General features: G+C 43.6%; 206 protein-coding genes and 4 tRNA genes (2 of these 210 only partly in view). 73 read left to right on the top strand and 137 right to left on the bottom strand.

Annotated features, from left to right (window positions below; genetic code table 11):
• Positions 1-200, bottom strand: the 5' end (the start) of a protein-coding gene (locus AAA938_RS02005) for a MarR family winged helix-turn-helix transcriptional regulator (protein WP_338226942.1). It extends 253 nt beyond the left edge of the window; 200 of the gene's 453 nt are visible here — the first part of the coding sequence; the start codon lies at positions 198-200; its stop codon lies beyond the left edge, outside the window.
• Positions 201-347: 147 nt separating this feature from the next.
• Here AAA938_RS02005 and AAA938_RS02000 point away from each other — a divergent pair, with 147 nt between their 5' ends.
• The 5 genes from AAA938_RS02000 to AAA938_RS01980 all read left to right on the top strand — a co-directional run bounded on the left by AAA938_RS02000 (position 348) and on the right by AAA938_RS01980 (position 6,186).
• The gene (locus tag AAA938_RS02000) at positions 348-1,202 is read left to right on the top strand and encodes an AraC family transcriptional regulator (RefSeq protein WP_338226941.1); all 855 of its coding nucleotides are present in this window, start codon (positions 348-350) and stop codon (positions 1,200-1,202) included.
• Between the two features lie 87 nt (positions 1,203-1,289).
• Positions 1,290-2,630 (top strand): OmpA family protein, encoded by a 1,341-nt coding sequence (locus AAA938_RS01995; protein WP_338226940.1) that lies wholly within the window; start codon positions 1,290-1,292, stop codon positions 2,628-2,630.
• 16 nt (positions 2,631-2,646) lie between these two features.
• A complete protein-coding gene (locus AAA938_RS01990; RefSeq protein WP_338226939.1) occupies positions 2,647-3,330 on the top strand; it encodes a hypothetical protein in 684 nt (227 codons plus the stop codon).
• Positions 3,331-3,844: 514 nt separating this feature from the next.
• Positions 3,845-5,251, top strand: a complete 1,407-nt coding sequence (locus AAA938_RS01985) for a hypothetical protein (RefSeq protein ID WP_338226938.1) — start codon at positions 3,845-3,847, stop codon at positions 5,249-5,251.
• A 71-nt stretch (positions 5,252-5,322) separates the two neighbouring features.
• Entirely contained in the window at positions 5,323-6,186 is an 864-nt protein-coding gene (locus AAA938_RS01980) for a glycoside hydrolase family 16 protein (RefSeq protein ID WP_338226937.1), read from the top strand.
• A gap of 24 nt (positions 6,187-6,210) precedes the next feature.
• On the opposite strand, the gene AAA938_RS01975 is transcribed toward AAA938_RS01980, so the two are convergent.
• From AAA938_RS01975 to AAA938_RS01930, 10 genes are all read right to left on the bottom strand, one after another.
• Positions 6,211-7,011 (bottom strand): alpha/beta fold hydrolase, encoded by an 801-nt coding sequence (locus AAA938_RS01975; protein ID WP_338226936.1) that lies wholly within the window; start codon positions 7,009-7,011, stop codon positions 6,211-6,213.
• Positions 7,012-7,078: 67 nt separating this feature from the next.
• Entirely contained in the window at positions 7,079-8,668 is a 1,590-nt protein-coding gene (locus AAA938_RS01970) for an amidohydrolase family protein (protein WP_338226935.1), read from the bottom strand.
• A 132-nt stretch (positions 8,669-8,800) separates the two neighbouring features.
• Positions 8,801-9,616 carry an enoyl-ACP reductase FabI gene (locus AAA938_RS01965; protein WP_338226934.1) on the bottom strand — a complete coding sequence of 272 codons (816 nt, stop codon included), beginning with the start codon at positions 9,614-9,616 and terminating at the stop codon, positions 8,801-8,803.
• Between the two features lie 64 nt (positions 9,617-9,680).
• Positions 9,681-11,333 (bottom strand): DNA repair protein RecN, encoded by a 1,653-nt coding sequence (recN, locus tag AAA938_RS01960; protein WP_338226933.1) that lies wholly within the window; start codon positions 11,331-11,333, stop codon positions 9,681-9,683.
• A 36-nt stretch (positions 11,334-11,369) separates the two neighbouring features.
• The gene (porD, locus tag AAA938_RS01955; RefSeq protein WP_338226932.1) at positions 11,370-12,272 is read right to left on the bottom strand and encodes a type IX secretion system protein PorD; all 903 of its coding nucleotides are present in this window, start codon (positions 12,270-12,272) and stop codon (positions 11,370-11,372) included.
• A gap of 28 nt (positions 12,273-12,300) precedes the next feature.
• On the bottom strand, positions 12,301-13,509 hold the full coding sequence (coaBC, locus tag AAA938_RS01950; RefSeq protein ID WP_338226931.1) for a bifunctional phosphopantothenoylcysteine decarboxylase/phosphopantothenate--cysteine ligase CoaBC: 1,209 nt from the start codon (positions 13,507-13,509) through the stop codon (positions 12,301-12,303).
• Between the two features lie 5 nt (positions 13,510-13,514).
• Positions 13,515-13,826, bottom strand: a complete 312-nt coding sequence (locus AAA938_RS01945) for a DNA-directed RNA polymerase subunit omega (protein WP_338226930.1) — start codon at positions 13,824-13,826, stop codon at positions 13,515-13,517.
• Positions 13,827-13,852: 26 nt separating this feature from the next.
• Positions 13,853-14,737 carry an outer membrane protein assembly factor BamD gene (locus tag AAA938_RS01940; protein ID WP_338226929.1) on the bottom strand — a complete coding sequence of 295 codons (885 nt, stop codon included), beginning with the start codon at positions 14,735-14,737 and terminating at the stop codon, positions 13,853-13,855.
• 71 nt (positions 14,738-14,808) lie between these two features.
• A complete protein-coding gene (locus AAA938_RS01935; protein ID WP_338226928.1) occupies positions 14,809-15,519 on the bottom strand; it encodes a T9SS type A sorting domain-containing protein in 711 nt (236 codons plus the stop codon).
• 179 nt (positions 15,520-15,698) lie between these two features.
• Positions 15,699-17,393: an OstA-like protein gene (locus AAA938_RS01930; protein ID WP_338226927.1), complete on the bottom strand. Its 1,695-nt coding sequence runs from the start codon at positions 17,391-17,393 to the stop codon at positions 15,699-15,701.
• 75 nt (positions 17,394-17,468) lie between these two features.
• Here AAA938_RS01930 and tilS point away from each other — a divergent pair, with 75 nt between their 5' ends.
• The 5 genes from tilS (at position 17,469) to AAA938_RS01905 (ending at position 24,908) form a co-directional block, all read left to right on the top strand.
• Complete coding sequence (gene tilS, locus AAA938_RS01925) at positions 17,469-18,788, top strand: tRNA lysidine(34) synthetase TilS (protein WP_338226926.1); 1,320 nt, start codon at positions 17,469-17,471, stop codon at positions 18,786-18,788.
• A 3-nt stretch (positions 18,789-18,791) separates the two neighbouring features.
• On the top strand, positions 18,792-19,307 hold the full coding sequence (locus tag AAA938_RS01920) for a Crp/Fnr family transcriptional regulator (protein ID WP_338226925.1): 516 nt from the start codon (positions 18,792-18,794) through the stop codon (positions 19,305-19,307).
• Between the two features lie 142 nt (positions 19,308-19,449).
• Complete coding sequence (gene mdh, locus AAA938_RS01915; RefSeq protein WP_338223043.1) at positions 19,450-20,385, top strand: malate dehydrogenase; 936 nt, start codon at positions 19,450-19,452, stop codon at positions 20,383-20,385.
• Positions 20,386-20,485: 100 nt separating this feature from the next.
• Positions 20,486-23,185: a hypothetical protein gene (locus AAA938_RS01910; RefSeq protein ID WP_338226924.1), complete on the top strand. Its 2,700-nt coding sequence runs from the start codon at positions 20,486-20,488 to the stop codon at positions 23,183-23,185.
• Between the two features lie 64 nt (positions 23,186-23,249).
• Positions 23,250-24,908 carry a mechanosensitive ion channel family protein gene (locus AAA938_RS01905; protein WP_338226923.1) on the top strand — a complete coding sequence of 553 codons (1,659 nt, stop codon included), beginning with the start codon at positions 23,250-23,252 and terminating at the stop codon, positions 24,906-24,908.
• A 7-nt stretch (positions 24,909-24,915) separates the two neighbouring features.
• Here AAA938_RS01905 and AAA938_RS01900 read toward each other — a convergent pair whose 3' ends face one another.
• From AAA938_RS01900 to AAA938_RS01885, 4 genes are read right to left on the bottom strand one after another with little or no spacing between them, the layout of a single operon-like run.
• Positions 24,916-26,574: a hypothetical protein gene (locus AAA938_RS01900; RefSeq protein WP_338226922.1), complete on the bottom strand. Its 1,659-nt coding sequence runs from the start codon at positions 26,572-26,574 to the stop codon at positions 24,916-24,918.
• Entirely contained in the window at positions 26,534-27,682 is a 1,149-nt protein-coding gene (locus AAA938_RS01895; RefSeq protein WP_338226921.1) for a DUF4249 domain-containing protein, read from the bottom strand. The genes AAA938_RS01900 and AAA938_RS01895 overlap by 41 nt, the downstream gene beginning before the upstream one ends.
• The gene (locus AAA938_RS01890) at positions 27,682-30,396 is read right to left on the bottom strand and encodes a carboxypeptidase-like regulatory domain-containing protein (RefSeq protein WP_338226920.1); all 2,715 of its coding nucleotides are present in this window, start codon (positions 30,394-30,396) and stop codon (positions 27,682-27,684) included. Before AAA938_RS01890 ends, AAA938_RS01895 begins: the two co-directional genes overlap by 1 nt.
• On the bottom strand, positions 30,393-31,100 hold the full coding sequence (locus AAA938_RS01885) for a hypothetical protein (RefSeq protein ID WP_338226919.1): 708 nt from the start codon (positions 31,098-31,100) through the stop codon (positions 30,393-30,395). The genes AAA938_RS01890 and AAA938_RS01885 overlap by 4 nt, the downstream gene beginning before the upstream one ends.
• A 101-nt stretch (positions 31,101-31,201) precedes the next feature.
• Between AAA938_RS01885 and AAA938_RS01880 the strand changes: the two genes are divergently transcribed.
• A complete protein-coding gene (locus AAA938_RS01880; RefSeq protein WP_338226918.1) occupies positions 31,202-32,116 on the top strand; it encodes a sugar phosphate isomerase/epimerase family protein in 915 nt (304 codons plus the stop codon).
• A 908-nt stretch (positions 32,117-33,024) separates the two neighbouring features.
• Here the strand turns inward: AAA938_RS01880 and cysM are convergent.
• From cysM to AAA938_RS01610, 54 genes are all read right to left on the bottom strand, one after another.
• The gene (cysM, locus tag AAA938_RS01875; RefSeq protein WP_338226917.1) at positions 33,025-33,903 is read right to left on the bottom strand and encodes a cysteine synthase CysM; all 879 of its coding nucleotides are present in this window, start codon (positions 33,901-33,903) and stop codon (positions 33,025-33,027) included.
• Positions 33,890-34,735, bottom strand: coding sequence for a serine O-acetyltransferase EpsC (gene epsC, locus AAA938_RS01870; protein WP_338226916.1), 846 nt, complete (start codon positions 34,733-34,735; stop codon positions 33,890-33,892). The genes cysM and epsC overlap by 14 nt, the downstream gene beginning before the upstream one ends.
• An 18-nt stretch (positions 34,736-34,753) precedes the next feature.
• Positions 34,754-35,302, bottom strand: coding sequence for a hypothetical protein (locus AAA938_RS01865; RefSeq protein WP_338226915.1), 549 nt, complete (start codon positions 35,300-35,302; stop codon positions 34,754-34,756).
• Positions 35,283-35,570 (bottom strand): FtsB family cell division protein, encoded by a 288-nt coding sequence (locus tag AAA938_RS01860; RefSeq protein WP_338226914.1) that lies wholly within the window; start codon positions 35,568-35,570, stop codon positions 35,283-35,285. Before AAA938_RS01860 ends, AAA938_RS01865 begins: the two co-directional genes overlap by 20 nt.
• 94 nt (positions 35,571-35,664) lie before the next feature.
• Complete coding sequence (eno, locus tag AAA938_RS01855) at positions 35,665-36,948, bottom strand: phosphopyruvate hydratase (protein ID WP_338226913.1); 1,284 nt, start codon at positions 36,946-36,948, stop codon at positions 35,665-35,667.
• Between the two features lie 21 nt (positions 36,949-36,969).
• Positions 36,970-38,067 (bottom strand): glutamine-hydrolyzing carbamoyl-phosphate synthase small subunit, encoded by a 1,098-nt coding sequence (gene carA / locus AAA938_RS01850; RefSeq protein ID WP_338226912.1) that lies wholly within the window; start codon positions 38,065-38,067, stop codon positions 36,970-36,972.
• Between the two features lie 117 nt (positions 38,068-38,184).
• On the bottom strand, positions 38,185-38,712 hold the full coding sequence (gene rplQ / locus AAA938_RS01845; RefSeq protein ID WP_338226911.1) for a 50S ribosomal protein L17: 528 nt from the start codon (positions 38,710-38,712) through the stop codon (positions 38,185-38,187).
• Positions 38,713-38,717: 5 nt separating this feature from the next.
• Positions 38,718-39,707 (bottom strand): DNA-directed RNA polymerase subunit alpha, encoded by a 990-nt coding sequence (locus AAA938_RS01840; protein ID WP_338220976.1) that lies wholly within the window; start codon positions 39,705-39,707, stop codon positions 38,718-38,720.
• A gap of 37 nt (positions 39,708-39,744) precedes the next feature.
• Complete coding sequence (rpsD, locus tag AAA938_RS01835; protein ID WP_338220977.1) at positions 39,745-40,350, bottom strand: 30S ribosomal protein S4; 606 nt, start codon at positions 40,348-40,350, stop codon at positions 39,745-39,747.
• A gap of 18 nt (positions 40,351-40,368) precedes the next feature.
• The gene (gene rpsK / locus AAA938_RS01830; protein ID WP_338220978.1) at positions 40,369-40,767 is read right to left on the bottom strand and encodes a 30S ribosomal protein S11; all 399 of its coding nucleotides are present in this window, start codon (positions 40,765-40,767) and stop codon (positions 40,369-40,371) included.
• Positions 40,768-40,782: 15 nt separating this feature from the next.
• A complete protein-coding gene (gene rpsM / locus AAA938_RS01825) occupies positions 40,783-41,160 on the bottom strand; it encodes a 30S ribosomal protein S13 (protein WP_338220979.1) in 378 nt (125 codons plus the stop codon).
• A gap of 2 nt (positions 41,161-41,162) precedes the next feature.
• The gene (gene rpmJ, locus AAA938_RS01820; RefSeq protein WP_013927415.1) at positions 41,163-41,279 is read right to left on the bottom strand and encodes a 50S ribosomal protein L36; all 117 of its coding nucleotides are present in this window, start codon (positions 41,277-41,279) and stop codon (positions 41,163-41,165) included.
• Between the two features lie 87 nt (positions 41,280-41,366).
• On the bottom strand, positions 41,367-41,585 hold the full coding sequence (gene infA / locus AAA938_RS01815; protein WP_077346329.1) for a translation initiation factor IF-1: 219 nt from the start codon (positions 41,583-41,585) through the stop codon (positions 41,367-41,369).
• Between the two features lies 1 nt (position 41,586).
• Positions 41,587-42,360 (bottom strand): type I methionyl aminopeptidase, encoded by a 774-nt coding sequence (gene map, locus AAA938_RS01810; RefSeq protein WP_338226910.1) that lies wholly within the window; start codon positions 42,358-42,360, stop codon positions 41,587-41,589.
• A 1-nt stretch (position 42,361) separates the two neighbouring features.
• The gene (secY, locus tag AAA938_RS01805) at positions 42,362-43,681 is read right to left on the bottom strand and encodes a preprotein translocase subunit SecY (protein WP_338220981.1); all 1,320 of its coding nucleotides are present in this window, start codon (positions 43,679-43,681) and stop codon (positions 42,362-42,364) included.
• A gap of 4 nt (positions 43,682-43,685) precedes the next feature.
• Positions 43,686-44,132 carry a 50S ribosomal protein L15 gene (rplO, locus tag AAA938_RS01800; protein WP_338226909.1) on the bottom strand — a complete coding sequence of 149 codons (447 nt, stop codon included), beginning with the start codon at positions 44,130-44,132 and terminating at the stop codon, positions 43,686-43,688.
• A gap of 2 nt (positions 44,133-44,134) precedes the next feature.
• On the bottom strand, positions 44,135-44,314 hold the full coding sequence (rpmD, locus tag AAA938_RS01795) for a 50S ribosomal protein L30 (RefSeq protein ID WP_338226908.1): 180 nt from the start codon (positions 44,312-44,314) through the stop codon (positions 44,135-44,137).
• 5 nt (positions 44,315-44,319) lie between these two features.
• Complete coding sequence (gene rpsE, locus AAA938_RS01790) at positions 44,320-44,838, bottom strand: 30S ribosomal protein S5 (RefSeq protein ID WP_206570971.1); 519 nt, start codon at positions 44,836-44,838, stop codon at positions 44,320-44,322.
• Positions 44,839-44,843: 5 nt separating this feature from the next.
• A complete protein-coding gene (gene rplR, locus AAA938_RS01785; RefSeq protein ID WP_338220984.1) occupies positions 44,844-45,194 on the bottom strand; it encodes a 50S ribosomal protein L18 in 351 nt (116 codons plus the stop codon).
• Positions 45,195-45,200: 6 nt separating this feature from the next.
• A complete protein-coding gene (gene rplF, locus AAA938_RS01780; protein ID WP_338226907.1) occupies positions 45,201-45,758 on the bottom strand; it encodes a 50S ribosomal protein L6 in 558 nt (185 codons plus the stop codon).
• Between the two features lie 9 nt (positions 45,759-45,767).
• Entirely contained in the window at positions 45,768-46,163 is a 396-nt protein-coding gene (gene rpsH / locus AAA938_RS01775) for a 30S ribosomal protein S8 (protein ID WP_338220986.1), read from the bottom strand.
• Between the two features lie 82 nt (positions 46,164-46,245).
• A complete protein-coding gene (gene rpsN, locus AAA938_RS01770; RefSeq protein WP_026953276.1) occupies positions 46,246-46,515 on the bottom strand; it encodes a 30S ribosomal protein S14 in 270 nt (89 codons plus the stop codon).
• Between the two features lie 2 nt (positions 46,516-46,517).
• On the bottom strand, positions 46,518-47,075 hold the full coding sequence (gene rplE / locus AAA938_RS01765; protein ID WP_338220987.1) for a 50S ribosomal protein L5: 558 nt from the start codon (positions 47,073-47,075) through the stop codon (positions 46,518-46,520).
• Positions 47,068-47,412 (bottom strand): 50S ribosomal protein L24, encoded by a 345-nt coding sequence (gene rplX, locus AAA938_RS01760; protein ID WP_338226906.1) that lies wholly within the window; start codon positions 47,410-47,412, stop codon positions 47,068-47,070. The genes rplE and rplX overlap by 8 nt, the downstream gene beginning before the upstream one ends.
• Before the next feature lie 2 nt (positions 47,413-47,414).
• Complete coding sequence (gene rplN / locus AAA938_RS01755) at positions 47,415-47,783, bottom strand: 50S ribosomal protein L14 (RefSeq protein ID WP_026953273.1); 369 nt, start codon at positions 47,781-47,783, stop codon at positions 47,415-47,417.
• A gap of 2 nt (positions 47,784-47,785) precedes the next feature.
• Complete coding sequence (gene rpsQ, locus AAA938_RS01750) at positions 47,786-48,049, bottom strand: 30S ribosomal protein S17 (RefSeq protein WP_338220989.1); 264 nt, start codon at positions 48,047-48,049, stop codon at positions 47,786-47,788.
• 19 nt (positions 48,050-48,068) lie between these two features.
• Positions 48,069-48,251 (bottom strand): 50S ribosomal protein L29, encoded by a 183-nt coding sequence (rpmC, locus tag AAA938_RS01745; protein ID WP_338220990.1) that lies wholly within the window; start codon positions 48,249-48,251, stop codon positions 48,069-48,071.
• A 9-nt stretch (positions 48,252-48,260) separates the two neighbouring features.
• Entirely contained in the window at positions 48,261-48,680 is a 420-nt protein-coding gene (gene rplP / locus AAA938_RS01740; protein WP_338220991.1) for a 50S ribosomal protein L16, read from the bottom strand.
• A gap of 25 nt (positions 48,681-48,705) precedes the next feature.
• Positions 48,706-49,440: a 30S ribosomal protein S3 gene (rpsC, locus tag AAA938_RS01735; protein ID WP_338226905.1), complete on the bottom strand. Its 735-nt coding sequence runs from the start codon at positions 49,438-49,440 to the stop codon at positions 48,706-48,708.
• Positions 49,441-49,449: 9 nt separating this feature from the next.
• A complete protein-coding gene (gene rplV, locus AAA938_RS01730; protein ID WP_338226904.1) occupies positions 49,450-49,842 on the bottom strand; it encodes a 50S ribosomal protein L22 in 393 nt (130 codons plus the stop codon).
• Between the two features lie 2 nt (positions 49,843-49,844).
• The gene (gene rpsS / locus AAA938_RS01725) at positions 49,845-50,123 is read right to left on the bottom strand and encodes a 30S ribosomal protein S19 (protein WP_026953267.1); all 279 of its coding nucleotides are present in this window, start codon (positions 50,121-50,123) and stop codon (positions 49,845-49,847) included.
• Between the two features lie 2 nt (positions 50,124-50,125).
• The gene (rplB, locus tag AAA938_RS01720; protein WP_338226903.1) at positions 50,126-50,950 is read right to left on the bottom strand and encodes a 50S ribosomal protein L2; all 825 of its coding nucleotides are present in this window, start codon (positions 50,948-50,950) and stop codon (positions 50,126-50,128) included.
• Between the two features lie 13 nt (positions 50,951-50,963).
• Positions 50,964-51,251, bottom strand: a complete 288-nt coding sequence (gene rplW / locus AAA938_RS01715; RefSeq protein ID WP_338220995.1) for a 50S ribosomal protein L23 — start codon at positions 51,249-51,251, stop codon at positions 50,964-50,966.
• Between the two features lie 4 nt (positions 51,252-51,255).
• Positions 51,256-51,885, bottom strand: a complete 630-nt coding sequence (rplD, locus tag AAA938_RS01710; protein WP_338220996.1) for a 50S ribosomal protein L4 — start codon at positions 51,883-51,885, stop codon at positions 51,256-51,258.
• Positions 51,886-51,888: 3 nt separating this feature from the next.
• Positions 51,889-52,521, bottom strand: a complete 633-nt coding sequence (rplC, locus tag AAA938_RS01705) for a 50S ribosomal protein L3 (protein WP_338220997.1) — start codon at positions 52,519-52,521, stop codon at positions 51,889-51,891.
• Between the two features lie 244 nt (positions 52,522-52,765).
• Positions 52,766-53,071 (bottom strand): 30S ribosomal protein S10, encoded by a 306-nt coding sequence (rpsJ, locus tag AAA938_RS01700; protein ID WP_024284766.1) that lies wholly within the window; start codon positions 53,069-53,071, stop codon positions 52,766-52,768.
• An 11-nt stretch (positions 53,072-53,082) separates the two neighbouring features.
• Positions 53,083-55,203: an elongation factor G gene (gene fusA / locus AAA938_RS01695; protein ID WP_338226902.1), complete on the bottom strand. Its 2,121-nt coding sequence runs from the start codon at positions 55,201-55,203 to the stop codon at positions 53,083-53,085.
• A 5-nt stretch (positions 55,204-55,208) separates the two neighbouring features.
• Positions 55,209-55,676, bottom strand: coding sequence for a 30S ribosomal protein S7 (rpsG, locus tag AAA938_RS01690; RefSeq protein ID WP_067544568.1), 468 nt, complete (start codon positions 55,674-55,676; stop codon positions 55,209-55,211).
• Positions 55,677-55,695: 19 nt separating this feature from the next.
• Positions 55,696-56,109 (bottom strand): 30S ribosomal protein S12, encoded by a 414-nt coding sequence (gene rpsL / locus AAA938_RS01685; RefSeq protein ID WP_338220999.1) that lies wholly within the window; start codon positions 56,107-56,109, stop codon positions 55,696-55,698.
• A 98-nt stretch (positions 56,110-56,207) separates the two neighbouring features.
• Positions 56,208-56,522 (bottom strand): DUF3467 domain-containing protein, encoded by a 315-nt coding sequence (locus tag AAA938_RS01680; protein ID WP_338221000.1) that lies wholly within the window; start codon positions 56,520-56,522, stop codon positions 56,208-56,210.
• A 64-nt stretch (positions 56,523-56,586) separates the two neighbouring features.
• A complete protein-coding gene (rpoC, locus tag AAA938_RS01675) occupies positions 56,587-60,900 on the bottom strand; it encodes a DNA-directed RNA polymerase subunit beta' (RefSeq protein WP_338226901.1) in 4,314 nt (1,437 codons plus the stop codon).
• Positions 60,901-60,947: 47 nt separating this feature from the next.
• Complete coding sequence (gene rpoB / locus AAA938_RS01670) at positions 60,948-64,823, bottom strand: DNA-directed RNA polymerase subunit beta (RefSeq protein WP_338226900.1); 3,876 nt, start codon at positions 64,821-64,823, stop codon at positions 60,948-60,950.
• 156 nt (positions 64,824-64,979) lie between these two features.
• The gene (gene rplL / locus AAA938_RS01665; RefSeq protein WP_338221003.1) at positions 64,980-65,366 is read right to left on the bottom strand and encodes a 50S ribosomal protein L7/L12; all 387 of its coding nucleotides are present in this window, start codon (positions 65,364-65,366) and stop codon (positions 64,980-64,982) included.
• Between the two features lie 44 nt (positions 65,367-65,410).
• The gene (gene rplJ / locus AAA938_RS01660) at positions 65,411-65,950 is read right to left on the bottom strand and encodes a 50S ribosomal protein L10 (RefSeq protein ID WP_338226899.1); all 540 of its coding nucleotides are present in this window, start codon (positions 65,948-65,950) and stop codon (positions 65,411-65,413) included.
• 2 nt (positions 65,951-65,952) lie between these two features.
• The gene (rplA, locus tag AAA938_RS01655; RefSeq protein WP_338221005.1) at positions 65,953-66,651 is read right to left on the bottom strand and encodes a 50S ribosomal protein L1; all 699 of its coding nucleotides are present in this window, start codon (positions 66,649-66,651) and stop codon (positions 65,953-65,955) included.
• Positions 66,652-66,661: 10 nt separating this feature from the next.
• Entirely contained in the window at positions 66,662-67,105 is a 444-nt protein-coding gene (gene rplK / locus AAA938_RS01650; protein ID WP_338226898.1) for a 50S ribosomal protein L11, read from the bottom strand.
• A 3-nt stretch (positions 67,106-67,108) separates the two neighbouring features.
• Positions 67,109-67,666 (bottom strand): transcription termination/antitermination protein NusG, encoded by a 558-nt coding sequence (nusG, locus tag AAA938_RS01645; protein ID WP_338221007.1) that lies wholly within the window; start codon positions 67,664-67,666, stop codon positions 67,109-67,111.
• A gap of 13 nt (positions 67,667-67,679) precedes the next feature.
• Positions 67,680-67,868 carry a preprotein translocase subunit SecE gene (gene secE, locus AAA938_RS01640; protein ID WP_338221302.1) on the bottom strand — a complete coding sequence of 63 codons (189 nt, stop codon included), beginning with the start codon at positions 67,866-67,868 and terminating at the stop codon, positions 67,680-67,682.
• 15 nt (positions 67,869-67,883) lie between these two features.
• Positions 67,884-67,954 (bottom strand) — tRNA-Trp (locus AAA938_RS01635).
• 112 nt (positions 67,955-68,066) lie between these two features.
• Positions 68,067-69,254 (bottom strand): elongation factor Tu, encoded by a 1,188-nt coding sequence (gene tuf / locus AAA938_RS01630; protein WP_338221008.1) that lies wholly within the window; start codon positions 69,252-69,254, stop codon positions 68,067-68,069.
• Positions 69,255-69,311: 57 nt separating this feature from the next.
• Positions 69,312-69,383: transfer RNA gene (locus tag AAA938_RS01625), tRNA-Thr, on the bottom strand.
• 30 nt (positions 69,384-69,413) lie between these two features.
• A tRNA-Gly gene (locus tag AAA938_RS01620) sits at positions 69,414-69,486 on the bottom strand.
• Between the two features lie 70 nt (positions 69,487-69,556).
• Positions 69,557-69,639: transfer RNA gene (locus AAA938_RS01615), tRNA-Tyr, on the bottom strand.
• Positions 69,640-69,786: 147 nt separating this feature from the next.
• Positions 69,787-72,417, bottom strand: coding sequence for a M1 family metallopeptidase (locus tag AAA938_RS01610; RefSeq protein ID WP_338226897.1), 2,631 nt, complete (start codon positions 72,415-72,417; stop codon positions 69,787-69,789).
• Between the two features lie 62 nt (positions 72,418-72,479).
• Here AAA938_RS01610 and AAA938_RS01605 point away from each other — a divergent pair, with 62 nt between their 5' ends.
• The 3 genes from AAA938_RS01605 (at position 72,480) to frr (ending at position 74,679) form a co-directional block, all read left to right on the top strand.
• On the top strand, positions 72,480-72,974 hold the full coding sequence (locus AAA938_RS01605) for an acyl-CoA carboxylase biotin carboxyl carrier protein subunit (protein ID WP_338226896.1): 495 nt from the start codon (positions 72,480-72,482) through the stop codon (positions 72,972-72,974).
• 422 nt (positions 72,975-73,396) lie between these two features.
• Positions 73,397-74,104: a UMP kinase gene (gene pyrH, locus AAA938_RS01600; RefSeq protein ID WP_338222999.1), complete on the top strand. Its 708-nt coding sequence runs from the start codon at positions 73,397-73,399 to the stop codon at positions 74,102-74,104.
• Positions 74,105-74,118: 14 nt separating this feature from the next.
• A complete protein-coding gene (frr, locus tag AAA938_RS01595; RefSeq protein ID WP_338226895.1) occupies positions 74,119-74,679 on the top strand; it encodes a ribosome recycling factor in 561 nt (186 codons plus the stop codon).
• Positions 74,680-74,721: 42 nt separating this feature from the next.
• On the opposite strand, the gene AAA938_RS01590 is transcribed toward frr, so the two are convergent.
• A complete protein-coding gene (locus tag AAA938_RS01590; RefSeq protein ID WP_338226894.1) occupies positions 74,722-77,385 on the bottom strand; it encodes a DUF5686 and carboxypeptidase regulatory-like domain-containing protein in 2,664 nt (887 codons plus the stop codon).
• 542 nt (positions 77,386-77,927) lie between these two features.
• Between AAA938_RS01590 and AAA938_RS01585 the strand changes: the two genes are divergently transcribed.
• The 7 genes from AAA938_RS01585 (at position 77,928) to AAA938_RS01555 (ending at position 94,366) form a co-directional block, all read left to right on the top strand.
• Positions 77,928-80,921 carry a SusC/RagA family TonB-linked outer membrane protein gene (locus AAA938_RS01585; RefSeq protein WP_338226893.1) on the top strand — a complete coding sequence of 998 codons (2,994 nt, stop codon included), beginning with the start codon at positions 77,928-77,930 and terminating at the stop codon, positions 80,919-80,921.
• A 19-nt stretch (positions 80,922-80,940) separates the two neighbouring features.
• Positions 80,941-82,431 carry a RagB/SusD family nutrient uptake outer membrane protein gene (locus AAA938_RS01580; RefSeq protein WP_338226892.1) on the top strand — a complete coding sequence of 497 codons (1,491 nt, stop codon included), beginning with the start codon at positions 80,941-80,943 and terminating at the stop codon, positions 82,429-82,431.
• Between the two features lie 66 nt (positions 82,432-82,497).
• Complete coding sequence (locus AAA938_RS01575; RefSeq protein ID WP_338226891.1) at positions 82,498-85,770, top strand: VCBS repeat-containing protein; 3,273 nt, start codon at positions 82,498-82,500, stop codon at positions 85,768-85,770.
• Complete coding sequence (locus AAA938_RS01570) at positions 85,736-86,320, top strand: hypothetical protein (protein WP_338226890.1); 585 nt, start codon at positions 85,736-85,738, stop codon at positions 86,318-86,320. The genes AAA938_RS01575 and AAA938_RS01570 overlap by 35 nt, the downstream gene beginning before the upstream one ends.
• Positions 86,317-89,625 (top strand): VCBS repeat-containing protein, encoded by a 3,309-nt coding sequence (locus AAA938_RS01565; RefSeq protein WP_338226889.1) that lies wholly within the window; start codon positions 86,317-86,319, stop codon positions 89,623-89,625. Before AAA938_RS01570 ends, AAA938_RS01565 begins: the two co-directional genes overlap by 4 nt.
• The gene (locus AAA938_RS01560; RefSeq protein WP_338226888.1) at positions 89,622-92,891 is read left to right on the top strand and encodes a VCBS repeat-containing protein; all 3,270 of its coding nucleotides are present in this window, start codon (positions 89,622-89,624) and stop codon (positions 92,889-92,891) included. The genes AAA938_RS01565 and AAA938_RS01560 overlap by 4 nt, the downstream gene beginning before the upstream one ends.
• 125 nt (positions 92,892-93,016) lie before the next feature.
• A complete protein-coding gene (locus tag AAA938_RS01555; protein WP_338226887.1) occupies positions 93,017-94,366 on the top strand; it encodes a vanadium-dependent haloperoxidase in 1,350 nt (449 codons plus the stop codon).
• A 190-nt stretch (positions 94,367-94,556) separates the two neighbouring features.
• Here AAA938_RS01555 and AAA938_RS01550 read toward each other — a convergent pair whose 3' ends face one another.
• The 7 genes from AAA938_RS01550 to AAA938_RS01520 all read right to left on the bottom strand — a co-directional run bounded on the left by AAA938_RS01550 (position 94,557) and on the right by AAA938_RS01520 (position 100,418).
• The gene (locus AAA938_RS01550) at positions 94,557-95,678 is read right to left on the bottom strand and encodes a 6-bladed beta-propeller (RefSeq protein ID WP_338226886.1); all 1,122 of its coding nucleotides are present in this window, start codon (positions 95,676-95,678) and stop codon (positions 94,557-94,559) included.
• 624 nt (positions 95,679-96,302) lie between these two features.
• Positions 96,303-96,821, bottom strand: a complete 519-nt coding sequence (locus tag AAA938_RS01545) for a hypothetical protein (protein WP_338226885.1) — start codon at positions 96,819-96,821, stop codon at positions 96,303-96,305.
• A 5-nt stretch (positions 96,822-96,826) separates the two neighbouring features.
• Positions 96,827-97,954, bottom strand: coding sequence for a 6-bladed beta-propeller (locus AAA938_RS01540; RefSeq protein WP_338226884.1), 1,128 nt, complete (start codon positions 97,952-97,954; stop codon positions 96,827-96,829).
• Between the two features lie 435 nt (positions 97,955-98,389).
• Positions 98,390-98,956, bottom strand: a complete 567-nt coding sequence (nadD, locus tag AAA938_RS01535) for a nicotinate (nicotinamide) nucleotide adenylyltransferase (RefSeq protein ID WP_338226883.1) — start codon at positions 98,954-98,956, stop codon at positions 98,390-98,392.
• 6 nt (positions 98,957-98,962) lie between these two features.
• Positions 98,963-99,541, bottom strand: coding sequence for a guanylate kinase (gene gmk / locus AAA938_RS01530; protein WP_338226882.1), 579 nt, complete (start codon positions 99,539-99,541; stop codon positions 98,963-98,965).
• A complete protein-coding gene (locus tag AAA938_RS01525) occupies positions 99,538-99,810 on the bottom strand; it encodes an anti-sigma factor (protein WP_338226881.1) in 273 nt (90 codons plus the stop codon). The genes gmk and AAA938_RS01525 overlap by 4 nt, the downstream gene beginning before the upstream one ends.
• A gap of 11 nt (positions 99,811-99,821) precedes the next feature.
• Positions 99,822-100,418 carry a sigma-70 family RNA polymerase sigma factor gene (locus AAA938_RS01520; RefSeq protein WP_338221031.1) on the bottom strand — a complete coding sequence of 199 codons (597 nt, stop codon included), beginning with the start codon at positions 100,416-100,418 and terminating at the stop codon, positions 99,822-99,824.
• Between the two features lie 92 nt (positions 100,419-100,510).
• On the opposite strand from AAA938_RS01520, the gene AAA938_RS01515 reads away from it, so the two are divergent.
• The 13 genes from AAA938_RS01515 (at position 100,511) to AAA938_RS01455 (ending at position 113,420) form a co-directional block, all read left to right on the top strand.
• Positions 100,511-101,383: a lysophospholipid acyltransferase family protein gene (locus AAA938_RS01515; RefSeq protein ID WP_338226972.1), complete on the top strand. Its 873-nt coding sequence runs from the start codon at positions 100,511-100,513 to the stop codon at positions 101,381-101,383.
• A 234-nt stretch (positions 101,384-101,617) separates the two neighbouring features.
• Positions 101,618-103,879, top strand: coding sequence for an ATP-dependent helicase (locus tag AAA938_RS01510; RefSeq protein WP_338226880.1), 2,262 nt, complete (start codon positions 101,618-101,620; stop codon positions 103,877-103,879).
• Between the two features lie 66 nt (positions 103,880-103,945).
• A complete protein-coding gene (locus AAA938_RS01505; protein WP_338226879.1) occupies positions 103,946-104,602 on the top strand; it encodes a DUF4290 domain-containing protein in 657 nt (218 codons plus the stop codon).
• 3 nt (positions 104,603-104,605) lie between these two features.
• The gene (gene murA / locus AAA938_RS01500; RefSeq protein WP_338226878.1) at positions 104,606-105,913 is read left to right on the top strand and encodes a UDP-N-acetylglucosamine 1-carboxyvinyltransferase; all 1,308 of its coding nucleotides are present in this window, start codon (positions 104,606-104,608) and stop codon (positions 105,911-105,913) included.
• Between the two features lie 34 nt (positions 105,914-105,947).
• Positions 105,948-106,928, top strand: coding sequence for a glycosyltransferase family 61 protein (locus AAA938_RS01495; RefSeq protein ID WP_338226877.1), 981 nt, complete (start codon positions 105,948-105,950; stop codon positions 106,926-106,928).
• Positions 106,929-107,032: 104 nt separating this feature from the next.
• Complete coding sequence (locus AAA938_RS01490) at positions 107,033-108,751, top strand: IlvD/Edd family dehydratase (RefSeq protein ID WP_338226876.1); 1,719 nt, start codon at positions 107,033-107,035, stop codon at positions 108,749-108,751.
• Between the two features lie 58 nt (positions 108,752-108,809).
• On the top strand, positions 108,810-109,571 hold the full coding sequence (locus AAA938_RS01485; RefSeq protein ID WP_338226875.1) for an SDR family NAD(P)-dependent oxidoreductase: 762 nt from the start codon (positions 108,810-108,812) through the stop codon (positions 109,569-109,571).
• Positions 109,564-110,244, top strand: a complete 681-nt coding sequence (locus AAA938_RS01480; protein ID WP_338226874.1) for an acetoacetate decarboxylase family protein — start codon at positions 109,564-109,566, stop codon at positions 110,242-110,244. Before AAA938_RS01485 ends, AAA938_RS01480 begins: the two co-directional genes overlap by 8 nt.
• Entirely contained in the window at positions 110,231-111,013 is a 783-nt protein-coding gene (locus tag AAA938_RS01475) for an SDR family NAD(P)-dependent oxidoreductase (protein ID WP_338226873.1), read from the top strand. Before AAA938_RS01480 ends, AAA938_RS01475 begins: the two co-directional genes overlap by 14 nt.
• Positions 111,014-111,048: 35 nt before the next feature.
• Complete coding sequence (locus AAA938_RS01470) at positions 111,049-111,708, top strand: hypothetical protein (RefSeq protein WP_338226872.1); 660 nt, start codon at positions 111,049-111,051, stop codon at positions 111,706-111,708.
• An 87-nt stretch (positions 111,709-111,795) separates the two neighbouring features.
• A complete protein-coding gene (locus tag AAA938_RS01465) occupies positions 111,796-112,677 on the top strand; it encodes a Nif3-like dinuclear metal center hexameric protein (protein ID WP_338226871.1) in 882 nt (293 codons plus the stop codon).
• 88 nt (positions 112,678-112,765) lie between these two features.
• Entirely contained in the window at positions 112,766-112,999 is a 234-nt protein-coding gene (locus AAA938_RS01460) for a UPF0175 family protein (protein ID WP_338226870.1), read from the top strand.
• Complete coding sequence (locus AAA938_RS01455; protein ID WP_338226869.1) at positions 112,977-113,420, top strand: PIN domain-containing protein; 444 nt, start codon at positions 112,977-112,979, stop codon at positions 113,418-113,420. The genes AAA938_RS01460 and AAA938_RS01455 overlap by 23 nt, the downstream gene beginning before the upstream one ends.
• Positions 113,421-113,473: 53 nt before the next feature.
• Here the strand turns inward: AAA938_RS01455 and AAA938_RS01450 are convergent, their stop codons facing one another.
• The 4 genes from AAA938_RS01450 to AAA938_RS01435 form a co-directional block, all read right to left on the bottom strand.
• Entirely contained in the window at positions 113,474-113,893 is a 420-nt protein-coding gene (locus AAA938_RS01450) for a sll1863 family stress response protein (protein ID WP_338226868.1), read from the bottom strand.
• A 96-nt stretch (positions 113,894-113,989) separates the two neighbouring features.
• Positions 113,990-114,583, bottom strand: coding sequence for a gluconate 2-dehydrogenase subunit 3 family protein (locus AAA938_RS01445; protein ID WP_338226867.1), 594 nt, complete (start codon positions 114,581-114,583; stop codon positions 113,990-113,992).
• 3 nt (positions 114,584-114,586) lie between these two features.
• Positions 114,587-116,293: a GMC oxidoreductase gene (locus AAA938_RS01440; RefSeq protein ID WP_338226866.1), complete on the bottom strand. Its 1,707-nt coding sequence runs from the start codon at positions 116,291-116,293 to the stop codon at positions 114,587-114,589.
• Positions 116,294-116,380: 87 nt separating this feature from the next.
• Positions 116,381-116,842, bottom strand: coding sequence for a hypothetical protein (locus AAA938_RS01435; protein WP_338226865.1), 462 nt, complete (start codon positions 116,840-116,842; stop codon positions 116,381-116,383).
• 445 nt (positions 116,843-117,287) lie between these two features.
• On the opposite strand from AAA938_RS01435, the gene AAA938_RS01430 reads away from it, so the two are divergent.
• Both AAA938_RS01430 and AAA938_RS01425 read left to right on the top strand, forming a co-directional pair.
• Positions 117,288-118,577 carry a M20/M25/M40 family metallo-hydrolase gene (locus tag AAA938_RS01430; protein ID WP_338226864.1) on the top strand — a complete coding sequence of 430 codons (1,290 nt, stop codon included), beginning with the start codon at positions 117,288-117,290 and terminating at the stop codon, positions 118,575-118,577.
• Positions 118,578-118,662: 85 nt separating this feature from the next.
• A complete protein-coding gene (locus tag AAA938_RS01425) occupies positions 118,663-120,441 on the top strand; it encodes an alpha-amylase family protein (RefSeq protein WP_338226863.1) in 1,779 nt (592 codons plus the stop codon).
• 136 nt (positions 120,442-120,577) lie between these two features.
• Here AAA938_RS01425 and AAA938_RS01420 read toward each other — a convergent pair whose 3' ends face one another.
• Positions 120,578-121,570, bottom strand: coding sequence for a 6-bladed beta-propeller (locus AAA938_RS01420; RefSeq protein WP_338226862.1), 993 nt, complete (start codon positions 121,568-121,570; stop codon positions 120,578-120,580).
• Between the two features lie 459 nt (positions 121,571-122,029).
• On the opposite strand from AAA938_RS01420, the gene AAA938_RS01415 reads away from it, so the two are divergent.
• Positions 122,030-123,532, top strand: a complete 1,503-nt coding sequence (locus tag AAA938_RS01415) for a sulfatase family protein (RefSeq protein WP_338226861.1) — start codon at positions 122,030-122,032, stop codon at positions 123,530-123,532.
• Between the two features lie 19 nt (positions 123,533-123,551).
• Here AAA938_RS01415 and AAA938_RS01410 read toward each other — a convergent pair whose 3' ends face one another.
• The 3 genes from AAA938_RS01410 to AAA938_RS01400 form a co-directional block, all read right to left on the bottom strand.
• Entirely contained in the window at positions 123,552-124,088 is a 537-nt protein-coding gene (locus tag AAA938_RS01410; protein ID WP_338226860.1) for a hypothetical protein, read from the bottom strand.
• 356 nt (positions 124,089-124,444) lie between these two features.
• Positions 124,445-125,620, bottom strand: a complete 1,176-nt coding sequence (locus AAA938_RS01405) for an alpha/beta hydrolase family protein (RefSeq protein ID WP_338226859.1) — start codon at positions 125,618-125,620, stop codon at positions 124,445-124,447.
• A gap of 13 nt (positions 125,621-125,633) precedes the next feature.
• On the bottom strand, positions 125,634-127,268 hold the full coding sequence (locus AAA938_RS01400; protein WP_338226858.1) for a sulfatase family protein: 1,635 nt from the start codon (positions 127,266-127,268) through the stop codon (positions 125,634-125,636).
• 192 nt (positions 127,269-127,460) lie between these two features.
• Here AAA938_RS01400 and AAA938_RS01395 point away from each other — a divergent pair, with 192 nt between their 5' ends.
• The 6 genes from AAA938_RS01395 (at position 127,461) to AAA938_RS01370 (ending at position 134,614) form a co-directional block, all read left to right on the top strand.
• Positions 127,461-128,390, top strand: coding sequence for a nucleoside hydrolase (locus AAA938_RS01395; protein ID WP_338226857.1), 930 nt, complete (start codon positions 127,461-127,463; stop codon positions 128,388-128,390).
• Between the two features lie 61 nt (positions 128,391-128,451).
• Complete coding sequence (locus AAA938_RS01390) at positions 128,452-129,966, top strand: Gfo/Idh/MocA family protein (RefSeq protein ID WP_338226856.1); 1,515 nt, start codon at positions 128,452-128,454, stop codon at positions 129,964-129,966.
• Between the two features lie 143 nt (positions 129,967-130,109).
• Complete coding sequence (locus AAA938_RS01385; RefSeq protein ID WP_338226855.1) at positions 130,110-131,057, top strand: TIM barrel protein; 948 nt, start codon at positions 130,110-130,112, stop codon at positions 131,055-131,057.
• Between the two features lie 96 nt (positions 131,058-131,153).
• Positions 131,154-132,962, top strand: a complete 1,809-nt coding sequence (locus AAA938_RS01380; protein WP_338226854.1) for a serine hydrolase — start codon at positions 131,154-131,156, stop codon at positions 132,960-132,962.
• Between the two features lie 171 nt (positions 132,963-133,133).
• Positions 133,134-133,997: a helix-turn-helix domain-containing protein gene (locus tag AAA938_RS01375; RefSeq protein WP_338226853.1), complete on the top strand. Its 864-nt coding sequence runs from the start codon at positions 133,134-133,136 to the stop codon at positions 133,995-133,997.
• A 68-nt stretch (positions 133,998-134,065) separates the two neighbouring features.
• On the top strand, positions 134,066-134,614 hold the full coding sequence (locus tag AAA938_RS01370) for a carboxymuconolactone decarboxylase family protein (RefSeq protein ID WP_338226852.1): 549 nt from the start codon (positions 134,066-134,068) through the stop codon (positions 134,612-134,614).
• 197 nt (positions 134,615-134,811) lie between these two features.
• On the opposite strand, the gene AAA938_RS01365 is transcribed toward AAA938_RS01370, so the two are convergent.
• Together AAA938_RS01365 and AAA938_RS01360 are read right to left on the bottom strand one after the other, a co-directional pair.
• Positions 134,812-135,342: an REP-associated tyrosine transposase gene (locus AAA938_RS01365; protein ID WP_338226851.1), complete on the bottom strand. Its 531-nt coding sequence runs from the start codon at positions 135,340-135,342 to the stop codon at positions 134,812-134,814.
• A 117-nt stretch (positions 135,343-135,459) separates the two neighbouring features.
• Positions 135,460-136,602 carry a DUF4221 family protein gene (locus tag AAA938_RS01360; protein ID WP_338226850.1) on the bottom strand — a complete coding sequence of 381 codons (1,143 nt, stop codon included), beginning with the start codon at positions 136,600-136,602 and terminating at the stop codon, positions 135,460-135,462.
• Between the two features lie 229 nt (positions 136,603-136,831).
• Between AAA938_RS01360 and AAA938_RS01355 the strand changes: the two genes are divergently transcribed.
• The gene (locus AAA938_RS01355) at positions 136,832-137,221 is read left to right on the top strand and encodes a VOC family protein (RefSeq protein WP_338226849.1); all 390 of its coding nucleotides are present in this window, start codon (positions 136,832-136,834) and stop codon (positions 137,219-137,221) included.
• 43 nt (positions 137,222-137,264) lie between these two features.
• On the top strand, positions 137,265-137,498 hold the full coding sequence (locus AAA938_RS01350) for a VF530 family protein (protein WP_338226848.1): 234 nt from the start codon (positions 137,265-137,267) through the stop codon (positions 137,496-137,498).
• A 145-nt stretch (positions 137,499-137,643) separates the two neighbouring features.
• Here the strand turns inward: AAA938_RS01350 and dnaN are convergent, their stop codons facing one another.
• The 5 genes from dnaN to AAA938_RS01325 form a co-directional block, all read right to left on the bottom strand.
• Positions 137,644-138,768: a DNA polymerase III subunit beta gene (gene dnaN, locus AAA938_RS01345; RefSeq protein WP_338221078.1), complete on the bottom strand. Its 1,125-nt coding sequence runs from the start codon at positions 138,766-138,768 to the stop codon at positions 137,644-137,646.
• Positions 138,769-138,990: 222 nt separating this feature from the next.
• Entirely contained in the window at positions 138,991-140,676 is a 1,686-nt protein-coding gene (gene gldG, locus AAA938_RS01340; RefSeq protein ID WP_338226847.1) for a gliding motility-associated ABC transporter substrate-binding protein GldG, read from the bottom strand.
• Positions 140,673-141,392, bottom strand: a complete 720-nt coding sequence (gldF, locus tag AAA938_RS01335; RefSeq protein WP_338226846.1) for a gliding motility-associated ABC transporter permease subunit GldF — start codon at positions 141,390-141,392, stop codon at positions 140,673-140,675. Before gldF ends, gldG begins: the two co-directional genes overlap by 4 nt.
• Entirely contained in the window at positions 141,389-142,300 is a 912-nt protein-coding gene (gene gldA, locus AAA938_RS01330) for a gliding motility-associated ABC transporter ATP-binding subunit GldA (protein ID WP_338226845.1), read from the bottom strand. Before gldA ends, gldF begins: the two co-directional genes overlap by 4 nt.
• 162 nt (positions 142,301-142,462) lie before the next feature.
• The gene (locus tag AAA938_RS01325) at positions 142,463-143,164 is read right to left on the bottom strand and encodes an SDR family oxidoreductase (protein ID WP_338226844.1); all 702 of its coding nucleotides are present in this window, start codon (positions 143,162-143,164) and stop codon (positions 142,463-142,465) included.
• A gap of 295 nt (positions 143,165-143,459) precedes the next feature.
• Here AAA938_RS01325 and AAA938_RS01320 point away from each other — a divergent pair, with 295 nt between their 5' ends.
• Positions 143,460-144,752: an amidohydrolase gene (locus AAA938_RS01320; RefSeq protein WP_338226843.1), complete on the top strand. Its 1,293-nt coding sequence runs from the start codon at positions 143,460-143,462 to the stop codon at positions 144,750-144,752.
• Between the two features lie 168 nt (positions 144,753-144,920).
• On the opposite strand, the gene AAA938_RS01315 is transcribed toward AAA938_RS01320, so the two are convergent.
• Both AAA938_RS01315 and AAA938_RS01310 read right to left on the bottom strand, forming a co-directional pair.
• A complete protein-coding gene (locus AAA938_RS01315; RefSeq protein ID WP_338226842.1) occupies positions 144,921-145,211 on the bottom strand; it encodes a hypothetical protein in 291 nt (96 codons plus the stop codon).
• Between the two features lie 10 nt (positions 145,212-145,221).
• Complete coding sequence (locus tag AAA938_RS01310; RefSeq protein ID WP_338226841.1) at positions 145,222-145,587, bottom strand: hypothetical protein; 366 nt, start codon at positions 145,585-145,587, stop codon at positions 145,222-145,224.
• 182 nt (positions 145,588-145,769) lie between these two features.
• Here AAA938_RS01310 and AAA938_RS01305 point away from each other — a divergent pair, with 182 nt between their 5' ends.
• The 3 genes from AAA938_RS01305 to AAA938_RS01295 all read left to right on the top strand — a co-directional run bounded on the left by AAA938_RS01305 (position 145,770) and on the right by AAA938_RS01295 (position 149,227).
• Positions 145,770-147,062, top strand: coding sequence for an amidohydrolase (locus AAA938_RS01305; protein WP_338226840.1), 1,293 nt, complete (start codon positions 145,770-145,772; stop codon positions 147,060-147,062).
• A 433-nt stretch (positions 147,063-147,495) separates the two neighbouring features.
• Complete coding sequence (locus AAA938_RS01300) at positions 147,496-148,569, top strand: hypothetical protein (RefSeq protein ID WP_338226839.1); 1,074 nt, start codon at positions 147,496-147,498, stop codon at positions 148,567-148,569.
• Positions 148,517-149,227 (top strand): hypothetical protein, encoded by a 711-nt coding sequence (locus AAA938_RS01295; protein ID WP_338226838.1) that lies wholly within the window; start codon positions 148,517-148,519, stop codon positions 149,225-149,227. The genes AAA938_RS01300 and AAA938_RS01295 overlap by 53 nt, the downstream gene beginning before the upstream one ends.
• 102 nt (positions 149,228-149,329) lie before the next feature.
• Here AAA938_RS01295 and AAA938_RS01290 read toward each other — a convergent pair whose 3' ends face one another.
• A complete protein-coding gene (locus tag AAA938_RS01290) occupies positions 149,330-150,427 on the bottom strand; it encodes a DUF4249 family protein (RefSeq protein ID WP_338226837.1) in 1,098 nt (365 codons plus the stop codon).
• Positions 150,420-152,837, bottom strand: a complete 2,418-nt coding sequence (locus tag AAA938_RS01285; RefSeq protein WP_338226836.1) for a TonB-dependent receptor — start codon at positions 152,835-152,837, stop codon at positions 150,420-150,422. Before AAA938_RS01285 ends, AAA938_RS01290 begins: the two co-directional genes overlap by 8 nt.
• Positions 152,838-153,004: 167 nt before the next feature.
• On the opposite strand from AAA938_RS01285, the gene AAA938_RS01280 reads away from it, so the two are divergent.
• Positions 153,005-153,475, top strand: a complete 471-nt coding sequence (locus AAA938_RS01280) for a hypothetical protein (RefSeq protein WP_338226835.1) — start codon at positions 153,005-153,007, stop codon at positions 153,473-153,475.
• 13 nt (positions 153,476-153,488) lie between these two features.
• Here AAA938_RS01280 and AAA938_RS01275 read toward each other — a convergent pair whose 3' ends face one another.
• Entirely contained in the window at positions 153,489-154,307 is an 819-nt protein-coding gene (locus AAA938_RS01275; RefSeq protein ID WP_338226834.1) for a purine-nucleoside phosphorylase, read from the bottom strand.
• Between the two features lie 94 nt (positions 154,308-154,401).
• Here AAA938_RS01275 and AAA938_RS01270 point away from each other — a divergent pair, with 94 nt between their 5' ends.
• On the top strand, positions 154,402-154,926 hold the full coding sequence (locus tag AAA938_RS01270; protein ID WP_338226833.1) for an NADPH-dependent FMN reductase: 525 nt from the start codon (positions 154,402-154,404) through the stop codon (positions 154,924-154,926).
• A gap of 3 nt (positions 154,927-154,929) precedes the next feature.
• Here the strand turns inward: AAA938_RS01270 and ftsZ are convergent, their stop codons facing one another.
• The 16 genes from ftsZ to AAA938_RS01190 all read right to left on the bottom strand — a co-directional run bounded on the left by ftsZ (position 154,930) and on the right by AAA938_RS01190 (position 173,978).
• Entirely contained in the window at positions 154,930-156,552 is a 1,623-nt protein-coding gene (gene ftsZ / locus AAA938_RS01265) for a cell division protein FtsZ (protein ID WP_338226832.1), read from the bottom strand.
• A gap of 104 nt (positions 156,553-156,656) precedes the next feature.
• A complete protein-coding gene (ftsA, locus tag AAA938_RS01260) occupies positions 156,657-157,982 on the bottom strand; it encodes a cell division protein FtsA (RefSeq protein WP_338226831.1) in 1,326 nt (441 codons plus the stop codon).
• Between the two features lie 9 nt (positions 157,983-157,991).
• Positions 157,992-158,747, bottom strand: a complete 756-nt coding sequence (locus AAA938_RS01255) for a cell division protein FtsQ/DivIB (RefSeq protein ID WP_338226830.1) — start codon at positions 158,745-158,747, stop codon at positions 157,992-157,994.
• On the bottom strand, positions 158,744-160,150 hold the full coding sequence (murC, locus tag AAA938_RS01250) for a UDP-N-acetylmuramate--L-alanine ligase (RefSeq protein WP_338226829.1): 1,407 nt from the start codon (positions 160,148-160,150) through the stop codon (positions 158,744-158,746). The genes AAA938_RS01255 and murC overlap by 4 nt, the downstream gene beginning before the upstream one ends.
• Positions 160,147-161,229, bottom strand: a complete 1,083-nt coding sequence (gene murG, locus AAA938_RS01245) for an undecaprenyldiphospho-muramoylpentapeptide beta-N-acetylglucosaminyltransferase (RefSeq protein ID WP_338226971.1) — start codon at positions 161,227-161,229, stop codon at positions 160,147-160,149. Before murG ends, murC begins: the two co-directional genes overlap by 4 nt.
• 36 nt (positions 161,230-161,265) lie before the next feature.
• Complete coding sequence (locus AAA938_RS01240; RefSeq protein ID WP_338226828.1) at positions 161,266-162,450, bottom strand: FtsW/RodA/SpoVE family cell cycle protein; 1,185 nt, start codon at positions 162,448-162,450, stop codon at positions 161,266-161,268.
• The gene (gene murD / locus AAA938_RS01235; RefSeq protein ID WP_338226827.1) at positions 162,447-163,802 is read right to left on the bottom strand and encodes a UDP-N-acetylmuramoyl-L-alanine--D-glutamate ligase; all 1,356 of its coding nucleotides are present in this window, start codon (positions 163,800-163,802) and stop codon (positions 162,447-162,449) included. The genes AAA938_RS01240 and murD overlap by 4 nt, the downstream gene beginning before the upstream one ends.
• Positions 163,802-165,013 carry a phospho-N-acetylmuramoyl-pentapeptide-transferase gene (gene mraY, locus AAA938_RS01230; protein ID WP_338226826.1) on the bottom strand — a complete coding sequence of 404 codons (1,212 nt, stop codon included), beginning with the start codon at positions 165,011-165,013 and terminating at the stop codon, positions 163,802-163,804. The genes murD and mraY overlap by 1 nt, the downstream gene beginning before the upstream one ends.
• A gap of 1 nt (position 165,014) precedes the next feature.
• Positions 165,015-166,481, bottom strand: coding sequence for a UDP-N-acetylmuramoyl-L-alanyl-D-glutamate--2,6-diaminopimelate ligase (locus tag AAA938_RS01225; protein ID WP_338226825.1), 1,467 nt, complete (start codon positions 166,479-166,481; stop codon positions 165,015-165,017).
• Positions 166,482-168,590 (bottom strand): penicillin-binding protein, encoded by a 2,109-nt coding sequence (locus AAA938_RS01220; protein ID WP_338226824.1) that lies wholly within the window; start codon positions 168,588-168,590, stop codon positions 166,482-166,484. It lies immediately after the preceding gene.
• Positions 168,587-168,970: an FtsL-like putative cell division protein gene (locus AAA938_RS01215; protein ID WP_338226823.1), complete on the bottom strand. Its 384-nt coding sequence runs from the start codon at positions 168,968-168,970 to the stop codon at positions 168,587-168,589. Before AAA938_RS01215 ends, AAA938_RS01220 begins: the two co-directional genes overlap by 4 nt.
• Positions 168,967-169,878 (bottom strand): 16S rRNA (cytosine(1402)-N(4))-methyltransferase RsmH, encoded by a 912-nt coding sequence (gene rsmH / locus AAA938_RS01210; RefSeq protein WP_338226822.1) that lies wholly within the window; start codon positions 169,876-169,878, stop codon positions 168,967-168,969. Before rsmH ends, AAA938_RS01215 begins: the two co-directional genes overlap by 4 nt.
• Before the next feature lie 5 nt (positions 169,879-169,883).
• Positions 169,884-170,318: a division/cell wall cluster transcriptional repressor MraZ gene (gene mraZ, locus AAA938_RS01205; protein WP_338226821.1), complete on the bottom strand. Its 435-nt coding sequence runs from the start codon at positions 170,316-170,318 to the stop codon at positions 169,884-169,886.
• 391 nt (positions 170,319-170,709) lie between these two features.
• Complete coding sequence (locus AAA938_RS01200) at positions 170,710-172,698, bottom strand: M56 family metallopeptidase (RefSeq protein WP_338226820.1); 1,989 nt, start codon at positions 172,696-172,698, stop codon at positions 170,710-170,712.
• A complete protein-coding gene (locus AAA938_RS01195; protein ID WP_338226819.1) occupies positions 172,695-173,069 on the bottom strand; it encodes a BlaI/MecI/CopY family transcriptional regulator in 375 nt (124 codons plus the stop codon). The genes AAA938_RS01200 and AAA938_RS01195 overlap by 4 nt, the downstream gene beginning before the upstream one ends.
• Positions 173,070-173,174: 105 nt before the next feature.
• Complete coding sequence (locus AAA938_RS01190; protein WP_338226818.1) at positions 173,175-173,978, bottom strand: SDR family NAD(P)-dependent oxidoreductase; 804 nt, start codon at positions 173,976-173,978, stop codon at positions 173,175-173,177.
• Positions 173,979-174,135: 157 nt separating this feature from the next.
• Here AAA938_RS01190 and AAA938_RS01185 point away from each other — a divergent pair, with 157 nt between their 5' ends.
• From AAA938_RS01185 to AAA938_RS01165, 5 genes are all read left to right on the top strand, one after another.
• The gene (locus tag AAA938_RS01185) at positions 174,136-175,245 is read left to right on the top strand and encodes an alkene reductase (protein ID WP_338226817.1); all 1,110 of its coding nucleotides are present in this window, start codon (positions 174,136-174,138) and stop codon (positions 175,243-175,245) included.
• A 52-nt stretch (positions 175,246-175,297) separates the two neighbouring features.
• Entirely contained in the window at positions 175,298-176,044 is a 747-nt protein-coding gene (locus tag AAA938_RS01180; RefSeq protein WP_338226816.1) for an NRDE family protein, read from the top strand.
• An 11-nt stretch (positions 176,045-176,055) separates the two neighbouring features.
• Positions 176,056-177,027: a YpdA family putative bacillithiol disulfide reductase gene (locus AAA938_RS01175; RefSeq protein WP_338226815.1), complete on the top strand. Its 972-nt coding sequence runs from the start codon at positions 176,056-176,058 to the stop codon at positions 177,025-177,027.
• A gap of 77 nt (positions 177,028-177,104) precedes the next feature.
• Positions 177,105-177,572 carry an antitoxin Xre/MbcA/ParS toxin-binding domain-containing protein gene (locus AAA938_RS01170; RefSeq protein ID WP_338226814.1) on the top strand — a complete coding sequence of 156 codons (468 nt, stop codon included), beginning with the start codon at positions 177,105-177,107 and terminating at the stop codon, positions 177,570-177,572.
• Positions 177,572-178,030 carry an RES family NAD+ phosphorylase gene (locus AAA938_RS01165; RefSeq protein WP_338226813.1) on the top strand — a complete coding sequence of 153 codons (459 nt, stop codon included), beginning with the start codon at positions 177,572-177,574 and terminating at the stop codon, positions 178,028-178,030. The genes AAA938_RS01170 and AAA938_RS01165 overlap by 1 nt, the downstream gene beginning before the upstream one ends.
• A 78-nt stretch (positions 178,031-178,108) precedes the next feature.
• On the opposite strand, the gene guaB is transcribed toward AAA938_RS01165, so the two are convergent.
• The 4 genes from guaB to AAA938_RS01145 all read right to left on the bottom strand — a co-directional run bounded on the left by guaB (position 178,109) and on the right by AAA938_RS01145 (position 182,362).
• Positions 178,109-179,587: an IMP dehydrogenase gene (gene guaB, locus AAA938_RS01160; RefSeq protein WP_338226812.1), complete on the bottom strand. Its 1,479-nt coding sequence runs from the start codon at positions 179,585-179,587 to the stop codon at positions 178,109-178,111.
• Between the two features lie 143 nt (positions 179,588-179,730).
• On the bottom strand, positions 179,731-180,498 hold the full coding sequence (locus tag AAA938_RS01155) for a hypothetical protein (protein WP_338226811.1): 768 nt from the start codon (positions 180,496-180,498) through the stop codon (positions 179,731-179,733).
• Entirely contained in the window at positions 180,476-180,928 is a 453-nt protein-coding gene (locus AAA938_RS01150) for an ABA4-like family protein (RefSeq protein ID WP_338226810.1), read from the bottom strand. Before AAA938_RS01150 ends, AAA938_RS01155 begins: the two co-directional genes overlap by 23 nt.
• Before the next feature lie 246 nt (positions 180,929-181,174).
• Entirely contained in the window at positions 181,175-182,362 is a 1,188-nt protein-coding gene (locus AAA938_RS01145) for an RsmB/NOP family class I SAM-dependent RNA methyltransferase (protein WP_338226809.1), read from the bottom strand.
• Between the two features lie 89 nt (positions 182,363-182,451).
• Here AAA938_RS01145 and prmC point away from each other — a divergent pair, with 89 nt between their 5' ends.
• The 8 genes from prmC (at position 182,452) to AAA938_RS01105 (ending at position 189,205) form a co-directional block, all read left to right on the top strand.
• Complete coding sequence (gene prmC / locus AAA938_RS01140) at positions 182,452-183,291, top strand: peptide chain release factor N(5)-glutamine methyltransferase (protein ID WP_338226808.1); 840 nt, start codon at positions 182,452-182,454, stop codon at positions 183,289-183,291.
• A 24-nt stretch (positions 183,292-183,315) separates the two neighbouring features.
• A complete protein-coding gene (locus AAA938_RS01135; protein WP_338226807.1) occupies positions 183,316-183,702 on the top strand; it encodes a DoxX family protein in 387 nt (128 codons plus the stop codon).
• 324 nt (positions 183,703-184,026) lie between these two features.
• A complete protein-coding gene (locus AAA938_RS01130) occupies positions 184,027-185,355 on the top strand; it encodes a site-specific integrase (protein ID WP_338226806.1) in 1,329 nt (442 codons plus the stop codon).
• A 9-nt stretch (positions 185,356-185,364) separates the two neighbouring features.
• Entirely contained in the window at positions 185,365-186,195 is an 831-nt protein-coding gene (locus tag AAA938_RS01125; RefSeq protein ID WP_338226805.1) for a hypothetical protein, read from the top strand.
• A 76-nt stretch (positions 186,196-186,271) separates the two neighbouring features.
• Positions 186,272-186,562 carry a helix-turn-helix domain-containing protein gene (locus tag AAA938_RS01120; RefSeq protein ID WP_338226804.1) on the top strand — a complete coding sequence of 97 codons (291 nt, stop codon included), beginning with the start codon at positions 186,272-186,274 and terminating at the stop codon, positions 186,560-186,562.
• A gap of 166 nt (positions 186,563-186,728) precedes the next feature.
• The gene (locus AAA938_RS01115; protein ID WP_338226803.1) at positions 186,729-187,847 is read left to right on the top strand and encodes an AAA family ATPase; all 1,119 of its coding nucleotides are present in this window, start codon (positions 186,729-186,731) and stop codon (positions 187,845-187,847) included.
• Positions 187,848-187,931: 84 nt separating this feature from the next.
• Positions 187,932-188,810: a BT4734/BF3469 family protein gene (locus AAA938_RS01110; protein WP_338226802.1), complete on the top strand. Its 879-nt coding sequence runs from the start codon at positions 187,932-187,934 to the stop codon at positions 188,808-188,810.
• A 68-nt stretch (positions 188,811-188,878) separates the two neighbouring features.
• A complete protein-coding gene (locus AAA938_RS01105) occupies positions 188,879-189,205 on the top strand; it encodes a hypothetical protein (protein ID WP_338226801.1) in 327 nt (108 codons plus the stop codon).
• A 16-nt stretch (positions 189,206-189,221) separates the two neighbouring features.
• On the opposite strand, the gene AAA938_RS01100 is transcribed toward AAA938_RS01105, so the two are convergent.
• Positions 189,222-190,040 carry a DUF4145 domain-containing protein gene (locus tag AAA938_RS01100; RefSeq protein ID WP_338226800.1) on the bottom strand — a complete coding sequence of 273 codons (819 nt, stop codon included), beginning with the start codon at positions 190,038-190,040 and terminating at the stop codon, positions 189,222-189,224.
• A 27-nt stretch (positions 190,041-190,067) separates the two neighbouring features.
• The gene (locus AAA938_RS01095; protein ID WP_338226799.1) at positions 190,068-191,000 is read right to left on the bottom strand and encodes a helix-turn-helix transcriptional regulator; all 933 of its coding nucleotides are present in this window, start codon (positions 190,998-191,000) and stop codon (positions 190,068-190,070) included.
• Between the two features lie 451 nt (positions 191,001-191,451).
• Between AAA938_RS01095 and AAA938_RS01090 the strand changes: the two genes are divergently transcribed.
• The 6 genes from AAA938_RS01090 to AAA938_RS01065 all read left to right on the top strand — a co-directional run bounded on the left by AAA938_RS01090 (position 191,452) and on the right by AAA938_RS01065 (position 200,774).
• Complete coding sequence (locus AAA938_RS01090; protein ID WP_338226798.1) at positions 191,452-192,987, top strand: reverse transcriptase domain-containing protein; 1,536 nt, start codon at positions 191,452-191,454, stop codon at positions 192,985-192,987.
• On the top strand, positions 192,987-193,772 hold the full coding sequence (locus tag AAA938_RS01085) for a hypothetical protein (RefSeq protein WP_338226797.1): 786 nt from the start codon (positions 192,987-192,989) through the stop codon (positions 193,770-193,772). The genes AAA938_RS01090 and AAA938_RS01085 overlap by 1 nt, the downstream gene beginning before the upstream one ends.
• Before the next feature lie 58 nt (positions 193,773-193,830).
• On the top strand, positions 193,831-195,957 hold the full coding sequence (locus tag AAA938_RS01080) for an ATP-dependent DNA helicase (RefSeq protein WP_338226796.1): 2,127 nt from the start codon (positions 193,831-193,833) through the stop codon (positions 195,955-195,957).
• Complete coding sequence (locus tag AAA938_RS01075; RefSeq protein ID WP_338226795.1) at positions 195,947-197,446, top strand: tetratricopeptide repeat protein; 1,500 nt, start codon at positions 195,947-195,949, stop codon at positions 197,444-197,446. Before AAA938_RS01080 ends, AAA938_RS01075 begins: the two co-directional genes overlap by 11 nt.
• 557 nt (positions 197,447-198,003) lie before the next feature.
• On the top strand, positions 198,004-199,764 hold the full coding sequence (locus tag AAA938_RS01070; RefSeq protein WP_338226794.1) for an AAA family ATPase: 1,761 nt from the start codon (positions 198,004-198,006) through the stop codon (positions 199,762-199,764).
• The gene (locus AAA938_RS01065) at positions 199,764-200,774 is read left to right on the top strand and encodes a hypothetical protein (protein ID WP_338226793.1); all 1,011 of its coding nucleotides are present in this window, start codon (positions 199,764-199,766) and stop codon (positions 200,772-200,774) included. The genes AAA938_RS01070 and AAA938_RS01065 overlap by 1 nt, the downstream gene beginning before the upstream one ends.
• Positions 200,775-200,975: 201 nt before the next feature.
• On the opposite strand, the gene AAA938_RS01060 is transcribed toward AAA938_RS01065, so the two are convergent.
• The 6 genes from AAA938_RS01060 to AAA938_RS01035 all read right to left on the bottom strand — a co-directional run bounded on the left by AAA938_RS01060 (position 200,976) and on the right by AAA938_RS01035 (position 205,188).
• Positions 200,976-201,848: a M28 family peptidase gene (locus AAA938_RS01060; protein ID WP_338226792.1), complete on the bottom strand. Its 873-nt coding sequence runs from the start codon at positions 201,846-201,848 to the stop codon at positions 200,976-200,978.
• A 101-nt stretch (positions 201,849-201,949) separates the two neighbouring features.
• Complete coding sequence (locus tag AAA938_RS01055) at positions 201,950-202,636, bottom strand: vWA domain-containing protein (RefSeq protein WP_338226791.1); 687 nt, start codon at positions 202,634-202,636, stop codon at positions 201,950-201,952.
• 39 nt (positions 202,637-202,675) lie between these two features.
• The gene (locus AAA938_RS01050; protein ID WP_338226790.1) at positions 202,676-203,677 is read right to left on the bottom strand and encodes a DUF4407 domain-containing protein; all 1,002 of its coding nucleotides are present in this window, start codon (positions 203,675-203,677) and stop codon (positions 202,676-202,678) included.
• Positions 203,678-203,679: 2 nt separating this feature from the next.
• Positions 203,680-204,279 (bottom strand): hypothetical protein, encoded by a 600-nt coding sequence (locus AAA938_RS01045; RefSeq protein ID WP_338226789.1) that lies wholly within the window; start codon positions 204,277-204,279, stop codon positions 203,680-203,682.
• Between the two features lie 334 nt (positions 204,280-204,613).
• Positions 204,614-204,802, bottom strand: a complete 189-nt coding sequence (locus tag AAA938_RS01040) for a hypothetical protein (RefSeq protein ID WP_338226788.1) — start codon at positions 204,800-204,802, stop codon at positions 204,614-204,616.
• Between the two features lie 50 nt (positions 204,803-204,852).
• Complete coding sequence (locus AAA938_RS01035; protein WP_338226787.1) at positions 204,853-205,188, bottom strand: DUF4258 domain-containing protein; 336 nt, start codon at positions 205,186-205,188, stop codon at positions 204,853-204,855.
• A gap of 172 nt (positions 205,189-205,360) precedes the next feature.
• Here AAA938_RS01035 and AAA938_RS01030 point away from each other — a divergent pair, with 172 nt between their 5' ends.
• Genes AAA938_RS01030 through AAA938_RS01020 form a run of 3 tightly spaced genes read left to right on the top strand, consistent with a single transcriptional unit; the run spans position 205,361 to position 209,390 of the window.
• Positions 205,361-206,830, top strand: a complete 1,470-nt coding sequence (locus tag AAA938_RS01030) for a sigma 54-interacting transcriptional regulator (protein ID WP_338226786.1) — start codon at positions 205,361-205,363, stop codon at positions 206,828-206,830.
• Positions 206,831-206,877: 47 nt separating this feature from the next.
• Positions 206,878-208,371: a hypothetical protein gene (locus AAA938_RS01025; protein ID WP_338226785.1), complete on the top strand. Its 1,494-nt coding sequence runs from the start codon at positions 206,878-206,880 to the stop codon at positions 208,369-208,371.
• A complete protein-coding gene (locus AAA938_RS01020) occupies positions 208,368-209,390 on the top strand; it encodes a macro domain-containing protein (RefSeq protein ID WP_338226784.1) in 1,023 nt (340 codons plus the stop codon). The genes AAA938_RS01025 and AAA938_RS01020 overlap by 4 nt, the downstream gene beginning before the upstream one ends.
• A gap of 54 nt (positions 209,391-209,444) precedes the next feature.
• Here the strand turns inward: AAA938_RS01020 and AAA938_RS01015 are convergent, their stop codons facing one another.
• The 12 genes from AAA938_RS01015 to pglX form a co-directional block, all read right to left on the bottom strand.
• Positions 209,445-209,888: a hypothetical protein gene (locus AAA938_RS01015; RefSeq protein WP_338226783.1), complete on the bottom strand. Its 444-nt coding sequence runs from the start codon at positions 209,886-209,888 to the stop codon at positions 209,445-209,447.
• A gap of 379 nt (positions 209,889-210,267) precedes the next feature.
• Positions 210,268-210,828, bottom strand: coding sequence for a hypothetical protein (locus AAA938_RS01010; protein ID WP_338226782.1), 561 nt, complete (start codon positions 210,826-210,828; stop codon positions 210,268-210,270).
• Between the two features lie 89 nt (positions 210,829-210,917).
• Positions 210,918-211,673 (bottom strand): hypothetical protein, encoded by a 756-nt coding sequence (locus tag AAA938_RS01005; protein ID WP_338226781.1) that lies wholly within the window; start codon positions 211,671-211,673, stop codon positions 210,918-210,920.
• Positions 211,674-211,936: 263 nt separating this feature from the next.
• Complete coding sequence (locus tag AAA938_RS01000; protein WP_338226780.1) at positions 211,937-213,157, bottom strand: hypothetical protein; 1,221 nt, start codon at positions 213,155-213,157, stop codon at positions 211,937-211,939.
• A gap of 483 nt (positions 213,158-213,640) precedes the next feature.
• The gene (locus AAA938_RS00995) at positions 213,641-216,997 is read right to left on the bottom strand and encodes a helicase-related protein (RefSeq protein WP_338226779.1); all 3,357 of its coding nucleotides are present in this window, start codon (positions 216,995-216,997) and stop codon (positions 213,641-213,643) included.
• 3 nt (positions 216,998-217,000) lie between these two features.
• Entirely contained in the window at positions 217,001-218,833 is a 1,833-nt protein-coding gene (locus tag AAA938_RS00990) for a phospholipase D family protein (protein WP_338226778.1), read from the bottom strand.
• A gap of 6 nt (positions 218,834-218,839) precedes the next feature.
• Complete coding sequence (locus tag AAA938_RS00985; RefSeq protein WP_338226777.1) at positions 218,840-220,072, bottom strand: DUF6361 family protein; 1,233 nt, start codon at positions 220,070-220,072, stop codon at positions 218,840-218,842.
• A gap of 174 nt (positions 220,073-220,246) precedes the next feature.
• Positions 220,247-222,277 carry a BREX system Lon protease-like protein BrxL gene (brxL, locus tag AAA938_RS00980; protein ID WP_338226776.1) on the bottom strand — a complete coding sequence of 677 codons (2,031 nt, stop codon included), beginning with the start codon at positions 222,275-222,277 and terminating at the stop codon, positions 220,247-220,249.
• 4 nt (positions 222,278-222,281) lie between these two features.
• On the bottom strand, positions 222,282-224,822 hold the full coding sequence (pglZ, locus tag AAA938_RS00975; RefSeq protein WP_338226775.1) for a BREX-1 system phosphatase PglZ type A: 2,541 nt from the start codon (positions 224,820-224,822) through the stop codon (positions 222,282-222,284).
• 855 nt (positions 224,823-225,677) lie between these two features.
• Entirely contained in the window at positions 225,678-226,529 is an 852-nt protein-coding gene (locus AAA938_RS00970; protein WP_338226774.1) for a hypothetical protein, read from the bottom strand.
• A 244-nt stretch (positions 226,530-226,773) separates the two neighbouring features.
• Complete coding sequence (locus tag AAA938_RS00965; RefSeq protein WP_338226773.1) at positions 226,774-227,448, bottom strand: hypothetical protein; 675 nt, start codon at positions 227,446-227,448, stop codon at positions 226,774-226,776.
• A gap of 154 nt (positions 227,449-227,602) precedes the next feature.
• Positions 227,603-230,686: the 3' portion of a BREX-1 system adenine-specific DNA-methyltransferase PglX gene (pglX, locus tag AAA938_RS00960; RefSeq protein ID WP_338226772.1), read on the bottom strand. 402 nt of this gene lie beyond the right edge of the window; the window shows 3,084 of its 3,486 coding nt (coding positions 403-3,486); the start codon falls outside the window, past its right edge; the stop codon is at positions 227,603-227,605.

Below are 230,686 nucleotides of genomic sequence, written 5' to 3'. Positions count from 1 at the left end.
GAAGAGACAGTGGTCGGGGCGCCATTTTGCCCTCTGAGTATTCTCAGGACATTGTATTGTTCTGGAGAAATATCACAAGGCTTGAACAAGGCACTTTGAGCAGTCACCAAGTAGCTGTGCGTGTAAAGCAAGTTTACCACAGCCTTATTGTAAGGATCTTTGAATTCCCGCTGCCGGATTGCTTCTTCTATCTTTCCCATATTGAATACAAATGAATTTAATGTATATACATCTAATTTAAGCAAAAGGTTTCAGAGCAGAAATAACTTTTTTGATTTTTTCAAAAAAATGCCAAAACAGAAAAGAATAAGCTATTTTACTTGGGATGAACTTCAAATGCGCCTAAGATGTATCATTCTTCACTCCCATCAGAAGCCGCTTCTGGGCTTGTCACCTTCTTCTATCAAATGAAAATGGCACCCATGATCACCGGTGAGCTCGGTGAGCTTTTGATGCCATCTGGCACTGGGATTTTGGGAATTCACCTTCAAGGCCGATATCAAGTGAACGGGTTTTATTCTTACGACGGGCCTTTGCCTGAATATTACTTGGTCGGACAGCAAACTCGGAGTTATAGACTGAAAGTAGAAAATGAAGAGGCAGATATCTTTGGGATAGCTATCCGGCCGACAGCAATCTGGAGGTTAACGAAAAGGCCTGCCATTCAATTCACTGATCGACCCACTCCCCTAGAGGAAGTATTTGCCGAAGCCTGGTTGGACACAATAAAGCAGATAGCAGAAAAGCCAAGTTTTGAGAAAAGGGTGGAAAAGGCAGAGGAGTTTATTTCGGAAATTCTCTCCGACCTTGACCTGTCCAAAACTCTGGTAGACTATGCCCTGGAGTTGATTTTTGAGAAAAAAGGATGCATCAGTACACGAGAGCTTTGCAAAGAGCTTCATGTCAGCGAACGGCACCTTCAGCATCTCTTTCGACAGCAAGTAGGCCTTTCCCCACTTCAATACGCTCGAATCACCCGATTCAATTCCATATTCGTGGAGTTTACCCGGGCAGGCGAAAGTCCGGATTTGCCATTTCTCACTTCATTTTTCAACTATTACGACATTTCTCACTTTTTTAAAGACTTCAAAGCCTACAGCGGAGAGTCACCAAGCCAGTTTCATCTGGAGAGATTTTCACTGTTAAAAGAATTGGTTGCTAACCAGCCCTATCTCACCCAAGTCCAAAACATCAGGAAATAATACTGCAAGCATTTAGCGGGTTTTTACAAGTGATTATCCAATCTGAGGGGTAATATGGATTTCGTTTTCCCAAACCCTTTACTCCCGATGAAAACCCTTAAATCAAGCATTATCCTCTTTCTTTTTTTCCTGATTACACTACCCTCTTTGCCCTTAGCCGCACAATCAAAATTCATCAAAGATTTGAAGAAGACGGCTGAGGAATCCGCCAAAAGAACTGTGGAAAGGAAAGTAGAAGAAAAAACCACCCAAGTAACCGACGAGGCCTTCGAAACGGTAATGGAGGCACCCAATATCTTCAAATCAAAGAAAGGCCAGAAAAAGAAAGCTGACGAAAGTGAAGAAAGAGGAAGTAATTCCTCTTCCTCTAAAAAGTCCAAAGAGGCTTCATCATCCAATTCCACCAGTACGATTGAAACCGATGACCCGGCACTTTCGATCGCAGGTCAATTTATCCCTAACGGGCAGGTGATGTACACCGATTATTTTGAACGGGATGCACTCGGGGACTTTCCTGCAAAATGGGAAACCAATACCGGGGGAGAAATCATCACCATCGATGATTTCAAGGCCTTGAGAACTTCAGGCACAGGGTATTATTTACCTGTCCTCCCAAAAGAATTGCCGGAAAATTATGCGGTGGAATTCGATCTTTTCACTTACAATCTGGAATACAAAACCACCACTTCTGTACGATTTGCAATTCATATGATTGATCAGCCTTTGTACACCAAAGCTAAAAAAGGGGCGAGTATGGAGTTTAATCTTTGGTATGATGGAGGATCCAAGAGAATCACGGTAGAATCATACGGAACAGCCAATAAGCTCAACAATACCATTCCCTATGAATACACCAATCAGCTGAATGATTTAATCCATTTCACTCTGGTCAAAAATGGCAAACGAGTAAGACTATTTATGGAAGACGAAAAAGTGGTGGACATCCCTTCTTTGGCAGCCGAAGATTTAGGAAAATATATTCAGTTCTATGTACGGGAAGTGGATTTGCAAAAGGACCTAGTAGTCGCCATAGCCAATCTCAAAATCACTGAAGAAGGAGAAGATCTTCGGTCAAAACTCCTAAAAGCAGAAGGGTTCAGCACCACAGCTATCCTTTTCCAAACCGCTTCTGACCAATTGCAGCCTTCTTCATTTGAATTTTTAGATCAGTTAGGAGAAGTATTGAAAGATGATGAATTCCTGAGAATCCAGATTATCGGACACACAGACAGCGATGGAGATGAAAGCAGCAATCAAATTCTATCTGAAAAAAGAGCCATTGCTGTGGCGGATTATTTAAAAGAAAAGTTTGGAATAGCTGAAAACCGACTGCAAACTCAAGGAAAAGGGGAAGCAGAACCGCTGAATTCCAATTCTACTTCAGCAGAAAAAGCAGCCAATAGAAGAGTAGAGTTCAAGAAGTTTTAACCAAAAAACACAAATCATGAAAGCACTTTTGAAAATCATCTTTGTGGTGTTGCTCATAGCCCCGGTGTATTCGTATGCCCAATTCAGCACCAAGACCAAATCAAGCATTCCAAATCAATCTTTGAGTAAAACACAACTGAATACACAGCAAATCAAAGCAGGGAGATTATCCAAGGTTGAACCACCAAAATCTATAAGTGAAGTTGACATTAACAATTTTCCGATCATTGGATTCAGTCCGGAAGATTTAGAGAGAAGTAGGCAAAAATATTGGGAAATCACGCCAAAAAAGCCATATGATCCAGGTATGGAACTTACTTTATGGGGAACATACACACCGTCAGCATTCATCATGACCCCCAACGTCAAATATATCATCAATGTTGACTATGATTACTACACGTATAGCTCAAGACTTGCAGTCAACTTATTGGAAGGTAAAGACTATAAATTGATATTCGGGATTGAGCCCAAGGCTTTTCCAGAAGGAACGACCGTCCTATTTAGAATCGGAACCAGCGAATTTAGAATAGGATGGCCTTCCAACAGCAGTGAACTCATTGTCCTCTTTAATAATTCGTTCACCGGCAAACAGATTATTGATTTCAGTCCAGCGATTATTCCGAATAGAGGTAAAAATAGAGACGCCATGCAGGAATTCTCAATAAAATCGATAAGGCTGGAAGAATTGACGAATTAAGCTGAGATATGCTAACCCACGGAAACTTTAAAGAAATTTAATTGGATTGGCAAAACCCAAAAATCTATGGAATAACTGAATTAAAACTGAAAGAACTGGCTCCTAATCGATAACTTCTTTCAACCCACGTTTGGTAACCAAATCATCAAAAACCTCAGCGAAAATTCACTGAGGTTTTTTTTGCCAATCTAACCTCTTTTCCCACGGGGAAAGCCAGAAAACCGGCTATTTCAACATCAACAATGCCAAGTAACAAGAAATGAATCCTACTAAGGATTCATCAAACGCTTTTTTCTTTCAAAGAAAAGGCTCTAAAATCTACTTCTGTTTTTGATCTAACTGACGAAGTGCATGACCTTAAAAAAACTGCCTCAAAATCGCAGAAAATGTATTTTACTCCATCTTGATGAGTTTTTGATGTAGTCCTTTTTAAAGCCTGATGAAATGAAGATGCAGTCCGATTTTTGGGGCTCCAGATTAATAACTAGAGATTGGGTTCAAATTCAAAAAAATTATGAAAACCCAATACACCAAACTATTGATGCTTTTCACTCTGATCACAGGAGTCTGGGCATGTGACAATTATGAGTTTCCACCAGTGGTGGATACTCCTCCTTCTATTACATTAAGACCTATCACCAGTGGACTAGTAGAAGGGCAGGATTTCCGTATGGAAATAGTATTATCTGATGGAGTAGAAGGATCTTCTATCAGTACTTTGGAGTCGCTTTCCTATGATTTTATCCGTGGAGGCGCAGTTGTGTTGTCCGGTTCTGAGACTTTGACCACAGACAATGCGACGGTGACGATCTCTGTTCCCGGTGGATTCGAACCAGGAGACTACACACTCGATTTGACTGTTCGAGACACCAACGGCAATGCAACCTCAACGGTGCGGAGCTTTACTGTGGCTTCCCTTCGACCAGCCTTCGATATCACAGGTACTTGGCAAATGGAACCTGTAGCCGGATCATTAGCGGTAGGCCCAGGCCCAGGAAACGGAGAATGGTTTTCCATATCCCAAGGTGATGTTACTACAAGAGCTTGTTTTTATGATGACACCTACACTTTCGGTGCTGATGGTTCATTTAAAATCGAAATGGGTGACCAGACTTGGTTAGAAACTTGGCAAGGTGTCGGCTCTGACCAGTGCGGTACTCCAGTGGCTCCATTTGATGGCAAAGGTTCTTATCAGTATTCCTACGCTGGCAATACACTTACTGTAAGTGGAGAAGGCGCATTTATCGGATTGGCGAAAGTTCATAATGCAGGTGAGATTTCAAATGGTGTACCAGCTCAGGATGAAATCACCTATACTATCGTAGACCCTGTACAAGATGGCAATACCAGAAGAATGACTTTGAGAATTGAAGCCGGTGCTGGTGTTTGGTGGGATTTCAAACTCATCTCAGGAGAAATCGGTGGCGGAGAGGAAGTGTCCTTAGTAGGAGACTGGAAAATGGAACCGATTGCCGGTTCATTTGGAGTAGGACCGACAGAAGGTAGCACAGAGTGGTTTGCCAATTCTGCAGCAGACGTGACCACCAGAGCCTGTTTCTTCGATGATGTTTACACATTTGGTGCTGACGGAAGCTTCTCCTATGAAATGGGTGACCAAACGTGGCTTGAGGCTTGGCAAGGAGTCGCGGCAGATGCATGTGGAGCTCCTGTAGCCCCTCATGATGGCAGTGGCACTTACACCTATACTTTTGACGGAACTTCTCTCACACTTATTGGCGCAGGAGCCCATGTCGCACTGCCAAAGGCGGTGAATGCTGGCGAGCTTCCTAATGTCGATGTCCCTGACAGTGTTACCTACAAAGTAATCAGCCTCACTGAGTCTGGTGGTGTGAAAAAGATGACCCTCCACATTGAAACAGGAAGTGGAGTTTGGTGGACATTCAAACTAATTTCTGAATAAGCAGTTGATAAGTCGAAAGGGCGTCATTCAATTGACGCCCTTTCATTTCGCTTCATTTAACCTAAAATTCCATGAAACAATTTACCCCTTATCTTTTTGCTAGCTTACTTTTAGGCTTTATAGGTTGCTCCTCCGAGGATGAAAACCCAGGTACTGGCTCTACAGGCTCAACCGAAGTTTTTATTCCCACTGCAGGCTTTACCTCCCCTTCATCCTACCCTGGGATGAATTTGGTATGGGAAGATGAGTTCAATGGCAATAGTTTGGACCTTTCTGCTTGGACTCATGAAACAGGAAAAGGCCAAAATGGATGGGGAAACAATGAACTCCAGCACTATCGCTCCCAAAACACTTCTGTTGAAAGAGGTCATCTGATTATCACAGCGAAAAAAGAATCCTTTTCTGGGAGTGAATACACTTCATCCCGAATTATCACAGAAAACAAAAAGCAATTCAGATACGGCAGGGTAGACATCCGTGCAGTGTTGCCCAAAGGCCAAGGCTTGTGGCCTGCCCTATGGATGCTGGGAGCCAACTTTAGAACTGTCGGTTGGCCAGCCTGTGGAGAAATCGACATCATGGAAATGATCGGTGGTCAAGGGAGAGAAAAAACTGTTCATGGCACTGTTCACTGGCAGCAAGATGGAAACCGGGCACAGTTTGGAGGGCAATATTCCCTGCCTTCAGGGACTCTCGCAGACCAATTCCACGTGTATTCTATCGAGTGGGATGCCAGTTCGATCCGGTGGTTTATTGATAACAAACAATACCATGTGATCGATACTACACCTGAACAGTTGGATGAATTTAGAAGAAGCTTCTTTTTTATTTTCAACGTGGCAGTAGGCGGTGATTGGCCAGGATCTCCGAATAGCTCGACCAGTTTCCCTCAGCATATGATAGTGGACTACGTTAGAGTATTTCAGAAAAACTAAAAAAAAGCCCCGAGGGGCTTTTTTTTATGCATTAGCTTTTAGCCAGTCGATGAGCAATTGATTAACCACCTCGGGTTTCTCTATGCAGCTACTATGTCCAGCTCCGGGAATTCGGTGAAGCACTGCTCCGGTTATTCCCATTTGGATGAACTTGGCTTTTTCCGGTTTGGTAGCCACATCTTCATCTCCTACCATGATTAATGTAGGACAGGTAATTTTCGCTAATTCATCCTCTACTCCTTTTCTGTAAATCACCCCTTCGACGGGACCGGTGATGGACTTTTTGTTTGCCATTACCTCTTTCTTCCAATGCTTGATGGCTGCTGAATTAGACGGATTGGTGAGCCAAGATTCTGCAAACATGATCGGCATGACTTTATTTGCCACCGGGGCTATCACTCCCAACCACTTTACAATCCCATTTAGCGTTTTGTATTTGGGAAGATTCTCTACGGGCTCGGCGTTGGCACTGGTTTCCATCAAAATCAGACTCTTGATCAATTCAGGCCTTCTGGCCGCCAAGCGCATTCCCACAAAACCACCCATAGACAGCCCTGCAAAATGTACTTTTCCCAATCCAAGGTTTTCTATCAGAGCCGCTGCATCTTCTGCTACGGTGTCCATATCAAATGGCCCCTTGGATTCACTTTGCCCTTGTCCCCGATGGTCATAGGCAATCACCCGGTAGGATTTAGAAAGAACTTCCACTTGAGCAGCAAACATTTTATGACTCCAAAGCAGCCCATGAGAAAAGAGGACGACTTCCTTTCCATTTCCTTTCTCTTCATAATAAAGGTTTACTCCATTGGCTTCTTGAAAGGGCATAGTTGATTGGGTTTATATTTATTTTCTCTAAAATGATTTGAGGGGCCGAAACCCTAGAATGGCAAATTTACCAATCCAGTCCAGGCTGCTTCAGCCGAGCATTTTCTCTTGCCTTATGCTCATCTACAATTTGCTTTACATCCTCCAAAAGCTGCTTAGCATCGTAAACAATCCCGTCTTTCACGGTATATTTCACACCACCCACTCGGACAGGCTGATTGTTTTCATCTATCCGAATTGAACCTGTCCCGTAGAGCACTTTAAGGTTCTGAAGCGGGTTTTCTTCCAAAATCACAAAATCAGCCAATTTCCCCACTTCTACAGATCCGATTTCCTTTTCCATTCCTAAGGCCTCCGCTCCATACAAAGTAGCACTGCGAAGTACCTCCAAAGGATGAAAACCTGCTTCTCTGAGCAGTTCCAATTCCCGGATATAAGCAAAGCCATACAATTGGTAAATAAAACCTGAATCCGAGCCTGCCGTGACCCTGCCACCCCGATTTTTGTATTCATTGACAAAGGTCATCCACAGCTTATAATTTTCTTTCCACTGAACTTCTTCCTCCGTCGTCCAATCAAACCAGTAGGAACCATGGGACTGCCTGCTCGGAGCATAAAATCTCCAAAGAGAAGGTAGCGTGTACACTTCATGCCATTCCTGAGTTCTTGCTCGCATCAAGTCGCGGTTGGCTTCGTAGATATTGAATGTAGGATCAAGGGTAAAATCCAATTCCAAGAGCTCATTCATTACCTTATTCCAATGCTCAGAATAGGGTGGTGCGGCTTGCTTCCAAAGCTTTCCGGCTTCACCGAAGCGGTGCTGCTCATTCTGATAATTGTAATCCAAGCGGAAATCCTGAATGGTACGATCCTGGAAAAGAGCCTCAGGTAGCCCATACCAATGCTCCATGGAGGTCAATCCAGCTCTTGCAGAATTCAATACGTTCCAGCGGGCCACATCCAATTGCTGATGGTGCATGGCTGATCGAAGACCTATCCGCTTGTTTTCAGAGATGGCAGCTTGCATCACTTCCGGACTCGCTCCGAAAAATTTGATTCCATCAGCACCTTTGGCTTTATTTTCATTAACCCAGGATTTGGCTTGTTCAGCTGTGGTGATGGGCTTTTCTGCACCTTGTCCAAAGGAAGTGTAGGCTAAAATTCTCGGTGCAGTAATCTGATTGGCAGCAGATTTTTTCTTCTGATCCAAAACCCAAGCCAATCCATTGCCAGCAGATGGGTCACGAATGGTAGTGATTCCGTGCGCCATCCAAAGTTTGAATACGTATTCTGCAGGCGTTCCTTGACCACTCCCCCCAATATGCCCATGCATATCCACTAATCCGGGAAGAAGATAGTGACCCTCCATATCCAAAACCTTGGTGTTTTCATCTGCTTTTGGACGACGGTTGTCATTGATAGGCAGGCCGGGATAGCCCACTACTTGAATTTGAGCGATTCGATTTTTTTCAACCACAATATCCACAGGACCAATCGGCGGTGCACCGGTACCATCTATCAGAGTGACACCGCGAATAATCAGGCGATCATAGGGTCCATCTCCTTCGGCACGGTCCGGAGCAGGCATGATTTGCGCCGTAGCCAAAATCTGACAGGCAAAAACTGAGATTACAAGTAGGGTGATTTTCTTCAACATGAGGCTGGTGGATTTGTACAGGGATAAGTTAAGCCAAAATCAGTAATCAAAAAAAGGAATTGGGATGAGAGAAAACGAAAAAGCCCCGCACGGATATGCATCGTGCGGGGCTCTTATTTAAACTAGGCTTGCTTATAGGTCCTTGAACTTGTCCATGATCTCTTCAGAAATCCCGGTGAAGGAATAGCCTCCATCGTGGAAGAGATTCTGCATGGTGACCATGCGAGTGAGGTCGGAAAAGAGTGTAACTATGTAATCAGCGCAAGCTTCTGCTGAGGCGTTCCCAAGTGGGGAAAGTGCTTCCGCGAAGTTGAAGAAGGAATCAAAACCTCCGATACCTGTTCCTGCAGTAGTTTTGGTTGGGGACTGAGAAATGGTATTTACCCTTACTTTCTTGAGTTTCCCTAATCGGTACCCGTATCCTCTCGCAATGCTTTCCAAAAGAGCCTTGGCATCTGCCATATCGGTGTAGAATGGATAAACCCGCTGTGCAGCGATGTAAGAAAGACCGATAATCGATCCCCACTCCTTCATCACATCCATTTTCTCAGCTACATGCATCATCTTATGGAAAGAAATCGCAGATACATCATAGGATTTCATTGCCCAATCGTAGTTAAGGTCTCCATAAGATCTCCCTTTGCGGATATTGGGTGACATCCCGATGGAGTGAAGCAGAAAATCAAAATCGCTTCCCAAAAACTCCCTGGCCTCTGCGTACAGCTTTTCGATATCTTCTACCAAAGTCGCATCTGCAGGAATGACAATGGTATTGCACTCCTCGGCCAATTCCTTGATGGCACCCATTCTCATGGCAATCGGAGCGTTGGTCAGGACAAACTTCCCTCCTTGTTCTTTGACTTTGAGGGCTGTTTTCCAAGCAATGGAATTCTCATCCAGTGCACCTGTGATGATCCCTACTTTCCCTTTGAGCAAATTTTCTGGCATATTTCTTTTTTGGGTTGGTTCAAAAATTCAGGTAAAAATAGCTAAAATTTTACCATTTGCGGCCTTAACTGGCCAATAGCTCTTTGGCACTCTCCACCGCTGCTTGGGATGGACTGGACCCTGCTATCATTTTGGCCAATTCCTTCACCCGCTCCTCTTGATCCAAAAGCTTGATTTTGGAGAGCGTTTTATCTGATGAATTGTCTTTGAATACGAAGTAATGCAGTTCCCCTTTGGCAGCGACTTGAGGCAAATGTGTGATACAAATGACCTGATGATTTTGAGCGATTTCCTTCATCATCTTCACCATTTGCAAGGCCACCTCACCTGAAATCCCAGTATCAATTTCATCAAAAATCAAAGTTGGCAAGGACATCTTATCTGCCATGAGGTATTTGATGGCAAAAAGCAATCTGGAAAATTCTCCTCCTGAAGCTACTTTTTTCAAGGCTTGAGGCTGGCTTCCTTTATTGGCAGAGAAAAGAATTTCCACTTCATCCAATCCTGATGGACCGGGAGATACCTCTTTCGCCTCGATGCGGATTTGGGCATTTTCCATACCCAATCCGGTAAGAAGGCTCTCCAAGGATTTCTGAAAATCAACAAAACAGGATTTTCGCTTTTTGCTGAGGCTTAGCCCCGAATCAAGCAGGGTCTTCTCCGCTGCAATAAATTCCTTCTCCGCCTTTTCTAAAGTTTCATCCAGATTCTGAAATTGGAACACCTGATCTGCAAGTTGGGCTTCGATTTTGATCAAATCCTCCACCGAGCCTACTCCATGTTTTTTCTGGAGTTGATAGATTTTGCTGAGTCGATCGCGGATTTCATCCAGTTTTTCAAAATCGACTTCCACTTGACTCTCTTCTTCACCTAAGCCTTCCACGAGGTCCTTTAGCTCGATGTGCACGGATTGAAAGCGATCTTTGAGCCCTCCAAACTTCTGGGCCAAGCGCTCCAAAGCCTGCATTCCCTGTTGGATTTGAGCCAAGCCTTGCAAAACACCAAACTGCTCATCCTGAAAAAGAGAAAGCATCTCATTGATCTTCAGCTTGATTTCCTCTGCATTTTCCAGGACTTCCTGAGTGGACTCCAACTCGCTCTGCTCTCCCTCCTGCAATCCCAAAACACTCAGCTCATCCAGCTGGAATTGATTGAAATCGGCTTCTTTTTGAAGATCAAGGGCTTTTTTCTTTAGCTCCTCAAAGCTTTTCTTGGCGTTTCTGAAGCTCCTGTAAGCCTTTTGGTAAGTCTTCAACTCTTCAGCTGATCCAGAATAGGCATCTACTAGCCCCAATTGATAAGTACCCTCTGCCAAGAGCAATGTATCATGCTGAGAATGCACATCCATCAGCTTTGATCCCAACTCTCTCAAAACGTCAAGGAGGACAGGGGTATCATTGACGAAGGAACGGGACTTACCGCTTGGACTGATCTCCCTTCGGATGATGCAAGAATCAGAATAGTCCAGCTCTTGAGCATCAAAAAATTCCCGAAGCCCATATTCGCTTAAATCAAAGACCCCTTCAACGACACATTTTTTATCCTCAAAAAGCAGCACCTTGGTATCGGCACGATTTCCGAGAAGCAGACCTACTGCCCCCAACATGATAGACTTACCTGCTCCTGTCTCCCCGGTAATCATACTGAGACCGGGACTGGGCTGCATCATCAGCTCGTCAATAAGGGCATAATTGGATATCTGAAGAGATTGTAGCATGGCGGGATTACTCAGAGCAAAGCTAAAAAATCAAGGCTAGCTTCTCAGCAGTTCGTTGTACTTTTTGGCATTGTTTGGGTCTACTTCCAAAAGGAGCTTTACGGCTTCATCCCGTATTTCAAATGGGGCATTTTTTAGTACCTGAGAGATTTCATCCCCTTTGGCATCCATAAAACTGATGGTAAAAATCCCATTAGGCTGAAGTTTGTTTGCCTGCGCGACGAGACGAATCGCTTCAAGAATATTCGTGTAGGCCTTCTCTTCATCAATCTGGATCAAATCCATACCCTGTCGATGATAGAGATAGTAGGCATCCCGAATCGGAGAATAGACAGGAGAAACAAAAATGTCATTGATCAGCCAATACCTGCTTCGCCGGTCATTGGGATTTTGTACCCAACCGGGTCTGCCCGATTGCTGCGCATTGTTTACTATTTCATTGGCAATTTCAAAGTACGGATTCCCTCCACGGTTGGAGAAGGAATCATAATCAATCCCCAATGAGATGTAGGCATAAAAAGCCAAGAGGGAACTGATGTTGTTCAAAAAGGAAAAGCGGTTGAATTCCAGAGGTTGGGATTCGATATATTCAAAGTTCCAGCTTCTGTCTGCAAAATTGAAAAGCAGAGATTCATAATTAGTCCCATAGACCGGTCTGACCACCTGTACCTGTACTGTGGCACTGTATATCCCGACTTGGGGCACATCATTGATGGTAATCAGCAAGTTCCCTTTGATTCTTTCCTCAGGGCGAAACTCATCATCTGTCCAGGATCGACCATTGAGAAACTGCTCAAAATTGGTCTTCATCTGGGAAAAAATATCCGTGTTTTGGAATCGTGAACGGTCACTGTTAATGATTACAGTGAAGTTCAACTCTTGAGCAGAGAGCTTTACTACTGAAAGAAAAAAGAGAAGTAAAAGTGAGGTTCGCTTCATGGATTTAAACTTAGCAAAATTCCCTCGCTCAAACCCAAACCGGAATATTTTTGATTTGATCCAGAATCAGTTCGGCAATCTGTTCTTTGGGAAGAAGGTCTGAATTAAACTCTTTTCCGTCTTTGTGGAAAATCCTCACCTTGTTCGTATCATGCCTGAACCCGGCTCCCTCTTCCTTTGCAGAATTAAGAACGATCAAATCAAAGTTTTTCTTGTCCAGTTTCGCCTTTGCGTTTTGCTCTTCATTTTCAGTTTCCAGTGCAAAACCAATATGAAGCTGCCTTGAGCCCTTCACTTTGCCCAATTCCTTGGCTATATCTACGTTTTTCACCAAATCCAAGGAAAGAGAAGAATCATCCTTTTTGATCTTTTCCCAGGCTACCTGAGCAGGAGCATAATCTGCCACAGCTGCCGCAAATACACAAATATCCATTTGAGGATGAAGTGCTTGACATGCATCAAACATTTCATTTGCCGAATGAACTCGAGTGACGGATAATTGATCTTTGGAAAAGTCCAAAGAGACCGGACCTGAGACTATGTGCACTTCAGCGCCTCGATGGGCAAAAGATCTGGCGATCGAAAGCCCCATTTTCCCACTGGAATGATTACTGATGAACCTGACGGGATCAATAGCCTCTTGGGTTGGGCCCATGGTGATAAGGACTTTTTTTCCTGAAAAGTCACTTTGGCTCTGAAAAAATAAGGCTACGTGCTCAAGGATATGCTCAGGCTCCATCATTCGCCCTTGACCGCTTAGCCCACTGGCCAATTCTCCACTTTCTGCTTCCAAAACCAGATTGCCAAAAGATTGCAACCTGTGCAAATTGGATTGGACTGAAGGATGCTGGTACATATCCAAATCCATTGCAGGGGCGACCATCACCGGGCAGCGTGCAGATAGATACGTAGCGCTTAGCAAATTGTCACAAAGCCCGTTGGCAAACTTGGCCAAGGTATTGGCGCTCAGCGGGGCTACTATAAAAAGATCGGCCCAAAGTCCCAGCTCCACATGGTTGCTCCATTCTCCTGTTTTTTTGTTGGAAAACTCACTCAACACAGGCTTTTTGGACAGGGTAGCCAAAGTCAATGGGGTAATAAAATCAAGGGCAGAAGCGCTCATGATGATTTGCACTTCTGCCCCGGATTTGATCAGAAGGCGGGTCAAAAGGGCCGACTTGTAAGCAGCTATACTGCCTGTCACCCCCAATAGAATCCGCTTTCCTTTTAAATTCATTGGAATTACCCTTGCTCTTGGTCAGGGAATCTGTGATATACCTTTCCTTCCATAAATTCTTCCATTGCTAACGTGGAAGGCTTAGGCATTCTTTCATAGAATTTGGAGATTTCGATTTGTTCTTTGTTTTCGAAAACCTCCTCAAGGTTATCAACAGTGGATGCAAACTCAGAAAGTTTGTTATTCAACTCTTCCTTGAGATTGCTGGAAATCTGCTTGGCCCGCTGTCCCACGATGTGGATGGATTCGTAGATGTTGCCGGTTGGTTCTGCTACTTTATCCAAGTCTCGGGTAATGATGGATGGATTGATTGCCATATCGATAAATTTAAATTTTCCTTGTTTTAATTATCAGTAGAAGTCACTTGACCGGAGTTTTGAAGTCCCTGACTTTCGTTGTACTCCGCTTTTAGCTTCATGTGATCTTCGTATTCTTTTCTTGCTTCGGATTCAAATTTTTTGACTTCCGAGGTAAATCCGCTGTTTGGATATCTCCGGTAGAAATCCCCCGCAAATCTAATTGCATCGTTCAATCTTTCCTCTTTTTTGGTAAAGGTGCTATTTTCAGCATAGCCATAGGCTACCTCTACCAGTTTTACAGCAAGCTCCTCATTGTGCTTGCTTTCGGGATAGTCTTTGATAAAATTCTGAAAGTTGATGATACAGGCACGGTAAAAGTCCCCCGGGTAGAGGCCATCTTTGAGTCTGTAGTACATCATAGCCTCGCTGAATGACTTTTGCTCAAACCTATCCTCTAGATCTCCCAACATTTCCATCGCCCGCTCATAGCTAGCAGAGCCTGGGAATCTGGTCACAAACTGCTGAATGGCAGCAACGGCTTCCCTGCTGCTTTGCTGATCCAAATTATAATCCGGAGAATCGAGGTATAGCGAATAAGCGTGCATAAACAAAGCCTCTTCTGCCAAGGGGCTACGATTGTAGGTTCTGAAAAAGTTGTTGAAATAGCCTGCTGCCTCGATATACCTTTTGGTTTTGAAATGACAGTTGGCATAATTGTATTCCGCCATTTCTGCCTTTTCCGAACCCTTGATTACAGGGAGGACTTTTTCATAGAGAATGATGGCTTTGTTGTACTCTCCTTCTTGATAGTAGCGGTTGGCGCCGTTGTATAATTCTTCCCAATTGGTACTTTTCTCCAGCTTGTTGAAAGGTCCACAAGAGGCAAGTACCGCGAAGAAAAACAGGAAAAGGATGGATTTGTACTGCATGCTAATTTACAAGACCGCAAATATACGGGATAATTATTGAGATTCAAGGGGATAATCCAAGGGAGAATGGCTTACTTCTTCACTTGGAGCTTTTTGGTTACCACATTTTTGTTGTCCACAAAAAGGGTGTAGAAGTAAACTCCAGGCTGGAATTCAGCGACATTGATCACCAGGGAGTTTCGGGTAGGGTCCAAGTCATACTCGGCAATAGGATTGCCAATGAAGCTGTTGATCGAAATTTTCGCCTTGGATTTTGGATTGATGATTTCATAGTCCAATTGAGCGACCCTGTTGCTTGGATTGGGGTATATTTCACTGATTTGAATATCCTTATGAAAGAAATCATTGACCGCCTCAGCCTCTACTTCATACTTTGCTTCAACGATGAAGTTGTCTCTTAAATTTTCTACGTTGACAAATAAAAGATCAAAACTTCCACGTGTTTCCACAATCCCTGATTCAAATTCCAGATACAAATCTGTGAAAATTTCTCCCGGCTGAAGCTTGATATTGATCTTTGCCAAATCTCGCTTTGGATCGAAGCATTGCTCTCCGATACATACTCTTACTTTTTGAGAAGAACCCACACTACCCCGAAGATTCTTTAGAATGTAGGTTTTAGATTGGGCGGAGGTGTTTTGAAGAAGAATGGTTTTTCGCTGACTACTTCCAATCGCCCCTCTGAAATCCAAACCCTCACTCAGCACCTGCACATCCTGCGCCAGAGACACCACGGGCAGTGCCAAAAAAATGGACAGAAAAATTTTAAGCAGGAGTTTCATGTAAAATACTAATCAATAAGCCGATACTGAGGTGGAATAAAGTCTATTAATATACGTACAAAAATAACTTTTAGGTTGCCAATACAATAAATTTCACGGTTAATTGTTGTTAACCTTTTGCACTTGAGGGAAGAAAAGTATTCGTTCAGGAAGAAATACTTCCATTAGGGAAAAATGAACTACGGTTTATCAGGGCCAAACCCCGATTTTTTGAGTTGATTTTGTATTTCTTCCTCTGTCGGCATCATCAGCTTGACATCCGGCTCATTGAAAAGATTTTTTTGCTTAGAATCGATTTCCTCAACTTTTCTCCAGGCATCGATAGTCTCTTTGGTAGGTTTTTCCTCGATCCTCCATTGAAAGCCTTCCAGTCGAGAATTTTCTTCAGTAATCAGCTGAACCGGTGTAAACTTCCCATCGGGTCTAACCGAAAAATTCGCCCTCCTTACAGCACCCTCTTCAAAGTCCATCTTGATGGAGGCACTCAGGATTTTATTGATCCCTTGATTTACAGTATCTGCTTCCAGCGCATAGTATAGGGATTCCGCATTCCCTACGACCTCCAGCGTCTGAATCTGCCCCTCGACAAACTTCCCATCCATCTGTCGCCCTTTCATTTGATTGAAGTTTAATAACGTATCGGTCATGATGGCAAAAGCCTTATCCTTCATTCTCACCCGGTCCAGATTTTCATTGGCGATATAAAAAACCATGCTGTCTGCTGAGATCTGACTTTTTTGATTCCAAAGGACAGGTTTCTGAAATAGCTGGATGGATGAGTCCGAATAGTTGTATAACAAAGAATCAGCAAGGCCTGACAAGTCTGTTTTATAGAGCTTTATGGATTTGAAAGCCAAAAGATACTTGGCTGTATCCGCTTCACTGTCTTGAGAGATCAGCGTGTCTGCGGTCATGTATAAGGTATCCTTTTCAAAGTACCTTCTCACTAGACTTTTTCCATAGACCAGGCTATATTTTCTCTCCTCCCAGTATTTCCCTTCATCTCCAAACACTTCAGTCTGCTGCTCTTTGTTGAGAACTCGGACATCCTCCTTGCCCTCGTAGTAGGCCAGGTTTTCATCATAAAACAACTCCATCGCTTTGACTCGACTTTCCTCAGTCTCCACGATTCCGTCAAAAAACCGGAATTGTTTCTTTTGGGTATCGTAAAAGCTCCCATTCTGGGCATCCAGGGTATTCCCTTCTTTGGAAATAAGATTGGTAAGACCGATCGTTTCGGCAGTCTTTGGGATTGTCAGATAAACCAGATTATCGGTCTTCATCGTGTAATCCGGATTCACCAAAACCACGTCATCCAGGAAGGTAATCTTCTCGTAGTTGATCTCATAGACTCCTCGCTTACTGGTGAGGACATTGACAGAGTCCACTACTTTGCCGTCATTGAAATAAGTGGCTACGTTGGTCTCCCGATTGTAATCCAAAAACTCAGTAGTCAACGTGGTCTCCTGATTGGTGAAAACAACTTTGTTTCTGAGCTTGGCTATTTTGGTATTCCCATCGTACTCCGCATACCGACTGTTGGTGACAATCGGATCTTCCACATCCTTGATTTGTACATTTCCAAAAAGCCTAGCCTTGTTTTCAGCTCGAAAAAAATGAGCAGAGTCACAGGAAATCAGGGAATTTTGATGCTTCATTTTCACATTCCCCACAAGTCTCTCAAAACCACTGGCTCCGATCAACACATCTGCCTGATTGATCTCCAAGGTGGATCCTTGCTGAGCGAAGAGCTTTTCCCCGGAAAAACTTATCAGCAATACCAAGCAAAACAAAAAGGAGATTCGGGTCATATAGTCAAACACTGCGGGGGCAAAATTAGCACAAACCAGCAGACCGACCGCTCTGAGGCTCATAAATCAGGTTAAAACTATTCAAATTCCCGTTTGCCTCCCTTTCCCCTAATCCAAATAAAAACCTAATTTTGATCGATGCTGGATCATTTCAATTCCGAAATTCTTCCCCGCCTTGATCTGAAAAAAGATCAGAGCTACCTGCTTGGTTTCAGCGGAGGGGTGGACAGCGTTTGTTTGGCTCACCTACTTTGGAAATCTGGAGTTCGCTTTGAAATCGCACATGTAAATTTCCACCTGAGAGGAGCTGAAAGTGAGCAAGATGCGGAGTTTGCAGAAAAACTATCCATGGAATGGGGAATCCCCTTCCACCTTCATCATGGAGAGACCCATCAAATCGCTGATCAGAAAGGTATTTCCATTCAAATGGCAGCAAGGGAGATTCGGTATGATTTTTTTGAAAAAATAAGGGCTCAAAATCATCTTCAGGGCATCTTTTTGGCCCACCATGAAGATGATCAACTAGAAACCATTTTTCTGAATTTACTACGTGGTACCGGCATAGAAGGACTCTACGGCATGGCGGAAAAGAAAGGTTGGCTCATCCGGCCTTTATTGTCCTTTTCAAAAGAAGAGCTTATATCCTATGCAAAATCCCACCAACTAGCATGGAGGGAAGACAGCTCCAATGCCAAAGTAGACTACAAGCGAAACAAGCTAAGATTGGAAGCCCTGCCTGCACTTTATGAGGTAGCAGATGATGCAAGGACGAATCTGCTCACGAGCTTTGCCCGGCTTAAGGATACCGGAAAGGCCTTTTCAGGGCTTTTTGAATCCTGGAAATCCGCTAACATCCAAGCCTCTGAAGACGGAGCTTTTCTTCCCTACTCGTCCATCCAGCATCAGGCCGGAGCGGCAAGTCTTCTCCATTTTTGGCTGCGACCATTTGGGTTCCAGCCAGACCAAGCCAATCAGATTTATTCCTCTCTACTGGAACCCAAACCGGGAACGGTCTTTTACAGCCCGAGTCACTTAATCAATCTGGATAGAACCGGAATCTATCTTGCACCAAGGCCTGTAGACTTCGCCGGAATTTCTTTGGAAAAGGAAACGGCAGAATTTCGATTATCCGAAGGCGCTTACCGGATTTCACAGGTTTCCCCGGAAAGCCCCCTAGATGTCTCTCCCGAGAATGCTCAATTGGATGCGGATATGTTGGAGTTTCCTCTAGAAATCAGAAATTGGCAGGAAGGCGATCGATTTATGCCTTTGGGGATGAATTCAGAGAAGAAGATTTCAGATTTTCTGATTGATTCCAAAGTGCCTCTGATCAAAAAACAACAGGTAAAAGTGCTGGTTTCCGGTGGAAAAATAGCCTGGGTAATCGGCTTCCGGATAGCTGACTGGGCAAAACGGGGGCCGTCTACACGAAAAGTCATTTACTTCAAAAAAAGCTGAATCATGCGCAATCCTTTTTCCAAAACCTATGAACCCGAGGAAATCCAAATGTTTGAATTTCTCCAAGGGACCAAATTTTTTGAGCGGCTGAAGCAAAAGGAATTGGCGAGATTCCTTCCTACCCTCCACCACCGAAAATATGTAAAAGACGAGATCGTCTTTTTCAGCAAAGACCCCAGTCAAGCCATGTATTTGATAAAAAGAGGCACCATCGAACTGACTATCGATATCAAGGATAACTTTGAGACGATCATGGAGCTGGGCAAAGGAGAGGCTTTTGGAGAAAATTCCCTGATCGAAAATGCCAAAAGAACCTACACCGCTATCATCACTTCCGATGAAGCTCAGCTGATCGTCATTCCTCACTTTGCCATTCAGGAAATTTTCGACAGCAATCCGAAAATCAAAGCCAAAATGATGACCTCCCTAGCTGAGTATTACAATGCCAATAATCAGCGGTTGTTTCGATCCTACAGGGAATCTTTCGGATTTTTCAGCCTCAGACAGATGTTTGAATAGGCTGTTTATCAGGCCCTGTTTTCATTCATCAAAATTCCTTGCCTTCCGCCAAAGTATTCTGAAACCGGCTTCAATTCCTTGCCGTTGTTTAATATCTTAGCGCCGCTTTTCAAGGCATTCATTCAAAAAAACATACAAAATCATGAGCAAAGTAACTGTAGTAGGTGCAGGTAACGTAGGTGCCACCTGTGCCGATGTTTTAGCCTATCGGGAAATAGCCGAGGAGATTGTTTTGGTAGACATCAAAGAGGGAGTAGCTGAAGGAAAAGCACTCGACATCTGGCAAAAAGCTCCGATCAATCAATACGACAGCAAAACAGTCGGCAGCACCGCAGATTACAGCAAAACAGCCAATTCGGATGTAGTGGTAATCACTTCCGGACTTCCAAGAAAACCAGGAATGACCCGTGATGACCTGATCGAAACTAATGCGGGTATCGTAAAGTCTGTCACCGAGAATGTGATCAAATACTCCCCTGACGCGATCATTATCGTGGTATCCAATCCACTTGATGTCATGACCTATCAGGCACACTTGACTTCCGGACTTCCACGCACCAAAGTAATGGGCATGGCAGGAATCCTTGACACGGCTCGGTACAGAGCATTTTTGGCAGACGAACTCAATGTATCCGGAAAGGAAATCCAGGCTATCCTGATGGGAGGTCACGGAGATACAATGGTGCCACTTCCTCGATACACCACTGTGGCGGGTATCCCTGTCACTGAGCTTGTAGCCAAAGACAAGCTGGACGCGATCATCGAAAGAACCAAATTCGGTGGTGGTGAATTGGTAAAGCTGATGGGTACTTCTGCTTGGTATGCACCGGGTTCAGCAGCTGCACAGATGGTAGAAGCGATCCTGAAAAATCAAAGAAGAGTATTCCCGGTTTGTATCAAGCTGGACGGAGAATACGGAATCGACGATTGCTACTTGGGAGTACCGGTAATCCTAGGCAAAAACGGTATCGAAAAAGTCATCGAGCTTGACTTGAACGAAGAAGAAAAGGCTCTTTTGGAAACCTCCAGAGGCCACGTGAAAGAAGTGATGAATGTCCTCGACAAGCTGGCGAAATAATCTGCTTTCTGATTAAAATCAGACCCAAGAATATGCTCCTTGATGGGGAATTCTTGGGTCTTTTTTGTAAACTCGAATTCTATTCACCCAAAATTTATCAGTGAAAATCTGGAAAAGTCTTCTGGTCCTGATTGCCCTACTCGCTATGGGATGGGGTGGATATACACTTTACCAAACCTACTTTTCCTCCCGATCTATCAACAATCTGGAGCTGATTTCCAGTGAAGCTGCATTCACCTTGGAGACCAATTCAGCGGATCAATCCTGGAATGAGTTGGTTTCTCATCCTGTTTGGAATTTGCTTTCCCAGCTTCCGGCAATGGAAAGCCTGGCAGACCAGTTGGTCACTTTGGACAGCCTGACCGGTAATGCGGGACTGGTGACCAAAGCTCTTAGAAACAAACAAGTCACCATCAGCTATCACTCCACAGGCATTGACAGCTTTGACTTGCTGTATGCCCTCAACTTTGGGAATCAATCTGCCATTGAATTTTTAGAGGATTTTCGATCTCAATTGGCAGAAAAAGGTCAATTTAAATCCCGAAAATACAGCGATCAGCCCATTTTGGAGTTTATTGACTCCTCCAACAATCCCAAGTGGACAATGACCACGCTGGGTAATGTACTGCTTATTTCCTCCACTTCATTCCTGATTGAGGAAGCCATCCGGCTATTTCTAGACCCTACTCAGCCCAACCTTTCCACTACACTTGACCCCAATTCCTCCCCAGCTTCTGGGTTGGGACGGTTGATTTTGACCTCCAAGGGAACCTCGCGACTCCTATCCGGTATCAGTTCCGAACGGGAAAATGGATTTATCCGTGAACTGAGCAGTCAAAGCTATGCCGTAGCATTGAATATGACTTTGGAAGAAAATCAAATTCAGCTCAAAGGACCTGTTTCCCTCGAAAATGAAGTACAGTTTCTTCCATCAGTCAGGGCCAGTTTCCCGGATTTTGAAAAACTGATATCCAACAATACTCTCGCACTGACCCAAATCAATGTTCCGGATATTTTTCAGGCTCAAAAGCTCCAAAATAGATCCTTTGTCCCGAAGTCTACCTTGAGTGGGGAGTTTCAGGCTAAACTTCTGGACAGAGGTTTTCTGGACAATTTTACCGGAGAGCAATACCTACTTAAGCTCGAAAACTTGGGCAACCAACGGAACAATCAAATTCTATTGGCCAAAACCACCAATCCGGAACAAACCTGGGCCTTTCTCCAAGAATTCCGAAATGAAGCTGAGGGTCTTTCCCGCGATTTCTACCGGGACAATGAAATCCTGTTTTTCCCCGAAGAGGAGTTCCCTGCCCACTTGTTCAACGGTAAGTTTTGGGGATTCCCCCAATCTCACCTGACCCTTTTAGGAGAAATTCTGGTTGTGGCTAACTCTGCCGCGGGGATGAAGATGTTTCTGGATGATTTCTATCTAGGCAATACTTGGAACAAAGCCAAGGCCAATGACCCTAGCCCAAAGTCTATTTCACCTGCTGCCGGCTACAGCAAAACCTTTTTCCTTCCAAAAATCTGGAATCAATGGACAAAGGAAGCCAATCCTTCCTGGAGTACTTTTCTACAGAAATATGGCTCAGTATTCCGTTCTTTTCCTTACCTGACTTTCCGAATCAATGAGTATTCTGGCAAAAAAGAAGCTACAATCCTGATCCCATTTGAAAGTGAAGGTCCAAAGGAAAAAATCACCAATCCAACTCTAGTCTTAGCCCCTAACCAGGAAATCACTTTCAGCAATCCGCTGATTTTTGGTCCACGTGCTGTTCTCAACTTCAATGACAAAACCCAAGATTTGGTCCTTCAGGATGAGCAAAACACGCTTTTTCTGGTCAATTCAGCAGGTCAAACTGTGTTTACCAAAGAGCTATCAGGCCCTATCATTTCAGAAGTTTTCCAAATCGACTACTACAAAAACGGAAAGCTCCAATTGCTTTTTGCGACAGCAGATCAAGTGCATGGTATAGACAGGCTAGGCAATTCACTTCCCGGCTTCCCTTTTTCCCTCAAAAATGAGAAGATAACCCATCTCAATCTGGTCGATTACGACAACTCGAAGGACTATCGCTATTTCCTTGCTACAGCGAATGGTAACCTTTGGCTGACAGACCGATCCGGACAAAAGCTGGATGGCTGGAATCCGCTAGCTCTAAAAGACCCCCTGCTCAAAGCACCGGAACACGTCCGAGTACCCGGCATGGGTGACTACATGGTGGCGCAGGGTAAATCCGGAAAACTTCACCTGCTCAACCGACGTGGGGAAAAGCAAGCCGGAGGACCTATCGATTTCGGAGCAGAAATCAGCACGGCATTAGCCCTCACCAAAGACAGAACCCCATTTCAGATTCAGGGCATTTCCCAATCTGGAGAACTGATTCGTGCAGGCTTCTCAGGAGAGATCAATTACCGCAACCAATTGATTAAGGACAATCGGGATGACCGATTTGAATTGCTATCCGATCAGTCCGAAATGACTTACCTGATTCTGGTCCGCCAATTCAACAAAACTCTGATTTTGGATGCCGAGGAAAAGCAACTATTCAGTTTGCCCTTGGCCGGAGAGCGATTGATCTTTAGATTTTTCGATTTCGGGGCTAGCCGAAGGCTTCTGGCAGTCACAGATCCTGAGCAGGGATTTGGCTATTTATATGATCTTCAAGGCACACTTTTGACTCAGCCTCCTTTAGAAAGTGAAGGGGCGATCCAGATTTTGCATAGTGTCTCAGAAGGTCAATATTCCATCTATACCCGCTCGGGAAAGAGCACCTTTCAGTACCTGATGCCGGATTGATCCGCGGGGATTTTGGGCAGACTATCGGGATTGCGTAACTTGCGGCCTCATTCAACCGACTGAAATGAAGCGTCCCCGATACTTTCTATTCTTTTCCCTTCTCTTTTTTACTTTCACCTCGACCTTTGCCCAACTTATTGTAGATGAGCAGCAGGTAGAGGAACTCTCCGAGGAGGTCAACCTGACCACTCCTTATCATACAACCTTGACTTTCTTTTTCAATCTGGAGAAAAACCATTTTCAGCCCGATTTAGCTGCTAAAACTCTGGACATTCGAGGAGTAGAGGGAGATCCGGAGGACTTGGCAATCAAGCTCAAGCAGGTTTTGGAGGGAAAAGGGGTGATTATCCGCACCAGTGAAATCCCCAATGATCCAGTCTATGTGGACTCGACTGCAGGAGGAGAGCCCAGGTTCTATTTCGATGCTGCAAAAGTTCCAAGCATCTATCTTGAGAAAAAAGGGAAACAATGGAAATTCTCCGCTTTTTCGGTTTCCCGAATCGAGCGACTTCATGACGAAACCTACCCATTTGGGACGGATCAGCTGCTCAATATTCTGCCCAAAATCGGAACTGATGAATACCTCGGCCTGCAGACCTGGCAACTGGCAGGTCTATTCTTGCTGATCATTCTCACCTTTTTGGCTCATTTGGTATTCACCTTTTTGGTGGACAGAGGGCTGATTTACCTATTGAAAAGGCTGGGCTATGGCTATATCGGTGAAAACTACCTGCTCCCGATTGCGAAAATCACCAGTTTTTATCTGATCGTGGTTTTGCTTTCCCTCTTTGTGCGGGTTCTCCAGCTGCCTGCGGAGATTTGGAGTTGGGTGATAATTGTCTTCAATACGCTGAAGCCCTTCCTGATCACCGTGATTTTCTACAAAATCGTAGACGTGGTAGCGGCGTATTTCCAGCACTTGGCCACCAAAACAGAATCTACTCTGGATGATCAGCTTGTCCCCTTGATTCGGAAGACGCTGAAAGCGCTGGTGATTCTGGTTGGTACACTTTTCATCCTCAGAGATGGATTGAACTTTGACATCATTCCTTTCTTGACCGGTTTGTCTATCGGGGGTGTGGCCATTGCTTTGGCAGCACAGGATACGATCAAAAATTTCTTTGGCTCGGTGATGATTTTCATCGACAAGCCTTTCCAAGTAGGGGATTGGGTGACCTCAGGGGATATTGATGGTACGGTGGAAGAGGTGGGATTCCGCTCTACCCGTATTCGGACTTTCAGAAATTCGGTCATGTATGTACCCAATGGAAAAATTGCCGATTCGGTAGTGGATAATCATGGCTTGAGAAAATACAGGCGCTTTTTCACTACTCTGACCATCACGTATGACACTCCCCCCGAATTGATCGAGAAGTTTGTAGAAGGCCTCAGGGAAATCGTGCTTTCCCATCCAGATACCCGAAAGGATTATTACAACATCTTTTTCAACAACCTTTCAGCCTACAGTCAGGACATCATGTTCTACATCTTCTTTGAGGTACCAGCATGGCCTGATGAGCTCAAAGCGAGGCACGAAGTGCTTATTCAGATCGTAAAACTGGCCAATTCCCTTGGAGTCCGCTTTGCTTTCCCAACTCAGACCTTGCATATGGAGAGCTTTCCGGAGAAAAAAGGAATGATTCCGGAGTACCCGGAAGCCCTAGCTTACGAAGCCAAGTTGAATCGGTTTTTGAAGGAGGAATTGGGAAGAAAGGCAGACTAAGTAGTCATCAATTGACTCGAAAATAGGTCCGCTCTACCCGCTCAGTCCCATCATTTGCAGGGATTTTTTTCCAAATCAAAAACAGCCCCTCCCAATCCGGAGCAGCGATGGAAGCAGGAAGGGGTGAAGAGCTAGACCAATAAAGAACTGTCCTCCAGTCGGGGTAGCGTCTGTTTTCGGCAGGTTTTGAAAACTGTCCTTTGTCCAAACCAATCAAAGGCTGTAACCCGAAATAATCAAAAAACCGGGCATTGTTGGCCAAGGGGAATAGACCTAGGTCGTTTTGGTAGCTGCTGAAGCTTAACACTCCGGCATAAGTGCGTTCATTCAGAAAAAACTCCCGGTTTAGCACCTCCAATTTGGAAAAATACTTGGGATTAAACTGGGCCAAAAGATCCGAATCAAATACCGGCATAGCATCGACTAGGATGAGAGGATTGGATTCAAAAACCTTATTTCCCGGATTATCCAAGAGTCGGAATACCTTTTTCCTTTGCTCCGTTCGGACAAAAACCGAGGGAACATATTCCCGCAATACCGTCTCTACTTCTTCAAACCGGGTGTAATCATCCAATCGATAGGTGTAATCCGCCACAAAGCCTGTCACCACTTTCAGCGAGTCATCGATGAATTGGGTTTGGTAGTTGGCCTCTACAATAGAGGCTTTGAGCAGCTTTTCCAAATAAGGTAAATCACCCTCCTTCAGCACCAAAGGAGGAATGGAGAATCCTTCCTTAAATCTGGTTTTGATCAGAGGAGGAACCACCTCGATTCCGGGCATTTCCTCTCCGTTTTCGAGCTGAATGATCATTCGGTCCCAATGCTTCAATCCTCCAATATCAAAAAGCAACCTGCCTTCCTGGTCCGGAATATCAGTGAACAGCGCGCTTTGGCTCCCGTGCACAGAAAGGAAGTAGGTGGACTCGGCCAGAGAATTTGGCACTCTCACCTCCACAATATGACCAAAAAGCTCAGGTAAGAGCATTTGGCTTTCTATGGGTTGATAGATTAGGCTGGAGGAAAGCTGCTTTTGCTCCTCAGGCAGAAAAGGATTGGCAATGGAAATCCCAAAGGAAGAGGCGGACCTGTCCCATCCGATCGCTGAATCAGGAATAGGGCTGGACTTTTTTGCCTGAAAGGCCTCTTGAGGAAGACTTGGTCGCTGGTCCCCAATTGCCGATTGAGGGGCAGGTGGCACAGTGGGATTGATGATCGTGATTAGCTGCTGGGCTATTCCTGCTTCCAAATTGAGATAGGGACTGATTCGGGTATAGACTCGAAGGAGATAATTCCCGGATGGAATCTTCGAATGGATGGAAAAATAATTCAAGGCCTTGCCTTTTTGCAGGGGGATTTTCACATAATCCATGGAATTGGAGTTGGCATCAACCAGCTCGGCATACAATACCTGCGATGGGCTGACGCGGTCCTGCATTTCCACTTTTGCTTCCAGCCAGATTTTCTCTCCTGTAAAATAGAGGGTTTTGGGAATGGAAAAAGACACCTGCTCAATCCCCTCAGAAGCCTGCCTTGCCCAGCCTGGATTTACTGAGAATAGCAAAATCAGCAAAGCCATCAAGGAGCTTTTCAGGGGAAAAGAGGCGATCATTTTTTTCAACTTGGCGTTATTCATCTTCCCAAAAATCAGGTCTAACCGGTGATGCATATAGGGTGCAGTCTGCACATCTTCGATCAGTGGGGTAATAGCCCACGATGGACGTCCCTACTAATAATTCCCGAGCCGGAAGAGTAAATCCACTTCCAAAAATTGCAGAATAGTCGGGGATTCTCACCTCGTCCAATCCGATCACACAGTCATTAAACTGAGGATCGATATAAGGCCAGGGAAGCACATCGACAAAGTCCACATAAAGTCGGATTTCCTGAACCACTCCCATGCTGACTTGCCCCACCACAGGACGACTCTCGTCATCCAAGCTTCTGATATTTCCGGTGATTTGAGAAGGAAGTGGGCTAAAAATAGACCCGATATCCTCGGTATTCTTTTTTAGAATATCCCAAAACTGAACCGCATCCTCAGAAATTGCCTTTTGAGCAATCAAAATGCTATAGCGCTCCATGATTCGCTCGTCCCCCTCAGGGATTTGGGTGATGGTCTTTTGAAAAACGACTTGATCCTGAAATCTTGAGCTCGTTTCCAATAAAATATCCGGGCTGGATTCTGTTTTGAAACAAAGAGAAATCTGCTCAGCCTCAGTCCGAAATCTCACATCTCCCAATTCGGGGTCGTAGATATAGGTGGTCCTGATCCTTGGTCGATAAATCCAGGTTTCCTCAAAAGTCCAGAGAAAATCATCGGCATTTTCATCCCCTTTGGTGGATACAAAGACTTCCACTCCTTCTTCATTTCGGTTGTAGCCCACATCGATGATTTCCGGAGTCAAAATAGGCCTGATGGGTTGAGATTGATATCGATCTCCATTTGCTAGTTGAATTTCCAGGGTGTAGGTACCCTCCTCTGGCACATCGGCTTGAAAAAGGTAAACTCCAGGCTCAATTTCTGTCAAGGGGTAGTTTTCTCCTGAAAAGGCCGTCAAAAACACCTGAGCATTGGTCTCAGGGATCGAGGAAGTATCTGCGCTCAAGGGAACTGTTTTGCTAAGTCGGAGTTGGCTGGGTTTGCCTTCCGAATCGAGATACCCCTCAACTATCAGGACATCCGCAAAGGTATCCGGCACCTCAGGGTCAAAAGGAATCCTGCAAGACGTCATCCCCAAGGTAATCACCACAAAAAGTCTAAGCAGCATCTTCATCAAAATCGGAAATTATAGGTAATGAATGGAATGGGCTCCGCAAAAATGGCCAATTGATACCCCTGAAGGGATCCTCCCTCGGGCACGTAATACACTGAGTAGGCATTGTCCCTACCGAGAATATTATACACCCCGAGGGACCAAGATCCATGCGCTACCTTATTTACTTTGTGGTTTCCTTCAAAGTTGATCGAAAGGTCTAACCGGAAGTAATCAGGCACTCGGAAGGAATTCCGGTCTCCAAAATAAACCCGCTCAGAACCTCCATATTCAAACTTGGAAATGGGCAAGGTCACCGGTCTTCCGGTACTGTATTTTCCCGCCAAGGTGGTATTTACCCTTTTGCTGAGCTCATAGTTCAGTACCAAATTGGCATTGTGAGGCTGGTCAAAATTACTAGGGTACCACTCAGCACGATTGATCTGCTCTTTTCGCTCGCTCGGATCCGTCCTCAGGAGCGACCGGCTGTAGGTATAAGCAAGAGAACCATTGAGCTTTCCCGTGCTTTTCTTTAGAAAAAGCTCCAATCCATAAGCTTGTCCCTGAGTCACCAAGACATCCTGCTCGATCCGCTCATTGAGGACGATAGTCGCTCCGGAGCGGTAATCCAGCAGGTTCTGCATGGATCGATAGTACACCTCTGCTGAAAACTCCAGCGTATTGTTGTTCATATTTCGGAAATAGCCCAAGGCATACTGAATCCCACGCTGGGGCGCAAGAAATGCGTCACTGAGCTTCCAGGTATCCGTAGGAGTGATTACGGAGGAATTACTCAGCAAATGAATATTCTGCCGCATGGAGTTTACTCCAGCTTTCAAAGAAGACCAATTATTCAGAGCATATCGGGCAGAAATACGGAATTCGGGCCCAAAATAACTTTGGATCAACTCACCTGAGGAGTAGTTCTCTTCTCCGGTGATATTTTCTGGCAGGTAGGGGGCACCTTCTGCATAAGTAGGCAAAACCTGTGGCCCCATAAACCCAAACCAATTCAGACGCACTCCCCCACTGACTGTCCACTGCTCGTTGATTTCAAACTCGTCTCCCAAAAATGCAGAAAGCTCCAATCCTTGTTCCTCTGGAAGTTCATCCGGAATCACGATGCTTTCAGTTCCCAGCGGGTTTAGAGTCCCCGGATTGAGTCGGTAATGAATCCCATGGAATCCATAAGTAAGGATGTGACGGTCTCCTTTTTCCTGTCTAAACTGCGCCTTCAAAAAGCGCTGAAGAATATCGAATCGGTATAGGTAGGCATTGGGTGGATTGTCTTGCCCTTCCACCTCAAATGAGTATCCATCTTGCCCTATCGAGAAATCCGCCTCCAATTCATCATTGAAATAATGAGTCCAAGTCAGGGAAAAATTCTGATTGGAATACCGATAGACCGTGTCCGGGTCAAACTGAAACTCATCCCGACTCAGGTAACCTGAGAGGGTTAGTCGATCCTTTTCTCCAATCTCATGCTGGATAGACCCATTCAAATCTCCAAAAAAAGCCCGGCTGGCTCCCAAATCCGCCCGCTCTTCCAAATAATCCAAAAGCCAATCCGAATAGGTAAGTCGGGTACCCAAGGTGAACGTTGTTTTTTGCCCAATAGGACCTTCCAAAGACAGTCGGCTGGTAAGCGGACCAATTCCCCCTGAGCCTCCAATCCGATCTTTTCTCCCGACTTTGGGTGTTACCTGAAGGACGGAAGAAAGACGACCTCCATAGCTTACCGGGATTCCAGCTTTGTAAAGCTCCACTCCCTCCACCATATCGGAATTGACTGCTGAGAAAAACCCAAAAAGATGGGAAGGGTTAAACAGGGTATTTTGGCCCAAAAGAATCAGATTTTGATCTGCAGCACCTCCACGAACATTGAACCCCACACTCGCTTCTCCGGCCGTATTGACTCCGGGAAGGGTCAAAATGCCACGGATGATATCCACCTCGCCGAGTACAGCAGGGAGCTTTTTCATCTGCTGTACACTGAGGGCCTGCACTCCCATTTCCGGACGACTTATCTGAGTCAGAGCCCCGGAGCGGACAGTCACCTCGGCCAGTGAGAAAATCCCCTCTCCGATCTGAATATCCAGTTGATCATTTCCCTGAAGGGTAATCAAGCGCTGCTCGGTGTAGCCGCCGATATTTTGAATCATAAGGGTCAAATCGCCTTTGGGAAGGAGCAATTCATATCTCCCCTCCCGATCAGTTATTGTCTGTCTGAGCGAAGCCTTATCATACACAATAGCTCCCTCGATCGGTTTTTGATTTTCCAAACTGGTGATTTGCCCGCTTATCCGAGCTTCCTGTCCCGTGCCCGGCACGCCTAACACATAGCGCCGATTTCGTACAAACTCATCCATAGGACGGGAGGAAGCTGCCCCCTCATTGCCTCTGCTGAGGTAATCTGAAGGGAATTCTACCGCTGTCTTTTCTCCGGAGAAAAGAAACACCTCCTTTTGAGAGGAAATACTGAAGCTCAGCCCGGTTTTGTCAAAAATCACCCGAAGCACATCCTCGAGTTTGTCCTGATTAGCCGAGAGATTCACTGTAAGGTCAGCTACCATCTCAGGGTCAAAGTAAAACCGATAGGAAGTCTCCTTCTCCACCAAATCCACAAACCGCTCAAAGGAAATCCCGGGATAGAAACCGGATATTCGGTCAGTTGTCTGAGCCTGAATAGAAAGAGTGGACAAAAGTAAAATAAGGACAAACACTCCCTTTCTCATGGCTGGGAAGGAGTTAAGTTGACCAAAAGCCGAAGATAGCCTTCTGGATTTTGCTTGAAGTTTAGCTGCTCAGCACGAAGCTTTTGCTTGGCTTCTGCTTTATTGAGGCCAAGTAGGGAAATAGCCTGCTTGCCTTTGGATATGGGAAAAAAAGTCCCGCCTTTCCAGAGAAAAAAGACCTCTTTTTCTACATAAACTTCATCATAGCGGGACATTTCCCGGAGAGATTTGGAAGTTTTGTAAGGCTTGGAAATAGCCCAAAAATCCCCCTCAGCGATGACTTTGTAAAATCCACTCCCAGCTTTACCGAAGCTGTCATTGCCTTCCAGTCTGGCAAAAGCCGACCCATCCCCCATCACAAAGCGATCTACCTTCCCGGGTTTGATCAAGATCTTTTGGTTGAAGAGAGGATGAAAGGTCAAAATCTGATCCCTGAAAATATCATACAGAAGTGGCACTCCCGGATAAGTGATTTCATTGATCGTGAGACTTCCGGATTCAAATTGACGGGTAAGGTAGTAGGGATCTCCCTGTATGAGCGAGGAAGGTTCCTCGTACTTTCCCCCGGTGATCAACTCCTGAAAATAGGGCAACTGCTCTTGGTATTCGGGCAAAAACGCCAAATTCTGACCAACAACCTGAGCCATTGCCCCGCTGGAAAGAAAATAAAAAGCCAAAAGCGGTAAAAATTGTATTTTCAGCATTCCATAAAAATGACAATAGAAAATTGCCTTTCTGCCTATTTTCTCAAAATATCTTTAAGCGGTAGATTTAATTTACTGAACGGACAAAAAATTCATATCCCATGGCCCTTTCCCGACGAAACCTGCTCAAAACCCTTGCTCTAGCCCCTCTTGCAGCTGCCCCTACCCTTTCCCAAGCTTCCCCTTCTCCGAGGGAAAATACCCGATTTAAGTTTTCCCTAAATACCAGCACCATCCGAGGACAAAAGCTCAGCCTACCTCAAATCATCGAGCTGGCGGCAAAAGCTGGATACGATGGCTTCGAACCCTGGATGATGGAAATCGAGGCCTATCTCGGGGAGGGAAAATCTGTAGCTTCTCTGAAAAAGCTGGCATCTGATGCCGGATTGGAATTCTTTGACTGCATCGGCTTCCCTACCTGGATGGCCCAGGATGCGGAGAAAAGCAAAACGGGATTTTCGCAGATGGAAAAGGAAATGGGAATTTTGGCTGATTTAGGCTGTCCTAGGGTAGCCGCTCCAGCCATCGGGACTGAAGCCCCTCTGGACTTGATGCAAGCAGGGGAAAAATACAAGCGACTGCTCGATTTGGGGAGAAAAACAGGGGTGATGCCCCAATTGGAATTCTGGGGCGCTTATCCTTCCTTTTATCATTTAGGTCAAGCGATGATGGTGGCTGCTGTTGCCGATGACAAGGACGCCAAGATTTTGGCGGATGTTTATCATCTTTTCAGAGGGGGTTCCGGATTTGAGGGAATGAAACTACTGGACGGGCAGGCTATTGATATTTTCCATATGAATGACGTACCTGCAGCTATTCCCCGCACTGAGCAGCAGGACAAGGACCGGGTGATGCCGGGAGATGGTGCCGCCCCCATGCAGGAACTTGCCAATACCCTGAAAGCGAAAGGTGGGGAAATTATTCTTTCACTCGAACTCTTCAACCCGACCTACTACGCCATGGATGCCCAAGTGGTAGTCAAAGAAGGCTTGGAGAAGATGAAAAGGTTTTTTTGAAGAAATAACCCTCCAGGTTTTTAAAACCTGGAGGGTTTTGCCTGTTAAAAATTATCTGGAATTAAAATAGCTAATTAGTCCCCCTCTGAGTGTAGAATATTGGCTATGGACTAAGCGTAGATTGCATCTACGCTTTTATATATTTTAGGAATTTGCAATTCCCTTCCTACAAGTTCAACCCGCTTCGGGGTTGACATTCACCATCGTGACATTTTCTTCCCTAGGTTCCACCTAGGGCTATTGAGAAGTTCGATCACTGCGTGGTCATTATTTTGTTTTTCTCGTTGATTTAAACGACAGACCCCTAATAAGGGGTCCAACCTATGAATACTTGTGCGCCGCGGCGTAGCCATGGGTGTAACCCATGGAAATGGTGATCCCAATAACATGGATTACACGACCCCGAAGTGGGTCGAACTTTAAAGATTACTTCGCTATCGCTCGTAAAGACGGTAGCGGATACTTCCCAAGTGGGAGGGGGTACTTCCGAAGTACCCCCTCCACTTCAAAACACCAATCGCCAAGTTCAGAACTCCAACGTTGCGGTTTCGAACTCCAAAGTTCGAGTTCAGAAGTCCAAGCGCCGAGTTCAGAAGTCCAAGCTCCGAGTTCGAAAGTCCAAGTTCCGAGTTCAGAAGTGCAAGCTTCAAGTTCTAAACTCCAAGTTTCGAGTTCAGAAGTCCAAGCGCCGAGTTCGGAAGTGCAAGCGCCGAGTTCGGAAGTCCCCTTTTCCTTAATTCAAAAAAAGCTGCCGAACTTTCGTCTGGCAGCTTGTTCGGCCCAAATTAGGAGGCTTGAACCAGTGTGTGTCGGTAAAGGTCCAAGCCCGCCTGCATCGGGCAGGTCAGGAGACTTGAACCAGTTGTCCAGAGGATAAACTTTACAAATCCGCCAATCTTACAATTTCCTTACCCAAACAAATCTGAGCTCAAATACCGGTCTCCCCGATCGCAGGTGATGCAGACGATCAGCCCTTCGTCGAGTTCTTTGGAAAGCTCAATCGCTGCATGAAGGGCCCCTCCACTGCTCATTCCTGCAAGGATTCCTTCCTCTTTGGCCATTCTTCGGGTCATTTGCGTGGCCTGTTCCTGAGATACGTCAATCACTCTATCCACTCGTTCTTTCTCAAAAATGGCAGGTAAAAATTCCGGTGACCAGCGTCGAATACCCGGTATGCTTGATCCATCCGTAGGCTGAGTTCCCACGATTTGGATATTGGGGTTCATTTCCTTTAGGTAGCGAGATACTCCCATGATTGTACCTGTAGTCCCCATCGCTGAGACGAAATGGGTGACTTTCCCCTCTGTATCTCTCCAGATTTCTGGTCCGGTAGTTTTGTAATGAGCCAGGTAATTGTCCGGATTCCCAAACTGATTGAGCATGAAATAGCCTTCTTCATCCCGCATCTGTTCGGCGAGCGTTCTGGAATACTCGATAGTTTTAGCTGCAGGGGTAAGGATAACTTTCGCGCCGTAGGCTTCCATGGAGAGAACACGCTCCCGGGTGGAATTGTCCGGCATGATCAAGGTCATATCCAGTCCCAAAACTTTGGCCACCATTGCGAGAGCAATTCCGGTGTTTCCGCTGGTAGCTTCGACCAGTTTATCTCCTTTTTTGATTTCCCCTCGATCTAGAGCTGACTGCAACATATTGTATGCAGCCCGGTCCTTTACACTTCCTCCTGGGTTTTGTCCTTCCATCTTGCAAAGGATTTTCACCTTGGGATGGGTTGGAATGTGCTCCAACTGAATGAGAGGGGTATTTCCGATCAGTTCAAAGAGTCGCATCGATATCATTTTTGAATACGTAACGGTCTGTCACCAAACCATCCTCATGATGGATTTGAGTTTGATAATAGACTTTGGAATTGGCCGGAACTGATTTGGTCAACCATACATTACCTCCAATGACAGAGTTTTTGCCAATGACAGTATTTCCACCCAAAATCGTAGCTCCTGCATAAATAACCACTCCATCCTCGATGGTGGGGTGTCTTTTGGTATCTGCATCTGCCTTTTCGACACTTAATGCCCCCAAGGTAACTCCTTGGTAAACCTTGACTCTATTGCCGATATAGGTCGTTTCCCCGATCACCACTCCTGTACCATGATCAATGCAGAAATATTGACCGATAGTGGCCCCCGGATGGATGTCGATTCCGGTTCGGCTATGAGCGATTTCAGTGATCATTCTAGGGATCAATTTGATTCCCTGCTCATGCAAAAGGTGAGCAATCCTATAAGCAGCGATGGCATAAAAACCCGGATAGCTGCGCAAAATCTCTGTTCTGGATTTGGCTGCAGGATCCCCCTCATACATGGCGTCCACATCTTGGTGTACCCAATCGAATACCTGCTCCAACTGCTCAAAAAAGGATTGAGCCAAAACTGACCCGTTTCCTGAATGCAAATGCTGATTTCTAGAAAGAATTGCTCCCAGTTGCTCTCTGAGCAAAATCAGGCGAGCTGAAACCTCTTCTTCAGATTTTACTTTTTGCAAGGCATATTCCGGAAAAAGTAAACCCAACAGTTCCTCAAAGAAGGATTGAATAACCTGTGGAGAGGGGCAATCCGAACAGGATTGATGGGTTTTGAAGATTTTAGATACGAGGGAGTTCATAGGTTTGAGGTGCGGTAGCTATAGCACAAAACCCACTCGGATCACATAAGGTTCGGCGTAGTAAGAATTTTGATTGTCATGAAGGACATTATACAAAAAGGTAAAATTAGCTCCTCCTCTACGACCAAATGGAGCAAAATAGCCACCTCCTATGAACAGCGCATCAGTCCAAACCCTTCTAAATGCTTGTTCTGCCACACTGTAGGTTTCCCAGTTGATGTTTTCATACTCGACGTGGGTAAAAATATTGGGCAAAACGTTGTACCTCCCAAAGACTCGACCACCATATGATGATCCATTGGCTCCCTGAAAGCGGTTATCGTCGTAATATTGATAAGTGATCCCTGCACCTGCAGAAAGTCTAGGAGTAATCATCACTCCCGCCAGAGGAGAAATATCGATAAACGTTACCGTCCCAAATTGAAGACCAAGATTCCCTCCAAAAAACATACGATCCTTCAGGCTGGTAGAATCCCCATAAATCTCCCGCTGTGCAAAAGCATCCAGTTGAATAAAGGCAAAGCCTAGAAGAATAAGGGCAAAAACTTTATTTTTCCACGATGACATAGATATCCTCCGTTTGTTTTTTCATAAAGTACTTTTCTCTGGCAAATTTTTCCAAAAGTTCAGGATTGCTCATCAACTCCTCTCGTTCTGCTTTAACCTGAGCCTTTTTTTCCAGATAAAACTCCTTTTGATCCTCTAAATCCCAAAGTTTCTTACTGAGACGAAACTGATTGATCAGATTATTGGAATCAATGAAGATCATCCAAAAGAGAAAAAAAGAAGTCGCCAGGACATAAAAATTGCTGCTGTATTTGAGGACCTTCTTCATAGAATCAATTTGCCTAGACAAGGTACAAAAATGATGCAAAAAAAGGGGCAATCCGATTGGACTGCCTCTTTAGGGTATTTTTGGTAATGGAAAATTACTTCAATCGACCTTTGAAAATAGCTGAATCTCCCAACTGCTCCTCAATTCTCAATAATTGGTTGTACTTAGCCATACGGTCAGAACGGGAAGCAGAACCGGTTTTGATCTGTCCACAATTAGTTGCAACTGCCAAGTCAGCGATAGTAGAATCTTCAGTTTCACCCGAACGGTGAGACATCACTGCAGTGAAACCAGCCTTATGAGCCAAGTTTACAGCATTCAAGGTCTCGGTCAAAGTACCGATTTGATTTACTTTCACCAGGATAGAGTTGGCAGACTTCTCTTCGATACCTCTTTTCAAAAACTTCACATTAGTCACAAAAAGATCATCTCCTACCAGCTGCACTCGGTCACCGATTTTGGCAGTCAGCATGGCCCATCCAGCCCAGTCTTCCTCAGCGCAGCCATCTTCGATAGAATCGATAGGGTACTTTTCGGTCAACTCAGCCAAGTAAGCTACTTGTTCTTCTCTCGATCTCACCTTGCCGGTTGGACCTTCAAATTTGGAATAATCGTATTTTCCGTCTTTGTAGAACTCTGAAGAAGCACAATCCAAAGCGATAGTCACGTCGTCACCTGCTTTGTATCCTGCCTTTGCGATAGCATCCAAAATGCAAGCCAAGGCTTCTTCAGTACCTCCTGAGAAGTTGGGAGCAAATCCACCCTCATCCCCTACTGCGGTGCTGAGGTTTTTGTCATGAAGGATCTTTTTCAGGCTATGGAAAATCTCAGCACCCATTCGGATTGCTTCAGAGAAGCTTGGTGCACCTACCGGACGTACCATGAATTCCTGAAAAGCAATTGGGGCATCCGAGTGAGAACCGCCATTGATGATATTGAGCATAGGTACCGGAAGGGTATTTGCATTGACACCTCCGATGTAGCGGTAAAGCGGCTGTCCTGCTTCCATTGCAGCAGCTTTGGCTACTGCCAGGGAAACACCAAGGATGGCATTTGCACCTAGTTTGCTCTTGGTGGGAGTACCATCCAAATCAATCATGATTTGGTCGATAAGATTTTGCTCGAAAACATCCATCCCCACCAATTCCGGTGCTATGATATCGTTGACATTGGAAACGGCCTTAAGGACTCCTTTTCCAAGGTATTTGCTTTTGTCTCCGTCTCTGAGTTCTACGGCTTCATTGACCCCAGTGGACGCCCCACTTGGCACTGCTGCGCGTCCAAAAGCTCCGTTTTCGGTAAATACATCTACTTCTACAGTTGGGTTACCTCTGGAATCGAGGATTTGTCTTGCATGAATTGATTGAATCAACGTCATAGTTTTAAAAGGTTTATGAAATTAGTTTTGGTTGATTAGGGCTATAAATTCATCGAATAAATACCGTGAATCATGAGGACCCGGAGATGATTCCGGATGATACTGCACGGAGAAGGCAGGTTTATTCTTCAGTCGGATACCAGCTACCGTGTGATCATTGAGATGAACATGGGTGATTTCCACTTCAGGATTTTGCTCCGCGTCTTCCCTCACGATGTTAAATCCATGATTCTGTGAGGTGATCTCACTTTTACCAGTGAGCAAGTTCTTGATGGGATGGTTAAGCCCACGGTGGCCATGGTGCATTTTGTAGGTTTTGATTCCTACCGCCTCAGCTAGAAGCTGATGTCCTAGACAAATTCCAAATACAGGCTTTCCAGTACCGAGGATATCCTTAACCGTATCCACTGCGTATTCCATGACCGCTGGATCACCTGGGCCATTTGATAAAAAATAAGCGTCTGGATTCCACTTTTGGATTTCTTCCAGTTTTTCTTTGGCTGGAAACACCTTGCAGTACACTCCTCTGGAGGCAAGATTTCTGAGAATGTTCTTTTTGATCCCAAAATCCAAGCAAGCTACTTTTATTGGAGAATTTTCATCCCCGAAGAAATAAGGCTCTTGAGTACAAACGGTAGAGGAAAGCTCCAAACCATTCATATCCGGCACTTTCTCCAACTCCTTCTTCAATCCATCCAAATTCCCTTCATATTCGGAACTGATGATGGCATTCATAGCACCTTTGGATCGAAGATGACGAACAAGCTTTCGCGTATCGATATCGGCGATTCCAGTGATTCCGTACCGAACCAGGTAATCCTGCAGCGAACCAGAAGCATCCAATCTTGAATAGACTTCAGAGAAGCTATTGACTACGATGCCTGCTACGCAAGGATGATCAGATTCGATCTCTTCGGCATGGACTCCATAGTTGCCAATATGAGAGGTAGTAGTAACTACGATTTGCCCGGTGTAGGAGGGATCCGTGTAGATTTCCTGATAGCCGGTCATTCCGGTGTTGAAGCAAATTTCACCCCCATTTGTACCGGGATTACCGATGAGAGTACCATGAAAGGCCGTGCCATCGGCCAGGAGAAGTGTAGCTTTTTGTTTGTTCATTTTGCTTGAGATTGCCCAAAGTTAACCATTTCTTGGGAAGGAGGGTAAGCGATTAGGGTATAAAAAAAGGATTGAACGAGAGTCCAATCCTTTGTTATGTGAAAATCAAATTTCAATTTATTTTTCTTCAGTTTCGCCTTCAACAGGAGCTTCAGGAGCGCTAGGCTCTTCAGTTTTTGCTTCCACTGCTGGAGCAACTGGAGCTGCATCAGTAGCTTTGCTTCCACTGCTTCTTCTTGAACGACGGGTAGTCTTCTTCGCTGGCTTGGCATCCTTGAGCATCAATTCGTTGAAATCGACTAGCTCGATGATACACATTTCAGCATTGTCACCCAATCTGAAGCCGGTCTTGATAATCCGGGTGTATCCACCTGGACGAGTACCTACTTTCTCGATCACTTCTCCAAAAAGCGCTTTGATCGCTTCTTTGCTTTTCAGGTAGGAGAAAGCAATACGTCTGTTGTGGGTAGTATCTTCTTTTGCTCTGGTCACCAGAGGCTCAACATACTTCTTCAATTCTTTAGCCTTGGCAAGCGTGGTAGAAATACGCTTGTGAAGAATGAGGGAAGTTGCCATGTTGGAAAGCATTGCCTTCCTGTGAGCGGACGTCCTACCAAGGTGGTTAATTTTCTTTCCGTGTCTCATTTTATTTATTCTTCATCAAGTTTGTACTTAGAAATATCCATCCCGAAGGTGAGTCCTTTCTCTTGGATCAATTGCTCCAATTCAGCAAGGGATTTTTTACCGAAGTTTCTGAATTTCATCATGTCTGAAATCTCCAACTTGGCGAGATCTCCCAAAGTCTTCACATCAGCGGCTTTGAGGCAGTTGAATGCTCTGACAGAAAGGTCAAGATCGCTGAGAGAAGTCTTCAATAGCTTACGCATGTGAAGGAATTCCTCGTCGATTGGCTCTGGCTCGGCGATACCTGTAGAATCCAAGACCATAGTTTGGTCTGAGAATAGCATGAAGTGCTGAATCAAAATCTTAGCTGATTCCTGAAGCGCTTTCTCTGGGTGGATAGACCCATCGGTAGTTACTTCCAAGATCAACTTTTCGAAGTCAGTCTTTTGCTCTACTCGGGTATTTTCTACGCTATACTTCACATTTTTGATAGGGGTGAAGATCGCATCGATTGCAATTTGGCCGAAAACCTGCTCCTTAGGTTTGGATTCTTCAGCTGGCAGATACCCTCTTCCTTTTTCGATTGTCAATTCAATTTCGAAAACTTTAGATTCGTCGATGTGACAAATCACCAATTCCGGATTGAGCACCTCGAATGAGGAAGTGAATTTAGCAATGTCCCCTGCGGTGAAAACAGACTGATTTTTGATCTCAACGGTGATTTTGCCATCGAAAGCCTCATGAACTTTCTTGAATCTCACCTGCTTGAGGTTCAAAATGATATCAGTAACGTCTTCTACTACACCCTCGATGGTGGAAAATTCGTGAACCACACCCGGAATTTTGACGGTAGTGATCGCGTATCCTTCCAAAGAAGAAAGTAAGATTCTTCTTAGGGCGTTACCGATGGTAACTCCATAGCCTTTTTCAAGTGGTTTGAAGGTGAAAAGACCGTGAAAGTCATCTGCTTTCTCCATCACCACTTTTTCAGGCATTTGAAATGCTAGTATGGACATATATTTAGTTCTGTTTTTAGCTGAAAATAGTAAATTATTACTTAGAGTAAAGTTCGACAATGAGCTGCTCCTTGATATTCTCAGGAATATCATCTCTGCCAGGCACACTTACAAACTTACCTGAAAGGGAAGCATTGTCCCATTCCAGCCAAGGATATCTGTTGGCGCCTTTTCCTGCCAAACTGCTGGTGATTGCCTCCAAAGACTTGGAACGCTCCCTTACGGAAACAACGTCACCAGGCTTAAGAGTGTAAGAAGGGATGTTAACCACTTCTCCATTTACAAGGATGTGCTTGTGACCTACCAATTGTCTTGCTCCTCTTCTAGTTGGGGAAATACCCAATCTGTAGACAGTATTGTCCAAACGAGCTTCCAAAAGCTGAAGCAAGTTTTCACCGGTGATTCCGGATTTTCTAGAAGCGATGTCAAACATCTTGGCAAATTGTCTTTCCAATACACCATAGATGTATTTTGCTTTTTGCTTTTCGGCAAGCTGGATTGCATATTCAGACTGCTTCTTTCTTCTGCCTCTTCCGTGCTGGCCGGGAGGGTAGTTTTTCTTCTGAAGCGCTTTGCTATGCCCTTCGATAGGCTCTCCAAATTTTCTGGAGATTTTTGCTTTAGGACCTGTATATCTAGCCATTCTGTTACCTTTTTAAAATTAAACTCTTCTACGCTTTGGTGGACGACAACCGTTGTGCGGAAGTGGAGTGACGTCTACAATAGTAGTCACATCCAATCCTACGTTTTGCAAGGTTCTGATCGCGGATTCACGACCTGCGCCTGGACCTTTCACGAATACTTCGATCTTTCTCAAACCTAGATCGTAAGCAACCTGACCGCAATTTTGAGCGGCCATCTGTGCAGCGTAAGGAGTATTTTTCTTAGAACCTCTGAAACCCATTTTACCGGCAGAAGCCCATGAGATCACTTGACCTGCATTGTTGGTAATGGAGATGATGATATTGTTGAAGGAGGCTTTGATGTGTGCCTGTCCTACAGCTTCTACCTTTACTACTCTCTTTTTACCTTTTGATTTATCGTTTCTTTTCTGAGCCATAATCTAAATCAGGTTTTATTTGGTTGCCTTCTTCTTGTTAGCAACAGTCTTTCTTTTACCCTTCCTTGTTCTGGCGTTGTTTTTGGTACCCTGACCACGCACCGGAAGTCCTTTTCTGTGTCTCAAACCTCTGTAGCAACCGATATCCATCAATCGCTTGATGTTCAATTGAACCTCTGACTTCAGAGCACCTTCAGTTCTGTATTCCTCGGCGATGATATTTCGGATCGCAGTAGACTCATCGTCATTCCACTCTCCTGCTTTTTTGTCAAAAGAAATACCGGCCTTGCTTAGGATAGCACGGGCAGAGCTTCTGCCGATTCCGAAGATATAGGTAAGCCCAATCTCGCCGCGCTTATTGTCTGGTATGTCTACACCTGCAATTCTAGCCATGATTAACCTTGTCTTTGTTTATACTTAGGATTTTTTTTGTTGATGACGTAAAGTTTTCCTTTTCTGCGGATCACCTTGCAGTCAGCACTTCTCTTTTTAATAGATGCCTTTACTTTCATAGGATTATTATTTTACTTTTTTGCCGCTACTGTCCGGAAAAACTAAACCTGAATACGATTGGTCTGATTTTCCTGATTTTGTTCAGGCTATTTGTATCGATATACTATTCTGCCTTTTGTCAAATCATAGGGAGAAAGCTCCAACTTCACCTTATCCCCAGGGAGGATTTTGATGTAGTTCATTCTCATTTTACCGGAAATATGAGCAATCAACTGATGTCCATTTTCCAGTTCCACTTTAAACATCGCGTTGGACAACGCTTCCGTGATGGTACCGTCTTGTTCTATTGATGTCTGTTTGGCCATATTAGAATTTAAAGATCTCCTCTATGTATTTGTGGGTCGTCAAAACCTCTGTTTTATCCTCAAATATTGCGACCGTGTGTTCGTAATGAGCAGAAGGTTTCCTGTCTGCTGTACGAATCGTCCATCCATCTCTTTCCTGTACAATATTTCGTGTACCTAAATTGATCATGGGCTCGATCGCAATCACCATTCCCTGTTTTAATAAGGGACCGCTGCCTTTTTTGCCGTAATTTGGTACCTCAGGAGCTTCATGGAGCTTTTTGCCCAAACCGTGTCCAACTAATTCCCGGACTACAGTGTAACCTTTGGCTTCCACAAATTTCTGAATTGCAAATCCAATATCTCCGATTCGATTACCGGCTTTGGCTGCTTCAATACCCAAATAGAGCGAATCTCGGGTAGCTTTTAATAATTCCAGAACAGCAGGAGATACTTCACCGATAGGATACGTATAAGCGGAATCGCTATGAAAACCTTGGTGAAAGACTCCACAATCTACTGAGATTATATCGCCATCTTTCAATTCATAATCACTTGGAAATCCATGAACTACAACTTCATTCACAGAAATGCAAAGTGATGCAGGAAACCCATTGTAGCCCTTAAACGAAGGCACTGCTCCGTGGTCCCTGATAAACTCTTCAGCAATTTGGTCTAGAAAAGAGGTCTTTACCCCTTCTTTGATATGCTTGGCGATTTCTCCGTGAGCTCTTCCAAGAATATCCGCACTCTGTTTTATTCTATTAACCTCTTCAGAGGTCTTGTAATGAATCATTTTAAGCTACTTGGTAATTAGAAGCACTATTCTTCATATTACCGCTTTTCATCATTCCTTCGTAGTGTCTCATCAAAAGGTAACTTTCGATCTGACGAAGGGTATCCATAATCACACCCACCATAATCAAAAGAGAGGTACCTCCATAAAACTGAGCAAACTCTCCGCCTACACCTGCCACTATAGCCAAGGCAGGAAGAATAGCCACTACAGAAAGTAAGATCGACCCTGGAAGTGTAATCTTGGAAATAATCCCATCGATGAACTCTGCGGTAGGCGCACCTGGCTTGATTCCCGGTACGAAACCACCATTTCTTTTCATATCCTCTGCAATTTGCTCCGGGTTAACGGTAATAGCTGTGTAGAAGAAAGTGAAAATAATGATCAAGACGGCGAAGAGTAAGTTATACTGCCAAGAAGTGAAATCACTGAAAGTGGTTCCGATGTAATTGGCAATGTCGCTTTCACCAGCCCAAATCTGAGCTACCAAGGCAGGTACAAACATCAAAGATTGAGCGAATATGATTGGCATAACACCTGAGGCATTTACCTTGATAGGAATATATTGCCTCTGTCCACCATATACTTTTCCACCCACTACTTGCTTGGCATATTGAACAGGAATTCTTCTGGTAGCCTCTGTCAAAGCAACCACAGCAAGAACAACGAAGAACAATACACCTGCTTCAATCAACAACAGTAACAATCCTCCCGATCCTTTTTCAACCACCTCAGCGATAATCGCTCCAGGAAATCTAGAAATGATACCAATCATGATCAGCATGGAAATACCATTACCGATACCTTTTTCGGTGATCTTTTCACCCAACCACATACAGAACATAGTTCCTGCTGAGAGCAGAACCAAAGAACTGAACATGAAAAGGGAAGTACTGACCATTACTGCGCCTGTAGGAAGGATAGTTGCGGTAACATATCCAATCCCCTGAGCGACTGTGATTGCTATAGTCAGAACTCGGGTAATCTGATTGATTCGTTTTCTACCAGATTCCCCCTCCTTCTGCATCTTTTGGAAATAAGGTACTCCGACAGTTAGCAGCTGCAGCACGATGGAAGCAGAGATGTATGGCATAATTCCCAAACCGAAGATGGACGCATTACTAAATGCTCCTCCAAGGAAAGTGTCAATCAAGCCGAAAATCCCTTCAGGAGCTCCACCCAATTTGCTTGGATCTACCCCGGGAAGAACGATGAATGACCCCAATCGGAAAATGATGAGAAATCCAATCGTATTCAAAATACGAACTCTCAAATCCTCGATCGAGAAAATATTTTTAACCGTCGAAATAAACTTTTTCATTTACTTAAATCTTGTTTACAGTACCACCAAGCTTTTCGATAGCTTCAACGGCTAAAGCAGAAAATTGGTGTGCAGTCACGTCTAATTTGGCTTTCAATTCACCGCCACCCAATACTTTGATTTTATCGTTTTTAGAAGCAATGCCATGAGCGACTAAAGCTTCCATATCGATACCGGTCAAGTTGTATTGTTCGGCAAGGATCTGCAAGGTATCCAAATTCACGGGCTTGTACTCAACCCGATTGAAAGATTTAAAGCCAAATTTTGGAACACGTCTTTGAAGTGGCATCTGACCACCCTCAAAACCGATCTTTTTCTTGTATCCAGATCTTGACTTAGCGCCTTTGTGACCTCTTGTGGAAGTTCCACCTCGACCAGAACCGGTACCACGACCAATTCTTTTTCTGTTTTTGGTAGACCCTTCGGCCGGAGTTAATGTATTCAGTTTCATAATTAAGCTTCCTCCACTTTTACCAGGTGATTCACTTTATTTACCATTCCTGCGATCTGAGGAGTGTTCTCCAAGATGACAGACTTGCTGATACGACCCAAGCCCAAAGCTGCAACAGTTGCCTTTTGATCTTTTGGTCTTTTGATCGTACTCTTTACCTGTGTGATTTTAATCTTTGCCATGATGATTATCCGTTAAAGACTTTAGCCATTTTTACTCCTCTTTGCTGAGATACAGCAATCGCATCTCTAAGCTGGACCAAAGCATCAATGGTTGCTTTTACCACGTTGTGAGGATTTGAAGATCCTTTGGATTTAGCCAATACGTCTGTGACACCGGCTGATTCCAAAACTGCACGCATCGCACCACCGGCGATTACACCGGTACCAGCTGCTGCAGGCTTGATCAATACGAAACCTCCACCGAATTTACCGATTTGCTCATGAGGGATAGTGCCTTTCAAAACCGGTACTTTTACCAGGTTCTTCTTTGCATCTTCGATACCCTTGGTGATCGCATCTGTTACTTCGTTGGCTTTACCCAAACCATAACCTACTACACCTTGGCCATCACCTACCACCACGATAGCTGAGAAGGAGAATCTTCTACCCCCTTTTACCACTTTGGCTACTCGGTTGATAGCTACTACTTTCTCTTTTAATTCTGTATCTGTAGCCCTAATGGGTTTTCTTCTTACTTGGGACATAACGATTAAAATTTAAGGCCTCCTTCTCTGGCACCTTCAGCCAAAGCTTTTACATTACCATGATACAGGTAGCCGTTTCTGTCGAAGACAACGGAAGAAATCCCGTTAGCTACAGCTCTTTCGGCCAATTTTTTACCCACTTCTTTGGATACTTCTAGTTTGGTGTTAGCCTTTGCGCCTAGCTCCTTGGAAGAAGCCTGTGCCAAAGTGTGACCCTTAAGGTCATCCACCAACTGGGCATAAATACCTGTATTGCTTTTGAATACAGACAAACGAGGTCTGGAATCAGTACCCGAGATTTTTCTACGGATACCCTGCTTGATTCTAAGTCTTCTGGAATTCTTATTAAATGCCATAACCTATTATTTTTTACCGGCAGTTTTACCAGCCTTACGTCTAACATTTTCACCAACGAAGCGCACACCTTTTCCTTTGTAAGGCTCTACCTTTCTCAAGGATCTGATTTTGGCTGCTACCTGACCAATCAATTCTTTGTCAATTCCCTCTAGAGTAATCACTGGGTTTTTACCTTTTGGAGTCTCGGTCTTAAGCGCGATTTCCTTTGGCAAAGCCATGAAAATACTGTGAGAATAACCCAAGCTAAGCTCAAGAATTTGACCTTGATTGGATGCCTTATAACCTACACCGACAAGTTCCAAATCTTTCTTGTATCCTTCAGATACTCCGATCACCATATTGTTGATCAGTGCACGATATAGACCGTGCATGGATTTGTGTCTTTTAGAGTCAGTAGGTCTGGTCAGGACAAGTTCTTGTCCTTCCACTTTCACCTGAATATCAGGATTCACATCCTGAGTCAGTGTACCCTTTGGACCTTTAACAGTGACAGTTCCATGAGCTGACACGTCTACAGTAACACCGCTGGGTAGATTTATTGGTTTTTTACCTATTCTAGACATGATAGTTAATTAATATACGTAGCAAAGTACTTCGCCACCGATTCCTTCGGTACGGGCTTCTTTGTCAGTCATTACTCCCTTGGAGGTAGAAATGATCGCGATGCCCAAGCCGTTGATTACGCGTGGCAATTCATCGTGCTTGGCATATTTTCTAAGACCTGGAGTACTTACGCGCTCCAAGCTTACGATTGCATTCTGCTTTGTAGAAGGATTGTACTTAAGCGCAATTTTGATTGTGCCTTGAGGACCATTCTGCTCAAACTTATAGTTTTGAATGTATCCTTTGTCGTGCAATACTTTAGTAATCTCCTTCTTGATATTAGAAGCAGGGATCTCGACGATTCTGTGAGAAGCTTTGATAGCATTTCTCAATCTGGTCAGATAATCGGCTATTGGATCAGTCATAATAAATTTAGTCTAGCACCACCCAAATTGGGCGTGCAAAGTTACGAATTGATTTTTAGAATAAAAACTACTGTCGTTTTATTTACCAGCTAGACTTTGTCAGACCAGGAATCTTACCTGCAGCTGCCATTTCTCTGAAGGTAACCCTGTTGATACCGAACTTCCTCATGTATCCTTTAGGACGGCCGGTCAGCTTGCATCTGTTGTGAAGTCTTACCGGAGAGGCGTTCTTTGGTAACTTGTCAAGGGCCTCGTAGTCACCAGCTGCTTTCAGCTCAGCTCTTTTCTTGGCATACTTGGCTACCAGTCTTTCTCTTTTTCTCTCACGAGCTTTGATGGACTCTTTTGCCATGATTATTCTTGGTTTTTATTTACGAAAGGCATACCGAAAGCTTTCAACATTGCAAAAGCTTCTTCATCTGTATTTGCAGTAGTCACGAAAGTGATGTCCATTCCGGAGATTCTGTTCACCTTTTCGATGGAAATCTCAGGGAAAATGATCTGCTCTGTAACACCTAGGGTGTAGTTACCTCTTCCGTCAAATCCTTTGTCGGAAACACCTTTGAAATCTCTTACTCGAGGAAGAGCTACGGTCATCAGACGATCAAGAAATTCATACATTCTTTCTCCTCTGAGGGTCACTTTGGCACCGATAGGCATGCCTTCTCTCAACTTAAAGTTGGAGACAGCAATTTTAGCTTTGGTAGCTACCGCCTTCTGTCCAGTAATCAATGACAATTCTTCAACCCCTTGGTCAGCAAGCTTCTTATCCGCCACTGCCGCACCGATACCTTTATTAAGGACGATTTTGGTAAGTTTTGGCACTTGCATTACAGAAGTGTACTGGAATTTTTCTTTCAAAGCCGGAACGATATCGTTCAGGTACTTTTCTTTCATTCTTGGATTAGCCATTGATCACCTCCCCGGTTTTCTTTGAATATCTGACTAGTTTACCGTTTTCATTGAGCTTGCGTCCTGTACGGGTAGCTTCACCTGTCTTAGGGTCTACCAGCATCAAGTTGCTGATATGCAAAGCAGCTTCTTTCTTCTCGATACCTCCCTGTGGCTTTGCCGCAGTGGGCTTCACGTGCTTGGTGATCATATTGATTCCCTCTACGATTGCCTTTCTTTTCTGGGTATCTACGGAAAGTACTTTACCAGTTTTTCCTTTGTCATCTCCGGCGATTACTTTCACAGTATCACCAGTTTTGATGTGCAGCTTTGGCTGCTTATTGAATTTTCTTTCCATGATTACAATACTTCAGGGGCCAAGGAAACAATCTTCATGAACTGCTTTTCTCTAAGCTCACGGGCAACCGGTCCGAAGATACGGGTACCTCTAGGCTCATCGTTGTTGTTCAACAACACAGCTGCATTGTCTTCGAATCTGATATACGAACCATCCTTTCTACGGATTTCTTTTTTGGTTCTCACGATCACCGCTTTGGAAACGGTACCTTTTTTCATGTTGCTGGAAGATAGGGCTGACTTTACAGTCACGACTACTTTATCACCGATAGAAGCATATCGCTTTTTAGTTCCTCCCAATACGCGGATGACCAATACCTCTTTGGCACCGGAGTTGTCCGCCACACTTAGTCTGGATTCTTGCTGTATCATGATTACTTAGCCCTTTCAATAATTTCAACTAATCTCCAACGCTTGTTCTTACTCAGCGGACGAGTCTCGCTAATTCGTACGGTGTCACCTGGGTTACACTCGTTGTTCTCGTCATGAGCCATAAATTTGGTAGTCTTGGCAACAAACTTACCGTAGATAGGATGTTTTACCATTCGCTCTACAGCTACAGTAATGGACTTATCCATGTTGTTGCTTACGACTTTACCAATTCTTTCTTTTCGAAGATTTCTCTCAATCGTAGCCATTTTCTTTTCTGTTAGCTAGTTATTTGGAGGCCAATGCAGTCTGCAATCTTGCGATCAAACGCTTGGTCTCGCGGATTCTGTTAGGATTTTCAATTGGAGAAATCGAATGGGCAAATTTCAATTTGCTTAGATTCTCCTGCTCAGCGACTATTCGCTCGGCGATTTCACTTGCTGCAAGTGATCTGATTTCAGTGTTTTTCATAATTCCTGATTATTCAGCGTAGTCTCTTCTTACCACAAATCTTGTACTTACGGGTAGCTTCTGCTGCGCAAGTCTCAATGCTTCCTGAGCGGTCTCCAGGCTCACGCCTGTAGCTTCGAAAAGGATCGTTCCTGGCTTGATAACGGCCACCCAATATTCTGGTGCACCTTTACCTTTACCCATACGAACCTCAGCGGGCTTTTTGGTGATCGGCTTGTCAGGGAAAATTCTGATCCAAACCTGACCTTCTCTCTTCATCGCTCGGGTCATGGCAATACGCGCTGCCTCGATCTGGCGTGAAGTAATCCATCCTGGCTCCAGGGATTTGATGCCAAAGTTGCCAAAAGAAAGCTCATGCCCTCTTTGTGCAATGCCTTTGACACGGCCCTTTTGCATTTTCCTATATTTAGTTCTTTTTGGCTGTAACATGATTTCTCACTTAGAACGGTGAAAATTAGTTATTTCTTTTTCTTCGTCTCGGACCGTTGTCTCTTCCCTTAGGACCTGCAGGTCTCTGGCCCTTAGGCTCATTGGCTGCACCCTGATTAGGAGAAAGATCTCTCTTGCCGTATACTTCACCTTTGAATATCCATACTTTGATACCGATGATTCCGTAGACAGTCAAGGCTTCGGAGATAGCATAGTCAATGTCAGCTCTCAGAGTATGCAAAGGAATTCTTCCTTCCTTGTACATTTCAGATCTTGCCATTTCTGCACCTCCCAAACGTCCGGAGAGTTTTACTTTGATTCCTTCTGCTCCTACTCGCATGGAAGCGGCGATTGCCTGCTTCATTGCCCGGCGGAAGGAAATTCTTGCCTGAAGCTGCTGAGCGATAGATTCACCTACCAACTTTGCATCCAGTTCAGGACGCTTGATTTCGAAGATGTTGATTTGAATATCCTTATTAGTGATTTTCTTCAACTCTTCCTTCAGCTTATCTACTTCGGCGCCACCTTTACCAATTACTACCCCTGGTCTAGCAGTGTGGATAGTCAAAGTGATTCTTTTAAGCGTACGCTCAATGATCACCTTGGAGATACCGCCTTTAGGGATTCTGGCAAGGACATACTTTCGGATTTGCTGATCTTCGTATAGTTTATCAGCAAAGTCTTTTCCACCATACCAGTTGGAATCCCAGCCTTTAACTACACCAAGTCTAAATCCTATTGGGTTAATCTTTTGTCCCATAGTCTTTTCTTAATTTGCCTTTTCGTTTAATTCTTCAAAATCAGCGGTAACTTCTCCAGAGTTGAATGCATCAACAACGAGGGTTACATGATTGGATCTTTTACGGATTCTGTGACCTCTACCCTGAGGAGCAGGTCTGAGTCTTTTCAAGGATCTACCCTCGTCTACCATGATGGTTTTGATGTATAGATCAGCCTCTTCCAGCTTGGCATCAGGATTCTTGGCTTGCCAGTTGGCAACTGCTGAGAGAAGTAATTTCTCCAGTCTGAGAGCTCCATGATTTGGCGTGTATTTCAACAGGCTCAAAGCCATTCCCACTCGCTTGCCTCTCACGAGATCAGCAACCAGGCGCATTTTGCGCGGGGAGGTAGGAACATTTCGTAATCTTGCTATTGCTTCCATGATTATCTCTTTCCTTTATCTTTTTTAGCAACGTGGCCACGGAAATTTCTCGTAGGAGCAAATTCGCCCAACTTGTGGCCTACCATGTTGTCAGTGACAAAAACAGGAATAAACTTGTTACCGTTATGCACAGCGAAGGTGTGGCCTACGAAATCCGGGGAAATCATTGATCTTCTTGACCAGGTCTTGATGACAGATTTCTTGCCCGACTCGTTCATGGCGTCTACTTTCTTTACCAAGTGGTGCTCGATATAAGGACCTTTTTTTAATGATCGTGCCATGTTTATTTAGATCTTTTGCTAACGATAAACTTGTTTGAATACTTCTTAGGGGATCTGGTTTTCTTACCCTTGGCAAGAAGACCTTTTCTGGATCTTGGGTGACCACCGGAGGATCTACCTTCACCACCACCCATTGGGTGATCGACTGGGTTCATTGCTACACCTCTGGTTCGTGGTCTTACGCCTAGCCATCTCTTACGACCTGCTTTGCCCAAGACTACGTTCATATGATCACCGTTGGAAACTGTTCCAACTGTAGCCATACATACTCCCAAAACCAATCTCATTTCACCAGAAGGAAGCTTAACGGTCACATACTTGCCATCTCTAGCAACGATCTGAGCGTATCCACCAGCACTTCTAGCCAATGCTCCACCTTTACCTGGCTTCAATTCCACATTGTGTACAATGGTACCCATTGGAATATTCACCATTTGCATGGCGTTGCCCACTTCTGGAGCAACTTTCTCTCCGGAAATCACTGTTTGTCCTACTTGCAAACCTTCCGGGGCGATAATGTAGGCTTTAGCTCCGTCTGCATAGTAAAGTAGGGCAAGACGTGCTGTTCTGTTTGGATCGTACTCGATCGCCTTTACAGTCGCTGGTACACCAAACTTGTTTCTTTGGAAGTCTACAATTCTCAGTCTTCTCTTATGACCACCACCGATGTAACGGGCAGTCATTTTGCCTTCATTATTTCTACCGCCTGATTTCTTCAAAGGAGCGATCAAAGATTTCTCTGGCTTGGACGAAGTGATTTCGTCGAAAGCTGGAGCTACTCTGAATCGGGTTCCCGGAGTTACAGGCCTTAATTTTTTAATTGCCATGATATTGATTCAATTAAATTTCTCCGTAAAAATCAATCACCTCACCGTCAGCTACCTGTACAATTGCCTTTTTGAAGGAATTGGTGAAGCCTGATACGATTCTATTCTTAGTATATCTGGTCTTATGCTTCGCAGCATATCGCATGGTGCGAATAGACACTACTTTCACGCCATAGGTCTTTTCTACAGCATTCTTGATCTGAAGCTTATCTGCGGTTTTTTCTACGATGAATCCGTATACTCCCTTTTCGTTAAGTCCTGAGATCTTCTCTGTAATCAAAGGCTGTTTCAGAATCTCCATTGTCTTATTTCGATAAAATGGTTTCCAACTTACTTACAGAACCTTCGCACAACACCAAGTGATCTGCGTGAAGAAGCTGATAAGTATTGACATCATTCACAGTGACTACTTTCGCCTTAGGAAGGTTTCTGCTGGACAAGAAGACATTCTTATTGTCTTCTGGAAGTACCAAAAGGGTCTTTTTGTCAGCTAGAGCAAGTCCATTAAGCAATGCGATGTAGCTTTTAGTCTTTGGAGCCTCGAATGAAAGATCTTCCAAAACCACTAGGCTGTTGTCTTTTACCTTATAAGAAAGGGCAGACTTTCTAGCCAACTGCTTCATTTTCTTATTCAATTTGAAGGAATAGTCTCTTGGCTTAGGGCCAAATACTCTACCTCCACCTCTGAAAAGCGGGGACTTCAAAGATCCTGCACGTGCACCACCGGTACCCTTTTGCTTCTTGATCTTTTTGGTAGAACCTGCTACTTCATTTCTTTCTTTTGACTTGTGAGTTCCCTGTCTCTGATTGGCCAGGTATTGTTTCACGTCCAGATAGATGGCATTGTCATTGGGCTCGATTGCAAAAATCTCGTCCGAAAGAGTCACCTTTCTACCTGTATCTTGTCCTTGATGATTAATTACTGCTAATTCCATGGCTTACTTCTCCAGAATAACAAATGAATTTTTTGGACCAGGCACTGAACCAGAAACCAACAAGAGGTTTTGCTCAGGGTAGATTTTCAACACACGAAGGTTGATCACCTTTACTCTGTCTCCTCCTGTTCTTCCAGCCATTCTCATTCCCTTGAATACTCGGGAAGGCCAAGAACATGCACCAATGGAACCTGGGTGTCTCTGTCTGTTGTGCTGACCGTGAGTTTGTCCACCCACACCGCCAAAACCATGACGCTTTACTACCCCCTGAAATCCTTTACCTTTAGAAGTACCGATGGCGTCAACAAAGTCGCCCTCAACAAATACTTCACCAGCTTTCACTGTAGCCCCTAGATTTACCTGGCCTTCAAATTCGACCCGGAAATCACGGAACTCAACAACTTTCTGCTTTGGAGTGGTGCCGGCCTTTTTGAAATGGCCCATCAATGGCTTAGGAGTGTTTTTCTCCTTTCGCTCACCAAACCCCAACTGCACTGCGTTGTACCCGTCTGTTTCAACGTTTTTTACTTGCGTCACTACGCAAGGACCAGCTTCGATTAGCGTGCATGCGACATTACGTCCATCGGCACTGAAGATGCTAGTCATTCCGACTTTTTTACCTATAATACCAGACATCTTAAATAAGATAATTTGATAATCCACAAGCATTTATGCGCTTGGGCCCTTTTTAAGGACTGCAAAGTTACTGAAATAAAATTTGGCAGCAAATCCCAACTCTAATATTTTCAAACAATTAGAAAAAAATGATTGGCCAAAGCCCAAGTTTCATGCCTCCAGCCAACGAAAATTTTTTAATTGCCCAAAAAAACAAAAGACCTGCATGATTTGCAGGCCTTTTGAAGGAAGGTTTCAGAGCCAATCAAACTTTGATCTCTACATCCACACCGCTTGGAAGCTCAATTTTCATGAGTGCATCCACCGTCTTAGAAGAGTTGGAGTAGATATCTACCAATCTCTTATAAGTACAAAGCTGGTATTGATCTCTAGCTTTCTTGTTTACGTGTGGGGATTTCAACACGGTAAACTTCTCTTTCTTGGTAGGCAAAGGAATAGGACCTACTACTACAGCGCCTGTGGCCTTTACTGCCTTCACGATCTTCTCTGATGACTTGTCCACCAGGCTATGATCGTATGATTTTAGTTTTATTCTGATTTTCTGATTCATTTTCTTAAAGATTAGGCTTTTTCACCTTTTACTTTGGCAATCACTGTTTCCGCAATATTGCTTGGAACTGGCTCGTAGTGAGAGAAGGTCAGGGACGCAGTCGCTCTACCGGAAGAGATCGTTCTCAAGTCAGTTACGTAACCGAACAACTCAGACAAAGGAACAGCTGCTCTGACTACGGTAGAGGTACCCTTGGTATCCATTCCTTTCATCAAACCTCTTCTTCTGTTTAAGTCACCGGTGATAGGACCTGTGTACTCATCTGGAGTCACCACGTCCACGGACATGATTGGTTCCAAAAGCTGAGGCTTACACTTTTTGGCTGCCTCTTTAAATCCAATTCTTGCTGCCAATTCGAAAGAAAGCGCATCGGAGTCCACATCGTGGAATGAACCGTGGAACAATCTTACTTTCATGGATTCGATTGGATAGCCGGCCAAAGGACCGTTTTTCATGGCTTCGTTAAATCCTTTCTGGATAGCTGGGATAAATTCCTTAGGAATCACACCACCCACGATACCATTGACAAAGTCCAAGCCTGGCTTAATTTCGCCGGTTTCTGCATCTGCTTCTCTCGGACCCAATTCGAATACGATATCAGCAAATTTACCCTTACCACCTGTCTGCTTCTTGTAGACTTCTTTGTGCTCCACATTGCCAAACAAAGCTTCTTTGTAAGCAACCTGAGGTGCACCTTGGTTGATTTCTACTTTGAATTCTCTCTTCAATCGATCGATGATGATTTCCAGGTGAAGCTCACCCATACCTCTCAAGATCGTCTGACCAGTTTCGTGGTCGGTGTTTACCTGAAGTGTAGGATCTTCTTCCACCAATTTGGCAATCGCCATACCCAATTTATCCACGTCAGCTTGAGTCTTAGGCTCAATTGCATAACCGATAACTGGCTCAGGGAAGATCATAGATTCCAATACTACTTTGCGCTTTTCGTCACAAAGCGTATCACCGGTCTTGATATCTTTAAAGCCTACTACCGCTCCGATATCCCCTGCCACCAATCTTTCGATTTGGTTTTGCTTATTTGCGTGCATTTGGAATACTCGGGAGATACGCTCCTTATTTCCTGAACGGCTGTTGAATACATAAGAACCGGATTCAAGAACACCTGAGTAAGCTCTTACAAAGCAAAGTCTACCTACGAATGGGTCAGTGGCAATTTTGAACGCAAGACCTGTGAAAGGTTCTTTCTCATCTGGAGCGATTCTTACTTCCTGCTCTTCATTGTCCAAAGCATGACCAATGATATCGTCCTTATCCAATGGAGAAGGAAGCAATTCCATCACCAAATCAAGCATGGTCTGAACTCCTTTGTTTTTGAAAGAAGAACCACAAACCATAGGAACGATCTTCATGTCAATTGTTGCTTTTCTCAAAGCAGTGAGAATTTCTTCTTCAGAAATAGAATCTGGATCGTCAAAGAATTTCTCCATCAAAGACTCGTCGTACTCAGCTACAGCTTCAAGCAAGTGCTCTCTCCACTGCGCTGCTTCTTCCTGCAAGTCTTCAGGAATCGGAACTACCTCATAGGTCATTCCCATGTCGTGCTCGTTCCAGATAATTCCTCTGTTGTTGATCAAATCAACAACACCTCGGAACTTATCTTCTGCACCGATTGGAATCTGCAAAGGAACAGCATAGCTGCCAAGCATATCTTTCACTTGCTTGCAAACTTCCAAAAAGTTAGCACCTGCACGGTCCATCTTATTGACGAAACCGATTCGTGCTACATTGTAATTATCAGCCAATCTCCAGTTGGTCTCAGACTGAGGCTCCACACCATCTACTGCACTGAACAAGAACACCAAGCCATCCAATACCCGAAGGGAACGGTTAACTTCAACAGTAAAGTCTACGTGACCCGGGGTATCGATAATGTTCACATTGTATTTTTGGTCTCGGTAGTTCCAAAATACGGTAGTAGCTGCAGAGGTGATGGTAATCCCTCTTTCCTGCTCCTGAGCCATCCAGTCCATCGTGGCAGCACCATCGTGCACTTCCCCGATTTTGTGGGAAACACCCGCATAAAAAAGAATTCGCTCAGTGGTAGTCGTTTTACCGGCATCAATGTGAGCAGCGATACCGATATTTCTAGTATATTTTAAGTCTCTTGCCATCGGGATTAAAATCTAAAGTGTGAGAATGCTTTGTTGGCTTCGGCCATTCTGTGTGTATCATCTTTCTTCTTCACTGCGGCACCTTCGCCTTTTGCAGCTGCGATGATTTCACCGGCTAGTCTATCCATCATGGTTTTCTCACCTCTTTTACGAGCATAGGTGATCATCCACTTGATTCCAAGGGACATCTTTCTTTCAGGTCTCACTTCCATTGGAACCTGGAAAGTAGCACCACCAACTCTACGACTCTTCACCTCAACGGATGGAGCAATATTGTTAAGCGCCTTTTTCCAAACTTCAAGACCATTCTCACCTACTTTGGATTCTACTTTTGCTACTGCATCATAGAAAATGTTGTAAGCAATACTCTTCTTCCCGTCGATCATTAGACAGTTTACAAACTTGGTGACCAAAGTATCATTGAACTTTGGGTCAGGAAGAATATATCTCTTCTTTGGTTTCGCTTTTCTCATTTCTTTTTAAAACGTTTTGTTATTTCTTCTTGCCTGGAGCTGCAGCAGGTGCGCCTTTTCCAGCTTTAGGTCTTTTAGCACCATACTTGGAGCGACCTTGCTTACGGTCTTTTACTCCTGCGGTGTCCAATGCACCACGGATGATGTGATATCTTACTCCTGGAAGATCCTTCACACGACCACCTCTGATCAATACGATAGAGTGTTCCTGTAGATTGTGACCTTCACCCGGAATGTAGGCATTCACTTCTTTTCCGTTGGTCAATCTTACCCTTGCCACCTTTCTCATTGCAGAGTTAGGCTTCTTTGGGGTTGTAGTATATACTCTGGTACAAACCCCTCTTCGCTGAGGACATGCGTCCAAAGCGCGAGACTTTGACTTGAATTCCAGTGTATTTCTACCTTTTCTTACTAACTGTTGAATAGTAGGCATTAACTGATAATATTTAGTTTTGCTGTAAACTGTTAATTTTTGGACTGCAAAGGTACAAGAAGTAATAAGAGTAACAAAATTAAGCAGTTATATTTTTCTTAAGCTTCTCCCGGTGTTCCAAAGGAAATGGGAAAAGAAGGTGCCCCTCCGCTTGGATTTATCTTTCCAAAAGCAGCCTCATATTTCTCGATATTATCCTTCAAAGCAGCCAATAATCGCTTGGCATGATCCGGGGTAACAATGATTCTGCTTTTCACTTTTGCTTTGGGTACTCCTGGCATTAGGCGGATAAAATCAATCACAAATTCCGAATTGGAATGAGCAATCATGGCTAGATTGGAATAAATACCTTCGGCTACCTCTTCGGATAACTCCACATTGATCTGCTGATCAGGTCTTTTGTTGTCTTCCATAGTTTTGAGATTAAAAAAGGCCTGTACTTGAGATACAGGCCTTTCGGGTTCAATTTTTCTTTATTTAAAGGATGGCCTCACTTGATTTTTTTGAGGTAGCTCTTTCCATGTTTTCGGAAAGTTTCTCGTATTCCTCTTTGGAACCGACAATTAGATTTTGCAATCTTCTCTGTCCAGTACCTGCAGGAATCAGGTGACCAACGATTACATTTTCTTTCAAACCGAGCAGTTCATCACGCTTTCCACGGATAGCTGCTTCGGAGAGTACTTTAGTAGTCTCCTGGAAGGAAGCTGCAGAAATGAAGCTTTCTGTACCTAAAGAGGCTGCTGTGATACCCTGAAGAGTTGGTTTGGAAACTGCAGTTTCTGCATCTCTCACTTGAACCAGCTTCAAATCTTTTCTTTTCAGACTGGAGTTTTCATCTCTCAATCTTCTGGCAGAAATGATCATACCTGGCTTCAAGGTAGAGGAATCACCCGCGTCCATCACCACTTTTTTGTCCAAGATATTGTCGTTTTCCTCACGGAATGCCCACTTGTCCACCACTTGACCCTGCAAGAAGTTGGTATCACCTGCGTCAAGAATTTCAACTTTTTGCATCATCTGAGATACAATCACCTCAATGTGCTTATCGTTGATCTTCACCCCTTGAAGTCTGTAAACTTCCTGGATTTCATTAACTAGGTATTCCTGAACCGCAGTTGGTCCTTTGATAGCAAGAATGTCATTTGGAGTAATTGCCCCATCAGACAACGGCTCGCCTGCGCGGATAAAGTCATTTTCCTGAACCAAGATGTGCTTGGAAAGAGAAACCATGTATTTTTTGATCACGCCATCTTTGGATTCAATGACGATTTCACGGTTACCTCTCTTGATACCTCCGTAAGATACCACTCCGTCGATTTCAGAAACTACGGCCGGATTGGAAGGATTTCTTGCTTCGAAGAGTTCGGTTACCCGTGGAAGACCACCGGTGATATCCCGGGTTTTACCCACAGATCTAGGAATCTTCACAAGGATTTGACCAGATTTCACTTTATCACCAGCTTCCACTGCCAAGTGAGCCCCTACCGGAATATTGTATGCTTTCGCATCTTCTCCGTAGTTGACCACAATCGCAGGGTTTTTGGTTCTATCCTTGGATTCAATGATTACTTTCTCACGGAAACCAGTCTGATCATCGGCTACTTCCTTGTAGGTGATTCCTTCTACGATCGCTTCGAATTCAACGTTTCCGTCAAATTCAGAAAGGATAACCGCATTATATGGATCCCAAGTACACAAGGATTCACCCTTGGCTATTTTCTGTCCGTCTTTCACGTTCAACACAGCACCATAAGGCACGTGGTTGGAAACGAGCGTCTTACCAGACTTGGCATCATTGATTTTGATTTCACCGGAACGGCCCATCACTACTGTGGTTGGTTCACCGTCTCTGTTGGTGGTCTCGATAAATCTCAATTCCTCATCAAACTCGATCACCCCTTCAAACTTGGCGTTGATGCTTGCATCTACTGCCATGTTGGATGCAGTACCCCCTACGTGGAAGGTTCTCAAAGTCAATTGAGTACCTGGCTCACCGATAGACTGGGCTGCAATTACACCCACTGATTCACCTGCTTGCACCATCTTTCCTGTAGCAAGATTTCTACCATAACACTTTGAGCAAACTCCTCTACGTGTCTCGCAAGTCAATACAGAACGGATTTCAACTTCCTCGATGGCAGATTCATCTACCATTTTGGCAATTTCATCTGTGATTTCAACACCTGCTGGAACGATCAATTCGTCAGAAACCGGATCATAAACGTCGTGTACTGATACTCTTCCAAGAATACGCTCAGAAAGTGGTTCAACGATTTCGTCGTTGTCCTTCAAAGGCTGAACTACCAGCCCTCTCAAAGTACCGCAGTCCTCTTCGGTCACGATCATATCCTGAGCAACGTCTACCAATCGACGAGTCAAATAACCCGCATCGGCAGTTTTCAAAGCCGTATCGGCAAGACCTTTACGTGCACCGTGAGTAGAGATGAAGTATTCCAATACATCCAGACCTTCCTTGAAGTTGGAAAGGATTGGGTTTTCGATGATTTCACCTACTGAACCTTGAAGGTTTTTCTGCGGCTTAGCCATCAGACCTCTCATACCGCCCAACTGACGGATTTGCTCTCTGGAACCTCGAGCTCCTGAGTGCATCATCATGTAGATGGCATTGAATCCTTGCTTGTCCTCCTCCATTTTCTTCATCAGATTGTTAGTCAAATGAGAGTTGGTACGAGTCCAAATATCAATTACTTGGTTATATCGTTCGTTGTCGGTGATCAGACCCATGAGGTAGTTGTTCCATACCTGGTCCACTTCCTCTTTGGCCTTAGCGATCATTGGCTCTTTTTCGTCAGGGATGATTACATCGTTCAAGCCCATAGAAAGGCCGCCCTGGTAGGCCATCTGGAATCCTAGATTCTTGATGTCGTCCAAGAACTGAGCAGTTCTCGCAATACCACAAACCTTTACTACCTCTGCAATGATCTGCTGAAGCTTTTTCTTGGTCAAAAGCTCATTCACATATCCTACTTCCTCTGGCACAAACTGATTGAAAATCAATCGGCCAGCGACAGTTTCGATAATTTGCTCTGAAATCTCACCTTCTCCTGTTCTCACCTTCACTTTACACTTGATATGTGCATGCTTGGAGATTTGGCCTTCATTAAGTGCGATAATAACTTCTTCTTGAGAGTAGAAAGTCATTCCCTCACCTGCTACAGGCTCTTCAGGAGTGGATTTTTTCCCTTTGGTCACATAATACAAGCCCAAAACCATGTCCTGAGAAGGTACAGTGATCGGCGCACCGTTGGCAGGGTTGAGAATATTGTGGGCAGAAAGCATCAAGGTAGACGCTTCCAAAATAGCCTCATGCCCTAGTGGCACGTGAACGGCCATTTGGTCACCGTCAAAGTCAGCGTTGAACGCCGTACACACCAATGGGTGCAACTGGATCGCTTTTCCTTCGATCAACTTTGGCTGGAAGGCCTGAATACCCAATCTGTGAAGGGTTGGGGCACGGTTCAAAAGAACAGGGTGTCCTTTCAATACATTTTCCAGGATATCCCAAACCACAGGGTCTTTGCGATCTACAATTTTCTTAGCAGATTTAACGGTCTTAACAATACCTCTTTCGATCAGCTTTCTGATGATAAATGGCTTGAAAAGCTCAGCCGCCATATTTTTAGGAAGACCACACTCATGAAGTTTCAATTCTGGACCTACGACGATTACAGATCGACCGGAGTAATCCACACGCTTACCGAGTAGGTTTTGACGGAATCGGCCTTGCTTTCCTTTCAGCATATCAGAAAGGGACTTCAAAGCACGGTTACCATCTGCTCTTACCGCATTTACTTTTCTTGAATTGTCGAATAGAGAATCTACAGCTTCCTGGAGCATTCGCTTTTCATTTCTCAAAATCACCTCAGGAGCCTTGATATCGATCAATCGCTTCAATCGGTTGTTTCGGATGATTACCCTTCTGTACAAGTCATTCAAGTCAGAAGTAGCGAATCTACCACCATCCAAAGGCACCAATGGACGCAATTCTGGTGGAATAACAGGAACCATTCTCACTACCATCCACTCAGGGCGGTTTTCGATACGGGTTCTTGCATCACGGAATGCTTCTACTACCTTCAAGCGCTTCAAGGCTTCAGCTTTTCTCTGCTGAGAAGTATCTGTAGCTGCCTGATGACGAAGAGAGTAAGAAAGATCATCCAAATCCAGTCTCGCCAACAGCATTTCCAAAGCCTCTGCACCCATCTTGGCGATGAACTTGTTCGGATCATCGTCATCCAACATGTGGTTTTCCTTTGGAAGTTTGTCCATGATGTCCAGGTATTCATCTTCAGTAAGGAAGTCCAAGTATTGAACTCCTTCTTCCGCCTTAATACCCGCCTGAACAACTACATATCGCTCATAGTAAACAATTTGGTCCAGCTTTTTGGTCGGAAGACCTAGCAGGTACCCAATCTTATTGGGAAGAGACTTGAAATACCAGATATGAGCTACTGGTACAACTAGCTCAATATGGCCCATTCGCTCACGACGGACCTTTTTCTCAGTCACCTCTACACCGCATCGATCACAGATGATGCCTTTGTATCGGATTCTTTTGTATTTGCCACAATGACACTCCCAGTCTTTCACAGGACCGAAAATCCGCTCACAGAACAAACCTCCCATTTCTGGTTTGTAGGTTCTGTAGTTGATGGTTTCCGGCTGGGTTACTTCACCATTGGAGCTATCCAAAATTGATTCTGGAGAGGCCAAGCTGATCGTAACTCGGGAAAAATCGTTGTTGAGTTTTTTATTTTTTCTAAACGACATAATGTTTTGAGATATTTTCAGGGCGGTTGCCCGCCCTATGAGCCAAATTAATCCAAGGTAATTTCAAGAGCCAAACCTCTCAATTCATGAACCAATACATTGAATGATTCAGGAATGTTTGGTTTAGGAAGGTTTTCACCTTTCACGATCGCTTCGTATGCTTTAGCCCTACCGATTACGTCATCAGACTTTACGGTTAGGATTTCCTGAAGGACATGAGATGCTCCAAATGCTTCCAAAGCCCATACTTCCATCTCTCCAAATCGCTGGCCACCAAACTGGGCTTTACCACCCAAAGGCTGCTGTGTGATCAAAGAGTATGGTCCGATAGATCTGGCGTGCATCTTATCATCTACCAAGTGACCCAGCTTCAGCATGTAGGCAATACCTACGGTAACAGGCTGGTCAAACTTGTGTCCAGTCAATCCGTCGTAGAGATAGGTACGTCCATAAGCTGGCAATCCTGCAGCCTCCAACTCAGCAGATACTTCTTCCAAAGAAGCTCCGTCAAATATTGGGGTCGCATATTTTTTGCCCATCTTCTGTCCAGCCCAAGCCAAAACAGTTTCGAAGATCTGTCCGATATTCATTCGGGAAGGTACACCAAGTGGGTTCAATACGATATCCATTGGAGTTCCGTCTTCCAAGAATGGCATGTCTTCGTCACGAACGATTCGGGCCACAATACCCTTGTTACCGTGACGGCCGGCCATCTTATCCCCTACTTTCAGTTTTCTCTTCTTAGCAATGTAAACCTTGGCTAGCTGAACGATTCCTGCAGGCAATTCATCTCCAACTTCCAGTGTAAATCTCTCACGCTTAAAGTTACCAGATATCTCGTTTCGGGCGTTGGTGTAGTTTTTCACCAACTGAACGATAAGAGAATTGGTGTGTGCATCTTCGGTCCAATCATCCAAAATGATGTCTGAAATCAAGTTGGCTTCCTCAGGAACATTGTAGTTTGACTCATCTCTGTAAGGGTTCTTAGCAGGGAAAAGGTTGTTCTCAATATTCTTTTGGTTGAACTTCACGCCTTTGCTGATGATTTCATCACCAAACTTGTGCTTTACTCCCTGAGAAGTCTTGCCATCTAGCAAAGTGACCAATTTGTTGATCATTCGGGCACGGATACCCAAAAGATCCTTGGAATACTTAGCCTTGAGCTTTTCTACCTCAGCCTTGGCTTTAGCTCGGACATCTTTGTCTTTCTTAGGTCTGGAGAAAAGTTTGGTTTCGATTACCACCCCATTCAGGGAAGGAGATGCCTTCAAAGAAGCATCCTTCACGTCACCGGCCTTATCACCGAAGATCGCTCTAAGGAGTTTTTCTTCAGGAGTTGGATCGGTTTCACCTTTTGGAGTAATCTTACCAATGATGATATCTCCCTCTTTTACCTCAGCACCGATTCGGATGATACCGTTTTCGTCCAAATGCTTAACCGCTTCCTCTGAAACGTTAGGGATTTCAGAAGTCAATTCTTCCTCACCTCGCTTGGTATCTCTTACTTCAAGTTGGAATTCTTCTACGTGAATGGAAGTAAAGATATCTTCACGAACCACTCTTTCGGAGATTACGATCGCATCCTCGAAGTTGTATCCTTGCCAAGGCATGTAAGCTACCTTCAGGTTTTTACCCAAAGCCAACTCACCATTATTTGTAGAATACCCTTCTACCAAGACCTGACCTTTCTCTACTCTTTCTCCTTTCAATACCAAAGGAGTCAAGTTGATTGTAGTGTCTTGGTTGGTTCTTCTGAATTTGATTAGATCATAAGTCTTGTATTCGTCAGTGAAGTTGACCAAAAGTTCGTCCTGAGATAGGTCGTACTTAATGGTGATTTTCTTGGCGTCTACATAATCAACCACACCGTTTGCCTCAGCGATGATCAATGCTCTGGAGTCGATAGCTGCTTTTCCTTCCAAACCAGTACCCACAATCGGAGCTTCTGGTCTCAGCAAAGGAACCGCCTGACGCTGCATGTTTGATCCCATCAAGGCTCTGTTAGCATCATCGTGCTCCAAGAATGGGATCAAAGAAGCTGCCACGGATACGATTTGGTTTGGTGCCACATCCATGTATGAGATCTCACTTGGATCCAAAACAGGGAAATCACCTTCAAAACGCGCTTTTACTTTTTCGTTGACAAACTTACCGGCAGGATCCAATGGAGCATTGGCCTGAGCGATGTTGTTATTATCTTCTTCTTCAGCAGTCAGGAACACGATATCTTCAGTGCTCATTCCTACTTTTCCATTTTCTACTTTGCGGTAAGGAGTCTCCAAGAAGCCCATTGAGTTCACTTTGGCGTGAACACATAGGGATGAGATCAAACCAATGTTTGGTCCTTCTGGAGTTTCGATAGTACACAGACGGCCATAGTGTGTGTAGTGGACGTCTCGAACTTCGAAACCGGCTCTTTCTCTGGAAAGTCCACCTGGACCCAAAGCTGAAAGTCTTCTCTTGTGAGTCAACTCAGCCAATGGATTAGTTTGGTCCATAAACTGAGAAAGCTGGTTAGTTCCAAAGAAGGAATTGATCACGGATGAAAGTGTACGTGCATTGATCAAGTCGACTGGTTTAAAGTCTTCATTGTCACGAACGTTCATTCTTTCACGGATAGTTCTGGCCATTCTTGCCAAACCTACCCCAAACTGGCTGTACAACTGCTCACCAACTGTACGGACACGTCTGTTAGACAAGTGGTCAATATCATCAACTACTGCCTTGGAGTTGATCAAACCGATCAAATATTTCACGATGGAGATGATATCTTCCTTCGTCAATACGATTTTCTCTGGCTCGATTTCCAGTCCCAGCTTTTTGTTTATTCTATATCGTCCTACCTCTCCCAAGTCATAGCGCTTGTCAGAGAAGAACAAACTGTTGATCACCTCACGAGCAGTAGCCTCATCAGGTGCTTCAGTATTTCTCAATTGTCTGTAGATAACCTCAACTGCCTCTTTTTCAGAGTTTGAGTTATCTTTTTGAAGGGTATTGTAAATGATGGAGAAGTCGGCCACGTTCACATCTTCTCTATGGAGAATGATGGACTTAGAACCAGAATCCAAGATCATTTCAATATCCTCTTCTGTCAGGATGGTATCTCTTTCGAGCAATACCTCATTTCTGTCGATGGACACTACCTCACCGGTATCCTCATCCACGAAATCTTCTACCCAGGTTCTCAAAACCCTTGCGGCAAGCTTTCTTCCGGCTACTTTTTTCAAAGCAGTCTTGGTGGCAGAAACTTCCTCAGAAAGACCAAAAAGATCCAAGATGTCTTTATCAGAACCGTAGCCAATTGCACGAAGAAGAGTAGTCACCGGAAACTTCTTCTTCCGGTCGATATAGGCATACATGACGTTATTAATGTCAGTCGCAAATTCGATCCAAGAACCTTTGAAAGGAATAATTCGGGCAGAATAAAGCTTGGTTCCGTTGGTGTGTTTGCTTTGCGCAAAAAATACTCCAGGAGAACGATGAAGCTGAGACACAATGACTCGCTCGGCACCATTGATCACAAAGGAACCTTTTTCAGTCATGTAGGGCAAATTGCCTAAGAAAACTTCCTGTTCGATAGTTTCGAAATCCTCATTATCCTCATCATGGCAAAGCAATCTCAGCTTTGCTTTCAAAGGAACAGAATACGTCAATCCACGGTCGATGCATTCTTCCACACTATATTTAGGCGGATCTACAGCATAATCGATGAATTCCAAAGTGAAGTTTTCTCTGGAATCACTAATCGGGAAGTTTTCGGCGAAAACTTTGAATAACCCATCTGCTCTTCTCTTCTCAGCAGGAGTATCCAGCTGAAAGAAATCCTTAAAGGATTGCAGCTGAATATCGAGAAAATCAGGATAGTCTTTGACCACCTTAATGGAGGAGAAACTTTTCCTTACGGTTTGATTCTTGATAGCCAAGGTAGTGTATTGTTTATAGTGAAATTTCTTATTGAAAAGCGACAATTTTCGCTTAGAATAATGCAATTTTTAACCTGTGCATAAACAGGAAAAGACCTGACTATTTTAGTCAGGTCTTAAGGTTACTCCCTTACCTAAAGGCGAGGGAGTACCAAATTATTTAATCTCTACTTCAGCGCCAGCTTCTTCAAGAGACTTCTTCAAAGCCTCAGCTTCGTCCTTAGCGATACCTTCTTTCAAAGGCTTAGGAGCTGCATCAACAAGATCTTTAGCATCTTTCAATCCTAGACCGGTCAATTCTTTAACCAGCTTCACAACTGCCAATTTCTGAGCACCAGCAGCTTTAAGGATTACGTCGAAAGAAGTCTTTTCTTCTTCAGCAGCAGCTTCCCCTCCACCAGCAGCAGCACCGCCAGCCATTACTACAGCACCAGCTGCAGCAGGCTCGATACCATACTGATCCTTAAGGATATCTGTCAATTCTTTTACTTCTTTTACAGTCAAGTTTACCAACTGTTCTGCAAGTTGTGTAAGATCTGCCATTGTATTAATTAGTTAATTTTGTTTTTGATGATTTGATAAGAATATTAAGCCTCTTTTTCTGCCAAAGTCTTCAACACACCAGTGATGTTGTTTTGACCGGACTGCAGAGCAGAGATAAGGTTTCTTGCAGGAGACTGAAGCAATCCGATAAGGTCGCCCAGCAACTCTTGCTTGGATTTGAGGTTGGACAGCATCTCGAGGTTGTTCTCGCCTAGGATGACATCCGAGTCGATTCCAGCACCTTTGAATACAGGTCTAGTTTCCTTTTTACCCAATTTTTTTCTGAAGTCAAGAAGTACTTTCGCAGGAAGATTTCCATTTTCCTTTGAGAAGATTATTCCTGAAAACCCTTTAAGGGCACCGTCAACAAGCTTGGTATAATCTGCATCCAGATTCTCCAAAGCTTTCTTGATCAATGTATTCTTGTAAACTCTATACTCTACACCTTTTTCGAAACAGGTTCTTCTGAAGGCGTTGATTTGAGCTACACTAAATCCAGACGCATCGGTGATATAGAAGAAAGGGGTTTCCCTAAACTTATCAGTCAGACCGTCGATTACAACTTTTTTCTCGTCTCTAGTCATGATTATATACCTTGAATGCTTCCCTTGTCCACTGAAATACCAGGAGACATGGTGCTGGAAAGATGAATACTTTTGAAATATGTCCCTTTTGCAGAAGAAGGCTTCAGCTTAGAAATGGTCATAATAAGTTCCTTTACGTTGTCCTCAATTTGCTGAGGGGTGAAAGATACTTTTCCGACACCGGCATGAATGATTCCAAACTTGTCTACTTTGAAATCAATTTTACCTGCTTTCACTTCTTTTACCGCCTTACCTACTTCTAGAGTAACGGTTCCTGATTTAGGATTGGGCATCAAACCTCTAGGGCCCAATACTCTACCTAATCTACCTACCTTTGCCATGACGTTAGGCATAGTGATGATGACGTCTACGTCAGTCCATCCGCCTTCGATTTTGGCAATGTAATCGTCCAAACCTACGTAATCTGCACCTGCTTCGGTGGCTTCTGCAACTTTGTCAGGAGTACAAAGCACCAATACTTTGATGTCTTTGCCAGTACCATGAGGAAGGGCAACAACCCCTCTTACCATTTGATCCGCTTTTCTAGGATCGACACCCAATCGGACATCGACGTCTACAGAAGCGTCAAATTTGGTCATGGTAATTTCCTTAACCAGTGAAGAAGCAGCCTCGAGGGAGTACATTTGGCTTGGGTCGTACTTCGAAAGAGCTTCTTTTTGCTTTTTTGTTAACTTAGCCATTGTTTTTTATTTATACTTCCCAAGGGGCTTTACCAGATACTGTGATACCCATGCTTCGTGCAGTACCAGCCACCATTTTCATGGCAGATTCTACTTTGAAAGCATTCAGGTCAGGCATTTTCGTCTCAGCAATCGCTCTCACTTGATCCCAAGTGACAGATCCTACTTTCTTTCTGTTTGGTTCCGCAGAACCTCCCTTAACTTTTGCAGCTTCCAACAGCATGTTTGCAGCTGGAGGAGTTTTTACCACAAAATCAAAAGATTTGTCAGAATACACCGTAATCAGTACAGGAAGCACGATGCCCATTTTGTCTTGGGTACGTGCATTGAACTGCTTACAGAACTCCATGATGTTCAAACCCTTGGAACCAAGAGCTGGACCTACTGGAGGCGACGGGTTAGCCTGGCCACCTTTCACCTGTAGTTTTACATAACCAGTGATTTCCTTAGCCATTGCTTAGTCTTGTTTTTCTACTTGTATAAAGTTTAACTCTACTGGAGTATTTCGGCCGAAGATCTTAACCATAACATTAAGCTTCTTCTTCTCCTCAAATATCTCCTCAATTGTTCCGGTGAATCCACTGAAAGGACCGTCCATTACCTTTACGGCCTCTCCGACTATAAATGGTGTATCCTGCTTCTCGGCAAACTCATCAATCTCTTCAACCTTACCTAAGATACGGTTGACTTCAGATTGTCGTAATGGTTCAGGGGTTTTGGAAGCTCCCCCCTGGTTTGATCCAAGAAAACCGATTACTCCCGGAATACTCGTTATTACGTGATTGGCTTCACCATTAGAAAGATCCGCATTGACCAAAACGTAACCAGGAAAGAAGTTTCTTTCTCTTACACGCTTTTTGCCGTTGCGCATCTCGTACACTTTCTCAGAGGGAATCAGGACTTCAGGAATAAATTCCTCGATCTTCTGCCGGAAAATTTCATTCTCCAGATAAGTCTTCGTCTTTTTTTCCTGCCCTGCTACTACTCTGAGGACGTACCATTTATGTTCAGCCATTCTGTAATGTCAATTAAAATAAATCATAAAACCATGTCATGACATTTTCGAATCCCAGATCAATTACCCCGATAAACAAGGCAAAGATGAGAGATGCTACCAATACCAATACGGCACTATTCTGAAGAAATGAATACTTAGGCCAAGTGACCTTGTTTTTCATTTCATCAACTGATTCGAGGACAAAGTTTTTAAGATTCATAGTCAATAACTGCTGCACGGGCAGAGAGATTCGAACTCCCATCAACGGTTTTGGAGACCGCTATTCTGCCATTGAACTATGCCCGTGTGAATGAACGCTCCCCAAAAGGGAACGCAAAATTAGGGATAATGTCTTTAGAAACAAATGCGATCCCAAAAAATATTTCGGGATCGCATCGTTAATTTATCTATCGGAGGATTAGTCCAAGATTTCAGTAACCTGTCCGGCACCTACTGTACGGCCACCTTCACGGATTGCGAATCTCAAACCTTTTTCCAAAGCTACTGCAGAAAGCAAGTTTACTTCGATAGTTACGTTGTCACCTGGCATAACCATTTCCACGTTTTCTGGAAGTTTGATTTCGCCGGTTACGTCTGTAGTTCTCAAGTAGAACTGAGGTCTGTACTTGTTGAAGAATGGAGTGTGACGTCCACCTTCTTCCTTAGAAAGTACGTAAACTTCAGCCTTAAAGTGAGCGTGAGGCTTCACAGAACCTGGCTTACAGATGATCATACCACGCTTGATTTGAGATTTTTCAATACCTCTCAACAACAAACCTACGTTGTCACCAGCTTCACCTCTATCAAGGATCTTACGGAACATCTCAACACCAGTTACTGTAGACTTAAGGCCTTCAGCACCCATACCGATGATATCCACAGGATCACCAGAGTTGATGATACCTCTTTCAATTCTACCAGTAGCTACGGTACCTCTACCAGTGATAGAGAATACGTCTTCAACAGGCATCAAGAAGTCTTTGTCGATCAAACGCTCAGGAAGTGGAATGTAAGAATCAACAGCATCCATCAATTGCATAACTGTGTCAACCCACTTGTCTTCACCGTTCAATGCTCCAAGAGCAGAACCAGCGATAACTGGAATATTGTCACCGTCGAATTCGTAGAAAGAAAGCAATTCTCTAACTTCCATTTCAACAAGCTCAAGCAATTCAGGGTCGTCCACCATGTCAACTTTGTTCAAGAAAACAACTAGTGCAGGTACACCTACCTGACGAGCCAAAAGGATGTGCTCTCTAGTTTGAGGCATAGGTCCGTCTGTAGCGGCTACCACTAGGATAGCACCGTCCATCTGAGCAGCACCAGTTACCATGTTCTTAACGTAGTCAGCGTGACCAGGACAGTCTACGTGAGCGTAGTGTCTCTTTTCAGTCTGATATTCTACGTGTGAGGTATTGATAGTGATACCTCTTTCTTTCTCTTCAGGAGCGTTGTCGATAGAAGAGAAATCTCTCATTTCAGAAAGACCTTTTTTTGCCAAAACGGTAGTAATGGCGGCAGTCAAAGTTGTTTTGCCATGGTCTACGTGTCCAATCGTACCGATGTTAACGTGCGGCTTGGAACGGTCGAATGTTGCTTTTGCCATGCGTGAAAATCCTCAGTTTAAGTTTAAAGATATGTTTAGATAATAATTTTCGTGTTGAGCCAACGACGGGATTTGAACCCGTGACCCCTTCCTTACCAAGGAAGTACTCTACCCCTGAGCTACGTCGGCTTTCACTTCTCAGTGCTTATAAAAGCACAGAGCGGGAGACGAGGCTCGAACCCGCGACCTGCAGCTTGGAAGGCTGCCGCTCTACCAACTGAGCTACTCCCGCTTGTTTCCGGAACTCCGGATTTTTTTTGCCCTGCAAAACTAGAAAAAAATTTTGCAATTCAGCAATTGTGTGGGGGAAACAGGATTCGAACCTGTGAAGACATAAGTCAACGGATTTACAGTCCGTCCCAGTTGGCCGCTTTGGTATTCCCCCAACTGCGTTAAAATTTTCAGGCTTTTTGTGCCCTTGTAACCTTAACGGATGGCAAAATTATAGCCTTTTGACAAAGTATCAAAGGGTGTATGATAAAAAAGGTTTTTTTTTGAGTAGATATCTTTCAAGCCTTTCATTTTCAATCCATTAATTTTCATCTGAGAGAACCTGAAGAAAATAATCGTAATAGTTCCTGACCTGAATATCCTGTTCTTTGCTTGCGATCTCTTTCAATTTGGCCACTACTTCAGGTTGATCAGCAAATCCCATTAATGCCTGAAATGCACCAATCCGCAGATAATTTTCTGGAGACTGCTCCATCAATCGGTAAAGAAAAGAAATTGCCTCTGATGCTCCTTCTTCAGGCATTCGGATAAAATACTCCGAGAAATAACCCAGAAAATAATACAGCCCCTCTTTATTCAATTGTTCAGTTTTTTCAAAAAACCACTCCCTTTTTCCAGAAACACTTCGATCAATGAAGAATTCTGCTAAAGGGATGACCATTCGGAAATTATCTTCTTTTTCGAAGCGCTCAAAAAACTCATTCCCCAACGAGCTTTCTTCTGAAAGAACCAAACCTGTAAGTGCTGAACCTGCCACCAAATAAGACAGTGAATTCACCTTTCTTTGGAAAAGTGGCTGATACTTATCCGCATCCCAAATTGCCAATACCTCCAAGGCCCCTGACTGAACCGAGTTTTTGGGATCATTTTCTGCCAGACTAAGTATTGCCTCCTCTATTCCAGGAATTTTTTCAGCCCAAGAAGGGTCAGCCTGCATAATTCCCAAGGCTTTTTCCCTTATTGCCCAAAAAGAATCCTTCACTGCCAAGGGGAGAATGGCTGTCAACTCCTTTTCTGCCTCCCTGGCAATCAAACTGTCCAAAGCTTCATATCGAGCCACTCCCAAAACAGATTCTTCAAATTGTCGCTGATATTGAGATACACTAATTTCCTGTGTCCTTCGCGCCAAAAGATTTTTCCCTTCATCCAAATAAACCTGAGTGACTGCCGATCCATTTTCAAGAGCCACCTGGTAAAATCCCTTATTCACAAAAAAATGCTTGGACTTCCTTTCCTCGCCTTCGTACCAGCTTATCTCCAGAGGAAACTGGAAAACAGGACTTTTTTCCAAGTCTTGTACCTGGTGCACAGTGATCAAAATATTTTCGGGGATAGAGTAATCAATGTCAAAAATCAGTTCAGGATGGCCTCTGTCCAAAAACCACTGATTAAAAAACCAGTTCAAATCTTTTCCGCTGACCCGCTCAAAGGCCAATCTTAAATCATGAACTTCCACGGATTGAAAAGCATGCCTCTTGAGGTATTCATTTAATCCGGCAAAAAATGCATCGTCGCCAAGGTATAGTCTAAGCATATGGAGAATTACTCCCCCTTTATTATATCTGTGTGCATCAAATAAATCCTCTGCATCTTCATATTGAAACTGGATTAGCCTATCCAGCTTTTCTTCAGACTCACTGAAATATCCTTCCATTTCGGAAATCAACTTCAGCGCCGCTTCATCCTTTCCATATTTGTACTCATTCCAGAGATACTCGCTGTAATTGGCAAAGGCCTCATTGAGTGTCAGGTTGGACCAGGACTCGGCAGTCACCAAGTCTCCAAACCACTGATGAAAAAGCTCGTGTGCAATGATGTAATCCCAATCCGAGTCGATGGCCTCCCGTTCATTCAGTAGGAGATTCTCCATGAAAATGGATGCCGTAGTGTTTTCCATGGCTCCTGAAACAAAGTCTCTCACCACAATCTGATCGTATTTTTGCCAGGGAAAAGGGTAGCCGAGCTTTTCCTCGAAGAAAGCAATCATCTCCGGGGTATGGGCAAATACTTTTTCTGCGCCTTTCTCGTAGCCTTTTTCCACATAATAGCCCAAGGGAAGATCCCCGTGCCTGTCCTCGACTTTTGCAAAATTTCCAATGGCCAAGGCGGCCAAATAAGGAGCATGAGGAAGGTCCATCTCCCAATAATCCTTTCTCATCCCGCCTTCCAAAGCTTCCTGACGGACTAATCTTCCATTACTAATAGTGACCAAAGAATCTTCTACTGTCAACTTGAAGAGTTGAGTAAAGCGCTCATTGGGACGGTCAAGGGTAGGAAACCACTTGCTGTTGTGCTCAGTTTCGCCCTGAGTCCAAATCATCCTAGGCTTGCCGGGAATGGTATCCAGAGGATCGATGAAATACAAACCCTTGGTATCGGTAATGGCCTGGGAGCCCGCACCTGAATTTCTCTCGGGGAAGGCTTGATAATTAATTTCCACGAGGAATGTGTCTACTGCACTGAATTCTTTTGTCAAATAAATAGTGAGCTCGCGCTCATTGTATCCATAATTCAGCTTTTGTCGATTTTCCCCATCCAATAAATAGACTGCGCCCATCTCGTAATCCTTGGCATCCAACTGAAGAGTTTTTTGAGAATAGAAAAAGGGTTTGATGGTCAAAATAGCTTTCCCAATGACCGACTGATTGGACCAGTCAAAGGACAAATCCAAATCCGTATGAAGGATATCAAAATCCCGCGTCGCTGAAGCTTGATAATTTTTCAGGACGTTTTCCTTTTGGCGCATCAAAAAGATTCTATCCAGACTATCCTGCTTTTTTTCCCTATCAGGATAGGCTGTGATTTGGGGATCTGAAGAAGAACTAATCGGTTGCTCAGTCTTACAGGCCGCTAAAAAAGTCAGACCCGAAACCAGGCATATTTTTAAACCACGCAGGAAATTTTCTTTGGGTAGGGAAATCAATTCTTTCATATTTGGGGAAAATCTATCGGAAAACGACGATAGGATATAAATTTTGATCCAAAATAGCAGGAATGTTTTCAGTAATACTCCAAAACGACACGCATCAGGTAGAAAAAAACGAAGGTTTTTTTCAAGTCAATGGCCAAAAACTCGCCTGGGATATCCAATGGCTGGGCGAGGGAAAAATCCATTTGATCAAAGGAAATGAGTCCATGGAGGCCGAATTAATCGATTGGGACAGGGAAACTCAATCCATGAGAATCCGACTTGGATATCAGACCGCAACTATCCAACTGAAAGACCGCTTTGACCTTTTGCTGGAAAAAATGGGGATGTCCGCTGCAGGCTCCGGTGCACTCAAAGACATCAAAGCTCCTATGCCTGGACTGATTCTAGACTTAAAAGTAAAACCGGGCGATGAAGTCAAAAAAGGAGATGTCGTTTTGATTTTGGAGGCGATGAAAATGGAAAATATCATCAAAGCTCCCGGTGATGGTGTGGTAAAAGAAGTGAAAGTGAATTTGAAACAAAGCGTGGAGAAAAATCAGGTTTTGATTCAGTTCTGAAGTTTACTCCAGTCCAAAAAAATCGTTTAACCTGCTGAAGCTTTGGCAAAGGGTTGGAGCGAATGATCAAGCGGTTTAGTCCAGGAAAATCCGGTTGAAAAACACAGTAAATCGCTCCATTCCCCCGACCACAAATTCTTCTTTCCCTTTCTGAATTCCTTTTAAGATCAATTCAGCAAAGCGCTGGGGTTCCATTCCCTTTTATTTTTCCAGAAATCCCTGGACTTTTTGAGACATTGCCTTAGGATCAATTTACACCATTCTAAGCCAAATTTTATTTTCCTTCTAGCATTATGGATTGAAGAAATTATATTTGTCGGATTGTTAACTCTCCTTTGGGGATAACCCAATCAAATTTTGTCAAATCAAAACCAACAGTCCTTTCATCATAAGGTCAAACACAAGAACCAATTCACCAACCCATGAAATACAAACGAATCCTTCTGAAGCTAAGTGGAGAGGCCCTGATGGGTGAGAAAAAATACGGAATCGATCCGGAGAGGCTTCAGCAGTATGCAGATGAAATCAAAAAAGTCAAAGAACTGGGCGTAGAAATCGCCATTGTGATCGGAGGAGGGAATATTTTCCGGGGCGTACAAGCCGAAAAATCGGGAATTGACCGGGTGCAGGGAGACTATATGGGCATGTTGGCCACCCTTATCAATGCCATGGCTTTGCAAAGTGCCTTGGAGCAAAACGGGATGTTTACCCGATTGATGTCCGGGATCAAAATCGAAAGTGTCTGTGAGCCATTTATCAGAAGAAGAGCTATCCGGCATTTGGAGAAGGGACGAATTGTGATTTTCGGTGCGGGAATTGGCAATCCTTACTTTACCACCGATTCCACTGCAGCACTTCGGGCGATTGAGATCGAGTCAGATGTGGTTTTGAAAGGGACAAGAGTAGACGGAGTATATACTGCAGATCCTGAAAAGGACCTTTCCGCTACCAAATATCATAACATCACCTTTTCGGAAGTTTACGCCAAAAATCTCAGCGTAATGGACATGACCGCCTTCACTCTGTGCCAGGAAAACAACCTTCCGATCATTGTATTTGACATGAATAAAGCAGGAAATCTAAGCAAGCTGGTCTTGGGTGAAGAAATCGGAACCCTTATCACCGCCTAAAAAACACACATACCATGGAAGAAATCGAATTATTTCTGGATGAAGCACAGGAACTGATGCAAAAAGCAGTGGACCACACTGCTGGAGAATTGGTAAAAATCAGAGCAGGCAAAGCAATGCCGAATCTTCTGGACGGGATTATGGTACAATACTATGGCGCCCCTACCCCGCTCAATCAGGTCTCCTCTGTCAATACTCCGGATGCCCGAACATTGGCGATTAAGCCTTTCGAAAGAAACCTGATTTCCGAAATTGAAAAGGCCATCATCAATTCTGATCTAGGTCTGGCACCTCAAAATAACGGCGAAATCATCATTTTGACCATTCCCGCTTTGACAGAAGAACGAAGAGTGCAATTGGTAAAAATGGCCAAGCAGGAATGCGAAACAGGCAAAATATCCATTCGCTCAGTCAGAAAAGAAATCAATGATTCTTTGAAAAAACTCCAAAAAGAAGGAGCCTCTGAGGACGAAGTGAAAAAGGCCGAAGAAAAGGTCCAGAAATTCACTGATCAGTACTCTGCCAAAATCGATGAGCTTCTCGCCAAAAAAGAAGCTGACATCATGAAAGTCTGAGATAAAAGCTCAACAAGCCCGGTTTTCCCAAACCGGGCTTTTTTAATCCTCAAAATTCACATTGATAAAGGTCGCGATTCCAAACAAGGGACCTGCACGGAGAAACTCTCCATTTTCAAACCCTACTCCAACCTCGACCCGGAAGATCCGGAATAGGTTGTCCAGAGAATAGCCGATCTCAGTGTAATGCGGGGAATTTTCTGTTTTGAGGTAATTCACGAAAATATTTTCCCTTAGCCCGGAAAACCTTAGCATGGGGAGTTGGGTAAAGAGAAATTTCCGAAACTGATAGTGTGCGATGCCTGCCACATAAGAGGACGCAGTGCTGTATCGGTAATAATCCATCAGACGATAATTGCTTGCCGGACCGAAATTGGAAAAGATGGTCCGGTTACCTCCAAAATGCTTGAAATCCGCAAAATAAACCCGGTTGTTGTTCAGGAAGGTACCGGCTGTGACATTGAAATCCAACTTCCCGCTGACCCCGAAAGAAAAATCATGCTTGATTCCCAATTCCACTTGGTCAAAATCAGCTGCCTCTCCGCCTCCTGCAAGTTGGGGGATGGCTTTTTGGTAGGAAAAAGTAAGCAGCGGTGAACGTTCGTAGTTCGGCGACTTTCTACCGTTTCGTATGGTATAGGTCAATCCCGGCCTCCACTCCGCAGAGACGCCAAACCGGGCTACCCGATGAGTTCCAAAATCTCCCTCGATTGCTTCCACATTTTCAGGTCGATTGGAAGTGTATTCCCGTTCGGGCTTGTTGTAAAAGCTGTAATCACTCGTATTGAAAAGTTCTCTACGCTCTGCCCAAAGGAAATTGGCCCGATAGGTAAAACCATAATTGACCCGATGAGCCCAATAGACCCTGGTAAAGTCTTGCTCATATAGCTTCATGTAATTTCTCCTCACCAAAAGTGAATAAAAGGCATTGACCTGCTCATTGATGGGTTCGGAAGTATTAAACTGATAAATAAATCGCCCTCCTTCCAAGCCCCAAGTCTGTCCTGAAGTGGGCTGGGTATGAGACCAGCGGAAATTGACTTTCCCATAAAATCGCTGGCTGGAAAAGCCGTACCTCAATTCCGGCTCGATATTGAAGCTCTTCCGGATTCGATTGACGCTATCTGCCAGTTTGATCTCGCTGTACTTTCGATAATACATACCCAATCCCGCCTTCCAACCTTCGACGGTGTTAAAAGAAAACTTGGTCCAGTTTTGCCTAAAGCCTAGAGAAACTCCTTTTCCAAAGCTATAATTTGAACCATTCAGAAAATCAAGGGGCTTGTATTTCGATCGGGCCTTTTTGGCTATGGAGTCCACTTCACTGACTTTGGCAGCCTCTACAGTGGCCAGGCTGTCATCTCTTTTGTAGCCTTCCACTTCCTTATGCGTGAGTGGAACCGGGCGAATGCTGTCCCAATACGCCAAATCTCTTTTTCTCGCCAAAGAATCTACTGAATAATTCCGCTCCGAGACCACGGGGTCTTGTTTCTCCTCGGCTTCCTCTTTGAGCAGTTCTTTTTCATACTGATTGATCAGTTTGCGGTATTCTTTCCGTGTCTTCGGCTCTTCGGTAGCCAATTGCTCCAAAGCAGACTGAGCTTTGTTGACTTTTAGCGCATCTGCGGGGATTTCCTGGACTTTTTCATCAATGATTTCAGGTACCGCAGCCAAATCAGGATTGAGTTTGATCTGATATTCCCGGGTAGAAGCCAGATAGTTGAATTCCCCGGCAAATCCGAAGATCTTACCGCCAAAGGAATAGGTATGAGTGAGGGGCATCCAGACATTATCCGCGACAGGTGCATATTGCTGCTTGGCCGTGATCTCAAAACCAAGGAGGGAGGTTTTCAAATCCAGGCTGAAAATTGCCCACAAGTCTTCTATTATATAAATATATCCCTCGAAGACCTGCTCTCCCCTTGATCGTGGGGTCACCCGGATTTTGCTGACCATGACTCCCTGATCAAAAAAGCTCCCCTCGTAGCGAAACTGATAATATTGAAAAGCATATCGGGAGAGTGGGGACACTATCCCGTTGATCTGATCCTGATAGAAAGAAGTCTGAATATAGGGAGCAGGTGAGGTTCCTTGGTTATCCCCATTGGTACGGATGGAAATGACTTTCTCCTCGACTTTATCCGGTAGCGCAAAAGAGATCCGGGATACCGACTCGGAGGTGTAGGCTTCATTCAGTTTCATGCCCTCTTCTTCCAGTTTTTTCCTCAGGAAAAAAGGAGCATCGGTCAGCTGACCGGTTCCTTTCAGGTAGACGGTCATGGAATACTCCTGAAGCTGAAGTCTGTGATATTTTGCTTTGGCAATTGCTTTCCTCATGATGGTCAGGGCAGGGTCTTCAGCCCCTGCTTGTACCTCCACTGTTTGGAGAGCAATTACCTGCTCCTCCAATACCACATCCAAATCAACCCACTGATCCTTGACTTCCACTGTGATGAGTTGGGACTTGTAGCCTAAAAACTGGATTAGAACATCGTAAAATCCAGGCTGAAGTCTATACTCATAGCGCCCGTTTTCATTGGTAGGCACCCCATCCTCGAGATTTCGGATAAAAACTGAGGCAAAAGGCAAAGGCTCCTGATTTTTATTGGTCACCAATCCCCGAATTCCCTGAGAGAAAAGAGGGGGGAGAGAAAGCAGAAAAAGCAAGGAAAAGCAGAGCAGAAAAGCCCGAGAAGAAAGAGTCATGAACAAAATGAAATGTTTACTCTATAAAGATGCAAATTGATACGAAGAGGTTGTTTCAGAGTTTGATTTTCTAATAGAAATTAACATATCTAGGCTTTAAGCTCGGAACACTTATTAATTAATATATTTCCCGAGTAAGCCTAACTGAAATACCTCTAATCGACAATTGGATGGAAATCAACTAAACGAATTCATTCTTTTATTTTAACAAGGAAGCCCTCTTACTTCTTTAAAAATTTTAAAAATGTCCCTAGCGTGCTGGAAAAGGGCTTTCTGCAAAATGAAGAAATTTTAAAATAATTAATAAAAATTGATTTTTTTAATAGTGTTTAAAAGGAAAACGTTTTCCATTAAATAAATGTCAACAAAAAATAATTTTCATTAAGCAATTGTTAAAATTAGGATTATTCCATTACAGATGGGGTTTTCTGTTACAGGATTTGGTAAATGTTAACATTTGCAAAATTAAAATTATTGCTTCACCTTAGAATTGAAATTAAGTACTCATACCTATTTCGCTTTTTCAAAAAACAAAAAACCCTATGAGAAATTATTTACCAAAACTCAAGTCGTTGCTGCTTGCGATGGTGCTTACCCTAGGCACGATAGCATTCGCCAACGCCCAAAGCCGCACCCTAACAGGTACCGTATTGGATGCGTCCTTTGGAGACCCTGTTCCGGGTGCGACCGTGCTGATCAAAGGCACTACCCGTGGAACTGCGACCGATTTGGACGGAAAGTTTAGCCTTCCGCTTCAGGCCGGAGATCAGATTCTTGTCGTTTCTTTTGTGGGCTACCTGACCCAGGAAATCGAAATCGGCAATCAGTCTTCCATCACCATCAATTTGGAGGAAGACATCCAAAGCCTTCAAGAAGCCGTGGTTATCGGTTACGGTAGCCAGGACAAGAAGGAAATCACTTCTGCAGTTGTCGGAGTAAAGCCAGAAGACTTCAACAGAGGTAACGTATCAAACCCAGCTCAGCTTTTGCAAGGTAAAGTAGCGGGTCTTTCCATCACACGCCCAGGCGGTAACCCAAACAATGCATTTAATGTGCGTTTGAGAGGTCTTTCCACCTTTGGAGCCAACTCTTCTCCGCTTATCGTATTGGACGGTGTTATCGGAGCTTCCATTGAAAACGTCGATCCAAATGACATTCAGTCCATCGATGTATTGAAGGATGGTTCTGCAGCAGCTATCTATGGTGCTAGAGGTTCTTCCGGGGTAATTTTGATTACAACCACCCGTCAGGGCAAAAAAGAAGGAACAACCAATGTTACCATCAACTCTTTTGCAACCCTTGATCAAGCTACTAACTTGATTCCTACACTTTCTCCTGAAGAATTTGTAGCAAGAGGCGGCACTGACTTTGGTAGCAGAACAGATTGGAGAGATGAGTTGATCGATGACGCTCTTTCTTTCACTACCAATGCGAGTGTTTCCGGAAGCTTCGGAAATTCCAGCTACATGGCTTCTGTCAACTACCGGGACAACAATGGTATCGTAAACGGTGTAGGTAATGAAAGATTGAACACCCGTTTGAATCTTTCTCAGGGCGCATTGAACAATCGCTTGAGATTCAATGTAAACTTGTCTTTCACCAACGTAGATTCTGAATCCATCAATGATGCTGCCTTCAGATACGCTACAATCTATAACCCAACTGCTCCGATCTTCGAAGATACTGAAGATGCCAGAAACAGATTTGGAGGATACTTCCAAAGAGATTTGTTCGACTTCTTTAACCCAGTAGCGCTTGCAAGACAGCAGCGATTTGTGGGCGAAACCAAAACTGCTTTGGTTTCTTACCGAGCTGAATTTGACATCCTAGATAATTTGACAGTTTCTGCACAATATTCTCAGGATAGAAGAAATACACTTTCTGGAGGATTCTGGTCACTTCAGGATTTCCAAGTAGGTCTAGGTGCTCAAGGTTCTGCCGAAAGAGCAACCTTCGACAGAAAGCAAAGAATCTTTGAAACCACGCTGAGATATGAAACTGACCTTAGCGATAAGCTAAACATGACCTTACTGGGTGGTGCTGGTATCCAATACACAACCAACCAAGGATTCAATGCGAGAGTAAGACAATATCTTTTCGATTTGGGATGGAATAACCTTGGAGCAGGTGCTATCCGACTAGGTAACAATACAAGCGTATCTTCCTTTGCAAATGAAGATCAGTTGAATTCCTTATTCGGTAGAGCTAACTTCAACTGGGACAACATGTTCTTCGTATCTGCCTCTGTCAGAGCAGAAACCTATTCCGGATTTGGTGCTAACAACCAAACAGGTTACTTCCCTGCATTCTCTGTAGGTTCTGACTTCACCCAGATTTTTGATATGGGTATCTTCAGCCAATTCAAGCCTAGAGTTTCATATGGTGTGACTGGTAACTTGCCTCCTTCACCAACCTTGGCTTTGGGTGTTTTTGGAAACGGTAACCGTATCGACTTGGATGGTGATCCATTAACTGAGAATGATATTTTCGTTGGTATCAACCAATTCTCAAACCCTAACAGAGACTTGAAGTGGGAAACCAAGAAGGAATTCAACGTAGGGGTTGACTTTGGAATCTGGAATGGAAAAGTGACTGGTAGCATCGATTACTACACCAGAAACATTTCTGACCTCCTTTTCAATGTACCGGTAGCAGCTGGTGCTCCTAACCCATTTGACCCAGGACGATTCAATACCGCAGGTTCCACTTGGGTAAACCTGGCTGATTTGAGAGCCGCAGGTTTTGAATTTGTAACTAGTGTGAATCAGATCGGAAAAGGTACTTTCAAATGGAGCCCTACTTTCAACTTCACCATCTATGACAAAACCACTATTGAAAGCTTGTCAAACGGTGAATTGGGCTTTGAAGAGTTGAGATTTGCTACTCCTGGTTCTCCGGGTCAGAACAACAACCCTATCATCTATAACAGAGTAGGCCAAAACTTGGGTGACATCTATGGACCTACAGTAATCGGATTTACTGAGGCTGGAGAATATATCCTAGACACTACAGATCCTAACGAGTGGACAAAAGTAGGTAATGGCCTTCCAAAAGGTGAATTCGGTTTTGCCAACTCATTTACTTATGGAGCTTGGTCCTTGAATGTATTCTTGAGAGGTGCTTGGGGTCACGATTTGTACAACTCTTACAGAGGTTTCTATGAAAACGCTGACACCCCATCAAACACTTGGAACTCTGTAATCACTGACAAAACCCCAACCAATCCATTGGTAACTTCGTCTCCTACAATGAATAACACTGTGGTGGAAGATGCTTCCTTTGTCAGATTAGACAACATGGAATTGGGATACAATATCCCAACAAAATCAGCGAATTTGAGTTCTTTAAGAGTGTATTTGGCAGCTCAGAACCTGTTCACAATTACAGGATATACAGGTATCGATCCAGAAGTTCGAATCAATGATGCTGAAAATGGCGATGCGTTCACTTCAGCACTATCTCCAGGACTTGAGCGAAGAAATACTTACTTCCAAACTCGTTCATTCACTTTGGGTGTAACCGTAAACTTTAAATAACCAATCAAATTCTACAGATATGTTTAAATCAGTAAAAAAAATCTGTTTAGTGCTCCCGGTGGTATTTGCCATGGGTGCATGTCAGGAATTGGAGCAGGAGGTTTTGGATGGCGTGACGGCGGATGATATTGCAAACAGTACCAATCCGAATTTGATTGACGTCCTCAAAGCTTCCGCGTACTCCAGAATCGTAGGTTCATGGGGAGGCCATAACAGTATTTGGTCTATCAATGAAGTTGCTTCAGATGAAATGTCAATCCCTCAAAAAGGTGCTGACTGGGAAGATGGTGGGCAATGGCTGAGAATGCACAGACACCTTTGGAATCCATCCGAAGAATCATTCAACAACTCTTGGGCTTATTGCTACAGCGCAATTGGTGAAATCAACAACTTGATTATCTCCTATCCGGATGTTACTGCGTTGACCAGCGAATTGAAAGTACTTCGAGCTTTGATTTACATGTGGTTGATCGATTCTTTCGGTAATGTGCCTATTATCGATGAAAACTCCACCGGTGGTAATCCTTCCAATAGCTCCAGAGCAGAGGTATTCGCATTTATCGAATCTTCTATCGAGGATAATATTGATGCATTGCCAGAGGAAGGTTCTAAGTATTACATCAACTACTTCACGGCAAAAGCCATGTTGGCCAGATTGTACATCAATGCTGAAATCTACACGGGTACGGCAAGATGGGCTGATGCAGAAGCTGCAGCTAATGAGGTAATCAATAGCGGAAAATATTCCCTGACCAGTAACTTCTTTGCCAACTTCGGTGAAAGAAACAATGGTTCGACAGAGAATATTCTTACCCTTCCTTATGATCAAAACAACGCAGGTGGCTTCAACCTAGCGCAGATGACTTTGCACTACTTGAGTCAAAATACCTTTAACCTTCAGGAGCAGCCTTGGAATGGATATGCCTCTTTGGAAGAGTTTTACAATAGCTTTGATGACCAAGACGCTCGTAAAAACTCTTTCTTGGTAGGTCCTCAATTCTCTTCAGACGGCAGCAGATTGCTTGATATCTCAGCAGAACCAAATGATCCAGACGGTGAGCCTTTGACTTTCACTCCTGAGATCAACATGCTTGCTCCAAACGCCTTCAGACAAGCAGGAGTTAGAGTGGGTAAATTTGAATTTGCTTCCGGAGCTGCTTCCAGCTTGAATAACGATTATCCTTTGATCAGATTGGGAGAAATCATCCTGATCAAAGCAGAAGCTGCTCTTCGTCAAGGCAAAACCGCAGATGCATTGGCTGCTGTTAATCAAATCAGAACCCGTGCCGGTATGCCAGCTTATGCAAGCATTACCTTGGACGAGCTCTTCAATGAAATCGGACGTGAGATGTTTGCCGAAGCTAACAGAAGAACTGCTCAGATCCGTTTTGGAAAGTGGAGCCAGCCTTGGTGGGAAAAAGATCAATCCGCAGCTTTCCGCGTTTTGTTCCCTATTCCTTTGAACCAAATCAATGCTAACCCTAACCTGACGCAAAACCCAGGTTATTAATAGCACAGATTGCTAAATTTGAAAAGAAGTGTGCTTCGGTACACTTCTTTTTTTTACCCCGTATTCATGAGAAGTCATTTCATTCTCTTTGCTGCTTTACTTCTTCTTATTTCCTGCAAAAAGGAAAATGAGACACTTTTTGTCCGATTGGAAAATTCCAAAACCGGCCTTGTATTCAGAAATGACTTGAAGTATACAGAAACGGTAAATCCCTACACCTTTCGAAACTTTTATAATGGTGCAGGAGTGGCCATAGGCGACCTCAACAACGACGGATTACCGGATATTTTTTTTGCAAGAAATCAAACCTCCAATCGTCTCTTCCTCAATCTCGGAGAGATGAAATTCAAAGACATTACCCTAGAAGCAGGCCTGGATTCAGAAGGCTACTGGACCACCGGAGTCAGCATGGCCGATATCAACGGGGACGGGCTGCTGGATTTATACATCTGCAAATCCGGCCCCATGGGAGGAGAAAAGCGTCACAATGAACTTTTTATAAATCAGGGAAACCTTACTTTTTTGGAACAAGCTAGAGCCTACGGGCTAGCCGAAACTGGACTCAGTCAGCACGCAGTTTTCTTTGATTACGACAGAGACGGGGACTTGGATATGTACCTCCTAAGCAATTCAGGTCGTTCTGTCGGTATCTATGATTTGAGAGCAGGCCAAAGAGAAATCAGAGATCCGGAAGGGGGAAATAAGCTCTTTCGAAACGACGGAGATCGGTTTGCCGATGTATCTGTGGAAGCCGGAATCTATGGGAGTGCAATAGGATATGGCCTCGGAGTCACCGTAGCCGACCTCAACGGAGACCAATGGCCTGACCTTTACGTTTCTAATGACTTTTTCGAAAGAGATTACCTCTACCTCAACAATCAGGACGGTAGCTTCAGTGAGGTTTTACCCGAGCTGCTGCCTGAAATCAGCATGGGTTCCATGGGTGCGGACATCGCTGACCTGGACAACGATACCCGACCGGATATTTTTGTAACTGAAATGCTACCTGCCACTTGGGAGCGGATCAAAACCAAAACTCCGTTTGAGGAATGGGATAAGTATCAGGCCAATGTGCAAGCCGGATATCACCATCAGTTTACCCGAAATACATTACAGAGAAACCTGGGATTCCGACCGGGAACTCAGACTCCGATTTGGGCAGAAGTAGCCCGATATGCGGGAGTCGAAGCGACTGATTGGAGTTGGGGGGCTTTGATTTTTGATGCAGATTTAGATGGGCAAAAAGACATCTTTGTGGCCAATGGCATTGTCAAAGACCTGACCGACTTTGACTACGTGGATTTTTATGTCAACAATCAGAGCAAAATCCAGGAATTCAAAGAAGATTCGGTGCTGGTCACTCAGATGATCGATGCCTTCCCTTCCTCTCCTCAGTCCAATTATTGGTTCAAAAATTTAGGCAATTGGCAATTTGAAAATCAGGCGGAAAAAGAAGGATTAGCTACCCCCACCTTCAGCACAGGGGCCGCCTATGCGGACTTGGACAACGATGGTGATCTGGATTTGGTTGTCAATAATCTAAATGAGGAGGTTTTTCTCTACCAAAACCAGGCAGTAGATCAGAAAAAGGGAAATTTCCTCACCGTGGATTTGAATCAGTCTTTTGGGGCAAAGGTTTTTGTCTACTCGGAGGGAAAAACACTTTTCCAAGAATACCAACCCGTCAAGGGCTATATGTCTTCGGTAGATTCCCGGGTTCATTTTGGATTAGGGAAGGCAGAAGTGATTGATTCCATTGAAGTGCTTTGGCCGGATGGTACGAGAAACCTTTTTCCAAAAGTCCAAGCTAATCAAATCTGGAAACCGGAAAAGCAGATTCAGGACTTCGAGTTGACTTCCAGTTCCAATTCCCCTACCCCATTCCTTTCCTCCGAAATTGAGCTTCCTTTTGCTCATCAAGAAAGTGAGTTTGTGGATTTCGATCGGGACAGGCTTCGGTTTTGGATGATCAGCAACGAAGGCCCAAAGACTGTGTCAGCAGATATCAATGGAGACGGATTGGAGGATATTTTCCTTCCCGGACCAAAAGGACAAGCCTCCCAAATGCTTTTGCAGCAGGCTTCCGGAAGCTTTGTTTCCAGTCAATCGGCCCTTTTTGAACAAGATGCCTTAGCTGAGGATGTCACGGCCACTTTCTTTGATGCCAACGGGGACTCCTTTCCTGATTTGCTCGTAGGAAGTGGCGGAATCGAGAATTCTAATTTTTCCCCGACCTATTCCGACCGCTTGTACCTCAATGACGGTAAGGGAAACTTCACCGAAAGCAGTCAACTCTTTGCCTCCACCCCCACCTCCTTTATGGAAGTGTTGGATTGGGACAAGGATGGAGATCAAGATTTGATCATTGGGGAGCGAGCTGTTCCTTTTGCTTACGGAATTCCTGCAGGAATTCAGTTTTGGGAAAACGACGGCAAAGGAAACTTTTCCGATCAAAGTGCTAATTACCCCGAATTGAGGCAACTGGGGATGCTCACAGACGGCAAAATCTCCGACTTGGATGGAGACGGAAACCCTGAACTCATTCTCGTTGGAGAATGGATGCCTGTTCGGATTTTCTCCTTGGAAGGAGAAAAATGGATCGAAAAAACAGCAGAATATGGTTTTTCAGAAACCTCTGGCCTTTGGAACTGCCTGAAAATAGCCGACGTAAACGGGGATGGAAAGCCGGATATCCTGGCAGGAAATCTGGGACTCAACTCCCGAATCCGTACCTCAGCTACCTCTCCCCTACAGCTGATCATCAATGATTTTGATCAAAATGGAAGTGTGGAGCAGATCCTTTCCAGAAAAGAAGCTTCAGGCACCATCCCTTTGGTTTTGAAAAACCCCTTGCTCAAGCAGATTCCATCTTTGAAGAAGCAACTCACAACCTATTCAGCTTATCAGAACGCCAGTTTGGAGTCGCTTTTTCCTCCTGCAGTTTGGTCAAAATCCCTAACTTTGCAGGCGGATTTGCTGGCTACTTCCCTCTGGCTCAACGGAGCAGCAGGTCAGTTCACTAAAGTCGACCTACCCCACGAAATCCAGCTGTCTCCGGTATATTCCATTGCAGTCATTCCAAGACCAGATTCCTTACCCTTACTGGTTTTTGCAGGAAATCAAAGCCGCATCAAACCAGAGCTAGGAACCCAAATGGGAAGCTATGCCTGGGTTTTGACTCCTTTGGAAAATGGGACCTGGAAAACCCTCCTACCGGAAGAAAGTGGCCTCTTTGTGCCCGGAGAAACGAGAAGTTGGCTTCAAATCCCAATCAAACAGAAATTACATTTAGTCGCATTTAGAAATGATGATACGCCCTTGGCTTTTGAAATACGTTAGTATAGGATTGGTCGCCCTGCTTTTTTCCTGCAAATCTGACTATCAGAAGTTGGAGGAAAGAGAGTTAGCTTCTGGAAAACAGGTCAATGAACTGTTCCTCGGCTTGGAGTTGGGCATGACTCGCAAGGACTTTTTTCAAACCTGCTGGGACCTGAACAAGGAAGGCGTCCTGACAAATGGGCCTACCGAACTCTCCGTGGAATATAGCCTCACCCTTCCCTCTGGAAATCCTGCCAAAATGCGATTTTATCCCCAGTTTGAAGAGGATAAAATCTACCTGATGCCCGCAGAAATCACCTACGAAAACTGGGCTCCCTGGAATGAAGAGCTTAGCGTGGAAAATCTTCGGGCCGATGTGGTTAAGTTGATGGAAAGCTGGTATGGGCCGGGTTTCTTGGAAATCTCCGACACCGATCAGTCCAAAGTGGTATTTGTAAAAATGGACGGAAACCGACGAATCCGCGTTTTCAAAAAGCATATCTCCTCAGTCAGAGTGGAAATCAGCGATCTGCCCACAGAGAAAAAATTAAAAGCAAGCCCCCAATCATGAGAAAATTCCTTCTTCCTGTATTAATTCTGGGTCTTGCGATTTCTTGCGGGGAAAAAAAGCCTTCCGAGCCTACGCTTTTTTCGGAAATCAGTCCTGAGTCCTCCGGAGTTGACTTCCGAAATGACCTGAGCTTTCAGGAGGAATTCAACATTTTTACTTACAGAAATTTCTATAACGGTGGCGGAGTCGCGATCGGAGATGTTAACAATGACGGACTGGTGGACCTCTACTTTACAGCCAACTTAGGTCCAAACCGGCTATACCTAAACAAAGGTGATTTCAAGTTTGAAGAGGTCACGGAAAAGGCAGGAGTGGCAGGGACAAGAGCTTGGAGCACAGGAGTGGCCATGGCTGATGTCAATGGAGACGGATGGCTGGACATCTATGTCTGCAACTCAGGAGATATTTCGGGAGACAACAAGCAGAATGAGCTTTTCATCAACCAAGGAGATGGTACTTTCCAGGAAAAAGCGGAAGAATACGGGCTTGCTGATCAGGGATTTTCTACCCATGCAGTCTTCTTTGATTACGACAAGGATGGTGATTTGGACGTCTACCTGCTCAATAATTCCTATCAGGCCATCGGCTCTTTCAATAAAATGCAGAATGAGCGTCCCAAGCGTGACCCTGTGGGAGGAGATAAGCTCTTCAGAAATGAGGGAGACCGATTTGTGGACGTGAGTGAGGAAGCCGGAATCTATGGTTCGATTATCGGCTTTGGATTGGGGATTACCATCGGGGATGTAAATCAGGACTCTTGGCCGGATATATTCATCTCCAATGACTTTTTTGAAAAAGACTACCTCTACATCAACAACCAGGACGGAACTTTCACCGAATCTCTGGAATCCTACATGCGATCCATCTCGGCTGCATCCATGGGAGCGGACATTGCAGATATGAACGGGGACGGACTGCTTGATATTTTCGTGACCGATATGCTTCCCGAGCCGCAGACTAGGCTGAAGCAGGTGACGACTTTCGAAAATTGGGATAAATTTCAGTTTAATAAGCAGCACGGCTACCATTACCAGTTTTCCAGAAACATGCTCCACCTCAACAACGGGGACGGGACTTTTAGCGAAATCGGTCGCCTTGCAGGAGTGGAAGCCACGGATTGGAGCTGGGGGGCTTTGCTTTTCGACATGGACAGCGACGGGCAGCGGGATATCTTCGTAGCCAACGGAATCTATCAGGATATCACCGACCTGGACTACCTGAATTTTATCGATGATGAGCAGACTAAGATCAAAATCATCTCTCAGGAAGGGGTGGATTATCGGGCCCTGATTGACCCGATTCCCGTGAATCCCGTACCCAACTACGCTTTTCAAAATCAGGGAAACCTCAAGTTTGAAAATAAAGCAGAAGCCTGGGGCTTGGGAAAAGCCATCCATTCCAACGGGGCTGCTTACGGGGATTTGGACAATGACGGCATGCTCGATCTAGTGATCAACAATGTCAATCAACCTGCTCAAATCTTCAGAAACCAAAGCAAAACCCTGCTTCCTGAGCATCATTCCATTCAGTTTGTATTGGAAGGAAAGGAGAAAAATACGCATGCTATCGGCACGCAGATTCGGGTAATTTCCGGTGAAAAACTCTTTTATCTGGAACAGATGCCAAACCGGGGATTTCAGTCCTCGGTAGATCCCAAACTGACTTTGGGATTGGGTTCGGTATCGATTTTGGAAAAAGTTGAGGTCCTTTGGCCCGATGGAAAATACACCCTTTTAGAAAATATCCCTGCTGATCAAGTGCTTTCTCTCAAGTGGACCGATGCAGGTGATCTTCCCGAAGGACAATCCTTTTTCCTATCCCCAAACAGTCCTTTCTACTTCCAAAAAGAAACTGCTTCCAACTTGGAGTTTACCCATCAGGACAACGAGTTTGTTGATTTTGACCGGGACCGGTTGACCTATTTTATGCTTTCCACAGAAGGCCCTGCTTTTGCCAAAGGAGATGTAAATGGAGATGGAATCGAGGACTTGTTTTTTGGAGGGGGAAAAACCTTTGCTGGAAAGCTCTATATCGGAGAGGCCAATGGCACTTACCGTTTGGTTTCTCAGGAAGCCTTTGAAGCCAATGCCTTGTCTGAGGACACGGATGCTGTCTTTTTTGATGCAGATGGGGATGGAGATTTAGACCTTTTTGTTACCTCAGGAGGAAATGAATCCGGCTTTGGATCGTCTGACCTAGCGGATCGCCTGTACATCAATGACGGCAAAGGAAACTTTGAGGCTGGATTCAGCACTGCGCTTGGAGGCGTATTCGGAAGCAGCGGAAGTGTAAGCGTTTTGGATATCAATGGAGATGGGGCCTTGGACCTTTTTGTGGGCGGAAGGCTGGTTCCCTTCACCTATGGAGCCCCTGCCGACTCCCAACTTTGGATTAATGACGGAAAAGGGAATTTCACCGAGCAGTCTTCCTCCCTCGCCCCGGAATTAAAAGGCTTGGAGATGGTCACTGCTTCCCAAGCTTTGGATTGGGATGGGGACGGAAACATGGACTTGGCAGTAGTAGGAGACTGGATGGCCCCCACTCTATTTAGAAATGCCGGTGGCAAACTCGAAAAAATCCTTCTTCCTGAGTCCGATCAACTTATGGGCTGGTACCGGTCTCTGGAAGTTGCTGACCTGAACGGAGACGGATTACCGGATTTGATTTTGGGAAATCAGGGACTAAACTCCCGATTCAAGCCCCGAACCGATCGTCCTATTCATCTTTATCTCAATGATTTTGATCAAAATGGATCAATCGAGCAGATTTATACGCAAAGCGTCGCAGGAAAAGAAATTCCTTATACACTCAAGCATGAGCTGGAAAAGCAAGTCCCCGGAATCAAGAAGAAATACATCCGATACACTGATTATAACGGAGAAGCACTTTCCGACATTTTCCCTGCGGAAATTCTGGATAAATCCATCGTCCAAACTGTCAATTCCTTTGAATCCGGAGTATTGATGAATCAGGGCGAGGGCAAGTTTTCCTGGATAGCATTCCCCACTTCCGCTCAGAAAACTTGGACCTATGCCATTCAAGTCGGTGACTTTAACGAAGATGGAAACCAAGACATCCTTTTGGGTGGAAATCTCTATGGGGTCAAACCTGAAATGGGAAAATATGACGCAGGCTACGGAGAGCTGCTTCTCGGAAAAGGTGACGGAACCTTCGAATTCCTTCCCAACCGTCTTCATGGGTTAAAATTGGAAGGGGACATCCGTGCGCTTAGTTTGCTGGAAGGAAATCAGCTTCTCGTTGTGAAAAATAAAGGGCAGGCAGAAATCTGGAGGATATCGAAATGAAAATCCGCTTCCTTTTTCTTTCTTTCTTTCTCTTGGGAGGTCTTTTTTCCTGCCAAAAACAGGAAGAACAAAAAGACACACTTTTCCAGCTTCGATCTTCGGAAGAGACCGGGATCGACTTTGCCAATACCCTGACTTCCAATGGGGAACTGAATATTCTGGAGTACCTCTACTTTTACAACGGAGGAGGCGTGGCCGCAGGAGATATCAATAATGATGGCTGGGTGGATTTGTACTTTACCGGGAATCAGGTCCCCAACAAGCTTTACCTCAACCGGGGCAACTTTCAGTTTGAGGATATTACTGAATCCGCAGGGGTATCTGGTTCCGGAGGCTGGTCCACAGGGGTGACCATGGCCGATGTCAACGGAGATGGGCTTTTGGACATTTATGTCTGTCAGGTAGGAGATTTTGGAAGTATTCAGGGACAAAACCGGCTCTATCTCAATCTAGGAGAGGGAAAGTTTCGGGAGGCGGCAGAGGAATTCGGTCTCGCTTATCGAGGATTCAGCACGCATGCAGTATTTTTTGACTACGACCGGGATGGAGACCTGGATCTCTATCTCCTCAACCATAACGTCAAGTCGCCGGAGGTTTTTACCCAAGCCAAAAACAGAGACAACTATGACCCAAGCGGGGATCAGTTGTATAAAAACCTACTGAATGAAGGAGGCAAAGGATTTGAAAATGTAACCGAGAGCTCAGGAATCTATTCCAGTATTCTTGGATTTGGATTGGGAGTGGCTGTCGAAGACTTCAACGGAGACGGTTGGCTGGACTTGTACGTATCGAACGACTTCACCGAAAACGACTACCTCTATCTCAACAATCAGGACGGAACTTTCCGCGAGGCATTGGAAGAAATGATCTCTAATACCAGCCGGTATAGCATGGGAAATGACGCCGCAGATCTGAATGGAGACGGTTTTCCGGAGATTTTCACTACAGACATGCTGCCCGAGAATCCCGAAATCTGGATGAAATCCGTAGGCGAAGACAAGGCAGAAGTCTATCAAATCAAGGAGCGCTTCGGCTACTCGGATCAATACGTGAGAAATCACCTTCAGCTCAACCAATCCGGTGACCAATTTGCAGAAATCGCCCTTTTCTCGGGAGTCTATGCTTCGGATTGGAGCTGGTCTCCCTTGCTGTTTGACATGGACAATGACGGGCTGACAGACATCCATGTAACCAATGGGATCACCAAACGCCCCAATGACTTGGATTTTATCCAATACAGTCAGGATGCAGATGCCAAAACCCCGATGGAGGAGCTTCGCAAAAAGCAAATTGACCTACTTCCCCAATTGAAGATCGCCAATTTTGCCTGGAAAAATATCGGGGATCTCCGCTTTGAAAATCAGGCTCAGGCGCTGGGTTTGGATCAGGAGAGCTATTCCAATGGGTCCACTTATGCGGATTTGGACAATGACGGAGACCTGGATTTGATCGTGAACAATATCGATCAGGAAGCTTTTGTCTACGAAAATCACAGCGAAAAATCCGGAAATCATCACCTCACTCTCAAGCTCAAAGGAAGTGCCGGCAATCCCCAAGGAATCGGCTCAAAAGTGACTCTTTTTGCCTCAGGAAAAGCTCTCACTCAGCGCCTGAGTACTTCCCGGGGATTCCAGTCTGGCCCCTCAACCACGCTGGTTTTCGGTTTGGGAAAAGCCGAAAAAGCCGACTCCATCCGTGTAGAGTGGCCTGAAGGCGAATCGGAAGCCTTTTCCGGAAGCCCATCCAATCAAAACCTGCTTTTGGAAAAAGGAAAAGGGGAATCGCGAGATGCTGATTCCCTGCAAATCATTCCCCAATCTTCCGAACCCTCATTTCAAATCCCATGGATTCATCAAGAAAAGACCGAGGTGGATTTTCTCAAGCGGGAATATCTTGCCCCCAAAAGCTTTACCCAAATGGGCCCTGCTTTGGCAGTAGGAGACGTCAATGGGGACGGCTTGGATGACCTCTATCTCGGCGGAGCCATGGATCAGCCCGGGGCGATCTTTTTGCAAAGTCCCGAAGGGAAGTTTGAAAAAGCGGAAAATCCCGTATTCCGCCAATTGGCCAAAGCCGAAGATGTAGTGGCGGAATTTGCGGATTTCAATGGAGACGGGAATCTGGACCTCTTTGTGGGCAGCGGAGGCAATGAGTACGCCTCCGGCAACCTGTTTAATTTTGACCGGATTTTCTTAGGAGATGGTCAGGGAAAATTCACTTTTTCCATGAATTCCCTGCCTCCTGTGGGGGAAAATACCTCTTGTGTCGCCGTGCATGATGTAGATGGAGACGGAGACTTGGACTTGTTTGTAGGTGCAGGAGTGAAAACAGGAGACTACGGCGCTTCTCCCAAATCCGTTTTGCTGATCAATCAGGGACGGGGACAGTTTCGGGAAGAGACTTCCCTTTGGTTCGGTCCTTCCATGGACTTCGGCATGGTGCAGGCCGCGAGATTTGCCGATTGGGATGGGGACGGAAAAGCCGAATTAATCCTGGCAGGAGACTGGAGTCCGGTCCGGATTTTTTCTTTTGAGAATGGAAAAGCAGAAGAGGTTCAAGTCAAAGGTTTGGCGTATTCCGCGGGCTGGATTTCAGCCTTGGAGGTAGCCGATGTGGATGGAAATGGACTGCCGGATATCTTGGCAGGAAATCTGGGGCTCAACTCCAAGCTCAAAGCAAGTCAGGAAAAACCCGTTTGGCTTTACCACTCCGATTTCGATGGCAATGGACAGGCCGATCCGCTTATTTTCCACTACATGGGAGAAAAATTGGTGCCTTTTGCCACCCGGGACGACCTTATCCGACAGATTCCAGAAATCAAGAAAAAGCATACTTCCTACGCAGAATACGCCAAAATCCAGCAACCTGAGGATCTTTTCTCCAAAGAAAAACTGGCTCAGGCCCGAAAACTTCCCGCTTACGAGTTTCGATCTGGCGTGTACCTTCAGGAAGAACCCGGTGTGTTCCGTTTCGTTCCTTTCCCAGATGAGGCCCAATGGAGTCCGGTAATGAGCTTGGCTTTTTCTCCCGCAACCCAAAAAATCGCTTTGGGCTTTAACTCTTCAGACCTGCGGGTGGACTTGGGAAAATCCCTCAGTGGCAGACCTCTGCTTCTCAGCTGGAAAAACAATTCCTGGAGCCTGGAATATCCAAAAATCCCAAAAAGCTCCAATTCGGAAATACGACAGATCAAAGAAATCCGCTGGAAAGGAATCCCATTGGTTCTCGGAGCAGAAAACAACGGAACCCTTATCCCGTACCAATAAAAAGCTGAGCTAAATCATTTGTCCTTGGCGGGCTAATTGGTAGCTTTGAAGTCTCATGTAAGTTGATAAATCGCTCAAACCCAATCTGGAGCAATCTTTATCACACTTAATTTGAAAAACCCACTATGCGTACGTTTAAAATAACCCTAAGCGCCTTCTTTCTGGTTCTGTTGGCTTTTTCCTGTCAGGAGAAAAAGGACTATTCCCAGGCCATCACAGACGGAAGCTACTTCCACCGGGCTCAAAACCGGATCACCGAAGTCATCATTCATGACATCTTCTCCCCTCCCGTGGCAGCGAGGATTTATTCCTATGCTTCCTTGGCCGCATACGAAGTAGCTGCTGCCACCGACCCAACTCAATATGCCTCCCTGATGGGTCAATTGAACGGTTCGGAACCCATACAGGTAAGCGTGCCGGAAGGAATCTATCCTCCCTTGGCGGCTTTGGCGGCCTACTATCAGGTAGGGACGGCTTTGATTTTCTCCGAAAATATGATGCACGAGCATCGGGATGCCATCTATGCGGAATTGAAAGAAAAAGGAATCCCTTCCGACGTATTTGAGGCTTCTCTGGCTTTTGGGGCTGAAATCGCCAATCAGGTGATCGCTTACTCCAAAAAGGACAATTACCACCAAAGCCGTTCTTTCCCCAAGTACACGGTAGTCAGCGACCCGGGCACTTGGCAGCCGACTCCTCCTGCCTACATGGAGGCCATCGAACCGCATTGGAACAAGATCAGAACCTTTGTCCTCGACTCTGCCGCCCAATTCAAACCTCTCCCTCCTCCTCCCTTCTCTACCGAACCGGGTTCTCCATTCTACGAGTTGGCAAAGGAAGTGTATGAGGCGGACATCAACGCTACTCAGGAAAACAAGGACATCGCCATGTTTTGGGATTGCAATCCTTACAAGATGAATGTAAAAGGGCACGTGATGTTTGCGGAGAAAAAAATCACCCCCGGAGGTCACTGGATGAGTATTGCCTCCATTGCCGCTGCGGGTGCAGGCAAGGACTGGAAAGGAACCGTGGAAGCCTTGGCTTTGACGGGCATTTCCCTCAATGAGGCCTTTATCTCCTGCTGGGACGAAAAATACCGCAGCAAGCTCATCCGCCCTGAGACTTACATCAATCAGCATATCGACGAGGATTGGGTTCCCCTGCTACAGACTCCTCCTTTTCCTGAACATACCAGCGGACACAGTGTAGCCTCTGCTGCCTCGGCTTATACCTTGGCTCAGCTTTTCGGAGATGAGTTTCATCTGGTAGACAGCTCTGAAGTGAACTATGGATTACCGATCCGGGAGTTTGATTCCTTTTCCCAAGCGGCACAGGAAGCAGCAATCAGCCGATTTTACGGAGGGATTCATTACCGCCCTGCGATTGAGTACGGGGTCACTCAGGGTACTCAAGTGGGAGAATTGATCTGGAAAAAGATCTCGACCAAGCCGGAGAGGGTGGCAATGGAGAAGTAATTCTGAAATTAGAAGTCAGAAAGCTGAAAGAAGTAAGAATTTAGACGCAAGACATTAGACTCAAGATTGGAAATAGAAGATCTTGATTAGGTAAAATAAAATCCCGGGCGTAGAGCTCGGGATTTTTTGATTTGAGGTCTGTTTTACAGATAATTTCCAAAAGTCTCCTGGCGAAAACCAAAGGATTTAATCAAAACTTGAACTTGCAGAACAATAAAACCGGATTGTCCCCTTCAGTTGTAGTTGCCATTGCTGTTTTAGCTTTTTCAGGGAAATTAGATAGATCGCTTGGCAATTGAGCAGGGTCGATAGCTGCTAGAAACCAATCTGCTGTGCTAAAGGTAAAGGCTAATGGATTTGTATAGGTGATGTCATTTTCCAGATTCATAAAATTGATCAAATAGGTACTTTGATTTTTTTTATTTCTAAGTGAAAAATAAGGATTCATCGAATTGAGGAAGTAAAGCATCTGATAGTCGGAATTTTCCAAAAACAATTGGTTGACTGCATACTCGGCCATCCTTTCTTCCAATTGATCGGAATTCATGTTGGATTCCGGCTTAAAAGCCTTTTCCTCGTGATCAATAAACAAATGAGGAATTGGGGTTCCTTGGTCATTGATGGAAAAAATTGTGTCATTCAGGTAGCGCCGATAAATCACTGTTCCGTCTTGCAGCTTAGACAAAGGCGAGAGAATCAGTTGGTCGACGGTTCTGTTTTGGTATGGGAAAAAGCTTTTTGCATTTCTAAAGCTGGGATCGGTAGTCATCAAGTTTGGCTCGGTACCCCCATTGATAAATACATATCCCTTGTCTTTATTCTTTTCAATTCTAAAACCAGCAACCCCAGTTTTTTGGGAGTCGACAAAATTTCCTTCAAGATCAAATCGCAGCAGATTTTCTGGATTGTCATAGAGGTAAACATATTTTCCGTCAATAAACAGGTCAATCGGATTGTTAAACTCACCTGGGCCTCCACCTTTTCTTCCGATATTTCTAATATGTTTCCCCTGAATATCAAAAACCTTAACAGGCTGAGGACTCAAAGGATCCAACACAAAGATTCGATCATTTTCCAAAATGACCTTTTCAATTTTCACAATAAGTGATGAATCATTTGTCTCCAATGGCACCAAAAAGTAATTGTCTTGGATAAGAGCACTTACCTTCTTCTCCGAACTTTCGAAAGAAGTGATTTTCCAAGAGTCGAGTGAATTTATGTTTTCTTCACTATCATTACTACAGGAAAAAAATAAAATAGAAATAGATAGAAGGTAAATAAGTGGCAAGGTTTTTTTGAAGTTAATTATCATGGTAAATCAAGATATTAAGGAATCAGTGCATTACTCCTAAAACTTTTTGACATCAAATAAAGTTTTATAAATAAATAATTTTTAATTGAACTTGGTGAGATAGACTAAGATTTACATAATCGATCTTGTAAATAGGGAGGACTAATCCTCCCCTTATAAAACATTAACAGTTTCTAGTTACATCTCCGCAAGAGCATGGTAAACCATCCCCGTTTACCAAACATGCTTCATAACTACCTTGGAAAAGACCACAACTTTGTCTTTTCCATAGGCATTGATCACCTGGTAGTGATTCATCTGCCTTCAAATTTTGATTGAACATCAGGACTGATCCCAAAAACGCCAGTCCGAAGAATACTTTTTTCATAGTTTTTAAAGAGTTTGATTTGGTTAAAAAGTTCTTGGCCAAAAACGGCTTCATTTTGAAGCTGAAACTAAGTTAAGTTCAGTCCGATGTTTACGCAATACCTAGGCTGTTAATTTTAATGATAATTACAGGAAAGGTGTTTTTTTTTGCAAACGGAGTAAAATCAGTTTAAACAGTACTATTTGATTCCCTTTTTCAAAAACAGACACTTGTAAGGCCATGTTCCTAGTTAGCAGTAGATCTCTGGATTCGTTATTTTACTCTTTTAAAAACTCCTCCACCTCCCCCTCAAATAGCTCAGGAATACCAACTTGGGGTGAAGAAAAATATACATCATCTTTGGTAAAGAAGAATTTAAGACTGCTTTTGGGATTGATTCCTGGTTGGAGCCCATTCATCTCGAAAAACCTGTTTTCCGGATCATAGAGCACCTGAAAGGGAAACTGAGCCTCTTCCAAACTTCGGATCACATAGCCCCTATCCCGTTTTTTCTCAGCGTTTTGACCGGCAATTACCCAGATCACACCAATTTCGGGATATTTATCCCGCATATCCGTCCAGAATCCCGGATTCATTCCAAACAAATACATGGAGTTGATTTCTATGTTCAGGTAGGCAATCAATTTTTTGGAGCAACTCAAACACAGCTCTTTTGAATTTCCCCCGTATCCAACTGCCTCAAGGCCTTCGGGAATGCTGATCTTCTCATTTTCAGCTTTCTCTTTACATCCTAAAAGGATGCCCATAAAAATCAAAGAAATCAAAAATCGCCTCATGCCATTTAATTAAGTTTTACTTTGATCAAAATAGGAAAATCGAACTCCTGCCCAGGGATTTTAGCCAAAAGTTCAGAAGATAAGCTTGGATGCTGAATTTCTTGTAGAAACGAATGATAGGTCAAAAACCAGATTTGATCCTCTTCCAAGCCAATGGGATCATTCCAGATTTCGGCTTCCTGTTCGGGATAATCCAACACTTGAAATTTCCCTTCCGACCTTTCGTAGAGGTAAACTTTCTTTTGAGTACCGATTTCATTCCCCTGGAAATGGATATTGGCAATAATTTGATTGTGATTGGCAAAAGCAGACTTAAATACTGCAAAACCTTCCTCCTGAATCAACTGATAGCCCTGCATCAGGTCCATTTCCCAAAATTCCTTGGGAATCTGATAACGGCCCAAATCCATATTTACCAAAGGCTTTAACTTCCCATTTTGGAGGGTGTAAAGCGTATCGTTGAAAATCTCTGCCAATACTAAGTCTCCTCCCTCTGTCTCATAAAAATTACGCTCGGTCATTGGAAGCATTTCATTGGTAAAGTCATTGGGCAAATAGGACTCCAAAACTTTTCCTGAAGAGTCAACCCGGGCCAAGCGATGCATCACCAATGGCTTATTGTAACTCCCATAAAGGTAAAATTCACCATTTTCTGCAAGGGTAAATGCACTGGCTAAATATTCTGTATCCGTGAGTTTCTGAAGCTCTCCCTCTTCACTGATCTGATAAATCGTCGTACGATCTCCTAACGTAGCGAGCACAAAAAGCCGTTCCTCTGCATCTATCTGAAAGTCCTGCAAACCTCTCAATTCATTAGGCCCTTCCCCTTTGACCGCAAGGGTTTTTAAGAATTGTCCGCTTGCCGAAAAGACATGGATTCCATCCCGCTGCGCGATATCCATTACATAGATTTTGTTATTGCTACTTCTTACCCTCAGGTCATTTCCCATCAGATTTTGGGAGTTGGTTTCCAAGGGGATAAGGTCAACTATCTCCAAGTCGGCAACCGATAAGGATGCAGCATCTGAAATGGAAAGGGTAAGAAAGTCTGGGTTGGAGGATTTGGGTTCTTTTGATGTGCAGCTGTAAAAGAAAAATAGAACAGGCAATGATCTCAACAAGAAATATTTCATTATAATCGTCTAAAATAATGAGGGAAAGAGGCGGTTTCAAACCGCCTCATTACTAGTTAACAGCTGTAGCATTGTTGGTAATTCCTGGAACACCTAGTACCAGTTTGATAGGTTTCACAATTTAAAGCTTCCACCTTATCACCACACCAATACATTCTTTGGTAGCAAGGACCTGGTTCCAGTCCTTCATCTTGTGCCTTCGCCCCTTGATTGAACATCAGGACTGATCCCAAAAACGCCAGTCCGAAGAATACTCTTTTCATAGTTTTTAAAGAGTTTGATTTGGTTAAAAAGCTTTTGGCCAAAAACGGCTTCATTTTAAAGTTGAAACTAAATTAAGTTTAATCCGATGTCGGCGCAATACCTAGTCTGTTAATTTTAATGATAATTACAGGAGTGGCGTTTTTTTTACAAACGGTAAAAATTGGGCGATTGCTATTGATACAGCTTCTTAGCCAAGATGTACTCCTCCACCTTTTCCGGCAAAAGGTACTTGACCGAGTGCCCTTCTTGTATGGACTTCCGGATAAAAGTCGCCGAAATATCCAGCAGGGGTGCTTCAATGGTCCTCACTTTGGGATGCTCAAAACTGACCGGATCTCCGGGGCGGGGATAGACCAAAATTTCGTAATGCTCCAAAATAGCTTCGTAATTTTTCCACTTTTTGAAGTGCTTTAGATTATCGGAACCCAAAAACAGCACAAACTGATGCTGGGGATGCTGCTCACTCAGGTAGGTCAGCGTGTCGATGGTGTAGCTGGGCTTGGGCATACGAAACTCCACATCACTGGCCCGAAAATGGAAATGATCCTCGATGGCAAGTTCGACCATACGCAGGCGGTCAAACTCGTGTACTAGGGACTGCCGCTTTTTGAAGGGATTTTGGGGACTGACCACAAACCACACCTCATCCAAGTCGGTGCGGTCGTAGAGGGTATTGGCAATAATCAGATGGCCAATGTGGATTGGATTGAAGCTTCCAAAATACAGCCCGATTTTCATGGACCCCTATTTGGCTAAAAAATCTGACACCAACTTCACGGCTTCCCGGGAAGATTTCTCGAAGTCGTCATTCAGGATCGTCACATCAAACTGCGGCTCAAAAGTCATCTCAAATTCCGCTTTGTACAACCTTCTGGACAGGGATTCAGGAGATTCCGTTCCCCGATCATTCAGTCGGGAAGCTAAGACTTCCATGCTTGGGACTTTTACAAAAATGGCCAGGGCCTGATCTCCAAAATATTTTTTCAGGGCGATTCCCCCTTTCACATCGACATCAAAGATGACCGCCTTGCCGCTGTCCCAGATGCGCTGCACTTCTTCCTTGAGCGTACCGTAAAAATTCCCCTCGTAGACTTCTTCCCATTCCACGAAGGCATTCTGATCGATTTTCTGCTTGAACTCGGCGATGCTCAAAAAGTAGTAATCTCTGCCATGTACTTCATGTCTACCACGCTTGTCCCGGGTACAGGCCGAGATGGAGAAACCAAGATCGGGGACGTGCTGAATCAGGTGCTTGACTAGGGAAGTTTTCCCTGAACCTGAGGGGGCGGAGAAGATAATGGCTTTGCCGGAGGCTTTACTCATTTTATTTCTTGGATCTTTTGGCGGATAGAATCAGCCAATTGTTCTGGACAGGGCTGCTTGGTACACTTGGTCTTGAGTACTTCCCGGATGGCTTGCTCCAGATGAAAGTGCTCAAAGCAAGGCTGACATTTGGCCAGCTTGTCTCTGAGGATTTCCTTGCCTTCCTCTCCCATTTCTCCGTCCAGAATACTTTCCAGCAGCTGAAAACACTTGCTCACGTCGCTGCATTGCAGCTTCCGCTCTCCTGCCGATTGTTCGTTTTTTTCCATTGGTAATCGTTTTATTCCTCCTCTTCGTCTGTATTGTAGCCCATGGATTGGGCGTATCCTCTCAGTTTGTCTTTGAGCAGATTCCTTGCTCTATGAAGCCTGGACCGGACAGTCCCGATGGGGATATCCAGGATCTTGGCCATTTCCTCGTAAGTAAATCCTTCCAGGTCTGCCAAAATAATGACGGTGCGGAAGTCTACTGCCAGCGCATTGAGGGCATTGGAAATCTCGTCGCCCAGCATATCCTTGACGGATTCAGCCCTCAGATCGGTAGTGCTTTGGTAGTCAACATCATCGGAGTTGTAGAAAGTTTCAACTTCCTGATAATCTACCTTGGCAGGTTGCTTGCTTTTCTTCCGATACTCGTTGATAAAGCTGTTTTTGAGGATTCTGAAAAGCCAAGCTTTGGCGTTGGTTCCCTGCTCAAACGAGTTGATAAACCGAAAAGCCTTCATGTAGGTATCCTGCACGAGGTCTTTGGCATCGTCCTCGTCAAAGGTGAGACGGAAGGCAAAATTGTACATAGAGTCTATGTGTGGCATAAACTCCCCATCAAAGATGGCGGTCTTCTCCTCCGGAGTATATTTCCTGCGCTGTACTTCAGACATAAGGTTCAAAAGTAATCAAAGCCTGAATTTATCCCTAAAGTCTGAACCGAAAGTCAGTCTATTTGATTTATTTTGTTGCAAAGGCTTAAGGACTGAAGCCAAAATTTCCCTGCATATCTTTAGCTATGTTTTTCTTCAGACTCATTTCCCGTCTGCCCTTATCCGTTTTATACCTGTTTTCAGATGTTTTATACCTGATTGCAAGGTATGTGATCCGCTATCGCAAAAAAGTTATCGACGAAAACCTCAGGCATGCCTTTCCAGATAAATCCCCGGAGGAAAGAAAGGCCATCCGAAATAGCTTTTACCGCAATTTCACCGATGCCTTTTTTGCCGAGACCATCAAAATGCTCACGATTTCGGAAAAGGAACTGAGGCAGCGATTCCAGGTAGTCGGTCAGGAAATTATCGATGCAGAAGTGCTCAAGGGAAAAAGTGCCTTGATGATGGCAGGCCATGTATTCAACTGGGAAATGGCCATTCTCGGAGTGGCGCTGAACACGAAAGTCACCGCCGAGACCGTTTACCTCAAACTGAATAATCCTTTCTTTGATCAATTGATGCTTTCTATCCGAACCCATTTTGGAGGGGTGATGACAGAAAAGCGGGAGTTTAGAAAAAGCATGATTACCATGAGATCTGAGCCGAGAATTGTACATTTGGCTGCAGACCAAAGACCTCCCGGCAAGGAGAAGCGCTACCAAAGAGACTTTCTGAACCGGCCGGCCTATTTCTTCGAAGGCGGTGAATTTATGGCCAAAAAGATGGAGCTTCCGGTTTTCTTTGGTACCATGACCAAACTGAAGCGGGGACATTATCGGTTTGAATTTGCGCCACTTGCCAGCCCTCCCTATGATCATGCCTCTCCGCACAGCATCACGGATGAATTTTGCCGAAGGCTGGAGGAAAATATAAAAAGGCAGCCAGACCTGTACCTTTGGAGCCATAAGCGGTGGAAGGTTTAAATTGGAAAATTGAAAGATTTGAAGATTGGAAAATTGGTCCAGATACTTAATCAGTACTAAATTCTAAATAGTCGGGTTTGGAAGAGTGAATTGGGAAGTGGAAGGATTGGAAGGCATTTTCTTTGATGATGTATTTAGCTTCTTGTTTCTTGCGTCCTGCATCTCACTTCTTCCGTCTCCGGTCTTCCCCGTCTCAAATCTTGATACCTGATACTTGATACTCGATACTTACTAATGGATTACCTCAAGGAACTCAATCCCCCGCAGCGGGAAGCTGTAGAACGAACTGACGGCCCTGTCATGATCATTGCCGGTGCCGGCTCGGGCAAAACCCGTGTGCTCACCTACCGCATCGCCCATCTCATCTATGCCAAAGGGGTCGATCCTTTTCAGATTTTGTCTCTGACCTTTACCAACAAGGCAGCCAATGAGATGAAGCACCGGATCGAAAAACTCGTCGGGCTGGAAGCCAGAAATACCTGGATGGGGACTTTTCACTCTGTTTTTGCAAAAATCCTGAGGGTAGAGGCTGACAAAATCGGCTATCCATCCAATTTCACCATTTACGACACCGACGACTCCAAATCCCTGATTCGATCCATCGTCAAGGAAATGAGACTCGATGACAAAGTGTACAAGCCGGGAGTGGTACTTTCACGCATTTCAGGCGCTAAAAACCGCCTCATTTCTTGGCAGGCTTATCAGGCAGACCCTTTTGTGAAAGCGGATGACGAAGCTGCGATGAAGCCAAAAATGTGTGCCATTTACCAGAAATACCAAGAACGCCTTTTCAAGGCTGGCGCTATGGATTTCGATGATCTGCTTTTCAATACCAATGTACTCTTCCGCGACCACTTGGACGTGCTCAACAAGTATCAGCAGCGATTTCGCTACGTGATGGTGGACGAGTTTCAGGACACTAACGTCTCCCAATATTTGATCACCAAAAAGCTCGCCGCTGTCCACCAAAACATCTGTGTAGTCGGAGACGATGCCCAAAGTATCTATGCCTTTCGCGGAGCGGATATCCAAAACATCCTCAACTTCGAAAAAGACTACCCGGACCTCTTTGTCGTCAAGCTCGAGCAAAACTACCGCTCCACCAAGACCATTGTGGAAGCAGCCAATTCCATCATTGACAAGAACAAGGCTCAGCTCAAAAAGGTCGTATGGACCTCCAATCCCGACGGCGACCTGATCGAGCTGATCAAAGCCACCTCAGACAATGAGGAAGGAAGGATCGTGGCCACGACCATTTTCGAAGAAAAAAACAACAAAAAGCTCAGCAACAGCGACTTTGCCGTCCTCTACCGAACCAACTCCCAATCCCGTGCGATAGAAGAAGCGCTTCGCAAAATGAACCTGACCTACAAGATCGTCGGAGGGCTTTCTTTCTACCAAAGAAAAGAAATCAAAGACCTCATGGCCTACCTGAGATTTACGGTCAATCCAGCAGATGAAGAAGCTTTCAAGCGGATTATCAATTTCCCGAAAAGGGGAATTGGGGACACTTCGGTGGAAAAAATGCTCGTCGCGGCTTACGAACATGATATCCCGCTTTGGGAGGTCGTGCGAAATGCGCACAGTTTTCTCCCGGGAAGAGCAGGAAATGCCGTGGATGATTTTGCCACGACGATCAAGGCCTTCCAGATCGAAATGGAGCGAAAAGACGCCTACGAAGTGGCGAGCTCCGTGGCCAAGCAGAGCGGATTGCTGCGTGAACTCTACGAAGACAAAACCATCGAAGGCCTCAACCGCTACGAAAACGTACAGGAACTCCTCAATGCGATCAAAGAGTACGTGGACAATCCCGAAAATCCGGATAAAAGTCTTGGGGCTTTTCTCCAGGAAATCGCCTTGCTCACGGACAATGATCAGGACAAAAATCAAAGTGATGCCATCACGCTGATGACCATTCACTCCTCAAAAGGCCTGGAATTTAAGCAGGTGTTTGTCGTGGGAATGGAGGAGGATCTTTTCCCCTCCCAAATGATGATGCAGAGTCGGGAAGACTTGGAGGAGGAGCGGAGGCTTTTCTACGTGGCCACCACCCGGGCCATGGACAAACTTTACCTGACCTATGCCTTGACCCGATACCGCTTTGGCCGCTTGCTCAATTGTGAGCCCAGCCGGTTTTTGGAAGAGGTCGACCCCTCCACCATCAAAGTCAACAAGCGCATGTCTGCCACCAGAGAAATGCCTGGAGCCTTGCGGAGTGAGGGACTTCCGGGAGCTCAGGGATTTATCGGAATCAAAAAGCAACCCGAAACCCGCACGCCGGTGCAGATGAAAATCCACACCCCGAGTCCGGACTTCAAGCCTTCCAATACCAATAACCTACAGGCCGGGCAGCTCGTGGAGCATCCGAAATTCGGCTATGGCAAAGTACAGAAAATTGAAACAGAAGGACTTAACAGGAAAGCGACCATCCAATTTGAGCATTTTGGGGAGAAAACATTATTGCTTAGCTTTGCCAAGCTCAGAATCATAGACTGATTCCCCGCGACGGGTTCCTTTTGGTGAATTTTTTTTACCTTTTGAATGGAAAAACCCGGGAGCGCCATGGAGCATACACCACCTGATAAACAACAACTTATTTTGAAAGAATACGGAAAAAACATCCAACAGCTCGTCGATCATGTAGCTGGAATCGAGGATAGGGAAAAGCGCACACAAAGTGCCTACACCATCATCGAAATCATCAAGCAGCTAAACCCTTCCATGAAGCTGGAAAACGATCAGAAACTTTGGGATGACCTGTACATCATGTCTGATTTCAGACTGGATGTGGATGGGCCTTTTCCAAAGCCTGAAAAAGAACTTCTGGGTAAAAAGCCACTTCCAATCGGCTATCCACGAGGGGAAGTCAAATTCAAGCATTACGGCAGAAACATTGAAAAGCTGATCGAAAAAGCCATTGAAATCGAAAATGATGAGGAGCAGGAAAATGCCATCATCTACATTGGTCAGCTGATGCGGAGTTTCCACTCTACCTGGAACCGGGACAACTTCGACGATGGCATCATCATTGATGATATCAAGACGCTCTCTCGAGGCAAGCTTCACATCGACTTGGAAAAGGTGAGAGAAAATGCACTCTTCGAATCCAATACCCGCAGGGACTTCAAAATCCCACATCAGGAGGAGGAATCAAGAAACCAAAAGAAAAAGCATCATCAAAAAAAGCACCGAAACAACGGTCACAAAAAACGCAGATAATCAATGGCATCTTTTCGAGTCACCGGAGGTACACGCCTTCAAGGTGAAATAATACCCCAAGGAGCAAAAAACGAAGCGCTTCAGATTCTTTGCGCTGTACTCCTCACCCCTCAGGCAGTCACCATTCACAAGATTCCCAATATCCGGGATGTCAACAAGCTCATCGAGCTTTTGTCGGACATGGGGGTGAAAGTGGAAAAATTAGGTCCTGAATCCTATCGATTCCAGGCCGATCAGGTCAATCTCGATTATCTGGAAACAGAGGATTTTCTCAAAAAAGCTTCTGCACTAAGAGGTTCCGTGATGATTTTGGGACCACTTTTGGCCCGATTCGGCAAAGGAAAACTTTCCAAGCCGGGTGGAGACAAAATCGGCCGCAGAAGGATGGATACCCACTTTTTTGGTTTCCAAAAACTCGGAGCAAAATTCCACTACGATGCCAAAAACGAGATTTTCCATATCGACGGGAAAAACCTGAAGGGCACTTATATGCTCCTCGATGAGGCTTCCGTCACCGGTACGGCAAACATCGTCATGGCCGCTGTCTTGGCCGAAGGGAAAACCACCATTTACAATGCCGCCTGTGAACCCTATCTGCAGCAGCTTTGCGACATGCTGAATCGCATGGGAGCCAAAATCACAGGAGTTGGCTCCAATCTTCTACACATCGATGGGGTAAAGGAACTCGGAGGAACTGAGCATACCATGCTTCCCGATATGATTGAAATTGGCTCTTTCATCGGGATGGCTGCCATGACCCAATCCGAGATTACCATCAAAGACTGTCAGATTCACCGCTTGGGCATCATTCCTGAGACTTTTCGCAGGATGGGTATTCAGATGGAGTTCAGAGGCGATGATATTTTCATCCCTGCACAAAAGCACTACGAGATCGAGACTTTCATTGACGGGTCTATCCTAACCGTGGCTGATCAGATTTGGCCGGGTTTCACTCCGGATTTGCTTTCCATTGTGCTGGTGACTGCCACTCAGGCCAAGGGAACCGTACTCGTTCATCAGAAGATGTTTGAGTCACGTCTATTTTTCGTGGACAAATTGATCGATATGGGAGCCCAGATTATTCTCTGTGATCCTCATCGCGCCACAGTAATCGGACTGGACAGAAAATATCCGCTGAGAGGCATACGCATGACTTCTCCTGACATTCGTGCCGGGGTAGCTTTGCTCATTGCTGCGATGTCTGCCAATGGAGTCTCTGTGATTGATAATATCGAGCAGATCGACCGAGGATATCAAAATATCGACGATCGATTGAATGCCCTAGGAGCTAAAATCGAGAGAATTCCCTAATATTCAGGTTGAATCAGATCAAAACCATTTCCCCTTGCTTCAGGAAATCTCAGTCAAACGGCCTCTCCCAAACAATCTGAAGAAAGAGCACCTTCCCCTCTTCCAAGATTCACTTGAAGAGACCTTTACCCGCTTGCATCCGGTTTATCTGAAAAATGCTTGGGTTATCCAGGATACTATTTTCTCTCCGGGAGAATTGAAATTCTATTCTTCAAGAACCCATATCGAGGCTTTGGGCCCTTTGCAATTTGCAAAACGGGCAGTTTATTGTGCCCCCAAATCCTGGAGGAGAGTTGACAAAGGAATGTGGGTTCTGGATGAGTGGAGCCATAATTACTTTCACTGGATTACCGATTGCCTGCCACGTATTTGGGAAGGCTTGGAAAAAGACACTGATTTTCCGGTAATTCTTCCCTCCTCAATGATGAGTCTTCCCTATGTGGTCGATTCACTCAATTTGCTTGGAGTAAAATATATTTCATTTTCTCCCAGAGAAAATCTGAGAGTAGATACTCTAATCCTCACTGCACGAACTGCACCCTATCCTCAGTTCAATATTCCTTTGGTAAAAAAGACAAGGGAAAAACTCAGCCTAACCTCAGGAAACCCAACCACTAGGAAGGTCTACATCAGCCGAAGTAAAGCTCCTAAAAGAAAAGTATCCAATGAACCGGATGTGGAGAGGCTGCTGATTTTACGTGGTTTTGAAATCATTCACGCAGAAGACTTGAGCTTCAAGCAGCAAATTCAGCTGATGGCTGAAACCCGACTTCTGGTAAGTCTCCACGGAGCAGCTTTGACCAACATGATTTTTTTACCCGAAGGAGCCAGAGTATTGGAATTGAGAAATGAAGGTGACTCCATTTCCCAGTGTTACTTCAATCTCGCTTCTGCTTTGGACATCCCCTACTTTTATACGCTCAACAAAGGCTCTGAAAAAGCCACTATTTTGGCTGATTTCGAGATTGATCTTCAGGCATTGGAGCAGGCTTTGGAGGCCATGGAGGCCAATTGATTTCAGCTTTCTGCCTGATCTTATCCGTTTCAAAGAATAGGTTTTTCTCTGGATTTGGGATTTTTTGGTAACTTCTGACCAAATTCTCTCAACCCGAAAAACCTATGTCAAAGAAAAAACTCCGCAGTCAAGAATGGTACGGCCGTACCGGCAAAGATGGTATCATCTACCGCTCTTGGATGAAAAATCAGGGCTTGCCCCACCATCTTTTTACAGGAGAAAAACCCGTCATCGGCATCTGTAATACCTGGTCAGAACTCACTCCCTGCAACGCCCATTTCCGTGATTTGGCGGAAGCATTGAAGAGAGGAATCTGGGAAGCCGGAGGTTTCCCCCTGGAATTCCCAGTAATGTCCCTTGGCGAGTGCTCCATCAAGCCCACTGCTATGCTTTTTCGTAATCTTGCCTCCATGGATGTGGAAGAAAGCATTCGCGCCAATCCCATGGACGGGGTCGTGCTGATGTGCGGCTGCGACAAAACTACCCCTTCCCTGGTCATGGGCGCCGCCTCTGTTAATCTGCCCACCTTAGTCCTTTCCGGAGGTCCTATGCTGATCGGAAGATTCAGGGGGAAAAAGATCGGCACTTCCGATATCTGGAGGTTTGCGGAGGACTACAAAGTAGGCAAACTCACCCAAGAGGACATGATCGAGGTAGAATCCTCCATGTCCCGCTCCATCGGGCACTGCGCTCCCATGGGCACCGCCTCGACCATGGCGGCCATGGTAGAAGCTTTGGGGCTTGCTCTTCCTGACAATGCTACTATACCTGCTGCCGACTCTAGAAGAAAAGTATTGGCGCACCTAGCAGGAATGCGTATCGTGGAGATGGTCAAAGAAGACCTCACCATGGATAAAATCCTCACACGAAAGGCCTTCGAAAACTCCATCATGGTCAATGCCGCCATTGGGGGCTCAACCAATTTTATCCTTCACCTGACTGCCATTGCCAAGCGAATCGGGGTGGAACTGGACTTGACAGATTTCGATCACTTCTCTGCCAAAATCCCGCTTATCGCCAATGTACAGCCGTCTGGGGAACACTGGGTGGAAGACCTCTTCTATGCCGGAGGAATGCCTGCAGTCATGAAAGAAATCCAAAAACACCTGCACACCGATGCATTGACTGTGAATGGAAAAACCCTGGGCGAAAATATCACGAATGCTCAATGCTGGGACAGAAACCTGATTGGCACGCTTGAAAACCCGATCAAACCCGAGTCAGGAATCGCAGTACTGAAGGGAAATCTTTGTCCTAACGGGGCGGTACTCAAGCCCTCTGCCGCCACTCCGAGCCTGCTCAAACATACCGGAAAGGCTGTGGTCTTTGAAAATATCGATGAATACAAAGCCAAGGTAGATGATCCTGAATTGGACATCGATGAGACCTGCGTGATGGTCATGAAAAACGTGGGACCCAAAGGCTATCCCGGAATGCCGGAAGTAGGCAATATGGGCCTTCCCAAAAAACTTCTGGAAAAAGGAGTCAAAGACATGGTCAGAATTTCCGATGGACGGATGAGCGGAACAGGATTTGGCACAGTCGTGCTGCACGTTTCGCCGGAGTCAGCTATTGGAGGGCCCTTGGCATTGGTTCAAAACGGAGACCTCATTGAATTGGACGTACCTAATCGCTCCTTGAACCTGTTGATTTCCGAAGAGGAATTTGAAAAGAGAAGAAAAAACTTTGTGCCTACTCAACTTCCTTACGAAAGAGGCTATGTCAACCTCTTTTTGGATAAAGTGAATCAGGCTCATGAAGGAGTCGACTTCGATTTCCTTCAGGGAAGCTCCGGTTCGGAAGTAAAAAGAGACTCGCATTGAGATTTGTCCAACAAACCCTCCAAGGGTTTGAAACCCTTGGAGGGTTCAATAAAAAGATATGAAAAACCCAAAAGTAGCCATCATCACCGGGGCCGGACAGGGAATCGGCCTTGAAATAGCCAGAAAACTGGTGGAAAACGGAGGTCAAGTCATCCTGAATGACCTGGAAAAAAGTCTGACCGAAGAGGCCGTGGCCAACCTTTCCCGAATGGGAAAAGGATCGGTATTGGGTTGCTCCGGAGATTCGGCAGATGAAGCTGTGATCGACCAGTTGATTTCCCTTGCTTTGGAAAACTTCGGAAGAATTGACCAAGTGGTCTGTAATGCGGGAATTACGCTATTTGGAAGCTTTTTGGACTATTCCCGGGCTGACTTTCTCGAAGTGATGCGGGTCAATCAAGCCGGAACCTTCTTCCTCACCCAAGCAGCAGCCCGAGTCATGCGCGAGCAGGAAAACGGTGGGGCTATCCTTTTCACCTCCTCTGTCACTGCCCATCAAAGCCATGAAAATCTGGCGGCTTATGCGATGAGCAAAGCAGCCGTGGAGATGTTGGCTAAAAACCTGGTCTTGGAATTGGCCCCGCTTGGCATCCGGGTCAACGCCATTGCTCCCGGGGCGACGCTGACAGAAAGAACCACCTCTGACCCTGACTACGCCGCCACTTGGTCCAAACTGACTCCAACCGGAAGACCTGCCTCCACTACAGATATTGCTGAGGCAGCTTTCTTTTTGCTTTCCGATTCAGCAAGGCATATCACCGGCCAAACTCTGGTAGTAGACGGAGGCTGGACTTCCATAAGCCCTTCTCCCTATGCCTGAAAACCAAGAAGTTGAAATCAATTCGGAACTGATTAAGCGAGTTCTTCCTCCATGGGACCTCAAGGGTGAGGGCATTATTTTGATCTATTCATTCAAAAAGGATTGGGTAGAACAAGAAGGTAATCTCCCAAAAGGACTAAGGGGGAAATTTCGGGGAGGCTTGGGCTTTGTCATGCTAGTGGACTATACCGAATCCCCCGTGGGGACTTACAAGGAATTGCTGATTATCCCGGGGAAGTTTGGTCAACCCAAAAAGCAAGCGATCACCCATATCTATGTGGACTCCGAGGCGAGCACGCAAAACGGACGGGCCAATTGGGGAATACCCAAAAAGACAGCCCCCTTTACCTGGGAAAAAAGCGAAGGCACTGACCAAATTTCCATTTTCTCAGATGGAAAAAAAGTGTTCTCCGCGACCGTCGCCCATGGAGGAATTCCTTTCCCTGTCACTACCTCCCTCATTCCTATTGACCTCAGGCAACTTTGGGAAAAGAAAACTTACCTCACCCAGCCAAAAGGAACTGGCTGGGGCAAACTTGCCAAAATAAAGAGCTTGGAACTTGACCCGGATTTCTTCCCTGATATCCGGGAAATTCGCCCTCTTTTGGCAGTGAAGGTCAATCCATTTCATATCCATTTCCCTCAACCCACCATACTGGATGAAGGCATTTGATCAGGCTAGAATTATCCTCACCGGGGCAGGTTCGGGAATTGGTTTGGCCCTTTTGCGGCAGCTCTACCCCCATACCCGACAAATTCTCGCCGTAGATTTCAATCCAATATTTCTGGATCAACTCCGACTGGAATTCCCTGATCTCGGTGGAATTTTGCAGGCAGATCTCAGCCTAAAAGAAGGCAATCAAGGAATCCTCGATTGGGTAAAAAACCATTGGGATGGGGTTGATTTTTGCTTTGCAAATGCCGGGAAAGCCGAGTATGGCTTGGCTGAAAAACAGGATTGGGAGAACATGGATCGTATTTTTCAGCTCAATATATTCTCGCCGATACAGTTGGGGTTTCAGTTGAGGAATCAATTTCCTGACACCCAGCTCAGGCATGTGATCACCTGTTCGGCAATAGCTTTTTGGGCGGTGCCGGGATACAGCATTTATGGAGCTACGAAGTCCGCCCTTTTGCAATGGGCCAGAGGGCTTTGGGCCGAAAAAGACGGGGATTGGCTGACCTTGGTTTTCCCGATTTCTACCTCCACCCGCTTTTTTGAAACTGCCGGGAAGGACATTCCAAAGGCATTTCCCATGCAATCACCAGAAACAGTCGCCGGTAAAATCCTGAAAGGAAGTGGAATGGGGAAAAAGAAAATCTTTCCCTCTCCCCTTTTCCGGATAATGCTCCATTTGAACAATTTTCTGTACCTCATCCGTCCTGGCTATCAATTGGCCGAATATCAAAAACTGAAATCCTGGATATCCAAACCAAGTTAATTATCTGTAGTTTAGTCTTTAATCACTTCTATCCTATGAAAAACCTCCTCCCTTTACTCCTTTCTGTCCTTCTTTTGTACTCCTGTGCGACCAAAGAAGAGACTCCCGATTCACTTCCTGTCAAGGTGGCCAAAGCCTACGGAATCGAGAATTTTGATCAAGTCAACTCCATCGCCTACACCTGGAATGTGCAGCGGGATTCGGTAAATGTGCTTTCCAGAGACTGGAAATGGAACATTAAAGAGCGAACCGTATACTACTCCGGACCGGATACGACCTACACCTATTCTTTGGATGCAGATTCACTTCCACCTGCGGATGCAGGCTTTGTCAATGACAAGTATTGGCTGATGATGCCTTTCCAACTGGCTTGGGATACCGGCTACACCTTTGACAGCAAGGAAAATGTCTCTACTCCCATCAAGGGAACCAATTCCACCCAATTAACAATCGCCTATGCCCCAGGAGAATCCAAATCCCCCGGTATGGGCTATACTCCGGGAGATGCCTACGATTTGTATCTGGATGAAAACAACAAAATTCTGGAGTGGACTTTCCGAAGAGGTAACGGGGACACAGGAAGAACCTGGACTTGGGAGAATGAGCAGCAGTTTGGTCCGATTACCCTTGCTTTGGATCATATGGGGCAGGACGGCAATCGATTCATCTGGTTTACCAATGTAAAAGTCGACTAAGCTCCTCAATTCCCTTAAATTACAGCTGTGGGCGGTCTCGCTCACAGCTTTTTTTTACTTTTAAGAGAACCTATCCCCTATTTCACCATGAACAGAAGAAACTTTATCCATACGTCCGGCGCTCTGATTGGAGCGGGTATGATTGCCAATCCCTGGGATGCTTTTTCTTTTTCCCATCAAAAAAACTGGACCGTGGGTGAGATTATGGACACCTTTATCGCTCAGGTTCCCAATGCTCCTTTTGCCCAAACTGTAGACACGATTAAGGTAGGGTCTAGGGATACGGTAGTGACCGGAGTGGTGACGACCATGTTTACTACCATGGAAATCATCCATAAGGCCATAGAACTGAAAGCCAACCTGATTATTCCTCACGAACCCACTTTTTTCTCTGGCCAGGATGAGACGGATTACCTACAGGAGGACCCCGTCTTTCGTGCCAAATATGATCTGATGGAGAAGAATGGCATTACCCTTTGGCGAAATCACGACTACGTGCACCGAATGCAAGACGATGGGGTACGGGTAGGAGTTGTGGGTGATTTAGGATGGAATGACTATTACACTCCCGGGAGTAGGATTCTGAATATCCCAAAAACTGATTTGAAAGGGCTGATCAATCATATCAAAACCAAATTGGGTGTGCCTGCCATGCGCTATGTGGGGGATTTGGATCAGTCCTGCGAAAAAGTTCTGCTACTTCCCGGGGCTGTTGGCGGTCGACTCCAGATCACTCAAATCATGGAGCATCGCCCCGACGTGCTGGTCTGTGGAGAATCCAACGAATGGGAAACTCCCGAGTACGTACGTGCCGCCAATGAGATCGGCATAAAGCTTTCCATGATCGAGATAGGTCATTCTGCCAGTGAGGAAGGAGGTTCGGAATTTGTCAAAAACTGGCTGAATCAGCATATGCCCGGATTGCCTGTGTTTCATATTCCGTCCGGAAATTCCTTACAAGTATTGTAAAAAAGCCAAATCACCAAGCTATCCAAAAATCAAAAAAACAGAACAAATCAATTGAAATAAAGTAAATTAGAAAGATACTGATCAGAAAATGAAAACAATTACTGTCAAGGTTCCGGAGTCTGCCGACGAAAAAGAGGTAAAAATGCAAATCGCAGGAGTGCTATTTGAAAGAGGCATACTTTCTTCAGGCCAAGCGGCAGAACTAGTCGGGATTAGCAAAAGAGAGTTTATCGAATCAGCGGGAGAATATGGCGTTTCGGTTTTTGGAGAAACTGCTGAGGACTTGAAAAAACTCCTTCATGAAAAGAGCGGTAATTTCTGATACCAGCTGTCTTATCGCCCTGCAAAAGGTAGAAAAGCTGGAAATATTGAGCTCACTATTTACTAATGTCACCATTACAGAAGAGGTTTACCAAGAGTTTGGAAATACACTACCCTCTTGGATTACTATCGTAAAAAATAAAAATGAATCCAAATTCATTGAACTTCAAAAGGTCTTGGATTTAGGTGAATCAAGTTCGATTGCCTTGGCATTAAGCACAGATAATTCACTATTAATAATTGACGAGATTAAAGGGAGGAAAATTGCCATAAAAAATGGAGTAGAAATCATCGGTACTTTAGGGATTCTGATATTGGCAAAAAACAAAGGGCTTATTGACAACTTGGAGAAAGTAATTTATGACCTCCGTCAAAATGGATTTCATATTTCGAAAAAATTGATGGATATCCTGTTGGGTTGATTTAATCCAATAAAAAAGCCGATCCTCCTGATCGGCTTTTATTTGAGTATTATTTAGTTTTTCTTAAACACATCCTCCATGGTAGACTTCAGGTCTTCCCATTCTTTTTCAATGTCTTTGGAGGTGTTTTCAGCAGCTTTTTTGATATCCTTCCAAGTGTTTTCGGTGGCCTTCTCTACATCATTTAAGGCTTTTTCAACCTCAGACTTTTCATTAGTCAGCTCTTTTTCCATTTCTTCCAACTCGGATTTCATCTCCTCAGAAGCTTCTTCCTTTTTAGCCTTAAGCTCGGCTATTTTTTGGTCAATTTCTGCCTGAAGATCTTCCAACTCCTTTTTCAATTCTTTTTTCTCCTCTTCAAATTCAACCTCGATGGATTCTGTCTGCGTGGAGTCCTTTTGAGTTCCTTCGCAAGAAATGAGTGACATACTCAAAAAGGCTAATCCTAAAATTATTTGGCTTTTGGTTTTCATAAATAAAATGATTGGTGAAAGAATTAATTTTTACCTCAAGTCGCAATAGCCATGCCAAGCATCGCTGAAGGCATAAGCTTTAACAGCAACAAATCCTTACAAACTCCAAGTATTCCCAACATCAGAAAGGGGTATACAACCTAAGTATTCTCCCGGGATGGGATCATAACTGAGGACATTTTTTCCGATTTCTTCCGAGCTGAAATAAGCCCAAAGCACGGTGGATTTCAAACCTCTGTAAAACCCAACCGGTTCACGTGGTCCTACAGCACCGCCCCAAACGGTTTTGGGAAACTTTGGAGAATTGGCTTCATGCTCTTGGAAAACCGCTTTCTTATCCTCTTCAGACAATTCAGAGAAGACTTTCCCATATTTCTCCCTACAGTCTGAATTGAACTTTTCGATACCGGCTACGACCTGCTTCTGCCCTGCTTCATCGTAGGTTTTTGCATACATCAAGTCGATAAAAATATCGGCCTTGACGTCGAGTCCACCGGGCGTTTCGGTTTTGGGCAAAAGGAAATCCACGAATGAGGACAAAAACCTTGCATGCTCTTCCGATAAAAACTGAGGAGTCCAAGTCAAGCGATCCTGCTGAGCACAGGACTGTAACAAGCTCAGTAAAGTAGGAGCACCGGCAGCTGCGCCGAGTGCCAAAGCTGATTTTTTGAGTGCGTCGCGTCTGTTCATGGCTTAGAGATTCATTTTTTTAAGTTCGGATACAGCATGATTGGCAGCTCGTGCTGTGAGTGCCATGTAGGTCAAAGAAGGATTGACACAGGAGGAAGAGGTCATGCATGCGCCGTCAGTGACAAAGACATTTTCACATCCATGCACTTGATTGTTGCCATTCAGTACAGATGTTTTGGGATCTCGACCCATTCTGGCAGTACCCATTTCATGGATTCCAAAGCCCATTTCATGTTTATTGTCAAATTCCATGACATCTTTCAGTCCTGCACGCTCCAGCATTTCCTTGGCATCCTGACGAGCCTGATCATTTAGCGCAAGCTCGTTGGCTTTCCATTCCGCATCGATGGATAAGGTAGGCTGTCCCCATTTATCCAAGACATCTTTATTTAAGTAAACCTGATTTTCATGATAAGGAAGGCATTCTGAGAATCCGGTAATGAAAAACTCCCAAGGTCCGGGTTTCATCAATCCATCCTTGAAGTTTCCTCCAAAGTCTTCTTGATTGCTGCCTGCTCCCCAGCCTGATCTTCCTCCACCGCCTTGGAAACCAAAGCCCCGAACAAATTTGTCGGATTGAGGTCCATCTTTCAGGTTGACATAGCGGGGAATATAAATCCCGTTAGGTCTGCGTCCCTTGTAATATTGATCTTCAAATCCTTCTACTGTTCCCATCGCTCCTACTCGATAGGTGTGATCCATGAGGTTATGTCCCAATTCGCCAGAGTCATTTCCTAAACCATTTGGGAATCGGCTGGAAGTTGAATTCAATAAAATCTGGGTAGTGCTCAATGTAGATGCGTTTACAAAAATGATTTTGGCTTTGTAAACAATCTCCTCGCTGGTCTCGGCATCGATAATCCGAACTCCGGAGGCTTTCCCCTTTTGCTCATCATAGACAACAGACTGAACGATAGAAAAAGGCCGGATGGTTAGGTTTCCAGTCGCATGGGCAGCAGGTAGTGTCACCGCATTGGAACTGAAATAGGCTCCATATGGACAGCCTCGATCGCATCGGTTTCTGAATTGACACTTGCCCCTCCCATTCAAAGGTTCGGTCAGGTGAGCAACTCGTCCGATAATCATATTTCGGCCTTTGAAATCCTTCTCGATTCGCTCCTTGACGTGTTTTTCAACACAAGTCAGTTCCATCGGAGGCAAAAAATGAGAATCCGGAAGCTGAGGAAGTCCTAAAGCTTCACCACTGATTCCGGCAAATTTCTCCACATGGGTGTACCAAGGCTCAATATCCTTATATCGAATCGGCCAGTCTACCCCATGCCCATCTTTGGCATTCGCTTCAAAATCCAGATCCGACCAGCGGTAGGTTTGCTTTCCCCAAAGCAAGGATCGGCCACCCATTTGATGTGCCCGAACCCACATGAACGGCTTGACTTCCGTGTAGGGATTTTCCAGATCATTGGCATGGAAATGCTCATTGAAAGCTCCGATAAATCCGGAACGCCCTCCTTTAGGATGCTTGGCTTTTTGCTCAGGTGTGAGTCCTCCCCGGAGTTCGTGATCCCAAGGATCCAAAGTCATGGTGGGGTAATCCACCACGTGTTCTACGATTCGTCCCCGTTCGAGGACCAGGGTTTTAAGACCTGCTTCGCAAAGTTCTTTTGCCGCCCAGCCTCCGCTGATTCCCGAACCGATGACGATGGCATCATAGGTTAGGTTTTTGTCGGCGTCGATGTTAAAATTGGCCATTACAATAGGTTTATTAGACCCCTAATAATAGCCAAAATTCAGACAAAACCCTCCATGAATCAGATTCAGGCAGGGTTTAATTGAAAATCACTCGAGGGAAAACTGCCCAAAAAACCCAGTTCCGGAAACAGGTTCCATATTGACTTCATTGAAGGCACTTCCTGCAAAAGATACATTATAAGCCACATTGTCCCGACAAGAATCTTTCCAAGTATAATTTCCAGAAGAAGCGTCGGCTCCAAATCTCCAGATAGGATTGGAAATCGTCAAACACTCCTCGCCTTCTATAGTCACGATCAATTTCTGGTCTGCAGTGATCTCAAAAGTTGCCTTTGTTCCAAGCGGAAAAGGAGATCCGGGATTGGCAAAAGTCACCACGCACTTGTAAACACCAACTGCAGAGGAAGGAACCGTTGCGGCAGTTTCTCCGGATGCAACAGCAGGAGCACAGGAAGCCCCATTGCAGCCTTGGGACTCAGGATTTTCATCCTCTGAATTACAAGACAATAAAGCCAGAAGAAGTAGGAAGGAGAAAATTAGATTTTTCATGGATTAAAGAATTTAAATGATTCTCAAAAATCCAGAATTGACCAAGGCTATGAAATACGTCAGATGACCTAGATTTGGGTAGGAGACAGCAGTCTGTATTTTATCCCAATTAGATCCTCATTTCCTGAAAAAACCCAAATTGAATTTGGGGTTGATACAGAGCGCACCTTTGGCGATTTCTGAACTTTACTGAATAAGGAAAATATAACCCAAAATGAATTCGGGCCTATGACGGATCTCACCTTTGGTGCTCTTTTGAAACCTTCCGATGTTAGAGAAGTGCCCAAGGCACGCCCTGTTCCAGCCCAGAATTCAATTCTGGGCAAAAAATCGGAGTAAATGGCGGAGCCCCAACGGGGCGATCTGTATCAAATATTTCATCCAATCACCCCTGATTAAAAAATCCATCCTTGCCCTCACACCAGATTTCCCCTATTTTTCAAGCATGAAAAAAATCCCCCTGATCCTCATTCTGGCCTTTGGACCGCTTTTCTCTTTTGCGCAGCAAAAACTCAACAAAGACGAACAAAAGCTGATCGAACTCATCGACAAAAACTACCAAGAGACCGTCGCTCTCCTCGAAGAAGTCATCAACATCAATTCCGGTTCGCTGAACAAGGAAGGCGTGCGGGAAGTAGGTCGTGTTTTCGAAAGGGAATTTCATAAAATCGGCTTCCAAACCGAATGGGTGGAAGTCCCCGCTGAGGTGAATCGTGCCGGGCATTTCGTTGCTACCCGGAAGGGAAATAAAGGTAAAAAACTCTTTCTAATCGGACATATCGATACGGTTTTTGAAAAGGACATGCCCTTTACCCCTTTCACTTGGCTTAACGATAGCACCGCCACCGGACAAGGCGCCAATGATATGAAAGGCGGAGATGTGTTGGTTTTTGCCAGCCTGAAAGCCCTGCATGAACTGGGAATGCTGGATGATCGAACGGTCACCGTTTACTTTATGGGTGACGAGGAGAGTTCGGGGGACAATGAGCTCTCCCGACGGGACTTTATCGAGCGATCCAAATCCCACGATATCGCTCTAGGCTATGAGACAGCACAAGGATTCAATACGGTGACGGTGGCACGGAGAGGTTCCAGTGGTTGGACCTTAAAAACCTCTGGTCGGCAAAGTCATTCCAGTGGAGTTTTCCGTGAAGGTGTGGGCTATGGAGCCATCTATGAAGCAGCCCGTATTTTGACAGAGTTTCAAGAAGAACTGGCCGGTGAGCAGTACCTCACCTTCAATCCCGGGCAAATTATCGGCGGTTCGGATATTTCCTATGACAAAATCACCGGAAAAGGAGAGGCTTTGGGCAAGACCAATATCGTAGCAAGGGAAGCCTACGTGACTGGAGATTTGCGTTTTTTAGGAGAAGAACAAAAAGAGCGAACCCGTGCTAAAATGCAAGAAATCGTGGATCGAAATCTTAATCAAACAGATGCAGAAATCACCTTCCGGGACGGGATACCTTCCATGAGTCCACGGGAAGAAAACTACGAACTGGCAGCAATCTTGAATCAGGTGAGTTTGGATATGGGTCTGGGCGAAGTGAAGCCTGGCGATCCGGGAAGTCGGGGTGCAGCAGATATTGCCTACGTGGCGGATATTCTACCCGGCTTGGACGGTTTGGGTGCTTCTGGACGTGGGGCCCATGCTCCCGGCGAAACCATCAACATGAAGCAGTTCCCTGATTTGATCAAAAGAAATACGATTTTACTGTACCGTTTGACCCGATAACCTGATGAAGAAATTTTTAATCCCGGCAGTTTTGGTAGCGACAGCCCTTTCTTGCCAAGCTCCAAAACCACAAGACCCTCCACCTATGAAACCCCAGAAAATAGTCGTTTATCAGGTCTTTACCCGCCTTTTTGGCAATACCAACACCACCAACAAACCTTGGGGAACCAAGGAGGAAAACGGGGTTGGGAAGTTTAATGACTTCACGGATACAGCCTTGGAAGAAATCAAAAAACTAGGCGTATCCCATATCTGGTACACCGGAGTGCCTCATCATGGAGTGATCGGGGATTTTCCGGAAATCGGCGTGAGTTCGGATGACCCGGATGTGATCAAAGGGCGTGCAGGTTCACCTTATGCGGTCCGGGATTACTACCAAGTCAATCCAGATTTGGCGGTGGATGTAACTAAGCGAATGGAGGAATTCGAAGCCTTGATCGCCCGTACGCACAAGCATGGCATGAAGGTGATTATTGACATTGTTCCCAACCATGTTTCCCGCTTTTATGAAGGGAAAAACAACCCGGCCGGAGTTCGTGATTTTGGGGCCGATGATGATAAAACGGTCGAATACGCCAAGGATAACAACTTTTACTATATCCCGGGAGAAGCTTTTCAGGTACCCGAACCCAAAAACGGCTATCAGCCGCTAGGCGGGGAAATGCATCCATTGGCAGATGGAAAGTTTGAAGAAAACCCCGCCAAATGGACGGGAAACGGGTCAAGGCTAGCCCAGCCGGATTTTTACGATTGGTACGAGACGGTCAAGATCAATTATGGAGTAAGTCCGGATGGGAAAAAGGATTTTGAAGAACTGCCTGCCGGCGCGGATTCCCTGGATTGGAAAGCGCATTATGACTTTTGGCAAGGAAAGGAAGTGCCGGATTCCTGGAAAAAATTCAAGGACATCACTCAGTTTTGGTTGGGTAAAGGAGTTGATGGATTCCGCTTCGATATGGCTGAGATGGTGCCGGTGGAGTTTTGGTCCTACCTGAATTCCCATATCAAAATGACCAATCCCGAGGCATTTTTGATGGCGGAAGTGTATCAGCCAGCTTTGTATCGCGACTATCTTTTCAAAGGAAAAATGGATTACCTCTATGATAAGGTAGAATTATACGATACGCTCAAAAATATCATGTACGGGCATGGATCGACTGATCATTTGCCAGCGATTTTTGAATCACAGCGGGATATCGAGCATAACATGTTGCACTTTTTGGAAAACCACGACGAGCAGCGAATCGCCAGTCCGGAGTTTGCCGGAAACCCTTGGAAAGCCATGCCTGCCATGGTGGTATCAGCAACTGTTTCCACTTCTCCGACCATGATCTATTTTGGGCAGGAAGTGGGCGAACCGGGTGCTGAAGATGCAGGTTTTGGCGATCCGAGCAGAACTTCCATTTTCGATTATATCGGCGTGCCTCAGCATCAGAAGTGGATGAATGGAGGGAAATTTGATGGAGGGCAGCTTTCGGATAATGAAAAAGCCCTGCGAAACTACTATTCCGAGGTGCTGAACTTTACCCGAAACAGTTCGGCGCTGATGGGTGAGTATATGGAATTGCACTCCTTCAACAGAGCCCAAAACCCCGCCTACACCGATAAGGCTTTTGCTTTTGCACGCTGGGACGATAGTCAAAAACTGATCGTGGTGACCAATTTCGACAAATTCCAATCGGTGAAAACGACACTCAAACTGTCCCCTGAACTGTTAAAAGTGTGGAACTTGGAAAAAGGCGAACGGGAGATTAAAGAGCTGATGTTTGGGAAGAAAAAGACTATACTTCGGGTCACAGAATCAGGAGCGGAAATCGACTTGGACTTTGGGCCATGGGAGTCGGCGGTGTTTGAGGTGAGGTAGTTTGGAAGTAGGGAAGTTTGGAAGCAAGGAAGCCACGGGGATTATTTACCATATCTCTATTGTATTGGAAACCTAAAGCCTCCCATTTTCAGATTAAAAATCAGAAGATAGGTTCTCGAAAAAGTAAATTATATGATCAACTTGGCTTTAACTTAAGTCTATAGATGAAAAAGGATTCTGCATAATCTTGAGAAAGTCGGTGCTTGAAAGAATCTGGAATTCTGTCATACTTTTCGAGAATTTGCTCACCAGAAATCCCGAAAAACAATTCCCTGTCCTTTGCAAATTGGGGGAAATAAAGAATCATATTCGAAATAGAATTATCCACTATTCCTGGATATACGCTCAACTCCTTGGTTTCAAAATTCATTAGCCCGAGTTTTCGGTTCCCTTTTTCATTAATCTGAAAAAGAACTCGGTTTGCATCCAAGCCATAAACCTCCCCTGGTAGATAATGATATTTTTTTTCATTAAAAAAGGCCAACATATCCAAGGGATGTTGAATTTGTTTTAACCGATCCGCAACAGCATTTGTACCGAAGTTCACATGGATTAGCGGTCGAAATCCCTCTTTGTCCCAAACATAAATCGTATCATTAAAAGCCTGAGAGAAAATCACATGACTATTCCATTCAGAAAAAGGGGAATAGGACTCGTATACAAAGTTATACTCATCCTTTCTGATGTGTAGAGTTTTTTTTGTTTGACCGCTTTCTTGGATCAGAATATCAAAATCCTCCTGATCATCTATTCGGTTGTTGAAAGAAATCATCCTGTTTTCATTGATCAGATAATGAAAATTTGCCATGAAAGGGAGTTTTTCCTCTTCAAGCTCTTCCAGATTTTCATCAAACCAAATGACCAAATTTCCTCTCGATACTACCCCTATCTTATTTTCTTTCAGAATAACCTGTGTAATCGCATCTGCATTCAGCTTATCTTCATATCCAAAATCAATGCTTTTTAGGACTTTTCCATCCAGACTGACTTGATGTAGCGAAGTAACTATGCCCTGTTCAAAAAGATAGAAGTACCGATCAGATTTAAGGATCGTCGGAGTACCGGAGATTGGGTACTTCGTTTGGATTTCGAGAATCTCTAAACTTTCACCAATCTCAGATACGAGCAATGGTTTTTGAACACTAATTGGTTCAAATGAAAATTGATTTGGTTTTTCTTCACAGGAAAAAAATATCAAAACAAGTATTGCTAGAACTCTTCGTGACATTATTTAAAGATAAATGTATCAGGAATAAATTAAAAATTAATTTTCCAAAATCACTACTCCCTCCAATTAGGTGTCTCATTAAAAGCTCTTTTACTTTAAATTTTCGAAGAGCAAAATAGCGGCCTTAAATGCAAAGCAGTACTTGAGCTTAAAAACTCCAATATTTGATGCCAGATGTACTTTTCGACCATAACGATAAGGTCAGATAATCACTTCACCTCAAAATAATTGATTTTTAATGTAGGCTCGGGTCTATTTCCGTACTCGAGGAATGGCAAAAAGAGAAGATGGGTTTACCTATTCTGAACAAATCTTGGAATCATCTTTCTATCACCCTAAATTCAACAAACCCTTGATTCCATGAAAAGTCTGCTTCTCGCCCTTTCTGTTTTTTTCGCCTGCCTTTTTATCGCCAATGCACAAAGCAAACAACCCAATATCCTCTTTCTGATCGCCGATGATTGGTCTTTTCCGCACGCGGGAGTTTATGGAGACAAAGTAGTCAGAACGCCCACTTTTGACCGATTGGCAGCGGAAGGAGTACTTTTCACGAATGCCTATACGGCTTCTCCTTCCTGTTCCCCTTCCCGGGCAAGTATCCTAACCGGGCGCTATCCTCATGAAAACGAAAGCGGTGGAAACCTTTGGTCGGAATGGCCTGCACAATATCCTACCTATGTGAGTTTGTTGGAAGAAATAGGCTATTTCACTGGTTCCACCCGTAAGGGCTGGGGACCGGGAGACTTCAAAGTTTCAGGTTTGGAACACAATCCTGCCGGGAAAAGCTTCTCGGATTTTGCCGAATTTTTGAAAAACCGCCCGGATGGAGCACCATTTACCTTTTGGTTTGGGAGTTCGGACCCGCATCGGGAGTACGTGGCAAACACGGGAATTCAGGCGGGAATGAAATTGGAAGACGTGGTAGTCCCCGGCTTTTTCCCGGATAATGACTGCGTGCGAAATGATATCCTGGATTATTACTTCGAGATCGAGCGCTTTGATCGGGAATGCGGGCAGCTGATTGCAATGCTGGAGGAAATGGGCGAATTGGACAATACCATCATCGTGATGACGAGTGACAACGGGATGCCTTTTCCCCGGGCCAAAGCCAATCTCTATGACTACGGCACCCGCATGCCTTTGGTGATTCGCTGGCCCAAAAAAGTCAAGTCAGAAACGGTGATTCATGACTTTGTGAATTTTGTGGACTTCGCTCCGAGTTTTTTGGAAGCAGCCGGAAAAACTCCTGAAAATATGAGCGGACAATCCCTTTGGGCATTTTTGGATGGAGAAAAACAAGATCGGGATCAAATATTTCTGGAGCGGGAGCGTCACGCCAATGTGAGAAAAGGCGATTTGAGCTATCCCATGCGAGCCGTCCGAACCCAGCAATTCCTTTACATCTGGAACCCCATGCCTGAAAGGAATCCTGCCGGGGACCCGACCGTCCATCAGTCCGTTGGACAATATGGAGATGTAGATCATTCCATAACCAAGTTTTTGATGATGGCCTTGGAGGGGAAAGCTCAACCAGGACAGCCGGATTACTTCCAATTGGCCTTTGGTTCCAGACCGGAAGAGGAACTCTACGATGTGGAAAAAGACCCCTATCAACTCAATAACCTGGCAAGCGATCCAAGTTTTGCAAGCGTCAAGGAAGAAATGAGAAAGGAACTCTTGGCTTGGATGGAAAAAACGGGTGACCCGAGATTTGAACACCCCAAATCTACTTATTGGGATGAACTGCGCTACACTCCCGACTATCAGATGAAGGATATTGATTGGCAAAAACAAATCGAAGAATACCGAATTCGGCCTCCTTTTGGTCCCAATTCCCAAAATGGAATTCCTTGCACCAATTGAAATAGGTCTGGAGAAAAAGCTAAATCTTACTCCACCAAAAAGCTTCTCCATTGAGTGAGAGCTGACTCGGATTTAACCGTTCCACGGTAAACCGTTTGTTTGGAATATCCCATAAAATTAATTCCAATGAATTCCCCTGGAAAGCCCAAGTACCTCGGCTCTCTCTTTGATCCATTCCTCCACTTAAGCCTGGCATAGAAACCACTTTTAAATACCGGTAAAAACACGAATGGTCATCGTATAAATAAATTGACTCTTCAATGCTGTAGGATCCTCCCCCAGAATAAAAACCCGAATCGTAGGACTCTATCCGATCCAATTTGGAATTTCCAAAATTAAACCTGACCGGAGGAGGAACTGTAACTTTGGGAAGAACGACTGGAATTGAAAATTCAAACTGCTTCAATAGAGCTAAGAATTCCCCTAAATACGATTTTTCTTTTCCGATACCTTCTTCGGTATAGCTGAGAGTAGCACTCAAATAAATATTGCCATCAGAAAAAGGATGAATTACCAATCCCGAGAAAAATCTAAGATTTCCTGAGGGAATTTTCATTGGCACCTCAGCTTTGCCTATTTCTGCACAATAGGAAAGAGGAACGCCTGAGTTCTTCCAAACATTTTCCAACTGACTCAAATTGAGACCTTTGCCCTTTTCCTTAATAAAAAAAGTAGGATCGGATTGAAAGCGAGATATATCATAATTCGGGGATATATAACCCAATATTTTCAAACTCCACTTCTCCTTTATCAACTCCATTTGGAAAGATCCATCCTGAGAAAGATTTAGCTTCCAGGACCGATTTTTGGGATTTAATGAAATGGTTGGCGATAGAGTGAACATGGTCTGGTATGAGTTAAAAATTATTGATTAAAAGTATCGGTTGGGAAAGCAATCTCATTCAAAAACCCTCAATTCAGGTTCAAAAAATTGATTACAGCATCATCTCCACTTAAAGCCTCTTTTGGCAAAGGAAACCTTTCATTAAATACCCGTAGCTCATCGGCAGACAGCAGAGTCACAAAGCTCTCATCAAATCCATCCTGATAGGGGATTCTGCCTGCATTGAGACCAAGGTAATGCCCAAAGAAATTGTAAACGGCGGCCCGCTTGTTTTTACCATAGTCATGCCGCTCTCCGGCAAAATGGACATTATCCACCCGGCTTTCTGCCTGAAAAGCAGAATACACTTTTTGCACATAGGGGAATTCAATTCTTGGAGTATTCTTAGTCCAATCTCCTCCGTCAGAAACCAATAATAGGGGCCTTGGAGCAGCCAAAGCAGCAATTTCCACATTATTGGTCTGATGGTTTTCGCTTTTATGTATCGGCATTCCACTTTCGCAAGTGCAGCCTCCAAAGAAGTAAGCTGAAACCATCACCACCGGAGCGGAAACCTTTATTCTCGAATCCAGTGCAGTAATTAGGATAGTTTGGGTTCCTCCACCCGATTCACCGGTCACTCCGATCCGATCGGGATCCACATCCGGACGGGAGATCAGATAATCAATAACACGTTGTGAATTGTAAGTTTGAAGGGTTAAGGCAATCGGAATTTTGTGATCCACTTGCTTGGAATCTCCATAGCCAATCATATCATAAGCAAACACCACCGCTCCCATCCGGGCAAAAGCTGCACTTCGTTTTTGCATACTTTCTCCAAACCTCAGATCAGGTCCGTGTCCATGCACACTGAGAATTGCAGGGCTTTTGGTAAAAGGAGCTGGATTGAGCGGGCGATACAGGTTGCCGGTAATATAAAATCCCGGAAAGCTTTCGATCGCGATATTTTCCACAATGTAGCCATCCATTTCCCGGGTGCTGTGAATGATGGGATTGAAAGGAGCTATTCGGTCTGGCATTTGGCCAAGTTTCATTCCTTGGAGAATTCCATTCCGAATTACCTCTGTCCGATTTTCCCAGTCAGATTGAGAAGCCCACGACTCGGAAGTCTTTTTCATAAAAATAGCTGCCTCATCCTCGGTCCAATAAGCACCTTGGCAGAGCATGTTTTCCTGAGCATGGACCCATAGGGTGGCCATAAAGGAAAGGCAGAAAAAAGTTAGCTTGTTGAGGAAAGACTTCATATCCAATTCAGTCTCATTTTATAGTCATGGCAATTTCCGCTGCCTCGAATCCTATTCGATGGCTATTCACATATAATGAATCTCCAGCCACCGCCTCAAAAGGTTCGGTGTAGATTTTCCAAGAATCACTGCTTGACTTTCTCCAGCCGATCAGAGCTGAAGAAGTGGGGCAACTTAAAGTGACTTTGCCTTCTGCAAAACTTACCTCAGCGGATTCGGTGACGGGAGGATTTTCTCCTCCATTCCACCAGCCTCTGACCATTTCCATTTCATTCAGGGCACCTTTGTCGCCGTACTCAGCGACCCAATCCTCATGGGCTTTGCGCAGCTCTTCTAATTTATCGGCATACTCCGGATTCCCTACCAGGTTGTTAAACTCCCACGGATCATTTTGGGTGTCGTAGAGTTCTTCCTCGGGCTTGCTTGGAGCAAACCAACGGGCCTGATTTTCATTGAGCAGCCCTTTTTCATTCAGTTCCAGGAGATGTCCCATCAGGGGATTTTGAAGCCGGTAGCGGATATTCTGGTAGTTTGGCTTTTCGGGCATGTAGTTACGGATGTATTTAAACCGTCCATCGGAAACGGCCCGTACCCGATCGTATTCTGAATCCATCCGATCCCGGGCGGCATAAATATATTTTCGAGGCTCAGCCTTCTGCTCTCCGAGAAAAGCCTGTCCCTGCATGCTTTCCGGAATTGGAATTCCTGCCAGAGAAAGCAATGTTGGACCGAAATCCACAAAACTGACCAGTTCATCCGTCTTTGTCCCCCCTTCCAGCCAAGGAGCTTTGACCAGCAAAGGCACTTTCAAGCCCCGATCATACAATTCCCGCTTGAAATAAGGCATCCCATCCCCATGGTCGGAGTAAAAGAAAATGATGGTATTGTCATATAGCCCGTCCTCTTTCAGTTGGGCAATCACCTCCCCTACCTGGGCATCCATCCGCATCACATTGGTGATAAATCGGGCAATCGTGCGTCTGGTAAGTGAATCATCCGGATAAACTGGAGGCACGGTCACGTCTTTGGGGTCAACCAAGAGGCTGTCCTTCCCTTCCCGAACCCAAACTTGGGATTCATGGGTAGTGGTAAAGTTAAATATGGAGAAAAAGGGCTGGTTGGGATCGGGTCGGTTGCGGTAATGAGCCTTGTTGCTGCTTTCATCCCACATCATGACGGGGCTGCGGAATTGATAGTCCTCTTTGACATTATTGCTCACGTAGTAGCCGGCCATTCGGAGATAAACCGGATAGGGCCACATTCCTTCAGGCAGTACGGTGGAATAGCCTTTGAATCCGGGAGGATAGGCGTCTCCAGCTGCAGCAGATGGCGCTAAAGTCCGCATATGCATCGCTCCGATTGAAGTTTGATAGGCTCCCGTGATCAAAGCTGCCCGACTGGGAGCACAAACACCCGCAGTAGAAAATGCATTTTGGTATTGCAGGGATTCGGCTGCCAAGGCATTCAGATGGGGAGTTTTACCACCTGTGCCTCCGTAAGTTTCCAAATGCTCAGGAGACATATCCTCTACGACGATCCAGACGATATTCGGTCGCTCGGGATAGGTGATTTGTTCCGATTGGGGAGTTTTTTCCTGACAGGAGAAAATAACGACCAGGATAAAAAGAAGTAGGGAAAGCTTTTGCATGGCAGTGGGAATTGTCTGCTTAAGATAAGCTTTTCCCGAAAAGTAGCTAGCCTGCATTGTGTCAAAAGAAATTGTGTATTTTGGATTTTATCTTGTCTAAACCCATGGAATTGAGCAAGAAGTAGTTTCCATTCAGTGAAAGGATATTTCCTTGCGATATTCCATCAGACCGTTAAAAATCAAATAAGACTGATGAAAACCAACTTATCCCTATTGATTGTATGCCTTTTCTTAATCCTTCAGTCAGGTTTTTCCCAGCAGAAAGTATGGTTGGATTCCGACACAGGTAATGAAATGGACGACCTCTATGCCATTGCCTATTTGGTCAAAGTGCCGGGAATTGATCTGATCGGGCTGAGTTCGGCTCACTTCAATAATGCCGATCTGAATGTCTTCGAAAAGTGGAATGCCTACGAAACCGCGACGCTCAAGCCAGTCGAGGAAAGTCAGCGCCTCAATGAGGAGATTCTTGCTGCGATGGGTCGAATGGATATCCCACATCCCTTGGGCGCGGATCGACAGATCGGAAGAGCATGGGGACAGCAAGACCCAAGAGATTCTCCGGCAGCTCAGGCCATTATCGCCGAAGCCCGGAAGATGAAAGGAGAAGAAAAGCTCCATGTCCTGACACTTGGTGCCATGACCAATGTGGCAACAGCTTTGATTTTGGCACCGGACATCAAGGATAAAATCCGACTTTTTTCCTTGGGTTCCTGGTATACTCCTGAATCTCGGGCTTGGAACAAAAGCGAATTCAATATACGCTGTGACCTAAATGCCTTCGATTACTTGCTCAATCTTGAGGGATTGGACTTCACCATCATGACCACGACGACTTCCTTTGCCTTGAAGTTTGATCGGGATGAGACTTATGCGAGACTGGATGAAAACGTGGCAATCGAAAAGATTTTGGCAGATCGCTGGAGAGTGCACAATCCACAAGACAAAACCCGGGTGATGTGGGATTTGGCATTGGTGATGGCTTATATTCACCCCGAATGGGCGACGGTTTCACCGGTAATGACTCCTCCGGAAAACACCCCGAGAGTGGTACAAGTCTACACCGAGATCGATGCAGATAAGATGCGCGAGGAGTTTTGGAGATTATTGAAAACCCCATAATTAGAAGGTATCAATAAATCGAAATTGCTAAATTCCCTTGCCAACCCAAAAAACCTAAATCATGTCTAAATCTGACCACCTCAACCGCCGGGATTTTCTCGCTTCGGCGGCCACCTTTGCTGCATCTTTTACCATCGTTCCTTCCAACGTCATCGCAGGTTTGGGAAAAATCCCACCCTCGGACCAACTGACTGTAGCCAATATCGGTTGCGGAACTCAAGGGCTACGGGAAATGGGAAGCCTTTTGCAAAATCCAAAAGTGAGGGTGGTTGCGGTATGCGACGTGAATAAATTTTCTACTGACTATTTCGACTGGTCCCCGTACGGCATTCGGAATGATATCCGCAAAACCATCGGCGATGATTCTTGGTGGGAAGGCAAGCCTGGAATCCCCGGAGGAAGAGATATCGGTCAGGAATATGTGGAAACGTATTACGCAAAGAACAAGCCCTCAGGTAAATACAAAGGTTGTGCAAGCTATGAAGACTATCGGGAGCTTCTTGCCAAGGAAAAAGGCATCGATACAGTCAAAATCATGACCCCCGATCATACCCATGCGCCGATTGCCTTGGCCGCAATGGATCAAAACATGCACGTGGTGACACACAAACCCATCGCAAATCGGCTTTTGGAAGGAAGAAAGGTCATCCAAAAAGCCAAAGATTCAGGCTTGGTTACTCATCTTTTAGCTTGGTCTGACCGGCCCGAATACCGACAGATCAAAGCGTGGATGGATGCCGGACTGATCGGAGAACTACAAGAAATCCACAATTGGTCCTATCGACCCGTTTGGCAACAATGGACCAAAAGACCTTCCGAGTCACAACCCATTCCCGAAGGATTGAATTGGGATCTTTGGCTGGGACCTGTGCCTGATATGCCCTATCACAAAAACTACACGCACAATGTCTTTCGAGGATGGTACGAATTCGGAGGTGGATCGGTAGCAGATATGGGGCATTACAGTTTGTTTCCACTTTTTGAAACTTTGGGCATCGACCGCAGTCCCGTTTCCGCTAGGGCCTTTGGCACCACCACTCGGGAGGAAGTCAATCAGGTCTATCAATGGGTGAAAAATGACGTTGCCTTCCCCGCGAGCTGTACGATCAAATGGAATTTTCCGGCCCAAGCTTCCCTACCTGCTTTTGACCTGTTTTGGTATGATGGGGGAATGAAGCCATTTGCCTGCGAGGAATTAGAAATGGATGAAAAAGACACTCCAGAGGAAGGTTTGCTGATCGTAGGGTCTAAAGGGAAAATCCTGGGAGGCTTCCGGGGAGAATATCCGGTGCTTTTGCCTGAAAGTTCCATGATGGCTGGTAGAGAATCTGAGAGAATCAATTCCCGTGAAGTGGACCGCAACACCGACCAATGGGTGGATGCCATGCTGGAAAAGCGACAGACCCCGGGCAGCTTTACCCGGGCCCAATGCATTACCGATACGATTAACCTTGGTGCTGTAGCCTTGAGAGCTGGCAAAAAGGTGGATTTCGATGCGAATTTGGTCAAAATCACCAATGATGAAGCTGCAAATCAGTTGCTGACAAGGGAGTATCGAAGCGGATGGGAGATTTAATTCAGTAGGCATAGTATTCCTGCTCCATTCTACCGATCAGGAAGGGAGAAAGATAAACACAACAAAGCAATCTCTCTCAAATTCATTAACTTAGAACATAACAACCAAAAACTCAATAACCATTAACCCAATCCCTATTTCCCATGACTAACCGAAGAAACTTCCTCAAAACATCCGGCCTGGCAGCAGCTGCTATTGGGCTTGGACTACCAGAATTTGCCATGTCAAAAACTAAAGCAGATCCGATTTTTAAAATTTCCTTAGCCCAATGGTCTTTGAACCCCTTGCTTTTCGGAGGGAAAATGGACAATCTGGACTTTGCCATCGAGACCAAAAAACACGGTATCGATGCAGTGGAGTATGTCAACCAGTTTTTTATGGACAAGGCACAGGACAAAGCCTATTTGCAGGAGATGAAAACCCGCTCCGAAGGAGAAGGGGTCACCAACGTACTCATCATGGTGGACCGGGAAGGTCAATTAGGTGCCGCCACCCCCGAGGAGCGACAGCAGACGGTAGAAAATCATAAAAAGTGGGTAGAAGCGGCCAAATTCCTAGGCTGTCATTCCATTCGGATCAATGCCTACACGGCTGTTCCGTTCAGTCAGGATCCCAAACTGGAGCAGGAAGCAATAGATGTCTGCAGTTCTACCCTTCGCAGAATTTGTGAATTTGCAGACGATTTTGATATCAATGTCATCATAGAAAACCATGGAGGCTACTCCTCCAACGGTAAATGGTTGGCCGAGCTGATTAAGCAAACTGCACATCGCCGGGCGGGTACCTTGCCGGACTTTGGCAACTTTGTGATGAAGCGGGATGCAGATCAGATTCTCAGTTATGATTCCTATCGGGGTGTGGATGAATTGATGCCTATGGCAAAAGGAGTCAGCCTGAAGCCAAAAGTTTGGGATGATCAGGGTCGTGAAACAGGACTGGACTACACCCGGATGATGAAGATCGTACTGGCCCACAACTACCATGGCTATGTGGGAATCGAGCACGGGGAAAGAGGCCGGGAATGGGAGTCAATCGAGGAGTGCCGGGTCAATCTGGATCAAGTAAGAAGGACTTTGGAAAATGCCGGCTAAGTCGTAAAGCCATCCCAAACTCTTCAAATTGCCCCAAATAAGTCTATCTCTTTTTGGGGCAATTTTTTATTATTGTTTATTCTAAACCATTTTATTATGCGCCGACTTCTCCTCTCCCTACTCCTTCTCAGCTTTTTTGTAAGCCCTACCTTTTCTCAGAAAAAACAGGACGTTTTCAAAATCCTGGATACCGAACTTGAAAAAGCCCGAGTAGCCCTAAACACACCCGGTTTTGCCATAGCCATTGTCCAAAAAGATCAAATCGTCTATGCAAAAGGATTTGGCTTCAAGGATGTGGAAAATCAGGTTCCGGTGACTGAAAACACGCTTTTTGCTATTGGATCTTCTTCCAAAGCCTTTACCTCGGCCGTCTTGGGCGTGCTTAGCAAAGAGGAGAAAATCGACTTTGATGCCCGCCCAGGAAAATACATACCCGAACTCCGCTTTGCTGAGCCCTGGATGAATGAGCAGATCATCGTCAAAGACCTGATGGCTCACCGAACGGGTTTACCAAGACATGATTTTTCCTGGTTTATGTTTCCATCCGAATCCAAATCGGAACTGATCAAGCGGATCGAATTTCAGGAGCCTTTCACCGGACTGCGACAGCAATGGTATTACAACAACTGGATGTTTTTCCTCCAAGGTGAAATCGGTGCCCGACTTACCGGTAAAAGCTGGGAGCAAAATGTGAAGGAGCTCTTTTTTGACAAACTGGGCATGACCCGAAGCAATTTCCGCATTCCCGAGATGGAAAAGGATGCAGACAAATCCTTTGGCTACTCGGTGGACTTAGATGGAAAAACCAAGCGAATGGATTACTACAATATCGCCGCTATGGGACCAGCCGGAGCGATCAATTCCAGCGTCTCGGAAATGTCCAACTGGCTCATTACCTGGATCAACGGTGGGAAATTCAAGGGCGAACAAATCATCCCTGAAGACTACGTGAAGGAGGCAATGAGTGCCCAAATGGTGGTGGCTGCCGGCACTCCTTCCAAGGAGCATCCCGATGTGCAGTTTTCCAACTATGGCTATGGCTGGTTTTTGGCCTCTTACCGAGGTCACTACCGGGTGGAACATGGAGGAAATATCGATGGCTTTTCTGCAAATGCCGCTTTCTACCCAACAGACAGTTTAGGAATCGTGGTTCTGACTAATCAGAATGGTTCTCCACTTCCCAATGTGGTCAGAAATATGGTGGCAGATCGCATGCTTAACTTAGAACCCTCTGATTGGCTAGGTGAAACGGTCAAGCGCTTGGAAGAAGCCAAGGAAGCACAAGCCAAAGCAAAGGCTGTTGCAGACTCCACGGCCAAAGCAAGCCTAACCAAGCCATCCCATATCCTGATGGACTATACCGGCACTTACGAACATCCCGGTTATGGGAAAATGGAAATTGACCTGAAAAACGATACGCTTTTTGTGCAAACAGGCCTTTTGGGTGGCTTTTTGGAGCACAAAGACTACGACGCGTTCAATTTGTTTTTGATCTACCAAGGCGAACCGAATCGAGATAATCCTTTTGTCTTGCAGTTTGTCAGCAACATGACCGGAGATATCTCTGGTCTAAAAGCTTCATTAGAACCTGCCTTGGATCCGATCGAATTTAAGCGTACACCGAAGGAAAATGAGCTTTCGGTAGATGACTTGAAAAAGTACGAGGGAGCCTACCTACTGATGGGCGTGCAGGAAGTGAAAATTTACATCAAAGAGGAAAAACTCTATGCCTTTGTGCCCGGCCAACCTGAGTACGAATTGGTCAATATCGGCGAGCATGAATTTAACCTGAAGGTTCTGGAAGGCTTCAAGGTGAAGTTTGAGGAAAAAGACGGGGAAATTATTGCCGTGAACTTTGTTCAGCCGAATGGGACATTTAGAGGGGAAAGGAAGAAAGTTGAGTAAGTCAGAAAGCTGAAATCAGAAGGCTGAGCATGACCTTACTTGATCAAGATCCTACTTTCCCAAACCCAAAATCCTAGCACTTGATTAGCAGGGAAAGAGGAACCTGATTCTAAAGAATTCGGTTCTGATTTTTCACTCAACCACTTTTAATTTTCCAAAACATCGGCTTTAATGATTTTCCAAGGACCTTCATCAGAAAAGCTTCAACTAGAAGAAATAGATTCTTCCAATTGCTTTCTACTAAAAGAAAAAAATCCAAGTGAGCTTACTTTTGTTTGGTTCTTGAATCCGTCCATTCTGATCATTGATGGAATAGAATTTACTTTTCAAGCCAATCAAGCAGTATGCCTGACGGAATTCCATCGAGTGGAAGTAAAAAACCTGCAAAAGGCCAGACTCTTACGATTCAACCGAGCATTCTTTTGCATATTGGATCATGATTCTGAAATCGGCTGTAAGGGAGTCTTGTTTTTTGGTTCTGCAGAAACGCCGGTAATTAATCTTTTTGAGAAAGAGATCGCGAAATTAGAAGCGCTTTGGAAAGTCTTTGAAATTGAGATTCAGGAAGTACCCGACCCGCTGCAGCTCGAAATGCTTCAGATACTATTGAAGAGGCTCTTGATCCTCTGCACCCGAATCTACAAGTCCCAACAAAAAATGGAGGATTTGGAGAAAAGTCAGGTGGATCTGATCCGGGAATTTAACTATTTGGTAGAAACCCATTTCAAAACCAAGCATACTGTGGCGGATTATGCCGATTTGCTTTTTAAATCGCCCAAAACCCTATCCAACCTATTTTCCAAACTGGGCGAAAAATCCCCTTTGAGCTTTATCCATGACCGGAAAATGCTGGAAGCAAGGAGACTTCTTGGCTACACCGATCAAAGCATCAAAGAAATCGGGCATGAACTGGGTTTTGAGGACATTCAAAGCTTTAGCCGGTTTTTCAAGAAAAATGAAGGGCTCTCCCCATCCGACTTCAAGGAGAAACTAAGATTGGGCAAAATTGCCAACTCCTCGGGAAATACTGCCTAACCCTACCTGACTTAAGCGCTCCATCTTTGTATTGTTAATTTATTTCAACCAAAACAAACAATACCACGATGAAAAATTTCACAGTACCTACCCGAGCCGAAGTCACAGAAGCCAATCAATCCATCTTTGACAACTTGCAAAAAGGACTGGGGTTTGTCCCAAACTTGTATGCCTACTTTGCCAAAAGTGAAACGGCCTTGAGAGATTACTTAGCACTTCAAAACAGGAAGTCTTCCCTCAAAGCAAAAGAAAGGGAAGTTATCAACTTGGTCGTTTCTCAGGTTAATGGCTGTAGATATTGTCAATCGGCTCATACCGTGTTGGGAAAAATGAACGGATTCACTGAGGATCAAATCCTTGAAATCAGAGGAGGATCTGCTTCTTTTGACGCAAAGCTTGACGCCTTGGCAAGATTCACCAAGTCGGTAGCTGAAAATAGAGGAAAGGCAAGCCAAGAAACCAAAGATGCCTTTTTTGCAGCTGGATATACCGAGGCTAGTTTGGTCGATGTCGCGATCGTCATTGGGGACAAAATCATCTCCAACTACATCCACAACCTAACACAATTCCCGATTGACTTCCCTCTGGCTCAGGAATTGAGCGAGGTGAATGCCTAACAGGAACAATCTAATGAGTTAAAAAAGCCACTTTTGATTTGCCCCCAAAAAGTTATACACTTGTTGGGGGCATTTCTATGATCAGAAAACACTTTTCTTATCTCAATTCAATCAACTCAAACTGCATCTCCTCAGCTCTTCGAGATTTGTAATCTCGAAGCTCGATCAGAAGATTTTTAATCTTCAAAAGGAAAATATTACCCGAAATCTGCAAGGCGAATAGGTCCTTTTCTTATCCCGTAGAAATCTCCAGCACTACTATTTAAATATTCTTCTTCCTTTTCGACAATTCCGGCCCTGACCGGGTTTTGATGAATGTAATTGGATTTGGTATCAGAAAATCTCTTTGAAAACACTTCTTCTCCATGGTACCCATCCTCCCAAAACCATATTTGATTTTGATGACTTAATGCCAAGGTAAGCCATGTCTTTCTGCTTTCTTTAGGATTATCCTGAATGGCTTTGAAAATCTTCTTCGCGGTGAATTTTTTAAAATCTCGAATAATATCGGATAGGTTTTCCTCTTTCGCACTTGCAATTAAGTGGATATGGTTACTCATAATTACCCATGAATAAATTTCCAAGCCCTTACTCTTTTGGCAATAAATTAGACTCTCCAACAATAGGTCTGAATATTCCTTTCTGGTGAAAACATCTGCCCATTGATGAACTGTAAAAATCAAAAAATGAACTGCACCTTGATCCCGAATTTTAAATTCAAAGCCCATATTTCAATCATTTAGGATTAAAAATTAATTTGCTCGGATTGAAAATCCTATGATCAAGGTTCAGGATTACAAATCCTGAACAGCTTGAGGCATTTCTATGATCAGAAAACACTTTTCTTACCTCAATTCAATCAACTCAAACTGCATCTCCTCTTCCCTGTTTTCCGGATTATTGGGGTGCTGCAAGGATAAGTAAAGTCCCTTTTTCCCAACAAAAACATTGTCCGGATGATACTTCCCGGGTTCAAATTTTCTCTCGGTGATCACTTTCAAATCCGAGTCCAAAACCATCACCACAAATGGTCCCAAAGCATTTCCCTGACTTCTGATATCGGCAATGCTAGCTTCCGGAAGAGTGGGAAAGGCAATCCGATAGTAAACCTCCCTGTAGGGGTCATACAAAATCGAACCATATCTGCTCGAAGCAAAGGCATAGTTTTGATATTCCTCAGAAACTGCGTCAGGTTTGAAATTCGGCATCGTTTGGTCCAAAAATTCACTTCCTGCTTCCACCGATTTCAAGGTGGAGTCAAAGGAAGATGCATAGTAAAGCTTATGATCACCAAACAGGGAATAGACCACCTTATCCTCTCCCTGGGCTCTGCTAAAATCAATACTTTTTAACCCTGAGCCCAGGTAATCTTGGGGGAAATAATGATTGAAATACTGAGTTTCCCCGGTTTCCAGATTTATTTGATAGCCGAAAGTATTGTTAGATAAAATCTCCTGAGTAAGCTCCCGCATATTTTGAGGAAACCGATGATTAACTGCGAGTTTGGATCCTTCCAAAACCGGCGGAGAGGTCATATAGCCATTATGCACGAAAGCTGAACCCGCACCATCCGGTACTTGATACTTGAACTTCTTCAACAATTCCCCTTCAATATTTGCCAAGTAAAACGAGGATCCAAAAGGGGGATTAAACAGGAAAATACTATCCAAGCTTTGTACATGGAATCCAAACAGTCCTCCCACTCCGTTGGGGCCTTCCTGATCAAATTGGAGGGTTTTGATTTTTTCTCCAGTAGAAAAATCAAAGATCTGTAAGATATTTCCATCCATTTTTAGATTAAAAAAGTATTCCTTCCCATCACTCAAATGATATTGGTAGGAATAGCTCACGTTAGACGTAGAATCATCCAATTGAAGAGCAACAATCTCTCCAGTTGGAAAAAGCTCTTTGGCTTGGTCAATGGATTCAGATTTGTTTTGACATTGGAGAAAAAGAAATCCCAGAATAAGTGCAAGTAAAAGTCTCATAAACTAATTTTTTACTAAAGTAACTCTGGAGGATAAAACACCAAAAATCAATCTCATCTTTTCGCTGAGAAATTATATTTTTAATCTTAACACCACTTTCACCTCCATAATCGGTCAACTTGAAGGGCCTGAATAACTCAAAAACACCGGAAAAATTCTTTTTTTCGAACTCATTAATGGGATTTAATCTTTTCTCATCAGAATCTCATCTTCCAAATTAATTAGATCTATGCATCAGCAGCTGGGCCAAATTACCTTGCTCGTCAATGATTATGACGAAGCAATCCATTATTACACAAAGACCTTAGGCTTTGAGCTTCTTGAGGACTCCAAAATGAGTGAGACCAAGCGTTGGGTGAGGGTGACGCCTCCGGGGTCCACTTGCCATTTGCTTTTAGCCAAAGCCGCCAATGAGACTCAGGAAAAGCAAATCGGTTTTCAGGCAGGTGGACGCGTTTTTCTGTTTCTTTACACAGACGATTTCTACCGAGATTATGAAAACTACCGCTCCAAAGGGGTGGAATTTATCCGCGAACCAGCCCAAGAGCCTTATGGAATAGTCTCTGTTTTCAGGGATTTGTATGGAAATCTTTGGGATTTGATCCAGCCTGTTCAATAACCAATTAGTATTAACTTTAAACCATTCACTATACGACTTCCCCTTGGAACATCAACCCAACAACCCTCTTCATGGCCAAAGACTTGATACCATCTTGGAACAATTGGTCACACACTATGGCTGGGAAGAACTTGGAGAGCGAATCCCCATCCGCTGCTTTACCCATAATCCCTCGATCAAATCCAGTCTTACTTTTCTTCGAAAAACCCCTTGGGCGAGAGAGCGTGTGGAAGGTTTATTTTTGAAGATGATGAGGGATTCTAAAAAGAGCCTTTGAAGTTTTTTTTAGATCTCAAAAAACTATAAGCCTTAATCAAGCTCTTCGAGGTTTTTGGAAACCTCAAATTATATCCCTTAACCAATAAAAAGCCCGATTCCGCAAATGCAGAACCGGGCTTTTGATTTATGGTTTGTGGTTATGGTTATACGTAATTGTTGAGCATCACAGGCATCACGAGCATCAGAATATCCTCGTTTGGATCCTGCTCTACAGGAAGAATTAATCCGGCACGATTCGGAGCAGAAAACTTCAGGCTGACTTCTTTGCAGCTCAGGTTGTTCAGCATTTCCACCAAAAACTTGGCATTGAATCCGATTTCGATATCCTCTCCATCATGATCGCAAGACAGTCGCTCATTGGCTTCGTTGGAAAAGTCCAAATCCTCCGCTGAGATCATCAGCTCACTTCCAGTCAATTTCAGCCTTACCTGATGGGTCGTCTTGTTCGCATAGATGGCAATTCGTCTCAAAGAGCTGAGCAATTCCATCCGGTCAATGGTCATCATATTCGGATTGTCCACCGGAATGACATTTTCATAGTCCGGGAATCGCTCGTCGATCAGTCGGCAGATCATTTTGATCTGACCAAACTTGAAATACGCATTGCTTTGGTTGAATTCTACCGAAACAGGTACATTCTCAGATGGCAAAGTGGACTTTAGCAGGTTCAGTGCCTTCCTTGGGATAATCAGACTTGCAGGGCTTCCGGAGGCCACATCCACCCTTCTGTAACGGATCAGTCGGTGACCGTCTGTAGCTACAAAGGTGGTATTGGTTGCACTCAGATTGATATATACCCCGGTCATCGCAGGACGAAGCTCATCGGAAGAAGTAGCAAAAATGGTATTGGAAATGGCTGAGGAAAGCACTTCAGTGGACATATCTACCGTGGTGGCATTGCTTACGGTAGGGATTTTTGGGAAGTCGGTCGCATTTTCTCCCGCCAATCGGTAACGCCCGTTGTCAGAGCTGATCTCCACCGCATAGGTATCGTGATCAATGCTGAAGGTCACCGGCTGCTCCGGAAGGTTTTTCAGAGTTTCGATCAGGATTTTTGCCGGCACGGCAATATTCCCATCCTCCTTGGCCTCCACATGAATCTGGGTGATCATGGAAGTTTGCAAGTCAGAAGCAGTGATGGTAAGCTCGGAATCTTTGATTTCGAAGAGAAAATTTTCCAAAATCGGAACAACCGGGTTGGTAGTCACGACGCCGTTGATGGACGTCAGCTGCTTCAGCAAGGCAGAGGAGGAAACAATGAATTTCATATCTTTTTGATTGTCTTTTAGTTGTCAAACAAACTGTCTCTCAGGACAGGAAATCATCTCACAATTGAAATAGCCTAAACTGAAAGTGCATTATTTCAACTGTAGGAGAACTTGGATTTACATTTTTAACCAATGGGGTAAATTTATAAATAAAATGCTAATTCGGCGGATTGGCTTTTGCTTTCCGTCAAAAAACTTGTGAAGTCTAAAACAGACATCCTCTTACGCTTTGCGACTGTATTGTTTTTTGCGGAAAAAAAGGATAATCCCACCCAGAATCAAGACCACTCCTATCGGACCTCCGATGTTGATCACTTGCCAGAAAGTCCCCTGCTCCTTGACCTTCAGCCGGTCCAAAGGCCGAATCTGAAGGGTGCGGGTTCGGGCCGAAATGATTCCCTCCGGATCGGTTAGGTATTGAGCCAAATTGAGCAGCAATTGCTTGTTGGCAAAGGTAGTCTGGGCAAAAGGATCTTCTCCCAAGGGAAGGGGCTGATTTCCTCCCAAGTCTAGCTGGCTTTGAAAAAGAGAACCATCTCCGAAAACTACCACTTTGCCTCTCCCGGATTCCAAGAAGGATTGTCCGGAAAATTCTTCCGGGAGAAACCTATTTTTGAACACCGAGGTAAACTCCCCTTCGAGCAAATATCCCAAAGGAAGATTGCTTACCGTAAACTCCTCCATTACAGGAGCTTGCTGCATATCCGAGAGAGCCACACGGCTTGGGGCTGGCAGGATTTTTCCCTTTTCTGAACCGAAAATCAGTGGAGTCTTTTTCACCCCATCGGCCTTGACTGTGTCCAGGCTGCTGACAAATCTGAAATTCACCTGATCCAAACCCTTGGTGATGGGATGCGGAGCCATTCTTCCCGCATTGAAAAAGTAGGGCCAAGGCAGTGGAATCATCTGCTCCTGATTGCCGAAATTCCCTCCCATGATGGGGAGATAGGAGAAGTTCAAGTCCTGAATCAAGTCTTTGTTTATACGGATTCCGTAGCGGAAAAGCAGTCGGTCCAGTTCATTTTCCAGGGGAAATGAAAGCGTGCCCTCTCCCCCAGCTTCATCGAGATTGACATCCACTCCTTCGGCTGCCACGACCAGATTTCCTCCGCCGAGGACATATTGATCCAGGAGAAAAAGCTCCCGCTCGGTGTAGGAGGATTTGGGGCCCAAAACCAGAACCATCCCAAAAGAACTCAGGTCGCTTGGGCTTTTTGCCTGATCCAAAGGCACTTTGAAGACTTCATACTGCCCATCCAAGGCCTCTACCACTCCAAAACCCTCATCTTCGGAAAGCTCTCCATGACCGATCACCAAGGCCACAGCCTTGCTCTGAGGATCAATCAGCTTTCGAATGGCATTGCTGAGCTCGTATTCGAGGTTTTCTATGGAAAAATTTAGAATCTGATCGGGAGACATCCCACGCTCGCCCTTCAGAATCAGTGCCCCGACTTCGTACTCTTCATCACTCACCAAAATGCCCGGAAAAATCAACTGAGCCTGCTGACCGGAATTTTGATTGACAAATAAATTGGTGGGATTGATGCCATAATCTGCCAAGCTGTAGATAAAATCTTCCTTCAGGGAATCTGTGACGGATAATGGGTCAAAATAGTCTACCGTGATTTTCTCACTCGCGTAGGCATTGAAAGTCCGCACAGTCTCCTCCATGGACTTTTGCAGCCTTCTCATCCCTCCGGGAAGGTCATCGGCAGTCAGCAAAATATCGACATGGATCGGGCGATCGAGATTTTCGAGCATTTCCACCGTGGCAGGATGAAGGCTATACCTCTTCTCCTCCGTCAGGTCCAGTCTGAACTTCACTAGCTGCCCTGCAAAAAACAGCAAGACAAAGCCTCCCAAAAGTAGGAGAATAGACAGGGCCCTATGGTTCTTTGTCCTTTTCATTTGCTTCGCAAAACCAAAACTGAACCGCCCAAAAACAACCAAATCATTCCCAAAAGGAAAAACAAATCTCTGCTGTCTATCACTCCCCGCCCCAAGCTTGCATAATGATAACTCAGGCTGAATTCCTCCACCCAATAGGCGGCCTCACCCGAAAGAATATCCCCCAAAGCAGTGAATCCAAAATACAGGGAAAAACAGAGAAAAACGCCCAAAACGAAGGCCACCACCTGCTGGGAAGTCAGCGAACTGGCAAACAAACCCACCGCGGCAAAAGTCGCCCCGATCATCAGCAAACCAATCCAGCTTCCAAAAAATCCCGCCCAATCCAAATTGCCGGGAGGATCTCCCAATTGGGCGATGGAATAGGCATAAAGCAAAGTAGGAACCATTGCCAGAAACACCAGCACGAGCAAAGCCATGTATTTGGTCCAAACTATCTGGAACACCGAAAGCGGAGAAGTTCGCAGCAACTCCCAAGTACCGATTCTTCTCTCTTCAGCAATCATCCGCATGGATAAGGCCGGAATCAAAAACGTAAATACATAGGGAGTGTAGCTAAACAAAGCTTCCAAATCAGCAAAACCATACTCCAAAACCGAGCTTTCCGGAAAAACCCAAACGATCAACCCAAGAGAGACCAGAAACAATACCAACACCAGATAGCCGGTCAGGCTTCCAAAAAAGGCATTGATTTCTTTGAAAAAGAGACTTTTCATGGGGCTTGGGTGATTTCTCGGAAAAGGGTTTCCAAATTCTTTTTGCCCTGATTCAGGCTGATCAGATTGAGATTTCGAGAGGCAATGATCTGCATCAGAGCCTTTCGGACTTCATTGGCCTCAGGCACGGAGAGAATCAATTCCTTGGTTCCTTTGGGGCCAAATTTCACTTCTCCCAGAGATTCAAACCAGCTCAATTCCAGCGCTTCTTCTGTTTCCAAAGTCAATTCTACGGCAGTAGCCTTTCCTCTTAATTCAGACAAAGGGCTCGCTGCCAAAATTTTTCCGCGATTGATGATCACCACATCCTGGCAAATAGCCTCCACCTCCTGAAGGATATGAGTGGAAAAGATCAGGGTTTTGTCAGCTGCGATTTCCTGAATCAGCGCACGGATTTCCACCAGCTGATTGGGATCGAGGCCTGTGGTGGGTTCGTCCAGGATTACGACCTGAGGATCATGAATGAGTGCTCTCGCCAAACCTACCCGCTGACGATACCCTTTGGATAGCTGCCCGATTTTCTTGTGCTGCTCAGGTTGAAGACCTGTTTTTCGGATGAGTTCATCTACTCTTTGACGGATGGCAGCGGACTTCATCCCGTAGATACCTCCCGAAAACTCCAGAAATTCCCGGACATACAGATCCAGATAAATTGGATTATGTTCGGGTAAGTAGCCGATTCGAGAACTCACCTTTTTGGGGTTTTCTAGGGCATTTTCTCCCAAGACTTTCACCTCTCCGGAATCCGCGGCGAGATAGCCGGTGATGATTTTCATGGTGGTGGATTTCCCTGCCCCGTTAGGACCGAGAAAGCCCAAAATTCTCCCTGGCTCTGCCGAAAAACTGACGGCATCGAGAACCTTTTGGGAACCATAAACCTTAGTGAGTTGGGAGACTTGGAGTGACATAAAAAGAAGGACCAAAGAGAAAATTACCCGCATGGCAGGGGCAAAATCCCCTTTGGTCAGGTCTAGGGCAAAAATAGATAATGAGGCCGGAAAGGCAAGGGATTCAGTGGTAGGTTTTTCAGTTTGCAGTGGTCAGTGGTCAGTAGGCAGTCTGCCCACTGCCTACTGCTTCTTCCCCTTCGGTCTCAGCGGACGGCATTCCACATCGGCTACAAAGTAATTGGGGTGGGTTTCCAAAGTCTGCACAATCGTCAAGGCCACATCCTGAGGACGCATCATGTTTTCATGGGCACTCATCCCAGGGATACCGTCAAAGAAATTGGTCTGCACAGAACCCGGATAGATGGTAGAAACCTTAATTCCATAATCCCGCAATTCCATATACATAGAATGGGAAATTCCCCTCACGGCATGCTTGGTGCCCACATAGCCTGCAAAATTAGCAACTCCATTCAGTCCGGCGATAGAGGCGACATTTAGAATATGCCCTTCATCTGCAGCTTTCATGGCAGGAATCAGTCGCTTGCTGACATAAAATATCCCGTGCACATTGGTATCAAACATGGACTTCCAATCCGCAGAACTCATTTCTTCAAAAGGTCCAGCCACTCCAAAACCGGCATTGTTCACCAAAATTCGGATATCTGCACCCAACTTGGCAATAGTGGCCTGATAGGCAACTTCCACGCTGCTTTCATTTGAGACATCGCAGGTGAAAAAGTGGAAATTAGCATGCTGAAAATCCGGCTGAGTTCGTCCCCAACCCGCGACAACAGTTCCTTTTTCTACCAAAAGCTTCACCAATTCCAGCCCGATTCCCTTGCTGACTCCGGTGACTACGGCGATTTTATTTTTCAATTCCATTGTGTTTTATTTTTCGTGTTTACTACCAATAAATTCAAAGACACCTCTCTATTAAAGAAGAAGTTTGAGCGTCGAAATAAGCAAACTCCCCCTTTTCTAAAGGAGGTTAGGGGGATTTTGATTTCGTAAAAACCTTTTTCAGATTTTGAATAATCTTCTATTTAAAGCGAAATCAAGTCCAAAAGTTCTCCAACACCTCTTTTTATCCGAAAGGTCAAGGATTTTAGCTTCGCTTGGGCTAATTTTCCAAAACACCCAAAAAAGCCCCAAAGACCTTCATCAACCTTACATTATTATGCGAAAACTTATCATCCCCTTACTTCTGATTAGCGGAACGGCGTTTGGCCAAAGCAAACTCCGCCCCAGCATCGATCAAAAAGCCGCTTCCATCGAATCCAAAGTAATCGAATGGAGACGGGACATTCACCAAAATCCTGAATTGGGCAACAACGAAGTCAGAACAGCCAAAAAAGTAGCCGATCACCTTCGTTCCTTGGGAATTGAAGTCACCGAAGGAATGGCCGTGACCGGAGTGGTGGGTGTATTGAAAGGCGGAAAGCCTGGCCCGATGGTCGCTCTGAGAGCTGATATGGACGCCCTACCCGTGACTGAGCGCGTGGATTTGCCTTTCAAATCAACCGTCACTACCACCTACAACGGACAAGAAACCGGAGTCATGCATGCCTGCGGACACGATACGCACGTGGCCATTCTAATGGGAGTGGCGGAAGTCTTGGCAGGAATGAGAGATCAGTTGGAAGGTTCGGTGAAGTTCATTTTCCAGCCGGCTGAGGAAGGAATCTATGAACCCGGAGTCACCACTTGGGGAGCCAAGCAATTGGTGGAAGAAGGCGTAATGAAGGATGTGGATGCGATTTTCGGCTTGCATATTTCCTCTCAGACTGAGGTTGGGAAAATCGGCTATCGCTCAGGTCCCGCCCAAGCTGCCGTGGATAATCTGGAAATCATCGTTCATGGCACTCAGGCCCATGGAGCTTCTCCTTGGTCTGGAGTCGATCCAATTGTGACTGCATCCCAGATTGTGACCGGTTTGCAGACGATCCTTTCCAGAAGTGTCAATATCACCCAAAATCCTGCCGTGGTAACTGTAGGAGCCATTCACGGAGGTATTCGTCACAACATCATCCCTGAAAAGGTGGAAATGATCGGTACCATCCGAACCTTCGGAGACGAGCAGCAGGCCTTGGTGCACAAGCGCATCACGGAGATCGCCACGAATATCGCCGAAAGTGCCGGGGCAAGAGCAGAGGTAAATATCCAAAAACTCTATCCCTCCACCGTGAATGATCCTGACTTGACCTCCAAAATGGTCGCCTCCATGGAAGCAGCAGCCGGAAAAGACAACATCAATTACAATCCTCCGGTGACAGGTGCTGAGGATTTCAGCTTTTATCAGCGGGAAAAGCCGGGGCTATTTATCGGCTTGGGAGGGATGAAAAAAGGAGGAGACCCGACCAAAACTCCCTCTCACCATACACCAGATTTCTACATCGACGAGGGAGGATTTGTGCTGGGCATGCGTGTGCTGAGCTACTTTGTGGTGGATTATATGGGGATGAAGAAGTAGTTTCTAGCCAATGGTCCACAGACGACAGTCCAAGGCTTCTTCCTAATTCATTGTTTAAAACCGGGACGAATAAAATAAACCACAGAGGCACATAGAAAACATAGCCCAATTAACTATGTGATCCTGTGTGTCTATGTGGTTACTTTTTCATTCAAAGGGTAGTTGAAGCTATTCATTCGCTACATGAATAACTTTTCCCTGCTCGTCGAAAGAAATTTCAATTCCGTCTGAGGAGCCAAAGGGAGCCTTATATTGAAAAGTTGATTCAGCCTCTACCCTACTTCCAATGACTAGGTTTTTCTCCTCGGGCTGTCCCATAATTTGGATCACTTTTTCGGCAGTCATCCCCAAACGGACTTGTTTGGCATTTTGATGGTTTCGTCTGAGTTCAACCTGATCATATTGAAACCAAGCAACTAACGCCAGAACAAAGATTAAAATGACATATCGGATTTTCATAAAACTCTGATTAATAGAAAAACTTCGCGCAAAACTCCATCTGACTTCCCATTCCTCCTTCTGTCTTCAGGACCATCGGATCTCCATACCAATCCCCTTTGTAAATCAGGCTATCATAATTTCCCGGAAAGAGCATAACCTGGAAATTCGGATGAATTCCCAACTTGACCGTGTCCACCAATTCCCCGGTAAGGCAGAGTTCGGCATGATAGATTTTATTTCGATTGGGAGAATCAATGACCAACGTGTCTAGACTTTCTGCATTAGAATTCTTTAACAACGAGATACATTTTTCTTCAGACCCCATTCCGCAAGAGGTCAAAAACAGCAAAATCCCAATCCAAAAAAGAAAAAGAGAATAAAATTGATTGCTCATAAAACAAGTATTAATTAGTTAAAATTAGGGATAAAAATTTCCCCGTCTTTTTAAAAACTGCATTGATTTGATAAAATTAGTTAAAAGCCACACCGCCAACTCTTTTCCCAAACGCTTTAAATAGCTGAGATTGCCTTTATCTTTAAGGACAGTTTTATCCACCCATCTTACACAATTGACCCATGAAAAAGCTCCTATTTCCCCTTCTCTTTCTATCCGCATCTTCTTTTGCCCAATCCCAACTCCGACCTCAAATCGATCAGGGTGCCGATGCCATCGAATCCAAAGTGATCGAATGGAGAAGGGATTTCCATCAGCATCCTGAACTGGGAAATAAGGAATTCCGCACTGCCAAAATCGTGGCAGATCATCTCCGTTCCCTTGGCATGGAAGTTACCGAGCAGGTGGCTGTCACCGGTGTGGTCGGCGTACTCAAAGGAGGCAAACCCGGTCCAATGGTCGCCCTTCGGGCAGATATGGATGCCCTTCCTGTGACCGAACGCAATGATCTTCCCTTCAAGTCGGTCAATACCGCCACCTACAACGGACAGGAAACTGGTGTGATGCATGCCTGCGGACATGATTCCCACGTGGCGATTTTGATGGGAGTAGCTGAAGTCTTGGCTGGAATGAAAGATCAGCTGGAAGGCTCGGTGAAGTTTATCTTCCAACCCGCCGAAGAGGGAATCTATGAACCGGGTGTCACTTCCTTTGGGGCCAAGCAAATGGTCGAAGAAGGGGTGATGAAGGACGTGGATGCGATTTTTGGCCTGCACATTTGGGCGCAATTGGAGGCGGGGAAAGTTGGCTATCGATCAGGCCCTTTCTTGGCAGCTGTGGACAATCTGGATGTGACCATCACCGGAACTCAGGCGCATGGCGCCTCACCCTGGTCGAGTGTGGACCCGATCGTGACGGCCTCCCAAGCCATCATGGGACTTCAAACCATCCTTTCCAGAAGTGTCAATATCACCCAAAACCCTGCAGTAGTTACCGTAGGAGCGATTCATGGCGGTATCCGTCACAACATCATTCCTGAGAAAGTAGAACTAATCGGCACCATCCGAACCTTCGGAGACGAGCAACAGGCTTTGGTGCATCGAAGAATCACAGAAATCATCACCAATATTGCCGAAAGCGCAGGAGCCAAAGCTGATGTGAACATCGGAAAGCTCTACCCCTCCACAGTAAACGATCCCGACCTGACTTCCAAAGCCATTCCCTCCATGGTAGCAGCCGCCGGGGAAGGCAATGTGGTAGTCATGGACCCTGTGACAGGTGCGGAAGATTTCAGCTTTTTCCAGCGTGAAAAACCCGGTTTCTTTATCATGCTGGGGGGAATGAAACAAGGATTAGACCCTGCAAAAGTTCCCTCCCACCATACTCCGGATTTTCATATCGAGGAAGACGGATTCAAGCTGGGAGTAAGAACACTCAGCTACTTTGTAGTGGACTATATGGGGATGAAAAAGTAGTTTCCGATCAACGTTCGACTGACAACAGTCCATAGTTTCTTTCTATTTGATTGTTTAAAACTGGGACGAATAAAATAAACCACATAGCCACATAGAAAACATAGCCCAATAAACTATGTGAACCTATGTGCCTATGTGGTTTTATCCTTTTTCACATTGAAACCCGAAGGGGTATCCTAATACACTAGCCATCAAGGTGGAGATAAAGCGAGATGCAAGTTGTGGGATTTTCCAAGGGTTAAATTAATTTGAAAATTTTTAAACTAATTAAACAGGATCTTCGTGAAAACTGAAAAAAATGATTTAAGTTTTTTTTGAAGAAATCTGATTTTATGAATGGGTTTGAATTTGTTAGAGAAGAGTTGTTAAAAATAGGTTTCTCCTTGAACTGCGAAAGCATCCAGGTTAAAAAAGGGAATTGTCTTCTCTATCTATGAATCGAATTATCATTTTGGTATTGCTACCATGTGTATTGTCTTGCAGCAGCCCTTCTATACAAGAACAACCCGTATCCAATTTATCTCCCGTTTCCTTGGAAATCAATCAATTTGACTTGGTGGAGTTTCCTCATATTCCATTTAGTGGCGTGATTGATAAATGGAAAATCGGGGAGAGCGGTTTTACAATTCTTTCTAAATCTACCTTGTATCATTATGCAGATCCCGATCAAAAACCTATGATTTTTGATTCGAAGGTCTTTTTGGAACTGCAGGGATGTGTAATAACTGATTTCGCAATCGCTGGCTCAAAACTTTACCTTCTTTGCGAGGGAAAGGGCACAGCTCACCGTTTTGATTTGGTCACCCAATCTTTTGAAACCACCTTTGACCTGGGGGTAGATGCCTCTAGGTTAGCCGTTTTTCAGGATCGGTTATTTCTATATCAGCCACCCAATACACTGAACAGGGATACTACGTTTAATTTTCACCTCTTGACTTTTCCCCTAGACAGCCCTGAGAAAATCCAAAAATACCTCAGCTACCCTGCCTCCCCAACTGATTCTTACTCCTTCAATGTGTTGACCAATCAATCGCTGGCGAATACTGAGAATGAGGTGATTTTTTCCCGAATAGGAAATGACACCTTGATCAGATTCAATCGGAAAGGGGAATGGGTTGGGTCTGAGCTTTTGCAAGTTCTCCCCACAGGAGAAGGGCTGCAAGCAGGAGTAGGCCTGGATCCCGAGCAAATTTACTTTCCCTTGTATTTGTCCCAATCGGAGGATTGGAGATGGTACTCTTTGGTCAAAAATTCCAGCTTACAGACATTGATTCATCATTTGCCGACCGGAAAAAAATCATTGGTCAATAAAGTTATATTATCCAACGGTGTTCAGTTGCCATTTCTTGGACAGGAATACAAAGAGGATGTATATCTCTTATTGACCGAAGAGGCCTTCATCGAGTTTAACACAAACGAAACTTATCCTGAACCCTTCCTAAAACTCAAAAATTATGAGACACCATTTTTATTCCTTCGTGTTCCTCTTTCTGAGCTACCTGCCTAGTTATTCGCAATCTCAAGTGTCTCCTTCCAAAAAAGTCCTGGTTGCAAGCGGCGATCTTAAGGAAGGGAATTTCGAATTACACAGATTCGATGGCGATGGAGAGCGAAATACGAGCGCTGCTTCGGGTCCGGGTTTTGTAAGTACGGGAGGAACTCTCTCGGAGATATTTTCCGAATTGTGGCCGGAGGTAGAGTTTAAGATCAGTCGCAAATTTGGAGAAGAGCTCTACACCCTGCGAATCAATACTTCGACTCCCCTAGACCAGTCAGTTTTGGATCAAATCTGGAAACAATTAGATCAGCGTCCTGAATTTGTCACGAGCCAAACTTCCCAATCCCAAATGGGAAACTGTCTTCAAATTACATCTCAGGATCAACTGGACAAGTTTCTGTATACCCCGAAAAATGGAGTACTCAAAAAAAATGAGTCCAACAAATCACGAATCATTTTGGAGGGATACACCTTGGAGGAGCTTGCAGAAAAACTAAGTAAGGAAAAGAGACTGGGGCGTTTCTATACTGAGAAGGCAAAAAGTGCAAAGGTATATTCCTTTACATTGGACGGAAGTTCGCTGGATGTATTGCGTAACGGATTGCAAAGCTATGGAATAGCGCTTCAATCCTGCAATCGCGCAATTTTTATTTATGAGATGAAATGATTTTGTTCTCATAAGATCATTTTTGTGAAAAAAATATTTCCTTTTAAAAGGAGAAAGTATGATTTTATCTGGTTTTCAACACTTTACCAATCATTGCACTACTCACTCATCAAACCACCACTCGGGAAACTGACTTGTACTACTGGGAAAAGCGCTGCAGGTCAGACAGGTAGGCAAATACTGATCTCTTCTTTTTCCGGGAATATATTCACAGGCTTTTTCCACAAAAAAAGGCACATCCGCTGCCGTAGTGAATATTCGCGTCACCCGGGACCGCGCCACCTCAAAGTAGCCCAAGACTACCTCATCGGGATCATTGACATTGTATAGGTTGCCCCGGACAGGTGCGGGAGGTGAGTCAAACACCGAACCCGTATTGTTGACCACCTCTCGGATTTGCGTCCAATACCGATACGCATCCTCCGTGATACTCAGCTGCTGCACATTGAAATAATGTCGACTCAAAAAGGACTGGTCCACCCCTCTCTGAGCCACTACCCGTGTGGATTTGCCTCCGGGGTTGTTTAGCAAGTCTCCATTGACCAAGGTAATCCGCTCAGGATCGGGAAAATCAAAGACAATACAATTTGGCGGAGGGGTATTGAATGGATTTGGGAAAAAAGTCAAATCCCAGAAATAGGCTTCATCCACGGCCCATCGCAGATAATAGCCCCCGACTTCCTCAGGCAGGGTAGCTTCCGTGCGGATGACCACCTGCGCCGCATCCGGATTGTCCTCATCACGGGTTCGTTCAAAGGAAAAACTCAGGGAATCCGATCCCACTACGGTGGGCATGATCTGAGGCACAGAGCGGTAAGTCTCTCCTCCCACATTGATCTGCAGAAAAAATTCCATCCCCTGCTCAGGAGCAAATCTCCCTCTCAATTCATACTCTCCTGGTCTCACTTCCCGGAATGGAAAACCGTTACCGGACCTGCTTTCTACCACAAAGACCTGTGCATTTCTCACCGGGCGAGGCCGGTCATTCAGGGTAAAAAATCCATCCTGAAAAAGGGGTTGACGCGCCTGAGAAGTGGTCTCATAGAGTAACACCGTATGCGGTCCTTCCAAATCGGTAAACAATCCGCTGACGATCAGCCGCTCCGTTTCCGGCTTTTCCAAGGGAAAATTGATCTGATCCACGCAGGAAATCAATCCCAAGAGAAGCACCCAAAAGAACGTTCTTATCTTTCTAATCATTACTACCTCCAAACTGAATACTGTAAGAAATCGAAGGGAAAATTGCCCCCAAAATAGCCAAGCGATACGGCTTCAACTGCTGGGAATCCGAGTCTTTCTGCCAAAAGACCGAATAGGCATTTCTCCTCCCCAGCAAATTGTAAATGCTGAAATTCAAGCTGTCTCCCTTTTTGGAAAAGACCTTTTCCACGGTGTAGGACACATCTACCCGGAAATAATCAGGAATCCGATATTGATTCCTCGCCGAGTAGTCCGGCACCACCAAGCCTCCTCCCAAAAGGTAGGATGCCGTGACCGCACTGACCGGCCTTCCGGTGGAATAATTCACCGAGAAATTGAATAAGCCCCGGGGATACATCTTGCGACTGAGAATAAAATTCACCTCATGCGGCTTGTCATAGTTGGAAGGAAACCATTCGTTTTGGTTGATCTGCTCGGGCTCAAACTCGCTTTGGGAGCGAAAAAAAGACCTGCTGTAGGTGTAGGCAAGCCAACCTGTCACCACGCCCAGATTTTTCTTGATCATAAATTCTGCCCCATAGGCCTTCCCTTCCCCAAAGACCAGCTCGGTCTCGATATGGGGATTGAGGAAAATATTGGCAAAATCCCGGTACTCGACCTGGTTTTCTCCAATTCGGTAAAAGGCATCAAGCGAATATTCCCATTTGTTGTCTGAGGAGTTTTTGAAGATTCCCAGGGAAAAATTATCCGAGCGCTGAGGGGCAATGTAGCTGGTGCTCAGCTGCCAAAGGTCAATCGGCGTTGGTCCAAAGGTGTTGGAAATAGACTGCACATACTGAAAAAGCCGGACATAGCTCAGCTTGACCGAGGTGGTGGAATTGAGGTTTTGACGAAGGGAAAACCGGGGTTCTAAACCAGCGTAGGAAGCGATTTTTCCTTCCGGGAATACTTCCTGCCCGGTGATGTTTTCCACGGTGATGGGTCCATTGGGATTGTACTGATAGACCGTGTCCGGCCCTCTTTGTGAATAAGTCGAATAACGGAGTCCAGCCACAAATCCGGTGGACTCTCCGAGTTCATATTCCACACTCAAAAACCCGGATACTTCCCAGCCTTTTTCCTTGCCGATTTGCTCTGTGGCAACACTGGACTCGGCGCCGAAGGGTTCCAATCGTTCCGGTTTGCCTTGGTAATTAATGGCTTCCATTCCCCCGGTAATTGCGATTTGATCATTAGCCCAGGTGGCGGAAAGTTTTCCCTGCTGATAGCGCATGCCATTTTCCACACGGGCAGCCCCGACACCCTCCGGGTCAATAAATGCATTGGTAAAATCCCCATCAGCCAGCAGGGCATTGAGGGAAATATTTTCTCCCCAAATCCCCCGGTAGCGAAGTGAACTCACCCGGTTGGTCCAGTCGTAACCAAACTGATCGGAAAACAAAAACTCATCCCCAGTCAGCAAGGTATTGGCCTCAAGGGTATGTCCTTGGGCGATTTTCCAGTTCAAGCCCAAGTACCCATCGTAGAAATTGAGCCGACTGTTTTGCAAGTCAATATCCCGAGCCTGATTGAGCAGCCAGTTGACATTGGAGATTCTTCCTCCTGCGATGATACTGACCTTATCCTTTGCCAAAGGGCCTTCCAGAAGGATTTTCCCGTTGGAAGTACCCACTCCGATCTGCCCTTTCCAGGAATTCATATCTCCGGGACGCATCAGGATATTCAAGGCAGAACCCGAGCGACCGCCCAGATTTGCTGGAAGATTTCCTTTGTAAAGGGTAAACGTCTCCGTCACATCGGTATTGAATGCCGAGAGAAAACCCAGGGCATGGTTGGAACTCAGGACCAGGGCTTCATTCATCAAAATCAGGTTCTGATCTGTTTTGGCACCCCGAACATTGATCCCCGAAGTGCCCTCTCCCACAGAGGAAACCCCGGGCAAGAGCTGAAGACCTTTGAAAATATCGGCCTCTCCGAGAAAAGCCGGAATGGCTCTGAGCTCCTGAGTGGTCAGTTTGGTGATTCCGGTGATGGCTTCCCTCACATTCCGGTCCGGCTGATCGGACATGACGACCACCCCTTCCAATTCAAAGTTTTTCTCGGTCATCTCCAAATTGATCACTCCGTTTTCGTAGAGGTCCACCTGGGTGGGGATGGGGATATAAGAAATGTGACGAAAGGTAACCTTGTGGGTGCCCGGGGTGAGTGTGAGGTAGTAGAAACCAAACTTGTCCGTGCTGACTCCGGAATATAACCCGTCCACATGTACCCCAACTCCGGCGAGTGGCTCACCTGTGGATTTCACCAAAATTTTCCCTGTCAAAACGTAGTTGGAAGCTGGATTTCTCTGATTTTTGCCAAATACATAAACTTGAGACTCTTCCTGCGCGAGAAGAGGAAGGCTGACTAAAAAACAAAACAAAAAGAGAAAACTAGAGATTAAGCGCATCAAGTAAAAGAATCGGGTAATTGGTCAAGAAAGTTTTAAAAATGCAAAACGATTTGGGTTTTTCCTTCGTTTTTTTGACCAAAGTCCGCAATCCTGACTTTAACCGAAACCCAATATCCTATCGATTCCAGAGCAAAACTCAGAACCCTTTCAAATCGAATAAAGCCATGAAACGAATCCTTCTTTCTTTCCTGATTCTGATCCCTTTCCTTTCCGGATGCAAAGAAGAAGAAACTCCTGAGGTCGATGCGTTTATCTTCGGTCAATGGGAGTTTTTCTGTGAGGGCAATTGCATGCAGTTTTACAAACTGGACCAAGGTCGGCTTTTCATTGACAACCTAAACACATTTCGGGACGCTCCTGTGATCACCTATAAGGCCTCTCCCTTGGATTCGAGGTTTCTTTCTCAAGCGGAGCAGCTGCGGGCTGTATTCCCGGAAAATTATCTCCGTCCACTAGGAAATGACTTTGTAGCCTGTCCAAATTGCATCGAGGAAGGGGCTTATTATTTGGCCTTTGAGAATCAAACCGGTGTGCTTTGGTGGCAGGTAGGGAAAAACCCTGCCCTTTGGCCAGCAGAAATCCGACCATTTATGGAGCTACTGGTAAAGACTCTGGATGAGCTCCCTAAAGAGTAAACGGGATTTTCGATCACATCTGTGCTATCAACTCCCGCATAATCAGACTCATGATGGGCTCGGCTTTGGCAGCGGCATCAAGGACGTCCTGAATGGAAATCTTATGGATTTTGCCCGGCACTCCCAAATCAGTGATTGCAGACATGCCAAAGACCTCGATGCCCATTTGCCGGGCCACCAATACCTCGGGGACTGTACTCATCCCCACTGCATCTGCACCGATCGTACGGATATAAATGTACTCTGCAGGGGTTTCCAGATTTGGGCCTTCTACCCCGGCATACACTCCCTTATGTAGCCGAAAGCCATTTTTCTCTCCTATCTCCAATGCCAACTGGGTCAGCTTCGGAGAATAGGCATCGCTCATATCGGGGAATCTTGGACCCAACTCCTCGTAGTTGATACCTCTTAGGGGATTTTCAGGAAAAAGATTGATATGGTCATTGATAATCATCACGTCCCCCACAGCCTGTGCAGGATTCAAGCCTCCACAAGCATTGGATACCAAAAGAGTTTTTACTCCCAAAAACTTCATCACCCGAACAGGAAAAGTCACCTGCTTCATCGAATAGCCCTCATAGTAGTGAAAGCGGCCTTTCATAGCTACTACTTTCTTTCCTGAAAGGGTTCCAAAGACCAATTTCCCAGAATGGCTTTCCACGGTCGAAAGCGGAAAATGAGGAATATCCTTGTAATCCAACTCTAAGTCCACTTTGATTTGGTTTCCCAAATTGCCCAGTCCAGTCCCCAAGATGATCCCCAAAGGAACACTTTCGGGGTATTTGGATTTGATAAATGCTTCGGCTTCTTTGATCTGCTGTAGGTAATCCATGGTAGTTTAAAATAAGGCCCAAAGATAGGTTTTTGTTTGGGCTTGAGAACTTTTAGCCCGACTTGCTTGTATAGTGAGGTGTAATTTGAAATCCATGGTCAAGATCATCGTCGGAACCAACCGAAAGAACTCCGTATCCAAAATCATCGCAGAAATATTCCAGGGAATTTTAGCCGAAAAAGGTGCTGAATCAGAAATTCTAGAGCTGGAGCATTTGCCGGCAGATTTCACTGCCACGGCACTTTATGAAAACAATGGGAAAAATCCGGACTTCAATTCCTTTCATGACCGAGTCAAGGAAGGGAAGAAATACGTATTCATCGTTCCTGAGTACAATGGGTCTTTTCCCGGAATCCTAAAAACCTTCATCGATGGGATGACTTATCCCAATACCTTCCGGAATAAAAAATGTGCCCTTATCGGGCTTTCATCAGGTATCGGCGGAGGTGGCATCGCTTTGAGCCACCTCACCGACATCTTTCATTATTTGGGTATGCACGTTCTTGCTCTCAAGCCGAAGCTCGCCAAAATAGAGCAAAATATGTCAGATAACCTGCTCACCAACAGGCTGTATGTCGAACTGCTGCACACCCAGGCAGACATGCTACTGGAGTTTTAACCCTCAGTCCACATTGTCATGCAAGAATCTGTTGTTGCCGAGAATTTCGTTCTCGTCGCTCAGATTGTACTTGCTGATTTCAGCTTCTGAGCTATGCTTAGGTTCATTGAGCACGACATTCTTACGCTGATAGGCCGGCACTTCCAATTTCTCCTTCAATTCTTCAGGAGTTGGGTTGAAAGAACGCTTGCCTTTCAGCTTTTCAAAACGCTCATGAGCTCTCTGAATCGCCTTTTGCTTCATTTGCTCGTAGTAATCATTGGCAAAAAGCTGGGGAACAGGCTCTGATTCTTCAGGGACTTTCACTTCTTTCTTTTCAGCCTCCTCTTCATAGAGATCATGAATTACTTTATCGGAAGGCTCTTCTTCATGAGCTTCTTCCTGCACAGGCTTGAACTCGAAGGTAAACTCTTCTTCTTTTTCCGGCTGGGTTGGCTGAACCGGAGCTACCGGAGCCTTGGGAAAGCTGAAGGAAAAGCTGGTGCCAGACACCGGTTCTTCTTTTACTTTTTCGCTCTTTCCTGAATCTAAGTTGATGACTGTTTTCACAGAATCTTCATCCTCTACCACAGGCTTGGTCACCGGATTTGCGAAAGCAGAAACAGGGGCCACAAATTCTTTCTTGGAAGGCTTGTCAGAAAGCTTGTCCATTTCAAATCCTGTAGCAATGACAGTCACACGGATGGCTTTGCCCAATTCCTGATCGATACCCTGACCAAAGATCACTTCGGCATTGTCACCTGCTTTCTCCTGAATGTATTCTGTGATTTCGGAAAGCTCGTCCATGGACAGTTCTTCCTCTTCGCCGGACATGATGGAAAGGAGGATTTTCTGAGCTCCTTTGATGTCCACATTATTAAGCAAAGGAGAAGAAATGGCTGCACCGGCTGCACGGATAGCACGGCCTTCGCCCTCTTCGGTAGAGGAACCCATTACGGCAGCTCCTGCATCTTTCATGACGGTCTTCACATCTTCAAAGTCCACGTTGACATCCTGATGCACGGTGATGATTTCTGCAATAGACTTGGCCGCTGTGGTCAAAATATCGTCTGCCTTGCTGAATGCCGTACGTATAGCAAGATTGCCGTAGATTTCTCTCAGCTTGTCATTGAGAATGACCAAGACGGTATCGCAGTTTTCACGAAGCGCTTCGATACCTGCCTGGGCTACTGCCATCTTCTTTTTCCCTTCAAACATGAAAGGAGCGGTGACAATACCCACAGTGAGGATATTCAATTCTTTGGCGATTTTGGCTACTACGGGAGCAGCTCCTGTGCCAGTGCCTCCACCCATACCTGCGGTAATGAATACCATCTTGGTATTGTCGGAGAGCAATTCCCGGATTTCATCCTGAGATTCGATAGCGGCGCTTTTTCCCTGCTCGGGATTGGCACCTGCACCTAGGCCTTCGGTCAGGTTGGCACCCAACTGCAGGCGAAGAGGAACCGGAGAGGACTTCAGTGCCTGCGCGTCTGTATTGACCACGACAAACTCCACATCCTTGATTCCTTGGCTGTACATGTGGTTGACGGCATTGCTACCTCCTCCACCTACGCCAATTACTTTGATAATTGACTTTTGATTTTTTGGTAAATCAAATCTGTAATCTTTCATGTTATCTGACATATTTTAGGTTTGGTGAAAATTTCTATTGTTAGTGTGTTTTTAGTGAGAAAGGGAAAACAAGGGAAATAATCCGCAAGGCCGATTATCTCCCCCAATCATAAGCCCTAGTTGTTATAGTTATAGTTGTCATCATCGCCGATATCGGCAGAGATGATGTTTTTTATTTTATTGCTGATACTAGTAAAGAAGCTGTTGGAAATGATCTCCCGCTTCTGCATGATTTTGGGCTTTTGCCCACTGTTGGCTTTTCTTCGGTTGTATTCGTCTTCCCGGTTGTCCAAAGACTTGAATCCAGCCAAGACCAATCCTACCGAAGTCGCATACATCGGACTCTTGATCTCTTCGATGACCGACTTACCCAAGTGCTCATTAGGGTAGCCGATTCGGGTATCGAGTCCGGTTTTGTATTCGAAGAGCTGAGAGATGTATTGCATCTGCGAGCCACCCCCGGTGAGGACGATACCACCGGCGAGCTTCTTGTAATAGCCGCTTTGCATGATCTCGTTTTGCACGATTTCGATAATTTCTTCCAGGCGAGCTTCGATGATGGAAGCCAGGTTGTAGACGGAGATTTCCTTTGGCGGTCTGCCTCTGAGGCCAGGAATAGACACGATTTCATTGGTGTTGGCTTCCTTGGCAATAGCCTTGCCAAATCGAGTCTTGAGCAATTCTGCCTGATTTTGCATCAGCATGCAGCCTTCCTTGATATCGGAGGTGATGATGTTTCCTCCAAGAGGAATCACCGCGGTGTGACGGATGATGTTTTCGTAGAAAATGGCGATATCCGTAGTCCCACCACCGATGTCTACCAAGCAAACTCCCGCCTCTTTTTCATCGTCGCTAAGCACGGCAAGAGAACTTGCCAAAGGCTCAAGGATGAGCTGACTGGAGATGAGGTTGGCCCGCTTCACGCATTTGTTGATGTTGTGAATAGCGGTAGTCTGCGCTGTGATGATGTGGAAATCCGCCTCCAAGCGAGTGCCTGCCATACCTACGGGATCTTTGATTCCTCCCTCGTAGTCCACAGTGTAATCTTGGGGCATTACGTGTATGATGCTGTTTCCGGGTGGGACCACGATGTTGTGCATATCCGCTGACAGACGCTGCACATCCTCGATAGTAATTTCATCTTCTGTGGGCTGTCGCATGATACTGCCATGCATGATTTTGCTTTGGATATGCTGCCCGGCGATCCCTACGATCACCTCTGCGATATCCACATCGGCCATATCGGAGCAGTCTTGGACTGCCTTCTCAATGGCATGAATGGTCTTCTCGATGTTGGTGACAATACCGCGTTCGACACCGTCGGATACGGATTTGCCCATACCCAAGACTTCGAGTTTGCCGAACTCATTTTTTCGCCCGATGATGGCGCAGATCTTGGTCGTCCCAATGTCAAGACCTACTATAAGTTTATCGTTTTCCATAGCCAAGGTTTATTCACAAACAATCTGATTCTTAAATTTTACACTTATCCGATCGTAGGCATTCCAGCCTTTTCTCGGAAGTATTTCTTGATAAAGCACCTCAATTCGGTGGAATTTGCTTTCGATATCAAAGCCGTCACCGAACTCAATCACCTGCTTTCCCACTTGCTGATGCAGTCGGATATCATTTCGCTTTCGGATTTCCAGCTCGGTGATCTGAGCATTCCAAAACTCATCCCGGGTGATATATTCAATAAGTGGCATCAATTCAGGCATCCCCTCCAGACTTCCCTGATTCATCAATTGCTCCGCAAAATCTCCCTCCAAAATCAAGACCCGGCTCGTGTAGCTAGGGGAGGTAGGAATGATCAATCCATCCGTGGTGATATACCCGTCAGCAGCCATAGGCCTTGCAATCCGGGCAATGGGTTCATGCTGCTCGATCTCTACCTTCAGAATCCCCTTTTGGCCTACCGAGGCCTCAGCCTTCTTGATAAAGGGATGCCCCATCAGCCTTTTCTCTACCTGAGCGAGAGGGATTTGTGTTGCTGGAAGACCGGGTTTCAGTTCAGGAAAGGAGGTCTCTATCAGCGTGGCGATTTCCTTTTCCTCCACGAAATAGACTCCGCTGACTGCTTCCAAGTCAATCTCCACTTGCTGAAAGGTTTTTTCCTGTCCTTTCTTTTCCACAAAGCCGATAAAGCCTACCCAAATGACTGCCAGGGAGACTAAAGCGCCTGCTTTTTTCACTCTTTTCCAGTTCATTGTTCTTTGAGTATAGCCCTTGACTTTTCCCATGCTGCAATACCCGGCACCAGCCGGTCAATATCTCCAGCACCCATAGTCACCAAGACCTCGGGTTGGGATTCCTTCAGGTATTCCATCACCTGATCTTTCTTAATCAATATTTTTTTCCCAGCCTTTATTCCCTCCAACAGCATCTCCGAAGTGACCCCGGCAATCGGCAATTCCCGAGCTGGATAGATGTCCAAAAGGACCACCTCGTCAGCCAGAGAAAGACTCTCTGAAAATCCATCAGCAAAGTCCCGGGTGCGGGTATACAGGTGAGGTTGGAAAATCACCGTCAATCTCTGCATCGGATACATGGCTCTCACTGAGCTCAGGCAGGCCTTGATTTCTTCTGGATGATGGGCATAGTCATCGATATACACTTTTCCCTCCTCCGTAGAGTGAATCTCAAATCTCCGCTTGACCCCCCGGAAGGATTTGATTCCCTCTTTGATTTGCTCGGGAGTCACCCCATGGTCAACGGCGATGGCGATGGCCGCGAGGGCATTTTCCACATTGTGAAATCCGGGAATATGCAGCTCCAAGCCGTTGATTTGGGCCTTTGGCCCGATGTAGTCAAACTGGAAAATTCCCGGCTTGGCAATTACGTTTTCGGCATGAATACCATTGGAGCGAAGGCCATATTCCCGCTGGGTAGCCTTGGCATCCAATTCTTCTCCCAAGCGGAATAGCGCATGAGATTGGATATAGAGCTTGCCCCGCTTATCCACGAGTCGGATAAAATCCCGGAATCCTTCGAGGATAGTGGCTTCATCCCCATAGATATCCAAATGATCCGGATCTGCACTGGTCACTACCGCTTCATTGGGGTGAAGCCGCAAGAAGGAACGGTCAAACTCATCCGCTTCAACCACGACGAGTACCTGCTCCTTCGTCTTGCCGGGTAGGATCAGGTTGCTTTGATAGTTTTGGGTGATTCCTCCCAAAAATGCCGCTACCGGCTTTCCTGCCGATTTCAACAGGTGTGCTACCAAAGAAGAGGTACTGGTCTTGCCATGAGTACCAGCCACGGCGATGGTGTAGAAGTCTTTGGTAATCATCCCCAAGACTTCTGATCTTTTCTTAAGGGTATAATGAGTTTGGAAGAAATTGAGCAGAACACTGTCTCTCGGGATTGCCGGAGTCCAGACTACCAAAACCTCGTCGGGATTGGAAGTGAAATCCACAGGCAGGGTATCCACTCGATCCTCATAAGAAATGAGCATACCCTCGCCTTCCAGCTCCTCAGTCAAAGGAGAAGGAGTCTTGTCGTATCCTGCTACCGGATAGCCTTCATGCCGAAACCACCGGGCCAAAGCACTCATGCCAATGCCTCCGATTCCGAGAAAGTACACCTTATTTATCCCTTTGAATGTCATGCGACGAGTTTTTCCAATTCTTCCACAATAACCTTTGCCGCTTCCGGCTTGGCCAGTTTTTTCATATTTGTTCCCAGGGTCAGCATGAGCTCTGGGTTAATCATCAGTTCATCTACTTTTTCCTTCAGCAGACCTACTGCGGCTTTATCTTCCAAGAGTACGGCTGCATCATTCCTCACATAGGCCATCGCATTTTTGGTCTGATGGTCTTCTGCCACATTGGGAGAGGGAATGAAGATCACCGGCTTTCCTACCAGGCTCAATTCAGACACAGAAAGTGCACCCGCACGGGACACGATCACATCGGCCGCTGCATAAGCCATATCCATCTCCCGGATAAATTCTCTCAGCTCGATATGCTTCAACCCTGAGGAATTCAGCTCCTCCTGCATGGCTTTGAAATAGAACTTCCCGCTTTGCCAGAGCACCTGATACCCGGCTTTTTCCAGCTTAGCCATGTCCTTGAGTACAGCCTGATTTAGTGTCCTTGCACCGAGAGATCCTCCCAAAACCAGGATTGTCTTTCGTCCTTCCTCCAATCCGAAATGGGCCAGAGCATTCTCTCTTTTTCCTGACAAATCCAGAATGTCCTTTCTCACCGGATTTCCGGTCACTTTGATTTTGGAAGCTGGGAAAAAGGCTTCCATTCCGGGGTAGGCCACACAGATGGATTTTGCCTTTTTGGCCAAAAGCTTATTGGTCAGACCTGCGTAGGAGTTTTGCTCCTGTAGCAAAGTGGGAATACCCTTGTTTTGCGCAGCATAAAGCACCGGCCCGCTTGCATATCCTCCGACTCCTACTACTGCATCCGGCTTGAATTCCTTCACGATGCCTGAGGCAATTCGGAGGCTTTTCAGCAGCTTGAAAGGAAAGCTGAGATTGTCCAAAGTGAGACTTCTCTGCAATCCCGCTACGGGCAAACCTTTGATGGGATAGCCAGCTTCGGGGACTTTTTGCATCTCCATTTTTCCCAAAGCACCGACAAAAAGGATCTCGCTGCCGGGATGCTTTTCCATCCAGGCATTGGCGATGGCGATCGCAGGATAGATATGTCCACCTGTGCCTCCTCCGCTGATCAGTATCCGATATGTAGGTTGCTCTGTTTTCACTTTTGCTTATGCTGTTCTCAGTCTATTGCTTGCTTTTGGCATTTCGGCGGCAGCCGCAATGGCCTCATCCTGATGATCCCCTCGGCTCACACTGAGGATAATCCCAAGGGCTGTTCCGGTAAATACCAAAGAAGTCCCTCCCATACTCAATAGTGGCAAAGGAAGTCCGGTGATTGGGCCAAGCCCTACAGCTACGGCCATATTGACAAGGGCTTGGATCACCAGGGCAAAACTCAGCCCGGCGGAAAGCAAGCCTCCAAAGGCTTTGTTGGAATTGACCACGATACGCATGCCCCGATACAGGAGTGCGAGGTAGAGGAAAAGCACAGTAGCTCCTCCGATCAATCCGTATTCTTCGATGATGATGGCGTAGATAAAATCCGAGTAAGGGTGTGGGAGAGAATTTCTCTGCTCACTGTTACCCGGACCTTTTCCAGTCACCCCGCCTGTGGCAATGGCGATATAGGACTGCTCCGCCTGAAAAGGAATCTTGCTGTCATCCACTCTGGATTCTCTAAAGTCCTCGATTCGGCTAAGGAAAGTATCTCCCCGCTGTCCGAAAAGCACCGCTCCTCCCAAACCGATGACTCCGATCAAAATCACCAAACCAATGAACTTCACCGGAACTCTTCCGATAAACATGATCAAAAGACAGGTCATCAGGAGCAAAATCGCCGTGGACATATTGGCCATTCCAATAAGTCCGCAGATCAGGCCTATGGAAAGCATGATTGGCAGGAATGTGCCGGCAAAGTCTTTGATATTTCTCTGCTTTGTGGCCAACATTGCAGCCAAGGCAGCGATAAGGGACAGCTTAGCCAAATCAGATGGCTGAAAAGCCTGATTGATCACCGGTATGGTCAACCAACGGTTGGCCTCATTGATATTGGAGCCAAAGAGGTAGGTAAATAACAAAAGCGGAATAGATAAATACATGAAAAGACGGGCGTAAAGCGCGTACTTTCTGTAGGGCATCTTATGCGCCAGCCACATCACGAAAAGGGAAAGGAAAACCAGGAAAGAGTGTCTGAAAAGATACAGCTCGGTGTTTCCTCCCGCTGTCTTGTAAGCCAGAGTTCCCGTTGCGGAATACACAACCAGGATGCTGAACAGAGACAGCAGAATCACGATCGCCCAAATGATGGGATCTCCCTTGAAATGCTCATCAATCCATGCTTTCAGCTGGTTCATGCGTTTTCCTTTTCTTTTAGTGCCAAAACAGCAGCTCTAAACTGCTCGCCTCGGTCCTCGTAATTCCTGAATAAATCAAAACTTGCACAGGCTGGAGAAAGCAAAACCACTTCCCCTTCCTGGGCTTTTTCCTGAGCCAAATACACGGCCTCCCGGATATCTTCCGTCTCCACTATCGTCTCAATGGCCTCAGAGAAGGCTTTTTTCAATTTCGAATTGTCCTTTCCCAAACAGATCAAAGTCTTCACCTTGCCCTTTTCCACCAAGGGAAGAAGCGTGCTATAGTCATTTCCTTTGTCCACTCCGCCTGCAATCCAAATCATCGGCTCTGTATAGCTTCCCAAAGCGTAGAAAGTGGACTCTACATTGGTGCCTTTGGAATCGTTGATGTAGCGGACTCCATTCAATACCCGCACTTCCTCCATGCGATGGGGGGCATTTTTGAATGTGGGGAAACCACTTTTCAACTGCTCCTCGGTAACTCCTGCCAGCATCGCTGCGGTCCCGGCAAAGAGGGCATTGAGCAAATTATGCTTGCCCTGAATCGGGAGCAGGTCCACAGGAATGGAAGCTCGCTTTCCGGAAATCCGGATTTCAAGCGTTTCACCATCAGAATAACCACCTTTTTCTTGAGTTTCGATAAGGGAAATCCAATAGGAGGAGGCTTTGCATGGCTTCTTGGAATATCCCCGCTGAGAATAAGGATCCTCTTTGTAGAAGATCGCTTTCTGCCGGGCATTCATTTGCCGGAACAGGCTCATCTTGGACAGGATGTATTTGTCCATCTGATACTCGTATCGGTCCAGATGATCCGGAGTAATATTGGTCAAAAGGGCAATTTCCGGCTGGAATACCACCATCCCGTCAATCTGAAAGCTGGAAACTTCCAAAACCCACCATGCGTGATCTCCTTCGATGAGCTGTGCAGCCCAGCTTTTCCCCACATTACCTGCCAATCCCACATCCATTCCTGCCTCTTTCATCAAATGGTAGGTCAGGAGTGTAGTTGTTGTTTTTCCATTGGTGCCCGTGATGGCAATGACTTTCCCTTTGCTAAATCGGAAAGCAAATTCCAGTTCGTCGATGACAGGCACTCCCTGCTCCGTGGCCTTTTTGACCAAATGAGCTGAGGAAGGAATCCCCGGACTTTTGATAATCCAGTCGCTGGAGAGGATTTCGTCCTCGGTATGTCCTCCTTCTTCAAAAGGTATGTTTGCCTGCTTGAGGCTGTCTTTTCTCTGGGCTGAAATCTGACCAGAATCCGATACCCATACGGCAAAGCCTTCCCGCTTGGCAAGCAATGCTGCTCCCAATCCGCTTTCTCCGGCTCCGAGTATGGCGATCTTTTTCATTATCTCAGTTTCAGTGTGGCCAAGGTGATCACCGCCAGCAAAATGCCGACGATCCAGAAGCGGGTCACAATTTTCGCTTCTTGGATTCCCTTCTTTTGGTAGTGATGGTGAAGTGGGGACATCAGGAAAATCCTTCTGCCCTCTCCGTATTTTCTTTTGGTGTATTTGAAGTAGCTGACCTGAAGCATGACACTCACATTTTCAATCAGGAAAATGCCGCACATGATTGGGATCAAGAGTTCTTTTCTCAGAGTGAGTGCCAAAACAGCGATCACTCCACCCAGCATCAGGGAACCGGTATCACCCATGAATACCTGAGCCGGATAGGCATTGTACCAGAGGAAGCCCACGCAGGCCCCGATAAATGCTGAAGCAAAAATCACCAGCTCCCCGGAGTTGGGGATGTACATGATGTTGAGGTATTGGGAGAAAATGGCATTGCCGCTCAGGTAAGCGAAAATGGCTATTGTCAAACCGATAATCGCCGAAGTACCCGCAGCCAGACCGTCGATTCCATCTGTGATATTGGCTCCGTTAGATACCGCGGTGATAATGAAAATCACCACGAGGATGTAGAGAATCGGAGTCATGCTTTCCCCCAAGAAGCCCAATAGATTTTCGTAATTCAGCTCATTGTTTTTGACAAAAGGAATGGTCGTTTTCAGTGCTTTCACATCTTGGAAAGCCGGTGTCTCCACTACTCCACTTTCTACAGAAACAGGAGTGGAAAACTCTCTTACGACTACATCATCGTTGAAGTAAAGGGTAGTGCCCACGATGATTCCGATTCCTATTTGACCGACGATTTTGAATCGGCCTTTGAGTCCTTCTTTGTTTTTTCTAAATACCTTGATGTAATCATCCAAAAAGCCAATCAACCCCAGCCAAACCGTGGTGATCAATAAGAGGATGACATAAATATTTTTCAGGTTGGCAAAAAGAAGGGTCGGAATCAGGATGGCGGCAATCATCATCAGACCTCCCATGGTAGGGGTGCCTTTCTTCTGCGCTTGCCCTTCGAGACCCAAATCACGGACCGTCTCACCAATCTGTCTTCTTCGAATCCATTCGATGATGGCCTTGCCAAAAGTTATGGTAATGATCAGGGAAAACACCGCTGCCATTCCCGCACGGAACGAGATATATCGGAACACTCCCGTACCCGGGATGTCCAAAACTCGATCTAAGTAGTCAAAAATGGGGTATAGCATTTTAGCGGTTGGTTGAGAATTGATTTAAGATTTCGGTCACAGTCTCGGCATCGTCGAAATGATGCTTTACTCCTTTGATTTCCTGATAGTCTTCGTGCCCCTTGCCTGCAATGAGAATGATATCCCCTTTTTGGCAGAGCATGACAGCGGTTTTGATCGCTTCTTTTCGGTCCTCGATGGTCAGAGTTTTTCTCATTTCGCTTGGGCCTATTCCAGCCTGCATATCCCTGAGGATATCCATAGGCTCTTCGAATCGGGGATTGTCAGAGGTCAAAATCACTTTATCGCTTTCCTTCACGGCAATCTTTGCCATGGCAGGACGCTTGGTCTTGTCTCGATTTCCTCCACAGCCCACCACGGTGATCAGCTGTTCATTTCCTGTGCGTACCTGATTGATGGTCTTCAGGACATTTTCGAGTGCATCAGGTGTATGGGCATAATCCACGATGGCCGTGACTCCACCCTTGGAGATTCGGTCAAATCTTCCTTTGGCACCACGGATTACAGACAATTCACGGAGGACTTCCTCCTCTTCTTCTCCCAGGAGAACAGCCACTCCATACACAGCCAAGAGATTGTAGGCATTGAAAGCCCCGATCAGCCTAAACCAGATGGATTTTCCATTGATATCCAGCTCAAGACCTTCCAGGGTATTGGAGAGGATTTTGGCTTTGAAGTCAGCAGCGGATTTCAGTGCGAAGGTTTGGAGTGTAGCCTTGCAGTTTTGAAGCATGACCATGCCTCGTTTATCATCTGCATTGACCAAGGCAAAAGAATCCTTGGGAAGCTCATCGAAGAGTTTCTTTTTGGCTTTGATATACTCATCGAATGTCCCATGGTAGTCCAAATGGTCATGAGAAATATTGGTAAATACTGCACCTGCAAGCTTGAGTCCGGCAATTCTTTCCTGAACAATAGCATGGCTACTTGCTTCCATGAAGCAATAGGTGCAGCCTTCATCCACCATCTGCTTGAGCAATCTTTGCACGCTCACAGAATCAGGTGTGGTATGTGTAGCCGGGATGATCTTCTCGTTTATTCTGTTTTCTACTGTGGACAAAAGGCCTGTGGAATAACCCATAGCCACAAAAAGCTGGTGGAGAAGGGTCACAGTTGTGGTCTTCCCGTTGGTACCAGTCACGGCCACTACTTTGATTTTGTCGGAAGGATTTCCAAAAAAGTTAGAAGCCATGATTCCAAGAGCCCTTGCCGAATCGGTCACTTGGACGTAAGTGATTCCTTCTCGAATCTTTTCGGGGAGTCTTTCGCAGACGATGACTCCTGCTCCCTTTTCCAAAGCTGCCTCAATGTACTCATGTCCATCCACCTGGGTACCTGCCACCGCCACGAACGCACAATCCTTGCTGACTTTGCGGCTGTCAAAGACGAGTTCGCTTACCTTCTGCTCCATGTTTCCCTGAGTAGAGGTAAGTGACACTTTATATAATATGTCTTTGAGTAGTTTCATTTATCCAAGCACAAGGTTAATAGTGGTATTTGGGGTAAGCTGGGTTCCGGGCAAGATGGATTGCTGGATCACCCGGCCGGTTCCGTTGTAATTGACTCGTAGGCCTTTATTTTCCAGAATGAAAAGAGCATCTCTAAGAGGCATTCCAGACACATCGGGAACGACAGGCTTATCGGTCTCATTGATTTTGAGATCCACCCGCTCAGCTACAAGAGTGGGCTTTACCCATTCCTCGGCGGCGGGAGATTTGGCAGAAATGCCCAAGTGCTCAAAAATCCCCTGCAGGTCTTCGCCTTTTCCAGCTTTGATTACTGGGATTTTGGGATCACCAGACTCCGCAGTGAATATTTTGGATTGATCCACCGGATTGAGTTCCATATCCAAGGCAAAAATCCGATCGGCGATTTCTTTGAATACCGGGGCCGACACATCACCACCATAAGCAGCAAAACCTTTTGGACTATCAATGACCACGATCATGCTATACTTAGGCCTGTCTGCCGGAAAATATCCCGCAAAGCTGGTATAGTAAGTCTCGGTATAGCGGCCATTGATGATTTTCTGAGCAGTACCTGTCTTTCCTGCTATGGAATAATCCGGATTAAGGATGTTTTTGGCTGTGCCTCTGAGGACTACCCCTTCCAGCAGTTCCTGAAGCTGCTTGATGGTCTTTTCGGACGCGATACTTTTTCGGATGGCCTCTGGCTCGTAGGTTTCTACAAATGAATTCCCTCTTCCCACAGCTTTGACAAAAAGCGGCTTCATCATCACTCCATTATTGGCAACCGCATTATAAAGAGCGAGGGTATGGATAGGATTGAGCTTGGATTCATAGCCAATGGAAATCCATGGCAAGGAGGTTCCATACCAGTCCTTCGCTCCCGGCTTTTTGAAGAAAGGCTTGCCCTCTCCTTCCAGTTGAATTCCGAAAGGCTCCTTGAGTCCTGCCTTTTCCACATAGGCCAAAAACTTGGATGGACTAGAACCAAAGTGCATGTCTACCAGCTTGGAAATGGCCACGTTGGAGGATTTCTCAAAAGCTTCACGGATAGTTATTGTCCCAAATCCTCCACGCTTGGCATCGTACATGGTTTGATTGTAGAACCGATGAGCTCCATTTCCAGTCTCAATCATCTCATTCAGGCTGACTTTGTTTTCCTCCAAAAGTGCCAGCATGGAAAGGAGCTTGAATGTGGACCCGGGCTCAGTGTTGCCGATATCTCCTACTGCGTAGTTGTAGCTTTCGGAGTAACCCTTCCCATTCTTGTTTTTTTGAAGATTGGCCATGGCCTTGATATGACCGGTCTTGACTTCCATCACCACCACCGAACCAAAGGCTGCGTCTCTGTCGATCAATTGACGTCTCAAGGCCGTCTCGGCTATATCCTGAAGATTGACATCGAGCGTAGTGTAGACATCATAGCCATTTTCCGGCTTGATATCCTCCGCATCAAAAACCGGCTTCCAACTTCCGCCCGCCAAGCGCTGAAACAGAGCCTTTCCATCTTTGCCCTTGAGGTAATTATTGAAGCTATATTCGATACCCGCTCCGTATTCATCCTCATTGAGGAATCCCACAGTACGGCTAGCCAGAGAATTAAATGGCTGATATCGCTTTTCTACTTTTTCAAAAATGACACCGCCGCCAAGTCTTCCATCACGGAAAATTGGCCATTTGGCCATTTTTTGCATGTCCTGATAGCCAATTTGCTTTCTATTGAGCACCAGATAGCGCTTTTTGTCTCCCCGTGTATCCTGAATCATTCGCTTGTAGGCGGTAGCTGACTTATCTCTGTAGAAGGAAGAAAGCAACCGGGATAGGGAATCAATTCCGCTCTTGAACTTGGCATCCTTGGCCATCGTAGGATCAATCGCCACCCTGTAAAAAGGCAGACTGGTAGCCAAAAGGCTTCCGTCAGCAGCATAGATATTTCCCCTGGTCGCAGGCACTTCACGAAACTGAAAATTGACCTGCTCCGCTTTGGCTCTCCATTTTTCACCCTGCTGAAACTGTACCACGGCAATTCGGTAAGGAATGGCACACGCAGCCAACGCCACCAGGATGAAAACCACCCTCACTCGGAGCACTATGGAGCGTTTGATATTCACTTTTTCACTTCGATTTTTACCGGTGGTTGATTCAATTCATAGAGTTCGTACTGAGCGACACGCTTGGCCACTTCGGACTGCATGCTGCTCTGCATATATTCTGCCTCGAGCGTAGTGACATCGGCACGGATGTCTTCTACTTCTTGCTGGGCTTTTTCGATTTTTCTCACCATGTTTTCAGCCCGGTGATTGCTGTAGATGTAGAGCAGAGCCAATACGGTAAGAAAAGCGACAGGCGGCACAAACTGCACCGGAACCCCTTCGCCCAAAATCCGCGTCACGTCCAACTTCTCCTCCATCCAGGTGAAAATGGTCTTTCGGGGACCTCCTTTGGGGCTGTTCCCGGCTTTAAGCTTCTTCTTAAAGGTGTTCTGACTCATTTCCCTATCTTTTTTGCAATTCTCAATTTTGCGCTCCTCGCTCTGGGATTGGAAGCTACTTCTGCCTCATCGGCTACGATAGCACCCCGGCTTACCGGCTCCAGCGGCCGAAGGAGATTTCCATAGAAATCCTTTTCTACTTCTCCCTGAAACTTCCCCTTGGTGATTAGATTTTTGACCAGTCTGTCCTCAAGACTATGGTAGCTCATCACCACCAGCCTTCCTTCAGGCTTCAATAGTTCTACCGCACTCAGAAGCATTTCCTCCAAGGCACCCATCTCGTCATTGACTTCTATGCGAAGCCCCTGAAACACCTGAGCGAAGTACTTGAACTCTTTCCCTCTGGGAGCAAACTTTTTCAGGAAGGCGGTAAAGCCTTCCGTCGTATCAAATGGTCTGGCTGCGCGTTCGGCTACCACCGCCTGAGCCAAAGTTTTGGCATTTTTCACCTCCCCATACATCCCAAAAAGCCGGTGCAATCGGGACTCTTCGTAGGTGTTGAGCACCTCTTTGGCCGTAAGTGGAGCGGATTGATTCATCCGCATATCCAAGCTGCCGCTGAACCGGGTGGAAAATCCCCTGCTTGGCTCATCGATCTGATGAGAAGAAATCCCCAAGTCCGCCAAAATCCCGTCTACCTGCTTCACTCCATAGAGCCTGAGGTAGCGACGAATATCTCTGAAATTGGCCTCGATCAGTGTAAACCGATCATCATTTGGGACGTTGGCCACAGCGTCAGCATCCTGATCAAAAGCGTAAAGGTGACCTCGGTCCAGATTTTTCAGGATTTCCCGAGAGTGTCCCCCTCCACCAAAGGTGACGTCGACATAAATCCCGTTGGGATTAATAGCCAAGCCTTCAGTGCATTGGTCAAGCATCACTGGAATATGGTACACAGACTCTGTCATGACGGTCAGGAGAGAAACTTTTCCATTTGGCCAGACACTTCAGCCGGATCAGGAATCACAAACTTTTGGTATTGCTCTGGATTCCAAAATTCTATCCGGATTCCATTCCCCACGACCACTACATCCTTCTCCAGTTTGGCATAGGTTTGGTAAGTCTTGGGGATAAGCAATCGACCTGCACTGTCCAACTCTACCTCGACGACAGTACTGAAAAAAGAGCGCTGAAATGTCCGCTGCTCCAGATTATGGATATTGAGCGCTTTGACTTTGTTCTCCAGCTTTCTGTATTCCACCATGGGATACAGGGCCAGACAGTAGTCCTCTGCCATACGCAGCATCAAAGTAGTCCCATTGGCCTCCGGGATCGCCGACTTGATCTTTGCCGGCAATACCAGACGTCCTTTAGGATCGAGCTTGGCATCGTATGAACTGTTAAACATTTGCTGACGCTATCTTTTGTAGAGTTTTCTGTAAAAACAAAAGTAAGAAATTGAATTACACAATCTACCACTTTCCCCCACTTTTTCCCACTTTGGATTAAAAGTAGCCAAAAGATTCATCCATGCCAATATTTTCAAAAAAATTCTGAATAAATTTTTATTGATTTTCAAGAGGTTAACACCCAGGTCAGCTTATGAAAAAATGGGCTAAAATGGGGTGTTTTTGAGGTTTTTTGAGAACCAAATTCCAGCGACCTCTTTTCCGGAGTTGAGCTGGGGGTAAAAAGTGGGGGATTTTCCCAAGAAATATCAAGAAATGGTGAATCAACCCACCTTAATAAAAAAAACCTGCCCAATTGGACAGGTCTTTTATAGATCAACAACACACGTTTTAATTTTTCTCTTTGGCTTTTTGGAGCTCTTCTTTCAGCAGCATTTGAAACTCTTCCATTTTGGCTTTATGCTCTTGCTGCCAAACTTCCATTTTCTTTTGAAACTCTTCGAGCTTCGGCTTTTGAGCCTTTTCCCACTCTTTCATTCTGAGCTCAAACTCTTTCAATTTAGGCTCTTGTGCTTCTTGCCACGCCTTCATTTTTGCTTCAAACTCCTTCATTTTTGGCTCATTGGAAGCCTGCCATTCTTTCATCCTCAACTCAAACTCCTTCATTCTCGGCTCAAATTCTTCCTTGAATTTAGCTTCCCATTCGGCAATTTTAGCTTGTCTTTCCTGCTCATTTTCTTTCCACTTTAGCTCCCATTCCTTTGCCCGGAGCTCAGCTTCTTTGGAGAATTCCCTGGCTCGGTCTGCCATTTCTTTGTGCCATTTTTCTCTTTCGGCAGCAGTCATTTTTGTAGTATCGGCCTTAAAAAAGTCCGCTGGAAATTCGCCTAGAAAATCAAACTCCATGGGAAAATCGGGAAATGGAGGCATGGGCAATGCTTCCATCGGGAAGGGAGGAATTTCTCCCAATTCCGGGGCATTCATCTCAAAATCCGGTACTGGGGCGACTTCCATTTCTACAGGGAAATCAGGCGCTGGAGGAAAATCCAATTCCGGCATTTCACTCATTTCCAAATTTTTCAGATTCTCAAGAGCCTTTTTGGTCTTTGGACTCAGGGGCAAAGTATCTCCTTCATACACCAGACGGTCTCCATAGACCTGATAAACTTTGCCATCGTCTGAGGTGATGATCATCGTGTTATTCCCATAAACTTTTATGGTTTCCATCGATTTAGGGTCAATGTAAGTTTTGACAGTAGTATCCTGCGGAGCTACAGAAACAAAAGAAGAGCTTAGATCCAAATCTTCAACAATTGGCCTTGGGGCTTTGGCAGACTTTGGGGTGTCTTGCTGGGCTGAGGCCATCAGCCCCAGACTTAGAAATACAGTGAGTAGCATGGGAATGGAAATTAGTGGGGTTTGTGGATAGTTTTCAGTGGAGTAGCCGAGAATCCGCTTGATTCTCAGCAAAGTTGGATTCCGTTTTTTGCTTGCGGTAAGTGAAAGCTCGGGGGTATTTTCTTTGGAGAAATTGATGACCTCTGCAAGGCTTGTTGCCAAAACTTTGGGCTGAATCCCCGCCTTCAATGCCAAATCATCGGCTGCATTTTCTCTGAGTTCTTTGACGGTCTGACTCATCCACCAATAGCAAGGATGAAAGAAGAAAATCACTTCCAATCCAGAAAGTAGCAGGTGGACGAGGTAATCGTTTCGCTTTATGTGGGCTAGTTCGTGGGCCAAGATGGCCTCCAACTCGAGGGGGGTAAGGTGAAAAACCAAGGCTGCAGGAAGGAGGATGACTGGCTTAAAGGTGCCAAAGGTCAAAGGGGACTGGGCCCCGTGATGGGTTCGGAGATCAAACTTCTTTTGGATTCCCAGCTTCTTGGCAATCCTTTGGGCTACTTGTTGAATCTCAGAGTCAGGCAAAGCTATGGCCTGTTTTCTCAAGCTTCGTATTTCCGAAAGACTATTTGCCAACCGAAAGACGAAAAGCATGGCGCCTAAAAACCAAAAATTAACCAACCACATCAGGTTGTTTTCGATCCAAAAGGTCGCATGAACTATTCGGTTTTCCCAAGAAATCGCTTTGGCTGATTCCACAGGACCTCCCAAAAAGGAGAAGTTTTCTTCCATCCCAAAAGCGGCGGATGGCTTCAGTTGAGTCCATTCATACAAAAATGTCAAACCCACCATGGAAAAGGACACCAAAAGTGCAACTACAGCGAATCCGTATTTGAGGGCCGGGGTTGATCTTTTGGCCAACTTGAGGGCGAGGTACAATACCGCAGAAATCAGAATCAGTTGCCAAATGGAATGAACCAAGGTCCAGCCAAGTGCCTTCAACAGGTGATCAGAAATCCAGTCATTCAATAGGTTCATGAGTTTTCGTTTTCAAGGTTGTCAAGAAAGGCTCTGATTTCGTCAATTTCAGCTTTGGAAGGCTTCTCCTGTCCTAAAGCCTGCATCACCAGACTACTTGCACTTCCTCCAAATGCAGTGGACATCAGATTTTTCAGCAGGGATTTTTGTGTATCTCCCTGCTTGATCACTGGCCGATAAATGTGAGTTCGGCTCGCTTCGTCCCGCTCCACCATCCCTTTGGCATGCATGATTTGCATGATCTTGAGCGTGGTAGTGTATCCGGTATCCTTGACGGCTGCAAGCCTTTCATGGATCTGCCGGACACTAGCTTCTTTCATCTCCCATAGCAGGGAAAGGATCTCCAGTTCAGCTTCGGTGGGTTTGTTCATGCGGATAATACGATTGCTTTCGTACAAAGTTATACGAAGCGTGTCGTAAGTTCAAAATAAATACGATTATTTTCGTATTAAAAAGTGTTAAATGCTCATTTTGGGCTACTTGCGTAATTTTTTGAGGTTTTTTTCTCCTTGCATCTCCAATGATTTACGAAAAAATTCTCCTATAAATGGCCAGGTCCCTGCAATCTTGGCTAGCCAACCACGAGAAGCAGGAAGAGTCACTTCAGCCTTGGGCTTCTCCATTAGTTTGAGAATCGCTTTGACTACATCCTCGGGTTGTAAAATTGGCCCTGAACCGCTAAAAGTCAGCTTTGCTTCCTCAGGGTAATCCAACTGCAGGTCCAGCATGGGGGTATTGACCAGGTCAGGACAGAGTACACTGACCTGCACTCCGAATGCTTTCAACTCGGCGGCTACTGCTAAAGAAAAACCCCGAACCGCAAACTTGGATGCCACATACAAACTCAACCCAGAAACCGGAGCGAGACCCGCCAAGGAAGATACATTGATCACATGTCCGAAGCCTTGAGTTTTCATCTCTCTACCTATTATCGTGGTGCCTAGGATGCTACCCTTGGCATTGATATCCAGATGGTAGTCAATGTCTGAAAGCGCATAATCCGCCATAAAGCCGGGACGTATCACCCCGGCGCAATTGATGAGATGAGAAATGGGGAGGTTCCATTCTTTTGCTATATCCAAGGCCTTATTCCATGTTTGAGGATCGGAGACGCTCCCGGCGAGAATTTTTATAGGCTCTTTTCCCCCAAAAATTCTTCTTAATTCACTCTCTTGAATGTCCAGCAAAATCATGGGGATTTGGGCTGAATAGAAGTGCTGGGCCAGATGAAGCCCAATGCCGCTCGCTGCGCCTGTAATCAGGATAAGAGTGGGTGCCATAGATAGAAGTAAGTAAATGGAAAGCTGGTCCAAACCTGGGTTTCAAATTGGAAATCAGCAGGAAGCTCAATGTAATTTAGAAAACTTCTCCCAAACCTGAACTTCAACCCATTTAGATTAGTTGTATATACATTGAATTTAGAAACCAACAATTATTATGACTAAAACACAAGCACTTTTACAGCCCATTCAAGTGGGTGATTTGGAATTGAAAAACCGGGTTTGGATGGCCCCAATGACTAGAAGTAGGGCAAACAACTCCGAAAACAAAGTTTTTGACATTCATGCCAAATATTATCGTCAGCGTGCATCCGCGGGATTGATCATATCAGAAGGTTCTCAGATTTCACCACGGGCGGTGGGCTACATCAATACTCCGGGGATTTATTCTGAAGCGCAAACGGAAGCTTGGAAACAAGTAACTCAAGCCGTACATGAAGAGGGGGGCAGGATCTTTATCCAGCTTTGGCATGTAGGAAGAATGTCCCATCCGGATTTTCATGGGGGAAAACTTCCTTTGTCAGCCTCGGCGACCAATCCCAATTCCAAGTCATTTACACCGGAAGGATTCAAAGAAACGGTGACAGCAAAAGAAATGTCTTTGGAGGAAATCCAAGAGACTATTCAGGATTTCAAAAACAGAGCAAAAAATGCGATGGAAGCCGGATTTGATGGAGTAGAAATCCACTCTTCCAATGGCTATCTGCTTCATCAGTTTTTCAACTCTACCTCCAATCACCGTACGGATGAATATGGAGGAAGTATTGAAAACAGAGCAAGGATTCTATTTGAGGTGATCGATGCGATCAAGGAAGTGATGCCGGAAAATCGGATTGGAGTACGACTTAATCCCTCCTTGCACGGAGTATTTGGAATGACCATGGATGAGGAGACTATTCCCACTTTCGATTATATCATCAAAAAGCTCAATGACTACGACTTGGCCTATTTACATCTTTCTGAACCATTTACAGATGTAAGCAAGCTGGAGTTTGCAGAACCAAATATTGCAAAGCGGTATCGCCCACTTTACAAAGGCACTTTGGTAATCAACAGTGCTTTTGATCAGGAAAAAGGAAATCAAATCATAGAAGAAGGTTTGGCTGACGCGGTTGCATTTGGCAAGCCATTCATTTCCAACCCAGACTTAGCTGAGCGATTTGCCATCAATGCCCCTTTGGCAGATTGGAATTCAGATACCTTTTATACTCCTGGAGAAAAGGGATATACCGATTATCCCAAATTGGAAGAAGAAAAAGTTGGATAATCACCCAAAGAGAGGTTGCCCTTGCGCAACCTCTTTTTTTTACCTTTAGGATATGTGTTTGGTAGCTCTTGCCTGGAAAGTACACGATGACTTCCCTCTTTTGATCTCAGCCAACCGGGACGAGTTTTTTGACCGGCCCACTACTCCACTTCACCAATGGGAAGAGGGGTGGTATGCAGGAAAAGACCTGAAGGGAGGAGGAACCTGGATGGGCTTTCATCCCAATGGAAAATGGGCTCTCCTGACCAATTACAGAGATTTCACCCAGGTCAGAGCCCCACAAATCAGTCGGGGAAAATTGGTGACAGATTATCTTCAGTCGACTATTTCCTCCGAAAACTACCTGGATCAGGTTTGGGCAAAAAGACAAAATTTTGACGGGTTCAACCTGCTTATCTCAGAAGGAGACAGAATTTTCTACCTGAGCAATTACGGAAATGGCCCCGAGGAACTGCAGCCGGGAGTCCATGGACTGAGCAATGGATTGATTAATGAACCTTGGCCAAAAACTGAACTAGCCAAAAAGCAACTTGGATCTGTACTCTCGAATCCGGATTCAGGCAGTTTACTCTCTATCCTTAAATCCCAGGAAAAGTTTCCCTGGAAACTATTACCCCAAACGGGAGTTCCAAAAGAAACGGAGGAGAATCTTTCTGCTCAGCTGATTCGAATGCCTCCCAACTATGGGACAGTTTCTGCATCTGCTGTTTTGAGAGACAAGACAGGGGAAACCCAAATAACCGAAAGGCGCTTTGGCTGGGATTTCAGCCAATTCAGCGAAACCCTGGTAAAATTTTAATTGATTACCCTATGCAAAGTATTTACGATCTGATCATTATCGGAGGAGGGCCTATTGGCTTGGCCTGCGGGATTGAAGCCGAAAAAGCAGGACTTAATTACCTTATTTTGGAAAAGGGAGCGCTGTGTAATTCGATCTACAACTATCCGGTAAACATGACTTTTTTCTCCACCTCCGACCGCTTGGAGATGGCCGGAATTCCCTTTATGTCTGTAGGGGCCAAGCCCACAAGAACGGAGGCCCTGGAATATTACCGGAGGATTTACTTTCATTTTAACTTGAAAGTCAATCTATACGAAGGGGTGGAGACGCTGAAAAAAGAAGAAAATGCCTTCCTCATCAATACCACTAAGAGCTCCTATCTAACTCAAAAAATCGTCTTAGCCACAGGTTTTTACGACTTGCCCAATCTGATGAATGTGCCAGGAGAAAACCTGCCCAAGGTACTTCACTACTATAAAGAGCCATGGCCTTTTATTGCACAGAAGATATTGGTTGTCGGTGGAGCCAACTCAGCCGTGGATGCTGCCCTAGAATGTTGGAGAAAAGGAGCTGAAGTGAGTATGGTCCTGCTGGGGGATGAAGTCGATGACAATGTAAAATACTGGGTGCGACCGGACATCATGAACCGAATCAAGGAAGGTTCCATCCGGGCTTTTACCCAATCCAATGTAAAATCCATTGAGAAGCATCAGGTCACTATCCAAACTCCTGATGGAGAAGTGACCATCGCCAACGACTGGGTGCTGGCAATGACTGGCTACAAACCCAATTTTGGGCTTTTGGATCAACTAGGCGTAGAATTGAGTCTGGATGAAAAGAGGCAACCCTGCTATGATCAAACCAATCAAGAATCCAATGTGCCCGGAGTTTATTTGGCTGGGGTAGTTTGCGGAGGGCTGAACACCCGGGAGTTTTTCATAGAAAACAGCATTTCTCATGCAGAAGCTATTGTAAAGGACATCGTGTCCAAAAAAGCTTAAACTATTGCAAATAGGAGAATTGAAACTTGCAATTTCAAAAATCGTATGTAAATTGGTAAGAGATAATTCAAAATGCTATGAGCCAGACTTGGAAGATTCGATTTTCAGACGCAGTTCCTGAAGTAATTGAAGTTGGGATCAGGCCCTACCATTTTTTCCAGAGCTCTCCTTCAGTCGTCAATGATCCTACAGAATCATACGGGGTTGTCTTGGATTTCCATGAGACGGGTCAGTTTTTTGATTTTCTGAATTTTACCACCAGTGATATTGCAGAGGTAATGGAAGTGGATCCGAGCACACTTTTCCGTTGGAAAAAAGAAGACAGAAAGCTCAGCAAGGCCCTCACGAAGAATCTACTGGAGATGGATCAAATCATTGCCAAAGGGATCCGGATTTTTGGTTCAGAGGAGCTCATGTCTGAGTGGCTTCATACACCCAATGCGGCATTAGCCCATCAAAAGCCAGCTTATCTCCTCAAAAATCCCTATCAGATTTCTTTGGTTGACCAGGCATTGGAGGCTATTTCTTGGGGTAATATTCTCTGATGAGGTATTTTCGGCTGATCGAAAATCTCCCTGGAAGAAACTCCCTTGGCTATGGCTTGGGGCCGGGAAGATGGAATCCTTTTGGTACTCCGGTGATTTATGCCTGCTCGGTTTCTTCGCTGAATTTTTTGGAACTACTCAGTATCAAGGGCCCCATAGTGACTCAAAGCAGCTGGAAATTGGTGATAATTGAGTTCATGGGGAGTATCCCCGATCTGGACCCAGAGTCATTGGCATCCGACTGGAAAAACAGACCCTATCCTAGAAGCACTCAGGATTTTGGAGAAAGATGGGCAAAAAGTATGCTTTCTTGTGCCCTAAAAATTCCTTCTTGCCGGATTCCTCTGGCGAGTTATCCTCAAGAACACAATCTTTTGATCAATCCCCTTCACCCCGATTTTTCGTCTCAAGTCCGCATATCGGAAGAATGGGACGTAAGCTTTGAGGTCAATCATTGAGAGTCTAGACGGAAGACTAGGGCATGAAAGCAAAAAAGCCCTTCGGGTGAAAGGGCTTTTTTGAAACTGTCAGAACAATTAAGATTTGATGCTGTAGTTGGGAGCTTCACGGGTGACACTCACATCATGTGGGTGGGATTCCTTCACCCCTGCAGCAGTTATTTTTACGAATTTGCCGTTTTTCTGAAGATCTTCGATTGTCTTGGTGCCGCAGTAGCCCATCCCTGCCTGCAAGCCACCTACCAATTGGTATAATACTTCGGAGACAAGCCCTTTGTAAGGTACTCGGCCTACAATACCTTCAGGTACGAGCTTTTTGATATTGTCTTCTGCGTCTTGGAAATAGCGATCTTTCGAACCTGACTCCATGGCTTCCAAGGAACCCATACCCCGGTAGGATTTGAATTTTCTTCCCTCAAAAATAATCATCTCTCCGGGAGCTTCTTCCGTACCTGCCAGCAAGGAACCAATCATAATCGAACTTCCCCCCGCAGCCACTGCTTTGACCAAGTCACCGGAATAGCGGATACCCCCATCAGCAATTACTGGAACTCCCCGGTCCTTCAGTGCTTCAGCACATTCGAAAACTGCAGAAAGCTGAGGTACACCCACCCCTGCAATCACTCGAGTGGTACAGATGGAACCTGGCCCCACACCCACTTTTACTGCATCTGCGCCGGCATCTGCCAAGGCAATGGCTGCTTCAGGCGTAGCGATGTTTCCTACGATTACTTCCAAGTCAGGAAAGGCAGCTTTGATTTTTTTACAGGTTTCGATTACTCCCTTGCTATGCCCATGAGCTGTGTCAATGGAGACTACGTCCACACCTGCAGACTTGAGCGCTTCTACCCGCTCTACGATGTCTGCGGTCACTCCGACGGCAGCACCCACGCGAAGTCGACCGTATTCGTCCTTACAGGCATTGGGCTTATCCTTTCTCTTCAGGATGTCCTTATAGGTGATCAATCCCGTGAGCTTATTGTCTTCGTCGACGATGGGAAGTTTTTCAATTTTGTATTCCTGAAGGATTTCCTCTGCCTGTTCCAAAGAAATACCCGATTTGGCAGTAATGAGGTTTTCACTGGTCATAATCTCCCGAATCAAGCGATTGGGATCTTTGATAAAGCGAAGGTCTCTGTTGGTAATAATCCCTTTTAGGACTTTGTGCTCATCCACCACAGGAATCCCTCCGATATGAAACTCACGCATGATCGATTCAGCATCTCTTACTCTGGAATTGATATCCAAGGTAATCGGGTCAAGAATCATCCCTGCCTGACTTCTCTTTACCTTTCGGACCTGAGCAGCCTGCTTTTCGATGGACATGTTTTTGTGAATAAAACCCAATCCACCTTCCAGGGCAATGGCAATAGCCAATTCTGCCTCAGTGACAGTATCCATCGCTGCGGATACAAGAGGAATGTTTAATCGGATTTTTTTAGTGAGCCAGGTGGAAGTATTGGTGTCTCTAGGGAGAACTTCAGAATAACCTGGGACAAGAAGCACATCATCGTAAGTGAGGGCTTCGTAGAGGAACTTCGAGGAGTTTGGATTCATGGCAAATATCGGTTGTAGGTAACCCTATTTGCCCGTCAAAGGTACAAACAAAAACCATTGCGGCGCTAGCCAAAAACAAAAATAAATGCGGAAACCTGCCTTTTTCCTCCATGGAAAGAAAAGAAGCTTTGGAAAATGGGCTTCTATCCTAATCCCAAGCCTTTGCCCATCAATGCCAAAATCAGGAAAGCCAGACAAAACACAAAGTATAGTACTGCCAGCACGATCAGGGGAATTGGTTTTTCCCTGAAGAAAAACCATCCTAACAAGGGTAATATCTGCAGAGCATGAATCCCGAGAAAATGAAAGATTCGCAAATCCCCGTAGTTCAACGCCCAGCCTAAAAGGGGAATTCCCTCCTGACCATCGGGAGCTCCTATGGTATGTTGGTGCAAGCTTACCATCAGAAACCCCTGATATCCTGCGATCAGAAAAATCAGCAAACCCAATCTCAAGCCCCATAAATAGCCTTTGGGGAGGTGTTTTACACTCCAAAGCTTGATCAAAACCCAAATCACTACCAAGGAATTGACCGTAATTGCCAATCCCATCAGCCCAAAAAGGGCTCCGTCAAGTGGGGTGTCGTTATTGAAGTGGGATATCTTCCCCTGCGAGGCCTGATAGGTGATGATGATTAACTCAATTAGCATTAAGGTCCAAATCGCCCAAGAGATTTTCATAACCCAAGGTGGATTTTTGATTTCGTCCATAATCCAAGCCATCGTCCAAAAGAACACCGAAATCGAAAGGAAGAACTTGGCAGGTTTCATCCATACCGACTGCCCCAAAAGTTCTCGGGGATCGACAAGAGGAAGAAATAAAAGAAAAACACCAAGAAGGAGACAGAATGCCCCTGATTTGGCTAATAAGCCATTTCTTCGACTGAGTTCAGTGTACCAGGTTTTCCACATAGGGTTCCTGAGGAAATTTTCCCATGTAAAAAGCTCTGATAATTACATAAAGCAAAAGTCCAGTTGGCCCCAGCATAAAAGTCAGAAGGAGACAGGGAAGCAATACCCAGCGGTTGATTCCCCGACGATCGGCATCATGACAGATCCACATTCCTACAAAAAGATCAAAGACCAAGTAGTGAATCCATCCTGCCAAAACGGCTTCATCATTTGAAAAAAGAAGTTTGACATTGGCCAATGAATCAAATCCGCCTTGCGGCTCATGCCCAAGCCCCTGAATGATGAAATAAAGGTAGATCAGTGCCAAAAGAGGAAATACAACAGAAAAAAGTGCCTTATACACCCATCTCTTTTGATACAGAACAAACAATAAAACCCAACAAATAAAAGCAATCGAGTTGGCGAAGGAAAAAATCAGCTCTAGGTCCATAACTTAAAATTTGATTAAAATTAAAAAATAAAGACCTGAATAATAAAGGAATAGGCAAATTATTTATGAGAGGAGAAAGCAGGTCCGATGTCGGATGTCCATAGCCCGGTGATTCGGAAAACGGGAGTTGGAAAGTGCTAAGGTTGTAGGATTAAAGTTTAGCAAGAACGACAATGCTCCTGTAAATCTCGAAATTCAAAAATCGTAAATAAGGGAAATTGCCTGATGGTGGATGTAAAGAACAAATCATTTCTTCTGCAATCGGGCGATGTAGAAGCCATCAAAGCCGCTTTCCTGGGCCAAGACTTTTTTGTCCTCGATCAACTCAAAATCCTTTCCAGCTTCACTTTGGAGAAATTGCTTGACCTGCTCCTCATTTTCCGAAGGAAGAATACTGCAAGTGGCATAGACCATTTGCCCTCCGCTTTTCAGCATAGACGGATAGGTCTGAAGAATTTCCTGCTGGGTTTGACGCACTTTTTCAATTGACTCCGGGGAAAGCTTCCATTTGGTGTCCGGATTTCTTCTCAGGACTCCCAAACCCGAACAAGGCACATCCAAAAGCAGTCGGTCAGCCGATTCCTTCAGTCGCTTGATGGTCTTGGTACCTTCGATGAGTTTGGGCTCAAAAATAGACACTCCATTTCTTCTTGCCCTCAGTTTGGCCTGCTGCAGCTTCCACTCCTCCACATCCATGGAGATGACTTTGCCTTTATTTTCCATCAAAGCCGCCAAATGCAGGGACTTGCCCCCTGCTCCGGCACAGGCATCGATCACACGCATGCCCGGTTCGACAGCCAAGGCATCGGCGACCAATTGGGAACTGGCATCCTGTACCTCAAAAAGTCCTTCTTTGAAGGCCGAATTCCTGAAGACATTCTGTCTTTTTTCCAAAATCAATGCATCTGGATATCCCTTGATCATGTAGGTATCTATCCCATCCTCAGCCAGACGATTTCTCAACTTTTCACGGGAAATTTTCAGCGTATTGACCCGAAGAACTACCTCGGCTTCCTCATTGAGGGCATGGATTTCTGCATCCCATTTCTCCCCAAGCTCCTTTTTTCCCAACTCCTGCAGCCAATCAGGGATGGACTCCAAAAGGGCCGGATTGCTCAGAGAATCATATTTTTCCTTGATTTTGGCAGGATTGAGCTTTTCAAATTCCTCCCAGGGTGGAAGCTCATTTCCCTGCATCAGCCAATAGGTTCCAAACAAATCCCAATACCCCTTGGAAGGGCTCAAATAGTTAATCAACCTCCACCAACGCACCATTTCATAGGTAGTCTCAGCGATAAATGATCGGTCCCTTGCTCCCCATTTGGGATTGGACTTGAGGGTACGCTCGATGACTTTATCGGCATATTGACCCTCTTCAAAAATCGCTTCAAGTGCAGTATGCACACCTCGGATGGTATTGTTGTGTAACTTCATGACTGAAAATTGTTGGGCAAAGGTACAAGGAATATTTTTGATGCCGGGAATTGTGGTCTTTTCTCCGAAAAAGCATTTTAACTTTGGCCATGCCTATCTCCTACCTTGACTTTTCCCGTAAACTCGCCGCTCAGCTCCAACTTTACCCTGAGTCGGAAGCTCTAAATCTGGTCGATTGGCTGTTGGAGTATCATTTCGGGCTAAAAAAGGTGGATTTTTTGAAATTTATGGAAGAATGGGATTTGCCCGAGGCCTTTTGGCAGGACTTTGAAAAACTCCAATCCGGCCAACCCATCCAATATATCCTAGGAAAAGCTCCTTTTTACGGAAGGGATTTTTTGGTCACTCCAGACACGCTTATCCCTAGAAATGAAACCGAAGAGCTTGTCTATCTGATCAAAAGCCAAAATCCCAAAAGCGGTCTGAAGATTTTAGATGTCGGAACTGGAACGGGGTGTATTCCTATCACCCTTTCTCTGGAAATGAAAGATCCGGAAGTCTATGCTGTGGACATTTCAAAAGAAGCCCTTCAAGTCGCCGAAAAAAATCGGGACTTGCTCCATGCCAAGGTTGATTTTTCTCAGATCGATATTTTAAATCAAATTCCCAACCTGGAGGACTTGGATATTCTCGTTTCTAATCCGCCTTATGTGCCTCTTTCGGATAAGGAGGAGATGCACCCCAATGTAGTGGACCATGAGCCTCATTTGGCTCTATTTGTGGCAGATTCAGACCCACTTATTTTTTACAGAGAAGTAGGTGAAAAAGGAAAAAGAATGCTCAAACACGGGGGGCTCCTGTATTTTGAAATCTATGAAAAAGCTGCTGAGGCTATCCTGGAGCTATTGGAAAAACAAGGATATGACCGAGTAACTATCCATAAGGACCTTAATGGAAAAGACCGGATGCTGTCGGCAGTTTGGCCCTAAATTCAGGAAAAAATCTTTTATCTCATGAAAAACCAACTAGCCCAGGACTTGGGTCTTTTGCTCGTTCGACTGCTTACCGGAGGAATGATGCTGACCCATGGTATCCCGAAAATCGGCCGACTATTTGGTGATGGCCCGGTTCGTTTTGCAGATCCTTTTGGTTTGGGCCCCGAGGTCAGTCTTTCGATGGCAATTTTTGCGGAGGTGATCTGTTCAGGACTGATTATTATGGGATTCAAGACCCGCTGGGCAACTATCCCACTGATGATTACCATGCTGGTAGCTGCGTTTTATGCCCATTGGAATGATCCCTTCGGGAAAAAGGAGCTTCCCCTACTCTACTTTGCCGCCTTTTTGGGACTCTTACTAAGTGGAGGAGGGAAATTTTCTGTGGATGGGATAAGAAAGTGAGAAAACCGGAATGACTGCTCTTTGTTCCTGTAGTAGAGGTAACAGTAATGGCAATTACCCCATCTGAACCACAATCCAAGATTATTGAAAATAAAAAAGCCGATCATTTCTGACCGGCTTCGTAGTAGCGGGAACAGAGCTACATACCCTTTGTTTTCATTTTGTCTAATTATCTCAAAAAATGGCCTTATTTGCTCAATTTCGAATATTTACAACTAAATAAACTATGTCTAGAAGTAACTAGTCCAAGGAAAAGTGTCCCCCAAAGTGTCCCCCGATTTTGTAATTTTTAGTATATTTAGGTATCCCAATCTAAACAGACGCATGGCAAAGTTCAATTTCTACCTTAGAGAGAAAAGCAAAGACGGAGAGACCCCGATCATTCTTTTTGTAAGCTTCAATTCCACCCGCTTAAAATATCCTACAGGAAAAGCGATTTATTCAAAATTTTGGAATGAGACCGAGCAAGTAGCAAGACAGGTCAAAGACTTCCCACTTTCCAAGGAATTAAATTCCTATCTGAGATTTATTAAAGGGACAGCCGAAAAAGAATTAGAATCACTTCACAACGAATTGCAAAGGCCTCCCTCAATCGAAGAGCTTAAAAAAAGGTTAGATGAAGTCCTGAATCCATCTGATTCAATAAACTATACCAAGGAAGAAAACCGACCTGTCACTTTTTTGGAACTTTTTAAACGGTTTATAAAGGATTCTGAGACAGGTATAAGACTTACCTCCACAGGGAAGCGATTTGATAAGAGATCCATCCAAAAGTATAATACTACTTACTCTGTATTAGAGACCTTTGGAAAGAAGTATAACTTAACCTTTCAGTCAATCGACAAAAATTTTTATACCAAGTTTGTGGATTTCCTAAACAAGCCTATTTACGGCAAAAAAAATGAAGTTATTAAAAAAAGCTACTCTCTAAACAACGTTGGAAAGTACATTCAGGTCATAAAGACCTTTTTGAACTATGCCACCGAGAATGGGTATAATTCAAACCTCTATTACCAAAGCAAACAGTTTAAGGCACACAAAGTGCCAGGTTTTTCGATTTATTTGAATGAATCCGAGCTGACAGACCTTTACAACTTGGATTTGTCTTCGCAGCCACACTATGAGCGCGTAAGGGATTTATTTATTGTAGGCTGTTGGACTGGTCTTAGGTTTTCGGATTTCACATCAATTAGGCAAGAAAACATTGAGGGTGATTACCTTCATATCAAGACTTTCAAAACAGGAGAATCTGTCGTAGTACCTATTCTACCTGCTACCAAGGCTATACTTGAAAAATATAAAGACAAATATCCAAACAGTCTTCCTCCTGCAATTGCCAACCAAAAAATGAACTTCTATCTAAAAGAGATCGCAAAGAAGGTTGACAGCTTAAAGGTTCCCGTAGAAGTTGAGGGTATCAAAGGAGGCATAAAGGTTATCACCAAAAAGGAAAAATGGGAATTAGTTACAACGCATACAGCTCGTAGGTCATTTGCGACAAATGTCTATAAAAGTGGATTCCCAGCAATAAGTTTAATGAAGATCACCGGCCACCGAACAGAAAAAGCATTTCTGCTTTACATAAAAGTCACTCCAGAAGAAAATGCAAGATTACTAATGGAGCATTGGAATAAACTTAAAAAACAAGCCTGATCAAATGTTATGGAAAAATTTGAAGAGGAAATCATTCGTTACACTGAGTTAAATCCTGCCGAAGTTCAAAAACTTTGGTTCGAAAAACTAAAGTTAAATTTAAGTCATGTAATCAATAATTTGAAAGAAGGACCTGGGGTTCGGCATGGTTGGTATATCCCTGATGACCCCATGAAAATATTTCAAATCTATTTTTCCCATCTCAAAAATCAGGTCAAAAAAGAGTTTTGTCTAGATCCCAATCTTTTAGATTCTGAGTTAGATGACCTCTCTCTAAATGATAGAAGAATAGGACAAATCCTATATCCAATAATTTACAAGGGAGATAAGATTCCAGAATTCTTGAGGCTTCCAGATCCATCAGTTCCTGAAGATTTCATTTTAACCTTTGTGGCTAAACAAAATTCAATCTTAGGATTTGAAACTTCGGATAATCAAAAAATGAACAATCCATCAGATCAAAAGAAAAAAATATCCACAGCAATGGATTCTTCGACAAATAGAAAAACTGCTCCTGATCCACAAATTTCTTTAAAAGAACTTTTCATAAAAAAATATGAGGACCAAAAAGAATATGATAAACTAAAAAATTTTCTTTATAAAAAAGGATTGATTTCAGAAGACTATACCACCTGGACAGGTATTGATATGCATGGAAAAATTCACCTGGTTAGTATGGTAAAATACATAGGACTAAAGTTTTTACAGAAATCTCTACATGAAAAACAGGTAATCCAAATATGCATTCAAGACTTTAATGTTGAAGTCTCTTTGGGATCAGTAAAGAAAGGAAAGAGTGAAGATGGGGAATATTTATTTGTTAAGGATTATCCATTTTAGACTATGGTATAATTGGTATAATTGAGCTATTTCCCATGAAATACTTTTGAAACGTTCGAAAATAAATTCAAAAGTAATGGAAAAACCAATCTTACTTTTCCCATACTCAGTTGATGAGTTTCGGGGAATTATTAATTCAGAAATCAATGAGGCATTAAAAAGATTCCACTTAAATCCCTCTCCATCGGACAGCGAAAAACTGCTCTCCCGCAAGGAAGCTGCCCTCAAGCTGAACGTGTGCCTTGTCACCCTGGATAGCTATACCAAGCAGGGATTGATCCAATCCTACATCATAGGTAGACGTGTTCTCTTCAAAGAGAGCGAAATCGAAAAATCATTACACCAAGTCAAAACAGTTAAATATTGATCACGATGACCGCCAAAAAACATTGGGAGTCGGATAGATCATTTCTTACTAACCACCCTGCCACTTTAAGTGACCAATCAATTATTCAATACCCGCATTTGCGAGGGAATGCATTTACACCTTTACTAAAAGTCCTTTTATTGATCGGAATGGAGGCCGCTCTAGTATGAGACAGGTAAAAATTGATCCCAATACAGATTTAAATACTGTAGTAAAAGGTAATTCAACTCAAAAATTCGATAATAATAAGTGGCTGAAATTACTTAATAAGGTAAAAATTGATCCAAAAAAGCCTCTTCGCCAACCACCTGTTTGCTTATCAATAGTGGATAATGAAGGTAGAGAAGGAACCATAGGATCATTGGGTGACTTTTCCTTGATCATTGGAAAAGCCAAATCAAGAAAAACCTTTTGTATTTCCCTATTTATGGCAGCACTTACAAAAAATGGAGCAATCCATGATCGGATAAAAGGCAAACTCCCATCCGACAAAAAGAAAGTAGTTTTCTTTGATACTGAGCAATCTGAATATCATGTCCAGAAACTCCTCCATAGGATAATAAAAATGACTGGATCAAACTCTGATCATTTCGAAGCCTATAGCTTGAGAATATTTTCTCCGACCGAAAGACTGCACATTATCGATACAGCAATCCAAACCATCCCTAACCTAGGGGCTGTAGGCATCGACGGGGTAAGGGACTTAGTCACATCTATAAATGATGACGAAGAAGCCAGTTTAATTGCCTCCTATCTCCTAAAATGGACACAGGAAAAAAAAATTCATATTATAACTGCCCTGCATCAAAACAAAGGGGATCAAAATGCACGTGGTCATCTTGGATCAGAACTGGTCAATAAGGCCCAAACTGTTTTATCAGTTTATCTTCAGAAGGATAAAAGCATATCTCTAGTAAGAGCTGAATATTGCCGAGACAAAACTCCCGATCCATTCGCATTTGTTATTGATCAAGACGGTTTACCAAGAATCTTAGATGGTTTTGACGCCACCATAATCGAAGGTCTAACTAAACCCAATAAATCTTCCCCTGACCAAATCGAAAAAGATATACATCTAGAATCTCTGAACGAGCTTTTCAGAGAAAACTCTTCTCCAAAAGGGCCTGAAGTAAAATCCTTTCTTAAAGACAAATTCGAAATTGGAGCTAACAATGCTGGAAAGTTTTTGAATTACTATGAAGAGCAAGGTTGGATCAAAAGAATTGGAGATAAAAAAGCACCCAATTCCTATTTCAACCTAGTTCTTGAAGCCTTCAACAACTAACTCGTTTAATCAAGGGGCATAGGGTTTTAGGCATTTAAGTATGTAAAAATCCCTATACCCTTTTTGACATCAAAGTATTTAAGTATGGAAAACTTAAGAAATTCTGTTTTGAATGTTCAAGTATCGTGTTTTCAAAATTATAACACCACTTGGAATCCTGTTTCTATCAATTTGATGACATGGTTAACCTCTAGGAAGTATAAAGACCGAGTAGAAGCTATACGCTCAATTGAAGATAAAAAGCAAAGGGATGCACTTAAATCCACACTTCCTTGCATCACTCCTAGCGGGACTTTCTCATATCGGAGTCAATCAAATCTTATCAATCATTCGGGACTGATTCAGATAGACCTCGACTTGTCCCCAAAAAATCAACTAATAACAAACTGGGAGGACCTAAAATCCGAATTGGTTAACCTATCAAATATTGCCTACCTGGGAAAGTCAGTATCCGGAACTGGATATTGGGGACTGATTCCAATACCACCTGACCCTGAAAATCATGCACGTTACTTTGATGCCCTATTTGAAAAATTCCTTAAAAACTGGGGAATTGAATTAGATACTAGGCCGAAAAACGTTGCATCACTTAGAGGATATTCGTTTGACGATGAACCCTACTTTAATCATAATCCAAAAAAATTTCTCCTGAAGAAGGAGGCATTTAATTTTAATAGAAAAACATTCAAAATTAATCAAGATGAATCAGGTCTAGAGCAGATGCTAATCAATAGATTAGAAAATGCTCAACCAGGAGAGATGCATTCTGAAAGACTAAAAGTTGCAAGACTTGCTGGAGGATATGTTGCAGCAGGAAGACTTGACGCAAGAATTCTTGACAAATTAATTGAAAACTACTTGAACAATTTCAGCACCATAGATAACAAGAGCATTCAAAAGAAAGAAATCAAAGCTTTGAGAGATGGATTTGAAAATGGATTAAGATCACCCCTATACGATTGAAAAATCAAAGTGCATAAATTTATGACCTAACCCCCTCTCCAATCCACTAAATCAATATTATATAGACTATGAAAATAAATCTCCAGCAAATAGAAGCAGGAATTAGATATTTCTTAACTGAAGGCAATGAGGAATTGACACCAGGAGAGAAGTTTGTTCTTATACTTACTTCAAGGTTACTCGAGCAACATCAGGTGGTTTCAAAACAGGAGATCTGCGATAAAAACCAAGCTAAAAAAGCCACAACTTATGGTTTTCTAAAATCCCTTGAGAATAAAGGTTATATCAGTTCAGACAGGTCAAATCAGTACTACTCTAGGTCTTTTGTGTCCTTAACAGAAAGAGGGCTATTCTTTAAAGTAAGAATGCTGAAGTTTATAAATTCTTCCAATTAAAAAATGACATAATAGCCTACCACAGGTCGGTAAGCGGATCTAGGAATACAACGCAAATAAATTGAAGGTTGAAAACCACAAAGAACATCAGTTCAAATGACCAAATTCTAGCAAGTATTCCTTGCCTTCTAAATTCTTTAAAAATTAACCATGCCATAATTGATGTTGTCAGAATTAATACCAAACTATAGAATGCAGAAATTATAGAACTAATTATTCCAAACTTCGAAAAAGCACCTTCATAAGTAAATTTGAAAGGAGCTTGGAAATCTTCAGGAAGAATCGAATGAAATCGAATAATTAGGAAGGATAATAAAAAATGCAATGAAACAAGTGAAATCGTCTTTAACTCAGTGAACATTTCAAAAAAATAGTGCCTAAAGGAGAGTTGGGCTTGAACTGGTTCCGGTAATTCAGATTTTTCTAAAATTCTAGATCTGTACCAATTTAAAATTGAAAATATTAGATGAATGCTCATAATAGCATCTTCAAAATTTAAAGGAGAGGTTATACTTGAGTGCCTCGCCAAATTTCCAAGGATTCTTAAGTTGTGAATCCTCGATAGAATATTACTAGGAATCAAATTTTTAAGTGAATCTGACTGTAATATTTCAAACAAATTTTTTGGTGCATCAGAATTGGGATTGTACTTTTTCCAAATGTTTTTAAATACATCTTCTAGAATAGCAGATACCCTTAAAAGACAACTATCTGGATCAGATTCAAGGTAAAACTTAATTTTTTTAAATTGATCTCTGTAATCCTTAAAGCTATTTTCAAGAACAATCAATTTGGTTTGAACAATTTCAATTTCTTCTGAGTCTTGTCTTTTCATGCATTACTTTTATTTGATGCCAAAATTTCAATATTGAGCTAAAGCATTTTCTATTCTTAAAAGAATTTTCTTAATCAACGCTACCGGCTCAAGTATTTTCACTGATTCGCCATACGATAAAATCAATCTTTCAAATTCATAATTTGGGATTAACTCAAGTTTTACTTCGAGGGTATTTGTGTCAAGCCACTTACTTTTCTGAGATCCGTGAATAGGCTTACTTTCAATATATCGACCAGTTTTTCCAAAAAAATGTAAGACTATTTGTTGAATGGGCTGTCCATCTGGCTTGGTAACTCCCATGATGTCTTCAAAATATTCCTCCCAGTTTATTTCGGTATTCTCTTTAAAAGGGATTGAAAGTTCTTCTAGATCCAAAATTCTGTCAATGGCCAAATTCCAGTCAGATTTTCCATTCATCGGATTGTAGCCGAATAAAAACCATCTTCCATTATACTGCTTTAAATAATAGGGATGAATAATCAGCTCGTAAGGAACCTCATTTTGAAAGGGTTGGTAACTTGTTTTTAACGGTGTCTTGTGTTTTAGCGCATTGTAGAGTGTTCCTAAATGATCCTTCCCTTTCAAATATTCATTGGATTCAAATTCCATCAATTTGGTTTCAGAGTCAAATGAGTTAATTCCTTGCCTCAATTTTGGAATCATTTCACTAATCCAATCAAACTGAGGCATTCCTTTGAATTGCGAAAGGATGTCAACTGCATCATTAAGCTGATTGATCTCTACCTCATTTAGCGGCATATTGTTAATTGAAAAATTAAGGTCCTTGTAACGATAAAAGACCTTTTTCCCATCCTTATGACGTTTCAAATCTATCGACCAGCCCTCTGAACTTTCCATAAATGAGATGTCATCAAAAATCTGCCTTCTCGAAATTCCTTTGGTCTCCGGATCGATTTCTGCTAATACTTTTTCACACTCCTCTATCAGACTATTCATAAAGTAGCGCTTTCCTGGATTTCGAAAACAAGAATCCAAGACTTTGTATCTGATTAGGGCGTTTTTGTTAGTTGACATTTTTGGTTATTTTCAGTCCGTTTGGGATTAGGTTGGCTTTTGATAAGTCTCAAGCTTTTCTTGAATAATTAAATAAATATAGGAAAAGCTGCTTTGCTGTGAAGAATCACTGCACAGTAAAACTTTTCCTTTGTGGAAGTTCTTTGAAGACCTGTCGAAAACTATTGATTTGTGCCAACTGGAAATAACCATAGGGTTGTATCAGAGCGGTTGGTGTCCTGAAAATTCAGGATGAATGGTTGAGTTAAATAGAATTATTCATTAAAGAATAATGAAATTTTTCTTGAATTAGATTTTTCTATTTTATGAAATATATAGTTCATAAACGGAGAATATACCGGCAGGTCTTCTTGAACTTTTTAATTTGTCAGCCATGCTAACTGAAAATCAAGTCAAAGACGTAAGGGAAAATTTTAAAAGACTTCAGACCAAGGAAGATCTTTTGAACTTGATCAATTTGGTTGCCGAGTGGATTTATGGGGAAAAGGCATACTCTTTTAGTATGACACAGCTGACTAGGTATGCTAATGCCAACCTAGGAGGGAAAAGGTATTTTAAATTTCAGATAAAAAAGAAATCCGGAGGCGAAAGATCAATACATGCCCCTATCGGAAAGCTAAAATCACTTCAACAAGTATTAAATATAATCCTTCAGTCAATTAATGTGCCTCACGTTGCTGCAACGGGATTTGTCCCCGGCAAATCTATTGTAGATAATGCCAAGGCTCATATTGGCCAGCGATATGTCTATAATTTAGATTTAAAAGACTTTTTCCCATCCATCGAACAGGCAAGAGTATGGAAAGTACTTCAATTGCCCCCTTTCAATCTAAATAAGGAAACTTCACCTGAAATTTTTTCCATGCCTTGGGAAGAATTCTCAACTCAGGTTTTAAAGTCTAAGGATATAACCTTCCAAAGGTATCGTTACTCTTATGTTTCAGAATTCGTAGTTGATGAAAAGTATATTCCGGAAACTGACCATCCTTTTTATGAAATTTTCACTCCACTCCCCTCTAATCAATTCAAGGTTAAGCTTTTTGCATCTGGTTCCATAGATCCTGAAAAACCCATTTATGTAATAACCAAATCGTATCATTCTCACTGGAAATTGGACAATGACACCAGAAAAGCGGCCTGGCTAGTTAATGAGATTCCAACCTTGGGCAAATTAGAAATCGCCAATATAATTGCTGGAATTTGCTGTACCGAGTTAGAAGTGGAGCGAAAAGATCCCGAAAATACCTGGGTTAAGGTCAAGCGCAATGTGTTACCACAAGGAGCCCCGACATCGCCAACGATTACAAATATCATTTGCCGAAAAATGGATCATCGATTGCAAGGTGTGGCCAAGCGATTCGGGCTTCGATACACTCGATATGCAGATGATCTAACCTTTAGTTCAATGCATAATGTCTACCAGAAAGATTCAGAGTTCATTATTGAACTTGAGAGGGTTATTAAAGATCAGGGATTTGAAATAAAAGAGTCAAAAACCCGGCTTCAGAAAGAAGGATTTAGACAAGAAGTCACAGGCCTGGTGGTCAATGAAAAAGTAAATGTTTCCAAACGCTATATTAAGCAGCTCCGGATGTGGCTGTATTACTGGGAAAGGTACGGGTATGATAGGGCATACTCCTTTTTCCTGGCTGAATACCTCAAAGACAAAAGTCATATCTTAAAGGGAAGACCTGATATGGCAAGTGTCATTAATGGGAAATTAAACTATTTGAAAATGGTTAGTGGCGAGAATTCTCGATATGAAAAATTGTTGACCCGATTTAAAAACCTTTCAGAATCTCCCGTCAGGAAAAATTCTAGGATTGGCCACCTAAATCGGGTTCTTGACCTGCTAATGACAACCGGACTCGATCAAGCCTTAGAAATCTACAACCCCCAAAAACCCTGATGGATAAAAATAAATTAGAAAAACTTCTTCTGTTTATTGCTGAAATAGCAGAGCTACCAGAAAATGAATGGTTTAAATCGAAGCTTCTACTTCGTTTGGGTTCAAGTTCAAAAGACTTAGGTAACTCCTCACTTGATGAGATCTATGAGTTTTGCATAGAAATGATCATTAAGGATCAGGCAGCAAGATTTTATGAAGGTTTTAAAATCAGCTCTATCAAAGAAAATTTGATTCAGGATTTTATCCGAATGGAAAGATTCAAAAGGAAAGATGACTTTGAAGATTTTTGTTTGGCAGGATTTCAACAAGTTGAAGGAATAGTAAATCACTTGGTCTCCTCTCCTATTTTTCAAGGAAGATTTAATTCGTTAAAAAGTTCTCCCTCGATTTTAAAATTTGATAAAATTACTAGACAATTTACTAGATCAGGAAATCAAACAGTAGCCAGCTTGATTTTCATGACTAATGATCAAAATAAAATTATAGAACACTGTGGTAAACAACCTGTCGATTGGTTTTTTAAATATCGCCTGAGAGCAGTCTTATATTTCTTCTATTTTAATGAAGAGTTAAAGTTTAGCACCAATGAATTCGATTCAATATATAGTACAGGCAATCAACTGTACCTTATTAGAAACTCAAATCATCGAGGAGGAAATTCAACTGATTATCAGGAAAGAGAAAAGGAAGAGATATTGTCCAATTTCGACAGATATTACTTTAAGTTTTTAGGTTTTCTTGAAGATTTCATTTTTAAAGTAAACAGTAACTTGGAAAAGGTCTAAAATACCTATGCACTTTGACTGCACTCCTCTCCATTAGCTTTGATTCAGATTTAAAACCATGAGCATTCTAACCCATTTCAGCCACTTATCTTTAAGCCCTGACCAAGAAAAGGCTTTGCAGGATATCGACCTGTTTTTGGCAAATGATAGCCAGGTCTTTATCCTTAAGGGGTATGCTGGAACGGGCAAAACCACCATTCTCAAGGGAGTAATTGACTTTTTAAGTGCTCAAAAAAAGCAAGTGGAAGTAATGGCTCCTACTGGCCGGGCTGCCAAAGTACTTAGAGACAAAACTGGAATTGGTCAAACTATCCATAAGACCATCTATAATTTCAAAGAACTAAAAACCACAGAAGATGATGGGGATGATGCAAGCTCCTCCTTTCATTATTTTTTCCCCATTCAACAAATTGAAGACAATGAAACGGTATTGATAATTGATGAAGCTTCTATGGTTTCCAGTAAGGAATCCCATCATGAGCTTTTTACTTTCGGAACAGGTGTTTTATTGAATGATCTGATAACTTACACCAGAATTCCGGTATCCAAATGCAAATTGATTTTGGTGGGAGACCCGGCACAGTTACCTCCTGTAGGAGATAATAAATCCCTGGCATTAAGTGAAGAATATTTCCAATCACTTGGTTTTAAAACTGCCTCAGCTACCCTCACGACTGTCAAACGTCAGGATCAAAATAGCATTCTGGAAAATGCCTTCAGAATTCGCTCGCTGATTGGAAATAAGCAAAAATCGTATTTTCAATTTCTTTTTGATCAAACCAACTCGTTTGAAATACCGACTGACTTGGTCCCACATCAATATGTCAATGAATTTCCAATTCCTGAAATCGGAAATGGGGTCGTCATCGCTTTCAGCAACAGCCAATGTCACCAATATAATATTGCGGTAAGGGAAAAATTATTCCCAAATCGGACTACCATCCAGCCTGGGGATGTTTTGATGATTATTCATAACAATTACCATAGTTACGGGGTGGAGTTAATGAATGGGGAGATGATCAAAGTCATGGGTGTAAATTCCTCCATCGTGGAGCGAAAGAATATCCCTGTCTATGATATAATCGCAGGAAAGAGAGTAAAAAAGCATATTACGCTTGCGTTCCGGGAAATCACCATCCGACTGGCAAATCAGCCTGAGGACGTGAATTGCCTTATCATAGATTCATTGCTCAATTCCCCAAACAAAGACCTTAATATTCTTGAATTGAAAGCTCTTTACGTGGATTTTGTGATGCGTTTCAAGGAAGAGCAAGAAAAGAATAAACAAGAGGGAAAGGTCACTTTTAAAGTTGGATCGCCTGAATTCAAAGACAGATTGAAATCGGACCGATTTTTCAATGCGGTCAGGGTTAAATATGGCTATGCTATCACCTGTCACAAAGCACAGGGTGGAGAATGGGACACGGTTTTTGTGGATTATTATGGACGGACCAGTTTGGCTGACGATCCCTTGAGATGGAGCTACACAGCTACCACACGTGCACGTTCAAAATTCTATGCAGCAAATGCTCCTTTGATTACGCCATTTTCCAAGTTTAAAATTAATTCAATTAGTCATTTGACTAATGTGCCGGAAAATGCACTTAGTCTATCTTTAGTGCCTGTGTCCCCTTACCATAGGGAAAATCAACATTTGACTAAAAGTCTGAAGTATTGGGAACTCCAGGAGAAACTTGAAAATACTCCTTACCAGATCAGCCAAGTTCAAAGCTTGGGTGAATATAGGGAACGGTATTCTATCAAGAGAGAGGATGAAATTTTGGTTATTGATTCGGACCACAACAAAGCCGGTATTTTTAATGATTTTCATTCGATTGCAGGAGCAACTCCAACTTGGAAAGAGGATTTGCTTGATTTGATCAACCGTCCATTTCAATTCGTCTATTCGATTGATTATTCTCCCTCTCTGGAGATTCTGAAAAAACTATGGGGCATTATGCGATCGGCTACAGAAGAAACAGGTGTCACCATCACCAATGTAGAAGAAAAACCTCAGCAGTTTTTTGTAACTTATTTTCTAAAAACTGATGCAAAAGCAGCAATGATCCAATTTTACTTCAATGGAAAAGGGCAGCTGACCAGTGCATTACCAAAATCCACCGAAGATTCAAACGATCAGAAACTTTCACGTTTGATTCAAAAACTTCAGGAATATGCCAGCTAAAGAAATCAAAGAACTACGTCAGTCTGGAAGGCTTGAAGAAGCTTTGGAAATGGCCAAGGCTGAACTCGAAGCTAATCCGGAAAATATCTGGACCAAGCGAAATCTCGGTTGGGTGTATTATGAGTATTTAAAAGTCAATGCTTCTGCAGAAAGCTTTGAAGACTTTTTTTCCTGGCTAAAACAGTTGGTCGATCTTCAATTTCCAGAAGATGAAAAGATACTGTTCGATTCTCTTTCTTTTCAGGTAGGTAAGCTAGTGTTTGCGTTATCCAAAGAAGAACCTATTCCGGTTCAAAAAATCAAGCAGTTGGCTGATTTGATCAGTAACTTCCATTTTCCTAAACCATCAGATGGATACAGTTACCTGCTAAAAAGTTTCCATAAAGGCCTAAAAGACAGCGGGTATTACCTACAATTCATGGATTGGTGGGGTTTGGAAAATCTTTCCGAACAGGATTTTCAAAAGGAAAAACTGCCAACCGGTAAAGAAATCATGGCCTTGGCCGAGCAGGTGTATATCGCCTATGCTAAGCATCTCCTACCCCAGAGAGACATGCAGGGGAATGTTTATTTCAATAGAGAAAAAGCTGAGGAATTCTTGCCCCACCTTGAGGCGTTGGGTGAAAAATATCCCAATTACCAGTACCCCCCCTATTTCCAGGCCAAACTTCTGTTGGCCTTAGGAGATCATGAGGACGTTTTGTCTGCATTAATTCCTTTTGCCCGAAAAAAGCAAAATGATTTTTGGGTATGGGAGGTCTTGGCTGAAGCGGTAGAACAGGAACCTGAAAAGGTATTTTCCTGTCATTGTCGGGCATTGGTTTGCACCAGTCCGGAAGAGATGTTGGTTGGAGTAAGGCAAAAGATGGCAGAAGCTATGATCCAACAGAAACTTTACAATGAGGCTAAGACTGAGATCGAAAGAATTTTGAAAGTAAAGGAAGCTCATGGGCATAAGATCCCTGGGATCATCAATCAATGGGTAAGTCAATCTTGGTATGCTGAAGCAAGGACCTTGGAATCCAATAAATCCTTCTATCGACAGCATACAGCTCTAGCAGAAAGCATACTATATTCGGACACCCCTGAAGAATTGGTTTTTGTAGAGTTTGTCAATTCGGACAAGAGCATGCTTAACTTTAATGCTTCCGAAGAAAAGTTTGGCTTCTTCAAATTCGATCGGTTTATGAAGAAAGTCCAACCTGGAGAAGTGCTATCAGTCCGATTAAATGAAGGGGCAAAAGGTGGGCGTTACAATGTCTTGACCTGCAAGAAAGTAACGGATGATTCCTTCAAATCCCAATTTCAAAAAGAAGTGGAAGGGACTGTCAAAATCAAACCTGGAGCAAACTTTGGATTTATTGGGGATGCGTTTATCCATCCAAGCCTTATCACAAAATACAAGCTCAGCGATGGGCAAAATTTCAAAGGAAAAATCATCAAAACCTATGACTCCAAAAAGGAGAAGTGGGGATGGAAATTGATTTGAACCTCCTAAAAGCAATAATTGCAGATGCACAGACTTAATCTTTACATAAAATTTATTAGAATACAAAGTAAGAAATTCAAAAAGAACCATTTTAGATCAACAATAAATATTTAAATATATAATAATTTAGACTTAAATATTAAACATCATGGAAATTTCAATAGTGATCAATGGAGTAAAATATTGTGCAAATCTAGTAAGTCATAATAGCATCGAAGAGTTTAATAAAACTATAAGATCTAATTTAAGATTACTATTAGATATGAGTAAATTTTCATTAATTGAATCCTCAAAAAATTTGACAATCATTAGGTATAAAGGAGTTGGGATTTTATCTCTAACAATAAAGGAGATTGAAAAAGAAAACTATAAGGAAAGAATTTCATCTATTAATCGTCTTGAGGAGCTAATAACGAATGAAGTAATTCGAAGAGTTGCTAATTTATAAGAAAAGAAAAAGATTAAATTTATAGTCTAAGGCCTCTTTTTCATGTTTCGCTTATAATTCCCTAAATGCATCTAAGAAATCTTTTTCGCAGAACCGAATAAATAAAACCATGCCATACCTCCATACTTTAGGATTAGAAAATTTCAGACTCTTTAAAGAAAAAGCTGTTTTTGATTTTGCTCCAATAACCTTATTGACTGGACAAAATAGTTCTGGAAAAAGCTCATTAATCAAGTCACTCCTTTTAATGAAAAGTAGTATCAACGAAACTGGCGGGATTGAAGAGCTTAATTTTTCTGGTGGCAAGCATCATCTAGGCTGGTATGGCCAAGTCTTGAATTTCAAGAGCGAATCCAATGAGTTGGTTTTTACTTTTGATTTCCCGTTTCCTCAATTGGTTGAAAAAACCTTAATTGATCTAACATATCATTCGCAATCCCGAAATTCTCTATCTGGAAAACTGAAAGCGATGAAAATATATTTTGAAAGTGGAGAAATTATTTTTGAAATTAAAAAAGGAGAAAAGAAATCTGAATTTGATTATATTGAGGATTATGAAAAGTACGACCTTACCCACGGCTATAGTCATCTCTATTCCTTTTATCCGATAGAAGTTAAATGTGATTTTAGAAAAATTATTGAAAGCTTAAGAAATACCTATAATGGGAAATATAATGGCAAATTAATATCCTCCAATCCTCGCATAAAAGAATTACCAGGATTAACACGTCATTTCAACAGAAATGGAATTAAGGTGTCTGAGTTTGTTCTTCCGCATATTTTTATAAATTTTCATATTAAATTATTCCCAGAGAGTAACCAAAAAAGTGAAAATACAACACTATTTAGTGGGGTTGAAGAAAGCTTTCAAAAAAACTTCACAAATCAACTTGATATATTTTCACAAGGTATTGAAATAGAATACATTTTTGAAGGAGGTGGGCGTTATTATTCTGAATCTTTTGAAGATATATTTTTATACACCTTATCTAATATCCTAGATCAATTATCTATTAAAGTAAATAATACAGGTTTTTTTGAAAGCGGAGCTCCTACCAAGAAGCCAACATTACCTTTAGCGGAATTTGGAAAATTTGTTTTTGAAGAGTTTTTTGAAAAAGAACTTGGAAAATCTTTTAAAAGTGTGATTGATCTTTTTTCTAGTGTTGATTCATTATCATCATTTAGAACCAATACCGAAAGATTATATTCATCTACAGGGCAGATGGTGGAAATGAATAAGTTACTTTGGGAATTTGGTCAGTATGGAGAGAATGTTCCCTATGAAATAAGAGAATTTATAAATAATTCATTGAAACTCTTTGATATTGGGGATGAGATGATCATCAACACAATTCAGGGTGTTACTTCCGAAATATTCATTATTAAAAATGAGAAAAAGATATTGTTAGCAGACCTTGGTTTCGGTTATTCTCAATTGATTCCGATAATTCTAAAAATTTCTCTAGGCATTATTAAAAGAGCTAAAGAAGATTTAATGACCCATAATATTCCCCCAACTGTATTTTTATTGGAAGAACCAGAAAGCAATCTTCACCCCTCTTTACAATCCAAGTTGGCTAATTTTCTTATAAATGCGGCTAAGGAATTTAATATTCAATTTGTAGTGGAAACTCATAGTGAATATATGATTCGAAATTTCCAATACCTCACGGCTAAGAAAGAGCTAGACCCTATGAGTACAAAAATCTACTATTTCAACCATCCGGATTCTGATGAGTTCAAAAATTCACCTTTAAAGGAAATAAACATCTTAGAAGATGGTCGATTATCAGCAGAATTTGGTGAAGGATTCTTTGATGAGATTCCAAGACTCTTGGCCTTTTTGTATAACTCAAGTTCCAATTGATGAAGACGATTCCTGCACGATCAGTAATTGACTTTCCTACAATTCAAAAATTGAATGATCTTCGAAATTCTATTTTGGAGAATAGCTATTTAATTGAATTTTTCGCCGAGTTTAATAGGTTTTTTTACTCTTCCGAGATTCTGGCTTTATGTCCAAATGAGTTGGATAAAAAGACCATTGACAGTAATGCGATTTTAAGAAACCTCATTGATCGATCATTTTCAGGACAAAGAAATATCACCCTAGATAAGAATCATAGTTTGAATAGTCCAGAGGTTTTGGAAAAAATTCCTCCGATGTTGATGAATGTACTCTTTAGCACTACAAACGAACCAGAGTCTATTCATTATAAAGAATGGCTAAAAATGAACTCTCTCCCGAATTCCTGGAAAAAATTCAGCAATAACCGGGTATCCTTAATTAATGTGGGAGGGAAAAATGCCGAATTTAAATCTTGGGAAGATTTTGGAATAAAGGATCTACCACTATCATCGCTGGTAATTTTTGACCCTTACCTATTTACTGAAAAAGAATTGATTCAGGAGAATATCGCGAAGCTTATCAATGGACTAGTGGATTTTGGACGGCTTACTACCCCTATTAAAATCCTTTTTGTTGTCGGAGGTGATGTAAATAAGAGATTTTCTCCTGCGGATTTTATTTCAAAGCGATACCAAGAGGTAAAAGATTTGTTGGAAGGTAATTTTTCGGATAAGGTTGAATTCTCTATTGTGTTTTTACAAAATTCATTTTTCCACGAACGCTGTATCCTATCCAATTACTTCTACATGATAGCAGGCAAGGGATTCAATTTTTTTACATCGAAAGGAAAAATAGATCAGAAGACCCATAATACAGTCACCGTTAAGTATCTCTCTGATCTAAATTCCATAAAAGAGTTTAAAAAACTGGTTGATGATAACTGCTCCCTGATTTTCGATACCAGTAAAATACTAGACATAAAAGGAAATTGGGAGGATAATGAGATCATTCAATTTGCCAGAAAATGATCTTGGTTCATTTTTTTCAAATTGTGAGTAAAAGACTCATATATCCTCCCTTTAAATTCATCAGATCTAAGATCTCATTTATGGTACTGAAGGTTTGAGAAGATCCATAAAAATTGTGTGCTGGCTATAGGCTATATTTTAAATGGCTTTCTGGAAGAAAAATCACCCCGTTACCATTCGTCAAAACGTTGGATTTCAAATCTATTTACTGCTAAAGTTCAAAATGGAATAGATTGCCGCATCAACGACGCCACTCATCTTTTTGAAATCTAACGTATCGATAGTGTCTCCCAGCTCGTGGTAATTCGGATTTCTAAGAAAGGAAGTATCGTTAATCATCATCGCCGGGATGCCAAAAGTCCAATAATTGCGTTGATCAGAGAGGCCGGCAAATCCATTTGATTCAGGCATATTGACTTTCTCTACTTCAATGAATCCGCCCTCTTTCATACCCTTAAAAACCTGATCGTTAAATGAAGAAAACTTCTCAATTCCTACCGTCATGATAAAATTCCCGGTTGATGGGTAAAGCTTTTCAAAAGAAGGATCTGGGAATTTTTGACTTCCAGGCTCATCTGAAAAGTATCCAATCATTTCGTAGCAAATCATTCCTAGAATATTTTTCCGGTTAGGGGCTATGGACTTTGCATGAACATAGCTTCCCATTAATTCTGTACCAAAGAAAGGGGGCTCCTCAAGGCAATAGGCCACAAAATCAATCCCAAAATCCAGATTGGGTTTATTTTCAGAAATCAGCCTGAGAGTTTCCAGAAGACCAGCTACAGCACTGGCATTATCGTCAGCACCGGGTGTATTTCCGCATACATCGTAATGTGCTCCTATGATCAGTCGTTTCTCTTTTTCTGGTTGATAACTACAGATGACATTACTGTAATCGTTACCTAAAGCGGTCCATGTTTGGAGATGAGTTTCATACCCATAATAGGTCATTTCCTTTACGAGGTAGTCTTGAATTTTTTTGAGGCTCTCGAGATTTCTATAATTCCTAGCCGGATATACATCAGTCAAGCATTGAACGTCCTGTACTATTCGAGCTACTTGAGCTTTCTTCATAGGGCTGTTGATTTAATATGAAATTTCCACTCCAATAAAAGGAGTGGAAATTGGTTGAAATGGATAAAGAAGAATTGTTGATTAGTTAGGGATTATCTCTATTAAAAGGAAATGTCCCCTTTATCAAAAAAATCACGCTTCTTCTGGTTTCTTTCTTTTTGCTTGATATAGTCCTCAATTTCATCATTGACCAAATTAAATGAGGTCTTAAAACTCTTCTTATCAAAACTGAATGAATTTCTATTTCCTCGATCTAGGTCTTTCGTCACCTCAGTCACATCTAGTCCTGCTCCAAGGAATAGGAAGTTCCACTTTTCTGTTCGCTCGCAAACCTGGATTATTTCTTTGATATCCGCCGCTGTATGCCTCTTGGAGGCATTTTCGTGGCCATCAGTCATAATCAACATAACCACATCGGAATCATCAGAATTTAATCCTTCACCAGCCTTCTTTTTGATAAAATCTATGCTTTCACCAATGGCATCAAAAAGTGCGGTCATCCCATCAGGATATATGGTACTCCAGTCGATTCTCGCATTTTCGACATTCATCAGCTCCTCTGAAAACTGAAGTGCCTGGTTAAATCCACAAAAGGAGAAAATGATCTCTGAATTCGAATTTTCGGTTTGGATTCTTTTCAAGTCCAACAGCTGACTGTTGATCACTTGTTGGGCTTCAGCCCAGCAGGATTGCATGCTTCCGCTTCGGTCCAAGACCAGGTGGTAGTAGGTTTTCTTTTTCATAGAAGGGTTTTCTCTGTTTTGAGAAGTGGTTGATTGATTATTCATCGGTTTTGAATGATTGGTCTTTTGGGGGATTGGAATTTATTAGCCGATTTTTCGGATGTTCTCGTAACCGGAAGCCAGTTGGCGGATTTTTTCCGCTCGATGACCAAGAAGTCCATTCTGACGAAGGATTTCCTCCCGTCTTGCCATGAGGTTATGAAGCCTTCGTTCACCGACTTTCTCTTCCGCATGGAGCATTTTTTCAAAGAGGCTTTCAGCAGTCTTTGATTTGTACTTGAAAGGGAAAAATTCCAGACAGAAGAAAAATAGTGTTACCGCTGCGTAATAAAAGAAATTGGTCAAACCACTGAAAGCAAACTCATGAAGGTCTCTAACCTTGCTTATCAATGAACTTCCTTCATTAATGACAGCTTTATTTGCAACGGAGTCTGCTTCGCTATCCAATCGGGTTTGTTCTGATGCAAATAATGCATCAATCTTATTCAGAGCCATTTTGGCTTCTTGCATTCTTTTTTCTTTGGCAATAGCAGCTGGCCCCAAACCGTATTTTCCTGTTCCATTAGTCCCATCAACTTCGGAAATATATTCTTTGGATACCTGGCCGAAGTTATCATTAGCAACCTGCCTCTCAACTTTTAATCGCTCAAGTTTACCTCCAAATTTTATCTTGTATTCAGAGATTTTATCCTCTTTCATGTCTTGACTTTTTAATGCCTGATATTCCTTCAGGTCTCCAGAAAAAATCATCAAGTCCATTGCTAAAGAACCTAAAGCTGTAGAAAGAATGGCTATTAAAACCCTGAATTTTGCCAAACCGCTGGCTCCGGGTTCTTTCGATTGAACAATAAATGCTCGATCAATAATCAAAATTAGGGTGGCAAGACCAGCTCCAATCAAAAGAGCCTTTGGCAATGATGCCCCATACAGGTTGGTGGAAAGGTAATAACCTGAGAAGAACCAAAGGGATACAGGTATCAACACCAATGTCCCCATTGTGATGATCTTCTGCTTACTTACTGTGGTTTGGGCTTTTACTACCTCGTAGTTATAGCCAAAGAGTGCGGAGAATAGTCTAAGTAACATTATTACAGCGTGTTAAAAGGCTTGAACATCAAATTTTCATTGCTCCACATTCTAAAGCCTTTTTTGAAACCAGCCTTATATCGTTCCACTGATTTCTCAATGTACCCTTCTCCTACTGCAGCAAGATCAAACTGCTGCTTCAGGTCACGCTTTTGCTCCTGAAGCCTTTCTTTTTGAAGCATTACTTCCCTGTACTCATAGGGCATTAGCTCCTCGAATTGAGGCGCCAAGGTCCTTTCGATTTTCAAGAGTTGATCGTCTATCTCTTGAATAGCCTGCGCATATACCTCCTTGAAATCACAGGCAATCAGATTGATGTTCTGATCCATTGTTTCAAAGGTTGGATCATCAAAACCATCCCTCATACCCATACCATAATAGTCTACAGACTTAAGGTCTTCAAGTAAGCTTTTCTTGGATCGTCTTTGATCCAAGGAATCTGAACTTGGGAAAAGTTCGCTCGGGTGCCTGTCCTCCGTAAAGATTGACTTGTCAATATAGGGTACCTGTGTGGCCATAGGCTCAGAAGGAGCTAAGAGTTGAGATTGTGGCTCTACCGAAGCGGGAGCCTTTTTTCCGAAGAGTTTGTTGAAAATGCTCATAACGTATTTAATGTTAGATTTCTTTGGTTGGAATAGGGTATTGTTGGTGCCCCAGGTGATGACATGAGTCGCAAATGGTGATCAAGAAGTGAGAATGATATTCCCAAGGTTTAAGCCATTCACCCGTAAACTTTTTCCGGTGATATTGCCGGTGGTGAACCTGTAAGCCAGATTGAGCCCCGCATAATCTGCAGCGATGCTGATCCCGACCCATAATTTGAAGTCGTAGGCGTTTCCATCGAGGGTCTTCTAGTTGGCCTTGGTAAAGGTTTTTTAAAGGTTGGATTTGTTCTGTCATGGATATATCGGTTGATCCTTGGCGATCAGCAAATTATTATTGATGATTGAATTTGGAATAAGCCTTGTTTTTTGCTCTTGCATCAACCCATAGACTAAAGAATGTCAAAGTCAAAAGCGGATGAATAATCACGAAAAGCCAAATATTTATTTCTTTATAAGTCATCCCGAAGGGAACCTTTAGGAGGTGGAGGAATTCCACACACAAGTCAAATAGTGTATTCATATCGATTTAGTAGTTGATGTAATATTTTCTAAGGTGAGACAAAGTTGAAATCAACCTGTGCAACCTTTCTGCACTGATGGTCTTGCCAATCTTTTTGACTTCTTCTTTACTTCATGCACTGCTTTTGGATTCTTATAGCAAGTGATGACCTCTGTTCGATTTTGGTTGGTGATCACCAGTAAATCACGAGTATCTTCCAGCTCCTTTTGGCCTAACACCTTTGATTTTGACTTGGGGAGATAATGGAATTTCAATCCCTGCTTATGAATGATCTCTCCATACTGGATCACCTTTAAGACCGCTTGCTCCTTGATGCCTCTTTGAGAAAGTCTGGCCTTACCGTGAAGGCTGAATTTGATGTCGAACTGTTGGACTTGTGTGTTCATGGCCGCTTGTTGTTAGTTTGGTTTGTGTGGTATGCTTAACTAATTGCAAGCGATGATCCAATTGATCAAAAAATAGTTATTTATCTGTTTTTCAGTATTTTAAAATTTTTATGATAAATTTTTTACGAATAAAAAATATGCGTAATATTGATAATTACGCAATTTTATCTTTATGAGGGTTCTTATTTCTTGGCTGGCATTTAACAATGACTATCTAAAATCCTCTTCGGAGTCAAACTATAGAATACCCGACAATTCGGGGCCTACTTTTTCTGTGCACCAACATTTTTGGAAAGAGGCCGAATATGATAAGCATATCCTGTTGAATAGTAGTCCAAACGAGAGGGATGTCAAAAATTTCAAAAAGTTTGTTTCTGACTTAAAAGAGGATTTTAAAGGAAGGCAAATTGAGGGAAGACTAGTCGCTATTGAAGATGTGATCTGTGTACCTGAAATTATTGCCAAACTGAATCCTTTATTGGCAGAATTTGCTCAAGACCAGATTGAGGTTTTTATAAGTCCCGGAACTCCCGCCATGCAAACCGCTTGGTATCTTTTAGGTACTTCCTATAGAAGTAACCTTAAGTTGTTTCAAACCCGAGCAGGTAAGTTTACTGACAACAATAAACCTGAACGGATCTACATAGACCTAGATTCAGACCTATTTCCAGCCAATATCACAGCTGCGGAAAGAGTGATTGATGGTCCAAACACCACAGCAGGTACTGGAATTAAAATCACCAAAAGCCTGGAGCCAATTTATGCCAAAGCTGAAAAAATCGCACATACGGACCAGGTAGGAGCTTTGATTTTGGGAGAAAATGGAACAGGAAAAGAAAACTTAGCCAGATTTATACATGATCATTCCAATCGGCGAAGTAAACCTTTTCTCGCGGTAAACTGTGCCGCCTATTCGGATGACTTGTTGAGAAGTGAACTCTTCGGGCACGAAAAGGGATCATTTACAGGAGCTAATGAAAAGCGAAAGGGTGTACTTCAAGAAGCTCATGGAGGTACCGTCTTTTTGGATGAAATCGGCGATATCTCTCCCAAAATGCAGGTCACTTTGCTTCGGGTTTTGCAAGAGCGTAAAGTTCAACCGGTTGGATCTTCTAAGGAGATTGAGATAGATGTGCGATTCATTACCGCTACCAACCGAAACCTGGAGGAATTGTGTGATGCGGAGAAATTCCGCTGGGATTTATTTTTTCGCCTAGCAGTAACGAAACTAGAGCTGCCCGCACTTAGAGAGCGGGGAGGTGATGAAATCGAAGAGATGCTTCACCATTTCAATGACTTGTTGTTTACCAAATTTCCAAAAAAGAAAAAGCTCAAGGTCAGCTCAGAAGTAATCAAAAAGCTTCGGACCTATGGATTCAAAGGAAATGTAAGGGAGCTAGAAAATCTCTTTATACAGTTTTATACATTTTGCGAAAATGAGATAAAATTGGAAGATCTTCCACCACGGATAATTGAAAACAGATCTGACCCCCGGTCATTAGCTGAAGTAGAGAAAAGCCAGATTCTTAAAATTTATGGGGAAGGAAAAAGGTCTCTGGTGGAGGTTTCATTAATCTTGGGATGTACACGGGATACCTTAAGGAAAAAACTGAAGGAGTATGGGGTTTATAAGGGGGATTGACACAATTTTTTTAAGTTAAACTAATATTTAACGATGATAATCAAACTATGGGATTGCCAGTGAACAGCTATACACTTTTTGAAGCAATTGCTCAAAATGATGGAGAATTACTAAAGAAAAGAATTCCAGTCGACATTAAACTTTTAGCCATCCTCTTACATGATCCTGAATCAGATCCAGATTTCGATCTTGAAGTTGGTAGAAGTTTTTACAACTGGCACCTCAACTCAGGAAATGAATTATTATTTACTGCTCTGGCAGACCCTCCAGAATCATGGATGGCTTGGGCAAGAGAAAATAAAGGCCAATTTTTTGGGAGTAATAGAGCAATAAATGAATTGTTTAATCCAAAAAATATCTATCAAACTTTTAATCCATCTCTTACAGCATTATTTATTTCGGAATACTTAAAGATTCCTTTTGGGAATCTTCCTGTCATACTATTTACCCCTGATTTAAACCTGCCCTATTTTCATTGGATGCCGACAAATGCAACAGCAGTAAGCAGTCAATTAGATTGGTTAAAAACGATTCCAAAAACTTATGAATTGCCATGGATTAGAGGAATAAATCATTCTCTTAAGGTTAGAAAAGTGAGGTTGAATACCCCTTTCAGTTCTATACTTGTTGATTTAAGTAGAAAAATTTCTGAATTAGGACTAAAAAATTACTATCAACACGTAGACAGCCCTGAAAATCTCCTTTCAAGACCACTAAATAAAAAAAGAAGCGACAGCGAGATTGAAATTAACTTATTCTATCAAGGTATTGAGTTTTTAAAAAGAAAAAAGGACGAGTTTATTGATTTTGAATCTGGGTACAGTAGGGCTGATAAACCTAGGTATATGATTATAAAAGATCTCGAACCTAAATTGTATCAAAGAAAAGAATCTGACCTTAAAAAATCTTTTTTTCAGAAATTATTCAATTATCCTTCAAAAAAGAATCTCGTAAAGCCTAAGAGTTTTGAGGAATTGATCCATGAAAATCAAATATTCCTTCAGAGGGAATCTAAATTGTTTTTTAAGCAAGGGATTGAAATGGTAAATTCTCTAGAAAATACTTCTTTATTTGACTACTCACCATTAATTCTCCCTTTTGCAAAATCTTTTGAAAAAGAATTGTCCTATTCGATTGTTCATTGGGTAAGAAGTAACTATGATATTAAACTTCCGCTTTATTTCTATGAATATGAACCAGGTAAAAATGCTCAAGTAATTATGGGTAGGAACTTTTCAATTGATTTTAATCAATCTTTAAACGACTCTTGGGTTAGTCCAACGTTAGGTGGTCAGATATCCGGTTTCAAGAAGGCTGTATCAAATTTTGGAAGCCACCCATTTAAATCAGATGAGGATTATCGGGACTTCTTAAATCTAGCCTATCAAATAAAAAATATAAGAAATAGGGCTTGTCACTCTGACAGGACCACCAAATCGGATCTCGATAAGATTTTAAGTTGTTGGAAAAGTCTCTTTGAAAAAAGGTTTTTTGAAACGCTTTCCCAAATTAAAAAGGAATACATGGGCCAATCATCATGAGCTTGATTAACTCAATTGACATAGATACCAAATCGGGCTATCGATCTTTTGAACTTCATCAGGGAGATATTACCCAGTTAGGATTCCCGGTTGGGGCGGTTGTTGTTTCCGCATTTTCGGGAGGCTATAATCCTGTGCCTGGAACAATTTTGGGGGCTTTCCATGATAAAGGAATCTCCGTAAAGCAATTATTCAAAAACCTAACCTTCGATTATAGAAATCCTTTTGGAGTGTGGGTTGCTGAAAACACGTCAGAAGTCATAGACTTTGACTATTTATTTTGCTTGGAGATTAAAGGGACGGATTTCACCATTCAAGAAGCGATCAGGAACCTATTCACAGTTTTGACAATAGCTGAATTGAAGGGGCTTGAAATAAAGACTCTAGCCATTCCACTTCTAGGTACCGGACTCCAAAAAATCGATCCTTCTGAAATTGTAGAAGATTTGATCCATTTGAGTCTTGACTTTTTAAAGTACAGCCGGCATTTGGAAAAAATCATCTATGTGGCTTTTGATGATGACAAAGCAAATATTCTACATTCTGAAATGAATCGGATCTTGGGAAGAAATAAGGTAATTCTTCCTAAGGGAGAGAAAATTGAGCTTCTAAAAAGTGGGATCAAAAGTGAAATCGAGAAAATCAGAAACCTTGGAGTGGATGATGAATCATTTCGAAATATTCTTGATGCATTCAAAAGAGAAGATTCATCAGCCTATGAATTCGGATCTACCTCAAGGAAAGTACTTGAATTTGTCATTGATTCCTTGATTAGGCCCGAACTTAACATTTCCCTTTTCAAAAAAATAGCTATCCTGAACCAATCCAAAATAGCCAAGTGGTATATCCAATACTTTCACCTAGTCAGGGAGTTTGGAAACCTAAACGTTCACCATCAAAGTGATTTTCAGGTTCCTGCTGAAATGGAACTTGCCGATGTAGAGATGGGGCTTTCGGCTCTTTTAAGGATTCTGAGTTTTTTCAAAAGCTACCTTAAAAAGGAACTAGTGATCGATTGATTTTAGGAAAATTAATTCTTCGATCCATTTCAGTTAGACACCAAAGCTATGTTTTCAGCTTGCTTGTGCGTCTAAAAACCGATTGATATGAAAGGTCTCTTTTTCAATTGACATTCCGGGCCAAAGCTCCTGGTCTTCTAAAAACTGAACTCCGATTCTATCCTCCCAGAATTTTTTCAGGTCAGCTGTTTTGTTGAAAACCCGGTATTGAAGAGAAATTTCCTCCCCTTTTTTGCCAAAAATGTTCTTAACTGTGACAGTCTTAGGAAACAAAGCCTGGTATTCCTTAGAAGTTCCCGAATACCTCCCCTTCCTGACCAGCTCAAAATCTGCAGACAATCTGGGATCTAATTTGTAAACCAGCATTTTAATTCCACAAGGGTAGGAGTAATGTCGAAAAAACAATTTGGTTCTCAGGATTTCAGCTTCTATAAACTCCATAAATTCAGTCTCATTATTGGGCCTAAACGCGAGAAAAATACAGTCTTTACACTCCATTTCAGCTGATTCATCCTTTAAATAAGCGTTTATAAATCCAAATTTTTCCACTTTTTTTGGTTCAAGTCCAATAGTGCGAACCATAAAGACAGTTGTAATTGCTTTTTTAAAAATCATTTCCTCTGTATTTTTTATTGATGAATCAAAATTCGGGGATTTCTGTGCAATGTTTGTGTACAGTAATCGAAAATCATTTAAATAGAAGATGAGTTATTAATAAGGGACTTTTAAAAGTAAAATTTATTAGTTTTAAAAATATATTTCATTAGAATTGCATACAATTAGAAACTTCTATTTCAAAAATTATTAGGAGTTGATTTTCACATTTCAGATAACAGCCAATTAATGTAGCCAATGGGTCCTATATATTGGAAATAGATCAAGGAGAGGGCCAAGCTTTAAAAGACAACTCTCTTATACTCTTGTTTAGAGTAGCCCTTTTATGGACCATACCTGTATTGTCATAAATTTCTATAAATTCATAGATTTGATTATCTTTTTTTACCCATTTTCCTTCAATCAAGTTACCATCATATGACAAATAGTCAATTTGATATTGACCAAAAGTTATTTCATCCATACTTTTAACTTTCGATGTTTTTTTGTTATAATTCTCATAAAATTTATCAACTTTATTTTTATCATCTTGGTATATTGCATCAAACGCACAGCATTTTAAATTTGAGTTGAAATATTTATGTCTTTGGATTTGACTCTCTAATGAATCAATATATTCTTTATCTATAGTTAAAACTAAATCGATGGACACAACATCCTTTCTCCAGCTATTATTTTCACCATTATATTTTATTTTGTAATTCCCATTCAACCATATTCCAAGTTGCCTCTCTAAAAACTTTATTTTATCAATTTTTTCACTGCAAGAAGAAAAAAAAATAAAAAACACTAATAGACAAATATGACTCCTATTTTTTATCATAATTATTATTTAAATTTTTTCATTAAGAAAAACCACTCAAATAAAGTTTTTAAATCAAATATATAAGGAAACATTTTTTATATAAATTCTCACTTTCCTCTCCCATTATTTCTTGGTATTGGGCTGAGCCTTATAACCATCCTATTTCCATTTTTTATAATAGGATAATAACCTCTAATCTCACCTTTTTCAAGTTCAAGCACCAAAGGGTCTTTATTGGAACCCTCTATCAATTGCTGAATCAGTTTTTTCTCGTCTCCAAAAGGTACAAATACCAATTTTTCAAAAGCCAGATTGACAAGTGCGACTGAATCAGATCCTGTGTTAATTTCTATCCAATTCTCTTGGTCATTAACTTCCCGAATCATGATGACCTCGGCCTGAAAAACTTTATCATTACTTCGTTTAATATCCTTTAAAATTTCTTTTGTTTTGGAAATTTTAAGGCTATCATCCACATATTCAAAAATCTTCTCCAAACTGCCTCGATGGGCTTTGACTACCTCTGCTGTTATTACTTGAAATTCCTTGAGCCGGTTTCTTTGAATGAAATAATCACCGATCCAAGCGGACAAAATGAAAAAAACAATCGTTCCTAGTCCCCATTTAATAACATTCTTTCTAAGATAGGTAGGTTGAGCGGATTGTTTTAATTCTTTGATCTTGGCTTCTGCTATCAGGTCTATACTCAAACTTATATTAATTACTGCCGCCACTGCGATAATTGCCATCCCCAAAAAAAGGACTATGTCCATAGAGCCCCCTGAATAGATTTTAGAATCAAACAAGCTGGTAATGATTACAAAAAGAAACCAAAGCAAAATTAAAGCTCCTGAATAAATCATCACATAGGAGGAAATGCTTCGGATTAGAAGCTTGAGTTCATTCTTCATGGTTAGCTGGTGATATATTAAATCTATAATTTGTGTGCTATCAAAAAAATATCCTTGCTTGATTTTTAAGTAAAATATTAGGTAACTGCATTGTCACCTATTGAAAATTTTTTAAAGAGATTCAGTATATCTATGATACAGGCTTTGATTCCCTTAATCTAATTGTCTGCCAATTAATTGAAAGTCAATAATCTAAAGCCGCCTAGATATTTTGATTATTGACTTGCCCCTGAAGGGAAAGAAAAAGGAGGCTCTTTGAGGTTAAACGGGATAAATACACCCTGTTTCCTAAACTTCTCACGTACTTCCCAATGGTAAGACAAGAGGTAGTTTACCTGAAATAATTCCCAACTACTGGTACACTGTTCGATGAAACTATCGTATTCCGTTGGGGTTAATGCGAAATAATAATCTAGCCATACTTTCCGCTCTTTCGCAAACCATCCTAAAAATGATTCAATGGTTTCCCGAAGTTCAGGTTCAAAGTTCAGGTCTTTAGAAAAGGGAAAATTTAATTTACCCTCGTATTCTTCCTGTTCCAATCGGGTAAAGGTAGAACCATGTAGCCGCCAATACTGATAGTCCTCCATCCGGTTTTCTATTTCCAAAAGCCATTTTATCAAATCTTGATGACTTATTTCAGAAACATCAACCACACTAAACCTGGCAAGGTCCACCTTGAAATCTTTAGTAAACCTTGCCAAAAGGTCGAGGTAACTATAGAATACAAGGAAGTTATCCCATTTCCAGAATTCTGTTTTTGAAGGGCCATCACTATCAATCGATAAATAAGTGGGTTCGTGAGTAATTAGCCAAGCTTTGATTTCTTCCAGAGTTACCATCTCCCCTTCTTTCTTGCTTTCCCAATAATAAGCTCCTTCTAGAGCCCGCTGTAAATTGATTGGATAGTTTTCATCTTTTATAACCTCGGTTTTATCGTCTTCATAAACCCAAAAATAAACTTGGCTTCCGAGGTCCTCGATCAGCTCATTGGTCACTAAATGATAGCATGGAAAGATATCTTTAACGAACTCAACCCCGTTAACATCCTTTTCTAAGACAAATCTTAGATCAAAGTGATCTCCAGGGTATCCATGGAATTTGAATCCAAGTCTGTTTGGGAAAATATCACATTGTCTACTGCAACAAGCCCCAGGATAATAGGTAAGTCGTGAATTTTCTGGATCATCTTCATCAACAAAGTTTTTAAAAAATTCACGCAATCGCTCTAAAAATATCTCTTTTGGAACGTCATAATAGATGGGCTCCTGTAAAAGCAAATCCAATCCAGCAACATCCATACGGGTAAAGCAGTCTAAAACTTGGTCTAGGTGACTTGTCATATTTAATACTTTAAAAGAATGGTCATTTTCTTTCTTATCCTCTCTATACCTCCTTGGGAATCCAACATACTTATTTTTAAACCAGGATTTCATTTATCAAATCGCAAGCTTAATTGTTCTTCATTAATGAAAAAAGGGCCATTTCTTGCCGCGTAATTTGACAAATCTTTAATCGTAACACATCCGGTAAACCAGTCTGCAAAGGCAAAGGTCTCGCATAGAAATAGATAATCTAGGCCTGTATGTATGTAATCCTTGATATTTCCATTCCGATCGATCAGAAACAATCAGTTAAATCATAAATTTGTATGATAGCCTCGCGAGAAAGCCGTATTCGGAGCAACAAGTGTGTAAGGCAGAGAAGCTTAATTCAAATAATCACTTAAATGTTCTGCATAGATATAGTAGGTTCTATCAATATAGATAAGCCGATCTACGAATTAGTAGGTAAATATAATATTTTAGTTTTTTGAATTTTATTATGTTTACTTCTTTGAAATTTCATTCTTTAATGTAGAAAGCTTGAAAAAAGGAAATCATCAATTTGATCAAAAAGGGGTTATAAAAATTCATTTTTCAATAAAACACGACAGGACTTAATTCAATCATAAGCTCTTTAAGTCTGGCTTTTTCTTCCGAATCCAAATCAACCGCATTAAGGGCTTCGATCAATTCGTCTTGGCGAGGCTGTCCAAATGTCAATCGATAAAATGCCAGTACCTTAATCAAATGCTGATATCTCTCAATATCTCGGCTGTAAGGGTATAATGGCACAAACCTTTCAATCTTTAAATTTTCTAAGGGTTCCGTATGCCAATACGGGACAAGGTCACATGGGAATGTACTTTTAGCCTTTTCACTTTCTGCCAGAGTAAAGATTTCCTCCCAAATGCTGGAAGAACCTTTTAACTCCTCCTTGTATTTAGCTGCCAAATTTTGTCGTATGATCAATCCTTTATACCTGTTAATTCTGCCCTCACGCTGCTCAAAATCAATGGGATTAGATGGTAAATTCCAATGAAAAATCTTCTTACAATAGAAGTGGAAATCCAGCCCTTCCTGTCCTACTGAAGTTGATGCTAAAACAAAAGGCCGAAAAGGGGAATTGAAAGCTTGTCTAACGTTTATTGATCTACCTGAACTTTTGGCCGTATTAAATTTTTGGCTGCCAAAATCAATGGCAAAGTGTGCTCTCATGGAATTTCTTTTCGTCTTATTTCCTTCTATTTTCTTTTTAAATTCTGAGAAACCTTCAGCTTCAATGCTTGCTGTCCTAATGGATAAGACATCGGTGACAAATTCCGTGATCTCTTTTGAAGTGGAAAGGTTCTCACAGTCTTTCAGCATAAAGAAATACTCATCCAACATGGCTTGTATATTCCCATCAATACCATATTGGAGGCATTGTTCCCAATAGTTTTTCTTATCAGAGGTAAATAACCTCAGAGTGGCTATACTTTCAGGTTTATTGTATAGTGTTAAAAATGCCGAGGCAATATGAAAGGCATGCCCAATTGATTCCTCATTAGATCCAAATAACCTGGACAAAGCTCGGAGTGAGCAAATGGCAGGTGAACCTAAAACCAAATCAACCATCATCTCTGCTAAAGGGCCAACTTTTGATTCGTTTAAATAGGGTAATGGGAGTGGCACTTTGGACAAATAAGCATCTTTGGCGGTATCAAAGTGTATTTGTTTTCCACTTGATTCGGTTTGATCATTTGGCGTTTCGCTATCAGGATCAGCTGTTCCTGAAGGCATACCTTTTTCGAACCAGGACTTCGTGAGATCCTTGGAGATTGAAATCTTTTCCAACAATAATGGCGCGCACCATTCCCAGTCTTGATCATTTCCTTCCCCTAATACCTGAAGACGAATTTCGTCAGAAAGCAATCTTTGAATCAGCTTTTCTTTCAATTCCTCCTTTATATCTCTTAAGCTTGATTTTTTAAAAAGATTGGATGAAGGATCATAAAGATTTGCCAAAAACAAAGACGGAAACAACAATAGAAAATTATTCATCTGCTTAGCTCCTTGGTCTCCGACATCTATTTTAAAAGTCAGCTGTGGAATAGGAGTTCTTTTTTTCTTAGGGGGATGGAAATATTGTCTTTTTTCCAATGTCCATTCCCTTTCTGAAATAGTCTTTTTGTTTCCTACTGTAAGCCGTTCAGCTTCATATGAAACCAAGGACGCAACCATTTTAGGAACCATTTTCCAGGATGAAAAAAGAAGGGTTTTACTATATCCTGAACTGCCTTTAAACGCCCCTTGAAATTCATAATAGGGTAAGGACGATGGTATCCATAAATATTTCCAACCTCCTGATTCAATTGTCTCCTTTAACAACAAGCGAATCTTAGCATTGGGCACGCTTTTACCCCTCTTAGGAACCAATTCCTTATACTGATCGATTGAATTGAGATCAAGCCATAAGTCTTTTTTTTTGGTTAAAAGCCTTATCAGCTCCGGATCAACCTTAGCTTTTTCTTCCAGCTTTTTTTTATGAGCATAAGAGTCAAGGAATGAAAGTGGGTATGGACAGGACTTCACATATTCCATTGGAATATTCAGATTCGTATCGTGTACTTCATTCAAATACTTCGTAACCTGATCAAACGCTATGAACTCCTGAATATCCTCCTTATTGATTTCCAAAGGTTCATGATGGGTGTTAAGAATATTAGAACCGGAGTTTGTCACCAAAAACCTTTCGGTTCTTGACAAAGCCGACCTTAAATGATTCTCAAGATTACTTTTGGTTTGATAGGCCTGATCGAAAGTGTGTTTTAATTTATTTGGATGCCTGATAACCTCGAAAAATGCTTTTCTATCTTTTTCATAATTATGCCAAAACTCATCTGTGTTTTCTCCGATCAAAAATCTAAGAACGGTTTCAAATTCTTCATGGTGCACTTCGCCCGTTATTGCATCAAAATCATTGGTATATGGCTTGAAGGGGGTCGCTGATAACATAATTACTTTTGAAGAACCAATTGAGAAAATATCCCTTGCGAGCTCTAAAGCAGGACTTAAATTCTCTGTTTCCTCGGTGTAATCAATCAATTGCTTGAAACGCTGAAATTCATCCAGGACAAATACATCTGCCTCCAGAAATTCCAGACAGGCTTTGGAAAGTCTGAATCTTAATTCACTGATCAATTCATTATAAAAATCAAATTTATGCCAATTCCTACCGTCAACATCAATTTCACATAGCTTTCGAAGAATGGTCCAAAGCTTAATGGGGTAACTGATTCCTATACTTTGATAACATTTTGGAAGAATGTCAATGTCAACTTGTTCTTCTAAATTCTTCCTAAACCTTGAAAAAATAGCACTCCTTATATTTCTAAGGGATTTATCTTCTTTTTCGATAAGGTCAATCTTTTCATCCCAACGCTTTTGCCCAACCTTCCCTTTGAGAATCCACTTCAGACTTTTCCGGTTTTGCCAAAGATCTTTATAAGAGTACAATAGTCTGTACAGCAAAAACCTTTCGTCAGCTTTCCCCGCACTTGTCTTGTTGTCAAATGAAGTAGCTGGTGTAAATGCCTTTATGCTAAAATTAAAGTTTGAATTGAATTCCTTTTGCTCATAAGCCAATGCTGTTATCCGATCGTCTTCATTGGAATAATCGATCACAGAAGGATCGCCTGTGAAATTTAATTTCTTAAGATTCTGTTTGGCCAAAGCCTGATTTGAACAGACATACACAACCTTAAAAGGCTTCTTTCCTTTAGACTTTTCGAAAGCGTCCAAATAAGCTTTTGCCAGAAGACCTTTGGTTACAATAGTTTTTCCCAGACCAACTTCATCCGCAATCAACATTCGGTTTCTTCCCCGAGTATAAAGTTGGTCATATACATATTCAACAGTCTTCTTTTGGAAGTCTTTTAATCCAGACAAAGTTTTTTCAATCTGTTCCTTCATAGGTTAGCCCTTGGGTACAAACTCTTTAAAAATTGACCAAAACTTTTCGAATTCATCATCAATAATCTCCTTTTCTTCCTGCTTTTCTGATTTCAATCGCTCAACCAAATCATCCACGGCCTTTAACTTTGATGGATTTCTGCTTGAGGCAAGCATCATTTTTTCAAATAAAGGAGTGCCATCCAAAAATCCATTTTTACCTGAATTACCATCAGCAGGTTTTTTGACATTTGGATCTGAAATAAGACTTGTCTCTTCTCCGGTCAGCAAGAATGTGAGGTACTTCAAAAACTTATCCCTATTATCAATAATCAAAGAGAAAATCCTACCCAATCTTGATTCGGGCAATTCTACATCCATTTCCAGCAAAAAAGAACTCAGCTGAATATCATCCTTGTAGATTGTGAAAACTACGAAAGGACTCAATTCCGCTTCAGAGTATGGTCCAAATGAATTGATTTCATTTATTTCACCCGCCTTGATTAAATAAGGCTTTTTAGAATTTTCTACAAGGGGTTTTAGTGTAATTTTATAGTCCTCTTCAAGTTTGAGCTTTCTTGCATCGTAACTTATGAAAAAGCCGAAGCTTGATCTTTGCTCCGATTCTTCAATTTTACCCAGAAGCTTGGCTTTTGAAACCGAATACTTCAGTTTTCTGATTTGGAGGTCATGATTTGATGTTGATGTCCGTCCTTTTTCCTCTTCCAAGTCATAAGGTTCGAACAATTTGATTCCTTTCGAATCAGCCGGTTCTCCAGTCAATTGCTTCTTGATGGAAAAGGGTTTAAACCTGTCTTTCCCTTCTGAAACCAGTCGTATTAAAAATTCAATATTCCTTTCCATGGCCGGATCTGTACAATTGGCAGAACCGATAAACCAATTTGATTTCCCTTCCTTTACTCCTATAAAAAATTTAGCGTGAAGCCCATGTTCCACACCCTCTATCGATGCCTCATCAACTGTGTCCAGATTTATTGCATGCTCTAAAACAGGAGAGAATTTCCACAACTCAAACTTGTTTTTTAAAACAGTCCTATCAATCCCATCCAACGCTTCCTTTGAACTGAATAAAGAAATCGGCTTCTTGGTTTTTTGTTTAAAATGTTCAAGTGTTTTATTGTCCAGAAATGGGGACACTATCAGAAGTTGATCCCAATCCTCAAACACTAAAGGAGATTTTACAATGGCTTTATTTTTAAATCTATGGTTAATTCCAATTGGATGAAATTTTATCTGTTGAACACCATCAGGCAACTTGAATTTTACCTTTGCCAGTTCAAACAGAAATTTTCTATCGATACGTTTTTTAGTATTGGAATACAGCTGTTCTATAAAATCAATTAAAGATTGATTTTCTTCAACAGCTTCATTGCCTACCACACCCATAGTTGAGAAAGCCATATCCCAGGACTGGTCACATGTCAAATTCCGGCTGGTGACCATAAACCTGTATACGGCAGCTCTATCTTCTTTTTCATACCGTGCTATCCAGACTTTGGGATGAAAGGATTCATTATCCTTTTTCATTTGGACTTGTACGATTCCATTCTCCCAATAGGCCATCAGCGGATGGTATTTTTTAGGAACCTTGATCTGACCTTTCTGGCAAAACAAGGTGATTTTCTTTGATGCATTGGTAATGGCATCCAACATATCATAGCGGATTTGATCTGGGTTCCCTTCTATAGGCTGAGCATAAAAAAGTGAAACTGGTATTAGCATCAGGGCTTCCATATCCAAAGAATACGTAGTACCAATAGCTGCGCTCAATTCATAGCCATCAGGTGGCGCCAACTGACTTCCATAATCCACTCTGTTTTGTTTCGGATCTAACATCGCTGATTATTTGGGATTTCTGATATCGTTAATAATCACCTTAGCTTGCCTAAACCTATATTCAAAATGTCTTAACCCTATCCATTTTTCTTCCTGCACATCATGAAGTTTTTCCGGATGTAATCTCGCTTTAGCTCCTTTCACACCAAACTCCTGATTGGTAACCATGTTTCTTAAGGATTTTTCATCATCAAAACCCCGATTTGCCATTTCCCAAAATCTTTTAATGAACACAACTGTCTCGTCTCTATTGACTTTGCCAAGGCTGAATATTTCATCAGGATTAAATCCACTTCCTAACATCAAATTATCCAAAATCCCATTTTTCCACAATTCCCATTCATTCAAATAAAATCCATTCCCAAACTTCTTTTCCTGGATCATCATATTATAAAACAGATGACTACCGTACATCAATTCTGAAAAATCATGTGCCAATTGTATTTCCTTATAAATCTGGGATGGAATCTTTAAGCTTTCACAAGCCTTTGCAAATTCGCTGAAGTTATTAGCAGCAAAAAACACATTCCATATTTTATCCTCCTCAAGCAATAAACTCAGCAAAGTTTTATTTGCCCTGCTTTTGATATGATCTTTTAAGATTTGTGCTTCCTCTTTATCCAGTTCAATGGATAATTCGCTTCTCCAGTTCTTTTTGTATGGAATCTTAATACTGAAGATATTTTCAAAATCCACATCTGCATCATCTTTGGGAGCATCATCTCCAGTAGATTGGGAAGAAAGAAGGTCAGAAAGGGAACGCTTGGAACAATTCTTTAAAAAAGACTCAGCACCAAGACCTCTGGTGTCAATTAAACCAAAAGTGTATAAGCCATTCCAATAAATCGCTGAAGGCCTTCTGGCGATTCTTTCTGGTTTTATTTTACTGATTCCAATGACTCCATCTCCATCTTTATACTTTGGCGCCAACTCCCACATGATTTCATGCTCTTGATCATCTAAATATTTTGAAGGATTGATTTTCTTTTTTTGGGAAGGTGAAAGCAACTGGTAATCCCAGAGTATGTAAGGTATGTAAAAGAAGTATTTTGCTTTGGTCTGGATTGTACTGAGTCCTGGAAACATCCTGTCCGCTAAAATGTCCCTTACAGTGCCCAGACCAAGTTCATCCACCATTCCTTCAAATTTTAATAGATCAAGGACGGCACCAACTTTGTTTTTTTGTTCTTTTGAAAAATCAATCCAACCAAAAGAAGCTTGCAAAAAATTTTGTTCCATAGGTTACTTAGGTGGTATTTTTTGGGCTATAGTTATTTCCTTTCGACAATGTTTACAAATTATGACTGTTGATATCCGGATTTTGGTCTTCTTTTTACCAATGCTTATCTTATTCACTTCGGATGGGAGATAAAGCGAAATTGATGACTTTTATTTCATGGATAATAAACATGATTAAATCCTCAAAAACGTAATATCACAAGCCTTACATTTTCTCTTAGTTTGATCAAGGTCTGCAGCACTGAATTTACCTTCAATTCTGTCAAAAATATCCAAGCCTCTTCCAAGACTAATTTTCCATCCGTTGTCGGCAAGTATAGAACGGTCATGTATGTCCCGAAATTCATAGGTTAATTGAATACCAAGATCGGAGACACTCTCCTGAAGTTCTTCAAAATTTAACCTGGAGTCCTCCAAATGATCCGAAGTATTATTTGAAACTACGTGTAACAGGATCTCCTCCTCTTGTTTTTTGTTTTGACTCAACATCAAGCAGAATTCCAAGAGGTTCTTGAATTGGTAATACATCCGGATATAGGGATCTTGAAGTTGAATTTTAGTAGCACCTCTGAGGTAATCACCAAAAAGTCTTTGATAGGAAATTCCGGTTTGGTTGTCTTTTAGACTCACCTGATGTGGTTCTAACTTCGTGTTGTACGTAGAAGCGTTACTTTCCGAAAGTTTTTGTGTGGATTCGTCTAATTCATCAGGGTTAGAATCTGAGGACCTTTTCTCTTGAGATAGGAAATTCAGTTTTTCAAGGGTCTCTGGTTTTACTTCTCGGCCTGAAGATTTGATTCGGTATTTAAATTCGACCGGTTCATTCCTGAATGTCTCGTCAATGATATAAAGCTGATCCTTCACTCTGATCCTGCCTTCAATAGCAAAGTCAATTAATTCCAATGCTTCTGCCTCCCCAATTTGGCGATTAGGATGGAGCAGCTTGACAAGTCCTGAAAATGACTTTCTGATTGCAGTTTTATCTCTTGTTGTCAATGAGCCGTCCAATTCCACAAATTGATCCATGATCCCACTGTAATCCCACTTTCGAAGTTCTTTGAGAATCTCAGCCAAGTAATCTACAATGAATCCAAAGTCCTTGGTAAAAACAGAGCTCTTTAAAATCCGAACCTCCCAGCCAGGGATATACATGTGCATTCTGTCCAAGAAAGCCCCTTTGATATAGCCTTCAGGAATGGACTCAAAGAGATGTGAATTTTTAAGCATATAGGGAACCGTGTGCTTGGTATTCCCCACAAAGGCCATCGAAGCGGTGGCTTGATAGGTTTCTTTGCCCCGGTTGAAGGATTGGTTAGCCATGTAGTTTTGCATGATTTTAACCAAGTCTCCATCTACCTTTTTGCCACCTTTTTCCTGCTCAAATTCATCCAAGGCGACCACATCCCAATAACCAACCAAGCCTATTTTATTTCCGGTGTTATTGACAAAGAGGCGTGCTTTAGACACATCTCCTCCCGAAACCAAAACGCCATGAGGAGAAAGCTCAGAGAAAATATGTGATTTCCCTGTTCCTTTTGGACCGAGTTCGATGAAATTGAAATTGTTTTCGACGTGGGTGATCAGTCTTGAAATTTGGATCAGCTTCCCTCTTTTATTAAAAAAATCCGGATTTAGCCCGATGCTATGCATCAACAGATCCAGCCATTCATCTGTGGTAAAGGATTTTCGTGCTTCAATAAATTCCTCCAGCCGGACATTGGCCACCTGAATAGGTTTGATTTCCTGAATGATCCAGCGGATATCTGTCTCGGCAGCATGGGAATAGCCCATGGTGAGGATACACCATACTCCGCCGCCACTGAGCAATTTGGGATGATCCATGACCATCGTGTCGGCTATAGGTACATGCCTGATTCCGAGGTTGGCAAACTCAGCTTCATAAATATTGGCCTTGTCATTAAGCGAAACATTGATCTTATCAATAATCTTGTATTTGCCATCTTGTCGGATTTTGGACTTGACTATTTCAGCCTCGCTTCGATGAACATAATTATTCTTGATAACTGCTTTTACTTTTTCAATCCCAGCCTCGATGATTGAATCATCATTAATTGCGCAGTACTGACCTAAGAGGTACTCCAAAACATAGGTTGGAACCACAGCGTTTCCTTTAACTCTCGATGTCAAGTCCTTGCGGACGACTTTTCCTTCAAAATGCTGCAGTATTTTTTCTTGTAGTTCCATAGCGTTAAAAATCAGTTGCAATTATGGTTTGATTACGGACAAAGATTTCGATGATCGGATTCAGTCGTTCTTCTGCATCAAAGACTTTCAGTTTAAGCAGAGACTCTTGTACTGCGGAGCTATTGAGGATAAGTTCCACTTTTTGGATTCTGTCAGTAGGTGAATCTGAGGAAGAGTCCATTTTTAGATAAGCCTCATTACTTACCAGTTGATTGTCTTTATAAAGCCCAACGATAAGCTCCAATTCCTTTTCGGTTCTTGAGACCTTTTTCTCTTGAAGAAAATTTGCCCTGAGAATATTGGAGACGATTTTCAGCTGAGATTCATTGGTAACGATAGGCCTCACTTTTTTAGCTACCGCCTGAGTTTTTCGGTAGCTATTGATCACAGGGATGATCAGTTCCTGCAAAGCACCCCCTCCATGAACAAACTGATGCCCTACACCTTGCTTTTTATACCTATTGATTGATTCTGGAATAGTTACCCAATATTGATCTCCATCCCGCAACCGGGTAGTGGCTGATAGCGGAAAACAATATCCGAGTTTCGGTTTTGACTCTTGGGCAGAGATTTCATATCGGTTGTGGCTGGAGATATCTCCATTTCCGGGTGAAGCCTCCTTATCAGTCTCCTTGATTTCCAAGTCTTGGTATATAAATCCATGATCTGCGGTAACAAATACCCGGGTCACATTGAAGGTGTGGTGGAGTTTGTTGACAAATTTCCCAAGCTCCTGCAACGCTTCATCGACTGCGTTAAATGTTCTTCGTTCACTTGGTTTTTTATCCCCAGTTGAATCAATGACATCATGGTACACATACACAACTGGAGCCTTAAAAAGCTCCCTGGCTTCCTTGATCGGAAGACCTTCGATTTGGCTGTATTGTACTGCGATGCTTTCATTAATTTCCCGATTCAGGATTTGTTCTCTGTTTTTGACTCCTTCTGTGGAGATCCCTAAGTTGGTGATGTTCCCATTATTGAAATAAAGATCGGTGCAGGGAAGGAGTTGAGCCATTCCTATACTGGTCTTGGATGGTATGGAGGCTAATGCATAATCCATTTGGGCGACATTTTTATCGTCTCCATGCATGATCCCAAGCAGTTCCTTAGCAGCCTCAAATCGTAATGCGTCGGAAATAACTACTACAGTTTTCACTTCCGCTTCACGGATTTCTTTTTGAAAAAAGTCGTATTGCTTTTTCGTTGATATATTAGAATAATCAAACTTCAATTCCTTCAAACATCTGAGCCATTCTCTATTTGATTTTTCAAGGAAGTCTTCGTAGCGCTTATTCAATAGGGTAAAATAGGCATCCAAGTCAAATCCATCTCCGATTTCCTGAATGTTTCGATGAGATTGGATGGCCTTTCGATAGGAGGTGTCAATTTTACTCCAATCGGTGGTGTAAGCTACAATATAATCCTCGCAGCGGTTCAGTGTGTAGTTGGATATGGAGTTGATCTGTTGGATCATTTCTCCCGTTTTGATCAGGAATTCATAGGCTTGGTGTAAGCTAGGAGAGAGCGAATGCTCTGTGCTGATTTTTTTAAGTTTTTGCGCAGTGAGCTGAGGTGAAAAGTCGATGTTTTCGCCTATGGAGGACAATAGAATCCAAGCCATCTCCGGGGTGATCAAACCATAGTCCGATTCAACCCCATAGAGCTCGATCAATTTTTTTCCATGAATCGTGCTACCCGCTGCTTCTAATGCTTCTTCAAACCGTTGTCCAATTTGTGGATGGTTTGTCGCCTCTTGGATGAGTTGAAAAATCCCGGTGAGTTGGCTCTTATCTTGGATTTTTAACCCCTTGTAGGGGTCGTCTCTGTGAGATTCCTGAATGAATTGGGTGATTTGATTGTACCGTGTTTTTTGGAGCAGGTGAACCAAAAAACCCTGGTCAATCACTTCTGCAGACTTGCCGAAGAAGTAGTTGATTTTTTTGGAAAAGACACCGAGGAGATCGTTTTCACTCAGTTTTCTCATCAATCGCTTCCACTCAGTTTCTTTTTCAGGAAATCCTAACAGTAGACTTTTGGACAAAACCACTTCCCAGGAACTGACTTGGTTCAACTTAAGAAAAGCAGAGATCAGTCCTCTTTGCAGTGATTCTTCATCGAGCTTTCCAGATTGAAGAATGGGACGACAAACTTCCTGTACGGAAGAATACTGCAATTCCTTGATGTATTTTTTGACAAGATTTTTCTGGCTTCGTTCCAGATTGAACTCCTCCAAAAATGACTCTTCATCATCGGTCACCAGTTCTTTGTTGGCTTCCAAAATATCCAAAAGGGGAAACTCCAAAAATTTCCCGGTTTTGTGCGGAGAAGCAAAATTGAAATAGAGAAATACCCTTTCATTGACCCAGTCCGTGTGAAGCTTCTTCTTCAGATAAAAGAAATTGTCGGCAAATTTTTCTATCCGGATTCCTTCCAGCGCGAGGGTATCAGCCTCTTCCTTAAAGGCTCCCTCTTTATCAAATAGAAATAGAGCTCTAAGGGAAGGATCAGTTTCGAAGGATTTTTCAATTTTACTACTCAGCATCTTGGGCTTAACTTGCTTTTGTTTCTAAGTTCAAAATGTCCACAAGTGGGTGGATAAACAAGAAGGTAGGGATGATTCCTCTGCTTTATTTTTTAAAGATCGAACCTAATTCTGATTTACCATTTTGCAGAGGTAGTCAATGAACCATCCTTTGTCAATTTGAGCAAAGCAAGGCAGTATCTTCAGGATTTGGTATTTCATTTTTTAATCTCTTTATCTCAAAGTTTCGATATTATGGACTTCGATAAAGTTCTTGTCAAGTTCACCATAGATATTCTTAAAGTCAAAACTGCATGACTCACAAAATTCTTTCCCATATTATTAATAAATTCTCTTTTACTAACTGAAGGACTTTCTGATTTCGTACTCTTAGAATGTAAATTTTAAGCAGAGGTTGACGTTCATAAATCCCTTGAAAAATTCCTACTTCAAATTCTTCTGAATCCAAAATCTTCTTCCTTTACCATGGGAACAGGTATTGCCAAGATTAAAATTGTTTTTCAGGAAAATTTTGATACCAGTTTTCCAAATTAAGTTTCCGTTTTAGGTTGACTTAATGATTTTTTTGATTATTTTATTAGTTAAATTGTCGTTTCCGACTAAATTCAAATGTTTTTTTTTGATTTAAAATACAGTCAATTAATGTACTGGCGCAAAAAAATAATCATCCACATCTTGAAAAGCTAAAAAACAAATTACTTTTTTGATTAAGCCAGTTCCGTAAATAATCATATTGCTACTCTCAAAAAGGTAGTGATCTAAAGTCTTCAAAGGTTTGGAATAGATTGATTTTTAATCAGCCTAAATTATAATTCAATAGAGAAACTGATAAAATAAGTAAATCTCAACCTTCCTTTAAAATGGAATATCCTCCGAATCAATTTCATCACAACATTGGGGACAGGGAACGAATCCTACACCTTCTAATAGTTTGCCGTCGAACTTAAGGTTTGGATTCAATGTCATTCTATAATATTCCAAAAGAAAATTTTTAATTGGTTTTTTAAAATTCAATTCGAAATGAGCCATTTTCTCTTTTAACAACTCATTAGGAAATGGCGTATTATTCTTATCCAAACTATCTTCTCTTAATCCCAAATAGGCATATTTCTGATTATGGGTATTAAGGATTTGCTTGTTTTCGGATGAAGAATTAATATAACTTTTTGCTTCATCTAGTAAGTGAACAATTTTTCCAATTAACTCATCTAAGGATTGATTTTGAACTTCTGCCACCCCTGAATTTGCTCTTTCAATTTCATTTATGGATACCAGAATTTTCCACCTAGCCATAAACCTTGCTTGAAAAGCGGCAGGATCATTTTCAAAAAGGTGCTGTACTGTATTGAACCAATTTCTAAACTCGTTTACTTTTTCTATTCCTTGAGCTCGAATTTCATCAGGAATTAGGAAATTTTTATAGTCCGCATTAAGAAGTGGACAATCATGATTATCATGATAGGACGGAGCTTTTGGAGGGCTGACATAAGAATAGTCATCTGTTTCTTTTTCTATTTTTTTGTAAACCTTCCCAAAAAAATGTGTTGGATTCTCTAACATTTCCTGATAAACCTTAAGAAATAACTCCTCATACCAATTAAAAAAGAAAATAGATTTACGAAATAATCCTCTTTCTCTAATTTTTATATCATTTAAATCGGCTTCCCTAAGAAATCTGGAAGCATTAAAGTTTGTAATAAAAGCCATTTTTCTTTTTGAAAGAATATTAAATCTAAGAATTGATAAAATAAATATTCCAAATTTATTTGGATGTAACCCCTTACTCCTCAGCTAATCATAGTCTAAGTAACCAAAACCATAGCGATTAATTTAAATTTTTTAAAGAGCCATTTCCTGATATTTAAGATGAATATTTCAATAAAATTCTATGCATTGGATTCTTGACATAAGCTTGTAAAAATTAGTTTATATTTTTAATAAGTCATTATTTTTAAATAGTAATTTTGGGGTTCAGAAGCTCTAATTCCTCCTTCTTTGAACAGTAAAAATGCTCAGCTTCTTTGGGTGAAAGTACGTGTGTTTCCTCTGGAAGGTCGGACATCTCTACCCATTTTTGTTGTGATATCCCCGGTCTTACATAGCCTTTTTTTTCGAGAATTTCTATCCCTTTTCGGGCGCCAGCATGGAGATATACTTTATCAGGTTCAAGATTTAGAAAAGAGGAAATTCTTAATGAAGTGTCATAAATGGAGAGTTCACCAAAACCTTTGACCTTGCAAGAGGAAACTATTTCAAATATCTGGTCGAAGGAATTTGAACTTACAAGGTCCTGAATTCTTTTGATCAAATTGTTTCTAACTTCTTTTGATATCTCGGCCGAAATACCTCTTTTTTTGCCGTCTCTGCCAATAAACTCCTCTTGATGATTGTGTTTGATGAAATGTTGAACTCCTTGATTGGTCAACTTAAATATCCCATCAGAGGCCATTACGATGACCTCTGTCAAATCATCCAATTCTTTATAAAATCCCAAGTATTTATCGAGATAGTCTTTGTGGGTTTCAAAAATGAAATGTGTTTTGATCTCATTGCCTTCTCGATCCTTGTATTTGAAAAACTTATATTCTTCAGTTTGATATTCTTTTACGATTTGTTCTAATCTCATAGGAAGGAGGGTTAAAGCATAAATGAAATCATGTCTCTAATCTTGAGTTTTTTGACTTGAAATCCCCCTGCCCGCTTTCAGAAGGAGGAGTTGGCTCAAATGCGATTAATCAAGTCTTACATTGTAAGTCTTGACTTTGAATCTTCTCTTTATTTTACTTCACCTTCCCCACAACTCCTTCAAACAACTCATAATTCTTCGTTACGCCATCATCCAAGTCGAAGGTGATTTGCTTGTCGGCAACGTCCTTCAAGATCAAATCATAGGCTTCGCACTCGGTGAGGGCTTTTTGGAGGCGGTCGAGTAGGCGTGGGTCTTCCTTGCTGGCTTCGAGGCGGTCGATCTGGGTGCGGAGATGCTTCAGGTGAGGCATCAGGTAATTGCTGCGGATCTTCTCCACGGTAAAGGCATTCATCCGGTGCATGTAGGCAAGCACCTGGAATGCACCCTTATCCGAACTGAAGAGCCAGTAGATCGGCTTGTTCTTATAGGTCTTGCAGTGGTCTTTCCAGAACTTCTTCACGAGGTAGGATTCTAGGTCTTCGTCCAGACATTCCTGCAGGAAGTTCAGGTTCTGGGTGAGCGTGTCGGCACCCCAGATCACTTCCAAGAAGTACTTCACCCGCTGTAGGGCATCGTCGGCGAAGGTACCGGCCGAACCCATAATCGGGATAATTCCATCTTCATCGATCTCAATCGTGTATGGTTCAAACTTGTAAGGCTTCAAATCCTCTGTGGTAGGATCAGGATGGGCGATATGCAAACCCGGACGGTCCAGTCTGTACCGCCCCATGCTGATGCCGATCGCATAGGAGATCAACTGCTTCATCACCACCTCCCGCTTAATCGGCAACTTCAAACTACTCAAGTCTTCGGTCTCCCGTCTTCGGTCTTCCAGCTTCTGTAGCTTCTTCTCATCCAACTCCTCCTGCAGGATGGTGATCTCCGTCAGCGGCACCTCCGGGGTAAGTTCTTCCTCCAAACCATAAATCCTGATAAAGATCCGGTTCAGTTCTTCTTCATTCCGGTGCAGAGCAAAAAAATCAGTTGTTACTTTTTCCTCCCAAATTTGGTAAGCTGACTTAAGACTTCTTTCTCTTATAAGAGGGGAACCTTCAAAATCCCAAGACGTTTCTCGGGAGTCCCAGTCGGATTTGGAGATTCTGACGTTCTCGATCGCCTTTGTTCTTATCAAATCATAAGGGAGTTTGCCAGTAATAAATGGGAGAGCTTTTATAGCTCCTTCTGATATTCCAATGCCTGGTGCGAAAACTTCTATGATATACTTAGCTACATAGGAGTTTAAGTAGGCCAAAAAAACATGTACATCATAAATTGTACTATTAGAGAAAAATTTTGAGCCACTACTTTCAAAAGTGAACTCTCCTCCTGAATATCTAAATGAAGGTTTTTCACCTGCAGAGGTTGACCAAGTTGCTCCAATAGTAAAAAAATAATTAAGGTTTTGAGGACGTGACCTTAATTTCCCCTCTTCATTGAAAAAGTTTTTTATTTCATACCCTTGATTTTCCCAATTAAGAAAGAAATCATTATTGCCAAACCATTTTTTAAAATCTCCACCTTTCTCAACTGGGAACCATTTACTATTTATTTTTCTACAACTTATTTCAAACCAATTTTTTATGAAATATGGATTATTTCCAGTCTTTAAACCTTGCTTGGCATCACCGTATAATGAAATGGGAGAAGATTCAAAAGTCTTTAATAAATCTTCATTTAACCAAAATCCAAATTGATTCCCGGGTAGCTTAGAAAACTCTGAAGTTGGTTTTTCAATTACTTTGCATTTCCTTTTTAAAAAAGAATTCTCCTTACTGGTACTATCCTTCTCCTTATTCAATTTGAAGAAAATGGTCCTGTTTTTGGGCGATTTCGAAACAGTAAAAGAAACAGATTGTACTACCTCTCCATTTATTTCATCAAAAGTTCCAGGTCCTAAGTATAGCAAAGAAGCAAAGTCCTCGGTATTTCGATTTTCAAGAAAACGATTTCTCAGAATTTCAAATGTTGGTTTTATCATCCAACTTGTTTGATTGATCATAGAATAGTAACCACCTGTTTTTATTAGTTTCGATGAAAGCTCCATAAAAACTGTAGAAAGATCGTTGTAAGAGACTGAGAAATTCTCAATAAGATAATTGATCAAAATTGAATTATATTTCTTAAACGAAAGATATGGTGGATTTGCAGCCACCGCCTCATATTGATCGGTTAAGATCCGCATGACTTGGATATAGGGACGGAAGCGGTTTAGAATGGACTGCAAGCCAAAGTCTGTTTGAGCGAGCTTTTCGAGTTCCTTGATTCGCTTGATCAGGAAAGCACGTCCATCCTTGCTAAGGTCGATGATCATAGTCGAGCCGAGGTTCTGAGCATCCCGCATCAGCTTCAGGGCATCGGTCAGTTCCTCTTCGTAGCTGAGCCCTTCCCTTCCAAGGAAATCCAGGATCTCCTGTCTAGTAAAGAGGTAGGCCTCCGGCATCGCATAGATCTGGGGCATCCATTCTTTTTTCAGCACCTCAGGATAATATTTGGCGGACTTTAGCAGCAGGGCGAAGCAGGCGAGTTGCACTGCCCGGGTGTCGATATCCAGCCCGAAGAGGTTGTCCTGCAGGATATGCCGCACGGCATCCTCCGGGGTGTAGTACTCTTCCATATGCATGGCATAGAGCAGATCGAAGCCCTCGACCAGGATATGGCCCGATCCCACTGCCGGATCAAGAAGCTTGAGTTGGGCTGCCTCGGAGATGATGGGCGACTGCTGCTGCTCGGGATCATCGATCAGGTAGGCCATGTCTCTCCGCAGGGAAGAGTCGGGATTCAGATCCAGCCAGAGTTTACCTACCGTATTTTGCACCATGTACTTCACGATCCAGTTGGGTGTGAAGATCTGCGTGGCCGCCGGGATGTCCTTGGCTTCCGCTTTCTTGTTTTTCTTGAAGGAGGCAAAGACCTCGTCCTTTTTCTCCGAGATATAGAACTGGTAAAGCCAGCCGATCAGCTCGACCTTTTGGTAGTCTTCATCGGAGATGGCATCGGTAGTATTTAGGAGCTGGATGAGTCCGCCTTCCTCCAGGATATCGTCCGGCAGCAGGAGCTCGGTATAATCATCCAAGCGTCCGAAGATGGCCTTGAGGAGTTGGTGATGCTCGCAGTAGCCGACCAGCAGGATGGCAAAGGCTTCCTTTTCCTTGCTGTAGTCGCTGAGGACTTTGGT

The sequence above is a fragment of the Algoriphagus taiwanensis genome (genome assembly GCF_036245645.1).
Taxonomy (GTDB): domain Bacteria; phylum Bacteroidota; class Bacteroidia; order Cytophagales; family Cyclobacteriaceae; genus Algoriphagus; species Algoriphagus taiwanensis.
The sequence above is the reverse complement of the archived record's forward strand: the minus strand, read 5'-3'. Positions and strand labels throughout refer to the sequence as shown.

What these genes read in the sequence shown, in the direction of transcription:
- AAA938_RS01115 (WP_338226803.1), top strand. Translation starts at nt 186,729, where the DNA reads ATGAGACAGGTAAAAATTGATCCCAATACAGATTTAAATACTGTAGTA.
- AAA938_RS01200 (WP_338226820.1), bottom strand. Translation starts at nt 172,698, where the DNA reads ATGAACCTATTGAATGACTGGATTTCTGATCACCTGTTGAAGGCACTT.
- rplF (WP_338226907.1), bottom strand. Translation starts at nt 45,758, where the DNA reads ATGTCTAGAATAGGTAAAAAACCAATAAATCTACCCAGCGGTGTTACT.
- AAA938_RS00965 (WP_338226773.1), bottom strand. Translation starts at nt 227,448, where the DNA reads ATGAGATTAGAACAAATCGTAAAAGAATATCAAACTGAAGAATATAAG.
- AAA938_RS01610 (WP_338226897.1), bottom strand. Translation starts at nt 72,417, where the DNA reads ATGAAAGAATTGATTTCCCTACCCAAAGAAAATTTCCTGCGTGGTTTA.
- rplW (WP_338220995.1), bottom strand. Translation starts at nt 51,251, where the DNA reads ATGGAGATTCTGAAACAGCCTTTGATTACAGAGAAGATCTCAGGACTT.
- carA (WP_338226912.1), bottom strand. Translation starts at nt 38,067, where the DNA reads ATGAACAAACAAAAAGCTACACTTCTCCTGGCCGATGGCACGGCCTTT.
- AAA938_RS01360 (WP_338226850.1), bottom strand. Translation starts at nt 136,602, where the DNA reads ATGAGACTTTTACTTGCACTTATTCTGGGATTTCTTTTTCTCCAATGT.
- AAA938_RS01060 (WP_338226792.1), bottom strand. Translation starts at nt 201,848, where the DNA reads ATGAAGAAAGCTCAAGTAGCTCGAATAGTACAGGACGTTCAATGCTTG.
- AAA938_RS01070 (WP_338226794.1), top strand. Translation starts at nt 198,004, where the DNA reads ATGCCATACCTCCATACTTTAGGATTAGAAAATTTCAGACTCTTTAAA.
- AAA938_RS01935 (WP_338226928.1), bottom strand. Translation starts at nt 15,519, where the DNA reads ATGAAACTCCTGCTTAAAATTTTTCTGTCCATTTTTTTGGCACTGCCC.
- rpsH (WP_338220986.1), bottom strand. Translation starts at nt 46,163, where the DNA reads ATGACTGATCCAATAGCCGATTATCTGACCAGATTGAGAAATGCTATC.
- AAA938_RS01040 (WP_338226788.1), bottom strand. Translation starts at nt 204,802, where the DNA reads ATGAATACACTATTTGACTTGTGTGTGGAATTCCTCCACCTCCTAAAG.
- AAA938_RS01065 (WP_338226793.1), top strand. Translation starts at nt 199,764, where the DNA reads ATGAAGACGATTCCTGCACGATCAGTAATTGACTTTCCTACAATTCAA.
- AAA938_RS01545 (WP_338226885.1), bottom strand. Translation starts at nt 96,821, where the DNA reads ATGAGGCGATTTTTGATTTCTTTGATTTTTATGGGCATCCTTTTAGGA.
- AAA938_RS01290 (WP_338226837.1), bottom strand. Translation starts at nt 150,427, where the DNA reads ATGATTAGAAAGATAAGAACGTTCTTTTGGGTGCTTCTCTTGGGATTG.
- rplQ (WP_338226911.1), bottom strand. Translation starts at nt 38,712, where the DNA reads ATGAGACACGGAAAGAAAATTAACCACCTTGGTAGGACGTCCGCTCAC.
- map (WP_338226910.1), bottom strand. Translation starts at nt 42,360, where the DNA reads ATGATTCATTACAAGACCTCTGAAGAGGTTAATAGAATAAAACAGAGT.
- AAA938_RS01025 (WP_338226785.1), top strand. Translation starts at nt 206,878, where the DNA reads ATGGGATTGCCAGTGAACAGCTATACACTTTTTGAAGCAATTGCTCAA.
- rpsN (WP_026953276.1), bottom strand. Translation starts at nt 46,515, where the DNA reads ATGGCAAAAGAGTCCATCAAAGCTCGTGAGAGAAAAAGAGAAAGACTG.
- AAA938_RS01860 (WP_338226914.1), bottom strand. Translation starts at nt 35,570, where the DNA reads ATGAAGAAGGTCCTCAAATACAGCAGCAATTTTTATGTCCTGGCGACT.
- coaBC (WP_338226931.1), bottom strand. Translation starts at nt 13,509, where the DNA reads ATGAATTTAAAAGGAAAGCGGATTCTATTGGGGGTGACAGGCAGTATA.
- rpsE (WP_206570971.1), bottom strand. Translation starts at nt 44,838, where the DNA reads ATGTCCCAAGTAAGAAGAAAACCCATTAGGGCTACAGATACAGAATTA.
- murC (WP_338226829.1), bottom strand. Translation starts at nt 160,150, where the DNA reads ATGACATTCAAAGGGATAAATAAGGTGTACTTTCTCGGAATCGGAGGC.
- AAA938_RS01270 (WP_338226833.1), top strand. Translation starts at nt 154,402, where the DNA reads ATGGTCAAGATCATCGTCGGAACCAACCGAAAGAACTCCGTATCCAAA.
- AAA938_RS01430 (WP_338226864.1), top strand. Translation starts at nt 117,288, where the DNA reads ATGAAAAAAATCCCCCTGATCCTCATTCTGGCCTTTGGACCGCTTTTC.
- AAA938_RS01480 (WP_338226874.1), top strand. Translation starts at nt 109,564, where the DNA reads ATGCCTGAAAACCAAGAAGTTGAAATCAATTCGGAACTGATTAAGCGA.
- AAA938_RS01585 (WP_338226893.1), top strand. Translation starts at nt 77,928, where the DNA reads ATGAGAAATTATTTACCAAAACTCAAGTCGTTGCTGCTTGCGATGGTG.
- AAA938_RS01320 (WP_338226843.1), top strand. Translation starts at nt 143,460, where the DNA reads ATGCGAAAACTTATCATCCCCTTACTTCTGATTAGCGGAACGGCGTTT.
- AAA938_RS01215 (WP_338226823.1), bottom strand. Translation starts at nt 168,970, where the DNA reads ATGAGTCAGAACACCTTTAAGAAGAAGCTTAAAGCCGGGAACAGCCCC.
- ftsA (WP_338226831.1), bottom strand. Translation starts at nt 157,982, where the DNA reads ATGGAAAACGATAAACTTATAGTAGGTCTTGACATTGGGACGACCAAG.
- AAA938_RS01310 (WP_338226841.1), bottom strand. Translation starts at nt 145,587, where the DNA reads ATGAGCAATCAATTTTATTCTCTTTTTCTTTTTTGGATTGGGATTTTG.
- AAA938_RS01990 (WP_338226939.1), top strand. Translation starts at nt 2,647, where the DNA reads ATGAAAGCACTTTTGAAAATCATCTTTGTGGTGTTGCTCATAGCCCCG.
- AAA938_RS01605 (WP_338226896.1), top strand. Translation starts at nt 72,480, where the DNA reads ATGTTTTCAGTAATACTCCAAAACGACACGCATCAGGTAGAAAAAAAC.
- rplC (WP_338220997.1), bottom strand. Translation starts at nt 52,521, where the DNA reads ATGTCTGGTATTATAGGTAAAAAAGTCGGAATGACTAGCATCTTCAGT.
- AAA938_RS01050 (WP_338226790.1), bottom strand. Translation starts at nt 203,677, where the DNA reads ATGTTACTTAGACTATTCTCCGCACTCTTTGGCTATAACTACGAGGTA.
- AAA938_RS01185 (WP_338226817.1), top strand. Translation starts at nt 174,136, where the DNA reads ATGACTAAAACACAAGCACTTTTACAGCCCATTCAAGTGGGTGATTTG.
- AAA938_RS01905 (WP_338226923.1), top strand. Translation starts at nt 23,250, where the DNA reads ATGAAGCGTCCCCGATACTTTCTATTCTTTTCCCTTCTCTTTTTTACT.
- rplJ (WP_338226899.1), bottom strand. Translation starts at nt 65,950, where the DNA reads ATGACTAGAGACGAGAAAAAAGTTGTAATCGACGGTCTGACTGATAAG.
- AAA938_RS01255 (WP_338226830.1), bottom strand. Translation starts at nt 158,747, where the DNA reads ATGAACTGGAAAAGAGTGAAAAAAGCAGGCGCTTTAGTCTCCCTGGCA.
- AAA938_RS00990 (WP_338226778.1), bottom strand. Translation starts at nt 218,833, where the DNA reads ATGTTAGATCCGAAACAAAACAGAGTGGATTATGGAAGTCAGTTGGCG.
- AAA938_RS00970 (WP_338226774.1), bottom strand. Translation starts at nt 226,529, where the DNA reads ATGGCTTTTATTACAAACTTTAATGCTTCCAGATTTCTTAGGGAAGCC.
- rsmH (WP_338226822.1), bottom strand. Translation starts at nt 169,878, where the DNA reads ATGACAGAGTCTGTGTACCATATTCCAGTGATGCTTGACCAATGCACT.
- infA (WP_077346329.1), bottom strand. Translation starts at nt 41,585, where the DNA reads ATGGCCAAACAGACATCAATAGAACAAGACGGTACCATCACGGAAGCG.
- AAA938_RS01980 (WP_338226937.1), top strand. Translation starts at nt 5,323, where the DNA reads ATGAAACAATTTACCCCTTATCTTTTTGCTAGCTTACTTTTAGGCTTT.
- AAA938_RS01170 (WP_338226814.1), top strand. Translation starts at nt 177,105, where the DNA reads ATGAGCCAGACTTGGAAGATTCGATTTTCAGACGCAGTTCCTGAAGTA.
- AAA938_RS01175 (WP_338226815.1), top strand. Translation starts at nt 176,056, where the DNA reads ATGCAAAGTATTTACGATCTGATCATTATCGGAGGAGGGCCTATTGGC.
- AAA938_RS01315 (WP_338226842.1), bottom strand. Translation starts at nt 145,211, where the DNA reads ATGAAAATCCGATATGTCATTTTAATCTTTGTTCTGGCGTTAGTTGCT.
- dnaN (WP_338221078.1), bottom strand. Translation starts at nt 138,768, where the DNA reads ATGAAATTCATTGTTTCCTCCTCTGCCTTGCTGAAGCAGCTGACGTCC.
- murA (WP_338226878.1), top strand. Translation starts at nt 104,606, where the DNA reads ATGGCATCTTTTCGAGTCACCGGAGGTACACGCCTTCAAGGTGAAATA.
- AAA938_RS01225 (WP_338226825.1), bottom strand. Translation starts at nt 166,481, where the DNA reads ATGAAACTACTCAAAGACATATTATATAAAGTGTCACTTACCTCTACT.
- AAA938_RS01475 (WP_338226873.1), top strand. Translation starts at nt 110,231, where the DNA reads ATGAAGGCATTTGATCAGGCTAGAATTATCCTCACCGGGGCAGGTTCG.
- AAA938_RS01130 (WP_338226806.1), top strand. Translation starts at nt 184,027, where the DNA reads ATGGCAAAGTTCAATTTCTACCTTAGAGAGAAAAGCAAAGACGGAGAG.
- fusA (WP_338226902.1), bottom strand. Translation starts at nt 55,203, where the DNA reads ATGGCAAGAGACTTAAAATATACTAGAAATATCGGTATCGCTGCTCAC.
- AAA938_RS01390 (WP_338226856.1), top strand. Translation starts at nt 128,452, where the DNA reads ATGTCTAAATCTGACCACCTCAACCGCCGGGATTTTCTCGCTTCGGCG.
- AAA938_RS01560 (WP_338226888.1), top strand. Translation starts at nt 89,622, where the DNA reads ATGAAAATCCGCTTCCTTTTTCTTTCTTTCTTTCTCTTGGGAGGTCTT.
- AAA938_RS01930 (WP_338226927.1), bottom strand. Translation starts at nt 17,393, where the DNA reads ATGAGCCTCAGAGCGGTCGGTCTGCTGGTTTGTGCTAATTTTGCCCCC.
- rpsJ (WP_024284766.1), bottom strand. Translation starts at nt 53,071, where the DNA reads ATGAATCAGAAAATCAGAATAAAACTAAAATCATACGATCATAGCCTG.
- AAA938_RS01975 (WP_338226936.1), bottom strand. Translation starts at nt 7,011, where the DNA reads ATGCCCTTTCAAGAAGCCAATGGAGTAAACCTTTATTATGAAGAGAAA.
- cysM (WP_338226917.1), bottom strand. Translation starts at nt 33,903, where the DNA reads ATGCGACTCTTTGAACTGATCGGAAATACCCCTCTCATTCAGTTGGAG.
- AAA938_RS01275 (WP_338226834.1), bottom strand. Translation starts at nt 154,307, where the DNA reads ATGGATTACCTACAGCAGATCAAAGAAGCCGAAGCATTTATCAAATCC.
- mdh (WP_338223043.1), top strand. Translation starts at nt 19,450, where the DNA reads ATGAGCAAAGTAACTGTAGTAGGTGCAGGTAACGTAGGTGCCACCTGT.
- AAA938_RS01135 (WP_338226807.1), top strand. Translation starts at nt 183,316, where the DNA reads ATGAAAAACCAACTAGCCCAGGACTTGGGTCTTTTGCTCGTTCGACTG.
- AAA938_RS01165 (WP_338226813.1), top strand. Translation starts at nt 177,572, where the DNA reads ATGAGGTATTTTCGGCTGATCGAAAATCTCCCTGGAAGAAACTCCCTT.
- AAA938_RS01010 (WP_338226782.1), bottom strand. Translation starts at nt 210,828, where the DNA reads ATGATAAAAAATAGGAGTCATATTTGTCTATTAGTGTTTTTTATTTTT.
- pyrH (WP_338222999.1), top strand. Translation starts at nt 73,397, where the DNA reads ATGAAATACAAACGAATCCTTCTGAAGCTAAGTGGAGAGGCCCTGATG.
- gldF (WP_338226846.1), bottom strand. Translation starts at nt 141,392, where the DNA reads ATGAAAAGTCTCTTTTTCAAAGAAATCAATGCCTTTTTTGGAAGCCTG.
- AAA938_RS01300 (WP_338226839.1), top strand. Translation starts at nt 147,496, where the DNA reads ATGAATCGAATTATCATTTTGGTATTGCTACCATGTGTATTGTCTTGC.
- rplP (WP_338220991.1), bottom strand. Translation starts at nt 48,680, where the DNA reads ATGTTACAGCCAAAAAGAACTAAATATAGGAAAATGCAAAAGGGCCGT.
- AAA938_RS01180 (WP_338226816.1), top strand. Translation starts at nt 175,298, where the DNA reads ATGTGTTTGGTAGCTCTTGCCTGGAAAGTACACGATGACTTCCCTCTT.
- AAA938_RS01505 (WP_338226879.1), top strand. Translation starts at nt 103,946, where the DNA reads ATGGAGCATACACCACCTGATAAACAACAACTTATTTTGAAAGAATAC.
- AAA938_RS01150 (WP_338226810.1), bottom strand. Translation starts at nt 180,928, where the DNA reads ATGGACCTAGAGCTGATTTTTTCCTTCGCCAACTCGATTGCTTTTATT.
- AAA938_RS01385 (WP_338226855.1), top strand. Translation starts at nt 130,110, where the DNA reads ATGACTAACCGAAGAAACTTCCTCAAAACATCCGGCCTGGCAGCAGCT.
- AAA938_RS01470 (WP_338226872.1), top strand. Translation starts at nt 111,049, where the DNA reads ATGAAAAACCTCCTCCCTTTACTCCTTTCTGTCCTTCTTTTGTACTCC.
- AAA938_RS01890 (WP_338226920.1), bottom strand. Translation starts at nt 30,396, where the DNA reads ATGAGAAAGGGAGTGTTTGTCCTTATTTTACTTTTGTCCACTCTTTCT.
- AAA938_RS01035 (WP_338226787.1), bottom strand. Translation starts at nt 205,188, where the DNA reads ATGAACACACAAGTCCAACAGTTCGACATCAAATTCAGCCTTCACGGT.
- gmk (WP_338226882.1), bottom strand. Translation starts at nt 99,541, where the DNA reads ATGAGTAAAGCCTCCGGCAAAGCCATTATCTTCTCCGCCCCCTCAGGT.
- AAA938_RS01920 (WP_338226925.1), top strand. Translation starts at nt 18,792, where the DNA reads ATGCGCAATCCTTTTTCCAAAACCTATGAACCCGAGGAAATCCAAATG.
- AAA938_RS01125 (WP_338226805.1), top strand. Translation starts at nt 185,365, where the DNA reads ATGGAAAAATTTGAAGAGGAAATCATTCGTTACACTGAGTTAAATCCT.
- AAA938_RS01105 (WP_338226801.1), top strand. Translation starts at nt 188,879, where the DNA reads ATGAAAATAAATCTCCAGCAAATAGAAGCAGGAATTAGATATTTCTTA.
- AAA938_RS01080 (WP_338226796.1), top strand. Translation starts at nt 193,831, where the DNA reads ATGAGCATTCTAACCCATTTCAGCCACTTATCTTTAAGCCCTGACCAA.
- AAA938_RS01680 (WP_338221000.1), bottom strand. Translation starts at nt 56,522, where the DNA reads ATGGAAGACAACAAAAGACCTGATCAGCAGATCAATGTGGAGTTATCC.
- AAA938_RS01325 (WP_338226844.1), bottom strand. Translation starts at nt 143,164, where the DNA reads ATGGAATTGAAAAATAAAATCGCCGTAGTCACCGGAGTCAGCAAGGGA.
- AAA938_RS01285 (WP_338226836.1), bottom strand. Translation starts at nt 152,837, where the DNA reads ATGCGCTTAATCTCTAGTTTTCTCTTTTTGTTTTGTTTTTTAGTCAGC.
- mraY (WP_338226826.1), bottom strand. Translation starts at nt 165,013, where the DNA reads ATGCTATACCCCATTTTTGACTACTTAGATCGAGTTTTGGACATCCCG.
- AAA938_RS01045 (WP_338226789.1), bottom strand. Translation starts at nt 204,279, where the DNA reads ATGAGCATTTTCAACAAACTCTTCGGAAAAAAGGCTCCCGCTTCGGTA.
- recN (WP_338226933.1), bottom strand. Translation starts at nt 11,333, where the DNA reads ATGCTACAATCTCTTCAGATATCCAATTATGCCCTTATTGACGAGCTG.
- AAA938_RS01095 (WP_338226799.1), bottom strand. Translation starts at nt 191,000, where the DNA reads ATGAATAGTCTGATAGAGGAGTGTGAAAAAGTATTAGCAGAAATCGAT.
- tuf (WP_338221008.1), bottom strand. Translation starts at nt 69,254, where the DNA reads ATGGCAAAAGCAACATTCGACCGTTCCAAGCCGCACGTTAACATCGGT.
- gldA (WP_338226845.1), bottom strand. Translation starts at nt 142,300, where the DNA reads ATGTCACTCCAAGTCTCCCAACTCACTAAGGTTTATGGTTCCCAAAAG.
- AAA938_RS01030 (WP_338226786.1), top strand. Translation starts at nt 205,361, where the DNA reads ATGAGGGTTCTTATTTCTTGGCTGGCATTTAACAATGACTATCTAAAA.
- AAA938_RS01380 (WP_338226854.1), top strand. Translation starts at nt 131,154, where the DNA reads ATGCGCCGACTTCTCCTCTCCCTACTCCTTCTCAGCTTTTTTGTAAGC.
- AAA938_RS01945 (WP_338226930.1), bottom strand. Translation starts at nt 13,826, where the DNA reads ATGGCAATCAATCCATCCATCATTACCCGAGACTTGGATAAAGTAGCA.
- AAA938_RS00995 (WP_338226779.1), bottom strand. Translation starts at nt 216,997, where the DNA reads ATGAAGGAACAGATTGAAAAAACTTTGTCTGGATTAAAAGACTTCCAA.
- AAA938_RS01485 (WP_338226875.1), top strand. Translation starts at nt 108,810, where the DNA reads ATGAAAAACCCAAAAGTAGCCATCATCACCGGGGCCGGACAGGGAATC.
- AAA938_RS01965 (WP_338226934.1), bottom strand. Translation starts at nt 9,616, where the DNA reads ATGCCAGAAAATTTGCTCAAAGGGAAAGTAGGGATCATCACAGGTGCA.
- AAA938_RS01895 (WP_338226921.1), bottom strand. Translation starts at nt 27,682, where the DNA reads ATGAAGATGCTGCTTAGACTTTTTGTGGTGATTACCTTGGGGATGACG.
- rpsL (WP_338220999.1), bottom strand. Translation starts at nt 56,109, where the DNA reads ATGCCTACTATTCAACAGTTAGTAAGAAAAGGTAGAAATACACTGGAA.
- rplB (WP_338226903.1), bottom strand. Translation starts at nt 50,950, where the DNA reads ATGGCAATTAAAAAATTAAGGCCTGTAACTCCGGGAACCCGATTCAGA.
- AAA938_RS01575 (WP_338226891.1), top strand. Translation starts at nt 82,498, where the DNA reads ATGAGAAGTCATTTCATTCTCTTTGCTGCTTTACTTCTTCTTATTTCC.
- AAA938_RS01110 (WP_338226802.1), top strand. Translation starts at nt 187,932, where the DNA reads ATGGAAAACTTAAGAAATTCTGTTTTGAATGTTCAAGTATCGTGTTTT.
- AAA938_RS01880 (WP_338226918.1), top strand. Translation starts at nt 31,202, where the DNA reads ATGGCCCTTTCCCGACGAAACCTGCTCAAAACCCTTGCTCTAGCCCCT.
- AAA938_RS01460 (WP_338226870.1), top strand. Translation starts at nt 112,766, where the DNA reads ATGAAAACAATTACTGTCAAGGTTCCGGAGTCTGCCGACGAAAAAGAG.
- rplL (WP_338221003.1), bottom strand. Translation starts at nt 65,366, where the DNA reads ATGGCAGATCTTACACAACTTGCAGAACAGTTGGTAAACTTGACTGTA.
- AAA938_RS01020 (WP_338226784.1), top strand. Translation starts at nt 208,368, where the DNA reads ATGAGCTTGATTAACTCAATTGACATAGATACCAAATCGGGCTATCGA.
- rpsS (WP_026953267.1), bottom strand. Translation starts at nt 50,123, where the DNA reads ATGGCACGATCATTAAAAAAAGGTCCTTATATCGAGCACCACTTGGTA.
- AAA938_RS01280 (WP_338226835.1), top strand. Translation starts at nt 153,005, where the DNA reads ATGAAACGAATCCTTCTTTCTTTCCTGATTCTGATCCCTTTCCTTTCC.
- rpoC (WP_338226901.1), bottom strand. Translation starts at nt 60,900, where the DNA reads ATGTCGTTTAGAAAAAATAAAAAACTCAACAACGATTTTTCCCGAGTT.
- AAA938_RS01395 (WP_338226857.1), top strand. Translation starts at nt 127,461, where the DNA reads ATGAAAACCAACTTATCCCTATTGATTGTATGCCTTTTCTTAATCCTT.
- rpsQ (WP_338220989.1), bottom strand. Translation starts at nt 48,049, where the DNA reads ATGGCTACGATTGAGAGAAATCTTCGAAAAGAAAGAATTGGTAAAGTC.
- brxL (WP_338226776.1), bottom strand. Translation starts at nt 222,277, where the DNA reads ATGGAACTACAAGAAAAAATACTGCAGCATTTTGAAGGAAAAGTCGTC.
- AAA938_RS01355 (WP_338226849.1), top strand. Translation starts at nt 136,832, where the DNA reads ATGCATCAGCAGCTGGGCCAAATTACCTTGCTCGTCAATGATTATGAC.
- AAA938_RS01565 (WP_338226889.1), top strand. Translation starts at nt 86,317, where the DNA reads ATGAGAAAATTCCTTCTTCCTGTATTAATTCTGGGTCTTGCGATTTCT.
- rplE (WP_338220987.1), bottom strand. Translation starts at nt 47,075, where the DNA reads ATGGCTAATCCAAGAATGAAAGAAAAGTACCTGAACGATATCGTTCCG.
- AAA938_RS01120 (WP_338226804.1), top strand. Translation starts at nt 186,272, where the DNA reads ATGGAAAAACCAATCTTACTTTTCCCATACTCAGTTGATGAGTTTCGG.
- rpmD (WP_338226908.1), bottom strand. Translation starts at nt 44,314, where the DNA reads ATGGCAAAGATTAAAATCACACAGGTAAAGAGTACGATCAAAAGACCA.
- nadD (WP_338226883.1), bottom strand. Translation starts at nt 98,956, where the DNA reads ATGAAAATCGGGCTGTATTTTGGAAGCTTCAATCCAATCCACATTGGC.
- rplK (WP_338226898.1), bottom strand. Translation starts at nt 67,105, where the DNA reads ATGGCTAAGGAAATCACTGGTTATGTAAAACTACAGGTGAAAGGTGGC.
- AAA938_RS01000 (WP_338226780.1), bottom strand. Translation starts at nt 213,157, where the DNA reads ATGAAATCCTGGTTTAAAAATAAGTATGTTGGATTCCCAAGGAGGTAT.
- AAA938_RS01075 (WP_338226795.1), top strand. Translation starts at nt 195,947, where the DNA reads ATGCCAGCTAAAGAAATCAAAGAACTACGTCAGTCTGGAAGGCTTGAA.
- AAA938_RS01840 (WP_338220976.1), bottom strand. Translation starts at nt 39,707, where the DNA reads ATGTCCATACTAGCATTTCAAATGCCTGAAAAAGTGGTGATGGAGAAA.
- AAA938_RS01375 (WP_338226853.1), top strand. Translation starts at nt 133,134, where the DNA reads ATGATTTTCCAAGGACCTTCATCAGAAAAGCTTCAACTAGAAGAAATA.
- prmC (WP_338226808.1), top strand. Translation starts at nt 182,452, where the DNA reads ATGCCTATCTCCTACCTTGACTTTTCCCGTAAACTCGCCGCTCAGCTC.
- AAA938_RS01005 (WP_338226781.1), bottom strand. Translation starts at nt 211,673, where the DNA reads ATGATTTATTCAGGAGCTTTAATTTTGCTTTGGTTTCTTTTTGTAATC.
- AAA938_RS01295 (WP_338226838.1), top strand. Translation starts at nt 148,517, where the DNA reads ATGAGACACCATTTTTATTCCTTCGTGTTCCTCTTTCTGAGCTACCTG.
- AAA938_RS01405 (WP_338226859.1), bottom strand. Translation starts at nt 125,620, where the DNA reads ATGAAGTCTTTCCTCAACAAGCTAACTTTTTTCTGCCTTTCCTTTATG.
- rplO (WP_338226909.1), bottom strand. Translation starts at nt 44,132, where the DNA reads ATGAAACTGAATACATTAACTCCGGCCGAAGGGTCTACCAAAAACAGA.
- rplN (WP_026953273.1), bottom strand. Translation starts at nt 47,783, where the DNA reads ATGATACAGCAAGAATCCAGACTAAGTGTGGCGGACAACTCCGGTGCC.
- AAA938_RS01455 (WP_338226869.1), top strand. Translation starts at nt 112,977, where the DNA reads ATGAAAAGAGCGGTAATTTCTGATACCAGCTGTCTTATCGCCCTGCAA.
- porD (WP_338226932.1), bottom strand. Translation starts at nt 12,272, where the DNA reads ATGAAGCGAACCTCACTTTTACTTCTCTTTTTTCTTTCAGTAGTAAAG.
- AAA938_RS01415 (WP_338226861.1), top strand. Translation starts at nt 122,030, where the DNA reads ATGAAAAGTCTGCTTCTCGCCCTTTCTGTTTTTTTCGCCTGCCTTTTT.
- AAA938_RS01085 (WP_338226797.1), top strand. Translation starts at nt 192,987, where the DNA reads ATGGATAAAAATAAATTAGAAAAACTTCTTCTGTTTATTGCTGAAATA.
- rpsG (WP_067544568.1), bottom strand. Translation starts at nt 55,676, where the DNA reads ATGAGAAAAGCGAAACCAAAGAAGAGATATATTCTTCCTGACCCAAAG.
- AAA938_RS01540 (WP_338226884.1), bottom strand. Translation starts at nt 97,954, where the DNA reads ATGAAATATTTCTTGTTGAGATCATTGCCTGTTCTATTTTTCTTTTAC.
- AAA938_RS01465 (WP_338226871.1), top strand. Translation starts at nt 111,796, where the DNA reads ATGAACAGAAGAAACTTTATCCATACGTCCGGCGCTCTGATTGGAGCG.
- AAA938_RS01195 (WP_338226819.1), bottom strand. Translation starts at nt 173,069, where the DNA reads ATGAACAAACCCACCGAAGCTGAACTGGAGATCCTTTCCCTGCTATGG.
- AAA938_RS01520 (WP_338221031.1), bottom strand. Translation starts at nt 100,418, where the DNA reads ATGTCTGAAGTACAGCGCAGGAAATATACTCCGGAGGAGAAGACCGCC.
- AAA938_RS01015 (WP_338226783.1), bottom strand. Translation starts at nt 209,888, where the DNA reads ATGGAGTGTAAAGACTGTATTTTTCTCGCGTTTAGGCCCAATAATGAG.
- AAA938_RS01450 (WP_338226868.1), bottom strand. Translation starts at nt 113,893, where the DNA reads ATGAAAACCAAAAGCCAAATAATTTTAGGATTAGCCTTTTTGAGTATG.
- AAA938_RS01100 (WP_338226800.1), bottom strand. Translation starts at nt 190,040, where the DNA reads ATGAAAAGACAAGACTCAGAAGAAATTGAAATTGTTCAAACCAAATTG.
- AAA938_RS01155 (WP_338226811.1), bottom strand. Translation starts at nt 180,498, where the DNA reads ATGTGGAAAACCTGGTACACTGAACTCAGTCGAAGAAATGGCTTATTA.
- mraZ (WP_338226821.1), bottom strand. Translation starts at nt 170,318, where the DNA reads ATGTTTAACAGTTCATACGATGCCAAGCTCGATCCTAAAGGACGTCTG.
- ftsZ (WP_338226832.1), bottom strand. Translation starts at nt 156,552, where the DNA reads ATGTCAGATAACATGAAAGATTACAGATTTGATTTACCAAAAAATCAA.
- AAA938_RS01055 (WP_338226791.1), bottom strand. Translation starts at nt 202,636, where the DNA reads ATGAATAATCAATCAACCACTTCTCAAAACAGAGAAAACCCTTCTATG.
- rpsK (WP_338220978.1), bottom strand. Translation starts at nt 40,767, where the DNA reads ATGGCTCAGAAAAGAAACGATAAATCAAAAGGTAAAAAGAGAGTAGTA.
- murD (WP_338226827.1), bottom strand. Translation starts at nt 163,802, where the DNA reads ATGAAAAAGATCGCCATACTCGGAGCCGGAGAAAGCGGATTGGGAGCA.
- AAA938_RS01490 (WP_338226876.1), top strand. Translation starts at nt 107,033, where the DNA reads ATGTCAAAGAAAAAACTCCGCAGTCAAGAATGGTACGGCCGTACCGGC.
- AAA938_RS00985 (WP_338226777.1), bottom strand. Translation starts at nt 220,072, where the DNA reads ATGGAACAAAATTTTTTGCAAGCTTCTTTTGGTTGGATTGATTTTTCA.
- rplV (WP_338226904.1), bottom strand. Translation starts at nt 49,842, where the DNA reads ATGGAAGCAATAGCAAGATTACGAAATGTTCCTACCTCCCCGCGCAAA.
- AAA938_RS01435 (WP_338226865.1), bottom strand. Translation starts at nt 116,842, where the DNA reads ATGAAAAATCTAATTTTCTCCTTCCTACTTCTTCTGGCTTTATTGTCT.
- AAA938_RS01570 (WP_338226890.1), top strand. Translation starts at nt 85,736, where the DNA reads ATGATGATACGCCCTTGGCTTTTGAAATACGTTAGTATAGGATTGGTC.
- AAA938_RS01145 (WP_338226809.1), bottom strand. Translation starts at nt 182,362, where the DNA reads ATGAAGTTACACAACAATACCATCCGAGGTGTGCATACTGCACTTGAA.
- rplD (WP_338220996.1), bottom strand. Translation starts at nt 51,885, where the DNA reads ATGGAATTAGCAGTAATTAATCATCAAGGACAAGATACAGGTAGAAAG.
- rplR (WP_338220984.1), bottom strand. Translation starts at nt 45,194, where the DNA reads ATGGCATTTAATAAGAATTCCAGAAGACTTAGAATCAAGCAGGGTATC.
- epsC (WP_338226916.1), bottom strand. Translation starts at nt 34,735, where the DNA reads ATGAACTCCCTCGTATCTAAAATCTTCAAAACCCATCAATCCTGTTCG.
- secE (WP_338221302.1), bottom strand. Translation starts at nt 67,868, where the DNA reads ATGAATCTTAAAAACTTTGTCCTCGAATCAGTTGATGAAATGAAAAAC.
- AAA938_RS01940 (WP_338226929.1), bottom strand. Translation starts at nt 14,737, where the DNA reads ATGCAGTACAAATCCATCCTTTTCCTGTTTTTCTTCGCGGTACTTGCC.
- AAA938_RS01240 (WP_338226828.1), bottom strand. Translation starts at nt 162,450, where the DNA reads ATGAACCAGCTGAAAGCATGGATTGATGAGCATTTCAAGGGAGATCCC.
- AAA938_RS01525 (WP_338226881.1), bottom strand. Translation starts at nt 99,810, where the DNA reads ATGGAAAAAAACGAACAATCGGCAGGAGAGCGGAAGCTGCAATGCAGC.
- AAA938_RS01900 (WP_338226922.1), bottom strand. Translation starts at nt 26,574, where the DNA reads ATGCATCACCGGTTAGACCTGATTTTTGGGAAGATGAATAACGCCAAG.
- AAA938_RS01445 (WP_338226867.1), bottom strand. Translation starts at nt 114,583, where the DNA reads ATGAACAGACGCGACGCACTCAAAAAATCAGCTTTGGCACTCGGCGCA.
- AAA938_RS02000 (WP_338226941.1), top strand. Translation starts at nt 348, where the DNA reads ATGTATCATTCTTCACTCCCATCAGAAGCCGCTTCTGGGCTTGTCACC.
- AAA938_RS01400 (WP_338226858.1), bottom strand. Translation starts at nt 127,268, where the DNA reads ATGCAAAAGCTTTCCCTACTTCTTTTTATCCTGGTCGTTATTTTCTCC.
- AAA938_RS01985 (WP_338226938.1), top strand. Translation starts at nt 3,845, where the DNA reads ATGAAAACCCAATACACCAAACTATTGATGCTTTTCACTCTGATCACA.
- frr (WP_338226895.1), top strand. Translation starts at nt 74,119, where the DNA reads ATGGAAGAAATCGAATTATTTCTGGATGAAGCACAGGAACTGATGCAA.
- gldG (WP_338226847.1), bottom strand. Translation starts at nt 140,676, where the DNA reads ATGAAAAGGACAAAGAACCATAGGGCCCTGTCTATTCTCCTACTTTTG.
- rpmC (WP_338220990.1), bottom strand. Translation starts at nt 48,251, where the DNA reads ATGAAAAACACTGAAATCAGATCACTTGCAGCAAGTGAAATCGCCGAG.
- guaB (WP_338226812.1), bottom strand. Translation starts at nt 179,587, where the DNA reads ATGAATCCAAACTCCTCGAAGTTCCTCTACGAAGCCCTCACTTACGAT.
- AAA938_RS01305 (WP_338226840.1), top strand. Translation starts at nt 145,770, where the DNA reads ATGAAAAAGCTCCTATTTCCCCTTCTCTTTCTATCCGCATCTTCTTTT.
- rplA (WP_338221005.1), bottom strand. Translation starts at nt 66,651, where the DNA reads ATGGCTAAGTTAACAAAAAAGCAAAAAGAAGCTCTTTCGAAGTACGAC.
- AAA938_RS01550 (WP_338226886.1), bottom strand. Translation starts at nt 95,678, where the DNA reads ATGATAATTAACTTCAAAAAAACCTTGCCACTTATTTACCTTCTATCT.
- AAA938_RS01555 (WP_338226887.1), top strand. Translation starts at nt 93,017, where the DNA reads ATGCGTACGTTTAAAATAACCCTAAGCGCCTTCTTTCTGGTTCTGTTG.
- AAA938_RS01580 (WP_338226892.1), top strand. Translation starts at nt 80,941, where the DNA reads ATGTTTAAATCAGTAAAAAAAATCTGTTTAGTGCTCCCGGTGGTATTT.
- AAA938_RS01370 (WP_338226852.1), top strand. Translation starts at nt 134,066, where the DNA reads ATGAAAAATTTCACAGTACCTACCCGAGCCGAAGTCACAGAAGCCAAT.
- AAA938_RS01190 (WP_338226818.1), bottom strand. Translation starts at nt 173,978, where the DNA reads ATGGCACCCACTCTTATCCTGATTACAGGCGCAGCGAGCGGCATTGGG.
- rpsM (WP_338220979.1), bottom strand. Translation starts at nt 41,160, where the DNA reads ATGGCTAGAATTGCAGGTGTAGACATACCAGACAATAAGCGCGGCGAG.
- AAA938_RS01365 (WP_338226851.1), bottom strand. Translation starts at nt 135,342, where the DNA reads ATGGGCTTTGAATTTAAAATTCGGGATCAAGGTGCAGTTCATTTTTTG.
- eno (WP_338226913.1), bottom strand. Translation starts at nt 36,948, where the DNA reads ATGACGTTGATTCAATCAATTCATGCAAGACAAATCCTCGATTCCAGA.
- AAA938_RS01865 (WP_338226915.1), bottom strand. Translation starts at nt 35,302, where the DNA reads ATGTCATCGTGGAAAAATAAAGTTTTTGCCCTTATTCTTCTAGGCTTT.
- nusG (WP_338221007.1), bottom strand. Translation starts at nt 67,666, where the DNA reads ATGGCTGAACATAAATGGTACGTCCTCAGAGTAGTAGCAGGGCAGGAA.
- AAA938_RS01885 (WP_338226919.1), bottom strand. Translation starts at nt 31,100, where the DNA reads ATGCTGAAAATACAATTTTTACCGCTTTTGGCTTTTTATTTTCTTTCC.
- rpsD (WP_338220977.1), bottom strand. Translation starts at nt 40,350, where the DNA reads ATGGCTAGATATACAGGTCCTAAAGCAAAAATCTCCAGAAAATTTGGA.
- AAA938_RS01425 (WP_338226863.1), top strand. Translation starts at nt 118,663, where the DNA reads ATGAAACCCCAGAAAATAGTCGTTTATCAGGTCTTTACCCGCCTTTTT.
- secY (WP_338220981.1), bottom strand. Translation starts at nt 43,681, where the DNA reads ATGAAAAAGTTTATTTCGACGGTTAAAAATATTTTCTCGATCGAGGAT.
- AAA938_RS01970 (WP_338226935.1), bottom strand. Translation starts at nt 8,668, where the DNA reads ATGTTGAAGAAAATCACCCTACTTGTAATCTCAGTTTTTGCCTGTCAG.
- AAA938_RS01440 (WP_338226866.1), bottom strand. Translation starts at nt 116,293, where the DNA reads ATGGCCAATTTTAACATCGACGCCGACAAAAACCTAACCTATGATGCC.
- tilS (WP_338226926.1), top strand. Translation starts at nt 17,469, where the DNA reads ATGCTGGATCATTTCAATTCCGAAATTCTTCCCCGCCTTGATCTGAAA.
- AAA938_RS01090 (WP_338226798.1), top strand. Translation starts at nt 191,452, where the DNA reads ATGCTAACTGAAAATCAAGTCAAAGACGTAAGGGAAAATTTTAAAAGA.
- AAA938_RS01995 (WP_338226940.1), top strand. Translation starts at nt 1,290, where the DNA reads ATGAAAACCCTTAAATCAAGCATTATCCTCTTTCTTTTTTTCCTGATT.
- AAA938_RS01590 (WP_338226894.1), bottom strand. Translation starts at nt 77,385, where the DNA reads ATGACTCTTTCTTCTCGGGCTTTTCTGCTCTGCTTTTCCTTGCTTTTT.
- rpmJ (WP_013927415.1), bottom strand. Translation starts at nt 41,279, where the DNA reads ATGAAAGTAAAGGCATCTATTAAAAAGAGAAGTGCTGACTGCAAGGTG.
- rplX (WP_338226906.1), bottom strand. Translation starts at nt 47,412, where the DNA reads ATGGAAAGAAAATTCAATAAGCAGCCAAAGCTGCACATCAAAACTGGT.
- rpsC (WP_338226905.1), bottom strand. Translation starts at nt 49,440, where the DNA reads ATGGGACAAAAGATTAACCCAATAGGATTTAGACTTGGTGTAGTTAAA.
- AAA938_RS01410 (WP_338226860.1), bottom strand. Translation starts at nt 124,088, where the DNA reads ATGAAAATTCCCTCAGGAAATCTTAGATTTTTCTCGGGATTGGTAATT.
- pglZ (WP_338226775.1), bottom strand. Translation starts at nt 224,822, where the DNA reads ATGCTGAGTAGTAAAATTGAAAAATCCTTCGAAACTGATCCTTCCCTT.
- AAA938_RS01510 (WP_338226880.1), top strand. Translation starts at nt 101,618, where the DNA reads ATGGATTACCTCAAGGAACTCAATCCCCCGCAGCGGGAAGCTGTAGAA.